The following is a 202,083-nucleotide window of genomic DNA, read 5'->3' as shown; positions in this document are numbered from 1 at the left end:
CACATCGGCAACCACATAGTAAGTGCCGCCGGTGTCATGCACATGGAATCCCAGCTGCTTGAGACCTTCTACAAGGATGCTGCGGCACTCTGCAAGTTCAGCCACCATGCCGTCCAACCACTCTTGTTCATTACGCAGGGCATGGGCCACGGCTGGCTGGAAGGGTGTGGTGGAGACGAAGGTGGTGAATTGCTTGGCTTTGATGACGCCGTCGAGAAGCTTAGGCTCCGCAATGGCCCAGCCGGTCTTCCACCCGGTGCAGTTGAAGGATTTGGCGGCAGATGACACGGTGACGGTGCGGGAGGCCATTCCCGGCAGGGAAGCGATGCTGACGTGGTCGGTGCCGAAGGTGAGGTTTTCATAGACCTCATCGGCGAGAACCAGCAGGTCCCTTTCCACGCAGAGTTTGGCGAGCTCGGTGAGTGCTTCGCGGGAAAAGACCGAGCCGGTCGGGTTGTGCGGGGTGTTGATGATGACCATGGCGGTCTTATCGGTCACGGCTGCACGCACCGCATCGACGTCGATATCCCAGCTATTGCCGGATTCCTTCAAGGGGACGGGGATGCGGGTGGCGTCGGCAAGCGCGATGGCAGCGGCATAGGCATCGTAGTAGGGCTCGAGGACAATGACCTCGTGGCCCGGTTCTACCAAGCCGAGCACCGTGGCGGTAATCGCTTCGGTAGCGCCGGCGGTGACCACGACGTGGTCCTGGGGTACGGAGTAGGTCTCCGCGATGGCGCTGAGCAACTCCGGGACCCCGCGCAGGGGAGCGTATTGGTTGTTGCCACCGGCGATGTTTTCCTGGGCGATCTCCAGCATGCGCTGCGGGCCGTCGCTATCGGGGAAACCCTGGCCCAGATTTACCGCGTCATTCTCCACGGCGAGGGCGGTCATGGTGGCGAAGATGGTTTCGCCGAATTCTTGTAGTCTCTCAACTGTCATTTACAGCACCAACAAATCGTATTTCGTAGCTTTTACATCGGTCAGACGCTTGCGGGCGCGCTCGAGGCGCTGCCACTGGTCTTCCGGAATGGATTTGCGGGCAATCGTCACGGTTTCCGCATCCGGGGTACCCCAGGCAATCGGCATGGGGGTGATTTGCTGCCAGTGGTCTTGATCGCCGCTGCTGCGCTGACCGGAGACCGCGGCCACCGGAACCTTGGTTCCCACGGTGCGCTTAATGCCCGGGATATTGGTGACCGTGCGCAGGCAGGCGCCCCAGCGCGGCGGAGCCTTCGGGTCCACGTTGGTATTCACCAGCGCCATGAGGACCATGTCGCGCTCGTTGACCTCTGCGACGACGGCGGGGGCTAACGGATAGGAATCATAGAGTTTCTGAGCCGAGCCGACCTTGCTTGAGGCCAAGACGCCGATGACGGCGCAAAAGATTCCGAAGAGCACCATGCCCAGCGCTAGTGTGATGCGCCCAACGGCCTCCATGCCGAAGTAGACGGCAATGCCGCCGATGATAATTAAAAGGCCCATGATGAGTCCGGAATTGCGCAGGCGCGCGGAATCACGCAGGAGCTCATTGTTCTTCTTGGCAAAGTCTTCGTTGACTTCAAACTTGAAAATCTTCATCAGCTCACAAGTCTACTTCGTCCACCAGCCGGTAGGCATAACCTTGCTCGGCCAAAAAGCGCTGGCGGTGCATGGCATATTCCGCATCGATGGATTCGCGCGCCACCAGAGTGTAGAAGGTAGCCTCCTGCCCGTCCTTCTTCGGGCGCAGCAGGCGGCCCAAGCGTTGGGCTTCTTCCTGCCGGGAGCCGAAGGTACCGGAGACCTGGATGGCCAAGGCAGCCTCGGGAAGGTCGATGGAGAAGTTCGCCACCTTGGATACCACCAGGGTGAGAAGCTCGCCCTCGCGGAATTGTTGGAAGAGTTTTTCGCGCTTGGCGGTGGAGGTCTTGCCGTCGATAACCGGCGCGTCTAGGTGCTCACCGAGCTCCTCCAGTTGGGCCACGTAGGCGCCGATGATGAGCGCCTGCTGACCTTCATGTTTCTTCAGCAGCTTGTCGACGGCCCGCAGCTTCGCGCTTGCCGACGCCGCAATCCGGTAGCGCTCCCGCGCTTGTGCGGTGGCATAGAGCAGGCGCTCCTCCTGCGTCATGTCCACGCGCACCTCGACGCAGTCCGCGGTGGCGATATAGCCGGCGGATTCCAGCTCCTTCCATGGCGCGTCATAGCGTTTGGGCCCGATGAGCGAAAAGACATCGCCCTCGCGGCCGTCTTCGCGGATGAGGGTGGCGGTCAGCCCCAAGCGGCGGCGCGATTGCAGGTCGGAGGTCATGCGGAAGACCGGGGCAGGCAGAAGGTGGACTTCGTCGTAGATAATAAGTCCCCAGTCATGGGAATCGAAGAGTTCGAGTGCCCGGTATTCGCCCTTGGTCTTGCGGGTAACCACTTGGTAGGTGGCGATGGTAATCGGCTTGATCTCTTTCTTTTCGCCGGAGTATTCACCGATCTCTTCCGCGGTGAGGCTGGTGCGGCGCAGTAGTTCATCGCGCCATTGGCGCCCGGCCACGGTGTTGGTCACCAGGATGAGCGTGGTGGCCTGTGCTTTGGCCATGGCGGCAGCACCCACGATGGTTTTGCCCGCGCCACAGGGCAGGACCACGATGCCGGAGCCACCAGACCAGAAAGAATCGGCGGCATACTGCTGATAATCGCGTAAGCTCCAGTCCACCTCCTCCGTGCTCAGCGCGATGGGGTGGGATTCACCATCGACGTAGCCGGCGCGGTCATCGGCGGGCCAGCTGGCCTTGAGCAGCTCCTGCTTGAGCCGCCCGCGCGCGGAAGGTGGGACGGCGATGGTGTTGTCATCAATGCGCGGGCCCAGAAGTTCGCTGACCTTCTTGGTACGCGTGAGCTCCTCTAGGATGACAGGCTCGTCCGATTCGAGGATGAGACCGTGGGCCGGATGTGCCAGGAGGCGCACGCGGCCGTAGCGCGACATGGTCTCGGCGACGTCGATCAGCAGCGCCTGCGGCACCGGGAAGCGGGAGTAGTTCTCCAGAACGTCGACGACTTGCTCGGCATCGTGCCCGGCGGCGCGGGCATTCCACAGTGCCAGTGGGGTGATGCGATAGGTGTGGATGTGCTCGGGCGCGCGCTCCAGCTCAGCAAAAGGTGCGAGCGCTGCGCGAGCCTCGTCGGCCTGCGGGTGATCCACCTCGAGGAGGACGGTCTTGTCCGATTGGACGATGAGTGGTCCGGGCATGTCTGGGGCCTTTCTACTCTGGGCGTCAGGGAAGGACTTAATCCCTGTCGGCGAAGCGGACGGAGGAAATGCGGTGAACCGGGAAGCGCACGGGTTTGCCCGCTGTGCCTAGGGCATCAATGTAGCCGCCTTCCACCGACAGTGGCTTCACAGTCACGGTGCGCAGCTCGCCGCTTTTATCGGCATAGGAGATCACGATATCGGCGTGGAAGCGCGCGGCGGCACGGGCGAGCGTGAGGGGATCTGGCTCCTCTTCCTTCTGCGCGCTCGGGTTCTGTGCTGATTGCCGCAGGGCCTGCACGGCTTCATCCACCGAGGCGGGCTCGCGCTTGCGGGGCTTTGTGCGGGGCGTGGGCAAAAGGTAAGGCTCGGGGGCGACGGCCAGGGAGGCGCCGGATTCATCCTCCGCAGTGGGGGAGAGCCCCTTAGTGCGCAGCTTCTCCAGCAGCTCGCCCACGCGCAGCTGAGATACCGCCACGGTGGGCGCGAGCAGGCGCAGGCCGGGGACTGAGGCAACTGCGAGCTCCAGCAGCGCGGGATCCTCACTGCGCAAATAGGACAGTGCAGGTCCACTGCGGAGGGTGCCATGGCGCTTGGCGACGTCCCCGATGGCAAAGCTCAACGCCTGCGGCACGCCTGTCGGGGAGTGCGCTTCCAAAAAGTCGGTCATTTCCTGGGCGGTGAGCCCCTGGTCCATGCCGCGGCGAATGGTGGCCTCGCTGATGCGGTATACGCTGGCTAGGCCTGGGGATTCGAGGTCCGCCAGGGATGCCAGGGTGCGGTGCGTGGCCGGCTCAAGGGGGCCGGGAACGAGGACGGTGAGGTCTTGCTGGATGATAAATTCGCTGACCGTTTCGGGGACGAGTGTGGCGGCTGCGGCGGAATCACTCAGCACGCGGGTAGCCTTGCCCAGCGCTATAGCACCGATCCATTCGGCTTCGGCGCGCAGCTGCTCAATGGTCACCGTGCGCGTGTGGCTGGCAAAGAGCGGGGAGCGAAAGCGTAGGTCCTCCCAGAACTCTTCGTTGTTCAGCGCGACTGCGGAATGTGCATAGACGCCGAGAACGAAAGCACGGAAGCGTGGCAGGCGGCGCACGAAGCTGTCCTCCGCGAGGACCCGCGAATCGCTCCAACTGGCCCAGGGGGAGGTACGCCAGGCGTCGAGAAGAATGCGCCACTTCTCCCCGAGATCGGCCTCGAGCCAGTCCTGGGAGCCAGTGGTAGGTGCGAGGAAATGCCCCTCCAAGCCATCCGGCTCGCCGCGGTGGAGAAGCCTAGCATGGTGGCCCAAGCAGATAAGCCGCGCAACCTCCTCCTTCTCCAGAGCGAGGTCCTTGGCCAGTTGGTTGAGGGGGCGAACGCCGACCGAAGAGTCTTTCAGCAGCGCTACCGGATGGCTTCCGAGCAGCTCGATGAGCCTTTCCATGCCGCGCACGGCTTCCACGCCAGCTGCCGCGCCGGCGTCGTCAGCCCTGGCATCCGGTTCTGGGGTACCGGCGCGCCCCGAGGGGGTGGTGGGAATGGGCGGGGTGGTATCACCAGTCAGCAGGCGGGCGAGCGAGTGCGGCAGGCGCACCGAGTGCGCGTTGATACGCTCCAGAAAACCTTTGGCCAGCAGGCGCTTGGCGGGATCCTCGGAGTTGATGTCCGGCTCGGTGTCGGTGGTATAGCCCATGCCGTCGCCATTGCTTAAAGCATCAAGGACTCGGCGCTCCTCGGGAGCAAGCGCGGCTAGATCCTTCTCATCGAACTCTACTTGGTTGCGCAACGACCAGCCGGTGGGAAGTGAGCCCATCACGGCGGTGACGATGCGCACCTCCGGGGCGTCACCAAAGACGAGGCCGCGTTGCTTGAGCTGCGAAGTTACCTCAGGGTTGGTGTCCTCTACCATGTCCACTTCGCCGCCGCGTAGGGCGATATCTTCTAAGACAGCCAGCTGCTCGGCGTTGCTTGCTGCTAAGGCGTCCACGACGTGCATCGGCAGAGTTAGGCGCGAGGCGAGCGCGTCGAAGTCTTTTGGTGCGGGGGAGAGGACATCGCTGCGGGTGCTCAGCAGGGCGCGCAGGTCTTCATCGGGTAAGCGGCTGAGCCACTCGCGGTAGCTCTCGGTGACGCGGGCGCGGTGTGAAGGGGAGGTCATAATGGCGATCAAGCTTAGTAGTTAGTGGAAGGGGGAGGCATGGGGCCCTCGTTGGGTCAATAAGTTACTTTTTGCCGCGGGGTTTGGAATAATAAGGACCATGTCGAACGAGAACAAAGGCTTTGTATCCCCGGCTTGGCCGAAGAACAGCCCCCGCGAGCACGCAATTACTGAACTTACTGCACCTTTTGCTGGTGCTTCCAGCCCGTACGGTGACGACCTGATTCTGCCGATGCCGGCAGAAAAGCTCAACTACGTTCACCCGTACACCCGCATCAACCGCTAAGTAGGCGCGCAGAAATCTGCGCTTCACTTAGCGGATCTGTCGAGCCTTGACGGCTTGCTTTCAGCCCCTCCGAGAATGTTCTCCTCGGTGGGGCTATACGTGTTTGTGTCGAATTCTGTTGTGCCGACGTTAGTCGGCACGGGCTTGGGCTTTAAAACCAGCCCTGCCCTGCGTTGGGCAGTGATCTTCCACGCGTCCTCGTCTGGGAACGAGGAAGTATTCGCCTCGGCTGCCGTTGCTTGAACAATCGCGGGGAAGTTGAGGCTGGCGATGCGGTGAATGATATCGCGCCAGGTCGCGTGCAGAGGAAGGCGTTGTCGTCGAGAAAAGGCTTAGACCTGAAATAGGCCGCTTGGTTCTATACAAAACTAAAAGAGGCTGGATGGTGAAAGCCATCCAGCCTCTTTCTATGCAGTTAAAGCTCGGCCATGACGTGCCGTGCCTGCACGGCGTGCTGCTTAGCGTGCAGCCAGAACCTGTGCCAGCGGGTCGATGATGTGGCGGTTAGCGGAGTAGAAGGCGTTGAAGTCGTGGCGGTTAGCCTTGTACTGCTCGGTGAAGGAAGCTGGAATGGTCAGGCCGTACTGGGTGGCGGTGTCCTCGATGAGGGTGTAGAGGGCATCGGAAGCCAGCTCGTCGGTGGGTTCCTCGGCAGCTTCCTGGACAGCCTTCGGTGCCTCAGCCGGAGCCTGCGGTGCGGCCGGTGCCGGAGCGGCGTTGACGTTGCGCGGGGTCGGGGCGGAGTTCAGGCCCAGGCTAGCGGAGCAAGCCGGCCATGCGCCCCAGCCCTGCTGTGCCAAGGTGCGCTCAGCAACAGCGATCTGCTGCTCGCGGGTAGCCAGGTTGGCGGTTGGAGCGAACTCGCCGCCGCCGTATGCCTGCCAGGTCTGAGCGTTGAACTGCAGACCGCCGTGGTAGCCGTTGCCGGTGTTGATGGCCCAGTTGCCGCCGGACTCGCACTGTGCGAGGCGGTCCCAATCGGAATCCGGTGCGGCGGCAGCGTTCGGAGCCATGATGGCTGCGGCAGCGCCGACGGCAACGGTGGAAGCGGCAAACTTGGTTGCGATGGACTTGTTCTTAGCGGAGTGGCGTCCCATTAAAGTATTCCTTCTCTAGGTTGTTCTTGCTTTCTCGCGCCCAGATGATGCCCAGTCCGGCATATAGTTTTGCAATTGATGCTCATGTTCATGCACATCATGTATGGCCGCCGTGTGGAAGCCCGGACTGTGTCTGGGGCGAGACTTCCACGGCCGGCGGCCGAAGTGCCTGAGGGAGAGAGTAGCGGTTTATAACGAAACAGTCACGTTAAATGGCCCAAAACGGTAACGAAAGTGCCGATTCCTCTGCGTTTCCCCTGTTCGCGGTGCAAATGTTAGCTACCTCACATATGTAACGGGTGTGGTTGCTGGGGTGATATCTACCGTGGGTTTCTTTGTCGGGAGTCGGAGGGTTAAAATGTATCTCTTTAAAAGTTCCACGGATAGTCCCTCCGCGCGGCCGCGCATGAATTCAGATCACGCTTCGCCGCGCCTCCTCGTCCCAAGACTGGCGGAGCCTATCAGCCTGGTGCCTGGCAGCGCCTAAGCTCTTAGACGAGGAGACACGGAAAGAAAGTGAGTGAAGAGCCATGCCTATCGGCAAAGTGAAGTGGTATGACGCAGACAAGGGCTTCGGCTTTGTCAGCAATCCTGGTGATGAAGACGTCTATGTTGGTCGCAATGTGCTGCCCAAGGGCGTTGATGAGCTGTACCAGGGCCAGCGCATCGAATTCGATTTCGCGGCTGGCCGCCGTGGCCCGCAGGCGCTGCGCGTGAAGGTGCTTGATTCCCCGCGCCGCCGCACCCCGGCCCGCAAACCGGAAGAGCTGGCGAGCATGCTCTCCGACGTCATGACACTGCTTGAGACCCAGGTGCAGCCGGTGCTGAGCCAAGGACGTTATCCAGAGCGCAAGACTGGCCGCCAGGTGGCAGAGATCCTGCGCGCTATTGCCAAGGATTTGGATAGCTAAGAGGTCTAAAGCCTTAGGCCCGTAACTGAAAAGTGCCCTAGATGACGAAAGCTGTGCTGATTTTTTAATAATCAGACGTACTTTTGGCAGCTAGGGCACTTTGTCGTTTGCGGGGAGGAAGAGGGGAAGAAGCAGGGCGTTGCTATTTCTTAGCTTTAGTTTCGGCCTCGTCCCCTTCGGCGTTATCCGAAGACTTTGATTCCTTGAGCTCTTCATCAGTCATGGTGGACAGTGACCATACCGTGTGCATCGGGGTCTCCTCGCCGTTGGCATCCTGGCCAATCATCAGGGTGGAGATTTCCACCACCATCAACTTCGGGCGTTCACCGGTGGAGGCTTCAATCGGCGGTACAGAGCCGGGGATTTCCAGAGACGCGGTTTCGTTGGCACCGTGGGAGGTGCTGTCATTAGCAGCCGGGTCGTCGTAAATGGACAGCACCGACCACTCATGGTTGGAGATGGCTTCGGGGATCTCCAATTTCAGGGTGTCATCGGGGCCCACCGTCAGATTAGGTACGTCGCCTTCTTCGCAGTCCGTGCCAGGCTCGCAGACGATGTAGGGGGAGAGCTCTAGGGTGTCCTCGCCAACAGTGGCCGTGATTCTGACGTCTTGTGGCTCGGGGCCCGGACGGTCGTTCCACCACTTCTGGAACAGCACCACCGCCACGACGATGACTGCCACAGCGATGATGAGCGCCAGAAACTGCAGCAGCGATTTCTTCCTTGTTTGCTTCACGGTAGCCATGGCTGAAAATCCTACTCGAAGCGCACCCGGTACAGCTCATCCCATAGCTTGCCGGTGATCCAGAACTCATCTGTGCCCGGGATATGGGCAATGCCGTTGAGGACGGCGTTGGGATCCGCCGAGGGGACATGGTTGAGGTTTGCGGTATCGATCACGGCGGTGACCGCGCCGGATTCCGGGTCGATGCGCAGGATATCCTCGCTCATCCAGACGTTGGCATAGACCGCGCCCTCGACGCACTCAAGTTCATTGAGGTTATCCACGGGGGAGCCGTCGAGGGTGACCTCGGTGCGTGGGGCGAGCTCCTCGAAGGTCTTCGGATCGAGGTGGCGCAGCTCGGCGGAGCCGTCGGACATGATGAGCTCGGAACCCGCGTTGCACAGGCCCCAGCCCTCGCCGTCGTAGGTGGCACGGTCGAGCTCGTTGAAGGTCTCGGGATCTCGCAGGAAAGCTGTACCGGATTTCCACGTTAGCTGCCAGATGCCGGCGTCGGTCTGAGTGATGCCCTCGCCGAAGAATGAACTCTCGAGTGTGGTTTCTTCCGACGGGGTGTGCGTCCCCGGCGTGAGGCGCAGCAATCGAGACTTGCCGTTCAGCCCAGTGCCTACCAGAAGGTTGCCAGCGGGGTCGACCTCCAAGCCTTGGGTGAAGGTATCGGGAGGCAGGGGTGCGGTGTCGAGAACAGTGACGCCGAGGTGCTCTGGGGAGCTCGCGCTTGGCGACGTCCCACCCGCCGTAGACGAAGAAACATCCTCGTGTGCGGCTTGAGAAGAGCATGACGTTAAGGGTGCGAGCAGTGTGGCAGCGGAGAGGACGGTAGCAAACGCGCGGAGGGTGCGGTCGGTGTGGAGGAGAGGCATGACTGTCATTGTGCACTATGGCGCGGTACGTGATTAATAATGGGAGAGTGACTCGCAAGAAAAAGATGCATTCCCCGCTTCTCGATTCGACCGCCGTCAACCTGGCGCGCCGAGCTGTGGAGGAGGTGGGTGAGGGGGACGTCGGCAAGCACCGTGGCGTTGCCGGAGTGGGCCGCAACGTGGCCACCCATCGTTTTGATGCGCACGTACCGGGCTATCCGGGGTGGGAATGGCACGCCGTCGTTGCCTGCGCGGAAGGCTCGCGCACCCCGACCGTCAATGAGGTCGCGCTTGTACCGGGCGGCCAGGCCCTTCAAGCGCCGGAGTGGGTTCCTTATTCCGAGCGCCTGCGCCCAGGAGACCTTGGTCCTGGCGACCTCATGCCGCCCGCTCCCGATGACGACAGGCTGGACGAAGGGAAGCTCTCCCAGGTTGGCCTCACGGAGGCCAAAGAGCGCTGGCGCAAGAAGTACGGGCCGAATTCGGAGATGGCGGCGCAGGCCCAGTTACAGTGCAAAACCTGCGCTTTCTATCTCGAGCTGCTGCCTAATTATGGCGTCTGTGCCAATGAATACTCCGCGGATGGAAAAGTGGTGCACGCCACCTACGGGTGCGGCGCGCATTCCGGCACCACCGTCCGTGAGGAGGGATCGGAGCAGGAGAGGCCCTTCGATGATGAGAGACCCATCTATTAAAGAGTGAGGTTTCCTTCCCGCGCGCAGCAGCAATGCCGCGTGCGGGTTTTGCGTTTTAGTGCCTCGATGGAGCACCCTTAGCAGGTAAAACTTCATTTCTCTAGATAGAAGGGGCGCTCTCTCACGATGAACGCAGCTATCGATCGCTATTTCAAGATTTCCGAACGCGGATCCACCGTAGGAACCGAGGTCCGCGCCGGCGTGGTCTCGTTCTTCGCGATGGCCTACATCATTCTCCTCAACCCTCTCATCCTGGGTACCTCCGCCGACTCTGCCGGAACCACCTTGGGCATCCCGCAAGTCGCCGCTGCCACCGCGCTGGTGGCCGGTGTTATGACCATTGCCTTCGGCATGATTGCGCGCTACCCGTTCGCCATGGCTGCGGGCCTGGGCATGAACACCTTTGTGGCCGTGACCATGGTTTCCCTCAACGGCTTGGAATGGCGCGAGGCAATGGGCCTCGTCGTCATTGAAGGCCTCATCATTGTTCTGCTGGCCATCTCCGGTTTCCGCCAGGCGGTCTTCGACGCCATCCCCGCCTCCATGAAGGCCGCGATGGGCGTGGGTATCGGCATGTTCATCGCGCTCATCGGTTTCGTGGACGGCCACTTCGTCACCCGCGTTCCGGATGCTGCAATGACCACTGTTCCGGTGAGCCTGGGAGTCAACGGCTCGATCGCTACGTGGCCGGCCTTCGTCTTCGTCGTGGGTCTGATTCTCTCCGCCTTCTTCGTCATCCGCCAGGTTCGTGGCGGACTGTTCATCGGCATCGTCATTACCACCATCATCGCCATGATCATCCAGGCACTGACCGGCTCCGAGGACTGGGGTATGGCCACCCCGGAGGTACCTAGCTCCCTGGGCGGTCTGCCGGACCTATCGATTGTGGGCCAGGTGGATCCGATTAGCGCCTTCACCAAGCTGGGTGTGGTCTCCACCGTCTTGCTCATTTTCACCCTGCTGCTCACCAACTTCTTCGATGCCATGGGCACCATGAACGGCTTGGGCAAGCAGGCCAACCTTGTGGACGAGAAGGGCAACCTTCCGGAGATGAAGACGGCCCTGGTGGTGGAAGGCTTTGGTGCCGTTGCTGGTGGTGCCGGTTCGGTGTCCTCCAACACCGTGTTCGCGGACTCAGCGGCTGGTATCGGTGACGGTGCCCGCACCGGCCTGGCTAACGTTGTCACCGGCATCATCTTCCTGCTGGCGATGTTCCTCACCCCGCTCTACGAGATTGTGCCCATTGAGGCCGCAGCCCCCGTACTCGTTATCGTCGGTGTGATGATGGCAGCCCAGCTCAAGGACATCGAGTGGAACCGCATGGAGGAGGCCATCCCGGCCTTCCTCACCATCGTGGTTATGCCGTTCACCTACTCCATCGCCAACGGTATTGGCGTGGGCTTCATCGCTTATGCACTGATGGCGACCTTCGCCGGGAAGGCTAAGAAGGTGCATTGGATCATGTGGCTCGTGGCTGCTCTCTTCGTGGTCTACTTCGCTATGGATCCCATTAGCTCGCTGTTGGGATAGCCCGCCTGGGATGAACGCTTGGCCCGGCGCTTAGACTAGGGCCATGCGTTTTGTCATTGATGACCCCACAGACCCTCGCCTGGACGATATCCGCGATCTCAAGCATGCGGATAAGTCCGGCGAGGGTTTCGTCTTTGGTGAGGGCCCACTGTGCGTGGAGCGCCTGCTCGCCTCTCGCTTCCCGGTGCGCTGCATCATTGGTTTTGAGGGGAAGTTGGATACGTTCCTGGAACACCACGATGTTGGCGATATCCCCGTTTACCAAGTAACCCGCCAGACTCTGGGGGAAGTAACAGGCTTTGATATGCACCGTGGGCTGGTTGCCGTAGCCGACCGCGCGGAAGCCTGGACCGTGGACGAGGTCGTTGAGGGCGCGCGCACCCTGGCCATCATGGAAGGCGTAGGCGACCACGAAAATATCGGATCGCTCTTCCGCAACGCTGCAGGCATGGATGTCGATGGCATCCTCTTAGGCTCTGGTGCGGCGGATCCGCTCTACCGCCGCTCGGTGCGTGTGTCCATGGGGCACGTTCTGCGCTTGCCCTGGGCGCGCTTCGACGGTGGTTTTACCACCTGGCAGCGGGGTCTAGAGCAGCTGCGTGAAAAGGGCTTCCGGCTGGTGTCGCTGACCCCTCATCCAGACGCGGTGCATATCGCCGATGCCCTAGCAGGCGCAGACAAGGTGGCTCTGCTGGTTGGTGCGGAGGGGCCGGGTCTGACTGAGCATGCCATGCGCGCTACCGACGTGCGCGCCCGCATTCCTATGGCGGAGGGCACGGATTCCCTTAATGTGGCGACGTCGGCAGCCATCGCCTTCTACGAGCGCCAGCGCTCCCAGAGGCTCCGCGAGGTCGACACCGCATAGCGGCGCACCAGCCCGCCTAAGTGCTTGGCGGTACGGATGATCTCTTCACCAGTGGATTCCGGTTCGAGGTCGTGCTCCTCGTAGTCGTCATAATCGTTAAGTCCCAGCTTCGCTACCGAGGTAGTGGCCACCTCGGCTACGCTTCGGCGGGGTGGGGGAGTATCGACCTTGGGCTCAGGGCGGCCGTCGGTGGCGTAGCCCACGACGTCCACGTCCGGCCCGTCTTCGCCCACCTCAATGCCCAGCCAGAATTCCTGGGCCGCCTCGGTGATGGTGAGTGGCTCGAAGGGCAGGGAGATACCACCCGCAGGCTCATCCATCTCCCCGGCCCAGAAAGGGGCCTCGAAGGTTTCAGGCAGGCCATGATCCTCGTAGAGGTTAAAGCGCGTTCCGCACAGGGAGCGCCGCAAGCGGCTGCCCGTCCAGTGCGCAAACCCGGCGTAGCCGGTCTCCGCATTGGAAGCAAAAGCGTAAATTTCCGTGGCGGGCACGGCCTCGCGCAGGGTGCGGGAGAGTTGCGAGAGAATCAGCTGATCATCGTGGATGATGGTCTGCACGACGGTCACACCCGGATAGCCACCCACATAGAACTCGCTCGCGCCGGGCTCGGCGGAACGGTTGAGGGGGAATTGACCGATGGGCGTGACGGGTAGAGAGGGATTGAGTTGAGCAAGGAACTTGCGGCCGAAGCCGCGGTCGGCCTTGGGCTCGCCGCGAAGAACTTCGGCGGGATCGGCGGCGGTGACGTACCAGAGAGTGAGAACGGCGCTTTGGGTATCCACGGCAGGCTACTCGCTAATTGCGGGGGCGCTTGGTAGAGGAGCGGACGCCGAGCAACACATCCTCCCAGTGCGGGGTGACGGCCTTACGGCGGCGCTTGGTGGGTTTGGGTTCCGGATCCGGGTTCTGGAGGAAGTCCTCGTCCACTCCCGTCTCCTTCTCCTCGGACTGCGGTGCGGACTCCTCGCCAGCGGGAGCTGAGTCCTCAGCGCTTGCGGTTTCGGCCGGGTGCTCTCCGCCGTGCGGGGAGGGGAGCACGGAAGGCTCGGCGTAACCGTCGGCGTCTTCTCGGTTACCGGCGTTGTCGCCGCCGGTGTAGGAAGACAGTTCCGTCACGCCGGGAGTACCAGCGCGCGCGTCCTCGTTGACCTCCCGCTCTTCGGCGTAGTCGCGTCCGTCGATGGCTTCGTCATAGCGCTCGCCGCGGCCCACGGAGGTTAGCGAACGCACCGGCTGGACGAAGTCCGGGTCCGTCAGGTCTGCCGCCACAGAGTTGCGTGCCTCCACCGTGGCCGGCGAGGACATGGTCTGCTTGAAGGTCCACTCTGCCTCGTTGGCGGATAGCCCAGTCTTCCAGGTGATGCGCAGGATCCACGGCTCGCCCTGGTGGCGGTAGGCATCCCACGTGGCCTCCGACAGCGAGTGTCCGCGGGCGGCGAAGGCAGTGGCCAGAATCTCCCACAGGGTGAGCTTGGCCGGGCCATCTTCGCGGATGGGGTGTGCCTGCTTGGCGACGTCCGCGATGCGCGCCCGCTCCAAGAGCACTGGGTGCGCGAAAGGCTCGATGCGGGATTCCGGAACGCCGAGTTCCTCGGCGATCTCCGCGGCAGTTGCGCCGGCGCGGATGCGGGACTGAATCTCATTGGGCCGTAGGCGGATTTCTTGTGCCTGCGGTGCGGGCTGGCTCTGTGGGGAGGAAGGTGAGCCGCCAGAGGCGGGCATGACGGTGCGCAAACCGGTGGAGCGCTCAGCCTGTGCAGGCGCGGTGGTGGAATCTTCGGTTGCTGTGGTGGCGTCGCCCTCATCCTGGGCGGCCGAGTCTTCCGCCGCGGTCTCGGATTCAGATTCGGCGGAGTCGGCGGGAGCGAAAAGCTCGCGAAGCTCGTCGGTGACTTCGAGGAAGAATTCCTCACCATCCTCAGCCCGGAGGACGAGCGAGGTGTCAGTTGAGTCGCTGGGTGCGAGGAAAATCTCGCGCATGATGGCGCTCCTTAGCCTGGTAGCGGACATGTGATGAAGTCCACTTTACCCAGAACATGCCCCGAACTCTGGCAAGAGAGCGGGGCATGTTGTGTGACGTAACTAAAAGGAGTGAAACTTAGCGGTTGTCTAGGACGTAATCGATAGCCTTGGTGAGCTTGGTGACGTCCGCCGAGTCAATCGCCGGGAACAGGCCCACGCGCAGCTGGTTGCGGCCGAGCTTGCGGTAGGGCTCGACGTCGAGAATGCCGTTGGCGCGCAGCGTTGCGGCGACCGCAGCGGCGTCGACTGAATCTTCGAAGTCAATGGTGCCGACCACCAGGGAACGCGCTGAAGGCTCGGCCACGAAGGGGGTGGCCTCCGGGCGGGCCTCTGCCCAGTCGTAGAGGATGGAAGAGTTCTCCGTGGTGCGCTTGACCATCCCGTCGAGGCCGCCGTTGGTGTTCATCCACTTGACCTGTTCCTCCAGCATGAGCAGCGTGGCTACAGCCGGGGTGTTATAGGTCTGGTTCTTGCGGGAGTTGTCCACTGCAGTCTGCAGGTTGAGGAAGGCCGGGATGAAGCGATCGGAGGAGTTGATCTTCTCAATGCGTTCGAGGGCTGCCGGGGACATTGCTGCCAGCCACAAACCGCCGTCGGAAGCAAAGCACTTCTGCGGGGAGAAGTAATAGACATCGGCATCAGCCATGTTGACCGGCAGACCGCCGGCACCAGAGGTGGCGTCGACGACAACAAGCTGCTCTGCGTTATCCGGATTGGGGCGGGTCACTGGGACCATCGCACCCGTGGAGGTTTCATTGTGGGCCCACGCGATGATGTCTGCGCCTTCGGCGGCTGCTGTCTTCGGATCTGGGGCGGTGCCGACCTCGGCTTCGGTGACGAGCGGGGTGTCGAGCCACGGGGCAGCGGCAGCGGCTTTAGCAAATTTAGAGGAGAATTCACCGAAGCTCAGGTGGGCGGATTTTTTCTCGATCAGTCCGAAGGTTGCTGCGTCCCAGAAAGCGGTAGCGCCGCCAAGGGAGAGAACAATTTCATAGCCCTCTGGTAGGGAAAATAGCTCAGAGAGCCCCTCGCGAATGGAGCCGACGAGGTTCTTGACGGCTGGCTTGCGGTGCGAGGTACCAATGATGGTGTCGGCACCGGCGGTGATTGCCTCAATTTGGGCTGGGCGGACCTTGGAAGGCCCGCAGCCAAAACGGCCGTCGGAAGGGAGGAGATCTGCTGGCAGGACGAGTTCTGAGTTGCTCATGGGGGCAGTGTAGCCTAATTTCGTTCGCACACTAGATACTTTGCCAGGATTGCCAATGTTGGCAGAGTCACAGGTTTTGCTACAGTGTGAAGAGGTTTAGATCTGTCGCGCCGGCCGTGGTCGGCGTTGAACATTGAGGAAAGGAAAACACGTGGCTTCTGAAAAGAACAAGGTTGTACTGCAGTACCCCGGCGGCGAGTACGAGATGGACATTAAACAGTCCACTGAGGGTGACTCCGGCTTCGACATTGGCAAGCTCCGTAACGAGACTGGCCTGGTGACCTTCGACCCGGGTTATGCAGCGACCGGTTCCACCGAGTCCAAGATCACCTTTATTAATGGTGAGGAAGGCATTCTCCGCCACCGTGGTTATGACATCGCGGATTTGGCTGAGAACGCCACCTTTAACGAGGTGTCCTACCTGCTGATTAAGGGCCACCTGCCGACCGAGGACGAGCTGTCGAAGTTCAACACTGAAATTCGCCACCACACCCTCCTGGATGAGGACTTTAAGGCGGCCTTCAACATCTTCCCGCGCGATGCGCACCCGATGGCCGTTCTTGCCTCCTCCCTTAACATTCTCTCCGCTTACTACCAGGACCAGCTCAACCCGCTGGATGAGGAGCAGCTGGACAAGGCTACCGTCCGTCTGCTGGCTAAGGTGCCGATGCTGGCCGCTTATGCTTACCGCGCATCGCAGGGTAAGCCTTATATGTACCCGGATAACAAGCTCAACGCACGCGAGAACTTCCTGCGCATGATGTTTGGTTACCCGACCGAGGACTACGAGGTTGACCCGGTTGTGGCCAAGGCCCTGGATAAGCTCCTCATCCTCCACGCTGACCACGAGCAGAACTGCTCCACCTCTACCGTCCGCATGATCGGCTCCGCGCAGGCCAACCTGTTCGTTGCCATCGCCGGTGGTATCAACGCGCTGTCTGGCCCGCTGCACGGCGGTGCTAACCAGGCCGTTCTGGAGATGCTTGAGGATATCCAGAACAACCACGGTGGTGACGCTACCGACTTCATGAACCGCGTGAAGAACAAGGAAAAGGGCGTTCGCCTCATGGGCTTCGGCCACCGCGTGTACAAGAACTACGACCCGCGCGCGGCAATCGTCAAGGACACCGCTCACGAGATCATCGATCACCTGGGCGGCGACCCGATGCTGGATCTGGCCATGAAGCTCGAGGAGATTGCGCTGAACGACGACTACTTCGTCTCCCGCAAGCTCTACCCGAACGTGGACTTCTACACCGGCCTCATCTACCGTGCCATGGGCTTCCCGACGGATTTCTTCACCGTCCTCTTCGCCATCGGCCGCCTGCCGGGCTGGATTGCTCAGTACCGTGAGCAGCTTGAGCTCAACACCAAGATCAACCGCCCGCGCCAGATTTACACCGGCGAGACCCTGCGCAAGGTCACCCCGCGTAGCGAGCGCTAAACGGTAGCCTCTACGGCGGCCGTCTACAGGCCGCCGCGGCTTAGCGTATAGCCCATACGCTGCATTTCTAGGGCCGAGCCCCACATCTCCGTTTATACTGGAGGACGTTGTGGCTCGGCCCGAAGTGTATGCGGCCAGCAAAGAAGAAAGTAATCCAAGGAGGATAATCCCCAATGGAAAAGCCCGTAATTGAGCCGGCAACGGAGCCTGCTCCCCAAGACCTTGTCATCGAAGACATTGTGGTGGGTGACGGCGCCGAAGCCCAGCCGGGCGGCTTCGTTGAGGTCCACTACGTTGGTGTTGACTACGAGACGAACCAGGAATTCGACTCTTCGTGGGGCCGTGGCCAGTCCATCGAATTCCCGCTGACCGGTCTCATCGCCGGCTGGCAGGAAGGAATCCCTGGCATGAAGGTTGGCGGCCGCCGCAAGTTGGTCATCCCGCCGGAGAAGGCCTATGGCCCGGCTGGTGGTGCACACCCGCTGTCTGGCCGCACGCTGACCTTCGTCATCGATCTCATTCGCGCCTAAAGGGGGAAGGGGGCACAGCCCCTCTTTATCTCTTCAAACGACGCCCTGACCGGCCGCGCAGTAGAGCATGGCACACATTGGTGAGGGCGTTTCGCGCGTTTTCGTCGGGGCTGAAGGAGCCGTACCGCCCTTTTCTGCTACGCAGCGCGCGGCAGTGCGGCACAATGGGGGACATGAGTGTCCCACAAACTACGTTCAATGATGACCGCGAGATGCCGCTATTGGGTCTCGGAACCTACAAGCTGCGCGGGGAGGAGCTTGTCCGCTCCGTGCGCGAAGCCATCGACCTAGGCTACCGCCACTTCGATACAGCCACCCTCTACGAGAATGAAGAAGAGCTGGGCCAGGCGCTCAACGCCGCTATGAAGGCCGGCGACGTGACCCGCGATGAGCTCTTTATTACCAGCAAGGTCTGGCACGACCACCATGGCAAGGACAAAGTGGGCCAGGCTTTCCGCGAGTCCCTGGACAAGCTGCAGCTGGATTATCTTGACCTCTACCTCATCCACTGGCCCTGGCCACAGGGCGGGCTGTACGTGGAGACCTTCGAGGAGATTGCCCGCATGCAGGGCATGGGTCAGATTGCGTCGATTGGCGTGGCCAACTTCTATGAAGAGACTCTGCAAAATTTGATCGATGAGACGGGTATCGTTCCGGTCCTCAACCAGGTAGAGCTGCACCCGGGCTTTACGCAGTCGGAGCTGCGTCGATTCCATGACAAGCATGACATCGTGACGGAAGCCTGGTCGCCTCTGGCGCGCGGTGTTGTCCTCACTAACCCCGAGGTTGAGGCAGTAGCTGAGAAACACAATATTACTGCTGGCCAAGCTGTCCTGGCATACCTGTTGAGCAAGGGAATTTCGGTCATTCCGAAGTCCAGCCGCCGCGAGCGCCTGGCGGAAAACTTCGCTGCCGCGGAGGTAGAGCTTACTGCCGAAGATGTCGCGGCACTCGACGCGCTTGATAGTAAGGAAGGCTTTGGCCGAATGTTCAAGGACCCGCGTGAGTTTCCTGGCGCCTAAAGCTTGAACACTGCGGGGTGCGTTACGTGCCCGTGAGCGATGGAGCCCGTCTTCCGCACCGCGCTCTTTTTCCTTCAATGTTTTGGGAAGAAGGGTGGGGTGCTGAAGGCGGGCTTTGTTGTGTGCCTGGGAAGGTGGGGATCGGCAGGAGAGGAGAGTGAAGATCTGTTAAAGATCCTGCGAAGTTTCGGTTTGCTAAATTAGATTCCCTCTTTGAATTCTCCTGTGGGGGTGCTAGCGGTGAGCTGAAAATGCCTCGTAGATGCAGGGGTAGGGGGTAGTAAAAGTGTGTGTTATTAACTTTTCTTGGCAGGATTTACAACCTTGCAAGGGCAGTTAGGTAACTTACTGTGCAAGGCAAAACGTGATTGAAGACACTACCTTTGTCTCTCACCGCGGTTTGTGGAGAAAAGACCCCTTGTAAGGAGAGCGACATGACTGACGCACCTGCTTCGATTAACTCGCGCCGCGAACCTACGCCGCAAGAGTTCATCGAGATGCGTGACAGCCCGCAGTTTGCCAAGCTGCGCGGCACATACCGCAAGTTCACCTTCCCCATGACTGTGGCGTTCTTTGTGTGGTACGTCCTCTACGTGCTGGCCGCCGTTTTTGCGCCAGACTTCATGGCTATTGAACTTGGGGGAGGCTGGAACGTTGGCCTCATTTTCGGTCTGGCCCAGTTCCTGACCACCTTCATCATTACGTATATCTACGTTAACTACGCCAATAAGAACATCGAGCCGCAGGCAGCGGCCATTCGCCAGGAACTGGAGGGCTAAACAATGCAGACCATTACTTTGGCCGCAGCGGAATCCTCCGCCGGCAATCCGATTCTCAATATTTCAGTCTTTGCGGCGTTCCTTGTCGTCACCATGTACGTGGTGCTGAAAGCCGGTAAGTCCACCAAGGAAGCTTCTGATTTCTACACCGGTGGCGGTAGTTTCTCCGGCCGCCAGAATGGCCTGGCTATCTCAGGTGACTACCTGTCCGCCGCATCCTTCTTGGGCATCGTCGGTGCCGTCGCGCTCAATGGCTACGATGGCTTCCTTTACTCGGTGGGCTTCTTCGTTGCCTGGCTCGTTGCTCTAATGCTCGTCGCCGAGCCGATGCGCAACGTCGGCCGTTTCACCATGGCGGACGTGCTGTCCTTCCGCCTCAAGCAGCGCCCGGTGCGCGTGGCGGCGGCAATCTCGACCTTGTTCGTGTCGCTGTTCTACCTCATCGCACAGATGGCCGGCGCGGGCTCCCTCGTGGCCGTGCTCCTGAATATTCACGACTTCAAGTGGCAGGCCGTCGTCGTCGGCATCGTGGGCATCCTCATGATCGTCTACGTTCTTGTCGGTGGTATGAAGGGCACGACCTACGTGCAGATGATCAAAGCCGTGCTCCTGGTCACCGGTGTGGTCATCATGTGCATCCTCACCTTTGTCTTGCTGAAGGGCGGCTTCAGCGCCCTGTTTACCCAGGCGATTGATATGCACGCTAATTCCGAAGCAATCAAGGAAGGCGGCTACGAGGCTTCCCAGATCATGGAGCCGGGGTTGAAGTACGGCAAGAACCTCACCACGAAACTCGACTTCATCTCCTTGGGTATCGCCCTCGTTCTCGGTGTTGGTGGCCTGCCGCACGTTCTCATGCGCTTCTACACGGTGCCGACCGCGACCGAGGCTCGCCGCTCCGTTACCTGGGCCATCGTCATCATCGGCGCCTTCTACCTGATGACCCTGGTTCTGGGCTACGGCGCTGCCGCCCTCGTTGGCCCGGACCGCATCCTCGCCGCACCGGGCGGTGCGAACTCCGCGGCCCCGCTGCTGGCGCTGGAGATCGGTGGCTCCATCTTCATGGCGGTCATCTCCGCGGTGGCCTTCGCTACCGTTCTGGCTGTTGTCGCCGGCCTCGCCATCACTGCTTCGGCCTCCATCGCGCACGATATCTACCACTCCGTCATCCGCAACGGTGAGTCCACCGAGGCTGAGCAGGTTCGCGTTTCCCAGATCACCGTGGTCGTCCTGGGCATTGTCTCCATCATCCTGGGCATTCTGGCCATGACCCAGAACGTTGCCTTCCTGGTGTCCCTGGCCTTTGCCGTGGCTGCCTCCGCCAACCTGCCGACCATCCTGTACTCCCTGTACTGGCGTCGATTCAACACCGCAGGTGCCGTGGCGTCGATGTACACCGGTGTTATCTCCTGCTTGGTACTCATCTTCCTGTCCCCGGCAGTCTCCGGTACCCCGACCTCGATGTTCCCGAACGCTGACTGGTCCATCTTCCCGCTGTCCTCCCCGGGCCTGGTCACCATCCCGCTGGCCTTCTTCGCCGGCTGGATCGTTTCCATCATGACCCCGCCGGACAACCTAGAAGAACTGTCCGCCGAGATGGAGGTTCGCTCCCTGACCGGCGTGGGTGTTGAGGCTCCGGTGGATCACTAAAACGCCTCAATCACACCGTTTCAGGCGGTAGAGAGTAGAATCAAACATCGTGTTTTACTCTCAGCCTTCTCACAGGGCGGCGTCAGTGCGAGCTGGCGCCGCCCTTCTGGCGTGCGTACTCGGTGCAGCCTCTCTCGTTGCGTGCTCGCCAGCGCACGAAGAAGACTCCGCGGCTGGCGGTTCAGCGCAGACCAGCGCACGCAAACCTGGCCCCATCACACATCGGAAAGGCCAGCTGCAGCTGGCTGCTGTCCCGGACTCAGTAGGTCAGTTCCTCAAGGGCGATGAGTCCAAGGCCATCACGTATTACCGCATTGAGACGGGCATGCACATGGGCTCGACCACTGAACACCAGCCGCGCTATGCGCTGAGCTTGATTAAGCTCTACATCGCAACCTACGTGCTGGAACGCGGGTCTTTCGAGGACAAGTACCTAGCGTTGGATATGGTTGCTGATTCCTCTGACGAGAGTGCCGCACAGCTCTTTGAGAAATATCCGCGATCCATCGATGCCATTGCTAAGGAATATGGCTTGGAGTCCACGTCCGCGGGGGAGGACTGGGGGCATTCCATGACCTCTACGTACGACGTTGTGAGGTTCATTGTTCAGCTCATGGAGGATGATCCGACCCATCCTGTGCTGGTAGCTATGTCCCACGCCGATGCTGTATCTGCCGACGGATATCAACAGAACTATGGCACCGCGAAGCTGAGCGACGTCGTGGGCTCTAAGTGGGGATGGTCGGACAGCAAGGATCGTCATTCCTCGGTGTCTTTTGGAGAGAACTTTGTCGTGGCTGCATCCATCGAAGGAAGCGCTCAGGAACTCACGTCCTATGTACGCAAGGAGATCACCGGTAAGAACCTGGTGAAGGGCAACAACCTGAACAAGGAGGCGCTGGCTAATCCTGGTGCTGTTGCCACGCGCTTGACGACGTCCAGCGCTGCGCCCACTGCGACCTCCACGACAGCGACGCCGGCTGCCGCGACATCTTCGGAGCCGTCTTCTTCTGCGCCGTCCTCTCAACCAACGTCTAGAACGTCGGCCTCGAAGACCTCTGCGGCGCGGTAAGGCGCCGCGCCGCTGCGGGGCATTTAGCCCATGGACTTGCGCACGGTGTTGAGGATATCCACCGCGCCGCGGACTTGGTCATTGCTGATGGAAGAACCAGCAATGGTGATGCCATCACTGCTCACACTGGAGCCGCGACCAGTGGGATCCGGCAGGGTGATGTTGGGCAGCGGGATGTTGTCCGGCACGCTCGGGATGTCTTTGACCTTGGGCGGTGTCACCGCGCCTTGGCCCGGGGTCCACTGACCCCAGTCATTGGCGTAGACGGTGTTAATATCGCAGGTCACGCCGTCGATGGTGGCCTGGTTCTTGGCTTTTTGGTGGATGGTGGTGCGCGGGTGAATCTTGCCGCCCGAGCCCCAATCGTGCATCCAGTAGAACTGGCCAATGCGGTCGTTGACACACCAGTCGATGACGTTGTAATTGCCGTACACGCCGGTCTGGTAGCCGGCCGCGCTCAGCGCCGTCGAGAAGGCCTTGAGGTAGGGGCGGATTTGGTTCTCATACTGGGCGCGGGTGGGGTTGTTATCGATCGCGATGTAGATCGGGCGGCCCTTCGGCCCGCCAGCGGCCTTGTGAATGGCGATGGCCTGCGGGGCGTGGACGGCGGCACCCGCGGCACCGTTGAGCCAGTCGGCGGTCTCGGCGCGGCCGAACTGGTAAATGGAGGCGGTCTTCAGGCCGACAGCGGCATTGGCCTTCGTTTCCGCCAGCGTGACGGGTTTGCCCTGCATCCAGTTAGCGCCGGGGCGGCGCTGGGAAACATAGCGAATGGCGCCGAGGTGGCCGGCGGCCTTGATGGCGCGCGCAGAAGGGACACCGGCGGAGAAGTCAATAATGGTGCCCACAGCTGGACCCACGGCGAGCGCAGCGGGTGCTTGGCTGCCGATGGCACCGGCGGTCAGCGCGAGAGCGCCAGCTTTGATGAGTAAACGGCGGGACAAAGACATGATGGAGTTCTCCTAGCGAGGGTCAAGTGGGCTGACAAAGATGGGGCCGAAGAAAGTATCTGAAGTCACTTTAGCCACGATGGTCTAAAATTGCACCACAATTAGTATGGGTGGGTGCACAGGTGCGCCTCGCAGAGCCATAAACGTGCACGGAGCCCCATAAGACGGAGGAATAAGTATGGCTGAAGAGCTGAGAATGCGTTTCATTCAGGGCGACAGCGTGTTCCGGCTGAACCACCAGCAGTTCAGCGATGCTGAGGTGCAAGCGGTGCTTCAGGGTTACATCGAGAACTGCCGTCGGAACTCTCAGTGGATCCTCGATACCCGTGAAGAAGGAAACACCCTCGTGGTGGAGCATCTTTTCCCCGCGGAAGAATTCATCGAGGCGAATAATGGCCGCCTGCATATCGATGAGGCTTTCGTCGAATCACTGCCCCTGACGTACCCGATCGTGTTTGAGATCCGCTCGGGCTACCTGCGCATCCACAAGCCGCTAGCCAATAAGTACGGCGCTCTCCTGTCTGACTTCATTCGTGGCTTGTGGGAAGTGTTGCTGCAAGGTCAGATGCACTACCTGTGGGATCACGGCTTTGCGCAGTGTGGTGGTGTGGGAACGATACAACTCAACGCCTATGGGCTGCTGGAGCCGGACGAGCCGCTCATTGGGTTTTACCGGGTAGACGTCGATATGCAGCACGAGGCCTGGGTGTACATCACCCCGCAAGGGCTCATCCTGGTTTTCGACGATGACGACGTCCTTGCCTTCGACAAGGTGGACATGCGCAATCCCTCGATTCCTTCAGGAGTCTTTTCTTTTAGCATGCTCAAGGCTGAGGTGGTTGGAACCGGCGGCGGCAAGACTATTAAAACCTCAATGAGCCCAAAGGATCTTGGGGAACTGGACCAGGCTCGAACGGATATCCGCACCATGTTGTCCTCGCCACACCAAGGGCGGCCGCGCCGCATGGTGGATCCGAACCCGCTTCCCTGGCTCGTGGTGGACGGCGAAGAGCTGGGTTATATGGCACAGGCGGATCTGGAGCGCTACCGCCGCCAGCGCAGCAATGCTGGGCGCAATCCCTTCGGGGATGGCTCCCACACTATGCAGCAAGCCATGGACAACCCCTTCGCCGAATCGTGGGAGGAGAACCCTTCGCGCGACGATAACCCTTTCGCTTAAAGCGCCCCACAGGCGCTTAAAACGTGCAGCCTTAGGGCTGAGTCGTGCGGAAAGTGACGTTAGTGGGGTTTTCCACCGTGCGGGACACGGTGCAGTCCTTGTCGTGGGAGATGCGCACGAGGCGCTCCATCATGGACTGGGCCTGACGGCCGGCATCGGTATCGGGGAAGCGGAGGGAGAATTCCACGTCGACGTCGCTAAGCCTTGAGGCGCCGTCCTCGTTGACGCGGGTACCTTCCACGTGAACGTCGAAAAGCTCCGGCTCCGTGCGCCGGGAGGTAACTACGTCGACGTCCACGGCTGAGCAGCCCGCCACGGCGGCGAGGAGCAGCTCAACAGGACTCAGTAGTCCCTCGCCCGAGCCGAACTCGAGGCTGGTGCCCGCCGCGTTCGTGGCGCGGTAGTGGCCGGTATCTACGCGGGTGACATCGACGTTGTACTTCTTAGTGATATTGCTCATGAGCGTTCATCCTAGCGGCGGATAATCTTTTAAACGGGCGTTCATGCGGTCGTTACGTGGGTGCAAGCTGCGCAGAATACATTTCTGGTGTCTCTTTTGGTTTTATTCACTGTGATTGGAAGATCTATGACGTTTCGCCGCCTGCTCGGCACCGTGGTCACCGCTTCGGTGGCCGGTACGTTCCTTATTGTCCCTGCTTCTGCCGATGAGTCGGTGGAAGGCCTAGGTTCGCGCTTCAGCATCGGTGTGCTGCCGGATACTCAGTTCTATTCCCGTTACTCCACCCCGGAAACCGGCAACCTGGCGCAAGCGCGCTACGGTAGCGAGCCTTTTAAGGCGCAGACCGAGTGGCTGGTGAAGAACCAGCAGGCGCTCAACATGGACTTTGCTACGCACCTTGGTGACGTGGTGGACCAGCCGGACGTCGACGGCGAGTGGAAGGTTGCCGATGAAGCCATGAAGGTCCTCGATGATTCCGACCTGAACTACTCCATCCTCCCGGGCAACCACGACATGATTCAGGATGGTTCAGCGCATCCCTACAACCACTACTTCAACGCCGAGCGTGCCAAGAACGCTAACCCGGAGACCTTCCGAGAACGCCACACTGCAGTGAACAACGACTCTGAGTACCACATTTTTGAAGCAGAAGGCCAGAAGTACCTAGTCTTGGCGCTGGCCTGGCGCGCGGACGATGGAGCCCTGGACTGGGCCCAGGGCGTTCTCGATGCGCACCCAGACCTCCCGGTCATCCTCACCAGCCACGAGGTGCTCAACATCGATGGTGCTGGCGAGGTCTTCTACTCCGATGACTACGGCCAGGGCCTGTGGGACAAGTTCATTAAGAAGAACGACCAGATCTTCCTTACCATGGGCGGACATCACCACGGCGCGGGCTACCGCGTGGACAAGAATGACGCTGGCCACGACGTCATTGGCATCCTGCAGGACTACCAGATGGCTTACCAGGGCGGCAATGGCCTGCTCGGCGTTCTCGAGTTTGACCTCTCCGGCAACGAACTAGAGATGACCGCCCTGTCCCCGTGGGTGGCGCAGAAGCCGGCGGAGGAGCTCACGCAGTTCGACAAGCTCATCCTCGACGGCAAGGGCGATAGCTACCACGTGCCGCTGAACTTCAATGAGCGCTTTGCTGACTTTGCCCCGGAGTGGACCATCGGCGATGAGAACAACCCGGACCTTGGCCAGAAGGCTCGCGACATCGCTGAGGAAGGCTACACCCCGTACACCATCCCGAAGGATCAGCTTCCGGAGGGCCCGAACGACTTCGTGAAGGCCGACAAGACCGTCTTTCACTGGCGCCCGGGCCAGACCAAGAACAAGGACGGCAAGCAGCTTGCCGACGGCGACGTGGCCACCGAGGGCGCTGTCATTCCGGATGCCTTCGGTGCCGACGGTGCCGGCGACCTCGTTCGCGAGGGTGGTCCTTCCAACACGGGCGAGCGCATCACCTACACCAAGGACCACCACCCACTGTCTTCCGATTCTGGTTCCCTCTACTGGTCCGACCCAGCCGGCAAGGCCGCGATGGCGGAGTTCCGGTCCAAGAAAGGCGCGGAGATCAACAAGGTCGATACCTCCGAGGGCTACACCTTTGAGTCCTTCGTGAAGATTCCGAAGGACTTCAACGGCTCTGAGCACGGCTGGGGGAGTGCGCTCTCCCGCGACTCCAGCATCGCCGAGCTTGTCGACGGATCCGAGGACACCGACCCCACCGTCATGTTCGGCATCTCTAACCTGCGTGAGCTGCGCTGGTGGGCGGAGCCCAAGGAAGGTGAAGGTTCCACCGTCTGGTCTCACGAGGTGCCCACCGATGAGTGGATGCACATCGCCGTAGTCAACAAGCCGGATTCCGACACCGTAGAGATGTTCATCAACGGTGCACCCATCCTGCGCAACGCCAAGGGTGCTGAGGGCCTCCTCCCGCGCGACCTGCAGTGGGTTATGGGCGCTGGCTTTGATAACCGCACGCCGCAGGACCCGTGGTACGGCTGGATTGGTGAAACCCGCCTGACCCAGGGCGTTCTGGATTCCGACGAGTGGCTGACCGCCCGCCCGGCCGTGAAGGAGGAAGAGCCGTCGAGCTCCACTACGACGCCTACCGAGCCGACCAAGCCTTCTAAGCCGACCAACACGAAGGAGCCTTCTGCCGACGATATGGCTGCGGCCTTCTTCGCAGGCTCCAGCCGTGGCGCGAAGGTTATCCTCCCCATCATCGCCGTCATTGCAGTCGTCGGCGGTGCCGCCTACGGCCTCATCCCGACCATCAACCGCATCTTCGGTCTTAACATCCCGCAGCCGAAGCTGCCGCAGATCCCGGGTCTGAACTAGTTACCGTTCACCCTCCGTCCCCCGACTCACATTGAGGCGGGGGTTTTCTATTGTGATGGCGATTGAGTGGGTGTACTCGGTGTCGATACCGTTGTCGTAGAGGGCTGGTCGTCCTGTTTCGTGGTCGGCTTGGTTCTCGGTGTGGGTCAGGATGGATACTTTGGCGAGTTGGTCCTGGCCCCAGTGGGACTGTCTGGCGATGCGTAGTGGATCGTCGGGCAGTTCTGTTTTTAGGTACAGCCACCAGTCCAGCATTTTGCGCTGGTGTTCATTTGTTCTGCCCCGGTGAGCACGCGCAATCTCTTTCAGGCGAGCGTTAATCCCGCCTTCAAGACTGTTGGTCGTAGATTTGATGCGGGCAGGTTCTAAGACGCCTTTAGGTTGATTGATGTAGACAAAGAGCATGCCTTGGCGCCATAGATGGTTCAGACTGTTGTAGGCCTTTCGCACGTTGGAATGTGTCCATACCCATGTCCAATTTCCTGTATCAGGGTCTTTAACCCTGGTCCTCTCGTCCATCCACCTGCGGTAGACAGTGTTGAAGTTATGGAGCAATACACCCCAGTCAGCTACCTCTTCTTTAGTTCGCACTCGGGTGAGTTTCAGCGCTAGCGTGTAGATAGCTTTGCCGGCATCAGTGCGCGGACGTGAGGTTGTATAGCGGCGAACTACACGCTGTGCGTGGACGAGGCAACGCTGCACATGTGTTGTTGACCAGCAGGTTTTTATTGCACTTGCTGTTCCTTGCCCGCCATCTGTCGTTGCGATTAACGGGGCGGGGATGCGTTCGAGCAGGCGTGTGTAATCGGGAGCGGTTTCGTGTTTGGCACCAGTGCCAAGCAACAACATGATCGAGGGTGGAAGCTACAATCAAGCATCCGCCAGCGGTGTAGGTACCGTCGAGAAATATCTGGTCATAGACTCGGCCTGTATGTGCCACGGTGGGATCCGGTACGTCAATAAGCCAGTACCATGTAAATCTGCGCTTCATAGTGGAATGGCTTACATTGTTGCGTTTAGCCAGTGCAGTTAGCGAGATTGTGGTGGTGCAATGCTCGATAAAATCCGCAAAAATTCTAGCGTTGGTGACGTCGGGGCGACGTTTGATGCCTGATGCCCCACAGGCTTTACATCGCCATCGTGTGGTTCCTTTGCTGGTAGTTCCGTTGCGTTTCATGTCGCCGCCGCAGTGGCAGCGTGGTCGATTCTTCGGCATCAAGCCACCACACCACCAGGGCCTACCACATCCAGGTAGAAACACCGGGGATTTACCGTCAAGGACAGCGATATACGGTCGTGAAGCCTATACTTTCAACAATCACACTGGACAGTGACTATAAATCACCGATCCCAGACACACTTTCTGACCCTTAACCCATTTTAGCGGACGTGCGGCAACATGGTCCGTATCGGGAACGTGGCAATCAGACCCTAGACAGCAAACCCTTACCTGAGTAAGGTAAGGCTATGCAAAAGAAAGACTTCATGAATGTGCGTGCAGTTATCGCACTCGTAGCCACTCTAGCCCTAGGCGCAGGCCTTGTTGCGTGTTCTTCTGATTCTTCTTCTAAGGAAGGAAACGGAGAAAAGAAGATCGAGCGAGTTGTGGCGCTTGATTGGCGCTACGAGGAAATTCTCAAGGCCCTCGATGTGGACCCAGTGGGAATCGTGGAAATCGGTAAGTCGGAGGCACCGACCACTTTGAAAGGGCAGCTGGGTCAAGCGACCTCTGTGGGCCAGGCCAAGCAGCCGAATCTAGAGGTTATCCAGTCCTTGGAGCCGGATCTGATCCTGGCTAGCCCTACCCGTCAAGCCGATATCATGCCGCAGTTGGAAGAGATTGGGCAGACCGAATCCTACCCAGATGAGACTTACTTGGACGTGCTGGACTCGATGGATGAGATCGCGGCCAAGCTAGGTAAAGAGGAAAAGGCCAAAGAAGTCCGTCAGCGCATCGAGGACAAGATTGCTCATACCAAGGACGCGGTAAAGCCGGGGAGTCGTGCGGTCGTGGCTGGCTGGTCCAGTGAGATGCTCTATACCTGGGTCAACCCTTCCTTCCCCCAGTCGCTACTAAGTGAGGTGGGCTATGACTATGCCTTCGAAGGTGAGAAGTCATCCATCGAATCTAAGACTGATGTAGCGGAACTGACCGGCGATAAGCTCCCTGGTATGAAGGCTGACCTAGTCTTTATGTACAAGGACGTCGATGCGTTTAAAAAGACGCCCTATGCCAAGGGTAGCGGCGACATCGTAGAGGTGGACCAAGATATCTGGTCGCGCGCCCGCGGGCCGCTTTCCGCCGAGCATATGCTCGATGACATCATCGCCGCCGAAGAGTAGTGGCACCTCGAACTAAAACCAGCGTCTGCCTGGTCCTTGCAACCGCTGCCGTCGCCTTCGTGTGGTGGTGGCGGCTTCGCCATGTTCAGGTGCCAGCTGATACCCCGTGGCTGGAAGAAGAGCTGCATAGCGTGGCCTTTGACCGTCTCCTTGCCACCACGGTCGTCGGTATCGCATTAGGGGTAGGCGGGTTATTGCTGCGGACGGCAACTGCGAATCCGCTAGCCGATCCGTCCATCACTGGTGTGAACTCCGGTGCGGCACTCGGCGCAGTCGCAACAGCAATGTTTATAGGAAGCGAAACCTCGAGTGTTGACCAGTTGCCCGGTGCGCTGTTGGGTGCGGGGATTGCTGTGGGGGTGACGGTGGGCGTCGGTAAGAGCGGTGCGATCCAGCGCATGGTACTCGTTGGCGTTGCTGTTTCCGCGCTGTGTAGCGCATTGACCTCCATTTTCTTGGTAGTAGATGAAGCTCAACTGGCTACGGTGATGTCATGGCTTTCTGGTCGGCTTGCCGGTGTGCGCCTAAGCGGTATCATGCCGGCGCTGATTGCCGTGCTGGTCGTGGTTCCCTTGACCTTAGTCGGTGCAAAAACGCTGGACTTGCTCGTAGCAGGCGATGCCGTGGCTGGTGCTGTCGGCGCGAAGCCGGAGCGCATTCGGTTGGCAGCCATTGTGGCGGCGGTAGTGCTTATTGCTCCGGCCGTAGCTGCAACTGGGCCGATTGGCTTCTTGGGGTTGATGGCCGCGGCCGTAGCGTGGCGGGTGTGCGGCTCACACCACCGCATGGGGCTGTGCGTGGCTGGAATTGTTGGAGCAGCGGTGCTTTTGGTGGCCGATTCGGTTGGCCAGGCAATCTGGGCGCCAGCCGAGACCCCAGTGGGCATCGTGACTTCTTTGGCTGGCATGCCATTAGTGTTGTGGGCCGTCCATGCGCTGGGGAGGAGGAAGCATGCGGCATAAGAGATTTGTTGGGGTGCTAGTAGGACTCATCCTGGCGTTGGCGTTGAGCGCAATCATCGGCATGGGCGTCGGTGCGGTGATGAAACCGCCGGGCGAGGTGATCACCGCCTTCGTTACCGGAGAGCCGCTCATCTGGAAGTACCGCGCCCCGCGGATCTTGGTGGGAATCTGCGCTGGTATTGCCATGGCCGTCTCTGGCTGTCTATTGCAGTCCGCGCTACGCAATCCTTTGGCCGCACCAGATACGGTGGGTATTACCTCCGGCGGCGGACTCGCGGCCGTTGCGGTACTCATGGGATCAGGCGCCCTGCCGGCCCACCTGCTGACTTTCATAGCCTTTATTGGAGCGTTGGCTGGAACTGGGCTGGTTCTTCTCCTCGCCGGGCGCGGGGCAAGTGATCCGGTGCGCCTGCCGCTTACCGGGGTGGCGGTATCTTTTGGGCTGGGCGCCATCACCGAATTGCTCCTGGTGCGGGCTGCCCCAGAGGCAGGAGCGGCCATGACATGGTTGAAAGGTTCGCTTTACGCCCGCTCGCTTGGCGATGCCACCATTGTCGCCCCCTTTATCCTTCTCGCCCTAACCGTCGCGATGGTGGTGGCAAAACACCTGGATATGCTCGCGCTGGATGATTCCACCATGGCCGGCATCGGCGTGAGCACCAAGATATGGCGCCTAATAGCAGTAGCCTTAGCCGTCATCCTCGGTGCCGCGGGAGTCGCCGCGGCCGGGGTCTTGGGCTTCGCCGGACTCATCGTCCCCCATGCTGCTCGCTTGGTTGTTGGCGCGAACCTGCGCTGGCAAATACCCGTGGCAGCCCTAGGCGGCGCGGTCCTTGTGACCGCATGCGATACGCTCGGTCGCTGGGCCTTCGCCCCCACGGAAATCCCCGTTGGCGCGCTCATCGCGCTGATCGGTGCACCGTATTTCATTTTCCTATTGACTCGACTGACCCGAGTGCGAAACGGAGGCTAGACATGACACTGACGTGCAGCGGATTAACCGTGGGCTACGGTGGACCCGATGTGGTCAAGGACGTAAATCTTCACTTATCCAGCGGTCAAGTAACCGCTCTGATCGGGCCGAATGGCTGCGGCAAGTCGACGCTTCTCAAGACATTGGGCCGCCAACTTACGCCCAGCGCAGGTGCGGTGTACCTCTCGGACCAAAATATCAGCAAGTATTCCTCGCGTGCCTTTGCCCGTGAAGTTTCTTTTCTGCCACAACATCCCGTGGCTCCGGAAGGGGTATTAGTGCGTGACGTCATCGGTTACGGCCGCTATCCCTATACAGGGGCGCTAGCGACGATGCGGGCCGGAGATCATGCAGCGGTTGAGCGTGCTGCCTCGCGTGCTGGGGTGAGCGAGCTTCTCGACGCCCCCGCGGCAGACCTTTCCGGTGGTCAGCGCCAGCGCGTCTTCCTCGCTATGACTTTGGCCCAAGAAACGCCAATTACCTTGCTTGACGAGCCGACTACTTACCTCGACCCCGCGCACCAATTGTCCATTTTGGATCTGATTCGAGATCTCAATGGCGCCGGGGTCACAGTGGTCATGGTGGTCCACGATATGGTCCATGCCGCGCGTTACGCCGATAGAATCGTAGCCATGCGTGAGGGACGCATTGTGGCCGAAGGGGCCACCGAGGAGGTGATGACCGCTGAACTCGTACGCGAAACCTTCCATGTTGAGTGTTTAGAGATGACTGATCCCTCCACCGGTCGACGCTTTCCCATACCCATTTCCGTGCACGCTCCTGAATTTTCTGGAACCCTAGAAGGAAGAAGATAAATCTATTTAAAGGAGTACGTAGCAATGGCAAACGAACTAGGCCACGAAGTTGACCTGGATCGCAACGAATACAAGTACCTGGCATCTGAGGACACTGTGTCTTCGGCAGCTAACTCTGGCACCTCCGCTCGGTCCGGCGCGGCTGCAACAGGTGCAGGGGTTGCAGCGGCAGGCGCCGCGGGCACAGCCGGCCTATCTACCGCCAGCAAGTACGAGCCGCAGAATCACGTCGTTGCTGGCGCCGACGAAGAGCATGTAGGCTCTGCCTCCGAGCAGCCGGACCTGCAGGAGAAGCTGGATGAGAACAACGCTGACTACGCGCCGAGCCAGCACATCGTAGGTGAGGCGCAGGAAGAGCACATTGGTTCCGCCCCGCAGCAGCCGGACCTGCAGGAGAAGCTGGACGAGGAGAACTCGGACTATGCGCCGAGCCAGCACATCGTAGGCGGCGCGCAGGAAGAGCACATTGGTTCCGCCCCGCAGCAGCCGGACCTGCAGGAGAAGCTGGACGAGGGTAACTTTGACTACGCCCCGAGCCAGCACATCGTAGGCGAAGCAAACGAAGAGCGTGTTGCTACTGCGCCGAACCAGGACAACGTCAACGGTCAGCAGTCCTCTGAGCGCCTGGATCAGCTAAAGGACAAGGCATCCGAGGCTGGTAGCGCCGTCGGCGATGCGTTCCAGCGCGCTAAGGGCTTCGTGGAGGACAAGGCACACGAGTACCAAGAGGAGTCCACGAAGAAGGGTGGCTTCTTTGACCGCGTCAAGGGCGCTGTCCGTGATGCTCGCGAGTCCATCGAAGACAAGCGCAAGAACTAACCAGCGCTGATACTAAGCCGCTTTCCCAGGGCTCGGGGAGGCGGCTTTTGTCGTATGCGCAATCCTGCTAATCGTCTAAGGCGTGAAGGTAGAGTTGGCTAATCAGCAGGCGCCTTGGCACGTCCACAAGTGGGCGCAGGGAGGGGAGGAAGGGCTCTGAGGCGGCGTCGATAAGCAGCAGTGTGCGGCCATCGCGCAGGCGCTCCAGAGCGAAGGTCTCCTCGCCGCGCTCAAGGTGTCCGGGAAGGGTGCCGTAGGTGAACCCGCAGCGGCCGTCCTTGTGGAATACATCGACCACGCGGCAGCGAAAATCCCATGGGCCAAAGCTTCGCGGCGGCCTCTATTTGTTAGAAAGGTCGCTTGACTGATTCGGCTTCACAGTGCTTCGTGGGCCCGAAATCGCTAGGGCAGCATGTGCTTGCCCGTGCGCAAGGAACTGAAGATTAAGGAGAACCATCATGAACAACAAACTGGCGAAGGCATGGCCAACGCCGCGCAGTGGTCGCTCGTAGCCGCTACCGCATTCTTCGCTCTGAGCTTTGTCGGTGCACTTAGGGTGCTCCGTGCTGCGGGGGGGGAGAAGGGTGCCCCCGCAAACAACGCCGATCTCGGTGCCCGCGTTAATCGCGTCCCGAACTGATTTTCCACCCGCGTGCTGCTTTGCGTTGCTGCCAGAAGTGACGGTAGATACCGGGGACATCGGAAAGCTCAGAATGCGTGCCCAGCTGGCTGACTTGCCCGTGTTCATCCAAGACTACGATTTGATCAGCAGATTTGATTGTATCCAGCTTATGGGCGATGACAATAAAAGTAGATTGCTCCCGTAGCTCGTCCATCGCAGCAAGAATGTTTGCCTCATTTTCTGCATCGAGCGCGGAGGTAGCCTCATCAAAGAGTACAATCGGCGCTTGCTTGAGAAGCGCGCGAGCTACAGATACGCGCTGGCGTTCACCACCGGATAGAAGCCGACCGCCTTCACCAACAGGAGTATGCCACCCTAGGCGGTTGGCAATAGAAGTCACGCCTGAAAGATCAGCTGCGCGGAAGACTTCCTCATCGGAGGCGTCGGGACGACCAACGCGGATATTAGCGATTAACGAGTCGTCGAAGAGGTAGACATCCTGAAAAACCATGGACAGTCTGGACATTAACTGTTCGGTTCCAAGCTCGCGGATATCTACGCCGTCAACCATCACCGCCCCGGAATCTACATCCCAGAATCGCGAAATAAGGCGCGCAATTGTGGTCTTTCCGGAGCCAGAAGGACCGACAATGGCGGTAACGGTGCCTGGTCGAGCATGGAAAGCGATATCTACCAATACTGGTTTATCGCCGTATCCAAACGTGACATTACGCAGCTCTACACTTCCCGAACCATCGCCTGGGCGCGGAGTAGTGGGTTCCGGTAGGGAAGGGGCATCGGTGATGAGCTCAGTTTCTGTGAGCGCGATACGGCCGGCATCTAAACCGACGAAAGAAGAACCCAGCTGCTCAAGCGTGCGGGTAAACCTCAAGCTGATTCCGATGATCGCAATTGTTTCTAGTGGCGATAGGGCGCCTTCAACGGCAAGATCCGCGGAGACCATAATGAGAGCCACAATGAAGATCTGCACTACTATGCCGTTGAGTAGCAAAGCTAATGTGGATACCCATAGCTCGCGTATTCGTGCTTTATGGTCGATTTCTAGCGCTTGCTCTAGTGGCGCAAAAACTTGTGATTGTCCTGCCGCGCGCAGGGCTGGTTGACGGTTAGCAAATTCTACGATGCGCTGGGAGAGCTCTTTACTCGGCCCCAGTGCGCGGTTCGATGCTTTCTCACGAATCCATGCAGCCAACTGCATCACCACGAGCGCCAATGGTGCGATGATAAGAAGGACCAAGCCCAGCTTCGGGTTCCAGAAACACGCTCCTACTAACAAGGTGACAAGTGCCGCGCTATCGCGGTATATCGTTCCTTGAATATGCGCAATGGTCTCGGCCGCCACCATAAAGCGATCTGAAACGAGGCGAGATAGGCCGCCGGTATTAGCCGGTACGAACCAGCCGAGCGGTAGCGTTGCTAATTTATCGCCCACAGTCGTGTGCGCGGCTCGGATGAAATCCAAGGCCGTGTGGTAAGAGGCCATGGTTGCGAAAAATCGTAGCGCAAAAGCTACGAGCGCAATTGCCAAAAGCGTCCACATCCATGGTGCGATCGTCGTATCCCCATCGAGTGCCTTTGTAAGTGGCACGAGCGTGAGAACGGCGAGGCCATCAAGCACGCCAACGATAAGCGATAGACAAGCATACCTTTTATTGAGCTTATGGCCTACAGGACTTTGCAGCTTTTTGACACTGCGAGTGAGTAGCGGATCACGAAGACGCGAACTAACAGGCGTAGTGGCATTAGACATGAGAATTATCCTTCATAGGCTTGAGGCAGATTATTTGGTCTGCTCCTTGGATGGACTCCGGCTTGTGGGCGATGACTAAGACGGTCTTGCCTCTGACGAGTGTGGCTAGAGCTGCTTGAATTTCTGCTTCGCAGTCAGGATCAGTTGCCGCAGTAGCTTCATCCAGGATCAAGATTGGGGCATTGGTAATGATTGCCCGGGCAATAGAAATGCGTTGCTGTTGTCCACCGGATAAAGAGGTGTCCTCACCAACAACGGTGTCGAGCCCAGCCGGTAAAGCGCGAATATCAGCAGCTATGTGCGCAGCCTCTGCGGCTTGCCAGATCTCTTCATCGCGGGCTTCTGGGCGTGCAAGGCGAATGTTTTCCCGAATACTCATACGCAGTAAGTGAGGATCTTGTAAGACGAAAGCCACAGTGCGGTACAAACTGTCGAAAGTGAGATCACGGATATCCACGTTGTTGATAGTGATTGTGCCCGAATCTGGATCCTGGAAACGCGCCAACATCGTTGCTGCTGTGGATTTGCCAGACCCGGAGGGGCCAATCAATGCCGTGACAGTGCCTGCATTTAGTTGCGCAGAAAAGTCTTGGAGGACTGGTGTGTCTGGGGCGTAGCTAAAGCTGACCTTATGGAACTCCACCTCCATGTCTTGACTATTGGCGTCGAGGCTCTTTTGGCCTTCTTTCACATGGGAAATTGTCATGACTTCATCAAGGCGCAACGCCGCATTGCCAGCGAGCTGGTAAGACCACATCATTTGGCCGACGGTTTGAATCGTGCCCGGGAGCACCAGCGCAATTAACGTTGTTGCGATGACTTCAGCGACCGTGACATAGCCACCAGCTATCAGCAGGGAACCGACTCCTAGATTGATAAGGATGAGGACAGGAACCGCCACCACAGACTCTGAGATTGCGGAAACACGCAGAAGCGGACGTACCCACTCGTAATAGAATTCCGCGAATTTTTGGGCAGCTTCGCTATATCGAGCGTGGGCTTTGCCAACGGTGCCGAAAGCCTTGACGACGGAAATACCTTCGGAGAACTCCACCGCAGTCGCAGAGACCTCACCCAGATAATTATCCATTTCCGCAGTTTTTGTGCCCATATCTTTCATTGAATATGCTTGGATTGCTAGGAAAATGGGCACAGTGGCAATAGAAAGTAGACCAAGGCGCCAATCCAAGATAAAGGCATAAACCAGAAGCGCGAGGGGCGTAAAGATCGCGGCGACCTTCTCTACAGGAGCATGGGCTGTCAGGGTGTGCAGAGTTAACGTATCGTCCTCGACGGCTTTGCGGACTTTGCCGGAATTAGTCTGGCTAAACCACGAGAGTGGTGCTTTCGCAATAGCGGTAATAATTCGGCGCCGGTTAATCCCCACCAGCTTTGCATCAGCGAAGTGGGTGATTGCAAGGGCAAGGAAATAGAAGAATAGCTGGCCCAAAAATGCAGCAAGTAGCCATTTCACAATGGACGCGACGTCATCAGTATTGCCGTCGATTAGAGCATTTCCCAGTGCCACCAACGCGACGTAGGGTGCTACGGCGAGTACCGAGGATATAAGCGCGAGAAACTGTGCTAAGTAGATGGTTGTTTGCACTGGGGCCAGTAGTTTTTTTAGAGCGACCTGGCCGGCTTTTAGTTTTGCGCGAGCCTCTTCTTCCGGTGACGCACCGTGTGATTCTGGTGCGTGGGTTCCGCTTGATTCTGTGGAACTTTGTTTTAGTTCAGACATTTCTTTCTCAATTCTTGTTGATGTCAGTCATCTCGATGATTCTGGTGACTGATTCTTGGATGAATTCGTGGTCATGGGTGATGACGATGACCACTGCTCCGCTTGCTGCAAGAGATCGAAGTAGCGCAGAGATGGATTGCAGTTGGCGCCAGCCCACGCCAGAGGTAGGTTCATCGAAGATGTAGATCGCTGCTTGCTCGGCTTGGGCTGAAGCTATGGCTAAGCGTTGCCGTTGCCCACCGGACAGAGACTGCGGATGCCGTTGGGCCATTCCTGCCAGATCGAGGCGATGGAGAATCTCATTGACATCGATGTGGTCCCGCTTCTTCTTTGCCAGTCCGAGCGTGACTTCTTCTTCGGTGGTGGCTGCGAATAATTGGCGGCCAACATCTTGCATCACCATGTACGCGGCACGTCTGCGGGCAGCCGCTCCTACTCGTTTGCTGTTCAAACGGAGACTACCGCCGCGTTTGGGAGAAGCAAGACCACAAATGATCCTGGCGAGGGTGGTTTTTCCAGCGCCGTTGGGCCCGATTAAGGCGGTGACTTCGCCGCTGGGGAAAAATGCGTGGTCAATGTTTAATACCTCATGTGCGCCATAAGAAAAACAGATGTTGCTTAGCTCGAGTCCGCTCCGCTGGGGATCGGCGTTTTCGAGCGTGGGTGGTACCGGCACGCTCGCGGGCAGGGGAACATGGTGTAAGCTGCGTAGCCCCAATTGTTTGCGTTCGGGTTCGTCTAAGGCATAAAACTCCTGAGCGCGGAAACTCCGCGTTATTTTTCCCTGAGTCAAGTAAATAACTTGGTCAGCGATATCTTTTAAGAAAAAGAGACGGTGATCAGCGATAATGATCGTTGTGCCTAATTCCTTCAAGCGGTGTAGCACGCGTGCAAGAATATCGATGCTTTCCATAGAGAGATTGGACGTGGGTTCATCGAGAAGCACGAGACTGCCCGGGGACACAAGCGCGCATGCGCATGCCACGGTTTGTAACTGCCCACCGGATAATTCTTTGAATCGCCGGCCCCGAAGATCGTTAATGCCTAGTAGCTCGACCGCTGATTGAATCCTCGACTCAATTTCTTTGGGATCTACACCAAGGTTTTCTAGCCCGAAGGCCAATTCTGCATTGACGCTTTCAGTGAAAAATTGTGTCCTTGGATTCTGGAATACTGAGGCGCTGAACTCGATGGCTCGGGACAGCGGTTCTTCCGCAGGGGTAAAAGCCTGGTCATCCTTTATAATAGTGATGGTGCCTAGTAGCTCTCCTGGATTGAAATGGGGGATGAGTCCGTTGATCAACTTGAGTACCGTGGACTTTCCCGATCCGGAATCACCGGTAATCAGTAGACACTGTCCTGGAGAGACAGAAAAAGACACATCAGATACACCTTGAATGCCTGGCCGAGCGCCCAATGGATATGTAAAAGAAGCGTTGTGGGCGTTTACACTGGTTGCGATACTGCGTTCGTTCATAAGTGGACCTCCGTGGGGAGCCAGACAGAGGCAACAATGAGGCCCAACCCAGCTAGTGCAGTTGCATCGACAAGCTTGAAGGAAAGATCGGCGGTGGTGGTTGGGCGTGTGGGGCCTCCCAATCCGCGGACAAGAGCAGAGGCAGCGAGCTCATCACCAGCGCGGACGACGGCGCCTAATAGGGGGATGATCAGCATCGCGGACGATTGTGTGGGCTGTGTGATCCAGCTTTTTACTCCAGGCTGGAGACCCCGAAGGACCATGGCATCGCGGATCGCTTTGGCTTCTGCCACGATTATCGGCAAAACGCGCAGGAAAACCGCCGGTGGAATGGTGGCCCAGCCTGGTAAACGCAGGTCCCGCAGTGCTGAGGTCAACGTGGATGGTGTGAGAGTGAGCAAGCCGAATGCGCCGATGGACATGCTGATGACAAAACGGCTTAGCCACGAAAAAATTGCCGCTGAAAAAGCGAAAAATGTGGAGCCAGGAAGCTGTAATAGGCCCCAATACCCTAGATAGGATAATGCAAAAGCGAACAGGCAAATAAGACCATAGTGTGGCTTTACTGTAGCTAGTGCGATGGAGCTGAAGGCGATAGAAATCAGCAGTGTCGGTAGGTGGCCGTGGCTGAGAGCTACCGCATTGATTACTAGAACAGAAAGCAGCACGGTCCGTGGATCGATCGAAGATCGACGAAGCACGCCCTGTTTTTGCAGGCTCACAGGAGACCAGCGCTTTCAAAGTGTTTGCGGCTGACGCGAACTCCGACCTTTCCTCCGATAAAGCCGACGATGAGCGCACAAATGGCCAGTACTCCAATGGTCCATGGCTGGAAGATATCCGACATAGCATCGGCGTATTCTTGACCCATTTGGTCTGCGATATCGACGTAGTATGAGTCCGTATCCAGAATTAGCGGGATAAAAGGCAAAGAAATCCAGACACAGAAGATGCCGTAGGCAATAGGGAAGGACTTGGCAATACTGAGGTGGCTTTTTGTAATAATCAAATCTGCGATAAACCCAAGAATTATGCTTCCCAGCAAGGTCCAGAAGTAGTGTCCGGTGAGCATGAATGCTAATCCGTTAATACCACCGACGAGGGTGAAAGCACCCATTTTGGACGTGCGGACGGCATAAAGCGCTAGCACGATTCCGTTTGCGATTGCCGCGATAAACCATCCAATAAACATGAATTGTGGTCCTGCGAATCCAATCATTCCGCTTATAAAGGTGATTACAAAGTAAAGTGCAGCAAAGATGCCAGCGTTGATGAGATCTCTGGTGTTTAAACGTGCCGTCGACCCACTGGATGAGCTTGTACTCCGTGCGGGCGTAGAGGACTGTTTGGTCATAGTAAACCTCGATTCATGAAAATCAGGCAAGGTAAGGCTTGCCTAATACATATAATACTGTTTATAAACTATTTCTAGTATTGATCTGAAGATTCACCCTTAATGGGGGTGAATGCAGATAAGTAGACATCAAACCAGACCACGACTACCGACTAAGTACCGACAAAATCGGCACCAACGGCAAGACAACCCTGCGATGGGGAGGCAAACTACGCCGCCTCTACATCGGACGCAGATGGGGCGGGGAACCAATCACCATGGTCTGCATCGACAACCACGTCGACGTCAAAATAGCCATCACTGGGGCACAAATCGCCGCCTACACACTCACCGAAGAAAAGATCTACTACAACTAGAAAGACAACGAACTCAACCCCAGTCGGGGCAACTAAAAAATCTCGAGACACCGACCGGAACGATGTCTCGAGACTTCACAGCGTGCCCCAGAGAAGATTCGAACTTCCGACACCGGCTTTAGGAGAGCCGTGCTCTATCCCCTGAGCTACTGGGGCGGGGGTGCGTTGCGCACCTAGGTAAGACTAGCAGCCCCGCGTGGGGCGGCGTTAAATGCGTCGCCTTTCGTTTATTCGCCGGCCAGCTCCGCGTACTTGGCGCGGACCTCGCTGGCGGAAGGGTTGGTGGCGTGGGTGCCGTCGGAGTAGAGGACGGTGGGCACGATGCGGTTGCCGTCGTTGACGGACTCGATCCAGGCGTTGATGTCGGCGGTGTCGGGGGAATCCGCTTCGACGTTGACGAGCTCGTATGGGGTTTCGGTGCGGTCCAGGTTTTTGATCAGCTTGGCACAGAACGGGCACCAATCGGCGAAGAAGATGGTGACGTGCTCAGTGGTTTCGGGAGTGGCAACGTTGGTGCTCATTAAGCAGCAGCCTTTCTGTCGTAGGTGAGGAAACGGTATTTCATCGGCAGCTCGCTGGGCGGCTGGCCGGGAATGGTGAGGTGGCCTGATTCGGAGGTCAGCCAGTCACTATCGGCAGACAGACTGAACTCTTCAGGCACGGTGGGGGCCAGTACGACATCTGCGCCGTAGGCATCGCCGACTTGTACACCCATGAGGGTGAGCTCGATGGTATCCACGCGCTCGAGGGCGGAATGGTAGAGCTGGCCGCCGCCGATGATCCAGGCGTCGCCAGGCGCAGCATCAAGCGCGGCGTCGAGGTTATCCACCACGGTGGCGCCCGCAGACCACTCGCCGGGCTCGCGGCTAGAGAGCACGATGTTCTCCCGGCCTGGCAACGGGCGGAACTTGGGGTTGAGGGACTCCCACGTCTTGCGGCCCATGATGACAGGCGCACCCATGGTCACTTCTTTGAAGTGCTTCAGGTCTTCCGGCACGTGCCAGGGCATGACCACGCCGTCACCGATGACGCCGTCGAGGGACTGGGCCCAGATTGCGCCCAGCATTAGACGGACACCTGTGCCTTGATGGTGGGGTGGGGGTCGTAGCCGATGACCTCAAAATCATCGAAGTCATAGTCAAAGAGGCTCTCAGCCTTGTGGAGCTTGAGCTGCGGGTACTCGCGGGGCTCACGGGAGAGTTGCTCTTTGACCTGCTCTATGTGGTCGTTGTAGATGTGGCAATCGCCGCCGGTCCAGATGAGATCGCCCACCTCTAAACCTGCTTGCTGGGCAAACATGTGGGTCAGCGCGGCATAGGATGCCAAGTTGAAGGGCACGCCCAAGAACATGTCGGCGGAGCGCTGGTAGACCTGCATGGACAGCTTGCCGTTAGCGACATAAAGCTGGAACAGCAGGTGGCAGGGCATGAGCGCCATCTTGTCCAGCTCAGAAACGTTCCACGCGGAGACCAAGTTGCGGCGCGAATCCGGATCGTTCTTGAGCGTATCCAGCGCGACCTGAATCTGATCGATGTGCTGGCCATCCGGCGTGGGCCAGGAGCGCCATTGCACGCCATAGACGGGGCCTAGCTCACCGTCCTCATCGGCCCACTCGTTCCAGATGCGAACCTTGTTCTCCTGCAGCCACTTCACGTTGGAGTCACCGCGCAGGAACCACAGCAGCTCACCAATCACGCCGTGGAAGTAGACCTTCTTGGTGGTCAGCAGGGGAAAAGACTCCGCCAGGTTATAGCGAAGTTGGGCACCGAACAGGGAGAGGGTGCCGGTGCCAGTGCGGTCGCCCTTGGGCGCGCCTTCTTCCAGGACGCGGCGCAGGAGGTCCTCGTACGGAGTCTCAATCATGGTCGCCATGATAGCGCTCTTGCGCCCGTGCCACGCGCGTGGGGTTAGTACCCGCCGTTGGCCTCCGCGTAGGCGGCGGCGTGCTCCAGAATCTCCTCTGCCAGCTCCGGGCGGCAGATCAAAAGATCCGGGATGAAGGTGTCCTCATTGTTGAATTTGATGGGGGAGCCATCCAGGCGTGAACAGTGCAGGCCCGCGGCCAAAGCCACGCCCACCGGGGCGGCTTGGTCCCACTCGTACTGGCCGCCGGCATGGATGTAGCCGTCATAGTCGCCCAAGAGCACGTGGATCGCCTTCGCGCCCGCGGAGCCTACGCCGACGGTCTCAAAGCTCATCTTCTCCGCGATGTAATCCGCCACCTTCGGCGGACGGTTGCGGGAGACCACGAACTTCTTTGACAGCGGGCCCGTTACCGCGCGCACATCGGAGGACTTAAAAGTCACGCCCATGTCCGGCATGCCGACGGCCGCGTGGATGGGGGTGCCGTTTTCGACCAGAGCGATGTGGACGGCCCAGTCCTGGCGGCCGGTAGCGAACTCCTTCGTGCCGTCGAGCGGGTCAATGATCCACACGCGGTCCTTCTTCAAACGGCTTAAGTCATCGGCAGCCTCTTCCGACAGGACGCCGTCCTTGGGACGGTGCTGCTCAAGGACGCGGGAGATCCACTCCTGAGCGGCCTCATCGCCGGCATCACCCAGCGCCAAGCCGCGCAGCAGGCCACCGTTGCGCACGCCTTTGAGTATTTCGCCGCAGCCATCGGCGAGGGAGTTGGTTAGACGGGAATCAGAAATCTCAACGGTCATAGTGACCAGATTAGCGCGCGCGATACAGTAGGGCATGTCTAAAAACGTTCTGGCGAAGTTCCGCCCACAGGTGGCCGGGTGGTTCCAGGACGTTTTCGCCGCCCCCACCCCCGTCCAAGAGCAGGCATGGGAGGCGATTTCCGGTGGTGCGAATGCGCTGGTTGTGGCACCGACCGGCTCTGGTAAGACGCTCGCGGCATTTCTGTGGGCGCTGAATTCTTTAGTGGAGCGCGAAGGCCAGACCGCGCTGCCGCTGAGCAATGAACCCTCCCGCGAGGGAGCTCATGATGGCGTGAGAGTGCTGTATATCTCACCGCTCAAGGCTTTGGGCGTGGACGTTGAGAATAATCTGCGTGCCCCGCTCAACGGCATTGCCCGCACCGCCGAGCGGCTGGGCCTAGAGGTGCCGGATATTACCGTCGGCGTGCGCTCAGGGGATACCCCGCAGGCAGAGCGCGCCCGCCAGGTGCGCAAGCCGCCAGACATCCTCATCACCACGCCGGAATCGGCCTACCTCATGCTCACTTCCAAAGCTGCGGGGATTCTGAAGACCGTGGATACCGTCATCATCGATGAGATCCATGCTCTGGCTGGCACCAAGCGCGGCGTGCACCTAGCTCTGACTTTGGAGCGCCTCGGGCTTATCGCCGGGGAGTTCCAGCGCATTGGGCTCTCCGCCACGGTGCGCCCGCTGAGTGCTGTCGCGAACTTCTTGGGCGGCGACCGTCCCGTGGACATCATCGCCCCGCCCGCGAAGAAGCGCTGGCAGCTCGACGTCCACGTGCCGGTCGAGGACATGTCGGACCTGCCCACCCCGGAGCAGGGATCCCCCATCGGGGAGGCGACTGTCGACGACCCCCTGGGTATCACCCAAGGCCCCCAAGACGCCCTGCGCGTACAGGCGCAGCGTGGGGAAACGGACACACACGGCGGGGTAGGAGACTCCGCCCTGCCCACGGCGAAGTCCATCTGGCCCTTCATCGAAGAAGAGCTGTACGCCGAAATTATGGAGCAGCGCTCCACCCTTGTCTTCGTCAACTCGCGTCGCACCGCCGAGCGGCTTACTAGCCGGCTCAACGAGCTTTATGCCCAGGAGCACGATCCAGAATCCTTGAGCCCAGCGACCCGGCGCGACCCGGCCCAGCTGATGAAGCAGGTGGACGTCGCCGGGAAGGCACCTGCCGTTATTGCCCGCGCGCACCACGGTTCGGTGTCTAAGGACGAGCGCGCGTTGACGGAGACGATGCTCAAGGAAGGCACGCTCAAGGCCGTGGTGGCCACGAGCTCTCTGGAGCTGGGCATTGACATGGGCGCGGTGGAGCTGGTGGTGCAGGTGGAATCCCCACCCTCGGTGGCTTCTGGTCTGCAGCGTGTGGGTCGCGCCGGGCACTCCGTGGGTGCGGTCTCTCACGGTTCTTTCTATCCCAAGCACCGCGCGGACCTCGTGCAATCAGCACTCACCGTCGCCCGCATGGAGGAGGGCCTCATTGAGGAGATGCACGCACCGCGCAACCCGTTGGATGTCTTGGCACAGCAGACGGTGGCGGCGGTGGTGGCGTCGGCAAGCGCGAGCACGGGCAAGGGCCTCGAGGCCGACAGCTGGTATGACACCGTGCGCCGTGCCTGGCCCTATAAGGACCTAGCACGCGAGGTCTTCGACTCCGTGTTGGACTTGGTCAGTGGTGTGTACCCGTCGACGGATTTTGCGGAGCTCAAACCCCGGGTGGTCTATGACCGCGTGACGGGCGTGCTCACCCCGCGCCCCGGCGCGCAACGCGTGGCGGTGACCAACGGCGGCACCATCCCGGACCGCGGCATGTTCGGCGTCTTCCTGGTGGGTACTGGTGAGGCTGGTTCCGCGCCGCGCCGCGTGGGTGAGCTCGATGAGGAAATGGTTTATGAAACCCGGGTGGGGGATATCTTCACCCTCGGTGCGACGAGCTGGCGTGTGGAGGAGATCACGCGCGACCAGGTGCTGGTGACACCCGCGCCGGGGCACACGGGGCGTTTGCCCTTCTGGAACGGGGACCAAGCTGGGCGGCCCTATGAGCTGGGCAAGGCGTTGGGTGCATTCCGGCGGGAGGCGCTCGCGGATCCGTCGGTGGTGCGCGGTGCGGATGAGAATGCGCGGCGCAATATCGCCGCCTACCTGCGGGAGCAGAACGAGGCCACCGGGCTTATCCCGGATGAAAAGACGCTGCTGCTGGAGCGCTTCACGGACGAGCTGGGGGATTGGCGCGTGCTGTTGCACACCCCGTTTGGCCGGCCGGTGAATGCGGCGTGGGCGCTGGCGGTGGGGCAGCGCGTGGCGGAGCGCACCGGGATGGATGCCCAGGCCGTGGCAGGCGATGACGGCATTGTGCTGCGCCTGCCGCAGGGGGAGGCGGATCCGGATGCCGCGCTGTTCCTGTTTGATGCTGATGAGATCGCGGACATCGTCACCGAGCAGGTGGGAAATTCCGCGCTCTTTGCTTCTCGTTTCCGGGAGTGCGCGGCGCGAGCGCTGCTTCTGCCGCGGCGCAACCCCGGCAAGCGCGCGCCCTTGTGGCAGCAGCGCCAGCGCGCGGAGCAGCTTCTCGACGTCGCCCGCAACTACCCATCCTTCCCCATCATCCTGGAGACCGTGCGCGAATGCGTGCAGGATGTCTATGACCTGCCAGCACTCACGGAGGTCATGCGGGAGCTGGCGCACCGCCGCGTGCGCATCGCGGAGGTCACCACGGAGCAGCCTTCGCCTTTCGCGTCTTCGCTGTTGTTCAACTACACCGGCGCATTCATGTATGAGGGGGACTCGCCCCTGGCGGAAAAGCGCGCGGCGGCCTTGGCATTGGACCCGGCGCTGCTGGCGAAGCTGTTGGGCACGGTGGAGCTGCGCGAGCTTCTCGACGGCTCCATCATCGCCGAAGTCCACGCCCAGCTGCAGCGCACCACTCCGGAACGCCAGGCGCGCACCACTGAGGAGGTCGCGGACCTGCTGCGCGTGCTCGGCCCCATCCCGATCGAGGAATTCGGCGCGCACGCCACGGTGCCACCCAGCACACTCGATGCGCTCGGCGCGCGGATCATGCGGGTGCGCATCAACGGCCGCGAGCACGTGGCGCAAGCGCTCGATGCGCCGTTGCTTCGCGACGGCCTGGGAATCCCCGTCCTGCCCGGTATTCCTGCACAGCAGGCCACGATTACCGATGCCGTCGATCAGCTGGTCAGCCGCTGGGCGCGCACGCGCGGGCCCTTTGTAGCGCGCGATGTGCAGGAAGCTTTTGGCCTGTCAGCCGCGGTGGCGCACTCGACGCTGAATGGGCTGGATTCCATCCTGGCGGGGCACTACCGGCAAGGCGTGGAGGAACAGGAGTACTGCGCGGCGGAGGTGCTCAAGGTCATCCGCTCTCGCTCGCTGGCGGCTGCCCGAGCTGCCACGCAGCCTGTTTCTCCCGCGGCCTTCGGGCGCTTCCTGCCGGACTGGCAGCAGGTAGCCGCGGTGGGCCGGCGCCCAGTGCTGCGTGGGGTGGACGGCGTCTTCGCCGTCATCGAGCAGCTGGCCGGCGTGCGCCTGCCGGCCTCGGCCTGGGAGAGCCTCATCCTTCCTGCGCGCGTCGGGGATTATTCGCCGACGATGCTCGATGAGCTCACCGCCAGTGGCGAGGTTCTCATCGTGGGCGCGGGCAAGGCCGGCTCCAACGACCCGTGGATCATGCTGCTGCCGGTGGACTATGCCGCGCAGCTCGCCCCGCAGGTCTCTGCGGAGGAGGCTGGCGTGTCCTTGCTGCAGACTCAGCTGCTGGAGGCCTTGCAGGGCGGTGGCAGCTACCTCATCTCCGATATTCAACCGCAGTTGAGCGGTACGCCTGAGGAGGTCAGGGAGGCGCTCTGGGGCCTGATGGAAGCAGGTCTGGTCAGCCCTGATTCCTTCGCTCCCGTCCGCGCCCACCTGGTCGCAGGAGGGCGCTCCGGGCGTACGGCGCATCGCGCGCGGCGCAGACCTTCTCGCTCGCGCTTACGCATGGGGCGCACGTCCTTTGCGCAAGCACACAATGTGTCTGGTGCGCAGGTCGCACCAGACGTGGTGGGGCGCTGGTCGCTGTCCGTTCCCGCGGCCACGGATGCCACGTCGCGCTCCATTGCCCACGGCGAGGCCTGGCTGGACCGCTATGGCGTGCTTACCCGCGGGTCAGTGGTGGCCGAGGACGTCCTGGGTGGTTTCGCCTTGGCTTATAAGGTGCTCTCCGGTTTTGAGGAATCCGGCAAGGCCATGCGCGGTTACGTTATTGAGGGCTTGGGTGCCGCGCAGTTCTCCACGCCCGCGGTCATCGACCGCCTGCGCGGTGTGGATGATTCCCCCGATGTTACGGGCTGGCCCTCCGGAACCCGCGAGCCGCAGACGTATGTTCTTGCCGCGACGGACCCGGCCAACCCTTATGGCGCAGCGCTGTCTTGGCCGCCTACTGATGTTGGCGACTCTGGTGCCCGCCCTACCCGCGCCGCGGGTGCCTTGGTGGTGCTCATGGATGGCCTGCCGGTGGCTCACCTGACCCGCGGCGGGAAGACGCTGACGACGTTCTTTAACGCTCTTCCCGAGGGCATCGAGCGCACCGAGGTACTAGCCGCAGTGCTTGCAGGCCTCAACGAGCTGGTGGCCGCCGGGCGCTTGAGCAAGCTGGTCATTGAGAAGGCGAACGGGCGGCCCATCTTCGAATCAAAGCTTGGCGGTGAGCTGCGCGCACTGGGGGCAGCACTGACCCCGAAGGGCGTGCGGATTACTGGCTCTGCCCACACCGTCCCTTCCGGCCGTGCAGGACAGCACGGCCACTCTGGAGAAACCGCGCGCTCCGCCGAACCTTACCGTCCCGCACGTCGCGGTGGGCGTCGCGCCGTCGAGGCGATGGAGGAGCTCTCCTTCGATGATCTGGACAGCGAAGCTTCTGAGGCCTTGGGGGACCCCGGTGCGCCCGATACACCGGGGAGCCCAGGAGGTTTTCGCCCCCGCCGGCGGCGGCGCTGAATTTTATTTAGCAGCGTTTGGGCATGGGCTTTTCCTAGGTCTACCCTCAGATGTTGATAGACCTATAGAAAAGGAGTCTTGTTGCCATGCGGCTAAAGCGCCAACTGCCTAACGTGTCCGAGCTGAAGAACCTCATGAGGTTTGAAGCACCCAACCTCGACCGCCGGGCTGCCCGCTTGGCGGAGGCCGCTGATGTGTGGGATCTGCGCAAGATAGCCAAGCGCCGCACACCCAAGGCCGCCTTCGACTACGTTGACGGCGCAGCCCGCGACGAGGTCAGCTACCAAGAATCCCGCGATTTCTTCCGCGACGTGCGCTTGCTCCCTAACGTTCTCAACGGCGCACACGACATTTCCTTAAACACCGAGATCGCTGGCGAGCCCGCGGCCCTGCCCTTCGGCATCGCGCCGACCGGCTTTACCCGCTTCATGCACGCCGAAGGTGAGGACGCCGGTTCCCAAGCCGCCCGCGACGCAGGCATCCCGTTTACGCTCTCCACGATGGGCACGCGCTCGGTGGAGGAGGTCGCGGCCTCGCAAGGCACTAGCGGGCGCCGCTGGTTCCAGCTCTACCTGTGGAAGGACCACTCCGCCTGCCAGGAGCTCATCGAACGTGCTGCCGCCAACGGCTATGACACCCTGGTGGTCACCGTGGACACGCCCGTGGCCGGCCAGCGTCTGCGCGATACCCGCAACGGCATGCGCATCCCGCCGCGCCTGACCGTCGGAACCGTCTTCGACGCCGCGTGGCGCCCGGAGTGGTGGTTCAACTTCCTCACCACGGACCCGGTTACTTTTGCCTCCCTGACCTCGACCACCGGCACCCTGGGCGAGCTGGTCAACACCATGTTCGACCCGGGCCTTAACTTCGAAGACCTGGCGTGGATCCGCGAGTCCTGGCAGGGCAAGCTCTTTGTCAAGGGAATCGTCAACCCCGAGGACGCCCGCAAGGTCATCGACCTCGGCGCCGACGGCATCGTGGTGTCCTCCCACGGCGGGCGCCAGCTCGACCGCGTGGTCAACACCCTGCAAGCCTTGGAGGCCGTGCGAACCGAGGTGGGCCCGGACGTGGAGATCATCTACGACTCCGGCGTCATGTCCGGCGTCGACATCGCCATTGCGCTGGCTCTGGGTGCGGACTTCGTTCTCATCGGCCGCGCCTACCTTTACGGGCTGATGGCCGGCGGCAAGGAAGGCGTCGACCGCGTCATTGAGCTGCTGGCGGAGGAGTTTAAGAACACCCTGCAGCTGCTCGGTGTGAAGAGGATCGAAGACCTAGGCCGGCAGCACGTGGTCACCCCGTGGGAGCCGGGCGCGCTTGCATTCGGTGTGGGAAAGGATGCGCCGGTAGAGTAGGCACCCGTTCGGTGAGGAGGTTCTACTGTGCCAGAGGGCGATTCTGTACTGCAGCTGTCGAACCGGCTGCAGTTCATGGAGGGCCGGCGCGTGACCTCCTCCTCCCTGCGCGTGCCGCGCTATGCCACCGTGCGCTTTGACGGGCTGGTGTGCGAGGAAGTCTGGCCCTATGGCAAGCACCTCTTCATGGACTTCGGAGGTGAGCTGATCTTGCATACGCACCTCAAGATGGAGGGCACGTGGGCCATCCACTATGCCGGTGACCGCTGGCGCAAGCCCGGGCACAGCGCGCGCGTAGTGCTGCAGATGGAGAACACCCCGCGCGATATCGAGCTGGTAGGGCACTGGTTGGGGCACGTGGGAGTGTTTCCCACGCGCGAATTTGAGCAGCGCATGGCGCACCTTGGCCCCGACATCCTCGCGCCAGAATGGGAAGAAGGAGGCTTCGAGGAGGCCGTGCGCCGCATCGAGACCCGCCCGGAGCGCAGCATCGGTGCGGCCCTCTTGGACCAGCGCAACGTGGCGGGCTTGGGCAACGAGTACCGCGCCGAAATCTGTTTCTTGGCCGGCGTTCATCCAGCGACGCCGGTAGCGCTTGTCGACGTCCCCCAGATCCTCACCCTCTCCCGCCGCCTCATCTGGGCCAACCGCGATTCCCCGGTGCGCGTGACCACCGGTGTGAAGCGAGCAGGGGAGACCACGTATGTCTTCGGGCGCAACCGACGGCGCTGTCGGCGCTGCGGCACGCTGATTGAGAAATCCACGCTGGGTGGCGTGGACGCCGGCGGCGACGAAGGAGAGCTGGAGCGTGTGATCTGGTGGTGCCCACACTGCCAGCCGCGCCGCTAGGCTGGGATGTATGAAGATCATTTTTAACATCATCTGGTTGGCAACTGGTGGCCTTGTCCTCGCCCTAGGCTACTTCCTTCTTGGCATCCTGGCGTGCATCCCCATCGTGACCATCCCCGCAGGCGTGGCCTCGATGCGCATGGCCAACTTCGCGCTGTGGCCCTTTGGGCGCTCCGTGGTGCAGCCGGTCAAGGGCACTGGCGGCATGTCGGCCTTCTCGAACGTCGTGTGGTTCTTGGTAGCCGGCTTGTGGCTCGCCATTGGCCACGTCACCACCGCGGCAGCCCAGGCGGTGACCATCGTGGGTCTTCCGGTTGCCTGGGCCAACCTAAAGATGATCCCGGTGACATGCTTCCCGTTCGGCCGCAAGATTGTCGACTCAGATGAGATCCCCTTCGGCTGGGAGTCGATGATCAAGCTTTAACGATTCTCTCTCCGGTTGCGGGGGTGGTCAGGGTGCTTTAGTGTTCTGGGTCATGGGGGATTTAGAGACCTATTTCTCCTACCGCAACTCGGGGATTTCTTTGGTGGAGCTGGCGGTAGGAGGCGAGAAACGTTTACGCGCACTCGGCGCTTCGCCTGCTGACGCCGCCGAACTGGCACGCCTGAACCACATTTACTTCGGCGCCACGAAATTCACGGGTAAGCAACGACAAGCTCGAGCCCGAGCTGCCGAACAACGCCATGATCTGGCCACACTCAGCCTCATCGAGTCCTATACCAAGAAACTGAAGAATCAGCTGCATGCCTGGAACCTAAGGGTCAAGCTTGCCGGTACCCCAGCACACAACATCCCAGCCGTGGCGGCCAAGCGCTTAAAAGAGCTCAAGCCCAAACGCGTGCCCACACCTGGTGTGCGCATGACCTATCGCGCTGACGGTCCACACTCGCTGACCATTACCGATGACCCCATGACCGTGACCGAGATGCGCGGCGTGCTGGAATCCATCAACCAGGACAACCTGCTGGAAGCAGCCAATCACGTCTTCTTCACCAAGTCCCACGGCGGAACCAAACCAGCCGTATTCACCAGCGTGGTGGTGACCTTGGACAAGCTCGACAAGATTGTTAGCGGCGACGGCGATGACATCGTGCTCGAACTAACCAATGGTGGCCGAATGACCGGCACGGAGTTTTTGAACTACAAGTTTGCCGAGATCGGCTACGTCACCCTCATCCACCCCACCATCGGGCCGGTGTGGCTGCACCGCATGAAACGCCTAGCCGGGTTTGAGCAGCGCATGATGGCCAGCGCCGAGCATCCGACCTGTGCCAGGAAGGGGTGCAATAAGCCTGCTGATTATGCCCAGGTGCATCACCTTGTGCCGTGGAAGGCAGGAGGCACCACCGACCCGCCGAATCTGACGATGCTGTGCGCTTATCACAACGGCGTCAATGATGATGACCCAGAGAAACCCACCGGTGCCGGCTACGTCTTCCGACTACGCGGCGATGTGGACTACATCCCACCCTGGGGTGAACCAATCACCGCCCAGGCGGCGTATCAAGCCGCGCAACACGGACTTGGACCGCCCGACAGCTAAACCGCCACGCAACACAAAAGACACCCGGATGCCCGCAGGAAGGTAAAACACCACGCGGACGCCCACAGGGCCTCCGCGGCGTTGGCGATCCCGCATGTCGATTGCGCGTTAAAAACGCGTGAACCCCCGACCGTTCGGCCGGGGGAGACGTCGCCAAGCAGTGCTTAGCGGTGGCTGCGGTACCAGCCGATGAGAGCATCGGTGGAGCCGTCGCCGGATGCGGCTTCCTCCTTGCCGGAGACAGCCGGTGCCAGGTCATTGGCCTGCTGCTTGCCAAGCTCCACGCCCCACTGGTCGAAGGAGTTGATGTCCCAGATGATGCCCTGGGTGAACACGATGTGCTCGTAGAGCGCGATGAGCGCGCCAAGGGTCTGCGGGGTGAGCTCCTCCGCCAGAATCGTGGTGGTGGGACGGTTGCCCGGCATCACCTTGTGCGGAACGAGGGCTTCGTCCACGCCCTCAGCAGCGATTTCCTCAGCGGTCTTGCCAAAGGCCAGAACCTTGGTCTGCGCGAAGAAGTTACCCATGAGCAGGTCATGCATCGAGCCGGTGCCGTCGGCAGTGGGGAAGTCCTCCTTCGGGCGGGCAAAGCCGATGAAGTCCGCCGGGATGAGCTTGGTGCCCTGGTGCATGAGCTGGAAGAAAGCGTGCTGGCCGTTGGTGCCCGGCTCACCCCAGTAGATTTCACCGGTCCCGGCGCTGACTGCGGTGCCATCACGGCGCACGGACTTGCCGTTGGATTCCATGGTGAGCTGCTGCAGGTAGGCAGGGAAGCGGCCGAGGTCCTCGGAGTAAGGCAGCACCGCGTGGGTCTGCGCACCGAAGAAGTTGGAGTACCACACGCCGAGCAGGCCCATCAGAGCCGGCACGTTCTGCTCCAGAGGAGCGGTGCGGAAGTGCTTATCCATGGCGTGGAAGCCTTCGAGGAAACGCATGAAGTCCAGGGGGCCGATGGTGCACATCAGGGACAGGCCGATGGCGGAATCGACGGAGTAGCGTCCGCCCACCCAGTTCCAGAACCCGAACATGTTCTGGGTGTCGATGCCGAACTCCGCGACCTTCTCCGCGTTGGTGGAGACTGCAACGAAGTGCTTGGCGACGGCCGACTCGTCACCATCAAACTGCTCAATGAGCCAGCGGCGCGCGGCGTGAGCGTTGGCTAGGGTTTCCTGGGTGGTGAAGGTCTTGGACGCGACGATGAAGAGGGTGGAGCCTGCGTCGAGCCCGTCGAGAGTTGCGGCGAGATCTGCCGGGTCGACGTTGGAGACGAACTCCGCGCTAATGCCCGCTACCTCGTAGGAGCGCAGGGCCTTCGCGGCCATGGCCGGGCCCAAGTCGGAGCCGCCGATGCCGATGTTGACCACCTTCTTGATGGTGTGGCCCGTATGTCCCAGCCACGTGCCGGAGCGCAGCGCGGTGGCGAAGTCGCGCATGCGGCCTAAAGTTTCGTGGACGTCGGCAGCGACGTCCTGGCCGTCCACGCTCAAATCTTTTTCAACAGGCAGGCGCAGCGCGGTGTGCAGCACGGCGCGGTCCTCAGTGTTGTTGAGATGCTCGCCGGCGAACATGGCATCGCGGCGTCCCTCGACGTCGGCGGCGCGGGCGAGGTCCACCAGTGCGTTGAGGACTTCCTCATCGATGAGATTCTTTGACAGATCCACGTGCAGGCCCGCAGCATCGAAAGAAAAATCTGCGGCGCGGGAAGTGGAGTTGGCAAAAAGCTCACGCAGGTTGAGGTCCTTTTTGCTCTCAAAAAGCGAGGTGAGCGCGGCCCACTGCGGCTGAGCGGTGATGTCCATTGCAAAAGCCTTTCTGGCAGGTAGCAGACATGAAACTTACTGTGTCCACCGTAGTCCAGAAATCCCTTCGCTGCCGAAGCAGAAGGCTGCACTGCGATGAACTAGGCGTAGAGCTTTAAATCGAATTGCTTCATCGTGTTTCCGATCTCCATGGCGCCCACTTCGACGTCAGAGGGATCCTGGTCGTTGCCGAAGGACAGCACACCAACGGCCCAGAGCTTGCCGTCGATGGAAGCATAGACTGGTCCGCCACTATCTCCCGGGGCGCTGTCATTGCCGAAAGTAAACAGCCCTTGATCCTCGTGGCGGTCGATGAAGTTGCCACAGGAGACTCCTCGCGTGGAGCCGGCGCGGCAAATTGTGGGCTTCGTCAAAGCAACGTCCTCAAGGGGCATCCATCCCGCCAAAGGCGCGTTCAGAGCAGGTGACGTCGAGACTTGGGCGGCTGGGTTGGAGACCTCGATGAGCGCGATGTCGGCTGAGTTAATCCTGTCCGTATTGGTATTGCGGGCCTCTAACACCATCTCGCCGATCTTCACGTTGTCTCCAGCGCGATCCTTGTAGAAAAAGGTGTCGCCTTGATCCCCGCAGTGGCCGGCGGTGAGGATAAAGAGGCGCTCGCCGTCGCCAACGAAATGACCAGCGGAGCATCGTCCGCTGCTGTCTGCGTTGTAAATTGCGACCCCCGGAGTGAGAACACCAGCCGTCATGAAGTATTCAGCTGCCTCCGGTTGGGCCAGATCCACGCGGGGATCGGGGCGTTCCGCCTGGGGGATTTCAGTGGTGTTATCCCAGAGAGAATCGCTGTCGAGGACTTCTTCCGAACCCCTATTTGTTCCGGAGTCCTGTGCGCGGCCGGAATCACCGATGGCAGGAAGGTTCAGGGTTGTGGTGGTGATGGTAGCGACGTGGGAGGAAGAACCGCTGCAGGCGGTCAGCGCGAAGGCGGAAGTAGCTGCGGCGAGAGTTGCAGCGAGACGAGAGAAAAAGCGCATGAAGAGAGAGTAGCTCACGACCTAGCGTGAGGCGCGTGCGTTGGGGATTATTCCGCGGGCCGCTCAGCTAGCCAAGCTTGCCGCGTCCCAATCGCAGCAGGGCAGAGGCAATGGCGGGGCCTTCCTCGCCCAACTCGCTGCGGAATTCGTTGAGGATAGCGATTTCGCGGGTATGCACCAAACGGGTACCACCTGAGCTCATGCGCGTCTTACCAATGGTGCGGGAAATATCGGTGCGGCGCTTGATGGCGTCGAGAATAACGCGGTCGAGGCGGTTGATTTCTTCGCGGTAGCGCTGAATCTCGGCATCGCTCAGTGGATCATCGGTGCCCGAGGGCATACGAATATCGAGGCCGTTGTCCACGACGTTGGGGTCTTGGTGTTCGGGGCCCAAGCCCGAGTCAGGGGGGCCAGATTGTGAAGCGCTCATGTCTTCAGATTGTGCCACCACGTTCGAGCAAAGGGGAATTATGAGTCGTGACGTTGGTCTTCGCCGGTAGGAAGTGGTGTGGGAAGGCAATGTCCGGTGGTGCTAGTAGGTTGGAGAGCATTATGAATAACAATTCTCCGTTTAGGCCCCGTTCTTCTTCCGCTCCTTCCACCGACGCCTCCGCCGGTGGTTTTTCCCCCGTGCCCGGACCCAACGCGGATACCCCTTCCGGTCAGGCTTCTGATCCGTTGCTGGAAGGATTAAACCCCCAACAAGAAGAGGCCGTGACGCATTCGGGCTCACCGTTGCTCATCGTGGCCGGCGCGGGTTCGGGCAAGACCGCCGTGTTGACCCGCCGCATTGCATATCTCATGCGCGAGCGCGGGGTCGCCCCGTGGCAGATCCTTGCCATCACCTTTACTAATAAGGCAGCCGCGGAGATGAAGGAGCGCGTGGGCCAGCTTGTCGGGCCTGTGGCAGAACGAATGTGGGTGTCCACTTTTCACTCCATTTGTGTGCGTATCTTGCGTAATAACGCCCAACTGGTGCCTGGGTTGAATACCAATTTCACCATCTATGACGGCGATGATGCGCGTCGGCTGCTCACCATGATTGCCAAAGACATGCAGCTGGATCTCAAGAAGTACTCGGCACGTGTTCTGGCGAACCAGATTTCCAACCGCAAGAATGAGCTCATCTCTCCGGAGCAGGCGCGCGCGGAGGCAGAGAGGACGAAGAATCCTTTCGAGCTCACCGTGGCGAGCGTGTACGAGGAATATCAGCGCCGCCTGCGTGCCGCGAACGCGGTGGACTTCGATGACCTCATCGGGGAAGTGGTGCGCATCTTTAACCAGCACCCACAGGTAGTGGAGTTTTATCGCCGCCGCTTTAAGCATGTGCTTATCGACGAATACCAGGACACCAACCACGCGCAGTACGCGCTTGTGTCGGCCTTGGTGGGCAGGGGAGAGCTGCCGCCGGATGCGCCGGAGCTATGCGTGGTGGGTGATTCTGATCAGTCAATTTATGCCTTCCGTGGAGCCACCATCAGGAATATTCAGGAGTTTGAGAGGGATTATCCGCAGGCGCACACGATTCTGCTCGAGCAAAACTACCGGTCGACGCAGACCATCCTGAACGCGGCGAATGCGGTCATTGCGAAGAATGAGGGCCGCCGCGAGAAGAACCTGTGGACTGCCCACGGCCAGGGTGAGCAAATTGTCGGCTACGTGGCGGATAATGAGCACGATGAGGCGCGGTATATCGCCTCGGAAATTGATTCCCTAGCGGATAAAGGCACGGCCTATTCGGATATTGCGGTTATGTACCGCACCAACAATGCTTCGCGCGCATTGGAGGATATTTTCGTGCGCTCGGGCATCCCGTACAAGGTGGTCGGTGGCACGCGCTTCTACGAGCGCCGCGAGATCCGGGACATGGTGGCTTATCTGCGCATCATGGATAATCCGGATGACACGGTGAGCTTGCGCCGCATCGTTAACGTGCCGAAGCGCGCTATTGGTGACAAGGCGCAAGCACAGATTGCTCTGCACGCGGAGAACCTTGGGGTGAGTTTTGGGGCTGCTCTCCGCGATGCGGCAGCGGGCAAGGTTGCCGGGCTTGGCACACGGGCAGTGAATGCCGTAAGCAAATTCAACGAGATGATGGAGGGCGTGCGCGCGCAGATTCCGGGCATGGTCAACGAAGTGACGGGTCAACCGGATTTGGGAGAGCTGCTCAACGCGCTTCTCGATGCCACCAGCTACCGCGCGGAGCTTGAAAACTCCAACGACCCGCAGGATGGGGCACGCCTCGACAACCTCAACGAGTTGGTGTCGGTGGCGCGCGAGTTCAGCTCTGAGGCGGCCAATGAGATGGCTTTCTTGGGTGCAGATGCAGAGGAAGCCCCGGAGCTCTCGGAAGGTGAAGCCGCGCCGGGCTCGCTTCAAGCCTTCCTTGAAAAGGTCTCGCTGGTGGCGGATGCAGACCAGATTCCGGATCATGAGTCAGGAGTAGTCACGCTGATGACTCTGCACACCGCGAAGGGTCTGGAGTTCCCAGTTGTCTTCCTCACCGGCTGGGAGGATGGTCAATTCCCACACATGCGCTCCCTGGGGGACCCGAAGGAGCTCAGTGAGGAGCGCCGCCTCGCCTACGTGGGTATTACGCGTGCTAGGGAACAGCTCTACCTCACGCGCGCGATTCTCCGCTCGTCCTGGGGTAACCCGGTGACGAACCCGGCCAGCCGCTTCCTCGCCGAGGTCCCGGAAGACCTCATCGACTGGCGCCGTGAAGAACCAGACAGCTCGCTGTCCGGCGCGTGGGGTGGAGATGATTCCTATCAATACGGGCGAACCTTCGACTCAAGTAGCGGGTTCTTTGGGTCCCGTGGGGGCGGCTATGGCTCGCGGGGCGCTGCGTCTTCCCCTTCGCAGCGCTCGCGCAAGCCAGCTCCGGCAACATCGATGCCGAAGAATAACCATCTCAATTTAGTTGTGGGGGACCGTGTTAACCACGCGAAGTACGGGCTGGGCACGGTCATCGAAGCCTCCGGTACCGGCGCGCGGGCGACGGTCACCGTGGACTTCGGCTCAGCGGGCAAGGTCCGCCTCATGCTCATCGGCGGTGTGCCGATGGAAAAGCTTTAAAGCTTTAGATGAGGATGCCGCGCTCGCTGAACCAATCCACCGGATCAACGGCCGCGCCGCCGCCCGGGTGCACCTCGAAGTGCAGGTGTGGGCCGGTGGAGTGGCCCTCGTTGCCAATGACGGAGATCTGGTCGCCGGCCGTGACTCGGTCACCGACGTTGACCAAGAGCTGATCACTGGGCATGTGGCCGTAGACGGTGATAGTGCCGTCGTCGTGCTGGATGCGGATCCAGTTGCCGAAGCCCTGGGCTGCGCCGGAAGAGATGACCTCTCCATCCATGACAGCGTAGATGGGCGTGCCAACTGGGTTCGCTACATCGATGCCGTTGTGGAAGGAACCCCACCGCGGGCCAAAGCCAGAGGTAAAAGTACCGGAGGTCGGAAAGACCACGGTATTACCGTTGGCATCCTGGCCGCGCGTAGGGGTGAGGCCGGAGTGATCGCCCTGTGGGGCGAAGGCCTCGGCGAGACCAGGAATGCTGGAGGGATCGAGGACGATATCGAATCCGTCCTGTGTGGAGTTGATTTCCGGGGTGGAGGCCCCGTTGAGGGCTCCGGCCGTGGAAACGATTAGCCCGGAGAATGCTTTGAAGAGGTCGGCCTTGGAGTCTTCCTTGACTTCGATGTCGCCGGCGGTTGGGCCCTGGGAGGACCCGTCGGAGACATCCACGCTTGCTGCCGGTTCGGCGGCGAACGCTGGGGCCGTCACGGTAGCGGTGGTGACCGCCACGGCGGCGAGTGCGCTGAGCGTGCGCTTCATAACTTCACGTCCTTAAGTCCTGCTGTGGCTCGCTTCCGCCGGCGTCAGCGGCAGGAAGCTTGTGAGCGATAGGGCACGGCCATACAGCCGTTATGCGCCTTGAAGCCTGCGACACGCCGGCGCGGGTGCAGCTGCGTGCTGAGGCTCTGTGGCAACGAGATACAAACTATCCCGAGCTATCACCCTGCGCAACGTCTAAAAATGCAGGTAAATACAGGGATTGTTCGAAAAACTATCGAACACCCCAGCGTGTTACATATGTGAAAGAAGTGAAAATTGTTACAGGGGTAAAGTAGAGGTTTAAAGAATGGGGGTAGGCTATGGGGGTGTGAAAAGAGTAGTTCCCCAGCCGAAAGCTCGGCCAGGGAACAACGGGGCCTACGGAGCTATGTCAGCGAACGTGATTCGCTGCGATCCCGTGCGGTCAGCGGCCCCGTCTTATCGCTGCGATTCACCGCAGCCGCCAGTGCGGCGGCCAGAAGCGGCACGATAAGCACGGCGAGGAATTGCCACCAATCCGGGGTGAAGTAGTCTTGCGGGCGCAGACCATAAGGTGGGGTCGAGGAAACGAATCCAGAACTATCGGCAAAGAAGTACGTGCCGAGATGACCGGCAATTACGCCGAAAAGCATGCTTACGGTGGCCAGCATCCAGGTCTGCCACGCCGCTACCTTGGCCATCAGCGAAGGGTGGGCGCCGATGGATTGCAGCACGGTGCTTTCCTGGCGCATGCTGCTCACTGCGTTGGCAATGATGAGCGCGAGCACGATGAGGCAGACGATCCCCATTCCGAGGCCCAGGTAGTAGCGGAAGTTCTCGGGAGTAGTGACTGCGAAGCTTAGCGAGTATTGCGACTGCGAGGCGCTCGCTGTCAGGTCTCGCAGCTCTTCGCGCTCTGACTCGCTTGGGGGTTCGTCGAACGTGAGGGCTTGGCCCACGTAGAAGGGCTCCATGTTCAGCTTTTCTGCTGCCTGCTGGCTAATCAAGACTACGTCGCGGGCCGCAGTGGGGAGGGCCTCCACAATTGGCAGATCAGCCTCCTGTGTTCTGCTCGGTTCTTGGCTGTCAATGCGGTTATAGGATTTTACGGTCACCGTTCCATGTGTGTTATCCCCGACGTGGCTGCTGTGGGGAAGCACGATGCCGCCGGCATCCAACGTCTGTGCCGCTGCGCGTCGATCCTCTTCCGAGTCGAACTGCCAGAGCTCAAGCTGGGAAGAATCCGTTTGGACCATCCTGCTTTGATAGATCAACGGGTTATAAGGAAATGACGTCATCAACTCGTGCGCACACTCCTGGCGCGCTTCTTCAGAATCATCGGTGCGCCGCCCCTGGCTATCCACGAAGACTGCCCTCTCAACTGGCTTGCTGAGATCGACCTGCTCGCACTGGTAATCAAATTCGGTGGTGAGCTCGTAAAACGTGCCATCCTCCGGAAGGCTGAAAGACGTCGTCCACGAAGGGAAAGCGTAGAAGGAGTGTGTGCGAACCCCGGTAGCCTGCTGGATGGCCTCTGCTGCCGCGCGTTCTTCCGGCGTGGACACCTGCGTTGGTTGGTCAAACGTCGTCTCTTCAATCAGCGCTGTGGTCTCCGGCATGACAAGCGCTTCTTCGGCTACGCTCTTTGCGCTATCCGTCATGATGCCCACGCCAAACAGGGAGGCGACGAAGGCAACTGAGACGAGAGCGATGGACGTCGGCAAGGCGTGCATGCTGCGCCGGGTCAGGCCGCGTCCAGCCAGACGCAACGCGAGGGGGCCGCGATGAGATAGTAAGGAGCATAGGAAGACCAAAGCGGGGGCAGACGCGGCAACCGCGATGACTCCGAAGAGAGCCAGCACCGTGGGGATATACCCGCCCCATGGGCTGAAGCTGAAGAGCACGAGCAGAAGCAAGAATGCCGGGCCGATGGCCATCCACCGACGGAAGCGCAAGAGGCGGTCGGGGGCGGCGCCTTGAATTGCTGTGGACAGGGCGCCACGTTGCGCCAACCACGCGGGAACGATGGAGACAATGACACAGCCTGCCACCGCCACGAGCCATGCGAGGCCAATAGCTAGGAAGGGCGGGCGTGCAGCAAAGTCCGGATAGCGGGCTGTCCACCACACCCATGAGACCGTTAGGCCAACGATTACACCGATGGTGGCGCCGATTAGTCCCATCAGCAGGCCATAGGCCATCACTGCGAACATGATGTGGCGTGGTAATGCACCCTGGCTCGACATCAGCGCGTACAGGCGCGTATTGCGTCCGGTAGCCAGCGTGAAGACGGGCGCGAGAAGGAAAAGGATGAGCAATCCGGCGATGGCGTAGAGGCCGAAGAAGAAGAGCACGAAAAGAATGCTGCTCAGGATTCCGCCAAAGGAATCCGACTCAGAATCGGGTCGGTCCGTATCTCGCAGCTCCGGTGCCCAGATTTCCAGCCCAGCTTCACGGGCACGGTCGGCATCCTCTTTGGTCAGCGTTGTATCACCCACGATGACCCAGGAGGTGTTTATCTGAAAGGACGGGTCGCTGAGAGCGTCATTGAGGGTGGGGGAGGTGACAAAGTCATAGTTTTCGGGAGCAATAGCCGCGACCGTGACTTGGTGGTCGCCGCTCAGAGCACTGGTGCGCACGGTGATGACGTCTCCAACGGAGGCGTCGAGCTTGTGTGCGGTAGAGCGCGATAGAACTGCCTGGTTGGGGCCAAGATTGAACTTATCGACGGCCTCCTGTGCGGGCTCCGGCGGATTCTCTGCGTCGAATTGATCTACCCAGGAGCTGGCTGACTTCCCATTATGGACTAGTGACGTGCTAGAAAAAGCGGTGACTGGGCTGACGCTGAGGCCTCCAGGAAGCACGTCGGCAGCTAGACCTGGCACGTCTTCATAACTAATCTCCGGGTGTTCGGCGCTGATCTGCAGGGTTCGCTCGGGTGAGCTCAAGGCCGCGGAGAGCCGACCAGAGGAATTATCAAAGAGTGCCATTCCGATGACAAGGGCCACCGGTAGCGCAATGAGCATCACGGCAGCCAAAGTGCGCCATGGATGAAGCTTGAGATCGCGCCTCGTCGGGCGGGTGGCGGCATTAATGCCGGACATACTAACGCACCTCCTCGCCGGTGAGGCGCCCGTCGCGAACCATGACAACACGGTCAGCCCAGCCGGCGAAACGCGGCTCGTGAGTGACCAGTATGCCTGAGGCGCCGGCGTCGATACGTGCGCGCAAAACCTTCATGATCTCCTCACCCGTTGAGGTATCCAAGGCACCGGTAGGCTCATCCGCCAAAAGCACCTTGCGCGGTCCAATGAGCGCGCGGGCAATCGCCACGCGCTGGGCTTGGCCACCGGAGATTTCTTCCGGGAAGCGGTCGATGGTGCCGTCGAGACCGACCTCACTGAGTGCTTCCTCTGCAGCTTCTCGGCATTGCGCAGGCGAGAGCCCGTCCAGCTCAAGAGGGAGGGACACGTTCTCGCCCACGGTGAGGGAAGACACCAGGTTGAAGTGCTGAAACACGAGCCCCAAGTGGCGGCGGCGGGCGATGGCGGCCTTGGCTTTGGAAAGCTGGGATGCATCGGCACCGTCGAGAAGCACGCGTCCCGACGTCGGTGGCTGTAACAGCCCCGCGACGTTGAGCAGCGTGGACTTGCCGGAACCAGAAGGGCCCATGACCGCGACGAGTTCACCCGGTTTCAGCTGCAGGTTGACGGAATCCAGGGCGGTGACCTGGCGGGCGCCACTACCGAAGACGCAGGTGATGTTCTCGAGTTCGAGCGGGAAAGGCATGTGCTGGGACGTGGGGATAGAGTCGGGGGTCATCGCGGGGCCTCCTCGGTGGCGGTTGGGTTGGCTAGGGATTCCACGCGGTCGAGCCAGCGTGAGAGAGATTCCAGGTCGAAGATTTGGCGCTCAACAGCCAAGCGCTGGGCGCTGCGCTCTGCGGGCAGTTCCGAGGCTTGGCGGTTGAGCTCACGCAGCTGGCGGACGGTGGCAAAGCGCTGGGCGTCGAGCACGGCAATGACGTCGACGTCGGAGCGTCGCGCTGCAAGCGACACTTTGAGCACGAGTTCATCGCGCTCGATGGCGTCGTTGTGCAGGGTGGACATCCACCACTGTGAGAGCTCTTCGCGGCCAGTTGGGGTTATGGCATAGCTGGTGGCGCGGCGCCCGGTGGGGCCGGTGAGCTCACCGTCGGTGGCGATAAGGCCATCGCGTTCCAAGCGGCTTAAGGTCTGGGCAACTTGACCCATGTTGAGCGGCCAGAGGCTGTCGAAGGTCTCGGCAAAGCGCGTTTTTATGTGGCTAGCTGTGGCGGGTTCTTCACTCAGCAGAGCAAGCACGGAGTGTTTGACGGACATGGTCACCTCCTGCGCGGAGGAAAGAGGGAGAATACGATCGGTACATACCCGGTAAGTTACCGGGTAACCTTTGGGGCGGTCAAGAGTTTTCGGGAAAGGAATCTTTCAGTACCCCCGTCCGCTTGCCCGGTGTGGAGTAGGTGGTGGAGCGTGCTCGAAGGCAAGGGCGGGGTGGTAGAGATGCAAAAAGCGGCACAGAGCAAAAGTGCTCTATGCCGCCTAAAAGTTGTTGGAAGGTTAGGTTGGGTAGGGCCTAAGAAATGTTGACGCCGCGCTCTGCAAGCCACGGAATCGGGTCCACAGCGCCCTCACCGGTGGGGTGAATTTCAAAGTGCAGGTGGGAGCCGGTGGAGAAGCCCAAAGAGCCCATGCCGGCGATCTTCTGGCCGGCGTGGACGCGCTCGCCCACAGCGACGTCGAGGGTCTGCATGTGTCCGTAGACGCTCATGGAGCCGTCATCGTGCTTGATGCGGATCCACTGGCCGTAGCCGGAAGCCGGGCCGGAATCGATGACGGTGCCGTCCATAACGGAGAGGATTGGGGTGCCTACGGCATTGGCAATGTCGATGCCGGAGTGGAAGGAGCCCCAGCGGGGGCCGAAGCCAGAGGTGAAAGTACCTTCTGCCGGGCGAGCAACGGACGGTGCACGGTTGGCTTCGTCAGCAGCTGCGCGCGCATCGGCGGCCTGAATGGCCTTATCGAGCTGGGTAGCCAGGTCAGCGACCGGCTTGGTCTCAGCTATGGAGAGGATCTGTGGTGCGGCATCCTCAACGGCGGCCTGTGCGCCCTTGAGCGGATCGGTATCTGCCTGCAAGGTGTAGTCGATGGACTGTGCCTTGGTCTCACCAGTGCCAGCGGATTGAATGGTGCCGGCTGCGGCGCCTCCAACACCTGCGGTGGATACGGCGCCTGCGGCGACGGTCATTACCGCCAAGCGCCCCTTCGCGGTCTGCGAGGTGGTGATCTTGCGGTGGCGACCTGTGCTTCGCTGAGTCTTGCTTCGCATGAACTCTACTTCCGTCCTAATTCACTATCGTCCAGCCAGAACAATCGTTACATCTAAACCTGGTTGGTTATCCGATTGTGACCTTCCTGTTACCAACGAGATGTAACAGTAGCGTCTCGGCGAGAGCGGAGCAACCCGGATTGCGGTTTTTCTTCTTGATACGTCGAAAGATTTGCTTGTCTTGATGCGGTAGCTGATTCCTGTGAATGAAGTGATTCTCTGGCGGTGCTTTCGATCTCCGGTAGCGCAGTGCGCGTGTGTAGTTCTCATGAGCGGATGGGGCTAGGGATATAGCTGATAAAGAGTATCCGTTCGGGGGTGTGCGCGACCTTTTAAATCAGACCTCGTCGCGCCACCCTCGGTGGGGGAGGTGCCCGTGGCAAAGTGGACGCCGATGAATAAGAACACGAGTCCCCAGTCTAGGTCGTCTGCCCGTCCACGCGCGCACGTGCGTGGACGCGGTGATGGTGCTGAGCGCTCTGAGCGAGGGCACCGGCGGGATCGCCGGGATCCTGCGCAGCGTATTAAAGGTATCGAGTCAGACAAGGCACGTGCCCGCCGCGCACAGGCCCCAACGACACTGCGCGGGCGCATCCGCCGCATGCTCATCGTCGTCGGTGTTCCGCACCTCGTTGTTGTCCTCGGCATCCTGGTGGTCGCCATCGCAGCACTTCTCCTCACCAGCTCCCCGTCGGCGTGGCTAAACACCATCGTCGGGGAGGCTTGGATGGTGTTCAACCTTGCGCCTATCCGCGCTGGCGGAATTGATGTGGGCTTCGTTCCAGCCCTACCTGCACTGCTCTTGGCCTGGTTGGTGGGTCGCCGTGTGCGCGCGGCGGTGAAGGATAGGGTGAGCATCAACGACCTGCTTGTCTTGAGCGCCTGCGTGCTGGTGGTGCCACTCGTCCTGACTTTCATTGCGTGGTTGATGCTGTGGGATGCCGGGAAAGTCTATGACGTTTCTCCTCCGGAGCTCTATCGCGTCCTTCCCCGCATGCTTCTGCTTCATGCGGTTGCCCTTATTGGTGGCATGGGGCCGCGCTTGTGGAAGGCCTTGGCCAAGCGCAGCGGCATTCCGCGCGTGTTTGTCGACGCCGCCCGCATCGGGCTGAGCTACCTCGGATACCTAGTTGCGGCTGGGCTCGTCCTCGTGGTGGTGCTGTGGGGATTCGGTTGGTCGCGTCAGGCCGACATGCTTGCCAGCTATCCGGTGCTCAATGCGCTGGGAACAATCGGCCTGTTTCTAGTGAGCATTGTGTACCTGCCCAACGCCGCGGTGGCAGCCGGCGCAGTGCTGAGCGGCTCGGAGATGCACATTGGTGAGGGAACCAGTGTGAGCCTCTTTAGCGGCCATGTAGTTCCGCTTCCTCCGCTACCTTTGGCCGCCGCGATTCCGCCTTCCATTAGCCCTTGGTTCGCAGTGTTGTTGGTGGTCCCAGCAATCGCAGCCGTGGCGGCATTTGCTCGTCGCCGCGCCCTGGTGTCTTTCCAGGTCGTGCTCGTTGCAACCATCACGGTGGCAGTGACCGCCCTCGTGGCAATCTACGGTGTTTCCGGAACGTTGGGAGTGTACGGATACACAGGCCCTGAGGTCTGGACTGCGGTGGGCTTGAGCTCCCTGTGGTGCCTCGTCGTGGGATGTGCTTTTGCCGCCGCACAGGCAGTGACGGCGTGGCGTGCGCGCCGCGCCACCGCCCCGGTTGCTGAGCCGGAAGCTTCGGCTGCAGCTGAGGACGTTGAGGAGGTCACTGAGGACTCCACCAGCGCCGCTCAGGAAGAGCACGAGCAGGAACAGGCAGCGCTTGATGACGACACCGGTGCCGAGACAGCCGCCGACACCGACATAGACGCCGACACCGACACCGAGGACGAGGCTGATGCCGAGGCGAAGACTGACACGGAGGAAGCCGATTCCGAAGTAGAGGCTGACGCTGAGACGGAGGCTGTGCCTGAGGCTGATGTGAGTGATGCAGAAATCGTGGAAACGGGCGATGTTGACGTCGACACCCAAGCTGAAATCGAGGACGAAGCAGTAGCGGATGAAGACGGCGATGCGGAGCGTGCTCCAGAAACAGAGGAGAGCGAAGAGCCCGAAGGTTCCGTTAAAGAGTGAAAATTCCCCGGTTCGCAGCGGTAGCGGCTAGGCTGTAGCGCGTGACTACACCGCATCAGCCCGCTGCTACTGCCCGCCTCAACGTCGTGGTTCTGGTTTCTGGAACCGGCTCTTTATTGCAGGCCATCTTGGATGGCCAGGATGAGCACTACAGGGTCGTGAAAGTCATCGCGGACGTGCCTTGCCAAGGCATCGAGCGCGCGCAGGCGGCGGGAATCGCCACCGAGGTCGTAGAGATGGGTGCTGACCGCACCGAATGGAATAAGCGTCTGGTTGCCGCAGTGGATACTGCGCAACCAGACGTTGTTGTTTCCGCAGGTTTTATGAAGATCCTGGGTAAGGATTTTCTGGATCGCTTCGAAGGTCGCACCATCAATACTCACCCTGCGCTCTTGCCTGCCTTCAAAGGCGCGCATGGCGTGCGCGATGCGCTGGCTTATGGCGCCAAAGTCACAGGCTCGACTGTCCATTTCGTTGATGCTGGTGTCGATACCGGCTCCATCATTGCCCAGGAACCCGTCCGGGTCCTGCCAGAGGATGATGAAGCCAGTTTGCACGAGCGCATCAAAGTGGTCGAAAGAGAACTTATCGTCGATGTCCTCCGCGCGATGCGCGTGGAGGGCGAGACGCTCAGCATTCAGCTCTAACTATCTCATTACCGCAAGGAAGGCTTAAGTCCCCGTACCATGAGCGAAGATCCTAAGAACATCAAGCGCGCGCTAATTAGCGTTTATGACAAGACCGGTCTGGAAGACCTTGCCCGGGCACTTGATAACGCTGGCGTGGAGATCGTTTCCACCGGTTCCACCGCGAAGAAGATCGCGGACTTGGGCATTGATGTCACGCCCGTCGAGAAGCTCACCGGCTTCCCAGAGTGCCTCGAAGGCCGCGTAAAGACCCTGCACCCGCGCGTGCATGCAGGAATCCTCGCGGATACCCGCAAGGAGGACCACCTGAAGCAATTGGAGGAGCTGGAGGTAGAGCCCTTCCAGCTCGTCGTAGTCAACCTGTACCCCTTCCGCGAGACTGTGGCTTCCGGCGCGGACTTTGATGGCTGCGTGGAGCAGATCGATATCGGTGGTCCATCCATGGTGCGCGCTGCCGCGAAGAATCACCCGTCCGTCGCAGTCGTCGTGGATCCAGCCCGCTACGGTGATGTGGCTGACGCTGTGGCCAACGGCGGCTTCACCTTGGAAGAGCGTCGTGGCCTCGCCCGCGATGCCTTCCTGCACACCGCTGATTACGACGCCGCGGTGTCCGCATGGTTCGTCGATCAGCTCAGCGACGGTGACGTGACCACTCCGCTGCGCTACGGCGAGAACTCCCACCAATCCGCGACCGTGACCCGCATCGGTACCACTGGTTTGGCCAATGCGAAGCAGTTCAACGGCAAGGAGATGAGCTACAACAACTACCAGGATGCTGACGCCGCCTGGCGCGCTGCCTGGGATCATGAGCGCCCGTGCGTGGCCATCATCAAGCACGCCAACCCGTGCGGCATCGCGGTGTCTGAGGAGTCCATCGCGGCTGCCCACCGCGCAGCACACGCCTGCGATCCAATGTCTGCCTTCGGCGGAGTCATCGCGGTGAACCGCGAGGTCACCGTCGAGATGGCCGAGCAGGTCAAGGAGATCTTCACTGAGGTCATTGTGGCTCCGTCTTACGAGGAGGGCGCCATCGAAGTTCTCAAAGCCAAGAAGAACCTGCGCGTGCTGCAGGCAGAGCATGAAGCGCCCAAGGAGGAAGTTAAGTACATCTCCGGTGGCATGCTCACCCAAGAGCCGGATACCTACCAGGCAGAGGGCGATAACCCGGCCAATTGGACGCTGGCTGCGGGTGAGGCGTTGAACGAGTCCGACTTGGCGCAGCTCGAATTCGCTTGGCGTTCCGTGCGCGCGGTGAAGTCCAACGCCATCCTGCTGGCCAAGGACAACGCCACCGTGGGTGTCGGTATGGGCCAGGTCAACCGCGTCGATTCCGCCAAGCTCGCGGTGGAGCGTGCTAACACGCTGGCCGACGGCGCCAACCGCGCCGAAGGTTCCTTCGCTGCTTCCGATGCTTTCTTCCCGTTTGCCGATGGCCTGGAGGTTCTCCTTGAAGCCGGCGTGAAGGCCGTGGTGCAGCCAGGTGGTTCTATCCGCGATGAGGAAGTCATCGAGGCCGCTAAGAAGGCAGGGGTGACCATGTACTTCACGGGAACCCGCCACTTCTTCCACTAAATCCTGGATAGCCCGCTGCCGTAGGCAGCGCGCAGCCGTCTCTCTTCGCCGTTGCTGTTTCGCCGCGCGGGGAAGGAGGCGGCTTTCGTATATATGGCAGCTTTCCCTAGAGGGCAGTAACTGCCCTAAACGACGAAGTTATGCGCCGCCACTGCAGTCAGAGGCTATAACTTTGGCAACTAGGGCAGCTTTGGCGCTACCGCGCGAGGGGCCGTCGGGTGTGCGCTACTGCGCGTGGAGGGAAGCCGCCGCGAAGCCAGTGTTGTCCGCAGGATTGCCGTTGGCGTCCTTATACGTAAAAGTAAAGCGCAGGGCTTGGTGGTCTGCGATGTTGATGGGCATCTCGAGAGCCTCCTCTGCCGGGACCTCGAAGGAAGCCAGCTCAGCACCGTCAGCTCCGTTGACGGTAACGGTGGCGCTGGCAACATCAGTATTCTCCCGGTCATCGCTGAAACCAAAGACCGCGTTGAGTTGGCTATGGCTTTCGGCCAGCTGCACATCAGCGATGTTAGTGCTGCCGGAGCGCGAGACATAGGAATCCGGGAAGAAGGTGCGGGCAATGACCACGCCGTCAGCCTCCAGGTCAGTATCGATACGGCCGCTGGTGGCAAGAGGAGTTCCCGGAAGCGTAGCTGTTGAGGTCGGTTCGGAGGATGCAGCGGTGTGGCCTGAGCCGGACGACTCGCGTCCCCAGATAAACCATGCACCGACGCCGAGAATGACCGCGAGGATGACAAGCAGAGCAATCAGCGCGGCGATGGCACCACTGAAACGACCTGTGCCCTTCGGCGGTTGTGGAGCGGTGTACGCGGTGGGTTGAGGTGGACTCGGCGGAGTTGGAGCACTCCCGCCGAAAGGCTGTGAGCTGGGGCTAGCAGATTGCCCACCAAACGGCGGAGTGTTGCCGAACCCGCCCGGAGAACCGCCCGAGCCGGACTGATGTGGGCCGTTAGCACCGCCGGGGGCGCCGGGGCGGCCAAACCCCGGAGCGGGTGAACCGAAGCCGGAGGAACCGGAATTGCGTGGCGGAGTGCCCGAAGGGCCGGTAGGAAACGTCATGGCTGGGAGAATAACAACCTTTCCGTGCACAGGGGAGATAGAGCATTGAGATACCTCTAATAATCTAAACCCTCCACCGCTGTCCGCGCGGACAGAGATGCAAACTCGTGGGAATACTCCCCATCAGAATCAGAAAAGTCGTGGAAACACGGCGTCGTGAATGAAGCACGATGCACGAACCTCACCGCAATCGTGGTAGCTGTGCAAAGATAAGAAAGATAGAAAACGCCTATCGGGCATAACCAGAACGTCTAGATCTACGGAGGCTTCGGTGACTGACTCAGATCGCAACCATGGATTCGGCGCACAGTACCCGCAGGGAAATAGCGGCCAGCCGCAGCCTTCCCGTAAAGATACCCACCCGGAAACCGCGGATTTTGAAGCGCCGCCAACGCAACAGCGTCCCCTGCCGCCCCGGAGCTACCCGCAGAACACGGGAAACAATCAGAGTTATGCGCACTCCGGCGAGCGCAATTACTCGAACCCTTTTGCCGCCTCCGGTGCATCAGGCCAGTACGGCCAGCAACAGCAGTTCCAGACGCAGCACTTCGCGTCCCAGCAGGTGCCGCAGGACGGTAGCGGACAGTATGACCAGCAGCCAGCAGGGTACCCCGCTGGCTATTCTCAGGAGAGCAGCGGACGTGGCAGCTCCTCCAACTCCGGCAAGTTTGTGCTTATCGCCGTGCTGATCCTGGCGGTCGTCCTCGTTATGGCCGCGCTGGCCTACATTTTTTTCTTCAAACATGCCGACTCACATTCTCAAGCCGGCTCGCCCCTGACCACCGCGCAACTCACCGAGCAGAATGAGAGTGCACAGGAAGACGCAGAGAGCGCGGGGAGCGAGGAGAACTCTGAAGAAACGACAGAACAGACCACGACGACCTCGCAGTCTCACAAGCGCCCCGAGTACCCGGACTTGCCGGAGGGGGCGATTCCGGCGAACGACGCCGCGCGCAACAACGAACCGGGTGGCAACTTCAACAGTGTCTACCGTGGAACAGTGGTAACGACGGAATCCTTCGCCAACGTTGTGCGCGATGAGTACGTCAAGCACTACGTGGAAACCCACGAGTTTGATGCCACCATTAAGGCCTACAGCCCAGTCACCGAGATCACCTACACCATGGATTGTTCCGACAACGGTGAATTTGTCACCTGTACCGGTGGAAACAACGCGGTTGTGCTCATCCTCTAATGCTCAGGCGGTCAACAATGAAACAGGTAGCAATGCGACGTCGCAGCCCTGTACAGCCGCGGCGTAGGATGGCAGTACTAGCAGCGCTGGTGGGGATTGCGGGGGCGTCGCTAAGCGCCTGCACCATTGGTGATGTCTCCACACCTGAGTCCAGCACTCCGGCGAGCAGCCCACAGCCCACGCTGCCTGATTCCGGGGCAGAGGTATCTGATGGACCCGCCGCTGATTCAGCCCTCGACAAGGAACCAACCATGATTAATGCTACCGACCTTCAGGAAGCTGTCGACGCCATCGCTGCAGACAACCCCGGTACCGGGATCGCGGTGGCCGGCTCAGGAACCGTCGCAGCGGCTGGCAACACCGGCCCGCTGCCTGCGTGGTCCACCGTGAAAGTCCCGTTGGCCATCGCCGCCGAACGCGCCGGGGTGGCGGATCCCGATACCGTATCCCGGGCGATCACCTATTCCGATAACGCCGCGGCCGATTCTCTCTGGGAGGCCCTCGGCGGGGGAGAACAAGCCGCACAAGCCACCCAGGCCATCATTGGCACAACTGAGGTCCCCGCTACGCCACCGCGCCCCGGTTTTAGCGCCTTCGGCCAAACACAGTGGTCGGTGTCTGAGCAAGCAGAATTCATCGCCGCGCTGGGGTGCCACGAAGGCACGGATCCGATCCTTGCAGCCATGGGACAGCCGGATCCCGCGCAGAACTATGGTCTTCGGGCTTTAGAAGGCGCGGTGATGAAAGGCGGCTGGGGGCCGGCCGAGGACGGCTCTTATGAAGCCCGCCAGATGGGATTAATCACGCTAGGCGGGCACACGGTGGCAGTGGCGATCTATGCCGCAGCGCCTTCCGGCGATTATGGCGAAGCACAGCAGATGCTGAGCCGCGTGGTCAAACAGCTGGCCACGGCAGAGGTCGAGTGGCCCGATGCGCGATGCCAGCAGGGCGCTGTTTAAGAAGCACGAGCGATGTAAAGGCGCTAGCGCGGCCAATAGTCCTCGAATTCGCCGGCCTCGCCGTCGATGTCATAGTCCGTGCCGCGAATGTTCAGCACGGAGCCGGTGTCTTTCCCGCTGGCTGGATCAAGAATCGTGGCGCTGAAGGAATCCCCTTCACCACGCGCCGGGCCAAAGGCAGCGCCGCTGGACCAAACACCGCGGTAAAAGAGGGAGTCCTGTTTCTCACAGACCACAATGTGTGAATCGGGATCGGTGCCATGGGCAGCGAAGATCATATCCTCCCCCTGTTGGCAGCGTGCCTCAGGATAATCGGACCAACCGGCGGCAGTGAGTCCCTCGGGGACGTCGGCAGCCCCGGCGCTCACTGAGGTTCCCGGAGCCTGCTCGCTCGGTGCTTCTGCCTCGTCCGTTTCTTCATCTTTCTGCGCAGCAGTCGCCTCCGGGGAGGCAGCCTCCTCCTGAGGGGCTGTCTGCTCCGAGTTTTCGCTGGTGCTGGACGTTTGTTGGCTGGTGGAGCGGGCGTCGTACCAGATAACGAGGCCTGCAATCACCAGCGCAATGAGAATTGCGATCGCGCAGATGATCGGAACGAGGTTGCGCTGCTCCGATTGAGGCTGCCGAGACTGGCCCGACACCGGTGTAGGGGGCTTATGCTCGTGATGGTTAGTGCCAAATCCTGGGGTCGTCATAGGGTCCTTGGAAAACGGTAGAGAACAACACGTAGCATAACCGGCTTGGCAACACCGGACGGAACCGCGCTTAAGTACCCTCCATTTGGGGGCGATGGGACATGGCAACATCATGCTGCCCAGTGCATATGGTCCAATGGGGCAGTGACTAATTCCTACTTCGTGCAATGGCTGACCCAGCAGAAGCGCTACACCAACGTGTACCTGTTGGGTGAAGGCGGCATGGGGCAGGTCTTTCATGCCACGGATCCGGACCTTTCCCGTGAGCTCGCCGTCAAGGTGCTGTTGGATGACGTCCGTGATGAAGCCTCCCGCGCCCGTTTCCACAATGAAATGAAGGCGCTCACGAAGATCGGTAGCCACCCAGGGGTAGTCCAGTTTTATTCCAAGGAGTCCACCCCGCGCGGCGATGACGTTATGGTCATGGCCTTCATCGACGGCAAAACCTTGGGGCATGCTATCCGTGAGCGGGCTCACCAGGGCCGGGGATTTAGCGTGGCGGAGGTTGTGTATTACCTCAAACCAATTGCCTCGGCGTTGGATTATATGCACCATGAGCTGCACCCTGGGTGGGTGCATCGGGACATCAAGCCCGCCAATATTCTATTGCGTAAGAACCCCGGCAGCTTGCCACCGGCTGTACTGAGTGATTTCGGAATCAGCATTGAGGAGGGCCAGTCTCGGCTGACCAAAATCGGCCACATTGTGGGAACTGAGAAATACTTGGCCCCGGAAAATAACGGTAATGCTTATGGCGATGATGATATGTCGGCGCGCGCGGACGACTATTCCTTGGCCCTTATCGCCTTCGAGATGCTTACGCTGCATCATCTTAAGGACACGATGCCGCGCAGCGAGTGGGAAGGGCAGCGGCGCATCCCGGATCTGTCCAGTGATGCCTTCGCCGAATTCCTGGCAGGGGACACAAGCCGAGTTGTGTCGGAAGTACAGACCGTACTGAATAAGGCACTCAACAGCGTGCCCATGCAGCGCTATGCGCGGGCCCAGGACTTCATTGCCGCGCTTGGCGACGTCTCCCAGTCCCGCCCCGCCCAGCGTGTGGCGGCACCGGCCGCCGATGCTCCGCGTATCGCGCCCACGCCGCAGCCTTCGGCACGGCCAGAGCAACCGCGAAATGCGGGAAGAGCTGGGCAGCCGAGCCAGTTTGGTCGGCATCCTCAACCCTCCCAACGCTGGCCGGAACCTGCCGCTTCCTTCGGATCCGTGGAACGGGCAAGGCCTACTGGCTTCGTTGCCCCTTCGAACCCGATCGCGTCCCCGGGGACTGTGTCACCTTCCACACCGGTTACGCCGGCGATGCCAGGGTCTACCGTCCAACGCCGTTCCACGCCGCAGCAAGCAAACAACAAGCCGCCTGCGAGGGATAATTCAAACGCTCTCATTATCACGGTGACCGTCGTTGTCATCATCCTCATCTTTGTGGTGACGTGGGCTATCGTGGCCTAGCGCTAGCGGGGTGGGGCAGTAACTTAGCGAGCGGAACTAAAGTGAGAGCCGCTACACTGAAAGACACTGTTTGAAGGCGCCTCGCCGGGATGGATGGCGATGTGCGCACGTTTCCCAGCCCTACGGAGGTGTCTATGAGCTCGCAGCAGCCACTCCCACCGCAGAACGCTCCTCAGGGGCCGCGGCTGCGCATTGATGATTTGATCGGTGGCGTGATGGTCATGTCCCCGGGCCAAGAAGTCATTGTCGGCCGCGCCGGTGACTTCCGGGTAGGCGAGGAGGACCTCAGCCTGCACCGCCAGCTTTTTCAGCTGTGGTACGGCGGACAGGGATGGATGATTTGCAACGTGGGCAGCCATATCCCACTGCGCATCGAGCTGCGCGGTGTCACGGGGTTTTCCCGCATCGATTTGGGCCCGCGTTCAGTAGCGGCTGTACCCCCGGGACCATCGAGGATTACCTTTGAGACTCCCGAATGCCCCTATGAGCTGTATATAGACGTGGAAAACAGCAACTACTCGCGTCGCACAAAACGCGAGCAGGATGTCGATGAGGAGCGCACGCGCACCCGCCACGTTCCCAATGATGAACAAGAAGAGCTGCTGCGCCTGCTAGCCAGCTACCTCAAGAAGCCGGGCTCCACCGATGCTGATATCCCTTCGGTCCGCGAGATCGCCGAGGAGCTGGGGTGGACGGAAAAGAAGACGAATCACAAGATGGACCGCCTTGTGGACAGCCTCCGAGCAGACGGTGAAAAGGCGTATAAGCCTTATAAGACCTTCCTAGCGCACTATGCCATCCGGCACGGCCGCTAGGGCATCCGCTACGGCCGCTAGCGAGTCGACTTCTTCCGGTCGGCCGCGGCGGCGGCAGCGGAGGAAATAGAGTCGTTGCGGTTCTTGAGCAGATCTAAGGTGGTCGCTTCGGCGTCCTTAGGCGGGGTGGCGCCGAGGACTGCGAGGGCGGCGTCGGCAAGCATGGCAGACTGCTCCGGTACGCGCTGCGAAGCATCAAATGGCGCGTTGCCATCGTTGGGACGCATCTCAATGACGGAAAGCGCGATGTGGAAGGGCAGCTCGAGGCGTGGATCATCCTCGCCCACAATCCCCGCTGCGGCAGTGCGGAAGTGCTCTTTCAAGCGGTCACGCTGTTCGTGATACTCGCCGAATTCGGGGGAGTTGGCCACCGGCAGTTGATACAGACGGCCTACATTCCACGCTGAGGTCAATAGCAGGCGCGACTCTGCGGCCACAAGGGACCACAAGCGCTGTGCCGGTGCAGCGTCTGAGGCCGCGAGCTCATCCGCGAGTTCCAGCGAAGGCTCAATGGTGGAATTGAGCAGAGTGAGGAAGATATCCGTCTTCGAAGGAAAATGGTAGTACAGCGAGGCCTGACGGATACCGACGGCATCGGCAATCTGGTGCGTGGAGGTAGTCGCAAAGCCCTGGGTGGTGAAGAGCTCGGATGAAGCATCCAGGATCTCCTCGCGCGCGGTGTTTCCCCGGCGGCGCGGACTGTTCTTCCGTGGCCTGCCAACGCTCCCTGCCATGAGGCGGACTCCCTTCGATAAAATTCATGTAATAACTGACGGCAAGTCAGTAATCCTACACCCCGCCGTGAACGGCGATCGTTAACGCTTAGCTTTCACTACAGCTAACCACACTACCGTGCCTAGCCACGATGGATTCGATAGCAGCAGAGACAGTGCGGCACGCCGAACCGTAGGCGGTGCGGTCCAAAGGCGGCAAATCTGCCAGCATAACGCTGTGCTGATCGACGCCCTCGTACCACCGGCCCAACTCGAGGGCGATGCCCGTGCCCCAAGCTAGGCTCAGCCCCTCCGCTTCGGCGGAGGTAAGAAGCTCACGCTCGACGCCAATGGCGAGGCGGTCTGGGGTGGGGCGGGGCGCGGGAGCTGCCCAACGGGCGATGGCAGACACCGGTGCGAGCAAGGAGAGACGAATGGACACGTCGGCAGAGCGGTCGGGGAGACCGTCGACGAGCTTCAGTGGTGCCGGCCGCTGAGACACTGCCTCGGCGTAGAGTTCCTCCTCGCCGCCCGCGCCTAGGGGAAGGCCGGCGTCCGCACGCGTCGATGCTAGGTCTTGCACCGCACCACAGGATAGACCGGCTTCAGTGATAATCTGCTCCAGCTGTTCGTCGGTGCCCAGCCACGTGATGGGGAGAGAGGGGAGAAGATCGCCGCGGGCAGCGGCGCCGGTGAGCCGCACAGGGCTCGCCAGACCGGGAGAGCGGACAATATCGGTCACCACGCGAGAAAACCAGGCAGCGAGCTCAACTCCATCTCCGCGGTGGGCTGTGGCGTTGCGCAGCAGGTCCTGTGCCTCCTCTAGCAGGCCACGGGCATGGGCAGGGGAGTGGCAATGGGTGGCGAGTTCACTGAGATCGGTGAGGGATTCGTGCAGTGGCATAAGGTCCTTGTTTCCCTTTCCATCAGGGGCGTTCTAGCCCTTCAATCTATCACTCTGCACGCGCGCGTTGAACATGACAGGGTGGATACGGGCGCACAAGGTTGCTGGTTGGAAAATAAAAGCCGCCGCCTACTTTCCCCTTTCAGTAGGGAAGGTAGGCGGCGGCTAAAAGCTCTTTTGTCCTGTCCTAGTGTGTCACGAGTACAGCGGCAAAAGTGCGCTGTTGAAACCAGCTAGTGTTTAGCGGGACGTGAACGGCAGGAGAGCCATTTCGCGTGCGTTCTTGACGGCAGTAGCAACCTGACGCTGCTGCTGCGGGGTCAGACCGGTGACGCGACGGGAGCGGATCTTGCCGCGGTCGGAGATGAACAGACGCAGGGTCTTGATCTCCTTGTAGTCAACCTTCTCAATGCCTTCGGCCTTGAGCGGGTTCTTCTTCGGGCGGCGGGTCTGCTCCATACGGAACTTCTTGTGATTATTACGCTTGACAGCCATTGTATGGGTACCCCTTTACCAGCTGGACTTGCGAACGCCCGGCAGCTCACCACGGTGAGCCATGCCGCGCATACGGACACGGGACAGACCGAACTTGCGGAGGTAACCGCGCGGACGTCCATCAGCGGAGTCGCGGTTACGGACGCGGACGCGGGCGGCGTCGCGCGGCTGACGGTTCAGCTCGAACTGCGCCTCGAGGCGCTCTTCGTCCGGGGTGTTCGGGTTCTTGATGATTGCCTTGAGCTCAGCGCGACGCTCCGCGTAGCGGGCGACGATTTCCTTGCGCTGCTCGTTCTTGGCGATCTTTGACTTCTTAGCCATAAATTATCGCTCCTCGCGGAATTCGACGTGCTTGCGGACGATCGGATCGAACTTCTTCAAGGTGATGCGATCCGGGTTGTTGCGCTTGTTCTTACGGGTCACGTAGGTGTAACCGGTGCCCGCAGTGGACTTCAGTTTGATGATTGGACGGATGTCATTACGTGCCATCTTTAGATCTTCTCCCCACGTGCGCGAATCTTAGCCACGACGGACTCGATGCCATCGCGGTCGATGATCTTCATGCCCTTGGTGGAAACGGTCAGGGTGATGGTACGGCCCTCAGAGGGCAGGTAGTACCGACGACGCTGCACGTTGGGGTTCCAACGGCGCGAGGTGCGGCGGTGCGAGTGCGAGACCTGCTTGCCGAATTCCGGCTTGCGGCCCGTTACCTGGCAAATAGCCGACATGGGTCTTCTTTCTCCTAGCCGCCCACATCGAAAGCGACTAACGGAGTGCCTATTCCGCGGTGAGGCGCGGCGCTCGAAAAGTGAGGTTGAGCAGGAGGCATATATCCGTTGAACACCAGTTGATGGGGGCGTAAAACGATTACTTTGACAACAGCAAGGGGAAATCTTACATGCCACGGACTGTAGAACCTAATCACCGTTGAATTATCGTCGGGCTTTGGCGCTTATTATTTGTGTCTCGCCCACGGCTCTCCCGTGGTGAAGCTGCAGGCGGGGGCGTTGGAGGCGGGTTTCCGTGCCTAACTCTGTGGGCTGCGTCCTGCGGCGATTTCGATTTTAATGCCGCTGGCCTGTAGGATATTTCGAGTTGTCGGCGCGAGCCGCACAATTTTGTAAGTATAGAGACCCAACTCGGGCACGATCCTTTCACGCTCCCACAAGCCATCGAGCGCCGTCATCGCGGCGATGCTCGGTGGTATGAAAAGGGAAGCGTCGCGGAAGGAACCGACCCGTAGTTCAACCCTGAGGGAATCGACATATGAAGAAAGATATCCACCCGGATTACCACCCGGTGGTCTTTAAGGACGCCGGTACCGGCCACTCCTTCCTGACCAAGTCCACCGCTACCTCCGATCGCACCGTTGAGTGGGAAGACGGCAACGAGTACCCGCTCATCGTCGTTGACGTGACCGCTGAGTCCCACCCGTTCTGGACTGGTGCGCAGCGCGTTATGGATACCGCTGGCCGTGTTGAGAAGTTCAACCAGCGCTTCGGTGCAATGGCTCGCCGCAAGAAGAAGAACGCGTAAGGAGGATAGAAGAAGATGGCAACTCCTAAGTTTAAGAAATCCCGCGCGAACACCCACTCTCGCCGTTCCCAGTGGAAGGCTGACAATGTCGCCCTCCAGGAAGTCACCATCGACGGCCAGACCGTGCGCATTCCGCGCCGCCTGGTTAAGGCTGCCAAGCTCGGCCTGGTAGACGTCGAGCAGTTCTAAGGTCTGAGGCGCTTTCAGCGTTGAGGTCTTAGGGCCATGACTGCTACCCCGCGAATCCACAAAGAAAAGTGGATTCGCGGGGATTTTTGTTATGCCTGAAAATTTTTGTTTTGTTGTCGTGTCCACTGTTTATGCAGCTTGGAACAATTGTTTAGCACACGCATAAACTATTGCGGTGCTTAAGGGGTGGCTTTTAGGGGGCGACAGGCTGGGTTCTACTTCGTGAATAGGGCCCCGATAGGACATAATTGAGATTATGAAAATTCTTGTCGTCGATGACGAGCAGGCTGTACGCGAATCGCTCCGCCGCTCTCTGAAGTTTAATGGCTACGAGGTCATATTGGCCGCTGATGGCGTACAGGCTGTCGAGATGGTGCACAGTGAGCACCCAGAGCTTCTCATCCTCGATGTGATGATGCCGAACATGGATGGTCTGGAGGTCTGCCGCACCCTGCGCAGCGAAGGTTGGGACCGCCCCATTCTGGTATTGACGGCTCGCGACGGAGTGTCGGACCGCGTTGCGGGTCTTGACGCGGGCGCTGATGACTATCTTCCCAAGCCCTTCGCGCTGGAGGAGTTGCTAGCTCGCGTGCGTTCCTTGGTCCGCCGTGCCGCTGCGGAGTCGATTGCTAAGAAGCAGCCAGTTGAAACTCAGTTGAGCTTTGAGGACCTCAAGCTCGATGCCGATACGCGTGAGGTGACTCGGGGCGAGCGTCAGATTTCTTTGACCCGCACTGAGTTTGCCCTGCTGCGCCTGCTCATGGAGAACCCCCGCAAGGTACTCTCCCGCAATACCATCTTGGAAGAGGTATGGGGCTATGATTTCCCGACCTCCGGAAACGCTCTTGAGGTCTACATCGGTTACCTCCGAAAGAAGACTGAAGAAGGTGGCGAGCCGCGTCTTATTCACACCGTGCGTGGCGTTGGCTACGTCATGAGGGAGGCTATCGCGTGATTCTGCGGAGGCCCGCGCCCGACGCGGTGCCTTCTGAAGCCCTAGATACCACTGCGTGGTTGGGTCTCTCAGGCCGTCGTGGCTGGGCTTCGCGGGCGCCGCTTCGGTGGCGCCTTTCTCTTGTTACCGGTGTCGTTGTCGCCGTTGCGGTAGCCGTAATGACTTTTTTAACCTACTGGTTGGTTGCAGCGTCGATGACGGCGAGCGTCGATAAGCAGATCATGCAACAAGCGGATGTGCTGATGCGGCAAGCTCAGGACCCAGCCTTTGTAGAGAATATCGATCAAGAAATCGCGACATTTAAGCTCTATAACCCCTCGACTCGGGTCTCTATCTCTCCGCCTGCGGTTGCGTTTTCCTACGGTGATGCATTGCCCGTGGGTGGTGATTTTAAGTCGGATGGGGACAGTGTGGAAAGCTCCATCCGTACCTTGGGCGGTGAGCGGGTACTGGCCAAGTACCAAGAAGGCGGTGCGACGGTAGTCCTAGCTAAGGACTTGGGGTCTACCGAAGACCTCGTCTCCGCAGTAGGCTCGGCTTTGCTTATCATCGTGGCCTTTGGCGTTTTGCTGTCCGTCTTTGCGGGCATGGTGGTGTCCAAGACAGGCATGGAGCCCATTGCTCGGCTGAAACGTGCAGTCGATTATGTGACGCAAACCAATGATCTGCGCCCGATTGCGGTCGAGAGCAACGATGAGATGTCGCAGCTGACGGTGTCCTTCAACCGAATGCTGTCCGCACTCCAACACGCGCGCGTGCAACAATCGCAATTCGTGGCCGATGCCGGCCATGAGCTCAAAACGCCGCTGACGTCCATGCGGACCAACATTGAGCTCCTCATGATGCTGAATAAATCCGGTGGCGGTTTCGGTATCAGTGAGGAAGACCGGCGCGATTTGGAAGAGGACGTGATGGCGCAGATGTCCGAGCTGTCGACTTTGATTGGTGACCTCGTGGATTTGGCGCGTGAGGATGCCACCGAAAAGGAACCCGAGCCGGTGGAGCTGCATGAAGTTTTGGAGCATTCCCTCAACCGAGCTAAGCGCCGCCGCCCAGACGTCGACTTCCGTGTGCGGTTTATCCCCTGGGTCCTAGACGGGGATCCCTTTGCTTTGGGCCGAGCCACGCTCAATCTCATGGACAATGCCGCGAAGTGGTCTCCGGCTACGGGCACCGTCCGCGTATCGATGCAGCAAGTAGCCCAGGATAAGGTGCGCCTGCGCGTGGATGACTCGGGCCCCGGTATTGCCCCAGAGGAACGCGACAAGGTCTTTGAGCGTTTCTACCGTTCCGCGGAAGCCCGAGCGATGCCGGGATCTGGGTTGGGGCTGGCCATCGTGAAATCCGTGATTGAGCGGCACAACGGAGCCATCACCATCAAGGAATCTGCAGATGGAGGAACGCGCATGGAAGTCATCCTGCCAGGACATCCTACCGAGGGCGATGCCATGGTGGACGGCCTGGAAGAGCAGCCGAACGAGTTTCAGTTAGATTCGACCGCTGCACAACAAGCGACGGGACAGGCGCAGGAGACTTCCGGAGAATACTCGGAGAACCACAATGACCGCGGCCGAATCTTTGCCGAGCGGTGGTTCAATCAAGGTTGACGTGCCGTGGATCGCCCCAGTTCAGAGCACACAGGAAACGTCCAGGCTTTCCTAGCACACTGGCAGAGCAGAGACAGATGCGCACCAGCTTGAAAGAGCACACTACCTGATATGAATATGAGGAATTCGAACATGGATAGTCCCATGGATAACCCGCTGAACTCTGATGGACGGGGGCAGGCGCAACAGCGCGGCGAGGCATCTTCGGCGGGAAGCGAATCGAATGGTTGGAATCAACCGCGCACCAACTCGTGGGAGTCTGGCGGGCAGGCCCCTTATGGGGGCCAGCAGGGGCAGGGGAACCGACCTTTGTTTGGTGCTCAGCCCTCCCAGGTTCCCTACGGCGCGCAAGCGCCTTATGGCGGAGCGGGCTACGGCTTCGGCCAACCCAATCAGAGCAGCCAGCAGTTGCAGAATCCGACGCAGCCTTATGCAGGACAACAAGGTGCGGGCGTGCACGGCGTGCAGCCGGGCCGCGATCAGAAGAATAAGCGCAAAGTAGGTCTGGGCACTGCGCTGGCAATGATGCTCGTCGCAGCCGTCGCTGCTGGCGGTGTCACCGGTGCGGTGGTCGGCGCGGCGGGCAAGGACAAGTCTTCCACTTCGACCGTCAACGAAGTATTGGAACGTCAGCCAGTGGCAAATAGCACCGGCCAAGAGCCGGCTGATGGCTCTGTGGAAGAAGTAGCGTCGAAGGTTCTCCCGGCAGTGGTCTCCATTTACTCCATAACCCGCTCGGGTGGTGCTGAGGGCTCCGGATCCATCATTTCCCCGGATGGCTATGTGCTGACCAACCACCACGTGGTTGCCGGTGCGGACCAAGGAGGGCGCCTAGAGGTGACAATGAATGACGGCTCGCGTCATAGCGCTACATTTGTTGCGTCGGATGCGACGACGGATGTTGGCGTCATCAAGATTGATGATGCCAATGACCTGCCCTACCTTCAGTTTGGGGATTCGGACGCTGCTGCAGTGGGGCAAGAAGTAGTCGCAGTTGGTTCCCCGCTGGGGCTCAACGCAACGGTAACGTCGGGAATTGTGTCAGCCAAGAACCGCCCTGTTCGTGCCTCGCAGGAAGGCGGGGAGTCCTCGCTGATCGACGCTATTCAGACCGACGCAGCCGTAAACCCCGGTAACTCCGGTGGCCCCTTGGTGGACATGGAGGGCAACATCATTGGCATGAACTCGATGATTGCCTCGCTGTCGAGGGGCTCGAGTTCCGAAGGCGGTTCCATTGGTTTGGGATTTGCAATTCCTTCGAACTTTGCCAAGCGCATGGCCGATGAGCTCATCAATAACGGCAGGGTCAAGCACCCCACCTTGGGCGTTAAGGTTCGCGCGCAGAGCGAGACCCAAGGCGCAGAAATCGTCGACGTGGAACCTGATAGCCCGGCTGATAAGGCAGGGCTGAAGTCCGGTGACGTGGTCACCCGCGTTAATGAGCGCCTCATTGAAAGCTCTGATGCCCTGATCGCGGCAACCCGTTCCCAGGAGTTTGGTGCAACCGTCACTCTCGAGGTGAAGAGTCGCGACAGCGAAGATGCGAGAAAGGTAGAGGTAACGCTGGCAAGCGAGTAAGTTTACAAATACTTGGGCGGTGCGCCAGCACCGCGTGAACCTCGCACCCTGACACCTTTTCAAGAAACTACTTCCGGAAGATTCCGTCCCACCTTTAAGGAGAACCTCCGTGGCAGACAACACCGACGCAACCGAGCTGTTGGGGCGCGATGCCTCACGCGAACTCGATGATGTTACCGAACCCGATGACGCCTTCCTCATTGCCAGCGAACAAGAGCAAAGCGTTCAAGCGCCGCGCCGCGCGCTCGTTGTGATCGTCACCGATCACCCGGATGAAGCGGCCCAGGACACATCGCGCTTGGCCGGTGAATTGCTGGCTGAAGCCGAGTTCACCGTTGACGGTGCAGTGATCGTCCGCTCGAAGAAGTCCAAGATCCGGCAGGCTATCGAAACCGGCGTGGTCGGGGGAGTAGACCTGGTGCTCACGATTGGCGGCACGGGAGTCGGCCCGCGTGATAAGACCCCGGAGGCAACCCGCGCGGTGTTGGACCAAATGGTTCCGGGCGTGGCGCAAGCGTTGCGCTCTTCCGGCCAGGCTTGTGGCGCGGTGGATGCGTGCACCTCCCGCGGCATTTCGGGCGTGTCTGGGTCAACGGTCATCGTCAACGTCGCTTCTTCCCGCGCGGCGGTGCGCGATGGCATGGCCACTTTGACGCCGTTGGTGCATCACCTCGTTGATCAGCTGCAGAAATCCAGCGTCTAATGGCCGAGCCCACACCGCGTACCCCGCGGGCGCGCCGTCGCGTGAAACGTCCGTCGACCGCCAAGAATTACGACCGCAGCTTCGATGTCCCTCACGGGCCAATGTCTGGGGCCGCTGGCTCTTCTTCCGCCGCAGGGGCCGATGAGCTGCGCACCGTGAGCTTTGATATGGACGCAGGCGGCCCCGGTGGTGACAACGAGGACGAGGTCACGGGGGAGGCCTTCTACCGCGAGAACATGCCGCCGCATTTTGGCACCACACAGTAGTGCGTGAGCAGCGTGTGAAGGCAAAAGAAAATCCCGCAGAACTCCGGCGAAATGCCGGTTCTGCGGGATTTTTAGGCTTGGGGCTTCTGGCTTAGATGTTGGAGCCAGGCTTGTTGGTGGTCGTGCCACCGTTTTCAGCAGCGAGCAGGTCGCGGATCTCGCCGAGTAGCTGCTCGGTGGTCGGAGCCGGCTCCTCCGGGTCAACGCCCTGGCGGCGCTTTGCGTGCTCGGTGACGGCGTTGATCGGAGCAACGATGACGAAGTAGATGACAGCGGCAACGATGAGGAAGTTGATAAGGGCGGTGATGACTGCACCGAAGTCCAGGAAGGTCTCCGGGTTATCGGTAATTGCGAAGCCCAAGCCACCAAAGTCTGGGGAGCCGAGGGAGTTAATCAGCGGCTGGATGATGTGATCGGTGATGGAGGTAACGATCGCGGTGAAGGCGGCACCGATGATGACTGCTACGGCCAACTCGATGACGTTGCCGCGCAGGATGAAATCTTTAAAGCCCTTGAGCATGGTGGTGGTTGTCCTATCTACGGGGGGTAGGTGCTTCTTGTGTCTTAAGCGTCTGCTTTGTGTAGTCCGCACTGTGTGCAGGCGCGCTGTTCAGAGAAGTCGGAGAAAAGCAGGCATAGAGCAATAATGCTCTCTAAGAGAGGCTCTAGATGCGCAGGGACTCCAACGGAAGACGAAGCATGTGGAAATACTGGAATAGCGAAAGCCACTTCTGTGCGCCATCCTGCAGGTGGTGCCGCGGGGGTCGCGCGGCAGTCACGAGACTGCAAGAGCATAAAGCGCCCGAGTGGATGTGCCTATAGTAGGCAGAGTTTTCATGTCGTGGCAACATCTTGTGGAGGTTTACCAGTGCAAACGCGATGATCTTCACAACATGGCTTAACTGTGGGCGCGGTCGCCCACAATGACAACCGTGAGCGGTTGTGTAAGAGAAGCGGCCGCGACGGCTTCGGCTGCCTCAGCAGGAAGGGCGACGAGGAGTGTGTGCGTGCGCGCATCTTCTTCGTCAGTGCCCACCGATACGACGCGTGCGCCCCGTGCAATTGTCGAGCCACGAGTGGGAGCAGAAATGTCGTCGCTGTCGTCGACCGTGCTGACGATATTGACTGTATCGCCGTGATGGAGGTTTCGGCCAATTTCTGGCTCAGCCAGGGTAAGCGGGATGAGGTGGCCGTCCTCCATCCCGAAATCCGCGATGAGATCAGAGCTGAGAAGGCGGGTGCTGGTGAGGATTTCACCGGCGCTAGCCGCTGCCACCAGAACACGCCCTACTGCATCTTCCGGGTTGCTCCCCAACGCCGTGGCGGGCAGAGCGGAGGAGGGGACGCGCGCCACGGAGACATCGCTTAGCGCCAGCGTCTCGCCAGCGGCGACGTCCCGGGCCATGACCACGACGCGGGGCTGCTCGCGGGTAGAGGCGAGGGCACTCGCCGCCGCGGCAAGGAGCAAGACTGTGGCTGCTATGCGGCGAAGGATAACGCTACGTTGATGCCCCGGAGTGCGCAGAACGTGAAGAAAACCCATGCCTTTTTAGACTGCACGCGGCGCCGTATGGTTCCCGAAAAATCGATGGAAAGCGCACAAGCCAACGAAGCGTGCGAGACAAGGGTGCTGGCTACAGCCAGCGCATTCCGCGCTCGGTGAGGATGCCATCGACTGGCCGGTCGTGCTCCTCGAAAGGAACCTCGCGGACCTCGGTGGAGTGAACTAGCGCGACGACGGGCGGGTGCCCAGTGGGTAGCGGGGTGAGCGCGCGGTCGTAGTAGCCGGCGCCTTTTCCGAGGCGCATGCCTGACTCGCTCACCGCCATCGCGGGCGCCAAGATGAGGTCGAGGTGCGCCAAGATATCGCTACTGTGGCGTTGCCCGACGGGCTCTGCAATCCCTAATGCCCCCGGGCACATGGCCTCCGGCCCGCCATACAGCGTCCATAAAAGCTCACCGTCTTTGCCGGAAATGGGCAGGTAAACCTCCTTGCAGAGTGTTGCCACAGTCTCTACGAAGTTGGGCCCGCCGGGCTCTGTGCCCAGTGGGTGGTAGGCGGCAACTCGCATCGCGGGAGTGAGCAACTCACCCACGCCGGTGCACCACGCGGCATTGTCATCAGCGCGCTGCTCGGCGCTGCGCTCGCGCCGGGCGTTAAGGAGTAAGGATCTTAAGGCGTCCTTGTGGGAGGTCGTCATGGGCTTTAATCATAGCGGGATGGCGTAGCGCAGCACGGGGGCGCGGGGGCTGCATTGTAAAGTGGAAATTATGGCTATTGCACACGAGGATTCCCATACCGGGATCACTACGGTCGTTGTCCCCGCTGCTGGCATGGGCACTCGCTTTTTGCCCGCCACCAAGACCGTGCCGAAGGAGCTGCTCCCCGTCGTTGATACGCCGGGCATTGAACTCATCGCGGAAGAGGCCGCGTCCGTGGGCGCCCAGCGCCTTGCGGTGATTACCGCGCCGAACAAACAGGAAGTGATGCGGCACTTCGAGGAGTTCCCCGATCTCGTCGAGACCCTCGACGCCCGCGGCAAAGATGAGCAGGTAGCCAAGGTCAAGCGCGCTGCTCAGTTGATCCACCCGATTTCCGTGGAACAGGAAAAGCCGCTGGGCCTGGGCCACGCGGTGGGCTTGGCGGAATCTGTGCTGGAGGATGACGAAGAATTCTTCGCCGTCATGCTCCCGGATGACATTGTCCTGCCGGCCACCGTCATGGGGGAGATGGCCCGCGTTCGTGCAGCGCTGGGTGGTAGCGTGCTGTGCGCCTTCGAGGTGTCGCGCGAAGAGACCTATAACTACGGCGTCTTCGACGTCGAGGACACGAACGCGCCGGGAGTGAAGAAGGTCGTGGGCATGGTGGAAAAACCGGACCCGGCTGATGCGCCCTCGAATCTCGTGGCTACTGGGCGCTACCTGCTCGATAGGAAGATTTTTGATGCCCTTCGCCGTATCGAGCCAGGTAAGGGTGGGGAACTGCAGCTGACTGACGCCATCGAGCTCCTTATTAAGGAGGGGCACCCCGTTCACGTCGTAGTCCACCAGGGTAAGCGCCACGACTTGGGCAACCCGGGCGGCTACATCCCGGCCAACGTTGACTTTGGTCTGCGTGATGAGAAGTACGGTCCTGCGCTCTACAAGGCAATCAAGAAGATTGTGGAGGACTACGAAGAAGAAAAGGGGTTGAAGGGCTAAGCCTTCACACGTCCAGCGCGCTAAGCTCTACTCCAGTAACTTCCATCCCTTTAGGCCCCACATACCCCAGAGTAAAGGCAGGCGGTACATGCGTTCGGTCGATGACCAGATGGCGTTCATTCTTGATGCAGCGATGACACCTGAACCGGTACGCATCGCCATCGCGAATGCCCTAGGTCTCAAGTGTGCGGAGGAGGTGCAGGCAAACCAGCCGCTTCCGGGCTTTCCGCAAGCAGCCATTGATGGCTACGCCGTGCGTGCCGTAGACGTCGGGGGAGAAAAAGCCCTCAAAGCGCGCTCGCGCCACGACTCCGAGGACGCGGATGCTCCCATCACGGAGACGGAGGTTGAACGTTCTCTGCCTGTAGTGGGGGAGGTTCCCGCAGGTTCGCGCCAGCCTTTGCGTTTGCAGCCCAAGCAAGCGGTGCGCGTCTACACGGGTGCGCCGTTGCCGACGCTTGCCGACGCCGTCCTTCCCCTCGAATGGACGGACCGCGGCCGTAAGCGCGTGACCTCCCACCGCCCGGTACGCTCGGGCGACTTCGTGCGCCGCGTGGGCGATGACATTCAGCCCGGGGATGTTGCCGTGTCTTCCGGAACCATCCTGGGCCCAGCACAGATTGGCTTGCTCGCGGCTGTGGGGCGCTCAAAGGTCTTGGCGTATCCGCGTCCACGCGTGACCATCGTGTCCTATGGCAAGGAGCTTGTCGACGTCGACCGCGAACCCGGCCTGGGTCAAGTCTTCGACGTGAACTCTTATTCGCTTGCAGCAGCCGCGAAGGAAGCCGGAGCGGATGTGCATCGCGTCGGCATTGCCGCCGGTGAGCCGCGCCGCGTGCGCGAGGCCTTGGAAACCTACCTGGCGCGCAGCGAGGTACTGGTGATCTCCGGCGCCGTGGGCGGTGCGGGTTCGGAAGAAATCCGCGAGGTCCTCGATGAGTTGGGAGACGTGGATACCTCACGCGTAGCCATGCACCCAGGCTCGGTCCAGGGCTTCGGGTTGTTGGGTGAGGAGCGCATCCCGACCTTCCTGTTGCCCTCGAACCCGGTATCCGCGCTGGTGATCTTCGAGGTCTTTGTGCGCCCGCTGATCCGGCTCTCCCTGGGCAAGCGCAGCGGCCAACGCCGCATGGTGCGCGCACGCGTGCTTAATCACATGGAATCCCGCCCGGGGCGCCGCGGCTATATTCGTGCCCGGCTCATGCGAGATGCAGACACCTCCGACTACCTGGTGGAAGGACTGGGCGGCGCGGCTGGCGCGCCGGCGCATTTGCTGGCTGGACTATCCGAGGCCAACGCGATGATCCGTATCCCGGAGGAAGTTACAGAGATCCGCCCCGGGGACGTGGTGGACGTCCTGTTCCTGACCCAACGCGCCTAGCTGGTCACCGCCGACATCATGCTTGATCCTTTCGGTACCGCCGCGGGGCGCTTTTCCACCCCCGCCAGCGGTGAGGCAAACCCCGACCATCCGGGGTGGCCAGAAGCTACGCCTGCGGTCCGATTGCGAGAATCTCGTGTCTTCCCGCGCGGCGCGACAGTGCGCCTGCGCCCCCTGCTGCGCCGGGACGGTGAGTCTTGGCGGTGGCAGCGCATCGAGGATAGGGATTTTCTTAAACCGGTGGAGCCGACTCTGCCGACGTCATGGGATGCGGCACATTCGCAGTCGGCATGGTGGAATCACTTGATGTTTCTGCGTGATTCGGCTCGCGCCGGAACGGTGGTGCCGCTCGTCATTGATGTCGACGGGCAGTTCCGGGGTCAGTTGACCTTAGGCAATATCCAGCACGGAGGGGTCAGCGAGTGCTGGATTGGCTATTGGGTTCATTCCGCGGTACACGGCGCGGGGGTGGCTACTGCCGCCTGCGCTCTCGGAGTGGACCATGCCTTTTACCGTGTAGGGCTGCATCGTGTGACGGCCACCTATCTGCCGGAGAATCCTGCTTCCGGCAAGGTACTGCACAGCAACGGGTTTCGGGATGAGGGCTTCCTGCGCCGGAACCTGCATATCGACGGTGCGTGGAGGGATCACCACTTCTTGGCACTGAACCGTGAGGATTTTGCGTCCGGGGCGGTCGAGCGCTTGCGCGCGACGGGCCGCCTCAGCGGTGCTTAGCCAATGCTGAACCGGTCGATATTTTGGTCAACTACCTCTGCTTTCACTTAAGTAACAACCTTGTAATTTATGGGCTCGTTGATGCCCACAGGCCAGGGCTGGGCGGCTAGAGTAGGGGCCTAGTTATATTCCCTTTTCGTCGACCCCTGAAAGTGGGACACAGCCGCATGATGACTGCCGTGCCGATCATTCTCGTAATCGTGTTGTGGCTCTTCATCCTCGCCCCGTTGCTTTTGCGTTCGCAACGCCCGATGAGCCATACAGGTGAGGCCTTTGAAGAGACCCGCGTGCTCTTCGAAGGCGATTCCGGCTCCGTGCCGGGCCGCCGTAAGCCGCGCTTGGGTAAGGAAGATATCCGCATGAGTTCCCAGGCAGAGGCGCAGGCTGGTGCTGAGGAGGCAGACTACGAGCTGGTCGAGGCCGAAGGAGTCAGCGAGGATTCTCAATCCGGCCGTGTTGAGACCGCTGCGACTGATGCTGCCGCGCAGCCAGATGTCGCCGACACGATTGACGGCGAAGTTGTTGAGTCTGAAGATGCGGAAGAGGATTTCGAGCTAGCAGCGGAACCTGAGCATGATGCCAACAAAGAGCACGACCTCGATAATGACATCGAGAGCGTCGAAGCGAACGCCGCCGAGGTTTTCACGGCTCCAGCCAACGCTAGTGTCGCAGAAGATGCCTACGGCTTGGATGACTCCTATACCTCTCCGGTCGATTTGATGTACCCGGGAGCTATTGATTCTCTGGACCAGACGCCGGAGGACTCCAGCGCCGAGGAAACAGACGGCGCTGATGATGCTCCGGAGCAGGAAGAGACCACAGCGGTTGACGGCGAGAGCATTGATGTCGCAGATACGAACTCTGCGGACCCTGAAACCAATGGCAGCGATACCGAGCTCTCCGCGGAAGAGGTTGCCTTTGCGCAGCGCCGTCTTGGCCGCGGCGGCTGGGATCCTGTGAAGGAGAAGGAGGCTTCGGCCACGCGTTACCAGCGCCGCCAGCGCACGCTCATTGGCCTAGCCGTGGCAGTGGTCGCAACGGTATGCCTGGGCATCGTCGTGGGCGGTTGGACGTGGTGGTTGGCGGGCATCGCTGGTGTTGTGACCACGGTCTACTTGGTGGCGCTGCGCGCCCAAGTGCGCCGCGAGCAGGAGCTACTTCGTCGTCGCGTCTACCACCTGCGCCGTGCGCGCCTGGGTGTGCGCAACGCGGAAAATCCTGCTGAGTCGCTGCCGCCGAACCTGCGCCGGCCGGGCGCCCTCATCTTGGAAATCGATGATGAAAGCCCGGATTTTGATTACCTTCCGGTGTACTCGGAGGATGATTCCGACGGTGGTTTCGACGGCCCCCATCCCTCCCCGCGCCAGCGGCGTGATGATCTCGCGGCACGGCGAGTCGGTTAAGTGGCACGCGAGTGTGTCTTGTGCCTAAGCGCGCTGAGCGCTAGGCCGACCACACTCCCGAGCTCCCGCGGCGATGTGAGCCCAGAAGGTGGGCATCCACCATCCCGATGGCCGTCATGAGGGAAAAGCAGGTCACTGGGCCGACGAACTTGAACCCGGCCTTCTTCAAAGCCTTGGACATGTCCAAGGCTTCTTTTGTGTATTTCGGGATATCTTCTTCGCTTTCCGGCGCGATGGTTTCTTCAGGCAAGAAGCTCCATATGAATTCGTCCAACCCGCCCTGCTCGCGCAAGGCCACCGTGGCTCGCGCGTTAGCGAGCACCGCGTTGATTTTGAGACGGTTGCGAATAATTCCTGGATTGTTCATCAAACGCTCGACTTCCTCCTCACCAAAGCTGGCCAGAAGGTCCGCATCAAACCCCACGAAAGCAGCGCGGAAAGCATCACGCTTGCGCAGTACTAGCTCCCAGCTCAGCCCTGCCTGGAAGCCTTCCAGACAGAGGCGTTCCAGCAGCGCGGATTCTTCGTGGACAGGCATGCCCCATTCAGTGTCGTAATACTCCTTGAGCAGTGGGGAAGTCATTGCCCACGCGGGGCGGCCAAGCCCTGCCGCGTCATAAACAAGTCTCGTATCATTTGCCATTTGTGTACTAGTCATGCCTTTTTAGACTGTAATACTCACTCATTGGTTCCCCGCTTCGTGCTCCAGCAGTAGCCGCTTTGCGGCAACGCCCCCGCGGTAAGACCCCAAGCCGCCGCTTGCTGGTACGACGCGGTGGCAGGGCACCACGATAGGCAGAGGGTTGCTGGCGCAGGCGCTGCCTGCGGCGCGGGCAGCTTGGGCGCTCCCAGCCGCGGAGGCAAGGCGTGAATAGGTCCAGCGCTCACCGAAGGGAATATCACGAAGCGCGCGTTGTGCTCGGGCGCGGAAGGTGTCAGGAGATGCAGGGACGTCGAGTAGCAGCTCGAAGTCTCGCCGCGTGCCGGCGAAGTATTCGGTGATCTGTTGGGTGGCCGCGACGAGAACCTTAACGCTCGACCAGGCGCTATCTGAGCGAGCGGTGAGGCGCCGCTGGCCGTTGAGATTTGGGGCCTCGTCAGGGAAATACACCTGCGATAAGCCTCGCGCGGACCCTACGAGGGTGAGGCGGCCGAGGGGAGTGTCCAGTGGAGTCCACAAGTGCATGCTGGGAGGGAGTCCTTTCGGAGAGAGGTGGCCATCCAGGGTAGTCTATGAACCATGAATAGACCCGCCGTACGCGATGCCGCGCTCCTGATCTTCCGCGCGGTACTGGGAGTCATCTTCGTGGCGCACGGTGTAGACAAGATGTTTTTTAGCGGAATGGATGAAATAACCGGGCAGTTTTCCGCACTTGGTGTCCCGCAGCCGCATACTTCCGCGTACTTGGCTGCCTTCGCAGAAATGCTGGGAGGCGCGGCGCTGGTCGTAGGCCTGCTCACCACCTTTGTGGCGGGGGCTTTGGCTCTCCTCATGGCCTGTGCTTTGTATTTTGTGCACATGGGCAATGGCCTTTTTGCAGCCGATGGTGGCGTCGAGTATCCGCTGGTTCTCATCGTGTCGCTGCTCATGATTGTCGTTTTTGGCTCTGGCCGGGCCAGCGTGGATGGGGTGCTGAGCCGTGCTGACGCATGAGCAGGTGCAGGCGGCCATTTCCGCACAGCTGGACGGGGAAGCCCCGCAGCTCTCACCGGATGTTATTGAAGCGCACGTATCGGGATGCCCCGAGTGCGCGGCTTTCCGGGATAAGGCGGCAGCCCTAACACATTCCTTGAGCCTCGTGGAACCGGCAGGCGTTCCGCCGCAAGACTTGTCTGAGGTGATCCTCGCCGGCGTGGAGCCGGAATGGCAGCGCGCTTCCAGCACGCGGCAGGCGTCGCTGACGTTGGCGCGAGTATCCCTCGGAGTGTTGTCCCTGGCGTTTTTGGTGTGGGCGGTCGTGGTCGTTGTTAGTGCCTCAGGTTTGACCACCTTATCGAGCGAAGGAACCCTCGCGGAAGGGGCTGACCCAGGGCGCGCGCACCTGCTGATGGAGGCTGCGGCGCTGCGTTTCGGCCTTGCAAGTGGCTTGGCTTTTGCGGCATGGCGCCCCGCTTCGGCACCTGGATTGTTGCCGGTAGCGTGCACGATGTTCGCATTCCTGTGCGGTTTTACCATGCGCGATTTTGCCCTGGGCAGCGTCGCCGCGGGGCAGGTTTATATCCTCATCGGCACGGGCTTGGCCACCGCCAGCTTGGGCTGGGCCTGGGCGGCGGACCGGGGATTCCTGCTGCGGGATATTTACCGGACGTTGTCCGCTAGCCCGCGTTAGGACCAAGATGGCAGCCACATCATGGAGCTGTACCACGAATCCGGTATGAGGTATCCATAAAGAATCGGGGAGAAGTAGGCGAACATCGCCACCACGAGCGCGGCGTAACACACCGTGAGGAAGGTACCCAAGGGCATCGCGGTACCAAAGAGTCCTGTGAGCCAGCGCCACTGCACAACACGGCCGCGCCCAATCATTTGTCCCAAGGCCAGAGATATCAGCACGATGACAAATGGGATGAACGCCGTGGCGTAAAAGAAATACATTTGACGGTCGAAAACGGCCAGCCAGGGCAGGAATCCCGCCGCGGCACCCACGAGCGGGATGAGGAAGGCGCGGTTGCGGCGAACGAGCAGGGACCACAGGCCCCACAGCACAGCTGGGATGACCAGCCACCAGATGGCGGGAGTGCCAAAGAGATACAGCATCTTGCGGCAGGAGTTGCCGTCCCCGCAGGAGATGTCCGTGGCGGAGTAGTAGAGGATAGGGCGTGCAGCCACCAACCAAGCCCACGGCTTGGAATCCCAGGGGTGGCTGTGCCCACCGGAGGTTGTCAAAGAGGCATGAAACTCCAACACGGAAGAGTGGTAGTAAAACCAGCCGGCGAGTGGCTCGGGGAGATGGAGCAACCAAGAGCCCTCTTCAATAGTGCCGTCTACTTTGGCGTGGCGGTAAACAGCGGTTTCATCAGCGAACCACGCACGCCAAGACCAGGTGTACAGTGCCACAGGAACCGCGACGATCGAGGCGAGGGCCGCTGGCGTATCGCGTACCAGCGTGCCCACGATGTAGCGGCGCACGCCGTAGAGGCGGCGCAGCGCGAGGTCCGAGAAAACGCTCATCAGACCGAAGAACATGATGTAGTACAGGCCGGACCACTTGACCGACAACGTCAGCCCCAGGAAAACGCCGGCCGTAAAACGCCACCACCGGAACCCAAAACGGGGCCCGAAGTCGGAGTCACCCATGGTCCCCGACACGAAGGCGGCGTGGAGGCGCTCACGCATCTGCTGGTGATCCCGCGCCAAAGCCCACGCGGCGGCAACCACAAAGAAGACTTGGAAGATGTCGAGCATTCCGAATTTGGAGGCTACGAGCAGTACGCCATCGCACACGGCGAGCAGGCCAGCCAGGAATCCCACCTGCCACGAACCAGACAAGCGGCGAGCCAGCGCCATGGTGAGCATTACTGTGCCCACTCCGAAAAGCGCGGCCATGGCCCGCCATCCCAGTGGGGTATAGCCGAAAAGCGCTTCTGATATCGCGATGATCTGCTTGGCCAGCGGCGGATGCACAACCAAGCCGTAGCCCGGGTTAGATTCAATACCGCCGAGGAAGAGGTTGTGCCAGCTGGTGACCATGTCCCAGGCCTGCGGAACGTAGTGCTTTTCGTCGAAGACGGGTGTGCCTTCAGAAACCGGAGCAGCCAGACCAATGAATCGTGTGAGAAAAGCCAAGACACCAATGATCGCAGTGCTGATCGAGTCGGCCCGGGTCCAGGTGTAGGGCCGAGGGGCAGGCGGTGCCGGCCGGGTATGGGCGCCACGCGTGGCGGAGGGGCGCGTGCGCTTGCGGCGGCCAGATCGATCTGTAGGGGTTGCGGTACTCACCCGGAAGAGTCTAGCTTGCATGTGCAATGCTGGGGAGTATGAGTCTTCAGCTTGAACCCCTGCCCCGCGGTGTCATCCTCGCCGCCACGCCGCTGGGAAACCCCGGTGATGCTTCCGCCCGTCTCATGCACGCTTTGGGCCACGCAGATGTGATTGCCGCGGAGGATACTCGCCGTGTCCGCAACTTGGCCCAGGCGTTAGGAGTAGAAATCCGCGGCAAGGTGGTCTCCAACTTCGACCACAACGAGGAGGAGCGCTCACGCACGTTGGTCGCCGCTGCCCAGACGGGAACCGTACTTGTCGTGTCGGATGCCGGCATGCCGGTAGTTTCTGATCCGGGGCACTCCATCGTGACCGCCGCCGTGGAGGCGGGCGTGCCCGTGACGTGTTTCCCCGGGCCCTCTGCGGTGCCGACTGCCCTCGCCCTGTCGGGCTTAGGGGTAGGCCACTTTCTCTTCGATGCTTTCCCGCCGCGCAAGCCCGGCCCGCGTAAGGCGTGGCTCGAGTCCTTGGTGGGGGAGCAGCGCGCTATTGCTTTCTTCGAGTCCCCACACCGTTTGGCGCAGACGCTTGGCGACGCCTCTGAGATCCTCGGCGCCGACCGTCGCGCTGCAGTGTGCCGCGAGCTGACGAAGACATATGAGGAGATTAAGCGTGGTTGCTTGGGCGAGCTTGCCGAATGGGCGCAAGAGAATGCGCGGGGTGAGATCACCGTAGTGATCGAGGGCGGTGATGCCGCACCCGTGTCGTTGGAGACCCTCGTGGAGCAGGTCCGCGCAGAGGTTGAACGCGGCGTGCGGGCCAAGGATGCCTGCAAGCAAGCCGCCGCGGGAACGGCGTGGTCCAATCGTGAGCTTTATGATGCCTACCTTGCTGCCCGTGGCTGAGCTGCACGAATAAGAACAAGTGATGGCCGTCTCTTTCGCGGGAATCGTTATGGCATCGTTATGTCACCCGGCGTGGTCGCGGCGCGCGCGGTAGGGACGCCATACCTCGGAAATGCTTCCAAACAGGCTGGCAAGCTGCACAGTTGCGGTACAGAACCGGCAGTTGCAGTGGAATAACGGTCGCGTAAAGAAGCTCGTGACAGATGCTTGAGGAACGCTATATGCCCGAAATGCATGTGGCGAATAGTCTTTTTGTTTCTGATTTAGTTTGACTAGTTGATGAGACAGCACCAAGGTCGGTAGGTATGACAGACTCGACCAATTCAGACAATGTGAAGGACACGGAGGTGTCTTCGGCTGCCTCCCAAGAACAGAGCTCGCCGGCGGCGGTGGAGGACTACCGCACTGTCGACGAGCGCCTCGAGGCATCCTCAGCCACGAGCCAGCTCCAGGATATGCTCACCAACAAGGCGTTCGATCCTGCGGCTGCAGCTACCCCAGTAGAAGAACAAGAAGAAACCGACGAGTTTGGGCCCGGCGGCATCGATTCACCGATTGACTGGACCATTGTGGGGTTCGCCGGTCTGCTCATCGCTGCCATCGTGGCATGGGGCTTGGCAGCGCCGGAGAGCTTTGCTTCCTTCTCTGGTAACGCGCTGAGCTTTGTTGTGAATAACTTTGGATGGGCCTATGTGCTCTTCGGGACCATCTTCGTTATTTTTGTTATTTGCATTGCTGCTTCTAAGTTCGGCACCATTCGCTTGGGCAAGATCAACGAAGAGCCGGAATTCTCCACGGTCTCTTGGATTGCGATGATGTTCGCGGCCGGCATGGGCATCGGCTTGATGTTCTACGGCGCATCCGAGCCACTTAATTACTTTAAGAACGGTGTCCCAGGCCATAGCGAGCACGAGGTAGGAACTTCGATGGCCACGGCCATGTTCCACTGGACCCTGCACCCGTGGGCTGTATATGCCATCGTGGGTCTCGCCATTGCCTATTCCACCTTCCGTATCGGCCGTAAGCAGCTGTTAAGTCAAGCCTTCGTGCCACTGATCGGTCAGCGCGCGGCCGATGGCTTCGTTGGCAAGATCATTGATATCTTGGCCATCTTTGCCACAGTCTTCGGTACCGCATGTTCACTGGGACTGGGCGCTATGCAGATTCAGGCCGGGTTGGAAGCCTCCGGAATCATTGAGAACCCGACTCAGAAGGTCGTCATCGGCATCGTTCTCGTTTTGACCTTGGCCTTCCTTCTATCTGCCATGTCCGGCGTGGGTAAGGGTATTCAGTACCTGTCCAACACCAACATGGTTCTGGCGGCTCTGCTGGCCATTTTCGTGTTCATTTTTGGCCCCACGGTGTCGATCCTGAACCAGATTCCGGGTTCCATTGGTAACTATCTGGCGAACTTCACTGAGATGATCGCTCGTACCGCCGAGTCTGACAACGGAACTGCTGGTGAGTGGCTGTCGACGTGGACCATCTTCTACTGGGCTTGGTGGGTTTCCTGGTCGCCGTTCGTGGGTATGTTCCTCGCCCGCATTTCCCGTGGTCGTTCCGTCCGCGAGTTCTGCGTTGGCGTGCTTCTCGTCCCGGCTGGTGTCTCCACTGTGTGGTTTGCCATCTTCGGTGGTACCGCTATTCACATGGAGCAGAAGGGCAACTCTATCTCCGGTGAATCTGCCGAGCAGGAGCTGTTCAACCTTTTGCAGAACCTGCCTGGTGGTTTCATTGCAGGCATCGTTGCCGCTCTGCTGCTGGCTACGTTCTTTATTACGTCGGCCGACTCGGCGTCGACAGTCATGGGCTCGATGTCCCAGTCCGGTGCAACCACCGCTAAGCCGTGGCTATCCGCAGCGTGGGGTGTGCTCACTGCAGCCGTCGGCCTGACCCTGCTGCTGTCGAGCGAGGATTCCCTATCGAACCTGCAGAACGTCACCATCGTGGCAGCACTGCCATTCCTCTTTATCCTCGTTGGACTCATGTTCGCTATTTTCAAGGACTTGAGTAACGACGTGATTTACCGCGAGTACCGCGAGTCCCAGGCCTTCCAGCGCAAGCTGGCGCGTGAGCGTCGCCTCCACCGCGAGTTCCAGCGCGAACAGGCCTTCAAGGCCCGCCGCCGCCAGCACAGCAACAAGAGCTAGTTCTGGCGCGAGCATTTCTCTGATACACCCCCTCACTGCATTGCCGGTGAGGGGGTGTTCGATAGAGTAGAGGCCATGACTGAGACAGTTGTCGTTAATGTTGCTTGGCCCTATGCCAACGGACCCCGCCACATCGGACACGTGGCGGGTTTCGGCGTTCCTTCCGACGTGTTCGCCCGCTTCCAGCGAATGCGTGGCAACGACGTCCTCATGGTTTCCGGTACCGACGAGCACGGCACCCCGCTGCTCGTGCAAGCGGATAAGGAAGGCGTGACGGTTCGTGAACTGGCGGATCGCTACAACCGTCAGATTGTCACTGATCTGGCTGGGCTCGGCCTGTCTTATGATCTCTTTACCCGCACCACCACCCGCAACCACTACGCCGTGGTGCAGGAGCTGTTCAAGGGGCTGTACGAGAACGGCTACATGCTTAAGGAGACCACCCAAGGCGCTATTTCGCCGTCCACGGGCCGTACCTTGCCCGACCGTTATATCGAGGGCACCTGCCCGCTGTGTGGCGCCGAAGGCGCGCGCGGTGACCAGTGCGATAACTGCGGCAACCAGCTCGATCCGGTAGATCTCATCAACCCGGTGTCCAAGATCAACGGTGAAACCCCAGAGTTCATCGATACCGAGCATTTCCTGCTGGACCTGCCTGCGGTCAAGGACGTCCTCGAAGAGTGGCTGAAGACCCGTGAGGATTGGCGCCCGAACGTCCTCAAGTTCTCCCTTAACCTGCTGGAGGATATGCGCCCGCGCACCATGACCCGCGATATCGACTGGGGTATTCCCATCCCGGTGGAAGGCTGGGAGGACAACGGCGCGAAGAAGCTCTATGTGTGGTTCGACGCGGTGATTGGTTACCTGTCTTCTTCCATCGAGTGGGCCCACCGTACCGGTAACCCGGAGGCCTGGAAGGACTACTGGCAGAACCCGCAGGCGCGTCACTACTACTTCCAGGGCAAGGACAACATCACCTTCCACTCCCAAATCTGGCCAGCGGAACTCTTGGGTTACGCGGGCAAAGGCTCCAAGGGCGGTGAGCTGCACACCTATGGTGAGCTCAACCTGCCGACGGAGATTGTGTCTTCGGAATACCTGACCATGTCTGGTTCTAAGTTCTCCTCCTCCAAGGGCGTCGTTATCTACGTCAAGGACTTCCTGGAGGAGTTCGGCCCGGATGCGCTGCGCTACTTCATTGCCGTGGCTGGCCCGGAAAACAACGACACCGACTTCACCTGGGATGAGTTCGTGCGCCGCATCAACAACGAGCTTGCGAACGGCTGGGGCAACCTGGTCAACCGCACGGTGTCGATGGCCCACAAGAACTTCGGCGAGGTCCCGGCTCCTGCGGCGCTGGAGCCGGCAGACAAGGACATACTGGCGCTGGCGAAGGAGACCTTCACCACCGCCGCGGAATTCCTCGAGCAGTCCAAGTTCAAGCAGGCCATGACCGCCATCATGCACGTCGTCGGCGAGGCCAATGCCTACGTTGCTGCGATGGAGCCGTGGAAGCTGGCCAAGGATGAGACTCAGCGGGAGCGTCTGGCCACCGTGTTGTGGACCGCACTGCAGGTGGTCTCCGACTGCAACGTGATGCTGACCCCGTTCCTACCCTTCACCGCACAGAAAGTGCACGAGACCCTGGGGCGTGAGGGCGTCTGGGCCGCACAGCCGCGCATTGAGGACGTGGTCGATGATATGCCGGTCGAGCTCGTTGGCGTAGACCTCCCGCCGGAGAACCATCCCTACCCGATCATCACCGGTGACTACTCGGCGCAGCAGGCTGCGTGGAAGCGTGTCGACATTACTCCGGGTACTGCGCTGCAGAAGCCGAAGCCGTTGGTGGCTAAGCTCGATCCGGAGCTCGGTGAGACCGGCCCAGAGTGGGCCCCGGTTCAGAAGTAAAGGCGTGGGCTCGGCGTTTCGGCGCTCCCTGGCGCCCGTCCTACTCTTTGTCGTTGTCTGTCTGACCGCGCTAAACCTGCGTTCGGGCATTGCCTCCGTGGCACCGGTGCTGGGGCAGATCCAGGACTTCTTCGGGATTAGCTCCGGCCAGGCGGGTTTGCTTACCGCACTTCCGGGGCTGTGCTTCGCGGCCATGGGTTTGGCAGCGGTTCCCCTCGCGCGCCGCGTGGGGCTAAGCCGTACCTTGGCCGGCGGCACGCTGGCCTTGGTCGTGGGGCTTGGCCTGCGTCCATGGGTAAGTAGCTTTTCGCTTTTCGTAGCGCTTACCCTATGCGTTGTTGCCGGCATCGCGCTGGCAAATGTGCTGCTTCCCGCATGGATCAAGCAGCATGGGTCGGGCCGCACGCTGGTGGCGCTGATGACCACCTACACGACGATGTTGGGCGTTTCCAGCGCCCTCGGCCCGCTGTCCGCGGTGACACAAAAATCGTGGCAAGGTGCGTTGTGGATCTGGTGTCTTCCCGCCATTGCCCAGTTAGTGGCTTGGATAGTGGTCCTTCCGCAGGCTGGAAGGGACGTCGCCCACGGAACGGTTGATGGCGCGGGCGCGCAACGTCCCATGTTCACCTCGCCCACAGCGGTGGCCATGCTCTTTTTCTTTGGATTGCAGTCCACCATGGCCTATGTCCAGATGGGCTGGCTACCGCGCATGCTGGTGGAAAAAGGCGTGGGTGAGAACACCGCCAGCGTGGCACTTGCCGTCATCGGTGTCTTCAACATTGCCGGCGGCGTTGTCATGCCGTGGCTCATTTCTCGCTTGGACCGCCTCACACCCGTACCTATTGTGCTGGCGCTATGCACATGCGCTGGGTGGGGTGGGGTTCTCGTGGCTGCGGACGCCGCCCCGCTGGCCTGGGCCAGCCTCATGGGGATCGGCGGCATGTGTTTCCCGCTGGCGCTGGCGCTGCTCACCGCCCGCACGCGGAGCGCGCTGACGACCGCGCGGTTGTCCGGCTTCGTTCAGCCGGGCGGCTACATCCTAGCGGGCCTGGTACCGCTGTCCGTGGGAGTGGTGCGCGGGGCCACCGGCGATTGGACCGCTGTGCTTATTGGACTCATGGTGCTCAGCTTGTGCATGCTAGTCGTGGGCCTGCGTGCGACGACGCATGTCTACATCGACGACGAGCTCGCCGCCTAGCCGGTTCTCGACAGTTGGGGTAGCTTTTGTGTTACAACGTTAGATAGAGTTAACGTCTCGCGTTATTGACGTGTTGCGTTATAGGGGGGTATGGTGCGTTTATGATTCAGTCGTTCGCGGATAGGGCCACTGAGCGTCTATGGAATCGAGAGAGGGTGCTCTCGATTGATTCACGTATTCACTCGGTAGCTCTTCGCAAGCTGAGGCAATTGGGCTACGTTCAGAGGCTCGATGAGCTTCGGATTCCTCCAGGAAATAGGCTCGAAGCTTTGAAGGGCGATCGGCGGGGTCAATATAGTATTCGTATCAATGACCAATGGCGGATCTGCTTCCGGTGGACCGCTTTAGGGACAGAGGAGGTTGAGATCGTTGACTACCACTAACAAGCTCCGCCCGGTGCACCCAGGTGAAATCCTTATGGAGGACTTTCTCAAGGGCATGGGGATTACCCAACACAAACTCGCTGTTTCGATAGGGGTCCCGCCTCGACGTATTAACGAAATCGTCCACGGAAAGCGGGCTATTACCGCCGATACGGCTCTTCGCCTTGCCAAGTACTTTGGAATGTCCCCACAATTTTGGCTCGGGCTGCAGACTCACTACGACTTGGACGTCGCAGAAGACAAAATTCTTGCTGAGTTGGACGATATTGTGCCGCTTCAGGCAGCGTCGGCTTAACACGTTTGCCGTCTGTGACCGCGTAGCGCAGGATAAGTTGTTTAAGCCGAAGTCGCCGTTGTTGCCAAAGTTTCCCGCTTTGCCTCAAGATCTGGCCAGATCTTTGGCAACAATGGCAGTGCCGTCACTGAGGCGGGGCGTAAGACAGTGCCGTCGCTGGGGTGGGGCGTCAATCAAGCCGCTTTAGGGGCGGTCGAAGTCGTGCTGTAGGTGCACCAGACCGAGGCGGACGCCATCTTTGGTGTGGATATTGGGCATGCGGCCGGTTTCCACAAATCCGAACTTTTTATGCAGGGCAATGGAGGACTCGTTGGTGTCCACGATGTAGGTAATCATCGTCTCCACGTAGTCATTTTCCTTCGCGTGATCCATGAGCGTGTCCATGAGCTCGCTGCCCACGCCCATGCCGCGCGCAGACTCCGCAATATAGATAGAGTCCTCCGCCGTGCCGTAGTAGATAGCCGGGGTGACAAACTGGAAGTAGGCGGCCCAGCCAACGATTTCGTCGTCGTCCACGGCCACATAGACGGGAAAACCTTCCTCCTCCATCTGCGCGAGCCACTTTTCGCGGTCCTCTACGGACTCCTGCCAGGTGACGAGGTTAGTGGCCGGCTTCGCAGCGGAGGCGGCATTGTAGATGGCGGAGATTGCGGGGGCGTCGGCAAGCTCTGCGGGACGAACGTGCATGATGTTCCTTAAACCATGAGTTGCAAGTGGGTGAGGTCTATCCAGCGCCCAGCTTTGCGGCTGACTTCTTTTAACGTTCCTACAGTGGCAAAGCCGAACTTCTCATGCAACTTGATGGATGCGGCGTTGTCGGCCACGATGAGTGCCAGCAGCGTATGGACCTGCTCCGCCTCGCGGGCATGCTGAACTACTGCATCAAGCAAGCGCGTGCCTACCCCGCGGCCGTGGGCGGTGGGTTCAACGTAGATCGTCGTCTCGTAGCAGCCCAGCCACACCTTCGGATCGCGGTAAGGGCGGTAGAGCGCCCAACCCAGATAGGTTCCGCCATCATCGAAAGCCACAAAACAAGGGCAGTTCTCGCGGCGCAACCGGTGCAGGTACTTGGTACGTTCCTCAACGGTGGCGGGTTCGCTGCGAAAAATGAAGTGGGTCTCCCGGATAGCCCAATTCAGGGTGGCGGTCATTGCGGGGACGTCGGCGTCCGTCGCTTCACGGATAATCATGCGCGCAAGACTACACTCGCAGCCATGTCTAAGAAGAAGCCACGCCCCACGCCCGTGCCCGCCGAAGGTATGAGCCAGCTTATCGACGCCCATACGCACCTCGCCTCCTGCCGCGACGCCGACGCTGACCTTGTTGCCCGCGCTCATGCTGCTGGAGTTGAGCGCATCGTCACCGTGGGTGATGGTTTGGCCGAGGCGGAGAAGGCTTTGGCCGCAGCACACGAGTTCGACAACGTGTATGCGGCCTGCGCGATTCACCCGACGAAGGCTCAAGAACTCGATGAGGCCGCCCGCGCGCGCCTGATCGAGATGGCAGCGGACCCACGCTGCGTGGCCATTGGGGAAACGGGGTTGGATACCTACTGGATTCACCACGAGCCGGAGCGCACCGCACCCCTTGAGGTCCAAGAGGAAGCGCTGCGCTGGCACGCCGAGTTGGCGGCGAAGGTGGGCAAGACACTGATGATCCACAATCGTGAGGCTGATGAAGATCTTATGCGCGTACTGGGGGAGTGCGCCCAGGCGCCGAAGGTGATGCTGCACTGTTTCTCTTCACCGTTGGAGGTAGCCAAAGAAGCCCTTGAGCGCGGTTATGTTCTTTCCTTCGCTGGCAATGTGACTTTCAAGCGCAACGAAGAAATGCGCCAGGCCGCAGCGCTTGCCCCAGCCGGCCAACTGCTCATTGAGACGGATGCGCCGTATATGACACCGGAGCCTTTCCGCGGTGCGCGCAACGAACCATCCTTGATCGGACACACCTATCGCTGCGTGGCCGAAGCGCGCGGTCAAAAGGTGGAGGATTTGGCTGCCGAGGTGACTGATACCTTCGCGCAGGTCTTCGGAGTGTGACGATTCTCACCCAACGCAAAAGTGCTGCTCATAGGTGGCGTGCGTGCTTGTTGTGGCAAGTGTGTTGCTAGTGGTCCTGGCGTGTAAATACGTCTCGATCGTTGAGTTCTGTTACCGTATCGTTATTCAAAGTTAGTCCGGCCTTGATGTTGCCGGCCGGCGCGCCCAGAGTGCGCCATGACAGGTGCCAAAGGTAGGAAGCTGCCTTTCGTGCACACAGCATCGCAGAGACGAGTAAAGGTTTATGTCCCCGAAGAAGCAGATCAAGCGAATCAATAACTCCCGCTCCTTGCCGCTGCGCATGGCCACCGGCGGTGTGCTCGGCACCCTCGCCGTGGGCGGTGTTGTTGCCGTTGGTGCCCAGAAGGACATCACGCTCGACATCAATGGTGAGACCACCGAGCTGGCTACCTTCGCTGGCGATGTCAACGCCGCTCTCGAAGCTGCGGGCGTCAACGTCGGGGGAGAAGACGTTGTTTATCCCGCACTGTCAGAGCAGGTTTCCGACGGTGATTCGATCACCGTTCGTACCGCTAAGCCGGTTGCGGTGACCATCGATGGTGTTGAAAAGCAGCTTTCCTCCACTGAACTCACGGTCTCTGACCTATTGGGCGGCCTCGATGGTATCGCCCCGGGAGCTGCCATCACTTCCGGCTCCAAGACCGTGAAGGAGGATGAAACGGTGACTGAGGGCATGAACCTTGAGGTTACGTCCCCGAAGATCATCAAGATTTCTGACGGCGGTTCCGTCTCCTACGCCAGCGTTGCCGCTAAAACCGTAGAAGACGTGCTGGAAGCCCGTGGTATCACCGTGGGCAAGGACGACCGAGTATCCCCAGCGTTGGATACCCCGGTTAAGGCCGGCACGGCCATCACTGTGGACCGCGTCGAGATTTCCGAGGAAGAAAAGACCGAAGACTTCGATGCCCCCGCCAACTTTGTCGACGATCCTGAGTTGGAAGAGGGAACCGAGGAAGTCCGCGAGGAAGGCACCCCTGGTTCCCGTACCGTGACCCGCAAGATTGTGAAGGTCAACGGTAAGGAAGAGTCCAACGAGATCATCAAGGAAGACGTCCGCACTGAGGCTGTCGCCGCCGTGATCGCGCGCGGCACCAAGCCCAAGTCCACCGCCCCGGCCGTTGCCGAGGGCTCCGTGTGGGATGCCCTGGCGCAGTGTGAGGCTACCGGCAACTGGTCCATCAACACCGGCAACGGTTTCTCCGGTGGCCTGCAGTTCACCCCGTCGACCTGGGCTGCTTTTGGCGGAACCGAGTACGCCCCGCAGGCATGGCAGGCCTCCCGCGAGCAGCAGATTGCTGTGGCCCAGAAGGTTCAGGCCGCACAGGGCTGGGGTGCATGGCCCGCCTGCACCTCGAAGCTTGGTCTGCGCTAAAGCTTCCGAGCCGCGCGTATTAGTCTGGATGACATGACACAACCCCACCTGCTAGGCCCGGTGGAAATCCGCGAGCTCGCCGCTGAGCTCGATGTGACGCCGACGAAGAAGCTGGGCCAGAACTTTCTCCATGACCCCAACACCATCCGGCGCATTGTTGCCGCTGCGGACCTGAGTTCGGAGGATCGCGTGGTGGAAGTCGGCCCTGGTCTGGGTTCGCTGACCTTGGGGCTGTTGGGAGAGGTGGAGCACGTCACGGCAGTCGAGATTGACCCGCGTCTGGCAGGCAAGCTCCCAGACACTGTGGCCGCGCGGGCGGGCGACTTTGCGGAGCGCCTCACCGTGGTGGAGAAGGATGCACTCACCGTTGAGGCGGGGGAGCTGGGGGAGCCGACCGCCTTGGTGGCCAACCTGCCCTATAACGTGGCGGTGCCGGTGCTGCTCCACCTGTTGGAGGTCTACCCATCGATTCGCCGTGTTCTGGTCATGGTGCAGCTGGAGGTAGCTGAACGCCTCGCCGCCGTGCCGGGCAGCAAGGTCTATGGCATACCGAGTGTGAAAGCATCTTTTTATGGCCCCGTCCGCCAAGCCGGCACGATTGGCAAGAACGTGTTTTGGCCGGCACCCAAGATCGAGTCAGGACTGGTGCGTATCGACTGCACCCGCCCTTTCGACGAGGAGCTGCGACCACGGCTCTTTGCGCTGATCGACGCCGCCTTTGCCCAACGCCGCAAAACGCTTCGCGCCGCCTTAGCGGGCTTTTATGGTTCCGCCGCGGCAGCAGAGGAGGCGTTACGCGCGGCGGAAATCGATCCGCGCCTGCGCGGTGAGAAGCTGGGCGTGGAGGACTTCGTTCGATTGGCGGAAGTCTCATGAGCAAGACGGTAAACGAGTCCCCGCAGCTTTGGCAGGCGCGCGCCCACGCCAAGGTCAACCTACACTTGGGCGTCGGTGAGGCCCGCGCGGATGGTTTCCACGAGCTAGCTACCGTCTTCCAGTCTCTCGACGTGCACGATCGCGTGAGCTACCGCTGGAGCGAGGGAAGCACCGTGGAAGTCACCGGCAACCATGCGAAGGGCGTTCCGGCAACGACCGAGAATCTGGCATGGCGCGCGGTGGAATTGGTGGCACAGAGCCTCATGCTGCCGGCTGCTGGAACGCTCACGATGGAAAAGAGTATCCCGGCCGCCGGCGGCATGGCTGGCGGTTCTGCCGATGCCGCCGCAGCCCTGCTTCTGGCTAATCAGGCGTTGGGTACCGAGTTTGGCCGCGAGCCGCTCAGTATGGAGAAGCTCTACGAGCTTGCCGCGGATCTGGGTTCCGACGTTCCTTTTACCCTCATGGGTGGCACGGCCTTGGGGCGCGGGCGCGGCGAGCTCTTGACGCCGATGCTCTCGCGTGGGCGTTATATCTGGGCAATCATCACCAATGTGGAGGGCTTGTCAACGCCCTCTGTCTTCCGCAAGCTGGACGAATTGCGCGCTGCCGGCCGCGGAAGCACACCGCACCTCGACACTGAAGCCGTGGGGCAAGCCCTCGTGGGCGGCAACCCTCGCGAGCTCGCCGCGGTGATGCACAACGACCTCCAACCGGCAGCCCTTTCGCTACGCCCAGACCTGCGCAAGATTCTTGATACTGGTGAGGCCGCCGGCGCCCTCAAAGGGATTGTCTCCGGCTCTGGGCCAACCTGTGCCTTCCTCTGTGAAGATGAGGAGACCGCGCAGGAAGTAGTGGCCCAGGTCTGCGCCGATAACCGCGGCACCAATGGCCTAGTAACCACGGGACCGGCGTCAGGCGCCACCCTGTTGTAGGGGCAGCGGCTGCGTTCTTCGTTCAGCCACGCTGAGACACTAAGATGAACTCTCGATATGGCGAACCTCATTAACCTTGAAAATGTAACCAAGTCCTTTGGTCTCAAGACCCTGCTGGACGGGGTCTCCCTCGGCGTGCAAACCGGTGATCGTATCGGCATCGTCGGCGTCAACGGCGGCGGCAAAACCACGCTGCTGGAAGTTCTCACCGGCATCGAATCCCCGGACTCGGGCCGTGTGTCCCACAATTCGGATTTGCGCATGGCGGTGGTAACCCAGCGCTTTGAGCTGGAGGAGTCGCTCACCATCGCCCAGGTCATCATCGAGCCGCTTGGGTTGGAGACATTCGAATGGGCGTCTAATGCCAAGGTGCGTGATGTCCTCGGTGGCCTTGGCATCGTCGACCTAGGGCTAGACACCCCTGTGGGCTCGCTCTCTGGTGGTGAGCGCCGCCGCGTCAACCTGGCCGCCGCACTTGTTCAAGACCTCGATATTGTGGTGCTCGATGAGCCGACCAACCACCTTGACGTCGAAGGCGTGCAATGGTTGGCCAGCCACTTGCTTTCGCGCAAGCTGGCGGTCGTCGTCGTCACGCACGATCGCTGGTTCCTCGACACCGTCGCCACCACGACCTGGGAGGTGCACGATGGTGTCGTCGATGCTTACGAGGGTGGCTATAACGACTGGACCTTTGCCCGCGCCGAGCGTGCCCGCCAAGCTGATGCTATCGAGCAGCGCCGGCAGAACTTGGCGCGCAAAGAGCTGGCGTGGCTGCGCCGCGGGGCACCGGCCCGTACCTCGAAGCCGCGCTACCGCATTGAGGCGGCTGAGGCACTCATCGCGGATGTTCCTGCGCCGCGTGACAAGGTTGAGCTCATGGCCTTCTCTAAGCAGCGCCAGGGGCGCGTCGTCATTGAGCTTGAGGATGCCAAGGTCACAACCCCGGATGGCCGCACGCTGGTGGATCACCTCACCTGGCGGCTGGCGCCGGGCGAGCGCATCGGCCTCGTCGGTGTTAACGGTTCGGGCAAGACCACGCTGCTGCGCGCCCTTGCGGGTGAAGTAGGGCTCGCCGCCGGCAAGCGCATCGAGGGCAAGACCGTGCGGCTGGGCTGGCTTCGCCAAGAACTCGATGACTTGGATCCGCAGCGCCGGCTTCTCGACGCCGTCGAGGACGTCGCCACCTACGTCCACCTGGGAAAGAAGGAGCTCTCCGCCTCTCAGCTGGCTGAGCGTCTGGGCTTTTCCGCCAAGCGCCAGCGCACGCCGGTCGGCGATCTTTCCGGTGGTGAGCGCCGCCGCCTGCAGCTGACCCGCGTGCTCATGGCAGAGCCGAATGTGCTGCTTCTCGACGAGCCCACGAACGATCTCGACATCGATACTCTTCAGGAGCTGGAGTCTCTTCTAGATTCGTGGCCCGGCACCCTGGTGGTGATTTCCCACGATCGTTACCTCATCGAGCGCATCGCCGATAACACGTATGCGCTGTTTGGGGATGGCAAGCTCACTAACCTGCCGGGAGGCATTGAGGAATACTTGCGTCGCCGCCAAGAAATGGAAGCTGCCACCGCCCGCGGCGTTCTCGACTTGGGGGAGAGCTCCAAGAACACCGACGAACAAAGCGCGGAAGCCGCCCCGACCAAGCGTTTGAGCTCTCAGGAAGAGCGCGAGCTGACCAAGAAAATGAATGCGCTGGAACGCAAGATGAGCAAGCTCGACGACAAGACCGCGAAGCTGAATGAAAAGATGGCACAAGCCGCGGAGAAGATGTCCTCTGGTGAGGGGGACAGTGGTGAGCTAGCGAAGCTCGACACCGAGCTCAAAGCCGTTGCCGCCGAGCGCGAAGAACTCGAGATGGAGTGGCTGGAGCTGGGGGAGAAGCTCGAAGGCTAGTGCTTGACGGTTTGGCCTAGCCCTACCCAAAGAACCCGGCGATAGCCAGCATGGCCGGCAGGGAGAGGAAGGTGGTGAGGAAGACCGTATCGCGCGCCACCGTTTCTCCCGATTGGTAGGTCGCGGCATAGTTGTAGACGTTCTGCGCGGTCGGAAGCGCGGCCAAGATGAGCGCTGCGTAAAGCTCGTTGCCGCTCAGCCCCAAGGCTAGGCCTGCCGCTAAGGCGATGGCTGGCATGGCAATGAGCTTAAGAACCGTGGCGGTAATCGTCGGCAGGCGGTCGTTGGTCAGCAACCCTTTACCTGTAAGGGAGGCTCCGAAACTCATGAGGATCATCGGAATGGAAGCACCACCGAGGATCTCGAGGGGTGCCATGATGACATCGGGGACCTGCCAGCCAGCTGCAGAAACGATGAAGCCGGCGATGGCCGCGATGACGACAGGTGCCGTAAGTCCGGAAACCACGGAGCTGGCGATCGAACGCAGGCTTGTCCCCTGAGCGTTGAGGCCGGCGATGATGAAGGGGGAGAGTACCGCCATCTGGAGTACGAGTGCTGGCACCACAAAGGTGGCATCACCGATGACATAGGTCGCGATGGGCAGTCCAATGTTGACGGAGTTGTAATAGCTTGCCGCTGCCGCACCGGCCATCGTTTCTGCTCCGCTTCGCCGGAAGAACAGTGCGCTGAGCAACCCATACAGTGCCATCGTGGTGACTGAAGCAATCGCAATGACAGCGACAACGGGAGAGGTGAAGGCAGAGGTATCTGAGGTGGCCACGCTGGAAAAAATCAGCGCCGGGGTGGCTGCCCAGAACGCTGTGCGGTTGAACTGCAGGCGCGCCTCGCCCTCGCCAATAACGCCTCGGTGAGCCAAGAAGAAGCCCACCCCGATAACCACAAAAATGATGGCGAAGCCGGTTAAGACGTCCAGCAACAGTGATCAACCTTTCGAATAATTGTGAAAGCTAGCCTTCGGTCATTCTTTCACGTCGTGGCGCTGACGCCGGCAGGGGATAACAAAGTGGTATCGAAAATCCCCTAGAGCCGAGCAGACCTTCACTGCGCTCGCAGTTGTATGGCACGGTAGAAGGCATGAATTCCTTCCGTCGTGTTTCCCGTCTGTCCGCTACTGCCGCCGTGGCAGCATCCCTTAGCGCCGCTTTGTCGGTCTCCGCGGCCCAGGCCGCCCCGGCCAACTTTTCCTCCGCACAGCCGCAGGAACTGAACCAGTTGTCCTCACAGGCTGCCGAGCAGATCAATTCTTTTGAGATCGAGCTTCCGGCGCAGGCTTATGACCTGGCTAAGCAGTACAACGTCCAGCTGCCAAGCTTCATCAAGAAGCCGACCCCGGCCGTGGCAAATGAGCTCGTTGGTGCAACCCACGCCCACCTGCTGAAGCAGGGCCACCACGAGGATGCCAACGCCAAGAACATTGCCCAGGAGTGGGCAAACCAGGCCGCGGCTGGCAAGGTCACCTTCCAAGACAATGTTGGCGATGGCCTGACCCACCTGGAAGAGGGCAGCGGCAACATCTACAAGCTCACTGAGTCGGAAGCGAAGGACCGCGTGAACTGGCTCAACCGCGACGTGCCCGTGACCAAGACCGATGGCACCGGTTTCGGCGTAGCCCAGGCCTTTGATGGCACCCACGTCTACGTAGCGGAGTACTTCTTCAACTAAGCCGCCGCGCGGTTTATGAAAGCCGCCCTAGCAGAAGGCCCTGCCGCCTCAGGCAGGGCCTTCTGCACGTTTTCGTGGAGAGCGTTACAGTGGGGCACATGATTTTGATCAACGTACAGTTCCACGTTAAGCCCGAGTACGCGGATACCTTCCTGGACGAGATTGACTGGTACACCAAAGCATGCCAGGCAGAGCCCGGCTGCATCGACTTCAAGTGGTTCCGCGATCCGGAAGACAAGCAGCGCTTCCTGCTGCTTGAGTCCTACAAGGATGGCACTGACGTCGACCACGTCAACACCGAGCACTTCAAGCGCTCCTGCGAGGAGTTCCCGAAGTACCTGGTGGAGACCCCGGACATCATCAATACTTCCATTCCAGGTAAGACGGAGTGGGATAAGATGGCTGAATTCTCGGTCTAAACCGCATGCTTAAACAAAAGCCGCCCAGCTGTGAAGCTGGGCGGCTTTTCGTGATTCTTAGGTCTTTGTCGCTTAGCTGGAGCACACTGTAGTGAGGTTCTTCTCCTCGTCTGCGTACTGCTCGAGGGCAGCGTACAGAGCATCCGCGTACAGGTGCGCGCCTTCGGGTAGCGGGTGGACACCGTCGTCGTAAAGCATGGCAGGATTCTCCTGCGCTACTCCGCACCAGTCTGCGATATAGACGTTGTCGTGCGTCGTTGCGGCCTCGATGATTTCGGCGCGCGCCGGCCCCGTCCAATCGCGCTCACCGTAAGGCAACACGAGGACCAGTGTGCGCTCGGAGCCAACGATGTCGATGAGCTCGTCCATTTGGCCCTCAAACGTAGCTCCGTTGGTGCCCAAGCCCATAAATACGGTGGAGCGCAACTGCCCGGAATCCTTCAGCCCCTGAACCACGGGCAGGGCTGCCGAATAGTGGCGGGAGATAGCAGCGTCGATACTGATACCCGGGAAACGCTCACTAAGTGCTTCGGAAGCAGCAAGCATGACAGAATCACCGATCGCACTGATTTCGTTGCCAGTGGGTATCGCGCGCTTCTCCTTCGGCTTTGCAGTTTCCGAGGGCTGTGCCGGAGCGGAGCTAGCAGCCTGCTCGTTGGACTGCGCCATGCGCTCGAGCTCGCGCTCTAGTTCGCTCTTATCCTCCGAGGTCACCAGGGCATAGCCCACACCGAGCAGAGATAGCACGACGATGACGGGGACTGCAGGCCACAGGGCCTTGCCAAAGCCATCCTTAATCTCCTCCATGCTGGGGCGTGCCGACCAATAGGCATGCCACGTGGGGCGGAATCCGGCGCGGCGGAAGGGGTTTTCTACAAACTGGTAGGTCACCTCTGCCAGCAAGCAGCTCAGCGGAAGGCAAAGGAGACCCAGGAGCCACGAAGGGGCATCGGACAGCGCGTGGACAATCATGACCACCGGCCAGTGCCAGAGGTACAAAGAGAAGGAACGCTGTCCCAGCCAGCGCATCACGCGGGTGCGGAAGATCCAGGTAAGGGGGCCGGTTTCCCGCACCACTCCCCAAATCATCGCCGCGCCGAGCACACTGGTGAGGACCAAACCACCGCGGTAGGTGAATTCGCGGTCCGCGCCCATCCATACCAGTTGGGCAAGGTAAGCAACTAGTGCGAGAGCACCAACGGCACCGGCAAGAGTGCCCTTGTTTGCTGCCGGCCAAGAGTCGGCGTCGATGTCCTTGTCGGTGGAGGTCAAAAGCAGGGACAACATTGCGCCAATGAGGAGACCGAAGGCATGGGTATCGGTTCCGTAGTACACACGGGTGGGATCCTCGCCCGGGGTGAAGATGAGCGCCATCGCGACGGCCGAAGCAATCGTGAGGATCAGCGATACCGCGATGGGCAGACGCTTGGGCTTGCGGCGGGAAATGGCAAAGATGCCAAACATCAGCAGGGGCCAAATCAGATAGAACTGTTCCTCGACGGCCAAGGACCAATAGTGCGCGAAGACCTGCACTTCATTTGGCGCAAAGTAGGTTTGGCTGGTGGCGATTTGGGTCCAGTTGTTGACAAAGAAGAAGGTGCCCAAGAATTGCTGGCGGATGCCTACTGCTAGGTCGCCGCCGATGAGGGCCACAATCGCAGTACATATCGAGAGGACCACGAGGGCGGCGGGGAGAATGCGCCGGAAACGGCGGATCCAAAAATCCTTGAGGCTGATGCGCCCAGTCGCGTTGAATTCACGGACCAGCAGCGAGGTAATGAGGAAGCCGGAAAGGACAAAGAACATGTCCACGCCGAGGTAACCGCCGGGGAGGATATCCCCGAAGAAGTGATAGATCACTACGGCGAGCACCGCGAGACCACGCAGACCATCCAAGCCCGGTACTTGACGCAGCCGGGCGCGTCGACGGCGTGGTTTGGTTGCAGGTGCAGTTGTAGACGGGGCGGCTGTGCTGCGGGCGGATGCACTGGCAGCGGCAGGAGCCGTGGCGGGGGCCGTAGCCGCAGTGGCGGACGTCGCGCTTGCCGTTGCGGCGCCTACCGCTGCCGCGGTTGCAGCTGCCGGAGCCGCCGCAGCAGCAGTGGATTCCTTCGCTACCGGCCGCTTTGCTGAACGGCGCTTTTCTTGTTTTGTGCTCAGTACCCCGACGGACTGTGAGCGACGAGCCAGAGCCCGCGAAATCTCATTCTCGGGCCCGGCGGTTTCTTTTTTCTTTTTTCCCTTTCCCGGTTCTTTGGTCTGTTCAGGTGCCTCGGCCTTGATGGCCTCAGTGCGCTGGGCTTTTTGGCGCTCTTCGCCCTGTGCAGGATTCTTAGTAGGCTTGGGAGCCTTTTCTTTGTGTACAGCCGGTGCCGGAGTCGAGGCAGGCTTCTGTGTTGTGGCAGCTGTAGGGGACTTTGCCGCAGCGGGCTGGGAACCTGGTGTGGCGGCCGGAGTCTTGCTGGCACGGCTGGTCTCCGAGACCTTGTTTCCCGGAACAGAAGTCTTGTTCTGCTGCTCAGAACCTGTTTTCTGCGGGGCAGGGCTCTGCGTGATCGGGCGGCGAGGGACGGTGCGTCGTGGGCCCCGGCGGCCAGTCGAGACTACGTCAGCCTCCTCGCGGGCTTTGACGAGTTTGGCCTTCTTCACCGCCGCAGCTTTGGGAAGGGCGCTCGGCGACAAGTCCAGGGTGAAGTCTTCCGCTGGCCGTGGGCGCACGCGGCCAGGCCGCGCGGCTGGGCGCTGAGTGCTGGGCCGCTGAGCTCTGGGCGTAGCGCTTTTATCCGAGGTGGTGGGCTCGGCGGGAGTGGTCGACTTTCCAGGCTTCGTGGTGTCAGTAGGTGCGGTGGATGGAGAAGCCGATGAGGGCTTGACAGCCGTAGCGGACTTAGTAGACGCGGCTGAGACTTTAGATGCAGTAGTCGACGTTGAAGAAGGCTTCTGTGAAGCGGAAGGGGAGTCCGGAGTGGAACTCGATGTGGATGATTCGCCTTTTGCCAAGCGTGACACCATCGACCGCAAAAACTTCTTCACTTCACACTCCGCAGGTAGACACCGTGGTTCGGATACTGAGGCTTAGTAACCCGAGTAATCCTACTCTGTGCGCGTGGCTAGTCGGTCAAGGAGTCAGGGGAGCGTGTTAGGTGCGCAAAAGCTGGCGAAGCACGGTGCTGACGCCGTTGTCAGTATTGGGAGGGGCAATGATGTCCGCTAGGTCTTTCAGCTGCGGATGTGCGTTCTCCATCGCGACGGCTGTCCCGGCAGCGCGCAGCATTTCGAGATCATTGAGGTAGTCACCGAAGGCCACGGTGGCGGTGATGGGTACGTTGGCGAGTTCAGCGAGCTTGACTAAGGCTGCACCTTTATCCACGCCGCGAGCCATGACATCGAGCCAGACTTTGCCCGATACCGCCACGTTGTCTTCCGGGACAGCGCGGACAATGGGTTTGTAGATGTGTGCCTCTGAACCGGATTCGCAGAAGATGGCGATCTTAATGATGTTGCTATCGGGGACGGCGTCTAGGTCATCGACCCACGTGACCGCCTTGTAGTACTTGGAGATCTCTGCGCAGGCTGCATCGGATGCATCCCGCCCGACATAGGCGGTTTTAGGTGAGCACAGCACCACGGTGTGCTCCACATCCATGGCTGCTGAGGCCTCGCGTGCTGAGTGCACGGTCGCTTCTGGGAGCGGGAATGTCGCAATGATGTCGCCACCACGCATGACTACTGAGCCATTTTCAGCGATGAAGGTTTCGCCTTGCGGGAACATCTGCTTGAGTGTTGCCAGTTGGCGCCCTGAGGCCGGAACTAGCTCGCATCCACGGTGCGCGGCAAGCTCCTGCAGCTCCGCGAAGTCCGCTGGTAGTTGGCCGTGGGCATCGAGGAGCGTGCCGTCCATGTCAAGAGCAACAAGTTGTGGGAGCAAAAAAGTCACACCAATCTAAATGGGTTGGGCTAAAGCAGAAACCATGTCCAAGGTAGCGCCAAAAATAGGTGGCTGAAACATTTGTGATATGGAACACTGGTGCGCATGACTATGACTGATCCAGTACTCGTTTCTGTCCGCAACCGTACCGGAGTCCTTGAACTCAATCGCCCGAAGGCTCTGAATTCTTTGAACCCGGAGATGATTGACATCATCCGCCGCTCCCTCGAAGCGTGGGCGCAGGATGACGAGATTGAGCAAGTCCTGATTCATTCCAACAGCCCCAAAGCTTTTTGCGCCGGTGGCGATGTGCGCCACGCACGGGAGGGAATCGCGGAAGGAAAGTTGGAGGAGGTCGATGCCTTCTTCGCCAGCGAGTACCTCACTAACGGTGATATCGCCGAGTTCCCGAAGCCCTATATTGCCGTCATCGACGGGGTTGTGATGGGCGGTGGATTGGGTATCTCCATGCATGGTTCGCACCGCGTGGTAACTGAGAAGGCCTTCGCGTCGATGCCGGAGATGAATATCGGCTACGTCACGGACGTGGGAGTGGCCTATGCAGCGCAGCGCATGGTGGGCACACGCGGAGTAGCTTCGCCGGGCTTGGCAAAATTCTGGGGGCTCAGCGGCTACCGCATGTATGCCGCGGACATGCTGTGGACGGGTGTCGCAACCCACGTGGTTAAGGATGCCGCTGAGTTGATTGAGGCAGCTATCGAGCGGGGCATCGACGCAGCACTGGAGGATCTAGCTTTGCCTGCACCACAACAGCCGGCGCCGTTGGAGCAGGTAGCCAAAGACTTGGAGGAGACCTTCGCGCTGCCGACGTGGGAGGAGATTTCCGCAGAGCTCGACAAGCGCCCAACCATTGCCGGCGAAGTACGCCGCCTCATGGCCGCCGCCTGTCCAGCCGCCATCGTTGCGGCCAATGAGCTTTATGAGGCGGAGGCTGCTGTCGACGATATCCGCGAGGCCCTCCTACTGGAGCTCAAGCTGGGCATGCACATGTACCGCCGCCCCGATTTTTCCGAAGGCGTGCGCGCGGTGCTGGTGGACAAGACCCAGGATGCTGCGTTTAACCCAGCGACCACCGAGGAGGTTGACGCCGAAGAATTCCGCGCAGTGTTGAACTCCTAGTTAGGACTTATAGGCCACGTGCCTGCTGATAGGCGGCGCGCGCCCGGTGTTCATCCACTCCTTCAGGCACGGCAACGTTAAGGGTGGCCTGCGTGGCGGCCGGGGTCGGTGCGGGCAGATGGAAGGCAGGGGCATCGGTCAGCGCCAGCCCCTGGCGACCATCGGGCAGCTGCACAGGCAATAGGGTCCACAGTCCCAAGACCGGCATGGCTAACTGCGGCAGGCGCACCGAGCGCGCTTCGGGGATCGACACACGGGCGCGAATCAGCTCGGGGAGAGCATTGTCATAGCCGAAGCGGCGCAGGTTCGCCGCTGCTTGGGCGGACATGGAACTAGATAGCTCGTCCGCCCATGCCCAGGTGAACGTGTCCGTGGATGCGTCGAGAGTAGCAATGAGGTGGGCGGGAACCGTGAGCGAACCATAATCAGAGTTGACCACGGTGCGAGACGTGCCAGGGGCGAGGTCCGCAGACAGGTTGGGGAAGCGGGCCTCCAAGAAGAAATTATGCTCGGTGGCAAGAAAGTGGGCGTCAGCCAATACATCGCGTGCGCTAAGCCCGGCCTGGCCTGAGGGGTGGGGAAGGGCCGCGATCCGAGTGCCGTGGAAGCGCGCGAGGCCTTCTGCTGCCACCGGTGCCACGCCTAGATAGGAGGCGAGCTCAGAGGTAGCAAGGCGCTCGTCGACGCCCCCTTCGACATCCCCCGAGCGTTCGAGCCCGGCCAGGATGCTAACACGGGGATCCGGGGGGAGCTCCGTGAAATCGACGGCGACGAGTGCTTCGCCCTCACCCTGTGGGACGCGGAGAACGGGCCGGTCACCCACCAACCGCCGTGCTAAGCCGCGAAGCAGGGCGGAATCGGGCTGTGGTCCGTGGAACTGAGGTTGGGGCGCTTGTTCCGTCAAACCCGTGGCCCAGTGCAGCTGTCCATCCTGGATGGTGGCTAGACGCAGCCCATCGAAGTCATAGCTCCCTGAATCAGTACTAAAGCGCACCACCGCGCGCTGGTCTTGGTCTGGCTGCGCTGCTTGTCGGGCTTCGGGGGCGGGGGCAGCGGGCGTGAAGTTCACTTCGACGTCGCGCACGTCGCCCAAGCGGGACGTAAACGTGGCGTCGATGCCGGCTTGGATAAAAGCGCCTGCGGAGTACAGGTTCTGGGCGGAATCCATTAGTGCTCCTTGACTTCGTTTTCTTCCCTGCGGAAGGGGTGTTCGATAGCCTCCTCGTAGGCGTGGAGGAGGGCTTGGGTGGATTCTACCCAGGAATACTTTTCAGCCTCGCGGCGGGCGGCAGTGCCCATCGTCTCCCGGCGGGCAGGGTCTTCGAGGAGTCCGACCGTGGCGCGGGCCCAGGCCTCATCATTGGCGTCGGGAGCGATGAGGTGCCCGGTCACGCCTTCTTCAATGACGAAGGGGATACCACCGGCATTCGTGCCGACGACCGGCACGCCCGAGGCGAAGGACTCGAGTGCTACCAGCCCCAAAGTCTCCGTGGCGGAGGGGAAGAGGAAGACATCCCCCACGGCGAATGCAGCGGCGAGCTCCTCGCCAGACAGGTAGCCGGTGAACACTGTGTGCGCAGGATCGAAGCTAGCCTTGAGCTCCTCCAAAGCGGGACCATCGCCAACGATGGCCAGGCGGGCGTCGCTAAGCTCTGCCCGCACTAGCTGCATCACGTGGTCGAGGCGCTCCAAGTCCTTCTCTTTGGACACTCGGCCGATATAGGTCACCAGCGGGGTATCCGGGTTACCACCGGTGAGGCGCTCGCGCATCTGTGCTGTGGCGCGGTCAGGGTGATAGGTCTGCGTATCCACCGCCTTGGGCCACAACTGCACGTTGCGGATCCCCATCGTCCGAGCCTTATCCACCATGGGGCCAGAGGTGCACAGGTTCACCGCCGCCTGGTTGTGCAGGTACTTCAGAGCGGCCTCAGTCAGCGGGCGGGTCCATCCGATGCCCAGCGCATCGACGTATTCAGGCACGTTGGTGTGGAAGCTCGCCACCAGCGGCACGGCATCGCGCTGCGCGGCAAAGACGCCGAGGGCGGCGGTCCAAATGGGATTGACCGCGTGGATGACATCGGGATCGAAATCCCGGATCTCCTTGAAGAATTTCCACGAAGGCAGGCCGAATTTGATCTCCGGGTAGACCCACAGCGACAGACTGGGGATGCGGGTGACCTCGAAGCCGGCATAGGAGTCAGGAGCCTTGCCCGTGGCAAAAATCCGGACCTCGTGGCCCATCGCGGCCAACTGGTCCAGCGTGCGCGTCAGGCGCGTGACCACGCCGTCGATCTTGGGCAGGAAGACCTCAGTAACGATTGCGATGCGCACGGTGGGACTTAAGCCTCCGTGGAAGGAACGCCGGCGTGCTGCTGGCGTGTCCATAGTGACTGCGCCGGAATCTTGGAGCGGTCCGCGCGGTCGGCGTACTTACGCGCAACCTCCTCGACCTCATGGAGCAACCCCTCCGACAAGGTGGTCGGCTCCAGCCCTAGTTCGAGGAAAGTGTCGTTGGTGACGTGGAGTTCATTCTCCGCGGATTCCTTGCGCGGGTTCGGCACATAAGCCACTTCCGCACCAGAGATCTTCGCCAGCAACTCTGCTAAGTCACGCACGCGGTGGGTTTCGGTCATCTGGTTGATGATCTTCACGCGCTCACCGCGTGCCGGCGGGTTCTGCAGCGCTAGCTCGATGCAGCGCACCATGTCACGGATGTGGATAAAAGCGCGGGTTTGTCCGCCGGTGCCGTGCACGGTCAGCGGATAACCAATACCGGCCTGAATGAGGAAGCGGTTGAGCACCGTTCCGTAGTCACCGTCATAATCAAAGCGGTTGATCAGGCGCTCATCCTTCTGGGTCTGCTCAGCGTGCGTGCCCCAGATGATGCCCTGGTGTAGGTCGGTGATGCGCAGCTCATCATTTTTGGCGTAGTAGGCAAACAGGTGCTGGTCCAGCACCTTCGTCATGTGGTAGACCGAGCCCGGATTGGAGGGGTAGAGGATTTGCTGCTTGACGACGCCATTCTCCCCCGCATCCACCTGTACATCCAGGTAGCCCTCCGGGATCTTCATGCCGGCGGTGCCGTAACCGTAGACACCCATGGTGCCCAAGTGGGCGACGTGGATATCCTGCTCAGACTCGACAATGGCGGCGAGCAAGTTGTGGGTGGCGTTGATGTTGTTATCCACCGTGTAGCGCTTGGTGCGCGAGTTCTTCATGGAATAGGGGGCGGCACGTTGCTCAGCAAAGTGCACCACAGCATCTGGGCGCTCGGTATTCAGGAAATCCAACAAGCCGTCGTAGTCCTGGGCCACGTCGAGGTTGCGGAAGCCGATGGTCTTGCCGGAGACCTCGGTCCACGCAGCCAGGCGCTCCTCAATGGAGGCGATGGGTGTTAAGGATTCCGCGCCCAACTCCTCATCGATGGCGCGCCGGGAGAGGTTATCCACGATGATGACATCGTGGCCTTGGTCGGAGAGATAGAGGGAAGCGGGCCAACCGCAGAAGCCGTCTCCGCCGAGAATCGCTACCTTCATTTGTTATCTCTCCACATCACTGTCGGGGGCATGAGTTAGGGCGCCGCCGACGATGGGGGAGAAACCCGTCGCGGCGGCAAGCACTTTTCAATACCTTACCGTTGACAGCCCTCACATGAGGGCCCTTAACGGTAAACAGTGAGTGAATGTTTCCTAATTCTGCACAATCATGAGGACAGAGCGCGTAGAGCGGCGAAGGCGCGGTGGACTATATCTTCGGCAGAAAGATCAGCGCTGGTCAGAGTGCGCTCAGAGCATTCCTTGAGAGCGGCCAATGCAGCACCGGCGCATGCCTGCAAGGCCACCGCAACATGGAAAGCATCGTGAGCGGGGAAGCGTTTGTGAAAGGCTTCGAGTACGCCATGGGCCACGGCCTCATACTTCTTCTTTTCTTCGCGAGTCGTGCTGAGGTTCTCCAAGGCCTCACCGACGCGGAAGAGCGACGGAAGCGACCACAGTTCGGCCTGCTCATCCTTTATGGAATCCAGCACGATGTTTTCGAAAAGTGCGGGGATGTCCTGCGAATCTGGGTGGATGTGCGGAACGTCCTTGGCAAACTCTTCAAGTACGCCAGCTGTGAAATAGAGCAAGGTATCGGCCGCCGAGGTGAAATAGTTGTGGAAGGTTCGGGCGGACACTCCGGCGGCGGCGGCGATAGCGCTCACCGTGACCGCGTCGCCGCCGTGGGTAAGGGCAAGACGCGCGGAAGAATCAGCAAGCGCGCGGCGCGTCGCCTGCTTCTTCGTTTCGCGCAAGCTAGCCATTCTTTACCTTCTCCTGTTGATAAGCCATGAGCTTGTCGCGGTCCTTGGACAGTGCTTCACCTTCGATGTCGAGATTGGGAGTGATCTTATCCAACCACTTCGGGTAGTACCATGCTCGGGAATCCAGGATAAACATGGTGGCCGGGATGATGAGCATGCGGACCACGAAGGCGTCGAAAAGCACGCCCACTGCCAAGGCGAAGCCCATGGTCTTGATGAAGGGCTCATCCATGAGGATGAAGGCAGCGAACACAGAAATCATGATGAGGGCTGCGGCAGTTACCACGCGGGCACCGTGCTTGAAGCCGTTCGACGTGGCGTTGCCTGCCGTCTTGCCATGTGTATAGCCCTCGCGCATGCGGGTGACCAAGAAAACTTGGTAGTCCATGGCCAGACCAAAGGTGAGACCGATAAGCATGATAGGCAGGAAGGATAGCAGTGGCTGCGGGTCATCGATGATGCCAAACATGCCCTCCTGGAAGATTGCCACCGTCACGCCGAAGGCAGCGCCCATGGACAGCGCGAAGCCGGCGGCAGCGATGAGCGGTACCCACAGGGAGCGGAAGACGAGCATGAGGACGAGGAAGGCTAGGCCCAGGACGATGGCGATGTAGGGGACGAGGACGTCGCTGAGCTTTTCAGAGATGTCATCGAAAATCGGGGTAATACCCGTGATGCCGTAGCTACCGCCGGTGGAGTCCGTGAACTCTTGCTGGTAATCGCGCAAGTGGTTAAGTGTCTCGGTGGTTTCCGGATCAGTGGCGCCGGTGGTCGGCGTGATCATGATCTGGGCGGCGTCACCATTGTCGGTGGTCTGAACAATCTGGGCATTCTCTACGCCCTCGGTGCTCTGGATCTTGGTGAGCAGCTCCTGGAAAGCCGGCAGGCGGTCCTGTTCAGCCACGTCGGCGACGTCCACGAAGGCGATCATCGGGGCATTGCGGCCGGGGCCGAAGGCCTCCTCGGTCATTTCATAGGCCTCGCGTTGCGGTGTGCCCAGCTTGGCGGTGCCGTCGGTGGGCATGGCCAGGCGCAGGTTCGCTGCCGGGATGGCGAGGATTCCCAAGAGAACGACGCCCGCAATAAGATGCAACCACGGGTGGGCGCGGATGCGACGTACCCACAGCAAGCCCATGGTGGGCTTTTCGTCTTCCGGATCCGGAACCTTGGGGCCAGGGACGCGGCCGGCAAAAATCTTGGTGCCGAGCAGGCCGAGCAGGCCGGGGATAAACGTGAGGGCCACGCACACCGCGATGATGACGGTGGCGGCTGCGGCGAGTGCCATCGTGGACAGGAAGGGAATGCCGATGATGGTCAGGGCAGCGAGTGCGATGACCACGGTGATGCCTGCAAACACCACGGAGGAGCCGGCGGTTCCCAGCGCGATGCCCATAGCATGCGCGCGGGTAGCCTTGTCCATCTTTTTCAGCTCTTGAGCTAGCTCCTTCGGACTCAAGTCGTTGAGGCCAGAGGAGGTAATGAGCTCATTGCGGAAGCGGTTAACAATAAACAGGGCATAGTCAATGCCCACCGCCAGGCCAATCATGGAGGCCAGGGTCGGCGTCATATCGGAAATGGTGTCCGTAAACAAGGTGCACAGCTGCACGCCCAGGATGCCAATGCCCACACCAATGACGGCGGAGATGAGAGGCATGCCGGCGGCGACAAAGGAGCCGAAGGTGATAAGCAGCACCACGGCGGCGACGATGATACCGATGAGCTCCGCGGAGCCGTTCATACCTTCGGCCGCACCGTTGAAGGCGTTGCCAGAGTACTTCACGGTGAGGTCGCTGCCATTGCCATCGAAGTCCTTGAGAATGTCGGTGACTGCAGTGCGGTCTTCGGGAGCAATGTCCATGACATTGTCGGCGTCAAAGGTCACAGAAACGGTACCGGTGCGCTTGTCTTCGCTGAGTGGGGAGAGCTGCTGCAGGTTCTTGTCAATCTGTTCTTGTGGCATGCCCTGGGAGGCCATCTGCTCACCCATCTGTTTGTGCATGCCAGCAGCGGCCATAACGGGGCTGACCAGGGAGTCAGTATCGGTGAGAACTCCGGTGTCCTTCAACTCGCCGAGCAGCTTGTCGACGTCCCCCGCTACCTCCGGGTCCGCCAGGGTCTTTCCCTCGGGGGCTTGGATGAGCACGGAGCCCGACGGCTCGCTCATGGCGTCGGTCTCGGTTCCGAAGCGCTCCATCATTTCTTCTTGAGTGACGGTGGAGTCCATGTCCGGCATGGAGAAGTTTGGGTTGGGCGATTGGGCAAAACCAGCGGCGAGTCCGCCGAGGCCGATGAGAAGCACCAGCCAGAAGGCTAGGAAGGGCCATACCTTTCGGTAGGACCAGCTGCCTAGGCGGTAGAGGAATTGGGACATACGTGTTCCTTTAACGAAGTGACAGTGCACGTTTCAGATACTGCGAAACATTGCACAGTCTATGCAAAATTGCGCTCGATGTGTAAGTTGCGGTGGGTAACATTACGCGAGCGCTTTTCTATGACTCAACTCACTGGTTTGTGTGGAGGTGCGACGGCGAAAACTAGGTTGCGTCGTGGCACTGTAGACTAACCCGCATGCTTGAAGCTGTGCTCAATGCCTTTGCCGATTCCGTTAATGCTCTACTCATCGGCATCCTTGTGGCAATCGGCATCATGCTTCCGCGAGGTAGCTACCGGAAAATCGCAGCCCTTGTCATCGTGGGCGATTGGTTCGGCGTATTAACAGCTGCTGCAGTAGTGATGTTCATCTTCGTCGGAATCCAGGACAAAGTTGCCGCCGCGCTGGAATCACCGGCGATTGGCTGGGGTCTGGTCATCATCGGTCTAGGACTAGGTGTTCTAGCCTGGCGCTCGAAGGGTGAGCCTAATGAGATGGTGCAGAAGCTTCTCGGCCCACTGCGCACACCTTCGCCTCAGACCGTCGTGGTGGGCTTCCTTATGGGCGTCATCCAGTCGCTGACTTCGGTGCCCTTTTTCTATGGGCTGATGCACCTGGCAGCGGGGGATTTCAGCAATACGGTGAAGTATGGAGGGCTCTTCTTCTACGCCAGCTTCGCCTTGTCCTTGCCCACGGTGTGTGGGTTGTTCATCGCGCTTGTACGCGCCAAGCCCAACTCCTGGGCGGGACGTGCTTTTGCCTGGGCGCGGGAAAACTCCAGCACAGTTGCGCTCTGGAGTGGCTACGGCGTGGCCGCCTTCCTGATGGTCATGGGTATCTTCGCTTTGATTTAGTGGCTACCCTTTAAGTGATGCGACTGCTGTCCTAACTTCACAGAAGTGGAACTGACCTAGTTGCCAAAACTGTGGCTGTTCTTGCAGGGCGGGCTCAAGAATTTTGGCAACTAGGGCAGTTGCGGTGCTAGTCGTAGAGAACAGACTCCAGCGAGAGCTCGCTGCCCATCTGCGCTTGGCTGTGTGAGAGCTCGACGTAGCCCGCTGCGTGCGGGATAAAGGCGGCTGATTCTTCCTCGCTGAGCTCACGGCGCACCTTCGCGGGCACACCAGCAGCCAGGCAGCCCGCAGGAATCTCTTGCCCCTCCAAGACGACTGCGCCGGCGGCAATGAGGGAGCCCGTTCCCACCTTGCAACCAGACAAGAGCGATGCCTTCATGCCGACGAGTGTGCCTGCGCCTACCTGCGTGCCGTGCAGCATGGCCATGTGCCCAACCGTGACGTCATCCTCCAGGATGCATGGGTTCGTGGACTCGACGTGGATGACGCAGTTGTCTTGAATATTGACGCGGGCACCAAGGTGAATCGTGCCCACATCACCGCGCAACACGCTGCCGTAGAACACGGAGGAATCAGGGCCGATGGTCACGTCACCAATGATGGTTGCTGTTGGCGCAATCCAGGCACTGCGGTGAATTCGTGGGGTCTTGCCTTGGAATGGGAGGATGAGCATTGCGTTTAAGCTCCTTCGATCGAGATGGCGAGGGTTGCAGAAAGTTCATAATCGCCGGGCTCAGTACCGACCTGGCGCAGCAGCTCTTGCTCTGCAGGGGATAAGGGAATGGCCCAGCCCTTTTTCGGATCGTGAACAGGCAGCTCTGAGTGCGTGGTCGGGGAGAGATGCACCGTTGTGTGCGGTCCGCGCAGCTGTGCGGGCTCACCCGCACGCGCTACTTCCGCTAATACCCGGGCACCAGCGGGGGAAGTCACCATGATGATGAGATCACCTGCCGGATGCACAGCGAGGGAGTCCAGCTCAACCTCGACGGCGTGTGGATCCGGAGAGGACAAGCGCACGCCGGGAGTGCTGACAAGATTCTTTAAAGCAGAAAAGAGACCCATGGCGTGATCCTAGCCCGTGAGTACCATCGGTAACTGTGATTGACGCAAAAGATACAGCACTCGTCATCGAAGGCGGTGGCATGCGCAATTCCTATACCGCAGCATGCATCGTCAAACTCCTTCAGGAAGAGGTGGAATTCGGTTGGGTAGGCGGGGTCTCTGCAGGTTCATCCCACACCGTCAATTTCCTGTCGCGTGATCCCATCCGCTCTGAAGAATCCTTCGTGGATTTTGCCAAGAACCCTAGCTTCGGTGGCTTGGGCTCGCTGCTGCGCGGGAATGGCTATTTCAATGCTGAGTACATTTATGAAAAGTCCGCAGACAAAGACATGCCCTTTGACTGGGAGGCTTTTCAGGCTAATCCAGCACAGATGTGCATTTCAGCCGCCCGCGCTGACACGGGCGAGAGCGTCTATTGGGGGCGGGAGGACATCGAGACTCAAGACGACCTCATGGTGCGTGTGCGTGCTTCCTCGACGCTGCCGCTCATCATGCCGATGCGAGTTATCGACGGCGCGCCGTATGTAGACGGCGCCATGGGCGAATCTGGCGGCATCCTCATCGAGCAAGCAGAGAAAGCAGGGTTTGAGAAGTTCCTCTTCCTGGGTTCCAAGCCGCGTGGCTATGTGCGTCCCAAAGTTGGGCGGCCCACGGCGCTGCGCCGAGTATTCCGCAAGTATCCAGCCGTGGCTGAAGCCATGATTGCCCGACCACCCAAGTACAACGCGTCCAAGGACCGGCTCCTCGAGCTGGAACGGGAAGGCCGCGCCCACCTCTTTTTCCCTGAGGACATGCAGGTGGCGTCGACTGAACATGACGTGGCCAAGCTGCGCGCCAACTTCGAAGCCGGGCGTACTCAAACCTATGCGGAGTGGCCCGCTTGGCGGGAGTTCCTTACCTCCTAACCGGGACCTCCTAACCGCGCGACGGCGAGCTGCCGACGCAGCTCACCCTGGGCTCGATGATGTGAGACGTGACTCCTTAGAAGGTGCGGCGTTCGCATGGGAATAGGCTGTGCGCTGCATGGATAATGGGATGAGTGTCTGCGGGAAACGCCTTCCACGTGGCGTTTTCTGTGTGCTTTCCTAGAATGACTGACCGTGTTGTCGATATTTGATGGAAATATTTGGCTGAGCATCTTCTTCATTGCTTTGCTCGGCACGTTATTTGGCATGATTCCCTTCGGCCCGCTGCGCTTTGGTGCGGCGGGTACATTGTTCGTTGGCCTCGCGTTCGGCGCGTTCATCGAGCTGGACGGAACAATTCTTAGCAGTCTGCAGGAGATGGGCCTCGGCCTCTTTATCTACATGCAGGGTTTGTCTGCCGGTGAGCGCTTCTTCAAGGGCTTTTCTGAGCAGCTCAAACATATGATTACTGCTGCTATCGCCGTCCTTGGTGCTGCCGCCATAGCCCTCCTGGCAGGCGGATGGCTGGGGTTGTCGCCGCTGCTCTCCGTGGGTGTGTTCTCTGGTGCGACGACCTCGACGGCGTCGCTAGCCGTGGCCCAACAGCAGACCGGTGAGGATCTGCCGGCCGTGGGTTATTCTTTGGGCTACCCGGTAGGTGTGGCCGTGGCCATCTTGCTCGTGGCGTTTCTGCTTAAGCAGTCCTGGCCGGGCAAGAAGGACCAAGACAAGTCCGCAGAGGAAATCTTCCGCTCGCGCACCATTCGCGTCACCAAGAACATTACCTACGACGAGCTGGTGGAGCGTTTCGAGGACAACTTCGTCATTGCCACTATTCGTCGCGGCAATTCTCGGTTTGTTGCCGGAGACCGCCCAGAGATTCGCAAGGGCGATGTCCTCCGCGTCCTTGTCACGAAGGCGAAGAAGCATGAACTGACGGACGCACTTGGTGTGCGCCAACCCCAGGTGCCCTTCGTGGATAAGCGCCTTGTCATCGAGAACGTCGTGGTGTCGAACTCCGACATCGCCGGGCGAACGGTTAGAGAGCTCGATCTTTTCCAGCGCTATGGTGGCCGGATTGTTCGCATCCACCGCGGCGATGATGAGTTCCTTGCTAGTTTTGATACGCACCTTGACGCTGGTGACCGCGTGGACATCATCGTGGAGCAAGACCGCCTGGATGGTATTCAGGCATACTTTGGCGACTCCGTTGAGGGCTACTCGCAGCTGAACTGGATTTCGGTGGGCGGAGGCCTGTTCCTGGGCTACCTGCTGGCACTTGTTGTCGTTCCGATGCCGGGTGGTGCCTCCTTCGAATTGGGCTTCGCGCTCGGTCCTCTCATCGTGGGTCTTATCCTCGGTGCGCTGCACCGTACGCGTCGCATTCCTTGGAAGGTGCCGGCATCTATCAACACTGCTTTGCAGCAGTGGGGCCTGGTCATCTTCCTGTCCTCGGTGGGCCTTGCCTCCAGTGCGGCATTCCAGTCCACGGCTTTCTCCTGGCTGGGCCTCAAATGTATGGCGCTTGCCGCTATTGTCACCGTGGTTGCCATCGCTATCTTTGGCGTGGCGAACCGCTTCTTGGGCCAGTCTGAAACCCGCACGGCCGGCGGTATTTCTGGCATCTTTGGCCAGCCCGCCGTGGTGAATTACGCGACGGGCATGAGCTCCGATTCCCGCATCATGACCGGCTATGCCGCCACCATCGTGGTGGCGCAGATCATCAAGATTGCGGTCATCCCTATCATGCTCACCATTTAGTAAGCCAGGAGTGCCGATTTTAAAGAGCCGTTAATGAAGCTTTCCGCAATCGGCTTACCTGAGCCTAGTCGCTCCACGAGCTGTTCTGAGTCGCACTGCTTCAGTGTCGAACAGGCATAGATACCTCTCAATGGGTGGCGCAGAACACAATCCAACGGTACGATTTGAAGTAACATCGTACAGTTTGGAGAGCGACACATGGACATAGTTATTGCGGGCGCCACCCGAACGCCCTTTGGTAAATTGCTTGGCTCCTTAGCTACCTTGCCTGCAACTGAGCTCGGCTCCCATGCCATTGCTACTGCGCTCGCGCAATCTCGGGTCAGCCCAGAAGACGTTGATGCCGTTATTTTCGGTCAGGTTCTACAGGCCGGAGTAGGGCAGAACCCTACGAAGCAAGCAGCACTTGGGGCTGGGATTTCCGCAGTTGCCCATGCCGTCACAGTGAACAAGGTCTGCTTGTCCGGTCTAACTGCGATTATTGATGCCGCACGACTCTTGCGTTCTGGTGAAGCCACTGTCGTGGTGGCCGGAGGAATGGAGTCCATGTCGAATGCGCCGCGCCTTTTGCCACAGTCGCGCAGCGGTAAGAAGTTTGGCGCGGTCGAACTCCTTGATCATATGGAGCACGATGGTCTGCGTGCAGCTGACCTGGGGATTTCGATGGGATTGCTCTCGGAGAAGTATGCCGAATGCTACCCGGCGACCCGCGAGGAACAAGACCGCTGCGCCGCGTTGTCCCACCAGCGCGCTCTGCAGGCGAGCGAGGAGGGAACCTTCGGCAAGGAAATCGCTCCTATCACGGTGAAACGCCGGCGTGAGGAGGTCACGGTATCGCGCGATGAAGGCATCCGGGAAGGGGTCACGGAAGAAACCTTGGCTGGTCTGCGTCCGGCCTTCGAAAGTGAGGGGAGCATCACTGCCGGAAATTCCTCACCCATCACGGATGGAGCGGCAGCCGTCGTCCTCACTACCCGCGAGCATGCGGAGAAAGAAGGGCTGCCGATCATGGCGGTTCTGCGCGCGCCCGGACAAGTAGCCGGCCCGGATTCTTCGCTGCAGGAGCAGCCCGCTCGTGCCCTTCTTAAAGCCCTCGAGCGCGAAGGCTGGGGTGCAGAAGAGCTCGACCACATCGAGATCAACGAGGCCTTTGCTGCGGTGGTGGTGCATTCCGCGAAGGTCCTCGGCGTCAACCCTGACGACGTGAATCCGCAAGGTGGAGCGATTGCCTTAGGACACCCTATCGGAGCTTCCGGGGCACGACTCGTGGTACATGCGGCACACCGCTTGGCAGAATCCCCTGCTCGTCGCGCCGGGGTCACGTTGTGCGGCGGCGGTGGCCAAGGTGAAGCACTGTTGCTTGAGGCTGTGAATTAAACCTGCCTATTGATGAGCAGAAAAATAAGGAGAAGAGGATGACGAACGAGATTATTAGCGAAATTCGTGGACACGCCGGCGTGCTCACGCTCAACCGCCCCAAGGCCATTAACGCGCTGAACCAGACGATGATCGATGAGATGACGGCGGTGCTCAGGAATTGGCAGGAGGATGATCGCGTCAAGCTCGTCATCCTCCGCGGCGCTGGGGAACGCGGGTTGTGTGCAGGCGGAGATGTGGCGGCCCTGTACCACGACGCCCTCGAAGACGGAACCGCAGGTGCCCACTTTTGGAAGACAGAATACGAACTAAACTATCTGATTTCCACCTATTCCAAGCCTTATGTGGCTCTCATGGAAGGCATCGTGCTGGGTGGTGGGATCGGCGTTTCGGCGCACGCCTCGCACCGTATCGTGAGCGAGGATTCCCGCATCGGAATGCCGGAAGTAGGAATCGGATATTCTCCCGATGCCGGCGGCTCTTATTTGCTTTCCCGGGCCGCAGATCGTCTTGGCCGCCACCTGGCTTATACCGCGATCCACGTGGGTGCCGCGGAGGCGATCGATACCGGTTTTGCCGATTATTTCGTACCCAAGGACAACCTCGACGCGTTAGTTGAGCAGCTGGTGGAGTCGGGAGACCCGTCAGACATCGAGAAGTTCACCGAGGAGGTGGGGCGTGGATTCGGGGAGGAACGCGTCGAAATGGTAGAGGTCTACGCTGCAGAGACTGCTGAGGAAACATTAGCCCGGCTGCAGGAACTCGCCGCTACGAGCGGCGAAGGGCACTGGGCCGCGAAGGCCGCCAAGCGGATGAGCCTTAACTCTCCGCTGGGAATCCGCGTTACCGAGGAATCTTTGAACCGCAACGCGTCGATGAGTTTCGCAGAAACTTTGACACAAGAATTTTGGATGTCCGTGAACATGCAAAAGCACAAGGAATTCGTGGAGGGCATCCGCGCGCAGATCGTTGATAAGGACCGCAATCCTTCCTGGGAGTACGAGTCCATCGGTGCCGTCCCGGCGGACGTGGTGGCGTCTATCCTCGAGCCCATCGAGGGCAACGTGGAACCCCCCTTGTTCGATGCCCCCGAAGAATAAACACACCTACTCCTCATCACGAGCTATTACAGCACTATCCAAAAGCGCAGAAAGGACACTCGTTCCATGGCAATTCTTACTGAAAAGCGCGGTCGTGTCGCACTTATTACCCTCAACCGTCCGGAGGCGCTCAACGCGCTGAACAACGACACCATGCTTGAAGTTACACAAGCGGTGCAGGAATTCGACGCTGATGCAGAGGTAGGCGCAATCGTCATTACTGGCTCCGAAAAGGCCTTTGCCGCTGGCGCAGATATTAAGGAGATGTCTTCGAAGACGGCGACGGAAATGTACACCGCGGACTGGTTCGCCGGCTGGGACGTCCTCACGCGCGCTCGCACGCCCATTATCGCTGCGGTCAATGGCTACGCGCTTGGCGGCGGTTGTGAGCTGGCGATGATGTGTGACTTCATTATTGCCGGTGACAAGGCTAAGTTTGGCCAGCCAGAGGTTAACCTGGGTGTTACCCCGGGCATGGGAGGCTCCCAGCGCCTCACCCGTGCAATTGGAAAAGCGAAGGCCATGGAGATGTGCCTGACCGGCCGCATGATGGCGGCGGAGGAAGCGGAGCGCTCCGGCCTCGTTGCCCGCGTGGTCCCCGCAGCTGAACTTCTCGATTCTGCCTTGGAAACTGCGCAGCTCATCGCCTCGAAGTCCTTCGTAGCAACCTCCCAGATCAAGGAACAGGTCAATGCCGTCGATGAGCTCTCGCTGTCCCAGGGCGTCCAGTTCGAGCGCCGCACCTTCCACGCACTCTTCTCTTCCCACGACCAAAAGGAAGGAATGGCAGCCTTCGTGGAGAAGCGCGACCCGGACTTTAAGCACGCTTAAGCTCTTAGCTCGGGGAAGTTGCTTCCAGGCGGTCTAGTTCTCAGCCACACAACTGCCCTAGCTGACGAAACCACGCGGATCTAGGCATGGATCATCGGTGGTTTTGGCAGCTAGGGCAGTTTCGTTGCTCTACTCGGCCTCGGGCTCCTCGACGTCCTCCCCGGAGGCGAGGCGGATACGGTTTGCGGCAGCGATGACGCGATCCTGTTCGCGGGCGGGTAGCGGAATGGACTCGAAATAGCGATCGAGCGCGGGCCCCGCCGCGGAGGCCAATACGATGCCTTGGTCGGTAACCATCACCAAAGTCGAGCGTCTATCATTAGGGTCGCTCACCCGGGTGATGAGCCCGTCTTTCTCCAACTTGCGCACCGTGTGGGTCAGTGATGCCGGCGGGAGTTGAAGGCGAGAACTGATCTTCGACATGGGCATGCTGCCCGCGCGCGACCACATAAGCACGGCGAGGACCTCAAACTGGTTATAGCTCACCCCAAAGGGGATAAGCGTCTCCTCGGCACCGCTTCTCAAGATGTGGGCGGCGCGCTCGAAGGAGGAAACCGTGGCTAGACCACGCGCGGTTTGCGTGGAATAGCGTTTGGCCCACTGGCGGCGTGCTTCAGCAATGATGTCCATGAGCGGGAAAAGACCTCCTTGTAGCGCGTTCTGCGCGCGAGACAACTATAAGTGACAACTTCACTGTTCCGAGAACCCGGATACGAGACGTACGGCGAAAGCCGTGATGGTGACAGCGTCTCGTGTCGAGTAAAGATGCGAAGGCCCCAGCCAGAAGCTGGGGCCTGCAGTGTGGAAAGGTTGGCGGGGGCTAGCCCTTTAGCGACGGGAAGTCGGAGTCAGCGAACTCCGTCGAGGCTGTCGTCTTACCGCCATCATCTGAGTGGATCTCGGTTTCGCGCTTGCGCAGATCGACGCGGCGAATCTTTCCAGAGACGGTCTTTGGCAGTTCGTAGAACTCGAGGCGGCGGATACGCTTATACGGCGCCAATCCGTCACGACAGTGTTTGAGGATGGCTTCGGCGATTTCTGTGGTTGGCTCGTAGCCGTTCGCCAGCGCCACATAAGCCTTCGGCACGGCGAGGCGGATGGGATCGGGGGAAGGAACCACCGCTACTTCGGCGACAGCCGGATGCTCGATGACGACGGACTCGAGTTCGAAGGGGGACAGGCGGTAGTCGGAGGCCTTGAAGACATCATCGGCACGGCCAATGTAGAAAATGTAGCCGTCCTCATCGCGCTCCGCCGTATCGCCAGTGTGGTAGTAACCATCGCGGAAGACCTCGGCGTTCTTGTCGGGGTCGTTGAAGTAACCCACCGTCAGACCAACTGGGCGTGGGTCGATCTTCAAACAGATTTCGCCGGTATCCCCAATTTCATCTGTGGCGGGATCCTTGAGCACGACTTCCCATCCCGGCAGTGGACGGCCCATAGAACCTGGCTTGACCTTTTGCTCTGGGGTATTTGCAATCTGCAAGGTGGTTTCCGTCTGCCCGAAGCCATCGCGAACATCCGTGTTCCACGCCTTGCTGATAGTACTGATGAGTTCGGGGTTCAGCGGTTCACCCGCAGCGACCAGCTTCTTGGGCGGGGTCTTCATACGGCTCAGGTCCGCCTGAACGAGCATGCGCCACACCGTCGGCGGGGCACAAAAGCTGGTGACACCTTCTTCCTCCATCTTGTCCATGAGCGCAGCGGCGTCGAAGCGGGCATAGTTGTACAGGAAGATAGTGGCCCCGGCGATCCAGGGGGCAAAGAAATTCGACCACGCGTGCTTAGCCCAGCCGGGTGCGGCGACGTTGAGGTGGACGTCGCCAGGTGCCAGGCCAATCCAGTACATCGTGGTTAGGTGCCCCACCGGATAGGAGGTGTGGGTGTGTTCGACGAGCTTTGCCTTTGACGTGGTGCCGGAGGTGAAGTAGAGCAGGAGGGTTTCATCGGCCTTGGTGTCTCGCTTCGGCGTGTAGACCTCCGGGCCGGTGAAAGAATCCGAGTAGCGCAGAGTGGGGTGCGCCGACTGTGCGTCTGGTTCATCACCTACCTGAATAATAGTGAAATCACCGGTGACGTCTTGGAACTTCTCGGCATCCTCAGCGTTAGCTACAACCCAGGAAATGTTGGCGCGGTCGGTGCGGTCCTGCAAATCCGCTGCACCGAGCATGGCGGTTGCTGGGTTGAGCACGAAGCCCGCCTTGATGCAGGCTAGCATGCACTCCCACAGTTCCACCTGGTTGTTGAGCATGAGCATGACGCGATCACCGCGCTGAACGCCCTGTGCTTCCAACCAGTTGGCCAGCTGTGCTGAGCGGGCCGACATCTCGGCGAAGGTACGGCGGGTGCTGCTGCCGTCGGTTTCGCAAATGACGAGTGCTTCGCGGTCCTTGGAATCCTCTGCAGTGGCGAGGTGATCGAACCAATCGAGGGCGAAGTTGAAGTGCTCGAAGCGTGGCCACTCGAAGTTGCTGCGTGCCGCCTCATAATCGGTCTGATAAGAAACCAGCAGGTCGCGGGCTGCTTGGAATTGTTCGGTCACCGTGGTCATTGGTTCTCCTCTAGCTTGTGCTCATATGGGGAAGGACGCTGCGATGCCTATGCCCCGTATCTCAAACCGTGCGTCGGTGTGACGTGGGTCGCAATCTACTTTACTTCGAGTTCGAAGTAATTGCTAGAGATTTTGAACGATATGTGCAGAATTTGCAGGTTAGCGCAATAAAATTCCATGAAGGATGAGTTGGCCAAGGGTGTGATAGGCCTCGGCCGGAGCTAGGGTGTTCGAGTAAAAGCCCTGCTGGATGTCGGCCATGGAGCGCTGGATCAGGCGCGAGACGAAATCCGTGTATTCCGCTGTGAATTCCCCGGCTGCAGCGCCGTGGCTGAGCAGCTCGTGGATGGTTTCGGTGGCCCTGCGTGTGTTGAGGCTGAAAACCTCCTGGGCAGCAGGTTCGGAGGCGAGATCGCGCATGAACTCCGGGCTGGCGGGCTCTAAGGCGATGGTCATGGAGGAGAAGTAGTTCTCAAGTGCCTGCGCGTATGTGGGGGCCTTGGAAACCGCGGTGCGGCGTGCGATTTCTTTAAAGAAGCTGACCAGTACGCGCCGAATGATGGCATCCCTTGATGGCCCGAGCGCGTACATGGTGGATTTGGAGCATTGGTAACGCTTGGTTGCCCCATCGATAGTGAAGGATTCGAAGCCCTCGTTCAGAAAGTCCTGCAGGAGGGCGTTAAAGAGCTCTCGCTGCCGCGGTGTGAGTGGTTGGGTCATGTGTCTCTCCGTCTATGTCAATCTCGGCCTTTGGGGGACTCTTTTCCGGTGGGCTTGGCCTACAGCGGTGCGTCAATTGATCATAGAACACGCCATGTAGAGTACGGAAAGATGTATAATCGTACTCATTCAATGTGTAGTGCCCATTGATTCCCAATTTTAAAAGACCTCCTATGGCCGCAAAGAAAGCTGTGCGGTCACCACAAACCCCAGATAGAAAGGTAAGAGTTATGCCGCCGATTCTTGGTCCACAGCATCCCGGTGGGAAACACTTGGAGAAGATTAAGTACCCTCACGCCGATATCTTCTCCGTTGCTGACCGCCTAATCCCCGAGGAGCAAGCACGCCTGGCAGAGATCCACGAGTTTCTGCAGACGGAAATTCGTCCGGTCGTGGGGGAATACTGGGATCGTGAAGAGCTGCCTTTCGACCTTCTTCCTCGTATGGCGGAGATGGGCCTAGGCGAAATCGAACTCACCGATACCTCACGCCTGTACCGTGGGTTGGTGTACGCGGAAGTCACACGCGCAGACGTGTCGCTTTCGGCGCTGGTGGGCATTCACAATGAGCTCGTTCTCGGACTCATTGACAAGCTGGGCTCGCAGGAGCAGAAAGACATCTGGTTGGCAAGCTTGCGCCAGTTCACCAAGGTGGGGTGTTTTGCGCTGACTGAGCCTGACCACGGCTCCGACATCGCCGGCGGTCTAGCCAGCACAGCGGAGCGCACCGCCGAGGGCTGGGTTATCAACGGTGCCAAGCGTTGGATCGGTGCCGGTACTTTTGCTGATTTTGCCATCACTTTCGCCCGCGATACAGCAGATGATGAAATCAAAGCCTTCATCGTTGAGCTCGACCGCGAAGGCGTGGCGCGCAGCAAGATTTCCGGCAAAATGGGTTTGCGCATTATGCAGAATGCAGACCTGAACTTCGAGAACGTCCTCATCCCACACGAGAACCTGATCCCTGGTGCCGAAACCTTCGCCAACGTCAACGACTTCCTGTGCTATTCGCGTGCCTGGGTGGGTTGGCAGGGCGCTGGGCTGCAGCTGGGCATCTTCGACAAGGCGCGAGAGTATGCGGTCAAGCGCGAGCAGTTCGGCCGACCCATCGCCAAATTTCAGCTTGTTCAAGAGCAGCTCTCCCGCATCCTGGGCAACGCTACTGCGTCGCTTGCCATGATGGCCCAGCTGGCGGAGGTACAGGAACAGGGCAAACTGGAAATGCCGTTTGCTGCCCTGGCGAAGGCAACGACCACGCGCCTGGCGCGCGAGTCCGCCGCAGCGGGCCGCAATATTGGCGGTGGAAATGGCATCCTCACAGAGTATGACTTATCGAAGATGATGGATGATGCCGAGATCCTCTTTACCTACGAGGGCACCTACGACATCAACTCGCTCATCGTTGGCCGTGCGGTTACTGGCGTATCCGCCTTCGTTTAAGTAATTCTGCCCCTACTCACCGCTACAGGCTCGCAGGACTTTACAACCCACCCCCTCGCTCTTCTTAAAGGAGAAAATCATGAACCTATACGAAGCGTCCGCCGTCGTAACCGGCGGTGCATCCGGCCTTGGAGCGGCGACGGCCGCGGCACTCGCGAAGCACGGAGCCGCGGTCACCGTGCTCGACTTGTCCGCCCCAGAAGAGCAACAGAGTGGCATCAACTACACAGCCGTTGACGTCACCGATCCCGCTGCGGTGCGGGAGACAGTTCTTGCTGCGGCATCGGAGGCGCCGCTGCGCGTGGCAGTGAACTGCGCGGGAATTTGCCCTTCGGCGCGCATCTTTGGGCGCAAAGGGCCGCATGATCCGGAGCTGTTTTCCAAAACCATCAACGTCAACCTCATGGGTACCTTCCACGTCATGACCGCCGCGGCTGAGACGATGGCCCAGGCAGAACCACTCGATGAGGACGGTCAGCGCGGCGTTATCATCAACACTGCTTCCGTCGCGGCCTTTGAAGGGCAGGTCGGGCAGGCAGCCTACGCGGCATCGAAGGGGGCGGTGGCTGCGCTGTCGATTACCGGGGCTCGAGATTTGGCCTCACTGGGAATTCGCGTTAACGCTATCGCTCCAGGCGTGGTGTCCACCCCGATGATGGAGCAAATCACCCCGGAGTTCCGTGAGCAGCTCGAAGCCACCGTGCCATTTCCCGCCAGGCTGGCCAAGCCGGAGGAGTTCGCAGCCTTGGCTTTGTCGATTGCTAATAACCCCTACATCAATGGCGAAACAATTCGTCTGGATGGCGCGCTGCGTATGCCGCCGCGTTAGAGTCCGGCCCACTTATTCATTACGAATGCCCCGCTCATGCGGGGCTCTAACCATAAGCGGGCAAACCCCAGTAGGGGAAGACGGCGCGCGTGGTCTGCACCAGCGCCGCATGCGGCCTTTCCGCCATGACCTTGGTGGGGTCGAAATTCGCGATGGCGGCGCATGCGCCCTCGTCACCTAGAAAAAGGGAGCCCTCCCAGCCACTCGGCATCCTCGAGGAGGAGCCGAGCTCAATATTGGCGGCAGCGGCGAGTACGTGCGTCCACGCGCGTGCGACGGCGTCGATTCGATAGCCACCGCCACCGAGGGCGACCCATCGCCCGCCCGCAAACTGCTGTGCCCATACCGCTACCGAGCGGTAAGCCCGAGCCATCCCATCGATGGTGAGTTCTAGATCCGCGAGGGGATCCGAACGGTGCGGGTCCGCGCCGTGTTGGGAAATGATGAAATCGGGGCGGAACTTCTTGAGCAGTGGCGGGACGATAGCGTGGACCACCTGCAGCCATTCCTCATCCGTGACCCCACGGGGCAGGGCCACGTTGACGGCGGTACCTTCCGCGCCCTGTCCACCAACCTCGTGGGCATAGCCCGTGCCGGGGAAGAGATAGAGTCCCGATTCATGCACTGAAATCGTGAGCACGTTGGGATCGTCCCAAAAGATCTTCTCCACGCCGTCGCCGTGGTGAGCGTCTAAATCAAGGTAGACCACGCGCTGGGCGCCGTTATCCAGAAGCCACCGGATGGCAATCGCGGCATCGTTGTACATACAGAACCCCGACATCGAATCGGCAAAAGCATGGTGCAGCCCGCCGGAAAGGTTGACTGCGCGTGGTGCGCGACCTTCCCACACAGCCCGTGCGGCCGCTAGGGTACCGCCGGCGATGCGCGCGGCGACCGTCGACAAGCCATGACTAATCGGGTTGTCTTCGGTGCCCAGACCAAAACGTTTAGTGGGCACCTCGGCGCGGGTGGCGGCGATGTAGTCGGGGCTATGCACGAGCTGCAGGTGCGAGGTGTTCAGCGGGTCGGGGCACTCGATATCGAATTCCTCGAGCACGCCGAAGTGCTGAGCCAGTGACATCGCCGCGGCGACCCGGTCCGGCCCCATCGGATGCTCTGGACCAAGCGAGTAGCGGTACATTTCCTCCGAAGCGAAAAGCAGCGGTTTTGACTGACTCATGATAAGGACCTCGCGAGGGGATCGCGGACATCACCCAGCGGGGCGATGCGCATGCGGGCCCCCACCACATCAGTCTGTGTCACCCCGGCGATGACAGGGGAGAGCTCGATGTCAACGAGTGCGGCAATGTCGTCTTTGAGCTGTGCCAGCTGCATCATGACCTCTTCGACGCGATGTAGCTTGGCGGCCTTGGTACCGCGATAGCCGGTCAACAGGGGAGAGGCCTTCAAGCAGCTGAGCATGTCCAGGGCATCCGTTCGGCGTAGCGGAGGCACGCGCCACTCGACGTCCCCCAACAGATCCGAGGGCAGTCCGGAGAAACCTGCAGAAACCATCGGGCCCACAACGGGATCTTCGATGGCCCGCAGAGTAAGGGAGGCGCCCGCCGTGACCATGCGCTGTACCACCGGTATCAAGATGGCAGGATCCTCGCCTAAGTGGAGATCACGCGTGAGTTGAGTGATGGTGCTCCACGCGCGCTTCATGGACTCCTCGTCATGGATGTTGCGCACGACAGTGGGAAGTTCCGAGCGGCCCCGCACTATCTGCGAGGTGCACTTGAGGACCACATTCCATCCATACTCGTGCCCAGCCGCAATGGCCTCCTCAAGGGTGCTGACCGGATTCCAAGGAACAATGTCGATGCCATAGGCGCTCAGAATTCGCGCGCACTCCTCATCGGTTGTCCACCTCCCGGTGGGCGAATCCAGAAGCACCTCCGCAACGACCCCGCGTGCTTCAGCCAGACCCTCGCTGGTGGCGAATTCATCGGCAGGGTTGGGGCGGGCGAGGGCGCGTCGGCGTTCGTTATCGATGATGGTCGCTAATGCTTCGATGGCGTCAGCATAGGTGTCAAACACCGGCAGCTGGCCGGGTTTCTCTGGGCCCGGAGCGGTGCGGAAATCGGGGACGTCGAAGCCAACAAAGCTGGCGATAAGCGGGGTATCCGTCGTCGTGGATGCCAGCTGCGACAAACTTGAATAAGCATCCTTGAGGATAAACTCGCCGACTTCTACGACGGCACACAGCACTGCGTCAATATTCGGGTCCGCCAAAGCCCGCCGTGCCTCCTCAGTGATGGCGGGAGCGGGATCGTCGACGACGGTGGTAGCGCGCGGGCGTAGCCCGAAGCGCCAGGCTGCCTGCTCCATCTGCGCGGTGAGTCCAGAGGAATTCGACATCACGGCAATTCGACGGCCCTGCGGCACGGGTTGGCGCGCGAGGAGCTGGGCGATGTCAAGCATGGCATCGCGGCGGGTGACCACCATGGCTCCGGTGTAGCGGATGATCTCATCCAGTGCGGCCGGACTGGCCGCAGACAGTCCTTCGACCGCGTAGTGCCGGGCGGATTTCAGCGCGCGCGAAGGAAGAAACACCACGACGTGCTTGTCCAGTGCTAGGCGGCGCAGAACGCGGAAGAACTTACGTGGGTTACCTATCGAGTCGAGGGACAACAGACAGATGCGTGTGTTTTCATCTTGGCTCCAGAACTGCATAACGTCATTGGCGGTGACATCAGCGAAGGAACCAGCGGCGATGAAGTTACTTAAACCGCAGCCAAGTTGCAGCGCATGGGATAGAGCCAGTGTCGCCACGCCAGCCGATTGGGTAAAGAGTCCTACTTGGCCGGCCCGTGGCATGGGCGCGGGGCTTGCGTTGAGGCGAACCGAGTCATCGGTGTTGATGAGGCCCAATGCAGCGGGGCCGAGGGCGCGCAGACCGTAGTCCCTAGCCGCGAGTACGATGTCGCGGGCTTCCTCGCGCGAAAGGTTAGGGTTCTGGCTGCGAGAGATGACGATGACCCCTTTAGCGCCTGCGGCGGCAGCCGCCTCCATGACGTTGGCGCCGCCGCGCCCTTGAAATTCGATGACAACGAGGTCTACCGGTTCAGCAAGGTCATGGAGTTCATCGACGCTGTGCAGGTGATGCAGTGAACCAGTGAAGCCGGCGCTGTCCAGTTGCTGGCTGGAGAGCGTGCCAACCACCGCCACGGAGCTTGGGGTGAGCAAACGGTGAATTGAGTTGGCTTCGGCGCGCAGCTCGCGGCGTTCCATAACATCGCGGGAATTCTCATTCGGAGCGATGTGGAAATCCACTCGAATGAATCCATCCTCAAGCTCCGGCTTCGCGGAGTAGCCTGCACGCACGAAGACCTGCACCATCCTGCGGTTTTGGGTGAGCATCTCTGCGAAAAAGCGCTCCACTTTTCCTTCGCGTCCGATCTCCGCCAGGTGTTCAAGAAGGATGTTGGCTACGCCTTTGCCGTGGTGGGAATCCTGGACTAGGAAGGAGACATCGCCCACGCGCGCCGGCAGGAACTGTTCGACAATGGAGTATCCGGCCACCGCCACGATACTGCCGCGCTCCACCATGACGAGCGTGACCTTGTCATAGCCGTCTGTATGGAGCCAGCGGTCAAGATCATCGTCGGTCAGTGTGGGGTGTGTGCCGAAGAAGCGCAGATACTTCGACTGATCCGAGACGCGATCATAGAAAGCGCGAATGGCATCGCGGTCGCCCGGCGTGATGGGACGCAAGGTAGCGATATCGCCATCGTTGAGGATGACATCGGCTTCCCAGCTCGTTAGTCCGGGCCCGTCGGGGGTGGTGGTCGCAGGCTGCTCCGTGTGGTCCATGTCATCACCTTAGCCCGCGCTTTCTCGGGCACAGGCCAGGTGAATGGCATTCACCCCACTACTTCGAGGGGAGGCGTATGGGGAAAGCGCAGAACAAAGCATGTATGTCAACTCACTCTAGGGGGTGAATAGTGTTTTATGTCTCATTATCCATGGCGTGTGGCTGTGGACTGCGGTTAGTGTGTGACCCAAGCCATAGAAGGAGCCGGAGGTTCCAGGAAGGAGACGCGACATGCGCACTGTGTATCACTATGTCAATGGAGAAACGTTCGAGGGGACGTCGGGCAACACCCAGCCCGTCCTGAACCCTTCGACCGGCAAGGAGCAGGCCGCCGTCGCTCTGGCGAACAAGGCCGATGTGGACAGCGTCATCGCGGAATCCGCGAAGGCTCAGCCAGGCTGGGCAGCACTAAACCCACAGAAGCGTATCCGCATCATCATGGAATGGATCCGTCTCATCCACGAGAACATGGATGAACTGGCCACGCAGCTCTCCTTGGAGCACGGTAAGACTTTCCCGGATGCTAAGGGAGACGTGCTGCGCGGCGTCGACGTGCTGGAGTTCGCGCTTGGCGCCCCGCACCAGCTCAAGGGTGAGTATTCTTCGGAGGTTGGCACCGGTATCGATACCTACTCGATGCGCCAGCCACTCGGTGTGGTCGCCGGTATTACCCCGTTCAATTTCCCGGCCATGATTCCGCTGTGGAAGGCCGGCCCGGCACTGGCAGCGGGCAACGCCTTCGTACTCAAGCCTTCTGAGCGCGACCCCTCCGTACCGGTACGCCTAGCGGAGCTTTTCATTGAGGCAGGCGGCCCGGCCGGTGTTCTCAACGTGGTGCACGGAGGCAAGGAGGCAGTCGATGCCATCCTCGACTCCGACACCATCAAGGCCGTGGGCTTTGTCGGCTCCACGCCGATTGCGCAGTACATCTACGAGCGCTGCGCGGCCACAGGCAAGCGCGCTCAGTGCTTCGGCGGTGCGAAGAACCACGCCATCGTGCTTCCCGACGCCGACATTGACACCACCGCCGACGCCATCGTGGGCGCTGCCTTCGGCTCCGCGGGTGAGCGCTGCATGGCCCTGTCCGTGGTAGTCCCCGTGGGACAGGACACGGCAGACCGTTTGCGCGATGCCATCCTGGCCAAGATTCCAGAACTTAAGGTAGGCCACTGCCTCGATCCTGAGGCCGACTATGGCCCCTTGGTCACGGCAGAGGCACGCGATCGCGTACACCGGCTCATCGCCGAGGGCGTGGAGGCAGGAGCCACGTTGCTTGCCGACGGCCGCGAGTTGGACATGTCTGACAAGACCTATAACGAGGATTCCCTCGCGGACGGCTTCTACTCCGGCCCGAGCTTCTTCGACAACGTTACCGCCGACATGTCCGTCTACAGCGAGGAAATCTTCGGCCCGGTGCTGGTCATGGTCCGCGCCGAAACCCTGGAAGAGGCCGTGTCTTACCCCAACGACCACGTCTACGGCAACGGTGTCGCCATCTTTACCCAGAACGGCGGCGCGGCCCGCGACTTCTGCAAGAACGTCCAGGTCGGCATGGTGGGCGTCAACGTTCCGATTCCGGTGCCGATTGCCTACCACACCTTTGGTGGCTGGAAGGCCTCCGGTTTCGGCGACCTCAACCAGCACGGACCGGATTCCTTCCGCTTCTACACCAAGACTAAGACCATCACCTCGCGCTGGCCTAATGATGAGTCCGCAGGTCCTCAGTTCACCATGCCGGTCATGTAAGGAGAGAACACAATGACGACTATCGCGTTTATCGGATTGGGCAACATGGGCGGCCCTATGGCCGTCAACTTGGCGGAGGCCGGGCATGAGGTCCGCGGATTCGACGTCGTGGAAGAGGCTCGGGAGCGCGCCGCCGAGCAGGGCGTCACCATCATCGAGACCGCGGAGGAAGCCGCGCAGGGCGCCGAGGTAGTCTTTACCAGTTTGCCTAATGGTGGGCTGGTCAAGCAGGTCATCGAGTCGGTCCTCGCAGCCAACGAGGATGCAAAGACCTACGTTGATGTCTCCACCATCGCGGTCGCGGAGGCACGTGAGCTTTCGGAGACGGTGGGCAAGGCTGGCTCCGCCTTTCTTGATGCACCAGTCTCCGGCGGCATCGCCGGGGCGGCAGCGGGAACGCTCGCCTTCATGGTCGGCGGCACAGCCGAAGACTTTGCGAAGGTCAAACCGCTGCTCGACATCATGGGCAAGTCTGTTACCCACTGCGGTGACATCGGCAACGGCCAAGCGGTCAAGGCATGCAACAACATGATTCTCGCGGTCCAACAAATTGTCCTAGCTGAAGCCTTGGTCCTCGGCGAGCGCTTGGGGTTGGATCACCAAGCCTTCTACGACGTCGTCTCCAACGCCACCGGCAACTCGTGGTCGCTGTCCGTCAACGCCCCGGTTCCGGATATCGTGCCGAGCTCACCGGCGAACAACGATTTCAAGCCCGGTTTCGCCGCCGCACTCATGCTCAAGGACCTCAAACTGGCCATGGCCGCGGCGGAAGACACCAAGACCGACACTGTCCTGGGCCGGATTGCGGAGGAGCAGTACTCCTCCTTTGTGGACGAAGGCCACGGCGGCCTCGACTTCTCCGCCATCATTTCCGAAGTTCGTTCCAAAGGAACAGCCTAAGCGCTCCTAAGTGCTTCTAAGGCCTCCTAGGCGCTCTAGCCTGCTGAGAGCGCTAGGGCGCTTGGCCACCGTCGAGGATGCCCTGGAGCAGCGGGGCATAGTACTCGATGAGTTCCTCGGTAGGAAAGGCCGCAAACTCGGTATCACCAAAACGCCGCATGAACGACAGTCCCATGAGAAGGGCCAGCGCGGATTGGGCCCGCAGCTCCGGCGAAGGCGAGTGCTTCCCGGACTCTTCACGAATCCGAGAAGCTAAGACCTCCAGCAAGTCGGATTTAATTCTCTTACCAATGGCTCCGAGCGTCTGATAGTCACCGCTCGCCACGGAAATAGTCCGGGCCATGGAGTAGGGCGCGTTGTGTGGAGCAGTAAGGGTTTCAACCACCGCGGTGCGGCCTAATTCGCTGAAGGGACCGGCAAAGAGCGCTGCCGAGGAAGCAGTGAAATCCACCGTGGCCTCAAAGAGCCCTTCCTTGTTATGGAAGTGCTTCACAATCAGCGCGACAGAAACATTCGCTTCCTCCGCGATGTCTTTCATTGAGACCTGTGAGAAGCTCCGCTCACTGAAAAGCTCGCGTGAACATTCGAGAATTCTCTCCCGCGTCGAAGCTGTTTTCTCCTCCATAGAGGACATGGTACCGGCGACGCATGCGCAGGAAGGGTGATTCACCCTCTTGCCTCAGATGACCAAGACAGTGAGGTAGAAATTATGGTTATCTCATTCATCGGGGTGGTTCTTTCCCTGATTTTCCTCGTCGTGATGGCCTACCGCGGGCACTCCGTGGTGGTCGTCGCCCCCTTCGCGGCCTTGATCGCGGTGGTTTTCTCTGGGGGGCCGATCCTGGCTACCTATACCCAGATCTTTATGCCGGCAGCCGGAAACTTCGTGACCAAGTATTTCCCGCTCTTCCTCTTCGGCGCGATTTTCGGCTTCCTCATGACTTCCACGGGGCTTGCCCGGTACCTAGCTCGCGGGATTACCGCGTTATTCGGGCCAAAGCGCGCGATGTTCTCGACGGTCGTCGCCACAGCCTTGCTCACCTATGGCGGTGTATCTGCGTGGGTTGTGGCTTTTACCATCGTGCCCATCGCGACCGCCCTGTTTAAGGAATCTGGGATCCCCAAACGGCTCATGCCCGGAGCGATTGCGCTGGGAACCATCACCTTCGCGCTGGCCGGGCTTCCCGGTTCGCCGCAGATCCATAACGCAATCCCCACCAGTTACTTCGGTACCAACGTCTACGCGGCACCCCTCTTCGGTCTCATCTCTTCTGCGATCATGCTGGCGGTGGGAACCGCGTGGCTGGAGTACCGCGTGCGCACCCTGCGCGCGGGTGGGGAAACATTTGAGCCGCTCGATGCTGACGGCAAGGTCATCGAAACACCCGAGGGAATCGGCGACAGCGGGGAAGAAGCCAGCGTAGAAATCGGTGGAGAATCCTTCGACACCAATTCCGGTGGCCGCGTTTCTACTCATGCTCGTACAGAAACTGAGCCCTCCGTCCACGTGCAGGGATTGTTGGGCCTAGTTCCCATCGCCGTTGTCATCGCGGTGAACTTCGCCATGGTCTACGGCGTGTCCAAGGTTCTGGATACGTCTTATCTTGGCGAAGAGAAATACGGCGAGACCGATCTCGATTCGTTGTTGGGTATTTGGTCGCCGACGGTCGCTTTAGCTTGCGCGGTCTTCGTCATCGTGGCGATGTTCCCCAAGCGGGCTGCAGAGTCCGTCAAGGAATTCTCCGATGGCGCCAAGAACGCTATTCTGCCGTGCCTGACCACGGCCTCGGAGGTGGGCTATGGCGCAGTGATTGCCGCCCTGGCGGTCTTTAGCGTGGTTAAAAGCAACATGATGGGGATCTCCGATAATGCCTTGGTGGTCTCCACGGTGTCTACCGCCGTCATTTCCGGTATTACCGGCTCCTCCTCGGGTGGTCTATCCATCACGATGCAGACCCTGGGTGATCAACTCGCCCAGCTAGCGACGGAACAGGGCATTAGCCTCGAGCTGATGCACCGCGTGACTGCGATGGCCTCGGTGTCCTTCGATTCCATGCCGCACAATGGTGCGGTACTCACCATGTTGATTGTGTGCGGTATGACGCACCGTCTGTCCTATAAGGATGTTGCCGTGGTGACCATCGTTATCCCGCTGGCAACGCTGGCGTTGATGCTCGGCATCAACGCGCTCATCCCGGGCCTTAGTTAGAAAACTGAGCTAGAGAAAGCGTGGCGCCGCGGCCGGCTCCGTGTAGCCCTCGGCGTCCACATAAGTGTCGCGCGCGGCAAGGTGCGGGTGTTCCAGAACGTGTTCGGGGGAGACAACCTCGGTGACACAGGCATCGCTGCCGCGGAAGATTTCGATCCATTCCGCTTGGGTCTTTTTCGCAAAACGCCGCGCGATGATCTCCTTCATGGCTGGCCACGCGTCGCGGTCGTTCTGCTCGTAGCGGCCTAGTTCCTCTTCAAGGCCGAGTCCTTTCACCATGAGCGCATAAAACTGCGGCTCAATGGCACCGGCGGCCATCCACTGATCATCAGCCGTGCGGTACACGCTATAAAACGGAGCGCCTCCGTCTAGAAGGTTTGTCCCGCGTTCCTGCCACTGGTCTTCGGCGCGGAAGGCATGCAGCATGGCGGTGAGGTTGGCGGCACCATCGACAATAGCGGCATCCACCACGCAGCCCCGGCCGGTATTCTTTGCCTGCAGCACGCCCGCCAGAAGGCCTGTTACCAGGTACATCGCGCCGCCGCCGAAGTCTCCGAGGAAGTTGACCGGTGGAACAGGAGTACCGTCGCTTGCTGCGATGGGGTGCAGCGCACCGGAGACCGCGATGTAGTTGATGTCGTGGCCGGCAGTGTGGGCGAGCGGGCCGGATTGGCCCCAGCCGGTGATACGCCCGTAGACCAGCGCCGGGTTGATCGCCTGCACCTCCTCTGGGCCTAGACCAAGGCGCTCAGTGACACCGGGGCGGAAACCTTCGATGAGGATATCCGTCGTGGCTAGGCGCTCACGCAGCTTGTCGACGTCTGCTGGATCCTTGAGGTCTGCCTCCAGAACCTCTTGCCCGCGGTAGAGGATGCTGTGCGGGACCACAGCGGGAGGATTTCCTGGGCGGACCACGCGGGTAACGCTAGCGCCCATATCCGCAAGCATCATCGCGGCAAAGGGGCCGGGGCCGATGCCGCCGAGGAAGAGGACGGATAGTCCGGTGAGTGGAGAGTTCATGGTGACCTACCTATTGGTGCACGAATTTCTATCCAATCGTACCGTCGGGTGGGTCACCCAACAAGGGCGTGAAAGTTAATCCGCCACGAGTGTTTCGATGGTGAGCTCTGGGTGCTCCTTCTCAATGAAGGCCAGCTTCCACTTATCACCAAAGAGTGCGATGAGCTCGCCGTCGCTGCGGGTGAAGATCTCCACGCCGCGCTGACGGCCCAGCTCGGGCGCGGACTCGGCATCGGTGCGGCGCGCCACCGAGTAGGGGATGGGCTCGGTGATGGTCTCCACGTTGTATTCGACTTCCATGCGGGCCTGCATGACCTCGAACTGCATAGGTCCCACCGCGGCCATGACTGGGGCGGCGTCGCCGCGCGTATCGTTGCGCAGAATCTGGACCACGCCTTCTGCCGCCAGCTGGTCCAAGCCCTTGCGGAAGGCCTTGTAATCGCCCAAGGATTTTGCACGCAAAATCTGGAAAGCCTCTGGAGCGAACTGCGGCATGGGCTTGAACTGCACCTTCTTGCCGGTGTAAATCGTGTCACCTGGTGCCAAGGAACCGGCGTTGACCAAGCCTACGATGTCACCCGGGTAGGCCGTATCCACGGTGTCACGCGTGCGGCCAAAGACCGTCAGCGCATACTTGGTGGAGAAGCTGCGGCCGGATTGGGCATGGTTGACCTGCATACCGCGCTCAAATTCACCGGAAACCACGCGCATGAAGGCCAAGTTATCGCGGTGCTTGCGGTCCATGCCTGCCTGCACCTTGAAGATGACGCCCGAGAACTCATCGGTGACCTCACGGACCTCATCGATGGCGGAGGTAGCGGCCTCGATGGCCTGCGGATCCGAATCGCGGGAGCGCGGAGCCGGGGCAATCGCGCACAGCGTATCCAGAATCTGGTGTACGCCGAAGTTCAGCATCGCGGAAGCGAAGATGAGCGGGGAGGTCACGCACTGCTCAAAGAGCTCCTGGTCATGCAGGGCGCCGTCCGCGGCCAGTAGCTCCGCTTCCTCCACGGCGGTCTCCCAAGCATCCTCTTCCTTCGCGGCAGCGTCTTCAGGCGCGTAGTGCTCCTCCGGGGCGATGGTGGAACCACCAGCGGTGCGCAGGAAGTGCACGTACTCGTCAGCCTCACCATCATCATTAATGTGGGCTAGACCGCGGAAGTCGCCGGCGATACCCACCGGCCAGTACAGCGGGGTGGGCTGCAGCTGGATTTCGTTGAGGATTTCGTCGACAAGCTCCAGCGGTTCCCGTCCCACGCGGTCCCACTTGTTGATCACCGTGATGATCGGCAGGCCGCGGGCCTTACACACGCGGAAGAGCTTGAGGGTCTGGGGCTCGAGGCCCTTGGCGGCGTCGATAAGCATGACAGCAGCATCCACCGCCGTGAGCACGCGGTAGGTATCCTCCGAGAAGTCCGCGTGGCCCGGGGTATCCACCAGGTTGATCATGTAGGGCTCGCCCTCATGACCCTCGGGCGCGTACTCGAACTGCAGCGCGGAGGAGGCCACGGAAATACCGCGTTCCTTCTCCATCTCCATCCAGTCAGAGACCGTGGACTTGCGGTTGCCCTTGCCGTGCACCGCGCCGGCCTCGTTGATGACGTGCGCGTGCAGCGCCAGCGCCTCCGTTAGCGTGGACTTACCAGCATCCGGGTGGGCGATGACGGCGAATGTGCGGCGGCGGGAAGCTTCGGAGGCAATACTCATGCGGGCTAGTTTAGCCGCTGGCTGCTACCACTCCACATTGAGCTGGCGGCCCAGATCATCAAAGATGCGCCGGGCCACGGAGAGCTTCTTCGCAATCGGCCGCTGCAGGCCTGGCTTGCGCTTCTGGTTGTAGTACTCGCCGGAGTTGAAATGGATGCCTGGTGTGCCGCTGAGGAAGTAGGCCAAGTTCTCCCCACCCTTGTCCGCCTTGCCCAAGACGTATTTCGCCGCAGTGGTCGAATACAGCTTGCTCGTCCTGCTCGTCGAGTTATGCCCGAAGCCAGTATTCAAAACGCCCGGGTGGAAGGCCACGGAGGTAAGCCCGTGGGAGTCGAGGTAACGGGTCAACAGAATATCGCCTAACTTGGCGTTGCCATAGGCGCGCTCGGCGCTGAACTTTTCAAAGGTATTCGGGTCACCGGGGTCGAAAGAGGAATACAGCATGTTGGCCAACGAGGCGGTCTGCACCACGGTGGCGTTGCTGGCACGCAGCGTATCGCGCAGCAAGGAGGTCAGCAGAAATGGGGCCACGACGTTGATCTGCCACGTGCGCTCGAAGCCATCGGCGGTGGCAAAAGGGCCGTCGAACATGCCGCCGGCGTTATTGCCCAAGGCATCGATCTGCGGGTATTGGCTCAGCTCCTCGGAGAGCCGGCGCACCTGGCCCAAAGACTCATAATCGGCCACATGAAAGTCAGCGCCGATGTCCTCGGCCACAGCCTGCGTCTTCTCCGGATTGCGGCCTACCAGAACCAGCGAATCCTGCGGGCGGCGCTGGTGAAGGATACGGGCAGCGGCCGCGCCCACGCCGTCCGAGGCGCCGGTGATGACGATAGTTCGAGGGTCGTTATGCGATGGCAGGCTGTGGCTCGTGCGGCTCATACTTGGACAGTGTAGGACGTTGAGCTAAGGCGCGCCGGGGTTTATTTCGACCGGGAGTGGATTTCCTGCTGGGCCTTGGTGAGGCCCTCAGTCACGATGAGGCGTGCAGCCTCAGCGGCAGTGGCGATGGTGGAATCGAGCTCAGCGCTGGCATCGACAGGCGCGAGCACCCAGTCCGGGATGGAACCACCCTTCGGCGGGCGCCCGATACCGATGCGCACGCGCAGGTAATCGCGCGTGCCCAGGCGCTCGCTCAGCGACTTTAGGCCGTTGTGGCCGTTCTCGTTACCGCCCTTTTTAATGCGCACCTTGCCGACGGGCAGGTCGAGCTCATCGTGGATGACGATGATGTTCTCGGCCGCAACTCCCAGCTGCGTGGCCAGCGGGGCGATCGGATCGCCAGAGAGGTTCATGTAGGTGTGCGAGCGCAGCACCACGACCTTCGTGCCACCGAGCTCAAGCTGTGCAGCGCTGAGTTGGTGCCCTGTGACAGGCTCAAGCATGTCACCAGATTCGGCGAGGAGATCATCCACCGCCATGTACCCCACGTTGTGGCGGGTTGCGGCATATTTCGCGCCGGGATTGCCCAAGCCCACGATGAGCCACTCGGCGCTTAAATCCGCCGGGTTTAATCCGGAGGTCGCGGCCTTCTGTGTTTTCTTATTCGGTGCTTCACCGGCGCGGCCAAAGAGGCGGGTGAAAAAGTCACGGATGGCAGACACTACAACTCCCTTGATGGCTTTCTTTAGGCTGGGTAACCATGAGTCAACTTCTTGAGACTATCACTTGCCCCGTCCTACCTGCCCCGATGGCGGGCGGGCCCACCACGCCTGAACTGGTGGCCGCCGCCGACGCCGCCGGTTCCTTCAGCGCGTTGGGGCTGGGAACTTGCTCCGTCGACGCCGCGCGGGAGGCCATCGCTGCATGTGCTGGCACGCGTTTCGGGGTCAATATCTTTCACCCGCAGCGCGCACTGACCGAAACGGAATTCGCGGCTGCGCAGTCCCTCGCTGCGGAAGAGGGCGCCGTGCTTGGCGACGTCTCCCTAAACTTCGGCTGGCAGGACAAGTTCGAGGCCGCGCTGGAGGGCGGGGCAGCAGTGCTGTGGTCGATGTTCGGCGCCTTTAGTGAGGAAGAGATCGCACGCATCCATGCCGCTGGGGCAGAGGCGTGGACCACGGTCACCACCCCCGAGGAGGCGCAAGCCGCGGCTGCCCGCGGCGTCGATGTTGTGTGCGTGCAGGGGCCTGAAGCGGGCGGGCACCGCGGCGTGTGGGACCCGGGTGCGGAACCGGATCAGCGCCCACTTAAAGAACTTGTCGCGGCGGTCCACCAGGTCACGGACCTTCCACTCATTGCCGCGGGTGGTCTGCGCACCGCAGAGGATGTTGCCACGGCCCTGGCCTGGCCGGGGGTAAAAGCAGTCAGCTGTGGTTCCGCCTTCCTGCTCTCCGAGGAGGCCGGGACGAGTGAGCACAACCGGGGACTTCTGCGCCGCGGTGGCCAAACGGTTTCCACCCGCGCGTTCTCCGGACGCTATGCCCGCGGGCTGGAGACCGCCTACACACGGGCACACCCGAACCTGCCTTTGGTCTACCCCTATCTCAACGCGCTACTGAAACCTCGCCGTGCCCAGCTCGACGCAGACGTGGACTATTGCCTCGTCGGCGTCGATGTAATGAAACTTCGCGGGGGTAGTGTGGCGGAGATCCTCGCTCAACTACACCCAAACGGGCATGAATAAGGGTTAATATTTACGGATGGACAGAGTTTTACACCCTTTTTGACGAGTAAAGGATACAAAGCACGTGACTTCGAACGCGCACATTGGGCACGAGGATTGGAACGAGCGCCTGGAGCTGGCCCAAGAGATGATCCCGCTCATCCACCAGCTGCACCGCAACAATAACGTTGTCACCTCTATCTACGGCCGTCTGCTCATCGGCGTGACCGACATCGACATCATCAAGGCGCACCGCTACGCCCGCCGCATCGCTGAGCGCGAGCTTTCCACCGCAGAGACCCTGCCTATTCTCAAGGAACTGTGCTCGATGAACCTGGGCACCGCTTCCATTGACCTGGGCCGCCTGGCCACTGGCTTCGAGGAATCCGGCTCCGATAACCTGCGCAACTTCCTCGAGGAGACCCTCGTCGATCTCGTCGGTGCCGGTGTGGATAAGGAATCCACCGACGTCGTTCTCTACGGCTTCGGTCGCATCGGCCGCCTGCTGGCTCGCATCCTCATCGCCCGCGAGGCTGCCTACGGCGGCGTGCGCCTGCGCGCTATCGTCGTGCGCAAGAAGGGCGACATTGACATCTTCAAGCGCGCCTCCCTCCTGCGCCGTGACTCCGTCCACGGTGCCTTCAACGGCACCATCGCTGTTGACGAGGAGAACGAGGTCATCTGGGCCAACGGCACCAAGATTCAGATGATTTATGCCAATGACCCGGCGGACATTGACTACACCAAGTACGGCATCGACAACGCCATCGTCGTCGACAACACCGGTGTGTGGCGCGACCGTGAGGGACTGTCCCAGCACCTGCAGTCCAAGGGTGTGGCTCGCGTGCTGCTCACCGCTCCGGGCAAGGGCGATCTGAAGAACATTGTCTACGGCATCAACCACGGCGCCATCGAGGACTCCGACCAGATCCTCTCCGCCGCATCCTGCACCACCAACGGCATCACCCCGGTGCTCAAGGTCATCAACGACCGCTACGGCGTGGTTCATGGCCATGTGGAGACCGCACACTCCTTCACCAACGACCAGAACCTCATCGATAACTTCCACAAGGGTGACCGCCGCGGTCGCGCAGCTGGCCTGAACATGGTGCTCACAGAAACCGGTGCGGCCAAGGCCGTGTCCAAGGCTCTGCCGGAGTTCGAGGGCAAGCTCACCGGTAACGCCATCCGCGTTCCCACCCCGGATGTGTCCATGGCTGTGCTCAACCTCGAGCTGGAGAAGGAAGCTGACCGCGACGAGGTCAATGACTTCCTGCGCAACGTGTCCCTGCACTCCGACCTGCGCCAGCAGATTTCCTACATCGCTTCTCCGGAAGTTGTGTCCTCTGACTTCGTTGGTTCCACCCACGCCGGTGTGGTCGATGGTCTCGCCACCATCTCCTCCGGCAAGCACCTCGTGCTTTACGTGTGGTACGACAACGAGTTCGGTTACTCCAACCAGGTCATCCGCATCGTCGAGGAAATCGCCGGCGCTCGCCCGGTGGTCTACCCGAAGCGCGTCGATGTTTCTGAACTCTAAGAGCTAGAACAAGAACACCGCCCTCGCTGCATGGCGTGGGCGGTGTTTCGCTGTTTTAGGCTCCTGCTCGGTCTGCGACCTAGCTTTGCCAGGATGCTTCAAACGCGCAACTGCCCGATCTGCCAAAAGTACGGGCCAAGATCGAAAAATCTAGACTGCTTTTGTCAGATTCGTCAGTTTTAGCGGGGAGACAGCGCACGCGTGTGGAGCAGACGCCGTGCGAGCAACGCGGCAGCCGCACAGAGCACCACAGTCAGCGTCATGGCGATGGCGTAGCGCAGAGACGAGTACGCAACTAAGGGCCAAGCAGGGAAGGCGAGTATCCACAGACCGGTATCTGCCAAGACGTCGCCGCCTAAGGTGACGGAGACGATAGTCCCCACGATGCTGAGGGCGATAGCGCTTACAATGCCGAGGCGAACCACCAGGATGAGTGATACTGCCGCGATGGCAAAGCCCACCCCAACCGTAAGGGGAAATGCCGGAAGCTGGGCCGCGACATCGCCACCTGCGAGCGCACTGGCCAGGTATGCGGCAGCGCATACCGCCAGGATGACACACAGGAACCAGAGGAGAATCCCGGATGTGCCGAACCGTGTTTCCATATGGACCAACGGCCATGAATCAGCTACACGGGGCCAAACGAGGACCGGCAAGATACCTGCGCCGACCGGAAGCAGAAAGTAGTGAAAGAAACCTTCGACGTAGTTAGCGGGATATTGCAGGGCGACAAAGCCTAGCGCCAGAATGCTGAGCATCAAGCAAGAGAACACCGCTGGGCTAAAAGCTGCACGGTGGAGTCCTAGCAACGTGGACCACAGCGAGGACTGTGCCGCCGCACGGGGGTGTCTCGTTGGCTGCCATACTTGGGCTTCTTCCATGGTGGTATTAGCAACGTCGGCATCAGTCTGGGCCGTTGTGGAACGCGCGAAACGGTGTCGCAGCGAGAACATTGGCCGGTATCGTCGCGGCGTGTAGACTGCGGCTAATGCTCCGAGAACGGCGAGGATGACGCACAATATGAAAGCCGGTAGTGGACTGCTGGTGAGAAGTGGGTCTTGTGGTTCAAGAGGCACCGAGTTCTGGTGAATACGCAATGCGCGCAGAAGCAATCGTTGCGGCCATGCTGGGGGAAAGGCCCACCACCTGCCTGATTCGACAGTGCACGGAAGGATGCTGATTATTTGCCATAGGGCCGCGGCTACCAGCGTTAAGCCGAAGCCCAGTCGGCGGGCACAGGCAGCGGAAAGCCCGGCAATGCCAAGCGCGCCAAGGAAGGAGTAGAGCCCAGCTACGAGGATAAGTTCATGATTCTCCCGCCCCTGGGCAGCGACAACGAACCAAGAAACACCAAAGTTCAGAATATGGAAGACCGCAAGGCTGACAATGACAACGATAAAGCGAGCAGCATTCTCGAGACGCGGGTTGAGGTTTCTCCATTGCGTTCCGCCGCTGCGAGTGATGGTCTCGCGGCGTTCTGGAATGGCAGCGAACAGCCCAGTAAGAGGGGAATACATGCCGGTAACAAACAAGGATTGCCAAGCCAAGACGCCCGTGGCATCAGTGCGTGCTGAGGCCATTGAGGAGAAAATGATTGTCATGATGACCAGCGGTAGCGCCAGCAAAGGCAACCACTGTAAGGCGCTTCCACGGCTGCGCAGTAGTTCTGCTGAAAGGTAACTCGGGCGAGGGGCAGTAGTGTGCTTAGGCACGTGACTCTCCTTCCCGGTTGGTAGGCGCTTGGGAGGGGTGGCTCGGTGAGGTAAGTCGGAAGAATTCTTCCTCCAACTGACCACGTGGAGCTAGCTCGTGCAGGGAACCGGAATAGCGAATCGTACCCTCGGCCAAGACGGTGATGTCATGGGCAAGGTGCAGGACCTCTCCAAGCTGGTGGGAGCTGACGATAACGGTGTGCCCAGCCGCGGCTAGTTGTTGTAGTAGCTCTCGCAATTCCATGATTCCTTGGGGATCGAGGCCATTCTGGGGCTCATCAAGAACAAGAACCTCTGGATCGCCGAGGAGAGCTTGCGCTAACGCTAGGCGGGCCTTCATACCAGTGGAAAAGGATTTCGCCTTCTTGGAGCCAACGCCGCTGAGCCCAGCGATGGAGAGAACCCGGTCAATCTCAGAGTCGGGAAGCCCCAGAAGTCGAGCGTGAACGCGAAGATTCGCCGCGGCAGACAGATGACCATAAAAGGCTGGCCCGTTCACTGAGGCACCAATGCGGCGAAGCACATTGCGGTTCCAAGGTTGGCCCGCCACGCTGATGGAGCCCGAGTCAGGAGGCAGGAGGCCTAAGAGGATGGAGAAGATTGTTGATTTTCCTGCCCCGTTGCGCCCGAGGAGCGCATGCACGCGGCCAGGGGAGATGTGGAAGGAAACATCATCGAGGACTCGTTGCCGACCAAAAGACTTCGAGATGTGCTCAAAAGAGATATCGCAATTCATAAAATGCAGTATCGCCGGGGCTCATCATAAAGGAATCCGCCTGCATGATGGTCTTCAGCGAGCAGACCTCCTACCGTGGTAGGAGCTTAGGCAACCCCAGCACGCTGCGCTAAGAGAACGAGGGCCACTCGGTCACGTGCGGCGAGTTTAGACATGAGCGCGGAGACGTGAGTTTTCACCGTGGTTTCTGCGATGACCATGTCGGCGGCTATCTCCGCATTTGTAGCACCACGCGCGATGAGCGAAAGCACTTCCATCTCGCGGCGCGTTACAAGACTGAGTCCTTGGCGTTCCTGGGCGCTGAGGTTTTCGCGCGTCAGCGCCGAGCGATAAGCCTCCAGCACTGGGCCGGTTACCTCGGCGGCCAGCACCGATTCTCCTTGCGCCACGTTGCGAACGGCGGTCACAAGAACCTCTGGGTCGGCATCCTTCAGCAGGAAGCCGTGGGCGCCAGCGGAGATGGACCGCGCCACGAGCTCTTCATCATTGAATGTGGTGAGCATGATGATGCGGCACTCGGGCTTGCGCTCGAGTATGGCTTGCGCCGCTGCAATGCCGTCCATGCCAGGCATGCGAATGTCGAGGATAGCCACATCAATGTGGTGGCTTATTGCTGCTGCCACGGCATCCGCCCCCGTGGCCGCGGTGGCCACGACCTCGATGTCTTCTTGCGCAGTGAGGATGGTAGACAGTGCTGAGAGCAGCATTGCTTGATCATCGGCCAACAAGACGCGGATTCTAGAGCTGCTGGGTTGCATCCATTGTCTCCTTCATCGGTATCTGTGCGTGCAAGGAAAAGGAATGAGCATCGCCGGAATAGTCGAGGCGACCGCCAAGCGAACGAGCTCGTTCCGCCACTCCGACTAAGCCCACGCCGCTGCCCGCGACGTTGCTTGGCGTGGGATGAGGATTGGTGGAGATGAGGGTGAGCGCGGCGGCGTCATCAAGTACAAGCTCAACCACGACATGCGTGCCGACGCCCTGATGGCGCAGAGCATTCGTCAAGCCCTCCGTGGTAATGCGAACCAATGCCATCTGCACCAACGACGGCACGGCGTATTCAGCTGGGAGGTTTGCGTCGACTTTCAGCCCGGCAGCGCGGAAGCCTTCGAGGATTCCTTCGATGTGCTCAAGTTGTTGAGCAGGCTCTAGAGCCGTGGGGCCGGGTGAGCGCAAGGCAGCGACGATTCCGCGAACCTCGCCCAAGGCGGTATCCGCATTATCGCGGATCGAAAGAAGTGCTTCTTCAGCCGCGCCGGAGTCCGTATTCGCTGCAACGATGCCTGCATTAGCCTGAACCTTAATCAGGGTGAGGGAATGGGCAAGGACATCGTGCAGTTCCCGTGCAATGAGGAGGCGTTCTTCTTCTTGTGCCTGGTGGAAGCGCTCGCGGGCTAGTATCTCCCGTTGGCGATCACGGTCAAAATACCGGGCAGCGATGAAATACGTGCTGCCCAGCACTGCCCAATGGGCCACCACCATGGCAAGGAAGGGTGTGTCTACCTCATAGCGCAGAAGGTAAGTCTCAGTGTCGATGCGCCACATGAAGGGGGAGATAAAGGTACCGAGTGCGGTGATGAGGAGGACCACCCGCGGAACCAGCCTCTGGGTGATGTACCGCGAGGTGGTGTACACGGCCATGGGGGCGGTCAGCGCCCACGGGGTGAGGCCGCTATTGGTGGGGAGCTGGTTCATCCATATGACAGCCCAGGCCAGGAGCAGAACTAGGAATCCTGTTGCGCTCACGATTGGCCTCGAGCGCCACACGAGGAAGAACGGTATGAACAGCAGCGACAAGAGAGCCTCGAGTACTTCCACCGTTCCGGAAGAGGAAAACGCCAAGGCACAATAAAAGGCCGCTACGAGCCCTGCGACTCCTGCGAGTAGCGCGTCCCCCAAATGCACCGAGGACAGGAAGGTACGCGCGGTGCGGGAAGAGCTCATAGACGGCCATGGTAGTACATGCCGAAAGTACTACTTCTTTTTCTTGTCCTTCTTGCCCTTCTTTTTCTTTCCCTGCTTCTTGCCGGAGCCGTTGCCGTTGACCTTGTCGCGCTCCAAATCGGCTGCGACATCTGGTACGTAGGCAAATTCATTGCGCGGCGGGCGTACGTATTCGGCCTCGAGCTCGGGGCGATCTGGGATCTCAGGAACATCCTGCTCTACGTGCTGGTACGGAACCATCTTGAGGATGTGGTTGATCACGTTGATGCGCGAGCGCTTCTTGTCCTCGGATTCCACGGTGTACCACGGGGAGGACGGGGTATCGGTGTGGACGAACATTTCATCCTTGGCACGCGAGTAGTCTTCCCAACGGGTAATGGACTGCAAGTCCATGGGGGAGAGCTTCCAGCGGCGCAGCGGATCGTTGCGGCGGGACTTAAAGCGTGCGAGCTGCTCCTCATCAGAAACGGAGAACCAGTACTTAAGAAGGATGACGCCATCCTCGATGAGCATGTGCTCCAGCAGCGGAGCCTGGTGAAGGAAGCGCACGTATTCTTGCTGGGAACAGAAGCCCATGACACGCTCCACGCCGGCGCGGTTGTACCAGGAACGGTCGAAGATGACGATCTCGCCGGCGGTGGGCAGCTTCTCAATGTAGCGCTGGAAATACCACTGGCCCGCCTCACGGTCGGTGGGCTTCGGCAGCGCCTCGATGCGGCAGGTACGCGGGTTCAGGTATTGCGTAATGCGTTTGATGGCGGAACCCTTGCCGGCGGCGTCGCGGCCTTCCATGATGATGACCACGCGGGCGCCGGTCTCAACGACCCACTGCTGCATCTCGACGAGCTCTGCTTGGAGGCGCTTGAGCTCGTCCTCATAGGCTTGCTTGTCTAGCTTCGGCGGCTTGGTGGCAGACTTCTTAGACTGTGAACTCATACCTCTAAATTTACCGCTTAGCTGGGAGAATCCCTAACCGCGGGGGTTAAGCAAGTGGGGCGAATTGGGAGGTATTTAGTCAACCTCGTGTTGCGTCACCGCGCCGCTGGCGGCGTCGACGTCGAGTTCGTGTTCCTGGCCATTCGCCTTGAACTCGATCTCCCAGTGCGGGCCCTTGCCGTCGTCACCATCGTCGTAGTCGACCTCTTTTTCTGTGACGGTCTGGGCATCAACGCCGGCGTGGGATAAAGCTTTCTCGAATGCTTCATCGCCGGTGAGTTTCCCGGAATTCTCTGCTTTTCCGGCGTCCCCGGCAGCAGCCGTGTCTGCAGGCAGCTGGGCGTCGTCATCGCGGTCATCGTCGTCATCAACATCGCCCTGGTCCGCGCCAGTTGCAACGGCTGTTTCCGTCACGGTTTCCACAGACGCGGGAGTCGGCGTCGGGGCGGGATCGGCCTCTTTATCTGAAGAGCACGCAACCAGCGCGGTGCTGGCGCATAGTGCGAGGCCGGCGGCGGTGAAGCGGGAGCAAAGAGTCATTGAGGCTCATCCTCCTTGGTCAGTCGGGCACGTGTGGTGCCCCACCCTAACGAAACCTGTCAGTTTTCGCTGAAGATCCTGGATACGGCTGAATGTTAACGGCCGTGACAGATACAGCCTTCGCCGCAGCCCCCGGCAGCGGGAGGTTCGCCGAAGCGCGTGGTGTTCTCAATCGCGCCGAGCCCTTCGATGCTGATGCGGGTGCGGGAGCCGTCGCCAAGCAGTGCTTCCTCACCGCGCGCGAAGCCCACGCCTTCCGGGGTGCCGGTGGCAATAACATCGCCCGGATTCAGAGGGTAGAGGGAGGAACAGAAGGCGATGAGCTCGGCCACGGAGAAGATGAGGTCATCGGTGTTATCGTCCTGGCGGACTTCACCATCGACGGTCGTGACTAGCCGCGCGGCCTTGCCCGGGGCCCATTCATCAGTCGTGGTCAACCACGGTCCGAAGCCGGCGGTGCGGTAGAAGGATTTACCGGCGTGGAACTGCGTGGTAGCGCGCTGATAATCGCGCAAAGTGTAGTCATTCATGATGGCATAGCCCGCCACATGCCCGAGCGCCTCCGCTACCGGAACGCGGTGCGCACGGCGCCCAATGACCACGGCGAGCTCTCCTTCATAGTCCAGCTTCTTCGTGGCATAGTCCGGGACGTAGACGTCATCGAAAGGGCCGGTCAGAGCCTCTGGAAACTTGATGAAAAGCGTGGGTTGTGTAGGCAGCTCGCGGCCCATCTCACGGGCATGCTTGGCGTAGTTAACGCCGACACAGATGATCTTTCCTGGGTTCGGGATGACGGGGGCGAGGTCGGCGTCGTCAAAAACCACCGGCTCGCCGGAGAGCTGCGCGGCTTTACGCCAGTCTGGACTGGCCAGCAATTCGCCGACATCCTCATAATCCAGTTCGGTGCCCACGTTGGGGCCGTCAATACGGATAGCGCAGGTGCCAAAACTGGTGCGGAGAGTAGCGAGCTTCATGCCGGCTAGTCTAACGCGCGAAGAATCTCATCCACCGCATCAGCACAGACGATGGGAATCTCTTGGGCTTCCTGTTTGCTCCATGGCTTGAGAACAAACGCGGCTGGGTCCATGCGGCCAGGTGGTCGGCCTATACCCACTGAAAGTCGCTGATAGTCCTTAGTGCCCAAAGACTTCGTGGTGGAGCGCAGGCCATTGTGGCCGTGGTCCCCGCCGCCGAGGCGTCGCTTGATGGCGGCGAAGTCAAGCTCCAGCTCATCGTGGACAACGATGATGTGATCATGCGGAACGTTGAAGTACTGGGCAAGGGCCTTGATGGGGCCGCCGGACAGGTTCATAAAGCTGCGCGGCTTGGCGACGATCACCTTGGCGTCCCCACGCCGCGCTTCGGCGACATCCGTGTTTGTCTTCTTATGAACGGAAAAGGAAGTCAGCAGCTCGTGGGCTAGTTCATCAGCCACGTCAAAGCCAATGTTGTGGCGGGTACCGGCGTACTTCGGTCCGGGGTTTCCTAGACCAACGACGAGAAAGGGAGAAGAAGTCACGCTGCCCATTCTAAACAGCGCGAGGGCTAAAACGGCGAACCGCGCCCGCCCCAGGAAAGCAGGGGCCAGGCGCGGTGCGCTAAATAGGTGAGGGGGGAGGATTTACTCCTCGTCCTTCTTCTCCTCGGAAGCTCCCTCATCGGTGGACTCGGCGCCAGCCTCAGCGCCGCCTTCCTCGGCAGCCTCAGCGGCAGCCTCGACGTCCTCATCAACCTCCGGCTCGGAGATGGAGACGATGACGGTGTCTTCCTCGGCCACCAGGGTGGTGCCCTCCGGCAGGGTGATGTCGCCAGCGGTGACCACGGTGCCGTCCTCGAGACCCTCGATGGACACGGCGATCTCTTCCGGAATGTTGAGTACGTCGGACTCGACCAGGAGGACGTCGGCATCCTGGATGAACATGAGGCCCGGAGCCGGCTCGCCCTCGATAGCGAGCGGAACCTCAACCTCAACCTTCTCGCCACGCTTAATGGAGAGCAGGTCGATGTGCTCGATGTTGAAGGTCAGGACGTTCTGGTCGATGTGCTTGACCATGACCAGGTGCTGCTCGCCCTCGAGCTCCAGCTCGAACACGGCGTTAACACCTTGGTTACGGACGACTGCGGTCATTTCCAGACGGTCAACGGCGAAGTGCAGAACGTCGACGGCGTGGCCGTAGACAACGCCCGGGATCTTGCCGGCAGCGCGCAGACGGCGAGCGAAGCCCTTGCCAAACTCAGAACGGACTTCAGCCTTCACTACGGGGCGCTCAGAAGCCATAAGTAAATCTCCTTAAAGTATCGTTGTGCGGCAAGGGCTGATGAAGGACCGTGTAGATACGACAAAAGCCTGCCGATGGACGTCTTGGACGAGTCATCGCAGGCTTAATACAAGATTCACTGCTTAACTTGTGCTATCGCGTCGATAACGGATTTCTCCCTCGCCGAGACGCACCAGATTTTAGCAGCAGCGTTGTCGCTGAACCAAATTTAGTGGGTCTCAAACAGGGTGGTGACAGAACCGTTCTCGAAAATCTCGTGAATGGTGCGAGCCAGCAGCGGGGCGATGGACAGCACCGTGAGGTTGTCCCAGCCCTCGGTGGACTGCGGCAGAGTGTCGGTGGTGATGACCTCTACGGCACCGCACTCGGACAGGCGTTCGCGGGCCGGGTCGGAGAAGACACCGTGGGTGCAGGCGATAACCACGGACTTAGCGCCGGCCTCTTCCAGCACGCGGACCGCGCCCGCGATGGTGCCACCGGTATCAATCATGTCATCGAGCAGGATGCAGTCCTTGCCCTCGACGTCACCGACGACGCGGTTGGACACCGTCTTGTTGGCCTCGGTGTTAGAGCGGGTCTTGTGGACGAAGGAGAGCGGGGCATCGCCCAACTCGTGTGCCCACTTCTCCGCGACCTTCACGCGGCCGGCATCGGGGGAGACTACAGCCAGGTTGTCCAGCGGGTACTTGGACTTGATGTAGTCGGTCAGGATCGGCATGGCGTGCATGTGGTCGACTGGGCCATCGAAGAATCCCTGAATCTGGTCGGTGTGCAGATCTACGGACACGATGCGGTCCGCACCGGCAGCGGCCAGCAAGTCTGCCACCAAGCGGGCGGAGATGGGCTCGCGGCCTAGGTGCTTCTTGTCCTGGCGTGCGTACGGGTAGAAGGGCAGGATGGCGGTGATGCGCTTGGCGGAGCCGCGCTTGAGCGCATCAATCATGATGAGCTGCTCTACCAGCCACTTGTTGAGCGGCTGGGTGTGGGACTGCATCACGAAGCAGTCTGCACCACGGACGGACTCCTCGAAGCGAATGAAGATCTCACCGTTGGCGAAATCGCGGGCGGTGGTCGGAACCAGATCGGTTTTGAGCTCCTTGGCCACAGCCTCAGCCAACGCCGGGTGAGCGCGCCCGGTGAAGAGCATCATGTTCTTGCTGCTGCCGGTAACCTTGCCAGTCATCAGTAGATATCCCTTTACTTGTCGTTAGTTAGTGGTCTGTTCGTCAGCCTTGGCGTCCTGTGCCTTGTCGGCTGCTTCCGCTGCCGGCGTGCCCGGGCGCTTCTTTTGCACCCAACCTTCGATGTTGCGCTGCTTGCCGCCGGAGACCGCGAGCGCTCCCGGGGGAACGTCGTCCTTAATTACTGTACCCGCACCGGAGTAGGCGCCATCACCGACGGTAACGGGAGCAATGAACATGGTGTCCGAGCCAGTGCGCACGTGGCTGCCGATGGTGGTGTGGTGCTTGTTGACGCCGTCGTAGTTGACGAAGACGGAGGAGGCACCAATGTTGGAGTAGTCACCCACGGTGGCATCACCGATATAGGTCAGGTGGGGAACCTTGGTACCGCGGCCAATCTGGGCCTTCTTCGCCTCGACGAAGCCGCCCAGCTTGCCTTCTTCACCCACGATGACGCCGGGGCGGATGTAGGTGAACGGGCCAATCTGCGCATTGCTGCCAATGACGGAGTCGAAGCCGTGCGTGCGCACCACGCTGGCGCCTGCTCCGACCTGCATATTGGTCAGGGTGGTGTCGGGGCCAATCTCGGCGCCATCGGCGATGGTCGTCGCACCCCACAGCTGGGTATTGGGGTGAATGACAACGTCCTGACCAATGGTCACGTTGACGCCGATCCAAGTGGTATCGGGATCAACGATGGTGGCGCCGCCACGCATGGCTTCCTCGACCACACGGCGGTTGAGAAGGCGGCCGGCCGCGGCCAACTGCACGCGGTCGTTGACACCGGAGAGCTCCTCCGGATCAGCAGCAACGTGCGCGCCGACGCGGTGGCCGGCCTCGCGGGCAATCTCCAGCACATCGGTGATATAAAGCTCACCCTGGGCGTTATCGGAGTTGAGCTTCGTCAGGGCGTCGCGAAGCACAGCCCCATCGAATGCGAAGACACCGGAGTTGACCTCGCGCACCGCGCGCTGCTCTTCGGAGGCATCCTTCTGCTCCACGATGGCGGTGACAGAACCATCCTCGGCGCGCAGCACGCGGCCGTAACCGGTGGGATCCTCCAGAGTCATGGACAGCACGGTCACGGCGTTAGCTTCGCCGGTGTGGGCCTCATGCAGCTGACGCAGGGTCTCCGGGCGTAGCAGGGGAACGTCACCGTTAGTCACGATGACGGTGCCATCGAAATCAGGCAATGCACTCAGGCCGCACTGCACGGCGTGGCCGGTACCGTTCTGCTCTTCCTGGATGGCCTGGGAGACCGCGCAGTCCAGCTCCTCGGAGATGGCATCGACGGCAGGGGAGACCTGGTCGCGCTGGTGGCCCACGACGACCACGAGGTGCTCTGGGTGCAGGCCAGCGGCTGCGTGGAGGGCGTGGCCGAGAAGTGACCTCCCGCCAATCTCATGCAACGTCTTCTGGGTTGAGGATTTCATGCGGGTACCTGCACCTGCTGCAAGGACGATGGCGGCGCAGTTAGTTACTTCAGCCACGAGTGTGTGCTTCTCCTGTGATTGGGGATGTCAGGACTTACTTTTTTCATCATAACGCGTACGTCCTATTTTCCGCGTGATACCTCCGGAAGTGCGCGGGCACGCCATGCTCCAAGTAGCCCGATGCAGGCCAGGAATAAAATGGCCGCCGAGGGGCCAGCCAAAGCGATCACGGCGGAGATACCGCCGATCACGAGGAGGATGACGCCCATCATGGTGTTCGCGGCTCCGACGTAGCGGGTGCGTTTATCCTCGCCCGCCATATCCACCACATAGGTCTTGCGCGCCACGCGAATGGCAGCGTGCGCCAGGTTGACCAGGAAGAATCCGAGGGGAAGCGCCCACATGCTTACCGCTGTCGGTGCCCACGCCGCACAGGCCACGATGGCCAGCAAGATGATCGCCGCGGCACCTGCGGCCCAGGACATGACCAAGCGCGACGACTTATCAGAGAGCACACCGGATACACGGCCGCCCACGAGGCTGGCCAAGCCCGAGGCCAAGACGAAGCCACCGAGCCCACTCAAAGCCTGCGAGCCGATGCTCTGTGAAAGCACCACGATGAAGGAGGTGGATAGGGCAGACACCAGCAGCAGGGCGCGAACGTTGACGAAGCTGCGGAAGCGCGCATCCTGGGTGTATAGCTGCCAGGTATCCTTCCACCAGCTGCGGTTCATACCTTCCCGGCCGGAGTTTTCTGGCACCGGCTCCTCGATGCCGCGAAAGACCGCTGCCGCCAGGAACCACGTGGCTGCGCCGATGGCCAGCAACGCCGCCAAACCCCAGCGCGGGAGCTCACCTAGTACAGCGAGGATGACGCCAGTAATAAGGGTGACTGCGCCGCCGAGCTGTGTAGCGTGACCGGTCACCACTCCGCGGTGCCCCTTGGAGATGGTGCGGCCTTGCACGTCCTTGCCGGTCAGCGAACACAGCGCGCGGAGTACGGCAAGCGCCGCAAGGGCGAGGCAGACGATGAGGCCGAGGAGGGGGCCTTCGACAAGCACGGCAGCCGCCGCGATGATCGCCGCGCACAGACCCTGGCCCACCGAGCCCAGCACCCACAGGCGCTTGCGAGCTGGGTGGGTGAGCACCCACGGAGTCCAGGCGGCTTGGGGGAGCATGGAACCGGACTCGCGCAAGGGCACCAGCAGGCCGGTGAAGAAGCCTGGGACCCCGGCCACACTGAACAGCCAGGGCAGGACTGTCTTTCCAGAGAGCAATTGATCGCCCACGCCCTGCAGGCCGTTCGACCAGACGAAGCGGCGGGCATTGGCGGACTCGTTGGAGGGTGAGGAGCCGTGGGGAGATGCAGAACGCGAAGCCATGACTGTGATCTTAAGCCCGGCTCGGCCTTATCTGGGTCCTAAGGTTCACCTGATCTCTATCCTGGGAGGCATGTCTATCTCCGCTCGCCCTACAGTATCCCGCCGTATGTTCGTCCAGGGTTCCGTGCTCACTGTCGCCGGTGCCGCCGTGATGGGGCTGAGCGCCTGTTCCACCTCGGGATCGAAGAATCAGCCGGAGCCGCTGGGCTACGACGGCGAGCCGCGCGCTCTGCCCATCCCGCCCGTGGAGGAAGGAGAGGTTGTCGACGGCACACGCGTATTCAAGCTCACCGCCCAAGATGGCTACTCGGAGATCCTCCTCGGCAACGACCGCACGCGGACGTGGGGCTTCAACGGCGCCTTCCTGGGGCCCACGCTGCGCGCCCGTCGCGGTGAAAAAGTCCGCGCGGAGATCACCAACGACCTTATTGAAATGACCACGGTGCACTGGCATGGCATGAAGCTGCCAGCCTACTCGGATGGCGGCCCGCACTCGCCGATTGAGGTGGGCAAGACCTGGAAGCCCGAGTGGGAGATCATCCAACCCGCGGCCACGCTGTGGTACCACCCGCACCCGCACATGGCCACGGCCACGCATGCCTACCGCGGGTTGGCGGGCATGTTCCTTATCGACGATGATGTTGCCGATGACCTCGACATTCCACAGGACTACGGTGTCGATGACATCCCGGTAGTCATCATGGATGCCAAGTTCACCGATGACGGCCAGATTGATGAAAAGAGCGATAACACCCTGGGCCTTCTGGGTACCACGCCTCTGGTCAACGGCATCACCAATGCGCGCTTCGACGCCACCACGCGCCGGGTCCGCCTGCGCCTGCTCAACGGCGCTTCGATGCGCTTCTACACACTGGAGCTTACAAACGGCCCCTTCCACATCATCGCCACGGACACGGGGCTTCTCGACGCCCCCGTGGAAGTCGACTCCCTCTTCCTCGGCCCCGGCGAGCGCGCCGAAATTATCGTGGACCTGGAGCCCAGCAAAGAAGTGCAGCTGCGCTCGGTGCCGCGCAAGGATAACTTCGGGGTGCCCAAAGACAAGGATGCGGCTGACTTCGGCTTCCAAGATTCCTTCGACCTGCTCACCATTTCCGGGCCGGAAGAGTCCGCGCCCGAAGCCCCCGCCCTGCCGGCAACGCTTGACCCCGCTGCGGCGAAGACCCCGTCCACGCAGGGCCTTGAAGAGCGTGAGTTCGTGCTCAACACCTTCATGATCAACGGTGAGCAGATGGACATGGCACGCGTGGATACCGTCATCGACCACGATGCCCCGGAGATCTGGACCGTGACCAATGAGAACTCTGATTGGCCGCACAACTTCCACATCCACAACGCCCGCTTCAAGGTTCTTGACTGGGACGGCGATGAGAAAATGGATGTCTTCAACTCCGGGTGGAAGGACATTGTGAACCTTCCGCCGAAGGTAACCGCGCGCCTGCTGGTGGAGTTCGGCCACTTCCCGGATAAGACCATTCCGTATATGTACCACTGCCACATGCTGCTGCATGAGGACGAGGGAATGATGGGGCAGTACGTCATGGTCAACAAAGGCGAAAAGCCCGACGTGCGCGTGAAGCCCGCCGCCTTAGTCTTCGACCAAACCGCCACCGCGCACTCTGCTCACGCGGGCCAGGTGGTGGATTCCTCCCGCAGCCCCTATGCGACGCCGGAGGCGAAGGCCTAACCAAGAGTCAGGCTAGGCTTCAGCGGATTGAGAATCTGGCTATTTTCTGAGGCTGGGTTTCGTCCGCTTGCAGCTCTAGCTGCGTACGTCGATGGAGGCAAGCCTGTTTCCAATCACGTTGTCCCCTGAGTCGTCGTAGGCAAAGGCTACAGGGGTAAAGTCCCCGGGAACCTCGAATACCCAGGTATATGGTGTGGAGAAACCGGGTCCGATGGAGTCACTGAGGGTATCCCAATTGGCCTGAACCCGCCAGTGCTCATTGATGGGGTCGTACATGCGGCCCTCCTGGTCAGCAATCCAAGCGAAGTTGCTGAAGTCGGAATTAAGCGGGGTTTTCCCTTCATTGAAGACAGTCCCGGAAACGATGACGAACTGTGCGCCTTCGTTTTTAGGGCTTTCCATGACAGTTTCAGACGCCCCATCAGAGAAGTCTTCATTTCTTAGTTCCACCGTGGGGGCGAGCTCCACGGAGTCAATGATGAATTTTTCGTTTCCGCTCATGGCTGGTTCGCCGAGCTTGGGGAGTTCGTCGAGGGTGCCTCCAGTGGTGCTGGCTTCCTGTGCATTTGAGGTGTCGGCATTGTTCGCTTCTCCGGATTGTGAAGAGGCTGGCTCTACAGAGGCTGCGGAAACCTGTTCCTCTTTAGAACCGGTGAATGCGTAGGTGGCGCCTGCACCAAGTACTACGCCGACTAAAGCAGCAGTGGGAACCATCCACCATGCGGGTTTGGGGGTCTTAGGCTGGGCTGTCGTGTTGGAATCAAATGGCTGTGGCGCGGTGGAAAACGGATTCTGACTCGGTGCCGGTTGCGGCTGTTGTTGTGCTTCGTTAGGAAACATGATTGACCTCGAGAGAAGAGAGAGTGAACGAATTCGTAACAGTGTAAACCTTCACCCCAGTGTTCCCACTATCAGAGCGGTAGCGCGCATTGCAGATAGGAGAGGAGCCGGTTCTACAAAAGTGCAGACCTGGAAGTACAGACCTGCTGGTCGTCGCCAAGCAGTGCGTTTGCGCTTTACGACGCCCACCTGCGTGTCTGTACTTCCAGGTCTGCACATTTGGATACGGCGGCTGCCGAGGAGACTTGAGTAGGGTGCTCTGAGACGACGCGAGGCTAGCGAAGGTGTGAACTGAAACAAATCCACCATTGATATGTGAGCAGTGCGCTATGGTCAATATCTGTGATTCAGGACGTCGACCCGCTCATCCATTCCCTGTACCAGGTCTTTGACCTCATCGGTGTTGTGCTCAACGGCATTATTGGAGGCACGATTGCACGCCGTAGGGAATTCGACATTATTGGCTTTGTCTTTCTGGCGCTCTTTTCGGCGCTGGCGGGCGGCATGATCCGTGACATGCTGATCGCTAGCGGTCCGGCTGCGGCAATCTCTGATCCGTTGTATCTCACTTTGGCGTGCGTGGGCGCGCTTATTGCCTTCTTAACGGACCTGAAGGGCAAGGCCTGGGAGATCTTCCTCGAGCACGCAGATGCTGTCATCTTGGGCGTGTGGTGCACAACTGGCTGCGTGAAGGCGCTGACTCATGGAATGCCGTTTATTGCCTGCGTATTCTTGGGCGTCTTGACCGCAGTGGGCGGCGGAATGGTGCGCGATGTTGCTTCCGGCCAGATTCCCTCGGTCTTTGGCGGCAGCCCGCTTTATGCCGTGCCGGCGGTGCTTACAGGAATCGTGATGGCGTCCTTCGCCCACTTTGATAAGTTCGCCCTTGGCATGATCATCTCGCCCTTCGTGGGCTTTGGCCTTGCAGTGATGGCGTATTGGCGCGGGTGGGTGCTTCCGCGAGCCGGCATTGCTCCCTTGAACTACACCGCGGCGCAGGTGGCGTCGATTGCGCGGAAAGCTGAAATCAGGGGCTTTAGGCGAGGGCGTAAGAAAAGAAAACAAACACCGCCTAACGCTGAATAAATGCAGGCTAGGCGGTGTTTTATCTTGCTTCCCCACCAGGACTCGAACCTAGAATGACGGTACCAAAAACCGTAGTGTTGCCGATTACACCATGGGGAAACTGCGCACATATTATGAGCGCTGGAGGACATATTACATGACAGGTGTGGGCCAAACCTAAACAGGTGCCCGAGACTTTTGGGCGCGCGGTTAACGGCCGACTTTTAGCTGGTGCGGGCCATGTCCAGTGGGGGAGATACAGTAGAAGGCATGGTTCGACAAAGGATGACCGGGCGTGAGCGCCGTGAGCAGTTGATCTCCATAGGACGTGCGGCCTTCGCAGAACGCGGCTTCGATGGTGCCAGCGTAGAGGACATTGCAGCACGCGCTGGTGTGTCCAAGCCGGTGGTCTATGAGCACTTTGGAGGCAAGGAAGGCCTCTATGCCGTCGTCATTGACCGCGAGCTGGTCGCCTTGGAAAAGGTTGTGACGGAGTCGCTACAGACGGGTTCCTGGCGCGAGCGCATTGAACAGGGGGTCGTCGCGCTGCTGACCTATGTGGAAGAGGAAACCGATGGTTTCTTAATCCTCGTGCGCGATTCCAAGCCAGGGGATGAGCGTAGTTTCTCCACGTTGTTGAACGCAGCAGTCAATCAGATTGCGCACATCCTCGGTGAGGCCTTTGAACACCGCGGACTCGACCCCGAGCTGGCAGTGCTCTACGGCCAGGCGCTCGTCGGCATGGTGGCCACCACGGCACAGTGGTGGCTGGACGTGCGCGAGCCTTCGCGGGAGACCGTCGCAGCACACATCGTTAACTTGTGCTGGAATGGTCTTTCCGGCATGGAAGCAGCACCGAAGTTGAAGGGAGCTAAGTAGGTGGCAACGCCGATGCTGGGCGGGCTGCTCAAGGTAGCCGCCTCAGATCCGAAACTTAAAGGCCTCGCCTCCCAAGTGGGGGAAGCCTCATTGCACATTACTGGCATTGACCAGGCGCGCCCGTGGGCGATCGGTACGCTGGCACACCATGCGCCGGTGCTGGTGGTGACTGCCTCCGGGCGTGAGGCGGAGGACCTCACCGCGGAGCTGACGGCCATGCTGGGGGATAAGGTCGCCTACTTCCCAGCCTGGGAGACGCTTCCACATGAGAGGTTGTCGCCGGCCCCGGATATCGTCGGCAAGCGCGCGCGTGTGCTCGACCTGGTGGGGGCGGGCAAAGCCCAGGTGGTGGTGACCTCTGCCCGCGGGTATTGCCAGCCCATCCTGAGCAAGGTGGAGGGGCGTGCACCCATCTTCCTGAAGGAAGAAGATGAGCACGAGCTTTCTGATATCCTGTCGGAGCTGGAGTTTCGCGCCTATAAGCACGTGGATATGGTGGCCAAGCGCGGTGAATACGCCACGCGCGGCGGAATTCTCGATGTTTTCCCCACCACCTCGGATTACCCGGTGCGTGTGGAGTTTTGGGGCGATGAGATTACGGATATCCGCCAATTCTCCGTGGCGGACCAGCGCGCCATCCCGGAGATTGAGGTCGGCGAGGTCGCAATCTATCCCGCTCGCGAGCTGCCGATCACTAATGAGGTTGCCGCACGCGCGCGCGAATTAGCGCAGAAATTTGGTGGCAACGCAGCGCTGGCAGAGCTGTTGACAAAGGTTGGGGAGCACATCCCGGCTGAAGGTATGGAAGCTGTGCTGGCGGTGCTTGCCGCCGAGCCCTTCGTCACCCTCCCCGAGCTCCTTGCAGCAGGCACCCATGTGTTGCTCGTGGCACCGGAAAAGATCCGCACCCGCATTGCAGACCTGGAATCCACCGATGCCGAGTTCTTGGCCGCTGGCTGGGAAGCCGCCGCGATGGGCGCGGATGGTCCACTGGCGGCCGAGGGCTTGGACACCTCGGCGTCGAGTTACCGCTCCTATGAGTCCCTTGAGGCGACATGCCGGAATATCGAGGCCCCGCTGTGGACTTTTGCCCCGCCGGGGATGTTCGCCGCCGCCGAATCGGAGACCCTGCCACTGGACTTTGAGCCCGGACCTACTCCGCGTGGTGATATCCCAGAGATAGATGCCATGATGGCGCAGCTTCTGGCGCACACTACCGCCGGCGGACGTGCCGCCTTCATTGCCCCTGCGCAGGGTGCGATCAAACGCATGGTGGAGCGCTTCGCGGAAAAGGGCATTCCCACCAAGGTGGCCACTCCTGGGTGGGAGCCGAGCCCTGGTGAGGTCACCCTCTACCAGGCCTTGTCCCATGCGGGTCTGGTGTTCCCGAAGGTGCGTAAGCTCAAGGACGCTGAGGTGTTGCCGTTGGTCGTCATCACGGAAACGGATCTCACGGGTAACCGTGTGGGCGATATTGCGGGGGCGAAGCGTCGCCCAGCAAAGCGCCGCAACCGCGTGGATCCCCTCGCCTTGAAGCAGGGCGACTACGTGGTGCATGAGACCCATGGAATCGGTAAATTCCTCAAGATGGCAGAGCGCACCGTCCAATCCGGTGATGAGACCTCCCGTCGCGAGTACATCGTGCTGGAGTATGCGGCATCCAAGCGCGGGCAGCCTGCCGACCAGCTGTGGGTACCCATGGATTCGCTGGACCTGCTAAGCAAATACACCGGCGGTGAGGCACCGACGCTGTCCAAGATGGGCGGCTCGGATTGGAAGAACACTAAGAAGAAGGCGCGCGCCGCAGTGCGCGAGATCGCCGGTGAGCTGGTGGAGCTTTATGCCAAGCGCCAGGCAGCACCGGGCCACCAGTTTGGGCCCGATACCCCGTGGCAGGCGGAGATGGAGGATAACTTCCCCTTCATCGAGACGGAAGACCAAATGCTGGCCATCGATGCCGTCAAGGAAGACATGGAATCCACGGTGCCGATGGACCGCGTGGTCGTCGGTGATGTGGGCTACGGCAAGACCGAGGTGGCAGTGCGCGCAGCCTTCAAGGCGGTGCAAGATGGCAAGCAGGTGGCGGTCCTTGTGCCCACGACCCTGCTGGCGCAACAGCACGCCGATACCTTCCGCGAGCGCATGCAGGGCTTCCCAGTGGATATCGAGGTGCTCTCGCGCTTTACTTCGGCCAAGGAGTCCAAGGAGATTCTCGCCGGTTTGGCGGATGGTTCCGTGGATATCGTCATCGGCACCCACCGCCTGCTGCAAACAGGCGTGCACTGGAAGAACCTAGGCCTCATTGTGGTGGATGAGGAGCAGCGCTTTGGCGTGGAGCACAAGGAGCACATCAAGGCGCTGAAGGCCAGCGTGGACGTGCTCACCATGTCCGCGACCCCGATTCCGCGCACCTTGGAGATGTCCATGGCGGGCATCCGTGAAATGTCTACGATTTTGACCCCACCGGAGGACCGTCACCCGGTCCTGACCTATGTGGGTGCGTACGAAGACAAGCAGGTCGCCGCGGCCATCCGCCGTGAGCTGCTGCGCGACGGCCAAGTCTTCTTCATCCACAACAAGGTCGCTGACATCGAAAAGAAAGCACGCGAACTGCGGGACCTAGTGCCGGAAGCCCGAATCGTCGTGGCACACGGCCAGATGAACGAGGACGTGCTTGAGCGCACCGTCCAAGGCTTCTGGGACCGCGAATTCGACGTCCTGGTGTGTACCACCATTGTGGAAACCGGCTTGGATATCGCTAATGCGAATACCCTCATCGTGGAAAACGCCCACCACATGGGCCTATCCCAGCTGCACCAGTTGCGCGGGCGCGTGGGCCGCTCCCGCGAGCGCGGCTACGCCTACTTCCTCTACCCGAAGGGCGCCACGCTGACGGAGACCTCCTATGACCGCTTGGCCACCATCGCCCAGAACAACGATCTGGGCGCCGGTATGGCAGTGGCCATGAAGGACCTTGAGATGCGCGGTGCCGGCAACGTGCTGGGCGCCGAGCAGTCCGGCCACATCGCCGGCGTGGGCTTCGATCTCTACGTGCGCCTCGTCGGCGAGGCCGTAGAGACCTTCAAAGCGCTTGCCCGCGGTGAGACCCCCGTGGTCACGGACGAAGGGCCAAAGGAAATCCGCATCGACCTGCCGGTGGACGCACATATTCCGGAGTCCTATATCAACTCCGAGCGGCTGCGCCTGGAGGTTTACCGCAAGCTTGCAACGTCCAAGGACAACGCGGACCTGGCACACGTGGTGGAAGAAATGCAGGACCGTTACGGGCCTGTCCCGGAGCCTGTGGAACGCCTTCTCGCGGTAGCGCGCCTGCGCCACCAGGCCCGCCGGGCCGGGGTCAGCGATATTACCGTGCAGGGCACCCGCATCAAGGTTCACCCGGTGGAGCTGGCAGATTCCAAACAGGTACGCCTCAAACGCCTCTTCCCGGGCTCCAATTACCGCGCGGCGGCCAAGGCCATCCAGCTCAACTTCCCCAAGGCTGGCCGCAATGTCACCGACCCCAAGCTGCGAGACATTGAACTCCTGCAGTGGATGGCGGATTTCTTGGCATCGATGTTCGAACCCGAGCGCGTTGACGTCAGCGGTGCTAAGACTAAAAAGAACGTCATTAGCGTAGGAGAAAAATAATGAACGCCGCGAACAACCACAGTGGGCCGAGTAGAGCTAATCCCCGAATCATCATGATGGTGGTGTGGATGTTCGCGGCGTTGTTCAGTATCCCCGTCTCCCTGGTTATCAAGTTCAGCGGTGAGAATGGCGGCTGGCTCACCTTCATGTTGGTGATGTTTGGGATCTTCCTAGTTGGCATTTGGGTGTTGCTCGGGTTACTCCCGCTATTCATCCGCGCTGATTACCCAAGCCGGTTGGAGTGGGCGTGGGTGTCAATGGCATTGCTGTTTATCGGCTTCATTGTGGGCAATGCCAACCTGCCCGATTTCGGGGACATTGGGCCAGCCACCGTGCCGACGTGGTGGTCCGGCAACGAGGAAGCGGCCGAAATTACCGGCGGCATTTTCCTCGTTATCAGCGCCATCGGCCACGTGCTCTGGCTGACCAGCTGCATCGCGTATGCAGTACTGTCACATCGCTCGGAACCCGAGGCCTTCTAAAGCACCAAACGGCCGGTGCCCAAGCCCCACACCGCGGCCACCGCGCCGATAATCACCAGTGCCACCACGAACCACTCAAAAGTGTTGAATACGCGTTCCTTCTTGTACAGGCGGGTAGCCACGTAAGGAATCATGCTGGGGACCACGGCCAGTGCACCAAGCAGCACGTAGACCGGGTCAGCAGCGTAGATGAGCCACAGTGAGTAGATGAAGGCGACCAAGCCGATGAAAAAGTGTCGGCGGTTGTCGCGGCGGCTCACCTCCGGGCCCGAGATGTCGAAACGCACCCCGGCATGTGGGTGCGTTAGGCCCTTGCCGCGCACGGCCAAGAGAACTAGATACAGCGAGGAGAAGATGTAGGGCAGCAGGTACATGATTGTAGCTAGCTGCACCATGGCGTTATAAGAGGTCTCGTTGAGGAAAAAGATAATGACGAAGAGCTGAATCGTCAGCGTGGAAATCAGCTGCGCTACCCATGGCGCGCCGGCAATGTTCACGGTGCCGATCTTGCGGGGGAGAAGGCCATCGACAGCCATCATGACGATCGGCTCCGCGCACAGCATCTGCCAGGACACGTAGGCACCAAGCACAGAAAGGCACAGACCAAGCGAGATGAGCGCACCACCCCATTCACCCACGGCGGCGGTGAGCACGGAGGCCATCGAGTTATCCGGCAGCGCGGCGAGCTCCTCCTGGGTGAGTACACCGAAGCTCAGCGTGGACACGGAGACCAGCAGCGCCAAGACGCTGATGAAGCCGATGACGGTGGCACGGCCGACGTCGGAACGGGTGCGGGCTTGCTTCGAGTACACGGATGCGCCCTCTACGCCGATGAAGACCCACACGGTAAAGAGCATGATGCCCTGTACCTGTTCGAAGAGGGACTTATCGGAAGTCTTGCCCCAGATATCCAAGGTGAACTTGTCCCAGCTAAAACCCACGAAAGCGAGGATGATGATGAAGGCCAGGATGGGCACAATCTTGGCTACGGACGTCACCATGTTCATGATGGCCGCCTGCTTAATCCCGCGTGCGAGAACAGCAAAGATACCCCAGGACAACAAAGACACTGCGATGGCAGAAACCCAGCGGTGGTCGGCGTCAAAGAAAGGGACGTAGTGGCCGATAGTGTTGAAAAATAGGGTGGCGTAGCCCACCTGCGCCATCACGGAGCCGAGCCAGTAGCCCCAACCAGAGGTAAAGCCGATGAAATCACCCAAGCCGGCACGGACATAGGAGTACACGCCGGAGTCGAGATGTGGCTTGCGGTGAGCCAGGATCTGAAAAACGAAGGCAACAGAGAGCATGCCCACGCCAGCAATGAGCCAGCCGATGAGCATGGCACCAGGGCCGGCCACGGAGGCGATGTTTTGCGGAAGAGAGAAGATTCCGGCGCCCACCGTGGAACCGATGATGAGCGCGACGAGCGTCCACAGCGTCACGGAGTGCGTGCGCGGCGATTCGGTGAGATTGGAAGTGGTCATTGGTTAAAAGTACCCCTTTAGGCGGGCTTTTGTGCAACTGCAGCGAATGTTCATCGGGCCCGGGACCTATACTCGTTGCTTATGACTGTCCTGTTGTTAGATCCGCGCTGGCCCACCCTAATACCCATGGAGGCCGTTGGAAAACTGCAGGGACCTGTTGTTTTTACCGATGAAGTTCCTGTGAAAGTTCGCTGGGACTTCGACCAGTTACTGAGCGGTGAGGATCCTGCAGGCCACGGTGTTGTGGTGAGCACGGACCCCTCCCATCCGCAGGTGCGCGCGCTTATCGACGCCCACGCGGAGCTCATCCTCGCTCCTTCCTTGGAGGATCCGATGTGGCAGGCGCGCGAGGTGATGATGCGCGCGCGGCGCATAGGGGAGTGGGAGCGCGATCAAACCCACGAGACCCTGCTGCCATATATGGAGGAAGAGTCCGCTGAGTTTGCCGAGGCAGTGCGGGAACATGCTTCGGATGCTGAGCTGCTGAAGGAATTGGGCGATGTCTTCCTGCAGATCCTCTTCCACGCCGAAATCGCGGCACGCCGTGGGGCCTTCAACCTTGATGATGTTGCGATGTCTTTCGTCAACAAAATGCGCTCCCGCGCGCCCTACCTTTTTGATGGCTCAGAGGACATCGTGGGGGTAGAGGAACAGGAGCGCTTGTGGGCCGAAGGTAAGGCCCGAGAAAAGAAGGACTAGCCCTTCTGGATCATGGAGGACAGTAGGGGAGCGTAGTCCGCAATCTTGGAGGACAGGCCCGTGCCGCCGGTGGCGATGGTGTCTTCCTTGACAATCTTGCACTCGAGAGCGCGGTCAGCGGTCTGGCCGGCGTATTTCACAGCGGCGAAAGCCAGCGGACCGAGCTCCTTGGAGTTGCCCAGTGCAGTGAGGTTCTTTGAAAGCTGGTTGCGGGTGGTATCCGGAGTCAGAAGCTCGCCTTCGGTGCTTTGATCGATGAGTGTGAGGGTGCTGCGCAGGGTGTTGCAGTCAGCCGACTGGATGCCCTGGGAAAGGAAGCCGCCCAGCTCAGTGAGGGAAGCGGCGGAGGCGGTAGCGGGTGCGATGGCACCCAGAGTAACAATGGCGGAAGCAGTAGCGAGGATACGACGGATGGACATGGAACTCCTTGACTAAGAGAAAAGCACGTTTCTAGAACGGACAGTGATAGAACGTGGAGCACCAGCGGGGCCTCGGCTCTCTGTTCAACGCTGCAGTGTAGCGCAGAATGTTACGCGTGGGAACATTTTGACATAACTTTTGGTTCGCAAATTTCGTAGGTCGTGCCTATATAGTCGCCTCGTTGCGCCCTCTGTGTCGCTAGACCCCCTTCGCGCAACGGGCTGTAGTATTCACCTTTATGACGCAGGGGCTTAGGAGGATCGGGGGCTGTGGCCTTGGAATTGTCTTAGCCATCATTCTGATCATTTCCCTGGTGGCCTGGAGTCTTTCCTTCCTGGATAAGCCATCCCCGTTCCGGCAGCTTTCCCCTGTCCCAGAGGATCTTCCACCGGTCGGCGGGGCAGAAGTGCCCAATATTGATGTCGACGGTCCGGGGCGCACGGCGGATAAATTGACGTGGTGGTCCGACCAGCTTGCTGATGCCACCAGCATCCCCGATCAAGCCTTGCGGGCCTATGGCAATGCGGAGTTGATTGCGCGGGAGTCCTGGCCGAACTGTAATCTGCGCTGGAATACCCTTGCGGGGATCGGTTGGGTTGAAAGCCGTCACGGGACCTATAACGGCAATCTCTTTCACCGTTCTACACTCGATGAGAACGGCTACCCCGACCCACCCATCGTGGGTATACCTCTCGATGGTACGAACAACACCACCATGGTTCCGGATAGTGATGGCGGCGTGATTGACGGCGATACCGACTTTGATCGCGCCGTCGGACCGATGCAATTTATCGCTTCTTCGTGGGAGCATTTAGGTCGTGATGCCAATGGCGATGGGGTGGCTGATCCCAACCAGATTGATGATGCTGCGCTAGGTGCCGCCGCATTGTTGTGTTTTGGGGATAGGGACCTTTCCACGCCGGAAGGCTGGCGCTCAGCCGTCCTCAACTACAACCAATCGGAGGACTACCTGCGTAAAGTGGCGGCAGCGGCAAATTCCTACGCCATTGAACAGCCTGCGACGTCCTAGTCTCTTCCTAGATCTTTGTCACGTTGTCCGTTTAAGCCCGACACGTTCCGAAGTTTTCTGGAACAATTGGCTGCAGGTGGTTTGGGAGCACCTCCCAGAACACAAACCAAGATCAATTTGGCTCTATAGGAGTGAAAGCAGCATGGCTGACATCATCCACGTAATGGCACGCGAAATTCTTGATTCCCGCGGCAACCCCACCGTTGAGGCTGAAGTCTTCCTCGACGATGGTGCACGCGGTGTGGCCGGCGTTCCGTCTGGCGCTTCCACCGGTGTTCACGAGGCTCACGAGTTGCGCGACGGTGGTGACCGCTACTTGGGCAAGGGCGTTCTTAAGGCCGTTGAGAACGTCAACGAAGAGATCGCTGATGAACTTGCCGGCTTCGAGGCCGATGACCAGCGTCTCATTGACCAGGCCCTGATCAAGCTGGACGGCACTGAGAACAAGTCTCGCCTCGGCGCCAACGCCATCCTGGGCGTTTCCATCGCAGCAGCTAAGGCCGCTGCCGAGTCCGCTGGCCTGCCGCTCTACCGTTACGTCGGTGGCCCGAACGCCCACGTCCTGCCCGTTCCTATGATGAACATTCTCAACGGTGGCTCCCACGCTGACTCCGGCGTGGACGTCCAGGAGTTCATGATCGCTCCGATTGGCGCGGAGTCCTTCTCCGAGGCGCTGCGTCAGGGCACTGAGGTTTACCACGCACTCAAGAACGTCATCAAGGACAAGGGCCTGTCCACCGGTCTGGGTGACGAGGGCGGCTTCGCTCCGTCTGTCGAGTCCACCAAGGCAGCGCTCGACCTCATCGTTGACGCAATCAAGAAGGCTGGCTTCGAGCCGGGCAAGGACGTTGCTCTGGCACTAGACGTTGCTTCCTCCGAGTTCTTCAAGGACGGTAAGTACCACTTCGAGGGCGGCGAGCACACTGCTGAGGAGATGGCCAAGGTTTACGAGGAGCTCGTTGCTAAGTACCCGATCGTGTCCATTGAGGACCCGCTGCAGGAAGATGACTGGGAGGGCTACACGAAGCTCACCGAGACTATCGGTGACAAGGTTCAGATCGTCGGCGATGATTTCTTCGTCACCAACCCGGCACGCCTCCAGGAGGGTATCGACAAGAAGGCTGCTAACGCTCTGCTGGTCAAGGTCAACCAGATTGGTACCCTGACCGAGACCTTTGATGCCGTCGAGCTGGCTCACCGCAACGGCTACCGCACCATGATGTCCCACCGCTCCGGTGAGACCGAGGACACCACCATTGCTGACCTCGCAGTCGCCCTGAACTGTGGCCAGATCAAGACGGGTGCTCCGGCCCGCTCTGAGCGCGTAGCCAAGTACAACCAGCTGCTGCGTATTGAGCAGGAGCTGGGCGATGCCGCTGTTTACGCCGGCCGCTCCGCATTTCCGCGCTTCCAGGGCTAAGTTTGCCACTAGCTTCTAGTGGCAGTCTTCTCGGACTGTCCGCTGAGCTAGCGCTAGTTCAGAAGGTGCCACAGGAAACTGTGGCACCTTTTGCGTTGGGAGGGCAGCCGCAGAGCCCAAGTTGACGCGGCACACGTACCGGAACGGACTTTGAACTTCTGTGACACGTGTTATTTGTGAGACACGACGCGCGCCGCACAGTACTGGGGCCGGTCCGGGATACAATGGCTTCCCGATGGCACGCACTATTTCTCCTCGTACGAAGCGCCGGAACACCGTTCCGGTACACACGCGTGCCCGCGATGCGCAGCGCACCAAGCGGAAGAAGACCCCGGTCCAGCCTAAAGGCCTGGACATTCTGGGCGTCGGTGTGATCATTGCCGTTATTCTCGTAGTCTTGTTATCCATTGCTGTCCCGCTGCGCAATTACTACCACGGCCAGTCAGAAATTGCCCGCCTAGAAAGCTCTATTTCCGCCAAGCAGGCCCATAAGGATGAGCTCCTCACCGAGATTGATAAGTACAACTCGGAGGAGTACGTCAAGCAAGAGGCGCGTCGCCGGTTCGGTGTGATGGATGAGGGTGAAACGGCCTTCCGCATTATGGATCCGCGCATGGACTCAGGTGACACGGTAACCTCGGAGCGCCGCGAGGATACCGATGACCGCGAGTGGTACGCGGTGTTGTGGGATTCTGTAGCGGAAGAAGCAGAGAATCAACCGCAGGCCCCTGCTGAATAGGACTCAACCATTCCTCCGTGTCACAATGGTTCCTATGACCGTGACCGATGCTGATCTTGAAGTCGTCCGCGAACAACTGGGCCGCACCCCACGCGGCGTCGTGGACATTGCATACCGCACTCCGGACGGAGCCCCGGCGGTGATTAAGACCGCGCCTAAGCTTCCCGACGGCACCCCGTTTCCCACCCTTTATTACCTCACCGATCCGCGCTTGACTGCTGAGGCATCGCGCCTTGAGGTTGCCCATGTCATGAAATGGATGGAGCAGCGCCTTGCAGAGGACGAGGACCTGCAGAAGGATTATCAAGCCGCGCATGAACACTACCTGGCAACCCGCAACGCCATGGAAGACCTAGGTACTGACTTTTCCGGTGGTGGCATGCCTGAGCGCGTGAAGTGCCTTCACGTCCTCATTGCGTACGCCCTGGCGGAGGGGCCAGGCCGCGTACGTTTCGGCACCGAAGCCGTAGCGATGGCCGCAGAACACGGTAAACTTCGAGGAAGCGCCATCCCAGAGGATTGGCCCACCGTGGGGGACCTGGGCATTGATATGGCCCAGTTCGATTTTTCTAACGCCGGTTAAGAGAAAGGCTAGCCTTATGACACGCGTCGCTGCTGTCGACTGCGGAACCAACTCCATCCGCCTGCTTATCAGTGAGATTCAGGAAGATGGAAAGATCCGCGATATCTCCCGAACGATGGAGATCGTTCGTCTCGGACAGGGCGTCGACGCCACCGGCGAGTTTGAACCAGAGGCCCTTGCGCGGACCCGCGCGGCGCTCGAGGGCTACGTCAAACAGATGAAGTTTGAGAAGGTTGAGCGCGTGCGGATGGTGGCCACCTCAGCCACCCGCGATGCCAAAAATCACCGCGAATTCTTTGACATGACTGAGGAACTGCTCGGTCAAGTCCAGTCTGGTGCTCGTGCGGAGGTTATCTCCGGCGAGGAGGAAGCACTGCTGTCCTTTACCGGCGCGGTGGGGGATCTGCATTCTGAAGAGGGCCCATATTGCGTTATCGATTTGGGTGGTGGTTCGACGGAGTTCGTCGTTGGCACCATCGACGGTGAGATTCTCGGCTCCCACTCGGCACAAATGGGATGTGTGCGTCTTACCGAGCGCATCATGCGCAATGATCCGCCCACCGAAGCGGAAATTGAGATCGCTACGGATTATGTGGCTGAGCGCATGGCCGAAGTCGAGAAGATCGTTCCTATCGATAAAGCCCTGACCTTCGTTGGCTGCGCCGGTACGTTTACGACTCTTTCCGCGCTGGCCCAGGGAATGGAGCGCTACGATGCCGATTCCATTCATGGCTCCGAGCTGCGTTTCGACGCCCTGCGGGTGCTCACCCGACAGATGATTGGTCTGCCTTCGGATGTTCGCGCTCTCAACCCCGTCATCCACCCTGGACGCGCGGATGTCATTGGCGGTGGATGCGTGGCAGTCGAGGGCATCATGACGATGATTGAACGCAATAGCGAGGCACGTTCTTTCTTCATCAGTGAGAAGGACATCCTCGATGGCATCATTACTGGCCTTGCAGCAAAATTAGCGGGCTAAGGCCGGAAGGCTACGCAGAAGCCGACCCTATTTTCAGTTCATGACTATCCGTGCCCTAAGATAAGTGGGCACGGTTTGGCCCCCATAGCCCAATCGGCAGAGGCAGTCGACTTAAAATCGATTCAGTGTGGGTTCGAGTCCCACTGGGGGCACCACTGGGGGCATAACTGGGGCGCCACTTGGAGCTAGTAGGACGCCGGCTGAGCACCACAATCTGACACAGTGGTTTGATCAGTGGCGAACAATCGTCACGGCACATTCCACAAACCCTATTGCCGCATCCCCCAAGTCCCAGTCAAACAGCTCCGCATCGCTGCAGACATTGGCCTCAGCACTAATTCAGACCTGGACGATTAGCACTTCACTCACTTGTTTCACCAGATGGTCTGCGACGTCGTAGGCCGCATAGATGGTAACCACAAGCCTGCACTTGATAGTCGACTTGTTAAAGCATTTCTTGGCACTTTGGGACGGTTAGCCGATTCCACTTCGTTGAGAATCTTTTCTAGAGAAGAAAAAGTAAAGACTTAATCCGAGGTTTATCAGTGACGAAGGGTATCAAGGGGGGATAGAGAATTGCCCCGAAGCTGCTATAGGAATGGGTAAAAAGGGGATTTCGTTTCTCCAATGCAGCGGGCGGGCTCAGAAATTTTGAATTCGACTGCTGGAGTAGTCCTATTGCCGAGGTGCGGTTACCCCAATGCAAGCGTTTTCAAGGGCTACACTCTTTCTCATGCCGTCGAAAACTGTCAAAGTCTATAAGGTCCAAATTGAACCTCCTGTTGAACCGTTTCTGTCAAAAGAAAGCAATGGACAACGGGTGGCGAATGCGCTTTCGCAAGGTAGCGGCGTACAGCGGTTTGGGCGTATCTGGAGAGTTGGAAAAGTAGAGCAGGAAGGTAGCGTCTTAATCGGTAAGTTAGGGTTCGTCAATCGCCCAAAGACTTCCGAGGTTTGGGACGAGGACGAGCTTGATTTTCAGGAGGTCGAATTTAAGGATGGGTCGTCTGCGACGTTTGCGGTGAATCTTGACACCCTTAAGTTGGCTGTACAGCCGACTGCACATGTTTCGGTCACTAGTGCTTTAGGGGCTATACGTGCGCTGTTGTCTCTTGAAGGCGAAAAGTGGACTGTTAGCCCACTAAAGCGATCGATAGATTTTGAATCCTGGAAGAAGACCGTAGACAAGATAATTCGAGCCAAATATAAGCTAAGGAAACCTAATCCGCATTACGGCGAAGCAAAGAGTCTTGAAGCAATTATGGAAAATGCCGAAGCCGAAGTCGTAGCATTAGAGATGTCATCGAGCGAAGGCCTTGATCTTGGCTCTCAGTTCCTTAGGGAGACACAAATGCACACGGACCGTGGGTACGGGGAAGCGGATTTTATTGGCACTCGACGTATCGCCAACGGGGATACCGTAGAAACAAAGTACTCTTCGCTGGCTGGCGCTGAGGAAGAAGCAATTGAGATAACTGTGAACGATGATGGGGAGATTTCGAATACAGCTATTGCGGATGTATCACGTCGAATAGATTAGTCGGAGTAAGGGATTGCTATGGGTAGGACTGTGAAGAAGGACCGCGGGCAAGTTTGCAGCGTGCTTTTGTCCTACGACTTTGTTCTCGGACTTTTGACCGGCGTGGCGACGGCTTCAATTCCCGCGTTTGTTCTTGACAGCCGTGAAGGACTGCAGTCGATATTCTTGGGAATCGCGGGTGTTGGAGCGGGCATTGCCACTCTTATTCTTACAGCGATGGCAGTGCTTGTCGGAGTGGTTTCGCCAGCTTACGCAGAGCTGCTTGGCAAGACGAAGACCGGTGTTTCAGGAGTTGCCCGTCCCTTTAGGCTTGTGGCACAGATTTCGGCGTGTGCATCAGCATCAGGACTAGTAGCTGCAAACTTGTTGCCGGTTATTAAAGCGAGTTCTTGGTGGGTTTGGGCTCTGACCTCGGTCCCGTTCATTTTGATTTTGTGGTCAGTGTTTGGCTGCGTACAAGTGTCTCAGCAATTGGTCTATCACTGGGAGAATGCGTTAAGAGCAGACGAATTGCAACGGCGACGCTTGGCGGCACAGAAGCTTAATACTGACGTTGAGCCAGAAAATCTCTGAGGGTGCCTCCTTAAGGTTTCCTTCCCTTATTGCATTTGTGAGATAGGCGGCGCGACGAAGATGGAGCTTTTGGCGCTAACTCGAGCCCCTTCTACCAGCCACTGGGGCACCATTTGAAGTTTCGCGACATCATCGCGGCGTTGTTTCGTTTTTGTCCCTGGTTTCAGCGCTGTTCAATCTCCATCTGGCCCAGCGCTTGTCGGCATTGCTGTTTGCGCTCACTGAACTCAAGACATTTAGCCCAATCAGTCTGGCCTTGTGCCCTTAGCCTCGGTTGCGACAGTTGCTGTTGCTTCGGTGGGGACACGACGAATGTTTCGCTTGGACTCAAGGTGCTCCTCGCTGCCGAGCGTTGGGAATAGGGGACGCTGCCGTCAGATCGTCGTTCCGGGCCGAGTGTGTCCTTGAACCATTGAATAACGGTGTGCGCCGCTGGCGCCTGCTCGGCTATGGGCGCGTCGGTCTCAGGAAAAACCGGCTCAGATTGAGTCGTCTCAGACGTGATTGACAGCTTGGTGAAATCAATAGTTCATATATGTGGGGATTCTTCGGTGGTACTTGAGATGCTGGTACTCATTGGGGCGGAAGCGGGATCAGCGTCTACATGCGCTAAGTAAGCCTTCAATGCGGTGATCACTAATCAAAACTCCATTAGGTGGGTTGTCCTCTTTCATGGGAGGAATTGCCAGGTGTTGATAAAAATCCTTTTGCAAGGTATGCGGGGAACGAGTGAAGAGATAACAATTACGCACACCTATTACTGCTACGCCTACCAGCAGCCAGAAGCTGCCCTTGTCGATGGATCACGGTTAAACGTGGATAACTTTTGCGAATTTTGAGATTTTTGGGAACTTCCTAGCAATGGGAAGCGTTGATCCTAGTGAAATGAAAGACAAGGCAGCCCCGAGTGGCAGCTTTTTAGAGAACGACTGTGAAAGGAATCGGGATTCGCGTGCGTTCTAGCAACCCCGTCATGAGTTCCCTCTCGTCCAGCCAAAGTCAGACCCAGGTTAACCCCTACGGTCAGAGCGACAATCCGTTTAACCAGGGAAACCGTAGCGCCGATCGTCCGCTGACGGTTGATGATGTCGTGACCAAGACTGGTATTACTCTTGGCGTCATTATTGTTATGGCCGTACTCAACTTTGCCATCGGTGAGTTGGTTAACCCGGGCATTGCGATGATCCTTACCTTGGTTGGTGCGCTAGGCGGTTTCGTTACTGTCCTCGTCTCAACTTTTGGAAAGAAGTTTGGCTCTGCTGCGGTGACGTTGATTTACGCCGTGTTTGAGGGCCTTTTCGTGGGCGGATTCTCGCTCATGTTCGCCGGCGTATCCTTCGGTAACTCCGATGGCATGGCGCTCATTGGGCAGGCCATTATGGGCACTGTAGGCGTATTCATCGGTATGCTGATGGTCTACAAGACCGGTGCGGTCAAGGTCACCCCGAAGTTCAACAAGATCATGTTCGGCCTTATTGCCGGTGTGGCAGTGTTGGCGCTGGGTAACATGTTGGGTGCTATTTTCTTCGGCTTCAACCCGCTGCGTGATGGCGGCATGCTCGCCATCATCTTCTCCCTTGTCTGCATTGTCTTGGCTTCGCTGTCCTTCATGACGGACTTCGACCAAGCTGATCGCCTTATCCGTCAGGGTGCTCCGGCTCAGTACGCCTGGGGTATCGCTCTTGGTCTGGCTGTGACCTTGGTCTGGCTCTACACTGAGATTCTTCGTCTGCTGAGCTACTTCAGGGACTAGTTAGTCTCATGCTAATTTTGGGAACCGGGGTGAGAATCTTAAACTCTGTGGTCTCAGCCCCGGTTTCTGGGTGTTTTTATAGCATCATCGGGCATCAATCTTCGATCTAACAAAAGCGGTGCACCTCACTCAGACGTCGTTGTTTTCGTCGAAGGTGACTTTTATAAACAGTCCGCGAAGCCTATTTATTCGGAATTTAGGCTGGCGCTGTAGTTGCTATGAAAGTTGCCAATTCGGATAAATCGCCGAATAGTAGAGGAGTCTGGGCGACTTGCCCCCAAAAAGTCACACGCGCCTTAACTGAGTCGCCCCAGAGCTAGCAAAATTAGAAGTGCCACCAATCGAGGAATTTCTGTCTTATCTCTGCGCGTAGTTCCTTTTTTGATGTAATATGTCGCACTTTATCTCGCGGAGCTACCGAGTGATCATTGTCGGATAACTTACGTAGCTTGATCATGAGTTCTCTCACACTGTCGTGGAAATCAACGTGATCCGGGTTTGAAAAATCCAAATCTGGTACAGGAACGTCGGTGATGACGTCAGTTCCACGGGAGTAGAAACCGCCGCGGAATGGGCTGCCGCGTTTGGTCAAGAAAAACTCAATTTCCTCTTGATCGAGTAACGCAAGCACGAACTCGAGTGAAAAGTCAGCACTCTTTGGGTATAAAGCTACCTCACCAGCAGTACCACCAGATTGATAAGCGATTCCGGTCAGATCGATACCGTACTTGTTTCCGCGCTGGTTTACTGAGTAAAAAATCTTTGGCTTCTCAAGACAGTATTCAAATGCCTGCCATCGCCCGAAAACGTAGAACAGTCCAGTTTTTTGCATCATTAGTTTGGCTTGTTTGTCCCTAGATTCAAGGGAGTCTTTGTAAGCCGTTAAGTATTCCAGAGCGCGGGGAAACTCTTCCTTCATCTGTTCCATGGACACAGGTTCAACCTTTTGGAGACCGCCTCCTGTATACGGGTAGAGGATTAGAGAATCCGCCATCACAGAATGGTGCGACTGCACACGTTTTGAATCTTTGAGGTAAGGCTTGGTAATTCCCTTTTCAATGGTCCATTTCTTTGAATTACCTGTATCCGGATCCTTCTTCCAGAATGTGACTAAGCCTTTCTGCTCCGTGAAATTGTCTATGATGAAGACCTTATTTCGACTAGTCTGTAAGCCGTTCTTTGGCTCGACGATATCCCCAAGTCTGATCGAATTTTGGGTTAGGCCTTTAAGAATTACGGCTTCGCGTTCACTGGCGGGAAGGATCCACTCGCCTTCGGGGTGCGAAGAGATCTCATTTCGTGGGGTTGAGAAAACCTCGTATGTGCCTAGAGAGAATTCTTCAACACTGCGCGGTTCGGAGTATCGCACGTTGGTGCTCTTGGACTTCGACAAAACTATTGCGCACACATAGATCATTTTTCCGTCGAAGATCGAATGATGCCTGAAGTTGTGAAGCCAGACGGGAGTAGCGTTCTCAAGAACGAATTTCCGCAAAAGGGACCCGGAAGCTACTGTCATCCACTTGTTTGGTATTACGACGCCGATGACACCTTGTGCTGTAGCACAAGTAATCGCGAATTCGACAAAAGCAAAATATTTGTCAAATTGTTTGTACGGAGTGGTGTAGTTGGCCTGGAGATATTTAAACTCAAAGAGATCATACTTGCGCATGGATTCCGTGCTCATGTACGGGGGATTACCAACTACCATGTCGAACCTCGGTGGCAACGTTGTTGATTCGAGGTCCAGTGCAGAAGTTGAGCTTGGAGCGTCGGGACTCGGGCGGACTAACGTGTTTCCACAAACTATGTTTTGGGTTAGGTCCGGCAAGATGTTGCTGCCAGTAGGAAGAGTGGCTTTGATTTCATCGTCAAGCAAATGGACAATCAAGCTAAAACGAGCGACTTCAACTGCGTTATAGTCTATATCGATTCCAAAACAGCACTGGGTGAGCAAATCTCTCTTAGCTTTGAATGACAGTCTCCATTCGTCTTGACCGATCTTGATCAGCCCCGAATAATTACCGGCTTTTATGTTGCGCTCTGTTTCCCTCGCAACAAGTTCGTTAAAGGTAGAAAGCAAAAAGCGTCCAGATCCCACTGAAAAATCTAATACAGTAGGTCGTTCAATCTTTTCCGGAACAAGCGCAACTGCCTCCGCAACCGTACGATCTACTAACGCTTGCGGAGTAGTTACAACATCGCGATTTTTGTACTCCGACTTTTGGGCTAGAGAAATAGCACCGTCTTTAATAATCAGATGTTGCGCGAGTGAGGCCTCATAGACTAGACCGAGGAAATCGGCGTCTAAAACTGCGAAGGAGAACGGGCTTCTTGGTGCGTACAGTCTGTTGACGATATCAATGATGACAGAAGAATCCGTGAGAATTACAGGATCGAATTTGGGGCTTACAGTGGCAAACAGGCCGGTGTTATAGCGAGTGTGCAGCGTTTCAAAGAGCGCCGGAAGATTCGTAATGTCTCCAGTCACAACTTTGCGAAGCGTTTCTTCTCCTTCAATTCCACGGTCTTCACACATGCGAATGAAGATGAGACGGTTTAAGAGCTGTTGAACAGCATCATTGAGGTGGATCTCCGAAATCGACGGGGAATTTTCTAGGATCGATTGGCCAATTTCCATTCGCCAACTATTGAAGTGGTTTATAAAGGCTTTATCGGCGGGAAGGTCTTGTTTGCTTGCAGCGGTAGAGAAAGCCCAATTGACTGTTCCGACTGCCTTCTTTCCAAGAAGGTCGGATATCTCATCCCAGCTGTCTACATATTCCTTATAGTTCCATCTAGCAAGTAGCGCTGTCTCTGCATGATCGCGCCCCTCATCTACAGGTACAGTTGCGTCGAAAACAATAAGATCTCTAAAATTGGTCAGAACAACAATTGCGTGTTGATCTGTGTATCCGTAGCGCCGCGCTTGAAAAATAGCGGATTTATCCGAGAAAACGGGCACCGAGGGCTTCTTTGCTTCGATGTTGTATCGAGATTCACCATTGATACGGATCGTATAGTCAGGTTTCTGCCCTGAACTACCGAGTTGTCTTTGGTTCTTCTCAAGGACTACGTCTCGCTTATATGGGGCCACGCCGTGTCTATTACGTACATCCCAACCAAGGTTCATCCACAAAACGTCGATAAATTCGCTGCGTGTTTCAGCCTCGGTGTAGCCAGTGGGGGATTCGTAAGTCTGCCGACCGACAGCGTAGGTACGACATAACTCCTCGACAGAAGCGAAGCCGCTCATTCTAGGTCAACCTTTCTATTCTGCGCGAGCTAAGACGTTTTCTTGCAGTTTGAATTAGCCGGATATTTTCTTCGCTAAATCCAGCGCGGCCAAGAACCAGTTTGTCCTGTTGTTCAAGAATTTCTTCGGTAGGCCGACCTAGCAAGAATTGGTTATCCAATTGATCTAAGTCTGCTCTGCTGAAAGTGTTAAATGGGATAGGAAGTTTACGAATCTCTGAAGGAATTAGCTCAAGCACCCCACCTCCGTAGCTGCGTCCGAGAAGTTCGGCCCCTAGGACAGTAAGTGAGTTGAACCAACTCACTGTCAGTGAAACTGGGTCGAGAGAAGTGGAAATTCGGTATGCAGTGTCAGTTGTGAAAGCTTCCATCTCATTGAAAATCAATCGAGGTGCTTGATGCGATCTCTTTAGAAGGCTCAACGACGTTCGATAAACAGACGGGACAGCGTACCAAGGCGAACGAATTCTGGTTTTGTATCGTGTGTGTAAGTTTTGGCTCTCTCCGTAATCGACGTATTTAGATGCTCCAGGACCTAAAAGCTCCTTGTCAGTGGCTGGAAAATAGATGAAATTTGTAGGGTATCCATTCTTTTTGTTGTTTTGGTGCACGGCTTCGGAATATGTCACACCTTGAATGTGGTTGCTTCGCCCAAACATTGGGTAAGCGTAAGCATGCAAATCATACTGATTCACTACTTCGTCAGTCACAAGAAAGAACTTATTCGCTCCGGTAACGATACCAACTTGAGCAGTCGCGATTTCATCAAAATATGACACGGAAGCTGATGAAACCATGTGCTGATATGCTGAAATCTCATCTGGCGACAGAAGTGATGCCATCCATTTTTCTGGGCTGGCAGGCACTGTGCGGAAGTCGGCGTAGTCAAATTCGATGCGGGGGTCTCCAGCCAAGAAGTCGAGATTGCTCTTGTGAACTGTGGCTAGTTTGCAAGTGTTTGAATTTCCATCCACCTGTTTCTCAGCGAAGAGGAGAATCGTTCGCTGTAACGCGCCATCAAAGATTAAATCTTGCGTATCGATTAGTAGTACTCGTGAGCACTGCTCCAATAAAAACTTGCGGATTCCGGAGGCATGAGACACGGTCATGATCTCGGCGGGAATCACCATTGCTAAACGCCCTCCAGGGGTAAGCATATCCAGAGACTTTACGACGAATGGAGCCCATGCGTTGAGATGCTTTGTAAAAGGGAGACAATGAGAATCGTATAGCTTCTTAGCGAGTTCTTGCGTTTGTTCCTCAAGAAACTGGTATCTAATGAACGGTGGGTTCCCGAGTACACCGTCGTACTCTGTGGAGGAGGTGAACTTAAGGAAATCCTCACTATAGACGGTGAAGTCCAACTTGGCTTGCATTGCGGACTTGGCTTTCTCTGCTTCGTCTGGGTCACGTTCGATGCCATGAATCAGGGGTGGATGGAAGTTTAGCGTATCCATTGCTCTAAAAAACGCTCCATCCCCACAGCTAGGCTCGAGGATGCTACTGCAGCCCCCGTCTATAAGCCAACGTGTGAGGAATTCCGCCACTGGTTGCGGCGTATAGTACCCGCCGCGAAGCTTATCTCGGCCCTGTTCACTCTTAAATTTCACCGTTTACTCCACGATTCCTGGGTTGCCTTGCGCAAAGTATGAATCCATACATGAATTGCTCTACGATGAGGCTAAATGTCGTCCGTGTAATTATACTCAAGCCTCGTAACCAAGGAAGTGCGGAGAAACTGGGCTCCGTATTTAGGGTATTAACATTACTTCGAATCATTCGGTGTTTACTTTGCGTAAGGTAGCACAAGTCTTTAATTGGTACGGCGAGTAACGCTTTGGATTCCGTGCTTTTGAAAGGAACGTGTTCATTTAATCGGTAAGGCAACGCCACAGAACCTCATATAGTAGGTTTTCAAGGAATCACCAAGCGCAACGGCAAAGTTGGAGTAGTCGGACAAAACGGCAGCAGGTTACTGCCGACGGCAAGTAACAATGTGAAGCCGGCCGCTAACTGGGCCAGATTGGTAGCTGTCTCCAAAGGCATGGGCCGGAGTATAGAGTCTTTGTTGCTGGCATCCATGTCTTCGTCGGCGCTGTACGGGGTTGTGGTAGATGGTGTGGGCGTGGAAGTCTGGCGTCGGCAAGCGCGGCCGTTTGTGTTCAAGCGCTTCGCCCAGGTTCTCTTGGCCGATGGAGAGCCGTGTGAACCAGTTCCGAAACTAGTTCAGGGCACGGCCATCGTCTTCATGATGCCCCCGATGGGCGGAATGGCGCGTGGCGGAGAAGGCGAACGGCGGATCAAGTCCGTTACCACGCAGGTAGAGCGCGATCCCAACCGCCGCGACCTATTAGGCGAAGCCCCTGCGGTGCTGCCAGGGGTTATTGGGGATTGGGCCCGCGAAGAAAACTAGGTGCAAGGCGGTGGAGGGGGAGTGCCCTCAGAACGCTAAAAGCGGCGCCGGATTATTCGGGGCGCCGCTCTTGCTTTAAGATGCCGTTGAGCTTATTGCTGAACCGGGGCAGTGGTGTATTCAGCCGGAGCTACTGCGGTCTCGGTGGCAGCTTCGGTGCCAACGACGTCGGTGGCATCTGCAGACTCGGAGGATTCGGCTGCGCCGGCTCCCGGGGCCTCACCGGTGAAGGTAGCACCGGTGTCGACCTTTTCAGTGGAATCCTGCTCGCTCGGCGGGTGGCAAGCAGCAAGGGTAAGACCAGCAGAGACAACCAGACCAGCAGCAGCGAAACGAGTGAACTTCTTCATGGGGATAAAACTCTTTCTCAGAAAAACGGTGACCTAAGAGCAGTATAAATTAGGACTTGCGCGGAGTTGCGGCCTTTGCGGAATCATAAGGTGCAGCGGAGACCACGGTCACCGACAAGGTCTTGCCATTCGGCGCGGTGTACTCGCGGGTCTCGCCCTCGGCAGCACCCAGAAGGGCAGCGCCCAGCGGGGACTGCTCAGAGTAGGTCTCCAAGTCCTTGTTGTCGGAAGCAGCAGCGCGGGTACCAATGAGGAAGGTCTCGCGGTCCTCTTCGTCACCGTTGTAGTAAACGTGGACCACCGAACCGATGTGGGCAACGCCCTCCTGGACGGCGGTGCGCTCGGTGGTGGAGTTAGCCAGAACCTCGGAGATCTGCTTGATGCGGGCCTCTTCCTGGTCCTGCATCTCGCGTGCGGCGTCGTAACCCGCGTTCTCCTTAAGGTCACCCTCCTCGCGGCGCTCATTAATTTCCGCGGCGACGACCGGGCGGTGGTCAATCAGGGCCTGCAGCTCGGCCTCGAGCTTGGCCTTGGTTTCCGGGGTGATGTATTGCTTCTGCTGCTCAGCCATAGTGCAACCTTCCGTATACGGTTTCTAATGAACACTTTTATTTCTCAAAGAACGGGCGCAAAAGTGCAGGTGGCGCGGCCCATTCAGAACGCTCAACATACTAGCACAGCTGGGCTTTTAGTTGTCGGTTGCCTCACCCGCTGTATCCATTGCGCTGGTATCGAGATAAGAAGGAATATTTCCAGAACAACCGTAGACGCCACCGGCGACAGCCGGGTGGTTGGTGGGGATGTCCACTGCGACGCGCTGGGCAGACTCGCCGCCGGCCGGCACGGCAATTTCGCGGCGGCCGACCTCCGCTTTGGAGTAGTCAAAAGCCTGCACGATGCAATAAGCAGGTTCTTCAACGCGGTTGCGTGTGATGTCTACCCAAATGCGCATGGAGTCATCGGAGAGGATCTCGTGTGTGACATAGGATATATCTGCGTTGACCTTCTGCTGGCTGCGGAAGTACTGAACGCCAAAGACGATGGCCGCGACAAACATGGCCAAAAACACCAGCACCAGTGCCCGATTGGTCCAGGAACCTCCTGTACGCGGGGTGCGTGTCTTGGAACCGTATCGAGACTGTGAACGTGCGGAGCGAGAAGCGGGTTGGGCGTCAGACATGAGTCTGATTCTATCCAACGGTCGCCGCGAAGTTACTATCCATTAGACTGGGCGTCTGTTTAAAGAAGCAATCTAGGGAGATGTAGCACCCAGTGAGTACAAAGCGCCTTTTGGCTATTCACGCGCACCCTGACGACGAATCCTCGAAGGGTGCGGCGACAACCGCGAAATATGCTGCGGAAGGGGCGGAGGTCCTCGTCGTCACCTGTACCGGTGGTGAGCGTGGGGATATTATCAACCCGGCCATGGACCGCCCTGGCGTCCTTGAGAATATGGGCAGTATTCGTCGAGAGGAAATGGCGGAAGCGGCCGCCGCTTTGGGCGTGCAACACCGCTGGCTTGGGCACGTGGATTCGGGCCTTCCCGGCAACCCGCTTGCGCCTAATATTAAGGACCTGCTCCCCGAGGGCTGCTTTGCTCTCAAGGAAGATGATGAGGTAGCCCAAGAGCTGGTGGAGATTATCCGTGACTTCCGCCCCCACGTCATCATTACCTATGACGAGAACGGCGGCTACCCACACCCGGATCATCTCATGGTCTACCGAGCGTCTATGTTGGCGTGGGACAAGGCGGGCGATTCCGCGTACCACCCAGAATTGGGGGAGCCGTGGGAGCCGCTGAAGCTCTACTACACGCACGGCTTTGTGTATCAAAGGATGAAGATTTTCCACGACCTCCTTGTGGAGGAAGGAAAGGTGAGCCCTTATGAGCCGATGCTTGCGCGGTGGGATACCGCTTTCGGTGACATCATGGCGCGAGTGACCACGCAGGTAGAGTGCGCGGATTACTTCCAAAATCGGGAGGACGCTCTCCGCGCACACGCCACCCAAATTGATCCGGCCGGTGCCTTTCTTGCGACTCCGGTGTCCGTGCAGCAGGAGCACTGGCCTACGGAGGAATTTGAGCTGGCTAAGACCCGCGTTTCGACGGCGCTGCCGGAGGATGATTTATTTGCGGGAATCCCGGAAGTAGGGGAGGCTTAAAACATGAACGCTTTGTACTTCGCGGCGCATGACGTCGCCCTGCTCGCCCAGGGGAGCCAAAGCGGGCCGGTAGGACCAGAGTTCGGTAAGGCCTCGCCCATCGGTTTGCTCATCCTTGCCCTGATGGGCGTTGCCGTCCTCTTCGCAGGCTGGAATTTTCACCGCCGCTACTCGCGTTTCCGCCGCCGTACCATGTTCGCGCAGGATCACGGCATTGATCCTTTCGATGATGAGGCGGTCGATGCGGCTATGAAGGAAGCCGGCATCCTCGATAACAGTAAGAAGTCCATCTTTTAACGCAGAGGACGTTTCCCCACCGTGAAGTTCCTAAGCCAGCTCCTATATCCCCTGTATGAGGCGCGTCTAACGCGTGAGATTAAGAACAAACCGCAGCCACGCCACGTGGCAATCATGGCGGATGGCAATCGCCGCTGGGCGCGCGAGGCGGGCTTTACGGATATTAGCCACGGTCACCGCCAGGGAGCGCGGAAAATTAGTGAGATGATCTCTTGGTGCCAAGGCACTGACATTGAGGTCGTCACTATTTACCTGTTGTCGACGGAAAATTTGAAGCGCAGCGAGCAGGAAGTGCAGCTGCTTTTTGACATCATTTCTGATGTTGTCACGCACCTTTCCCAGGGCGATTTGGATTGCCAAATCCGTCTCGTGGGACACCTAGATCTGCTTCCTGAACAGGTTACCGCCAAAATGCAGTGCGCTGCTGAAGCCACAGAAGATCACCAGGGCGTCATCGTTAACATCGCGGTGGGCTACGGCGGGCGTCAAGAAATCGTTGATGCCGTGCAGAGTCTCATTCGTAGCGAAGCCGAAAAGGGATTGAGCGCTGAGGAGATTGCGGAGAACGTGACGGCAGAGGCCATCACGGGCAACCTCTACACCAAAGGTTTGCCGGACCCAGATCTTGTGATCCGCACCTCCGGTGAACAGCGTCTTTCCGGCTTTCTTCTGTGGCAGGCTGCTTATTCAGAGATTTGGTTTACGGATACGTATTGGCCCGCATTCCGCCGGGTAGATTTCTTGCGCGCTTTGCGCGATTATTCGCAGCGCTCACGCCGCTTTGGGCGCTAGCCCGATAATGCCCGCCTAGAGCTTGCGCATCCGCACTTGCTCCACCAAATGGTGTGAGCCCTTGCGTAGAACCAAGGAAGCACGCACTCGGGTGGGCAAAATATTTTCAATAAGGTTGGGCAGGTTGATGGACTGCCAGATTTCTCGGGCCTGCACGTAGGCTTCCTCATCCGTCATGTCCGCGAAGGAGGCGAAGTGCGCACCCGGCTCGCGGAAAGCGGTGTGCCGGAGCTTGAGGAAGCGGTCAATGTACCACTTTTCAATGTCGTCGACTCGGGCGTCCACATAAACAGAGAAGTCGAACAGGTCGGAGACCATGAGGGTCGGACCGGTTTGTAGGACGTTGAGGCCCTCCAAGATGAGGATGTCCGGCTGGCGAACCTCCTGAAATTCCCCGGGGACGATGTCATAGGACACGTGCGAGTAGAGCGGGGCCGTGACTAGGGGTTTGCCCGATTTAACGTCGGTAACAAAACGCATCAGTGCGCGGCGGTCATAGGACTCCGGGTAGCCCTTGCGCTGCATTAGCCCGTGTTCTTTAAGGTAGGCGGTGGGGTAGAGGAAGCCGTCCGTGGTCACCAAGTCGACCTTCGGGTGGGAATCCCAGCGTTCAAGGAGCACTTGGAGCAGGCGTGCTGTCGTGGACTTGCCCACGGCAACGGAACCAGCGACGCCGATGACGAAGGGCACGTGCGTCGGTGGGTTACCCAAGAAGGCCTCCGTGGCTGCGGTGAGCTTTTGGCGGGCCTCCACCTGCATGTGAATGAGACGCGAAAGGGGGAGGTACACCTCTGCTACCTCGGTGAGGTCGATGCGGTCACCAATGCCGCGGAGTTTTTCCACCTCGTTTGCCGTGAGCACCTGTGGCATGGATTTACGTAGGGCACGCCACGTATCACGGTCAAAATCGAGGTACGGGCTCGCATCGGTCATTCGCGCCATGCCGACTATTGTCGCACTGCATCGGGCGCCTAGTGCAATTGCCCCGAATGAAAAGATTCCTAGAGGCCCCCGCGCGGGGGATGCGGGCGTTAGGATGTAGAACTAGCTTCGGCGATTTCTCAAGCCGGTGGTGTTGTGCTGCGAGCGGGCACTGCCGGCGATCTTGACCATCTTTAGGAAGGGACACCACGCTTTCATGACGACTACGAACAATTCAGACGTGCGCTACCAGGAGATGCGCGATCTTGACCCCGAGGTCTTCGATGCTATCTCCGGTGAGATTGCTCGTCAGCGCGATACCCTCGAGATGATTGCCTCGGAGAACTTCGTCCCCCGCGCGGTTCTACAGGCACAGGGTTCTGTTCTCACCAACAAGTACGCAGAGGGCTACCCGGGACGCCGCTACTACGGCGGCTGCGAGCACGTCGACGTCGTGGAGGATCTGGCTCGCGATCGCGCCAAGGCGCTGTTTGGCGCTGATTTTGCCAACGTCCAGCCGCACTCCGGTGCCCAGGCCAACGCTGCTGTGCTGGCTTCGCTGATCCAGCCAGGTGACAAGATCATGGGCCTATCCTTGGCGCATGGCGGTCACCTGACCCACGGTATGAAGCTGAATTTCTCCGGCAAGCTTTACGACGTTGCCGCGTACGAGGTTGACCCGGAGACCATGCGCCTCGACATGGATAAGGTGCGCGAACAAGCTCTGGCAGAAAAGCCGCAGGTGATCATTGCTGGTTGGTCCGCCTACCCACGCACCATCGACTTCGAGGCTTTCCGCTCCATCGCCGATGAGGTCGGCGCGTACCTGTGGACGGATATGGCGCACTTCGCGGGCCTCGTGGCCGCCGGTCTGCACCCCTCCCCGGTGCCGCACTCCGATGTTGTGTCCTCCACCGTGCACAAGACGCTTGGTGGCCCGCGCTCTGGCCTCATCTTGGCCAAGCAGGACTTTGCCAAGAAGATCAACTCCAACGTCTTCCCGGGCCAGCAGGGCGGACCGCTCATGCACGTCATCGCGGCAAAGGCTATCGCCCTCAAGATTGCGGCCACCGAGGAATTTAAGGAGCGTCAGGAGCGCACCCTGGAAGGTGCTCGCATTTTGGCTGAGCGCCTGACCGCTGAGGATTGCACCAAGGCGGGCGTCGACGTCCTCACCGGTGGTACCGACGTGCACCTCGTCCTGGCGGACTTGCGTAACTCCGAGCTCGATGGCCAGCAGGCGGAGGACCTTCTCCACGAGGTTGGCATCACCGTGAACCGCAATGCGGTTCCGAATGATCCGCGCCCGCCGATGGTTACCTCTGGTCTGCGCATCGGTACCCCGGCCTTGGCTACCCGCGGCCTCGACGCGGCGGCCTTCACCGAGGTGGCCGATGTCATCGGTACTGCACTAGCAAACGGTAAGGACGCGGACGTCGCCAAGCTGCGCGCTCGCGTGGAGAAGGTCGCCGCAGACTTCCCGCTCTACGACGGTCTTGAGGATTGGAAGCTGGTCTAAGCTTTCCCGCGCTCTCCTGACTCTTCTTGGGAGAGCTCATTCGAGCGCTCCTCAGCGTGAGCTTTCCGAGCGGCTTCGAGCCACTCGGGCATCGCGCTGAGGAGTTCTTTAATTTCCGCGGTGGTGAGAGGACGGTCCATCTCGTTCTTCTTCAGCGCGGTCACGGAGATTCCCAGCTTTTGTGCCACCACTGGGCGCGGGTGGGGGCCTTCTCGACGCAGGTTAGCCAGCCATTCCGGCGGATTCTCCTGCAAGTCGCGCAGTTGCGCGTGGGTTACTGCGTTGGCTTGAAACTCCTCCGGGGTGGCCGGCAGGTAGATGCCCAGCTTCTTGGCTGCGGTTTGTGCGCGCATGGCGGTACCGGAAGGCTGCTGGGTTTCGTTGTTGGGGGTTTCCTTATTCGGGGTATCAGTCACGCTCACCACGCTAGCAGCACCGTAGTATGAGGTGCATGCTCCGCCTTGTCTTTTCCACTGGTACAGAACCCGGTAAGTGGTTTCGCCGCTACCGTGACTCGCATTCCCCCGAGTCCCTGGTGACCGTCGACGCCGATGATGCGCTGGCGGTTCTTCTCGCGCATGAGGCAGACCTCGCACTCACCCGCCTGCCAGATTCGCGGGTTGATGACAGCTTCCATGTGGTTCGTCTTTATGAGGAGGCGCCTGGTATTGCGGTGCCGAAAGACTCGGTCTATGCGGAGGTAGGGGAGGACATTGCGCCAGCGGATGTTGCCGAAGAGATTGTGAACTACCGGATTGCGCGGGACGGCAGTGTCGACGTTCCAGCCCTGCGCACCGCCCTCCAGGTCGTGGCAGCCAACGTGGGCGTGGCCATCGCGCCTCGACCACTGCTGAAGGTGCTGAGCAAGAAGCAGGTAGTCGCACTTGGGCTAGAGGACCCTTCCGTTGCGCGCACAGAAATCGCTTTGGTGTGGCGCCGGGCTGATGATGGTGACGAGATTCAGGATTTCGTCGGGGTGGCAAAGGGAAGGACGCGGAATTCCTCCCGCAACACAGCTGAGAAGCGCAGCGCCCGCGACAAAGCAAAGGCTAAGCAAGAACGCAGAAAGGCCCAAGGAAAGTCTCACAAGGGCTCGATTTCCAAACCGTTATCGAAAAGATATAGGGGTTCTCAACAGCGGAAACGCCGATAAATAAGTCGCTTTGTTGTCAAATCACAGGTTCGATGGTGGCAAGACGTGTTGGCTACGCCTACGGTGGGTTTCGTTCTCAACAAAAGTACTTAGAACAGTGCTCAACTAGAAGAGAAAGGTTTAAGAATGAAGAAGATGACTCGTCGTTTCGCTGCTGGTATCGCCGCCGCCACCCTGTCCCTGGGTGTCGTTGCTTGCTCGGATGCTGAGGATGCCGCTAAGGATGCTGGCGACGCCGCACAGTCCGCCGCGTCCGACGCTACCGGTGCTGCCGGCTCTGCTGCTCAGGACGCCAAGGATTCCATGAAGGACTCCGAGTCCGCCGATCCTTCTGATGCTGAGGGTGCAGAGGATGCTGACTCTTCTGAAGCAGATTCTGCCGACTCGGAGGGCGGCGCTGAGGGCGACAAGGAGAGCGTATCCACCGCCAACGGTGATGTAGAGGTCCCGGCCGACTTCGCTCAGGCTATCAAGGAGAAGGCTGCTGAGTGGGGCGACCCGGAGTCCATCGAGACCACCGACAAGGGCAGCGTTGCAACTTTTGCCAAGGACAAACTGCTGGCATTCGCTGAGGGCGAAGGCACCCAGCCGATCATTGGCAAGATCGCCGAGACCTGGACCGAGGAAGGCGGCCTTGAGAGCAAGGTAGGCCTGCCGACTGCCCCGGAGCAGGCCGAGGGCAACGGTTGGGTACAGGAATTCACCAACGGCACTATCTCTTGGCTGCAGGGTGAGTCCGGCGAGTACGAGGCCACGATCAACTAAAGGCTTAGCTCGCATGTAGCGGGATTAACCGCCCGTTGAGCTTCTAAGACAGGCTCCGCACTGATAGATCGGTGCGGAGCCTGTCGCTGTTTTCCATGGTCACGGCTTCGCGAAAGAATAAACTACTCCCAACTTGTGGGAATGGTGTGACTGCGGTGAATGCCGTTTAAAAACTGTTCATCTTGCACCCATGTAATTTCAACCTTCGCGCTCTAGCGTGGACGGTGTCCGGAGGTTAAGTGCAGTTTCCGGGCAGTTCGACAATCACCAGCTTCACCATGCCCTCCCAGGTCGATTTGTTGGGACGGGCATAAAAAGGGAGAACCCTGCCGCTATGACCAATCCTTCCGTCCTGACCGAGCAGCCGCACGAGGCCGCTGTGGCAACCAAGACCTATGTCATCGATACCTCCGTCCTTCTCTCCGACCCCTGGGCGTTGCGTAAATTCGCAGAGCACGATGTGGTTCTGCCCATCGTCGTTATCTCTGAGTTGGAAGGAAAACGTCATCACCCGGAGCTTGGCTGGTTCGCCCGCCAAGCTCTTCGCTTTTTGGAGGACCTCCGCGCCACTTACGAAGCTCTGGATCAGCCGCTGCCCGTCAATGCCGCAGGCGGAACGCTGCGCGTGGAGCTTAACCACCAGGATCAATCCTTGCTGCCGGCGGCCTTCCGCGGGCCGGAGGGAGACCACAGAATTCTCGCGTGTGCGCTGAACTTGCAGCATGAAGGCAAGGACACCGTTCTGGTAACCAAGGATGTCCCGCTGCGCGTCAAGGCCGGCGCTGTGGGCCTGCAGGCCGATGAGTACCATGCGCAGGATGTCGTGCTCACCGGCTACACCGGCATGGCCATCGTGCCCACCAGCGCCGAGGTCATCGATGAGCTCTACGGGGAAGGCGAGGTGCTTATCGACGGCTCCGTGACCACCGCCGGCACCCGCGTCGAAGACCTGCCGGTGCACTGTGGCGTGACTCTGCAGGCAGGCGGGCAATCAGCACTGGGACGCATGACGGCTGAGGGCACTGTTCGCTTGGTGCGTGGGGATAGCAATGTATTCGGTCTGCAAGGCCGTTCCGCCGAGCAGCGCGTTGCACTGGAACTCTTAGTAGATCCTTCCGTGGGCATCATGTCCATCGGCGGCCGAGCGGGCACGGGTAAGTCCGCGCTGGCATTATGTGCTGGCTTGGAGGCAGTTCTGGAGCGCGGTGAGCACCGCCGCATCGTGGTATTCCGCCCGATGTATGCGGTGGGCGGACAGTCCTTGGGGTACCTGCCGGGCTCGGAGAGCGAAAAGATGAACCCCTGGGCCCAAGCAGTCTATGACACTTTGGAAGGGTTGGTATCCGAAAACGTCATGGAGGAAGTCCAAGACCGCGGCCTCTTGGAAGTTCTCCCACTGACCCACATCCGTGGCCGCAGCCTGCATGATTCCTTCGTCATCGTCGACGAGGCCCAGTCACTAGAGCGCAATGTGCTGCTCACAGTCCTTTCGCGACTGGGCCGCGGCTCCCGTGTGGTGCTCACACATGACGTTGCCCAGCGCGATAACTTGCGTGTTGGCCGCCACGATGGTGTGCAGGCGGTCATTGAGAAACTCAAGGGGCATGGGCTTTTTGCGCATGTGACCCTGCAGCGCTCTGAGCGCTCTGCCATTGCGGAGCTCGTCACCGATTTGTTGGAGGGTGAGAATTAACGCGTTCGCGAATGGCGATCTGCCTGCTCTCAGCTTGGCATTAACGCAGTGTGCTCAGTAATAATTGTTTCATGAGCGACAACGCAGAAAACAAGAAGAAGGATTTCCGCATCCGGCCCTTCAACGCTGCGGACTACCCGCAGATGCGGGAAATCTATGAGCAGGGCCTGAACACCGGTCACGCTACTTATGAGACCCGCTCGTTGACCTTCGAGGAATTTAAGAACGTCAAGATCATGTCGTCCGTCTTCGTCGCTGTTGAGGAAGACGATGACTCGAAGGTTCTCGGTTGGGTCTGCGCTGCGCAGGCGTCCACCCGTACCGTGTTCCACGGCGTGGTGGAGGATTCCATCTACCTGAGTAAGGAAGCCCAGGGCAGGGGTATCGGTGGCGCCTTGCTGGATCAGCTCATTGAGGTCTGCCGCGACTTGCACAAGTGGGCCATCCATTCGTGGATTTTCCCGGAGAACGAAGGCTCCGCTGGTCTCCACAAATCCCGTGGCTTCGTCAAGGTGGGTACCTACTCCCACATGGCAAAGATGACTTATGGTGAGCTTGCCGGCCAGTGGCGCGATACCGATGTTTATGAGCTGCTCCTTCCGAAGCCGGAGGAAAAGAAGGCAGAAGCCAACCAGAAGAGAAAGTAATTATCTCACTTTTCTAATATCAGGGCAGGAGTGGGGATAGAATAGAACCTGTTCGCAACCACTCTCTATCGAAGGCGAATCATGTCTTTCCGCACCTCTGTGCTTGCCCTTTCTACCGCCGTAGCCGTGTCGACCGGTGCTTTCGCAGCGCCCGTTGCCACGGCTGCTGAGTTTCCATCTGCCGGCTCCGTCCCTGTGGCGGAGCTCGACGTTAACCACCCCAATGGTGCTTTGGCTTATGTCTTTGCTGAGCCCGTGATGCAGTCCGATATTGACCTGGTTACCCGCCAGGTTCGGCAGCTACGCGGCAAGGCTTGGGACGATAACCTTCCCTTCAACGGCGGAACGCTGCGCCAGGCTGCTAGCGCCGCAGGTTTCCGCACCCGCGATGCCTATGTGAATTCCATCTCCTGGGATCGCGGTCTCGAGCACGCGGTTTTGCAGCGCGCTGCCGAGGAGAACCTTGACTTCAACCATGAGAGACTGCCAGGGGTTCCTCCCTTCGGAGTCATTAGCAACCTCTGGGCCGGTGAAAACCTGACCACTAAAGGGATGTCGGACGCGATCGCATCGTGGTCGACCGATAAGTACCAGGGGGCAAGCGAGTGGGATATGCTCATTCGCTCACATGGCCAGTTCAATGATCGCACTGGGCACCTCTACTCGATTATCGATCCCACCCACGTAACATTCGCTCAGGCGCAGGTTGGGGAGGTGACTGCTGGTTTCTTCTCCAACCGCGATATGCCCGGTCAACCCGCGCGTATTTCCGGCCGCCACGCATTCCCTATTGCCGTGCCGGAAAGCACAGTCGGCAAAGCCGAGCTCATGACTACGGGTGGCACTTCCGTCGGAAGCCAAGGAAGCCTGGGATTGAGCATCGACGGCTTCCGGGGAGCAAAGCTGGGGGTTCCGGTGGCGTCGCCAAGCAGCAGCGATCCGGAGGTCTTGGAAGTCAACGAGGACGGAACCTACACGGCCAAGTCCGAGGGCACTGCGACCATCACCTTCAACACTCATGTGTTGCGTAATGGTCAGCCCCAGCTGTCAAACAACCAAGTCACCAAGACCGTGAAGGTGACCAAGAAGTCTCTTCTCGGAAGCTCGAGCACCGGTGGCACGGATGTTGGGACCATCGTGGGCATCATTGCCGGCCTGCTGGCACTCATCGGTGTGGCTGCGCAGGTAGCGCGCCAGTTAGGAATCCTGCGCTAGGCACGTTGATACAAGAAAACCCTCGCTACGTGATTCTTCGTAGCGAGGATTTCTTGTTGTTGCATCCTTAGGGGAGTGCTCTAATCGATGGTCTCCTTGAGGTGCTCCTCCCGCACGGGCAGGATAAGCAGGAGAGCGATGATGGCCATCGGAACCATGAGCAGGATGACTGGGGTTAGACCATCGTTATAAGCGTTGAGGACGACATCGCGGATCGGCTCCGGTAGCTGTGCAACCATCGATGGGGTCAGGTTGGAGGAACCGCCGCCCTCGGCGTTGAACTTTTCCGCAAACGGTGCACCGGCCTTGCCCATGGAAGCAATGGCAGCAGGCATATTGGCAGCTAACTCGTCCTTCATGTTGTGGATGAACAGCGAGCCCACGAGGGAAGCGCCCATGGCGGAGCCGATTTGGCGGAAGAAGTTGTTAGCCGCAGTAGCGGTGCCCACCAGCGCCACGGGGAAGGAGTTCTGAACGATGAGAACGAGCACTTGCATAACAAAGCCAAGTCCGATGCCGAAGACGAGGAACTCCGCGCCAAGCTGAGTCAGGGAGGTCTCCACAGTCAGCTTCGACATCCAGAACAACGCGCCAGCCGTAATGGCGAGACCGATGATGGGGTAACGCTTGTAGTGGCCGGTTCGGGCGATGATGAATCCCACTGTGGTAGAAGTGCCGATCATGCCGAGCATCATCGGGATCATCATGAGTCCCGCCTTGGTAGGTGTGAGGGTGTGCACCATCTGCAGGTAGGTCGGCATGTAGCCCAGCACACCGAACATAGCCAGGCCCAGCACCATGCCGGCGGCCGTCGTGAGCACCATGTTGCGGTTCTTAAACAGCAGAACTGGGATCAGGGGCTCCTCGGCCCGCTTCTCGACGAAGACCGTGATAACAGCACCAATCACAACGATGACGGCCAAGGTAAGAATGACGGGATCCGACCACTCATACTGAGTGCCGCCCCAGGTGGTCATGAGGATGAGCGAGGCGGTAGTGATAGCGATGAAGGTGGCTCCCAAGGCATCAAACTTACGCAGATCAGTATCGCCGACGCGCAGGTGCAGAACGAGCACGCACACGGTCATGGCGAGCAGACCAAGGGGAATATTCATCCACAGACCCCAGCGCCAGCCAGGTCCATCAGTGAACCAGCCGCCAAGGACTGGGCCGAGGACGGAGGACAGGCCGAAAACGCCGCCCATGATGCCCATGAACTTACCGCGCTCACGTGCCGTGGTGACCTCCGCGATGATGGACTGGGAGGAGATCATCATGAAACCAGCGCCGAAGCCCTGAATGGCACGGCCAATAATGAGCAGATTCATCGAATTGGCGAAGCCACCCACGGCGGACCCGATGACGAAGGTGGCAATACCGCCGATGTAGAGCCACTTGCGGCCCATCATGTCACCGAGCTTGCCGGAGATAGGCATAGCAATGGTCATGGTGACCAGGAAGGCGGAAATAACCCAGCTCATGTGGTCGACACCGCCGAGCTCGCCGACGATGGTGGGAAGAGCGGACGCGAAGATCATCTGCCCCAGGGAGCTCATCAACATGGTGAGCACGAGGGCAGAGAAGACGAGGGCAAGGTTGTTTTCCGGCTTGCCATTGTCAGTGTTGGCCACTGGCGGTTTCGCGGTAGCTACCATGACAGTCCTTTCGAATAGTTGTTGATGAGTGCGAGTGCGGAGTCAAAGCGCTGCTCAAAGGGGATATCACAGCTGAAGTCTGGCGAGGTGGTGGCCAACCAAAAAGCCTCACGGATGGTGACAGCAATGAGTAGTGCCTCCGTGTGCGGGGAGACATCCGGCATGGTCTTTAACGCTGGCTCCTTCTCTAGCCGCTGGGTGAGAAGCTCAAGTACTTCGTTAGACTTGGCACGCTTTCTGCTTAAGGACGCCGCCGCTGCGTCCGCATCGCGGGAGATACGGCGGCGTCGTTCAGCAATTTCCTTATTGGCGTGCTGCCCATTGAGGTGTTCCTTGATGAGACCTACGGCCAGCTTAAAGAGGTTCTCCGTAGGAGTTTCGAGCAGGTAACTCTTTTGCTCCTGGGAGAACTCTTGGCTGGGGTTGCCCAAGACGGCTGAGTCCTTGGAATCGAAATAGTTAAAGAAGGTGCGCCGGGAAATTCCGGCCTTCTCACAAATCTCCTCCACCGTGACGGAGGCAAAGCCATGCTCGTCTACCAAGAGGGTGGCAGCATCCTCTATGCGTAGGCGAGTTTTCAGGCGTTTTTGCTCGCGTAATGACAGTTCTTCTTGCACGGAGTGTAATCCTACACCCGGTGCAAGTTTGCACCAAGTGCAATGATGGTGATTCTCGTGAGGGCGGGGAGCTCTTTATGGCGTAGCGCACAGGAAGGGGGGGGGG

The 202,083-nt window shown here is 59.7% G+C and carries 185 protein-coding genes, 2 tRNA genes and 3 pseudogenes; 98 read left to right on the top strand and 92 right to left on the bottom strand.

The window, feature by feature from the left end; translation table 11 throughout:
* The 4 genes from HMPREF3147_RS10670 to HMPREF3147_RS10655 form a co-directional block, all read right to left on the bottom strand.
* Window positions 1–942: aminotransferase class I/II-fold pyridoxal phosphate-dependent enzyme (locus tag HMPREF3147_RS10670; protein ID WP_246815771.1), on the bottom strand; the 942-nt coding region annotated here is incomplete at its 3' end.
* On the bottom strand, window positions 943–1,581 hold the full coding sequence (locus tag HMPREF3147_RS10665) for a DUF3239 domain-containing protein (protein WP_070447348.1): 639 nt from the start codon (window positions 1,579–1,581) through the stop codon (window positions 943–945).
* Window positions 1,582–1,585: 4 nt separating this feature from the next.
* The gene (locus tag HMPREF3147_RS10660) at window positions 1,586–3,223 is read right to left on the bottom strand and encodes a DNA repair helicase XPB (RefSeq protein WP_070447345.1); all 1,638 of its coding nucleotides are present in this window, start codon (window positions 3,221–3,223) and stop codon (window positions 1,586–1,588) included.
* A gap of 37 nt (window positions 3,224–3,260) precedes the next feature.
* The gene (locus tag HMPREF3147_RS10655; protein WP_070447342.1) at window positions 3,261–5,363 is read right to left on the bottom strand and encodes a helicase-associated domain-containing protein; all 2,103 of its coding nucleotides are present in this window, start codon (window positions 5,361–5,363) and stop codon (window positions 3,261–3,263) included.
* A 100-nt stretch (window positions 5,364–5,463) separates the two neighbouring features.
* On the opposite strand from HMPREF3147_RS10655, the gene HMPREF3147_RS10650 reads away from it, so the two are divergent.
* A complete protein-coding gene (locus HMPREF3147_RS10650) occupies window positions 5,464–5,649 on the top strand; it encodes a hypothetical protein (RefSeq protein WP_010187772.1) in 186 nt (61 codons plus the stop codon).
* Between the two features lie 458 nt (window positions 5,650–6,107).
* Here HMPREF3147_RS10650 and HMPREF3147_RS10645 read toward each other — a convergent pair whose 3' ends face one another.
* On the bottom strand, window positions 6,108–6,746 hold the full coding sequence (locus HMPREF3147_RS10645) for a resuscitation-promoting factor Rpf1 domain-containing protein (protein WP_046647288.1): 639 nt from the start codon (window positions 6,744–6,746) through the stop codon (window positions 6,108–6,110).
* A gap of 530 nt (window positions 6,747–7,276) precedes the next feature.
* Between HMPREF3147_RS10645 and HMPREF3147_RS10640 the strand changes: the two genes are divergently transcribed.
* On the top strand, window positions 7,277–7,657 hold the full coding sequence (locus tag HMPREF3147_RS10640) for a cold-shock protein (RefSeq protein WP_046647289.1): 381 nt from the start codon (window positions 7,277–7,279) through the stop codon (window positions 7,655–7,657).
* A gap of 142 nt (window positions 7,658–7,799) precedes the next feature.
* On the opposite strand, the gene HMPREF3147_RS10635 is transcribed toward HMPREF3147_RS10640, so the two are convergent.
* Both HMPREF3147_RS10635 and HMPREF3147_RS10630 read right to left on the bottom strand, forming a co-directional pair.
* Window positions 7,800–8,402, bottom strand: coding sequence for a DUF2771 domain-containing protein (locus HMPREF3147_RS10635; protein ID WP_070447338.1), 603 nt, complete (start codon window positions 8,400–8,402; stop codon window positions 7,800–7,802).
* A gap of 11 nt (window positions 8,403–8,413) precedes the next feature.
* Window positions 8,414–9,262 (bottom strand): glutaminyl-peptide cyclotransferase, encoded by an 849-nt coding sequence (locus HMPREF3147_RS10630; RefSeq protein ID WP_070447335.1) that lies wholly within the window; start codon window positions 9,260–9,262, stop codon window positions 8,414–8,416.
* A 65-nt stretch (window positions 9,263–9,327) separates the two neighbouring features.
* On the opposite strand from HMPREF3147_RS10630, the gene HMPREF3147_RS10625 reads away from it, so the two are divergent.
* The 3 genes from HMPREF3147_RS10625 to HMPREF3147_RS10615 all read left to right on the top strand — a co-directional run bounded on the left by HMPREF3147_RS10625 (window position 9,328) and on the right by HMPREF3147_RS10615 (window position 12,352).
* On the top strand, window positions 9,328–9,957 hold the full coding sequence (locus HMPREF3147_RS10625; RefSeq protein WP_371325748.1) for a DUF3027 domain-containing protein: 630 nt from the start codon (window positions 9,328–9,330) through the stop codon (window positions 9,955–9,957).
* A gap of 126 nt (window positions 9,958–10,083) precedes the next feature.
* Window positions 10,084–11,487: an NCS2 family permease gene (locus tag HMPREF3147_RS10620; RefSeq protein ID WP_049154149.1), complete on the top strand. Its 1,404-nt coding sequence runs from the start codon at window positions 10,084–10,086 to the stop codon at window positions 11,485–11,487.
* 43 nt (window positions 11,488–11,530) lie between these two features.
* Window positions 11,531–12,352, top strand: coding sequence for a TrmH family RNA methyltransferase (locus HMPREF3147_RS10615; protein ID WP_070447332.1), 822 nt, complete (start codon window positions 11,531–11,533; stop codon window positions 12,350–12,352).
* On the opposite strand, the gene HMPREF3147_RS10610 is transcribed toward HMPREF3147_RS10615, so the two are convergent.
* From HMPREF3147_RS10610 to serC, 3 genes are all read right to left on the bottom strand, one after another.
* On the bottom strand, window positions 12,304–13,134 hold the full coding sequence (locus HMPREF3147_RS10610; RefSeq protein ID WP_070447329.1) for a DUF6928 family protein: 831 nt from the start codon (window positions 13,132–13,134) through the stop codon (window positions 12,304–12,306). The genes HMPREF3147_RS10615 and HMPREF3147_RS10610 overlap by 49 nt on opposite strands.
* A gap of 13 nt (window positions 13,135–13,147) precedes the next feature.
* On the bottom strand, window positions 13,148–14,332 hold the full coding sequence (sepH, locus tag HMPREF3147_RS10605; RefSeq protein WP_070447326.1) for a septation protein SepH: 1,185 nt from the start codon (window positions 14,330–14,332) through the stop codon (window positions 13,148–13,150).
* Between the two features lie 118 nt (window positions 14,333–14,450).
* Complete coding sequence (serC, locus tag HMPREF3147_RS10600; protein WP_049154155.1) at window positions 14,451–15,581, bottom strand: phosphoserine transaminase; 1,131 nt, start codon at window positions 15,579–15,581, stop codon at window positions 14,451–14,453.
* A gap of 151 nt (window positions 15,582–15,732) precedes the next feature.
* Here serC and HMPREF3147_RS10595 point away from each other — a divergent pair, with 151 nt between their 5' ends.
* The 6 genes from HMPREF3147_RS10595 (at window position 15,733) to HMPREF3147_RS10570 (ending at window position 22,078) form a co-directional block, all read left to right on the top strand.
* On the top strand, window positions 15,733–17,025 hold the full coding sequence (locus tag HMPREF3147_RS10595; protein WP_080975042.1) for a citrate synthase: 1,293 nt from the start codon (window positions 15,733–15,735) through the stop codon (window positions 17,023–17,025).
* A 173-nt stretch (window positions 17,026–17,198) separates the two neighbouring features.
* Window positions 17,199–17,555, top strand: a complete 357-nt coding sequence (locus HMPREF3147_RS10590; protein WP_010187736.1) for an FKBP-type peptidyl-prolyl cis-trans isomerase — start codon at window positions 17,199–17,201, stop codon at window positions 17,553–17,555.
* Between the two features lie 164 nt (window positions 17,556–17,719).
* A complete protein-coding gene (locus tag HMPREF3147_RS10585) occupies window positions 17,720–18,577 on the top strand; it encodes an aldo/keto reductase (protein WP_049154157.1) in 858 nt (285 codons plus the stop codon).
* 434 nt (window positions 18,578–19,011) lie between these two features.
* The gene (locus HMPREF3147_RS10580; protein WP_049154159.1) at window positions 19,012–19,356 is read left to right on the top strand and encodes a DUF485 domain-containing protein; all 345 of its coding nucleotides are present in this window, start codon (window positions 19,012–19,014) and stop codon (window positions 19,354–19,356) included.
* 3 nt (window positions 19,357–19,359) lie between these two features.
* Complete coding sequence (locus HMPREF3147_RS10575; protein WP_049154161.1) at window positions 19,360–21,006, top strand: solute symporter family protein; 1,647 nt, start codon at window positions 19,360–19,362, stop codon at window positions 21,004–21,006.
* Window positions 21,007–21,055: 49 nt separating this feature from the next.
* Entirely contained in the window at window positions 21,056–22,078 is a 1,023-nt protein-coding gene (locus HMPREF3147_RS10570) for a hypothetical protein (RefSeq protein ID WP_049154163.1), read from the top strand.
* Window positions 22,079–22,101: 23 nt separating this feature from the next.
* Here the strand turns inward: HMPREF3147_RS10570 and HMPREF3147_RS10565 are convergent, their stop codons facing one another.
* Window positions 22,102–23,028 carry a DUF1906 domain-containing protein gene (locus HMPREF3147_RS10565; RefSeq protein WP_049154164.1) on the bottom strand — a complete coding sequence of 309 codons (927 nt, stop codon included), beginning with the start codon at window positions 23,026–23,028 and terminating at the stop codon, window positions 22,102–22,104.
* A gap of 196 nt (window positions 23,029–23,224) precedes the next feature.
* On the opposite strand from HMPREF3147_RS10565, the gene HMPREF3147_RS10560 reads away from it, so the two are divergent.
* Entirely contained in the window at window positions 23,225–24,208 is a 984-nt protein-coding gene (locus tag HMPREF3147_RS10560; RefSeq protein WP_239663568.1) for a hypothetical protein, read from the top strand.
* A gap of 31 nt (window positions 24,209–24,239) precedes the next feature.
* On the opposite strand, the gene HMPREF3147_RS10555 is transcribed toward HMPREF3147_RS10560, so the two are convergent.
* A complete protein-coding gene (locus HMPREF3147_RS10555; protein ID WP_049154167.1) occupies window positions 24,240–24,668 on the bottom strand; it encodes an OsmC family protein in 429 nt (142 codons plus the stop codon).
* 126 nt (window positions 24,669–24,794) lie between these two features.
* Here HMPREF3147_RS10555 and HMPREF3147_RS10550 point away from each other — a divergent pair, with 126 nt between their 5' ends.
* Entirely contained in the window at window positions 24,795–27,017 is a 2,223-nt protein-coding gene (locus HMPREF3147_RS10550) for a LamG-like jellyroll fold domain-containing protein (protein ID WP_049154169.1), read from the top strand.
* Here the strand turns inward: HMPREF3147_RS10550 and HMPREF3147_RS10545 are convergent.
* A pseudogene (locus HMPREF3147_RS10545) lies at window positions 27,018–28,233 on the bottom strand (IS1249 family transposase).
* Window positions 28,234–28,484: 251 nt separating this feature from the next.
* Here HMPREF3147_RS10545 and HMPREF3147_RS10540 point away from each other — a divergent pair.
* Genes HMPREF3147_RS10540 through HMPREF3147_RS10520 form a run of 5 tightly spaced genes read left to right on the top strand, consistent with a single transcriptional unit; the run spans window position 28,485 to window position 32,929 of the window.
* Entirely contained in the window at window positions 28,485–29,360 is an 876-nt protein-coding gene (locus HMPREF3147_RS10540) for an ABC transporter substrate-binding protein (RefSeq protein WP_049157735.1), read from the top strand.
* A 29-nt stretch (window positions 29,361–29,389) separates the two neighbouring features.
* A complete protein-coding gene (locus HMPREF3147_RS10535) occupies window positions 29,390–30,322 on the top strand; it encodes a FecCD family ABC transporter permease (protein WP_209168001.1) in 933 nt (310 codons plus the stop codon).
* Complete coding sequence (locus HMPREF3147_RS10530) at window positions 30,312–31,295, top strand: FecCD family ABC transporter permease (RefSeq protein WP_046646996.1); 984 nt, start codon at window positions 30,312–30,314, stop codon at window positions 31,293–31,295. The genes HMPREF3147_RS10535 and HMPREF3147_RS10530 overlap by 11 nt, the downstream gene beginning before the upstream one ends.
* Window positions 31,296–31,297: 2 nt before the next feature.
* Window positions 31,298–32,110, top strand: coding sequence for an ABC transporter ATP-binding protein (locus tag HMPREF3147_RS10525; protein ID WP_046646995.1), 813 nt, complete (start codon window positions 31,298–31,300; stop codon window positions 32,108–32,110).
* A 24-nt stretch (window positions 32,111–32,134) separates the two neighbouring features.
* Window positions 32,135–32,929, top strand: a complete 795-nt coding sequence (locus tag HMPREF3147_RS10520) for a kinesin (RefSeq protein ID WP_070447323.1) — start codon at window positions 32,135–32,137, stop codon at window positions 32,927–32,929.
* A 67-nt stretch (window positions 32,930–32,996) separates the two neighbouring features.
* On the opposite strand, the pseudogene HMPREF3147_RS10515 reads toward HMPREF3147_RS10520, so the two are convergent.
* From HMPREF3147_RS10515 to HMPREF3147_RS10485, 6 genes and pseudogenes are all read right to left on the bottom strand, one after another.
* Window positions 32,997–33,251: pseudogene (locus tag HMPREF3147_RS10515) on the bottom strand (DUF1990 family protein); the annotation flags it as partial.
* Window positions 33,252–33,549: 298 nt separating this feature from the next.
* Window positions 33,550–35,322 carry an ABC transporter ATP-binding protein gene (locus HMPREF3147_RS10505; RefSeq protein ID WP_029158873.1) on the bottom strand — a complete coding sequence of 591 codons (1,773 nt, stop codon included), beginning with the start codon at window positions 35,320–35,322 and terminating at the stop codon, window positions 33,550–33,552.
* Window positions 35,315–37,063, bottom strand: coding sequence for an ABC transporter ATP-binding protein (locus HMPREF3147_RS10500; protein ID WP_070447316.1), 1,749 nt, complete (start codon window positions 37,061–37,063; stop codon window positions 35,315–35,317). Before HMPREF3147_RS10500 ends, HMPREF3147_RS10505 begins: the two co-directional genes overlap by 8 nt.
* Before the next feature lie 7 nt (window positions 37,064–37,070).
* Window positions 37,071–38,540 (bottom strand): ABC transporter ATP-binding protein, encoded by a 1,470-nt coding sequence (locus HMPREF3147_RS10495; RefSeq protein ID WP_070447312.1) that lies wholly within the window; start codon window positions 38,538–38,540, stop codon window positions 37,071–37,073.
* Complete coding sequence (locus HMPREF3147_RS10490) at window positions 38,537–39,208, bottom strand: energy-coupling factor transporter transmembrane component T family protein (protein ID WP_246815775.1); 672 nt, start codon at window positions 39,206–39,208, stop codon at window positions 38,537–38,539. Before HMPREF3147_RS10490 ends, HMPREF3147_RS10495 begins: the two co-directional genes overlap by 4 nt.
* 50 nt (window positions 39,209–39,258) lie before the next feature.
* Entirely contained in the window at window positions 39,259–39,894 is a 636-nt protein-coding gene (locus tag HMPREF3147_RS10485) for an MptD family putative ECF transporter S component (protein ID WP_070447309.1), read from the bottom strand.
* Window positions 39,895–40,034: 140 nt separating this feature from the next.
* Between HMPREF3147_RS10485 and HMPREF3147_RS12635 the strand changes: the two are divergent.
* A pseudogene (locus tag HMPREF3147_RS12635) lies at window positions 40,035–40,312 on the top strand (IS481 family transposase); the annotation flags it as partial.
* 21 nt (window positions 40,313–40,333) lie between these two features.
* Here the strand turns inward: HMPREF3147_RS12635 and HMPREF3147_RS10475 are convergent.
* From HMPREF3147_RS10475 to HMPREF3147_RS10455, 5 genes are all read right to left on the bottom strand, one after another.
* A tRNA-Arg gene (locus HMPREF3147_RS10475) sits at window positions 40,334–40,406 on the bottom strand.
* Window positions 40,407–40,477: 71 nt separating this feature from the next.
* Window positions 40,478–40,771 (bottom strand): mycoredoxin, encoded by a 294-nt coding sequence (locus HMPREF3147_RS10470; protein ID WP_010187687.1) that lies wholly within the window; start codon window positions 40,769–40,771, stop codon window positions 40,478–40,480.
* Window positions 40,771–41,316 carry a dihydrofolate reductase gene (locus tag HMPREF3147_RS10465; RefSeq protein ID WP_070447306.1) on the bottom strand — a complete coding sequence of 182 codons (546 nt, stop codon included), beginning with the start codon at window positions 41,314–41,316 and terminating at the stop codon, window positions 40,771–40,773. Before HMPREF3147_RS10465 ends, HMPREF3147_RS10470 begins: the two co-directional genes overlap by 1 nt.
* The gene (locus HMPREF3147_RS10460; protein WP_070447304.1) at window positions 41,316–42,122 is read right to left on the bottom strand and encodes a thymidylate synthase; all 807 of its coding nucleotides are present in this window, start codon (window positions 42,120–42,122) and stop codon (window positions 41,316–41,318) included. Before HMPREF3147_RS10460 ends, HMPREF3147_RS10465 begins: the two co-directional genes overlap by 1 nt.
* Window positions 42,123–42,157: 35 nt before the next feature.
* Window positions 42,158–42,916, bottom strand: coding sequence for a 3'(2'),5'-bisphosphate nucleotidase CysQ (locus HMPREF3147_RS10455; RefSeq protein WP_210384594.1), 759 nt, complete (start codon window positions 42,914–42,916; stop codon window positions 42,158–42,160).
* Between the two features lie 34 nt (window positions 42,917–42,950).
* Between HMPREF3147_RS10455 and HMPREF3147_RS10450 the strand changes: the two genes are divergently transcribed.
* From HMPREF3147_RS10450 to HMPREF3147_RS10430, 5 genes are all read left to right on the top strand, one after another.
* A complete protein-coding gene (locus tag HMPREF3147_RS10450; RefSeq protein ID WP_070447301.1) occupies window positions 42,951–47,915 on the top strand; it encodes an Lhr family ATP-dependent helicase in 4,965 nt (1,654 codons plus the stop codon).
* A gap of 86 nt (window positions 47,916–48,001) precedes the next feature.
* On the top strand, window positions 48,002–49,270 hold the full coding sequence (locus HMPREF3147_RS10445) for an alpha-hydroxy acid oxidase (protein ID WP_070447298.1): 1,269 nt from the start codon (window positions 48,002–48,004) through the stop codon (window positions 49,268–49,270).
* Between the two features lie 27 nt (window positions 49,271–49,297).
* The gene (locus tag HMPREF3147_RS10440; protein ID WP_070447295.1) at window positions 49,298–50,119 is read left to right on the top strand and encodes a DNA-formamidopyrimidine glycosylase family protein; all 822 of its coding nucleotides are present in this window, start codon (window positions 49,298–49,300) and stop codon (window positions 50,117–50,119) included.
* Between the two features lie 10 nt (window positions 50,120–50,129).
* On the top strand, window positions 50,130–50,543 hold the full coding sequence (locus tag HMPREF3147_RS10435) for a YccF domain-containing protein (RefSeq protein ID WP_070447292.1): 414 nt from the start codon (window positions 50,130–50,132) through the stop codon (window positions 50,541–50,543).
* Window positions 50,544–50,595: 52 nt separating this feature from the next.
* Window positions 50,596–51,663, top strand: coding sequence for an HNH endonuclease signature motif containing protein (locus HMPREF3147_RS10430; protein WP_246815769.1), 1,068 nt, complete (start codon window positions 50,596–50,598; stop codon window positions 51,661–51,663).
* A 164-nt stretch (window positions 51,664–51,827) separates the two neighbouring features.
* Here the strand turns inward: HMPREF3147_RS10430 and pgi are convergent, their stop codons facing one another.
* From pgi to HMPREF3147_RS10415, 3 genes are all read right to left on the bottom strand, one after another.
* Complete coding sequence (pgi, locus tag HMPREF3147_RS10425; protein ID WP_070447284.1) at window positions 51,828–53,462, bottom strand: glucose-6-phosphate isomerase; 1,635 nt, start codon at window positions 53,460–53,462, stop codon at window positions 51,828–51,830.
* 101 nt (window positions 53,463–53,563) lie between these two features.
* Window positions 53,564–54,457 carry a trypsin-like serine protease gene (locus tag HMPREF3147_RS10420; RefSeq protein ID WP_070447373.1) on the bottom strand — a complete coding sequence of 298 codons (894 nt, stop codon included), beginning with the start codon at window positions 54,455–54,457 and terminating at the stop codon, window positions 53,564–53,566.
* 67 nt (window positions 54,458–54,524) lie between these two features.
* Complete coding sequence (locus HMPREF3147_RS10415; RefSeq protein ID WP_070447280.1) at window positions 54,525–54,887, bottom strand: chorismate mutase; 363 nt, start codon at window positions 54,885–54,887, stop codon at window positions 54,525–54,527.
* Between the two features lie 122 nt (window positions 54,888–55,009).
* On the opposite strand from HMPREF3147_RS10415, the gene pcrA reads away from it, so the two are divergent.
* Window positions 55,010–57,535, top strand: coding sequence for a DNA helicase PcrA (gene pcrA, locus HMPREF3147_RS10410; protein ID WP_070447277.1), 2,526 nt, complete (start codon window positions 55,010–55,012; stop codon window positions 57,533–57,535).
* Between the two features lie 4 nt (window positions 57,536–57,539).
* Here pcrA and HMPREF3147_RS10405 read toward each other — a convergent pair whose 3' ends face one another.
* From HMPREF3147_RS10405 to HMPREF3147_RS10385, 5 genes are all read right to left on the bottom strand, one after another.
* Window positions 57,540–58,295, bottom strand: a complete 756-nt coding sequence (locus HMPREF3147_RS10405; protein ID WP_070447274.1) for a M23 family metallopeptidase — start codon at window positions 58,293–58,295, stop codon at window positions 57,540–57,542.
* A 386-nt stretch (window positions 58,296–58,681) separates the two neighbouring features.
* Entirely contained in the window at window positions 58,682–61,378 is a 2,697-nt protein-coding gene (locus HMPREF3147_RS10400; RefSeq protein ID WP_070447270.1) for an FtsX-like permease family protein, read from the bottom strand.
* A 1-nt stretch (window position 61,379) separates the two neighbouring features.
* On the bottom strand, window positions 61,380–62,096 hold the full coding sequence (locus tag HMPREF3147_RS10395; protein ID WP_070447267.1) for an ABC transporter ATP-binding protein: 717 nt from the start codon (window positions 62,094–62,096) through the stop codon (window positions 61,380–61,382).
* Window positions 62,093–62,635, bottom strand: a complete 543-nt coding sequence (locus HMPREF3147_RS10390) for a PadR family transcriptional regulator (RefSeq protein WP_070447264.1) — start codon at window positions 62,633–62,635, stop codon at window positions 62,093–62,095. Before HMPREF3147_RS10390 ends, HMPREF3147_RS10395 begins: the two co-directional genes overlap by 4 nt.
* Window positions 62,636–62,888: 253 nt before the next feature.
* Window positions 62,889–63,641, bottom strand: a complete 753-nt coding sequence (locus HMPREF3147_RS10385) for a M23 family metallopeptidase (protein WP_070447261.1) — start codon at window positions 63,639–63,641, stop codon at window positions 62,889–62,891.
* A 376-nt stretch (window positions 63,642–64,017) separates the two neighbouring features.
* Here HMPREF3147_RS10385 and HMPREF3147_RS10380 point away from each other — a divergent pair, with 376 nt between their 5' ends.
* Genes HMPREF3147_RS10380 through purH form a run of 3 tightly spaced genes read left to right on the top strand, consistent with a single transcriptional unit; the run spans window position 64,018 to window position 67,973 of the window.
* Window positions 64,018–65,754, top strand: a complete 1,737-nt coding sequence (locus HMPREF3147_RS10380; protein WP_070447257.1) for a cell division protein PerM — start codon at window positions 64,018–64,020, stop codon at window positions 65,752–65,754.
* 41 nt (window positions 65,755–65,795) lie between these two features.
* Window positions 65,796–66,401, top strand: a complete 606-nt coding sequence (gene purN, locus HMPREF3147_RS10375) for a phosphoribosylglycinamide formyltransferase (RefSeq protein WP_070447254.1) — start codon at window positions 65,796–65,798, stop codon at window positions 66,399–66,401.
* A 39-nt stretch (window positions 66,402–66,440) separates the two neighbouring features.
* On the top strand, window positions 66,441–67,973 hold the full coding sequence (gene purH / locus HMPREF3147_RS10370) for a bifunctional phosphoribosylaminoimidazolecarboxamide formyltransferase/IMP cyclohydrolase (RefSeq protein WP_010187644.1): 1,533 nt from the start codon (window positions 66,441–66,443) through the stop codon (window positions 67,971–67,973).
* 225 nt (window positions 67,974–68,198) lie between these two features.
* Here purH and HMPREF3147_RS10365 read toward each other — a convergent pair whose 3' ends face one another.
* Window positions 68,199–69,032, bottom strand: coding sequence for a flagellar basal body-associated FliL family protein (locus HMPREF3147_RS10365; protein WP_070447252.1), 834 nt, complete (start codon window positions 69,030–69,032; stop codon window positions 68,199–68,201).
* A 271-nt stretch (window positions 69,033–69,303) separates the two neighbouring features.
* On the opposite strand from HMPREF3147_RS10365, the gene HMPREF3147_RS10360 reads away from it, so the two are divergent.
* A complete protein-coding gene (locus tag HMPREF3147_RS10360) occupies window positions 69,304–70,227 on the top strand; it encodes a hypothetical protein (RefSeq protein WP_070447250.1) in 924 nt (307 codons plus the stop codon).
* Window positions 70,228–70,295: 68 nt separating this feature from the next.
* The gene (locus tag HMPREF3147_RS10355) at window positions 70,296–71,186 is read left to right on the top strand and encodes a serine hydrolase (protein WP_070447248.1); all 891 of its coding nucleotides are present in this window, start codon (window positions 70,296–70,298) and stop codon (window positions 71,184–71,186) included.
* A gap of 23 nt (window positions 71,187–71,209) precedes the next feature.
* On the opposite strand, the gene HMPREF3147_RS10350 is transcribed toward HMPREF3147_RS10355, so the two are convergent.
* The gene (locus HMPREF3147_RS10350) at window positions 71,210–71,878 is read right to left on the bottom strand and encodes a hypothetical protein (protein ID WP_070447246.1); all 669 of its coding nucleotides are present in this window, start codon (window positions 71,876–71,878) and stop codon (window positions 71,210–71,212) included.
* 144 nt (window positions 71,879–72,022) lie between these two features.
* Between HMPREF3147_RS10350 and HMPREF3147_RS10345 the strand changes: the two genes are divergently transcribed.
* Together HMPREF3147_RS10345 and HMPREF3147_RS10340 are read left to right on the top strand one after the other, a co-directional pair.
* A complete protein-coding gene (locus tag HMPREF3147_RS10345; RefSeq protein ID WP_070447244.1) occupies window positions 72,023–73,345 on the top strand; it encodes a serine/threonine protein kinase in 1,323 nt (440 codons plus the stop codon).
* A 134-nt stretch (window positions 73,346–73,479) separates the two neighbouring features.
* Window positions 73,480–74,160: a DNA-binding response regulator gene (locus HMPREF3147_RS10340; RefSeq protein WP_246815768.1), complete on the top strand. Its 681-nt coding sequence runs from the start codon at window positions 73,480–73,482 to the stop codon at window positions 74,158–74,160.
* 17 nt (window positions 74,161–74,177) lie between these two features.
* Here HMPREF3147_RS10340 and HMPREF3147_RS10335 read toward each other — a convergent pair whose 3' ends face one another.
* The 6 genes from HMPREF3147_RS10335 to rpmB all read right to left on the bottom strand — a co-directional run bounded on the left by HMPREF3147_RS10335 (window position 74,178) and on the right by rpmB (window position 77,000).
* Complete coding sequence (locus HMPREF3147_RS10335) at window positions 74,178–74,894, bottom strand: TetR/AcrR family transcriptional regulator (RefSeq protein WP_070447240.1); 717 nt, start codon at window positions 74,892–74,894, stop codon at window positions 74,178–74,180.
* 88 nt (window positions 74,895–74,982) lie between these two features.
* Window positions 74,983–75,777, bottom strand: a complete 795-nt coding sequence (locus tag HMPREF3147_RS10330; RefSeq protein ID WP_070447238.1) for a hypothetical protein — start codon at window positions 75,775–75,777, stop codon at window positions 74,983–74,985.
* A gap of 240 nt (window positions 75,778–76,017) precedes the next feature.
* A complete protein-coding gene (rpsR, locus tag HMPREF3147_RS10325) occupies window positions 76,018–76,272 on the bottom strand; it encodes a 30S ribosomal protein S18 (protein ID WP_010187626.1) in 255 nt (84 codons plus the stop codon).
* 15 nt (window positions 76,273–76,287) lie between these two features.
* Complete coding sequence (gene rpsN / locus HMPREF3147_RS10320) at window positions 76,288–76,593, bottom strand: 30S ribosomal protein S14 (protein ID WP_010187625.1); 306 nt, start codon at window positions 76,591–76,593, stop codon at window positions 76,288–76,290.
* Between the two features lie 3 nt (window positions 76,594–76,596).
* Window positions 76,597–76,761 carry a 50S ribosomal protein L33 gene (rpmG, locus tag HMPREF3147_RS10315; RefSeq protein WP_010187624.1) on the bottom strand — a complete coding sequence of 55 codons (165 nt, stop codon included), beginning with the start codon at window positions 76,759–76,761 and terminating at the stop codon, window positions 76,597–76,599.
* Window positions 76,762–76,763: 2 nt separating this feature from the next.
* Window positions 76,764–77,000 (bottom strand): 50S ribosomal protein L28, encoded by a 237-nt coding sequence (gene rpmB, locus HMPREF3147_RS10310; RefSeq protein ID WP_010187623.1) that lies wholly within the window; start codon window positions 76,998–77,000, stop codon window positions 76,764–76,766.
* Window positions 77,001–77,538: 538 nt separating this feature from the next.
* Between rpmB and HMPREF3147_RS10305 the strand changes: the two genes are divergently transcribed.
* From HMPREF3147_RS10305 to HMPREF3147_RS10275, 7 genes are all read left to right on the top strand, one after another.
* Window positions 77,539–77,808 (top strand): type B 50S ribosomal protein L31, encoded by a 270-nt coding sequence (locus HMPREF3147_RS10305; protein WP_005530151.1) that lies wholly within the window; start codon window positions 77,539–77,541, stop codon window positions 77,806–77,808.
* A gap of 15 nt (window positions 77,809–77,823) precedes the next feature.
* Window positions 77,824–77,997 carry a 50S ribosomal protein L32 gene (gene rpmF / locus HMPREF3147_RS10300; protein ID WP_010187615.1) on the top strand — a complete coding sequence of 58 codons (174 nt, stop codon included), beginning with the start codon at window positions 77,824–77,826 and terminating at the stop codon, window positions 77,995–77,997.
* A 256-nt stretch (window positions 77,998–78,253) separates the two neighbouring features.
* Entirely contained in the window at window positions 78,254–78,952 is a 699-nt protein-coding gene (locus HMPREF3147_RS10295) for a response regulator transcription factor (protein WP_070447236.1), read from the top strand.
* Window positions 78,953–79,110: 158 nt separating this feature from the next.
* Window positions 79,111–80,559, top strand: a complete 1,449-nt coding sequence (locus HMPREF3147_RS10290; protein WP_246815767.1) for a sensor histidine kinase — start codon at window positions 79,111–79,113, stop codon at window positions 80,557–80,559.
* A gap of 132 nt (window positions 80,560–80,691) precedes the next feature.
* Entirely contained in the window at window positions 80,692–82,137 is a 1,446-nt protein-coding gene (locus tag HMPREF3147_RS10285) for a S1C family serine protease (protein ID WP_070731063.1), read from the top strand.
* A gap of 109 nt (window positions 82,138–82,246) precedes the next feature.
* Window positions 82,247–82,840 carry a MogA/MoaB family molybdenum cofactor biosynthesis protein gene (locus HMPREF3147_RS10280; protein WP_010187605.1) on the top strand — a complete coding sequence of 198 codons (594 nt, stop codon included), beginning with the start codon at window positions 82,247–82,249 and terminating at the stop codon, window positions 82,838–82,840.
* A complete protein-coding gene (locus HMPREF3147_RS10275) occupies window positions 82,840–83,106 on the top strand; it encodes a hypothetical protein (RefSeq protein WP_070447232.1) in 267 nt (88 codons plus the stop codon). Before HMPREF3147_RS10280 ends, HMPREF3147_RS10275 begins: the two co-directional genes overlap by 1 nt.
* Before the next feature lie 91 nt (window positions 83,107–83,197).
* Here the strand turns inward: HMPREF3147_RS10275 and mscL are convergent, their stop codons facing one another.
* From mscL to HMPREF3147_RS10260, 3 genes are all read right to left on the bottom strand, one after another.
* On the bottom strand, window positions 83,198–83,626 hold the full coding sequence (mscL, locus tag HMPREF3147_RS10270) for a large conductance mechanosensitive channel protein MscL (RefSeq protein ID WP_070447230.1): 429 nt from the start codon (window positions 83,624–83,626) through the stop codon (window positions 83,198–83,200).
* Between the two features lie 378 nt (window positions 83,627–84,004).
* Complete coding sequence (locus HMPREF3147_RS10265) at window positions 84,005–84,649, bottom strand: SAF domain-containing protein (protein WP_070447228.1); 645 nt, start codon at window positions 84,647–84,649, stop codon at window positions 84,005–84,007.
* A 91-nt stretch (window positions 84,650–84,740) separates the two neighbouring features.
* On the bottom strand, window positions 84,741–85,307 hold the full coding sequence (locus HMPREF3147_RS10260; RefSeq protein WP_070447226.1) for a 5-formyltetrahydrofolate cyclo-ligase: 567 nt from the start codon (window positions 85,305–85,307) through the stop codon (window positions 84,741–84,743).
* Window positions 85,308–85,377: 70 nt separating this feature from the next.
* Between HMPREF3147_RS10260 and HMPREF3147_RS10255 the strand changes: the two genes are divergently transcribed.
* The 4 genes from HMPREF3147_RS10255 (at window position 85,378) to glpR (ending at window position 89,826) form a co-directional block, all read left to right on the top strand.
* Window positions 85,378–86,307 carry a UTP--glucose-1-phosphate uridylyltransferase gene (locus tag HMPREF3147_RS10255; RefSeq protein ID WP_070447224.1) on the top strand — a complete coding sequence of 310 codons (930 nt, stop codon included), beginning with the start codon at window positions 85,378–85,380 and terminating at the stop codon, window positions 86,305–86,307.
* An 88-nt stretch (window positions 86,308–86,395) separates the two neighbouring features.
* Window positions 86,396–87,688 carry a molybdotransferase-like divisome protein Glp gene (gene glp / locus HMPREF3147_RS10250; protein ID WP_070447222.1) on the top strand — a complete coding sequence of 431 codons (1,293 nt, stop codon included), beginning with the start codon at window positions 86,396–86,398 and terminating at the stop codon, window positions 87,686–87,688.
* An 18-nt stretch (window positions 87,689–87,706) separates the two neighbouring features.
* On the top strand, window positions 87,707–88,423 hold the full coding sequence (locus HMPREF3147_RS10245) for a GNAT family N-acetyltransferase (RefSeq protein WP_070447220.1): 717 nt from the start codon (window positions 87,707–87,709) through the stop codon (window positions 88,421–88,423).
* A 170-nt stretch (window positions 88,424–88,593) separates the two neighbouring features.
* On the top strand, window positions 88,594–89,826 hold the full coding sequence (glpR, locus tag HMPREF3147_RS10240; RefSeq protein WP_246815774.1) for a divisome protein SepX/GlpR: 1,233 nt from the start codon (window positions 88,594–88,596) through the stop codon (window positions 89,824–89,826).
* A gap of 40 nt (window positions 89,827–89,866) precedes the next feature.
* Here the strand turns inward: glpR and HMPREF3147_RS10235 are convergent, their stop codons facing one another.
* Window positions 89,867–90,484, bottom strand: coding sequence for a DNA-3-methyladenine glycosylase I (locus HMPREF3147_RS10235; protein ID WP_083276489.1), 618 nt, complete (start codon window positions 90,482–90,484; stop codon window positions 89,867–89,869).
* 24 nt (window positions 90,485–90,508) lie between these two features.
* Entirely contained in the window at window positions 90,509–91,012 is a 504-nt protein-coding gene (locus HMPREF3147_RS10230) for a methylated-DNA--[protein]-cysteine S-methyltransferase (RefSeq protein WP_070447214.1), read from the bottom strand.
* 54 nt (window positions 91,013–91,066) lie between these two features.
* On the opposite strand from HMPREF3147_RS10230, the gene HMPREF3147_RS10225 reads away from it, so the two are divergent.
* On the top strand, window positions 91,067–91,480 hold the full coding sequence (locus tag HMPREF3147_RS10225; RefSeq protein WP_010187578.1) for a DoxX family protein: 414 nt from the start codon (window positions 91,067–91,069) through the stop codon (window positions 91,478–91,480).
* Window positions 91,467–92,156 (top strand): zf-HC2 domain-containing protein, encoded by a 690-nt coding sequence (locus HMPREF3147_RS10220; RefSeq protein ID WP_070447212.1) that lies wholly within the window; start codon window positions 91,467–91,469, stop codon window positions 92,154–92,156. The genes HMPREF3147_RS10225 and HMPREF3147_RS10220 overlap by 14 nt, the downstream gene beginning before the upstream one ends.
* Here HMPREF3147_RS10220 and HMPREF3147_RS10215 read toward each other — a convergent pair.
* Window positions 92,153–93,766 (bottom strand): dolichyl-phosphate-mannose--protein mannosyltransferase, encoded by a 1,614-nt coding sequence (locus tag HMPREF3147_RS10215; RefSeq protein ID WP_070447210.1) that lies wholly within the window; start codon window positions 93,764–93,766, stop codon window positions 92,153–92,155. The two genes, HMPREF3147_RS10220 and HMPREF3147_RS10215, sit on opposite strands and share 4 nt — an antisense overlap.
* Before the next feature lie 38 nt (window positions 93,767–93,804).
* Here HMPREF3147_RS10215 and rsmI point away from each other — a divergent pair, with 38 nt between their 5' ends.
* From rsmI to HMPREF3147_RS10185, 6 genes are all read left to right on the top strand, one after another.
* A complete protein-coding gene (gene rsmI, locus HMPREF3147_RS10210; RefSeq protein ID WP_070447208.1) occupies window positions 93,805–94,653 on the top strand; it encodes a 16S rRNA (cytidine(1402)-2'-O)-methyltransferase in 849 nt (282 codons plus the stop codon).
* A 305-nt stretch (window positions 94,654–94,958) separates the two neighbouring features.
* Window positions 94,959–96,803, top strand: coding sequence for a BCCT family transporter (locus HMPREF3147_RS10205; protein WP_070447206.1), 1,845 nt, complete (start codon window positions 94,959–94,961; stop codon window positions 96,801–96,803).
* 75 nt (window positions 96,804–96,878) lie between these two features.
* A complete protein-coding gene (gene metG / locus HMPREF3147_RS10200; RefSeq protein WP_070447204.1) occupies window positions 96,879–98,711 on the top strand; it encodes a methionine--tRNA ligase in 1,833 nt (610 codons plus the stop codon).
* A 4-nt stretch (window positions 98,712–98,715) separates the two neighbouring features.
* Window positions 98,716–99,909: an MFS transporter gene (locus tag HMPREF3147_RS10195; RefSeq protein WP_070447202.1), complete on the top strand. Its 1,194-nt coding sequence runs from the start codon at window positions 98,716–98,718 to the stop codon at window positions 99,907–99,909.
* A 101-nt stretch (window positions 99,910–100,010) separates the two neighbouring features.
* Window positions 100,011–100,292 carry a type II toxin-antitoxin system RelE/ParE family toxin gene (locus HMPREF3147_RS10190; protein WP_070447200.1) on the top strand — a complete coding sequence of 94 codons (282 nt, stop codon included), beginning with the start codon at window positions 100,011–100,013 and terminating at the stop codon, window positions 100,290–100,292.
* Between the two features lie 34 nt (window positions 100,293–100,326).
* Window positions 100,327–100,587, top strand: a complete 261-nt coding sequence (locus HMPREF3147_RS10185; RefSeq protein WP_070447199.1) for a HigA family addiction module antitoxin — start codon at window positions 100,327–100,329, stop codon at window positions 100,585–100,587.
* A gap of 183 nt (window positions 100,588–100,770) precedes the next feature.
* Here HMPREF3147_RS10185 and HMPREF3147_RS10180 read toward each other — a convergent pair whose 3' ends face one another.
* Both HMPREF3147_RS10180 and HMPREF3147_RS10175 read right to left on the bottom strand, forming a co-directional pair.
* Complete coding sequence (locus HMPREF3147_RS10180) at window positions 100,771–101,274, bottom strand: GNAT family N-acetyltransferase (RefSeq protein WP_070447197.1); 504 nt, start codon at window positions 101,272–101,274, stop codon at window positions 100,771–100,773.
* Between the two features lie 8 nt (window positions 101,275–101,282).
* The gene (locus HMPREF3147_RS10175; protein WP_083276487.1) at window positions 101,283–101,777 is read right to left on the bottom strand and encodes a GNAT family N-acetyltransferase; all 495 of its coding nucleotides are present in this window, start codon (window positions 101,775–101,777) and stop codon (window positions 101,283–101,285) included.
* A gap of 24 nt (window positions 101,778–101,801) precedes the next feature.
* Between HMPREF3147_RS10175 and HMPREF3147_RS10170 the strand changes: the two genes are divergently transcribed.
* The 5 genes from HMPREF3147_RS10170 (at window position 101,802) to HMPREF3147_RS10150 (ending at window position 107,723) form a co-directional block, all read left to right on the top strand.
* The gene (locus HMPREF3147_RS10170) at window positions 101,802–102,626 is read left to right on the top strand and encodes a TatD family hydrolase (RefSeq protein WP_070447195.1); all 825 of its coding nucleotides are present in this window, start codon (window positions 101,802–101,804) and stop codon (window positions 102,624–102,626) included.
* Window positions 102,627–102,870: 244 nt separating this feature from the next.
* Entirely contained in the window at window positions 102,871–104,019 is a 1,149-nt protein-coding gene (locus HMPREF3147_RS10165) for a resuscitation-promoting factor (protein ID WP_070447193.1), read from the top strand.
* 33 nt (window positions 104,020–104,052) lie between these two features.
* On the top strand, window positions 104,053–104,895 hold the full coding sequence (rsmA, locus tag HMPREF3147_RS10160) for a 16S rRNA (adenine(1518)-N(6)/adenine(1519)-N(6))-dimethyltransferase RsmA (protein ID WP_070447191.1): 843 nt from the start codon (window positions 104,053–104,055) through the stop codon (window positions 104,893–104,895).
* Window positions 104,892–105,830 carry a 4-(cytidine 5'-diphospho)-2-C-methyl-D-erythritol kinase gene (locus HMPREF3147_RS10155; protein ID WP_070447189.1) on the top strand — a complete coding sequence of 313 codons (939 nt, stop codon included), beginning with the start codon at window positions 104,892–104,894 and terminating at the stop codon, window positions 105,828–105,830. The genes rsmA and HMPREF3147_RS10155 overlap by 4 nt, the downstream gene beginning before the upstream one ends.
* Before the next feature lie 57 nt (window positions 105,831–105,887).
* Window positions 105,888–107,723, top strand: a complete 1,836-nt coding sequence (locus HMPREF3147_RS10150; protein ID WP_070447187.1) for an ABC-F family ATP-binding cassette domain-containing protein — start codon at window positions 105,888–105,890, stop codon at window positions 107,721–107,723.
* A gap of 22 nt (window positions 107,724–107,745) precedes the next feature.
* Here HMPREF3147_RS10150 and HMPREF3147_RS10145 read toward each other — a convergent pair whose 3' ends face one another.
* Complete coding sequence (locus HMPREF3147_RS10145) at window positions 107,746–108,660, bottom strand: AEC family transporter (RefSeq protein WP_070447185.1); 915 nt, start codon at window positions 108,658–108,660, stop codon at window positions 107,746–107,748.
* Between the two features lie 158 nt (window positions 108,661–108,818).
* On the opposite strand from HMPREF3147_RS10145, the gene HMPREF3147_RS10140 reads away from it, so the two are divergent.
* Together HMPREF3147_RS10140 and HMPREF3147_RS10135 are read left to right on the top strand one after the other, a co-directional pair.
* Window positions 108,819–109,406, top strand: coding sequence for a hypothetical protein (locus HMPREF3147_RS10140; protein WP_246815766.1), 588 nt, complete (start codon window positions 108,819–108,821; stop codon window positions 109,404–109,406).
* Window positions 109,407–109,504: 98 nt separating this feature from the next.
* Window positions 109,505–109,825 (top strand): putative quinol monooxygenase, encoded by a 321-nt coding sequence (locus tag HMPREF3147_RS10135; protein WP_070447180.1) that lies wholly within the window; start codon window positions 109,505–109,507, stop codon window positions 109,823–109,825.
* 72 nt (window positions 109,826–109,897) lie between these two features.
* On the opposite strand, the gene HMPREF3147_RS12935 is transcribed toward HMPREF3147_RS10135, so the two are convergent.
* Entirely contained in the window at window positions 109,898–112,543 is a 2,646-nt protein-coding gene (locus HMPREF3147_RS12935) for an acyltransferase family protein (RefSeq protein WP_246815765.1), read from the bottom strand.
* A gap of 88 nt (window positions 112,544–112,631) precedes the next feature.
* On the opposite strand from HMPREF3147_RS12935, the gene HMPREF3147_RS12930 reads away from it, so the two are divergent.
* A complete protein-coding gene (locus tag HMPREF3147_RS12930) occupies window positions 112,632–112,904 on the top strand; it encodes a hypothetical protein (protein ID WP_210384593.1) in 273 nt (90 codons plus the stop codon).
* A gap of 60 nt (window positions 112,905–112,964) precedes the next feature.
* On the opposite strand, the gene HMPREF3147_RS10125 is transcribed toward HMPREF3147_RS12930, so the two are convergent.
* The gene (locus HMPREF3147_RS10125; protein ID WP_256364862.1) at window positions 112,965–113,762 is read right to left on the bottom strand and encodes an HAD family hydrolase; all 798 of its coding nucleotides are present in this window, start codon (window positions 113,760–113,762) and stop codon (window positions 112,965–112,967) included.
* Window positions 113,763–113,858: 96 nt separating this feature from the next.
* Here HMPREF3147_RS10125 and HMPREF3147_RS10120 point away from each other — a divergent pair, with 96 nt between their 5' ends.
* Window positions 113,859–114,893 carry an enoyl-CoA hydratase/isomerase family protein gene (locus HMPREF3147_RS10120; RefSeq protein ID WP_070447176.1) on the top strand — a complete coding sequence of 345 codons (1,035 nt, stop codon included), beginning with the start codon at window positions 113,859–113,861 and terminating at the stop codon, window positions 114,891–114,893.
* A gap of 7 nt (window positions 114,894–114,900) precedes the next feature.
* On the opposite strand, the gene HMPREF3147_RS10115 is transcribed toward HMPREF3147_RS10120, so the two are convergent.
* The 5 genes from HMPREF3147_RS10115 to HMPREF3147_RS10095 all read right to left on the bottom strand — a co-directional run bounded on the left by HMPREF3147_RS10115 (window position 114,901) and on the right by HMPREF3147_RS10095 (window position 121,564).
* On the bottom strand, window positions 114,901–116,061 hold the full coding sequence (locus HMPREF3147_RS10115; RefSeq protein ID WP_070447173.1) for a DUF6882 domain-containing protein: 1,161 nt from the start codon (window positions 116,059–116,061) through the stop codon (window positions 114,901–114,903).
* Window positions 116,061–117,224: a glycosyltransferase family 4 protein gene (locus HMPREF3147_RS10110; RefSeq protein WP_070447171.1), complete on the bottom strand. Its 1,164-nt coding sequence runs from the start codon at window positions 117,222–117,224 to the stop codon at window positions 116,061–116,063. The genes HMPREF3147_RS10115 and HMPREF3147_RS10110 overlap by 1 nt, the downstream gene beginning before the upstream one ends.
* Before the next feature lie 8 nt (window positions 117,225–117,232).
* Window positions 117,233–118,429, bottom strand: coding sequence for an NAD-dependent epimerase/dehydratase family protein (locus tag HMPREF3147_RS10105; protein WP_070447169.1), 1,197 nt, complete (start codon window positions 118,427–118,429; stop codon window positions 117,233–117,235).
* A gap of 167 nt (window positions 118,430–118,596) precedes the next feature.
* On the bottom strand, window positions 118,597–119,193 hold the full coding sequence (locus tag HMPREF3147_RS10100) for a TetR family transcriptional regulator (protein WP_070447167.1): 597 nt from the start codon (window positions 119,191–119,193) through the stop codon (window positions 118,597–118,599).
* Window positions 119,186–121,564 (bottom strand): MMPL family transporter, encoded by a 2,379-nt coding sequence (locus tag HMPREF3147_RS10095; protein ID WP_070447165.1) that lies wholly within the window; start codon window positions 121,562–121,564, stop codon window positions 119,186–119,188. The genes HMPREF3147_RS10100 and HMPREF3147_RS10095 overlap by 8 nt, the downstream gene beginning before the upstream one ends.
* A gap of 197 nt (window positions 121,565–121,761) precedes the next feature.
* On the opposite strand from HMPREF3147_RS10095, the gene HMPREF3147_RS10090 reads away from it, so the two are divergent.
* Window positions 121,762–122,418 carry a hypothetical protein gene (locus HMPREF3147_RS10090; protein WP_070447163.1) on the top strand — a complete coding sequence of 219 codons (657 nt, stop codon included), beginning with the start codon at window positions 121,762–121,764 and terminating at the stop codon, window positions 122,416–122,418.
* A gap of 127 nt (window positions 122,419–122,545) precedes the next feature.
* On the opposite strand, the gene HMPREF3147_RS10085 is transcribed toward HMPREF3147_RS10090, so the two are convergent.
* Window positions 122,546–123,091 (bottom strand): gamma carbonic anhydrase family protein, encoded by a 546-nt coding sequence (locus HMPREF3147_RS10085; RefSeq protein ID WP_070447161.1) that lies wholly within the window; start codon window positions 123,089–123,091, stop codon window positions 122,546–122,548.
* Window positions 123,092–123,096: 5 nt separating this feature from the next.
* The gene (locus HMPREF3147_RS10080; RefSeq protein WP_070447159.1) at window positions 123,097–123,480 is read right to left on the bottom strand and encodes a hypothetical protein; all 384 of its coding nucleotides are present in this window, start codon (window positions 123,478–123,480) and stop codon (window positions 123,097–123,099) included.
* Between the two features lie 35 nt (window positions 123,481–123,515).
* On the opposite strand from HMPREF3147_RS10080, the gene HMPREF3147_RS10075 reads away from it, so the two are divergent.
* The 5 genes from HMPREF3147_RS10075 to HMPREF3147_RS10055 all read left to right on the top strand — a co-directional run bounded on the left by HMPREF3147_RS10075 (window position 123,516) and on the right by HMPREF3147_RS10055 (window position 129,454).
* Window positions 123,516–124,385: a patatin-like phospholipase family protein gene (locus HMPREF3147_RS10075; protein ID WP_070447157.1), complete on the top strand. Its 870-nt coding sequence runs from the start codon at window positions 123,516–123,518 to the stop codon at window positions 124,383–124,385.
* A gap of 195 nt (window positions 124,386–124,580) precedes the next feature.
* Window positions 124,581–126,146 carry an aspartate-alanine antiporter-like transporter gene (locus tag HMPREF3147_RS10070; protein ID WP_070447155.1) on the top strand — a complete coding sequence of 522 codons (1,566 nt, stop codon included), beginning with the start codon at window positions 124,581–124,583 and terminating at the stop codon, window positions 126,144–126,146.
* A 198-nt stretch (window positions 126,147–126,344) separates the two neighbouring features.
* Window positions 126,345–127,523, top strand: a complete 1,179-nt coding sequence (locus tag HMPREF3147_RS10065) for an acetyl-CoA C-acyltransferase (protein ID WP_070447153.1) — start codon at window positions 126,345–126,347, stop codon at window positions 127,521–127,523.
* 38 nt (window positions 127,524–127,561) lie between these two features.
* Complete coding sequence (locus HMPREF3147_RS10060; protein WP_070447151.1) at window positions 127,562–128,623, top strand: enoyl-CoA hydratase/isomerase family protein; 1,062 nt, start codon at window positions 127,562–127,564, stop codon at window positions 128,621–128,623.
* A gap of 66 nt (window positions 128,624–128,689) precedes the next feature.
* Window positions 128,690–129,454 carry an enoyl-CoA hydratase gene (locus HMPREF3147_RS10055; RefSeq protein ID WP_070447149.1) on the top strand — a complete coding sequence of 255 codons (765 nt, stop codon included), beginning with the start codon at window positions 128,690–128,692 and terminating at the stop codon, window positions 129,452–129,454.
* A 129-nt stretch (window positions 129,455–129,583) separates the two neighbouring features.
* On the opposite strand, the gene HMPREF3147_RS10050 is transcribed toward HMPREF3147_RS10055, so the two are convergent.
* The 3 genes from HMPREF3147_RS10050 to HMPREF3147_RS10040 all read right to left on the bottom strand — a co-directional run bounded on the left by HMPREF3147_RS10050 (window position 129,584) and on the right by HMPREF3147_RS10040 (window position 132,725).
* Window positions 129,584–130,084 carry a MarR family winged helix-turn-helix transcriptional regulator gene (locus tag HMPREF3147_RS10050; protein WP_070447147.1) on the bottom strand — a complete coding sequence of 167 codons (501 nt, stop codon included), beginning with the start codon at window positions 130,082–130,084 and terminating at the stop codon, window positions 129,584–129,586.
* Between the two features lie 190 nt (window positions 130,085–130,274).
* Window positions 130,275–132,005: an AMP-binding protein gene (locus HMPREF3147_RS10045; protein ID WP_070447145.1), complete on the bottom strand. Its 1,731-nt coding sequence runs from the start codon at window positions 132,003–132,005 to the stop codon at window positions 130,275–130,277.
* 159 nt (window positions 132,006–132,164) lie between these two features.
* Window positions 132,165–132,725, bottom strand: a complete 561-nt coding sequence (locus HMPREF3147_RS10040) for a TetR/AcrR family transcriptional regulator (protein WP_070447143.1) — start codon at window positions 132,723–132,725, stop codon at window positions 132,165–132,167.
* 230 nt (window positions 132,726–132,955) lie between these two features.
* Here HMPREF3147_RS10040 and HMPREF3147_RS10035 point away from each other — a divergent pair, with 230 nt between their 5' ends.
* Both HMPREF3147_RS10035 and HMPREF3147_RS10030 read left to right on the top strand, forming a co-directional pair.
* On the top strand, window positions 132,956–134,164 hold the full coding sequence (locus HMPREF3147_RS10035; RefSeq protein WP_070447141.1) for an acyl-CoA dehydrogenase family protein: 1,209 nt from the start codon (window positions 132,956–132,958) through the stop codon (window positions 134,162–134,164).
* A 79-nt stretch (window positions 134,165–134,243) separates the two neighbouring features.
* Window positions 134,244–134,993, top strand: a complete 750-nt coding sequence (locus tag HMPREF3147_RS10030; RefSeq protein WP_070447140.1) for an SDR family NAD(P)-dependent oxidoreductase — start codon at window positions 134,244–134,246, stop codon at window positions 134,991–134,993.
* Window positions 134,994–135,039: 46 nt separating this feature from the next.
* Here the strand turns inward: HMPREF3147_RS10030 and HMPREF3147_RS10025 are convergent, their stop codons facing one another.
* Both HMPREF3147_RS10025 and HMPREF3147_RS10020 read right to left on the bottom strand, forming a co-directional pair.
* Window positions 135,040–136,173 carry an acetoin utilization protein AcuC gene (locus HMPREF3147_RS10025; RefSeq protein ID WP_070447138.1) on the bottom strand — a complete coding sequence of 378 codons (1,134 nt, stop codon included), beginning with the start codon at window positions 136,171–136,173 and terminating at the stop codon, window positions 135,040–135,042.
* Window positions 136,170–138,809 carry a GNAT family N-acetyltransferase gene (locus HMPREF3147_RS10020; protein WP_070447136.1) on the bottom strand — a complete coding sequence of 880 codons (2,640 nt, stop codon included), beginning with the start codon at window positions 138,807–138,809 and terminating at the stop codon, window positions 136,170–136,172. Before HMPREF3147_RS10020 ends, HMPREF3147_RS10025 begins: the two co-directional genes overlap by 4 nt.
* A gap of 232 nt (window positions 138,810–139,041) precedes the next feature.
* Here HMPREF3147_RS10020 and HMPREF3147_RS10015 point away from each other — a divergent pair, with 232 nt between their 5' ends.
* Together HMPREF3147_RS10015 and mmsB are read left to right on the top strand one after the other, a co-directional pair.
* The gene (locus HMPREF3147_RS10015; RefSeq protein WP_070447133.1) at window positions 139,042–140,556 is read left to right on the top strand and encodes a CoA-acylating methylmalonate-semialdehyde dehydrogenase; all 1,515 of its coding nucleotides are present in this window, start codon (window positions 139,042–139,044) and stop codon (window positions 140,554–140,556) included.
* Between the two features lie 12 nt (window positions 140,557–140,568).
* Window positions 140,569–141,456 carry a 3-hydroxyisobutyrate dehydrogenase gene (gene mmsB, locus HMPREF3147_RS10010; protein WP_070447131.1) on the top strand — a complete coding sequence of 296 codons (888 nt, stop codon included), beginning with the start codon at window positions 140,569–140,571 and terminating at the stop codon, window positions 141,454–141,456.
* Window positions 141,457–141,508: 52 nt separating this feature from the next.
* On the opposite strand, the gene HMPREF3147_RS10005 is transcribed toward mmsB, so the two are convergent.
* Window positions 141,509–142,090, bottom strand: coding sequence for a TetR/AcrR family transcriptional regulator (locus HMPREF3147_RS10005; RefSeq protein ID WP_070447129.1), 582 nt, complete (start codon window positions 142,088–142,090; stop codon window positions 141,509–141,511).
* Between the two features lie 75 nt (window positions 142,091–142,165).
* On the opposite strand from HMPREF3147_RS10005, the gene HMPREF3147_RS10000 reads away from it, so the two are divergent.
* Window positions 142,166–143,665 carry a GntP family permease gene (locus HMPREF3147_RS10000; protein WP_070447127.1) on the top strand — a complete coding sequence of 500 codons (1,500 nt, stop codon included), beginning with the start codon at window positions 142,166–142,168 and terminating at the stop codon, window positions 143,663–143,665.
* Window positions 143,666–143,674: 9 nt separating this feature from the next.
* Here the strand turns inward: HMPREF3147_RS10000 and HMPREF3147_RS09995 are convergent, their stop codons facing one another.
* The 4 genes from HMPREF3147_RS09995 to pth (HMPREF3147_RS09980) form a co-directional block, all read right to left on the bottom strand.
* Entirely contained in the window at window positions 143,675–144,685 is a 1,011-nt protein-coding gene (locus HMPREF3147_RS09995; protein ID WP_070447126.1) for a CaiB/BaiF CoA transferase family protein, read from the bottom strand.
* 75 nt (window positions 144,686–144,760) lie between these two features.
* A complete protein-coding gene (locus HMPREF3147_RS09990) occupies window positions 144,761–146,392 on the bottom strand; it encodes a peptide chain release factor 3 (protein WP_070447124.1) in 1,632 nt (543 codons plus the stop codon).
* A 24-nt stretch (window positions 146,393–146,416) separates the two neighbouring features.
* Window positions 146,417–147,274, bottom strand: a complete 858-nt coding sequence (locus HMPREF3147_RS09985; protein ID WP_070447122.1) for an SDR family NAD(P)-dependent oxidoreductase — start codon at window positions 147,272–147,274, stop codon at window positions 146,417–146,419.
* Between the two features lie 41 nt (window positions 147,275–147,315).
* Window positions 147,316–147,996, bottom strand: coding sequence for an aminoacyl-tRNA hydrolase (gene pth, locus HMPREF3147_RS09980; RefSeq protein WP_070447120.1), 681 nt, complete (start codon window positions 147,994–147,996; stop codon window positions 147,316–147,318).
* Between the two features lie 38 nt (window positions 147,997–148,034).
* On the opposite strand from pth (HMPREF3147_RS09980), the gene HMPREF3147_RS09975 reads away from it, so the two are divergent.
* Together HMPREF3147_RS09975 and HMPREF3147_RS09970 are read left to right on the top strand one after the other, a co-directional pair.
* Complete coding sequence (locus tag HMPREF3147_RS09975) at window positions 148,035–149,018, top strand: nitronate monooxygenase (protein WP_070447119.1); 984 nt, start codon at window positions 148,035–148,037, stop codon at window positions 149,016–149,018.
* Window positions 149,019–149,082: 64 nt separating this feature from the next.
* Window positions 149,083–150,537 carry a glyceraldehyde-3-phosphate dehydrogenase gene (locus HMPREF3147_RS09970; RefSeq protein WP_070447116.1) on the top strand — a complete coding sequence of 485 codons (1,455 nt, stop codon included), beginning with the start codon at window positions 149,083–149,085 and terminating at the stop codon, window positions 150,535–150,537.
* Window positions 150,538–150,716: 179 nt separating this feature from the next.
* Here the strand turns inward: HMPREF3147_RS09970 and HMPREF3147_RS09965 are convergent, their stop codons facing one another.
* The 12 genes from HMPREF3147_RS09965 to HMPREF3147_RS09910 form a co-directional block, all read right to left on the bottom strand.
* Window positions 150,717–152,249, bottom strand: coding sequence for an ABC-2 family transporter permease (locus tag HMPREF3147_RS09965; RefSeq protein WP_083276486.1), 1,533 nt, complete (start codon window positions 152,247–152,249; stop codon window positions 150,717–150,719).
* Window positions 152,242–152,985 (bottom strand): ATP-binding cassette domain-containing protein, encoded by a 744-nt coding sequence (locus HMPREF3147_RS09960; protein ID WP_070447115.1) that lies wholly within the window; start codon window positions 152,983–152,985, stop codon window positions 152,242–152,244. Before HMPREF3147_RS09960 ends, HMPREF3147_RS09965 begins: the two co-directional genes overlap by 8 nt.
* Window positions 152,986–153,071: 86 nt before the next feature.
* Complete coding sequence (locus HMPREF3147_RS09955) at window positions 153,072–153,743, bottom strand: response regulator (protein ID WP_070447113.1); 672 nt, start codon at window positions 153,741–153,743, stop codon at window positions 153,072–153,074.
* Entirely contained in the window at window positions 153,724–154,929 is a 1,206-nt protein-coding gene (locus HMPREF3147_RS09950) for a sensor histidine kinase (protein WP_070447110.1), read from the bottom strand. The genes HMPREF3147_RS09955 and HMPREF3147_RS09950 overlap by 20 nt, the downstream gene beginning before the upstream one ends.
* 30 nt (window positions 154,930–154,959) lie before the next feature.
* Window positions 154,960–155,865: a polyphosphate kinase 2 gene (ppk2, locus tag HMPREF3147_RS09945; protein ID WP_070447108.1), complete on the bottom strand. Its 906-nt coding sequence runs from the start codon at window positions 155,863–155,865 to the stop codon at window positions 154,960–154,962.
* Between the two features lie 75 nt (window positions 155,866–155,940).
* On the bottom strand, window positions 155,941–156,405 hold the full coding sequence (locus HMPREF3147_RS09940; protein ID WP_230307889.1) for a PepSY domain-containing protein: 465 nt from the start codon (window positions 156,403–156,405) through the stop codon (window positions 155,941–155,943).
* 95 nt (window positions 156,406–156,500) lie between these two features.
* Complete coding sequence (locus tag HMPREF3147_RS09935; protein ID WP_070447104.1) at window positions 156,501–157,379, bottom strand: fumarylacetoacetate hydrolase family protein; 879 nt, start codon at window positions 157,377–157,379, stop codon at window positions 156,501–156,503.
* Window positions 157,380–157,384: 5 nt separating this feature from the next.
* Window positions 157,385–157,933, bottom strand: coding sequence for an aminoacyl-tRNA hydrolase (gene pth / locus HMPREF3147_RS09930; protein ID WP_070447102.1), 549 nt, complete (start codon window positions 157,931–157,933; stop codon window positions 157,385–157,387).
* A gap of 93 nt (window positions 157,934–158,026) precedes the next feature.
* Window positions 158,027–158,683 carry a 50S ribosomal protein L25/general stress protein Ctc gene (locus tag HMPREF3147_RS09925; protein ID WP_070447100.1) on the bottom strand — a complete coding sequence of 219 codons (657 nt, stop codon included), beginning with the start codon at window positions 158,681–158,683 and terminating at the stop codon, window positions 158,027–158,029.
* Window positions 158,684–158,892: 209 nt separating this feature from the next.
* Complete coding sequence (locus HMPREF3147_RS09920; RefSeq protein WP_070447098.1) at window positions 158,893–159,867, bottom strand: ribose-phosphate diphosphokinase; 975 nt, start codon at window positions 159,865–159,867, stop codon at window positions 158,893–158,895.
* Between the two features lie 24 nt (window positions 159,868–159,891).
* Window positions 159,892–161,355 (bottom strand): bifunctional UDP-N-acetylglucosamine diphosphorylase/glucosamine-1-phosphate N-acetyltransferase GlmU, encoded by a 1,464-nt coding sequence (gene glmU, locus HMPREF3147_RS09915; RefSeq protein WP_070447097.1) that lies wholly within the window; start codon window positions 161,353–161,355, stop codon window positions 159,892–159,894.
* Between the two features lie 65 nt (window positions 161,356–161,420).
* Window positions 161,421–162,680 carry an MFS transporter gene (locus HMPREF3147_RS09910; RefSeq protein ID WP_070447096.1) on the bottom strand — a complete coding sequence of 420 codons (1,260 nt, stop codon included), beginning with the start codon at window positions 162,678–162,680 and terminating at the stop codon, window positions 161,421–161,423.
* 70 nt (window positions 162,681–162,750) lie between these two features.
* On the opposite strand from HMPREF3147_RS09910, the gene HMPREF3147_RS09905 reads away from it, so the two are divergent.
* Window positions 162,751–164,385 (top strand): multicopper oxidase family protein, encoded by a 1,635-nt coding sequence (locus tag HMPREF3147_RS09905; RefSeq protein ID WP_049154285.1) that lies wholly within the window; start codon window positions 162,751–162,753, stop codon window positions 164,383–164,385.
* 75 nt (window positions 164,386–164,460) lie between these two features.
* On the opposite strand, the gene HMPREF3147_RS09900 is transcribed toward HMPREF3147_RS09905, so the two are convergent.
* Window positions 164,461–165,225 carry a DUF4352 domain-containing protein gene (locus HMPREF3147_RS09900; RefSeq protein WP_083276485.1) on the bottom strand — a complete coding sequence of 255 codons (765 nt, stop codon included), beginning with the start codon at window positions 165,223–165,225 and terminating at the stop codon, window positions 164,461–164,463.
* A 345-nt stretch (window positions 165,226–165,570) separates the two neighbouring features.
* Between HMPREF3147_RS09900 and HMPREF3147_RS09895 the strand changes: the two genes are divergently transcribed.
* The 4 genes from HMPREF3147_RS09895 to HMPREF3147_RS09875 all read left to right on the top strand — a co-directional run bounded on the left by HMPREF3147_RS09895 (window position 165,571) and on the right by HMPREF3147_RS09875 (window position 171,302).
* Entirely contained in the window at window positions 165,571–166,311 is a 741-nt protein-coding gene (locus tag HMPREF3147_RS09895) for a trimeric intracellular cation channel family protein (RefSeq protein ID WP_210384597.1), read from the top strand.
* Window positions 166,312–166,560: 249 nt separating this feature from the next.
* Entirely contained in the window at window positions 166,561–167,169 is a 609-nt protein-coding gene (locus HMPREF3147_RS09885) for a TetR/AcrR family transcriptional regulator (RefSeq protein WP_070447092.1), read from the top strand.
* Between the two features lie 12 nt (window positions 167,170–167,181).
* Window positions 167,182–170,820 (top strand): transcription-repair coupling factor, encoded by a 3,639-nt coding sequence (gene mfd, locus HMPREF3147_RS09880; RefSeq protein ID WP_070447090.1) that lies wholly within the window; start codon window positions 167,182–167,184, stop codon window positions 170,818–170,820.
* Complete coding sequence (locus HMPREF3147_RS09875; RefSeq protein ID WP_070447088.1) at window positions 170,820–171,302, top strand: hypothetical protein; 483 nt, start codon at window positions 170,820–170,822, stop codon at window positions 171,300–171,302. Before mfd ends, HMPREF3147_RS09875 begins: the two co-directional genes overlap by 1 nt.
* On the opposite strand, the gene HMPREF3147_RS09870 is transcribed toward HMPREF3147_RS09875, so the two are convergent.
* On the bottom strand, window positions 171,299–172,786 hold the full coding sequence (locus HMPREF3147_RS09870) for an amino acid permease (protein WP_070447083.1): 1,488 nt from the start codon (window positions 172,784–172,786) through the stop codon (window positions 171,299–171,301). The two genes, HMPREF3147_RS09875 and HMPREF3147_RS09870, sit on opposite strands and share 4 nt — an antisense overlap.
* Before the next feature lie 81 nt (window positions 172,787–172,867).
* On the opposite strand from HMPREF3147_RS09870, the gene HMPREF3147_RS09865 reads away from it, so the two are divergent.
* Window positions 172,868–173,485 (top strand): MazG nucleotide pyrophosphohydrolase domain-containing protein, encoded by a 618-nt coding sequence (locus HMPREF3147_RS09865; RefSeq protein WP_070447080.1) that lies wholly within the window; start codon window positions 172,868–172,870, stop codon window positions 173,483–173,485.
* Here the strand turns inward: HMPREF3147_RS09865 and HMPREF3147_RS09860 are convergent.
* Entirely contained in the window at window positions 173,482–173,904 is a 423-nt protein-coding gene (locus HMPREF3147_RS09860) for a hypothetical protein (RefSeq protein ID WP_070447076.1), read from the bottom strand. The two genes, HMPREF3147_RS09865 and HMPREF3147_RS09860, sit on opposite strands and share 4 nt — an antisense overlap.
* A 239-nt stretch (window positions 173,905–174,143) precedes the next feature.
* Between HMPREF3147_RS09860 and HMPREF3147_RS09855 the strand changes: the two genes are divergently transcribed.
* The 9 genes from HMPREF3147_RS09855 to HMPREF3147_RS09815 all read left to right on the top strand — a co-directional run bounded on the left by HMPREF3147_RS09855 (window position 174,144) and on the right by HMPREF3147_RS09815 (window position 182,522).
* Window positions 174,144–174,935 carry a lysozyme family protein gene (locus HMPREF3147_RS09855; protein WP_070447075.1) on the top strand — a complete coding sequence of 264 codons (792 nt, stop codon included), beginning with the start codon at window positions 174,144–174,146 and terminating at the stop codon, window positions 174,933–174,935.
* A gap of 142 nt (window positions 174,936–175,077) precedes the next feature.
* A complete protein-coding gene (gene eno, locus HMPREF3147_RS09850; protein ID WP_070447074.1) occupies window positions 175,078–176,355 on the top strand; it encodes a phosphopyruvate hydratase in 1,278 nt (425 codons plus the stop codon).
* A gap of 235 nt (window positions 176,356–176,590) precedes the next feature.
* Entirely contained in the window at window positions 176,591–177,094 is a 504-nt protein-coding gene (locus HMPREF3147_RS09845) for an FtsB family cell division protein (protein ID WP_070447072.1), read from the top strand.
* A 34-nt stretch (window positions 177,095–177,128) separates the two neighbouring features.
* Window positions 177,129–177,677, top strand: a complete 549-nt coding sequence (locus HMPREF3147_RS09840) for a DUF501 domain-containing protein (protein WP_070447070.1) — start codon at window positions 177,129–177,131, stop codon at window positions 177,675–177,677.
* Window positions 177,678–177,693: 16 nt separating this feature from the next.
* Window positions 177,694–178,656 (top strand): Ppx/GppA phosphatase family protein, encoded by a 963-nt coding sequence (locus HMPREF3147_RS09835; RefSeq protein WP_070447068.1) that lies wholly within the window; start codon window positions 177,694–177,696, stop codon window positions 178,654–178,656.
* A 78-nt stretch (window positions 178,657–178,734) separates the two neighbouring features.
* Window positions 178,735–178,811 (top strand) — tRNA-Leu (locus tag HMPREF3147_RS09830).
* Between the two features lie 578 nt (window positions 178,812–179,389).
* Complete coding sequence (locus tag HMPREF3147_RS09825; RefSeq protein WP_141740736.1) at window positions 179,390–180,196, top strand: hypothetical protein; 807 nt, start codon at window positions 179,390–179,392, stop codon at window positions 180,194–180,196.
* Between the two features lie 30 nt (window positions 180,197–180,226).
* Window positions 180,227–180,769: a hypothetical protein gene (locus tag HMPREF3147_RS09820; protein WP_141740735.1), complete on the top strand. Its 543-nt coding sequence runs from the start codon at window positions 180,227–180,229 to the stop codon at window positions 180,767–180,769.
* Window positions 180,770–181,721: 952 nt separating this feature from the next.
* A complete protein-coding gene (locus tag HMPREF3147_RS09815; protein WP_070447062.1) occupies window positions 181,722–182,522 on the top strand; it encodes a Bax inhibitor-1/YccA family protein in 801 nt (266 codons plus the stop codon).
* A gap of 325 nt (window positions 182,523–182,847) precedes the next feature.
* On the opposite strand, the gene HMPREF3147_RS09810 is transcribed toward HMPREF3147_RS09815, so the two are convergent.
* Window positions 182,848–185,778 carry an Eco57I restriction-modification methylase domain-containing protein gene (locus tag HMPREF3147_RS09810; protein WP_070447061.1) on the bottom strand — a complete coding sequence of 977 codons (2,931 nt, stop codon included), beginning with the start codon at window positions 185,776–185,778 and terminating at the stop codon, window positions 182,848–182,850.
* A gap of 1 nt (window position 185,779) precedes the next feature.
* Window positions 185,780–187,387: an Eco57I restriction-modification methylase domain-containing protein gene (locus HMPREF3147_RS09805; RefSeq protein WP_070447060.1), complete on the bottom strand. Its 1,608-nt coding sequence runs from the start codon at window positions 187,385–187,387 to the stop codon at window positions 185,780–185,782.
* A gap of 434 nt (window positions 187,388–187,821) precedes the next feature.
* On the opposite strand from HMPREF3147_RS09805, the gene HMPREF3147_RS12745 reads away from it, so the two are divergent.
* Entirely contained in the window at window positions 187,822–188,190 is a 369-nt protein-coding gene (locus tag HMPREF3147_RS12745) for a hypothetical protein (RefSeq protein WP_141740734.1), read from the top strand.
* A 92-nt stretch (window positions 188,191–188,282) separates the two neighbouring features.
* Here the strand turns inward: HMPREF3147_RS12745 and HMPREF3147_RS09795 are convergent, their stop codons facing one another.
* The 3 genes from HMPREF3147_RS09795 to HMPREF3147_RS09785 form a co-directional block, all read right to left on the bottom strand.
* On the bottom strand, window positions 188,283–188,540 hold the full coding sequence (locus HMPREF3147_RS09795; RefSeq protein WP_070447056.1) for a hypothetical protein: 258 nt from the start codon (window positions 188,538–188,540) through the stop codon (window positions 188,283–188,285).
* Window positions 188,541–188,589: 49 nt separating this feature from the next.
* Complete coding sequence (gene greA / locus HMPREF3147_RS09790; protein WP_010187368.1) at window positions 188,590–189,111, bottom strand: transcription elongation factor GreA; 522 nt, start codon at window positions 189,109–189,111, stop codon at window positions 188,590–188,592.
* Window positions 189,112–189,228: 117 nt separating this feature from the next.
* Window positions 189,229–189,720, bottom strand: a complete 492-nt coding sequence (locus HMPREF3147_RS09785) for a DUF4307 domain-containing protein (protein ID WP_070447054.1) — start codon at window positions 189,718–189,720, stop codon at window positions 189,229–189,231.
* 92 nt (window positions 189,721–189,812) lie between these two features.
* Here HMPREF3147_RS09785 and mca point away from each other — a divergent pair, with 92 nt between their 5' ends.
* From mca to HMPREF3147_RS09770, 3 genes are read left to right on the top strand one after another with little or no spacing between them, the layout of a single operon-like run.
* Entirely contained in the window at window positions 189,813–190,703 is an 891-nt protein-coding gene (gene mca, locus HMPREF3147_RS09780; protein WP_070447052.1) for a mycothiol conjugate amidase Mca, read from the top strand.
* Window positions 190,704–190,706: 3 nt separating this feature from the next.
* Window positions 190,707–191,000 carry a hypothetical protein gene (locus tag HMPREF3147_RS09775; RefSeq protein ID WP_010187365.1) on the top strand — a complete coding sequence of 98 codons (294 nt, stop codon included), beginning with the start codon at window positions 190,707–190,709 and terminating at the stop codon, window positions 190,998–191,000.
* Between the two features lie 21 nt (window positions 191,001–191,021).
* Window positions 191,022–191,792: an isoprenyl transferase gene (locus HMPREF3147_RS09770; RefSeq protein ID WP_070447051.1), complete on the top strand. Its 771-nt coding sequence runs from the start codon at window positions 191,022–191,024 to the stop codon at window positions 191,790–191,792.
* 15 nt (window positions 191,793–191,807) lie between these two features.
* On the opposite strand, the gene coaA is transcribed toward HMPREF3147_RS09770, so the two are convergent.
* The gene (gene coaA, locus HMPREF3147_RS09765; RefSeq protein WP_070447050.1) at window positions 191,808–192,734 is read right to left on the bottom strand and encodes a type I pantothenate kinase; all 927 of its coding nucleotides are present in this window, start codon (window positions 192,732–192,734) and stop codon (window positions 191,808–191,810) included.
* Window positions 192,735–192,930: 196 nt separating this feature from the next.
* Between coaA and glyA the strand changes: the two genes are divergently transcribed.
* Window positions 192,931–194,232 carry a serine hydroxymethyltransferase gene (glyA, locus tag HMPREF3147_RS09760; RefSeq protein WP_070447049.1) on the top strand — a complete coding sequence of 434 codons (1,302 nt, stop codon included), beginning with the start codon at window positions 192,931–192,933 and terminating at the stop codon, window positions 194,230–194,232.
* Here the strand turns inward: glyA and HMPREF3147_RS09755 are convergent.
* Complete coding sequence (locus HMPREF3147_RS09755) at window positions 194,229–194,585, bottom strand: DUF5997 family protein (RefSeq protein ID WP_210384596.1); 357 nt, start codon at window positions 194,583–194,585, stop codon at window positions 194,229–194,231. The two genes, glyA and HMPREF3147_RS09755, sit on opposite strands and share 4 nt — an antisense overlap.
* A gap of 98 nt (window positions 194,586–194,683) precedes the next feature.
* Between HMPREF3147_RS09755 and HMPREF3147_RS09750 the strand changes: the two genes are divergently transcribed.
* From HMPREF3147_RS09750 to HMPREF3147_RS09730, 5 genes are all read left to right on the top strand, one after another.
* Window positions 194,684–195,385: a LysR family transcriptional regulator substrate-binding protein gene (locus HMPREF3147_RS09750; RefSeq protein ID WP_070447047.1), complete on the top strand. Its 702-nt coding sequence runs from the start codon at window positions 194,684–194,686 to the stop codon at window positions 195,383–195,385.
* Between the two features lie 135 nt (window positions 195,386–195,520).
* Window positions 195,521–196,150: an LGFP repeat-containing protein gene (locus HMPREF3147_RS09745; protein WP_246815764.1), complete on the top strand. Its 630-nt coding sequence runs from the start codon at window positions 195,521–195,523 to the stop codon at window positions 196,148–196,150.
* 334 nt (window positions 196,151–196,484) lie between these two features.
* Window positions 196,485–197,843 carry a PhoH family protein gene (locus tag HMPREF3147_RS09740; RefSeq protein ID WP_070447043.1) on the top strand — a complete coding sequence of 453 codons (1,359 nt, stop codon included), beginning with the start codon at window positions 196,485–196,487 and terminating at the stop codon, window positions 197,841–197,843.
* Window positions 197,844–197,914: 71 nt separating this feature from the next.
* Window positions 197,915–198,490 (top strand): GNAT family N-acetyltransferase, encoded by a 576-nt coding sequence (locus HMPREF3147_RS09735; protein ID WP_070447042.1) that lies wholly within the window; start codon window positions 197,915–197,917, stop codon window positions 198,488–198,490.
* 81 nt (window positions 198,491–198,571) lie between these two features.
* Window positions 198,572–199,705: a hypothetical protein gene (locus HMPREF3147_RS09730; RefSeq protein WP_070447040.1), complete on the top strand. Its 1,134-nt coding sequence runs from the start codon at window positions 198,572–198,574 to the stop codon at window positions 199,703–199,705.
* A gap of 80 nt (window positions 199,706–199,785) precedes the next feature.
* Here the strand turns inward: HMPREF3147_RS09730 and HMPREF3147_RS09725 are convergent, their stop codons facing one another.
* A complete protein-coding gene (locus tag HMPREF3147_RS09725) occupies window positions 199,786–201,360 on the bottom strand; it encodes an MDR family MFS transporter (RefSeq protein WP_070447038.1) in 1,575 nt (524 codons plus the stop codon).
* Entirely contained in the window at window positions 201,354–201,977 is a 624-nt protein-coding gene (locus tag HMPREF3147_RS09720) for a TetR/AcrR family transcriptional regulator (protein ID WP_070447037.1), read from the bottom strand. The genes HMPREF3147_RS09725 and HMPREF3147_RS09720 overlap by 7 nt, the downstream gene beginning before the upstream one ends.
* Window positions 201,978–202,083: the final 106 nt, after the last annotated feature.

It is taken from the genome of Corynebacterium sp. HMSC05D03 (assembly GCF_001807205.1).
GTDB lineage: Bacteria > Actinomycetota > Actinomycetes > Mycobacteriales > Mycobacteriaceae > Corynebacterium > Corynebacterium aurimucosum.
Note: the sequence above shows the minus strand (reverse complement) of the source record. Positions and strands in the feature narration are given on the sequence as shown.

Bases quoted from the DNA above. Each gene is read 5' to 3' on its own strand.
- HMPREF3147_RS10665 (WP_070447348.1), bottom strand. From the start codon at position 1,581: ATGAAGATTTTCAAGTTTGAAGTCAACGAAGACTTTGCCAAGAAGAAC.
- HMPREF3147_RS10660 (WP_070447345.1), bottom strand. From the start codon at position 3,223: ATGCCCGGACCACTCATCGTCCAATCGGACAAGACCGTCCTCCTCGAG.
- HMPREF3147_RS10655 (WP_070447342.1), bottom strand. From the start codon at position 5,363: ATGACCTCCCCTTCACACCGCGCCCGCGTCACCGAGAGCTACCGCGAG.
- HMPREF3147_RS10650 (WP_010187772.1), top strand. From the start codon at position 5,464: ATGTCGAACGAGAACAAAGGCTTTGTATCCCCGGCTTGGCCGAAGAAC.
- HMPREF3147_RS10645 (WP_046647288.1), bottom strand. From the start codon at position 6,746: ATGGGACGCCACTCCGCTAAGAACAAGTCCATCGCAACCAAGTTTGCC.
- HMPREF3147_RS10640 (WP_046647289.1), top strand. From the start codon at position 7,277: ATGCCTATCGGCAAAGTGAAGTGGTATGACGCAGACAAGGGCTTCGGC.
- HMPREF3147_RS10635 (WP_070447338.1), bottom strand. From the start codon at position 8,402: ATGGCTACCGTGAAGCAAACAAGGAAGAAATCGCTGCTGCAGTTTCTG.
- HMPREF3147_RS10630 (WP_070447335.1), bottom strand. From the start codon at position 9,262: ATGCCTCTCCTCCACACCGACCGCACCCTCCGCGCGTTTGCTACCGTC.
- HMPREF3147_RS10625 (WP_371325748.1), top strand. From the start codon at position 9,328: ATGCATTCCCCGCTTCTCGATTCGACCGCCGTCAACCTGGCGCGCCGA.
- HMPREF3147_RS10620 (WP_049154149.1), top strand. From the start codon at position 10,084: ATGAACGCAGCTATCGATCGCTATTTCAAGATTTCCGAACGCGGATCC.
- HMPREF3147_RS10615 (WP_070447332.1), top strand. From the start codon at position 11,531: ATGCGTTTTGTCATTGATGACCCCACAGACCCTCGCCTGGACGATATC.
- sepH (WP_070447326.1), bottom strand. From the start codon at position 14,332: ATGCGCGAGATTTTCCTCGCACCCAGCGACTCAACTGACACCTCGCTC.
- serC (WP_049154155.1), bottom strand. From the start codon at position 15,581: ATGAGCAACTCAGAACTCGTCCTGCCAGCAGATCTCCTCCCTTCCGAC.
- HMPREF3147_RS10590 (WP_010187736.1), top strand. From the start codon at position 17,199: ATGGAAAAGCCCGTAATTGAGCCGGCAACGGAGCCTGCTCCCCAAGAC.
- HMPREF3147_RS10585 (WP_049154157.1), top strand. From the start codon at position 17,720: ATGGGGGACATGAGTGTCCCACAAACTACGTTCAATGATGACCGCGAG.
- HMPREF3147_RS10580 (WP_049154159.1), top strand. From the start codon at position 19,012: ATGACTGACGCACCTGCTTCGATTAACTCGCGCCGCGAACCTACGCCG.
- HMPREF3147_RS10575 (WP_049154161.1), top strand. From the start codon at position 19,360: ATGCAGACCATTACTTTGGCCGCAGCGGAATCCTCCGCCGGCAATCCG.
- HMPREF3147_RS10565 (WP_049154164.1), bottom strand. From the start codon at position 23,028: ATGTCTTTGTCCCGCCGTTTACTCATCAAAGCTGGCGCTCTCGCGCTG.
- HMPREF3147_RS10560 (WP_239663568.1), top strand. From the start codon at position 23,225: ATGCGTTTCATTCAGGGCGACAGCGTGTTCCGGCTGAACCACCAGCAG.
- HMPREF3147_RS10555 (WP_049154167.1), bottom strand. From the start codon at position 24,668: ATGAGCAATATCACTAAGAAGTACAACGTCGATGTCACCCGCGTAGAT.
- HMPREF3147_RS10550 (WP_049154169.1), top strand. From the start codon at position 24,795: ATGACGTTTCGCCGCCTGCTCGGCACCGTGGTCACCGCTTCGGTGGCC.
- HMPREF3147_RS10540 (WP_049157735.1), top strand. From the start codon at position 28,485: ATGCAAAAGAAAGACTTCATGAATGTGCGTGCAGTTATCGCACTCGTA.
- HMPREF3147_RS10530 (WP_046646996.1), top strand. From the start codon at position 30,312: ATGCGGCATAAGAGATTTGTTGGGGTGCTAGTAGGACTCATCCTGGCG.
- HMPREF3147_RS10525 (WP_046646995.1), top strand. From the start codon at position 31,298: ATGACACTGACGTGCAGCGGATTAACCGTGGGCTACGGTGGACCCGAT.
- HMPREF3147_RS10520 (WP_070447323.1), top strand. From the start codon at position 32,135: ATGGCAAACGAACTAGGCCACGAAGTTGACCTGGATCGCAACGAATAC.
- HMPREF3147_RS10505 (WP_029158873.1), bottom strand. From the start codon at position 35,322: ATGTCTAATGCCACTACGCCTGTTAGTTCGCGTCTTCGTGATCCGCTA.
- HMPREF3147_RS10500 (WP_070447316.1), bottom strand. From the start codon at position 37,063: ATGTCTGAACTAAAACAAAGTTCCACAGAATCAAGCGGAACCCACGCA.
- HMPREF3147_RS10495 (WP_070447312.1), bottom strand. From the start codon at position 38,540: ATGAACGAACGCAGTATCGCAACCAGTGTAAACGCCCACAACGCTTCT.
- HMPREF3147_RS10485 (WP_070447309.1), bottom strand. From the start codon at position 39,894: ATGACCAAACAGTCCTCTACGCCCGCACGGAGTACAAGCTCATCCAGT.
- HMPREF3147_RS10470 (WP_010187687.1), bottom strand. From the start codon at position 40,771: ATGAGCACCAACGTTGCCACTCCCGAAACCACTGAGCACGTCACCATC.
- HMPREF3147_RS10465 (WP_070447306.1), bottom strand. From the start codon at position 41,316: ATGCTGGGCGCAATCTGGGCCCAGTCCCTCGACGGCGTCATCGGTGAC.
- HMPREF3147_RS10460 (WP_070447304.1), bottom strand. From the start codon at position 42,122: ATGGCGACCATGATTGAGACTCCGTACGAGGACCTCCTGCGCCGCGTC.
- HMPREF3147_RS10455 (WP_210384594.1), bottom strand. From the start codon at position 42,916: ATGACCGTTGAGATTTCTGATTCCCGTCTAACCAACTCCCTCGCCGAT.
- HMPREF3147_RS10450 (WP_070447301.1), top strand. From the start codon at position 42,951: ATGTCTAAAAACGTTCTGGCGAAGTTCCGCCCACAGGTGGCCGGGTGG.
- HMPREF3147_RS10445 (WP_070447298.1), top strand. From the start codon at position 48,002: ATGCGGCTAAAGCGCCAACTGCCTAACGTGTCCGAGCTGAAGAACCTC.
- HMPREF3147_RS10435 (WP_070447292.1), top strand. From the start codon at position 50,130: ATGAAGATCATTTTTAACATCATCTGGTTGGCAACTGGTGGCCTTGTC.
- HMPREF3147_RS10430 (WP_246815769.1), top strand. From the start codon at position 50,596: ATGGGGGATTTAGAGACCTATTTCTCCTACCGCAACTCGGGGATTTCT.
- pgi (WP_070447284.1), bottom strand. From the start codon at position 53,462: ATGGACATCACCGCTCAGCCGCAGTGGGCCGCGCTCACCTCGCTTTTT.
- HMPREF3147_RS10420 (WP_070447373.1), bottom strand. From the start codon at position 54,457: ATGCGCTTTTTCTCTCGTCTCGCTGCAACTCTCGCCGCAGCTACTTCC.
- HMPREF3147_RS10415 (WP_070447280.1), bottom strand. From the start codon at position 54,887: ATGAGCGCTTCACAATCTGGCCCCCCTGACTCGGGCTTGGGCCCCGAA.
- pcrA (WP_070447277.1), top strand. From the start codon at position 55,010: ATGAATAACAATTCTCCGTTTAGGCCCCGTTCTTCTTCCGCTCCTTCC.
- HMPREF3147_RS10405 (WP_070447274.1), bottom strand. From the start codon at position 58,295: ATGAAGCGCACGCTCAGCGCACTCGCCGCCGTGGCGGTCACCACCGCT.
- HMPREF3147_RS10400 (WP_070447270.1), bottom strand. From the start codon at position 61,378: ATGTCCGGCATTAATGCCGCCACCCGCCCGACGAGGCGCGATCTCAAG.
- HMPREF3147_RS10395 (WP_070447267.1), bottom strand. From the start codon at position 62,096: ATGACCCCCGACTCTATCCCCACGTCCCAGCACATGCCTTTCCCGCTC.
- HMPREF3147_RS10390 (WP_070447264.1), bottom strand. From the start codon at position 62,635: ATGTCCGTCAAACACTCCGTGCTTGCTCTGCTGAGTGAAGAACCCGCC.
- HMPREF3147_RS10385 (WP_070447261.1), bottom strand. From the start codon at position 63,641: ATGCGAAGCAAGACTCAGCGAAGCACAGGTCGCCACCGCAAGATCACC.
- purH (WP_010187644.1), top strand. From the start codon at position 66,441: ATGAGCGAAGATCCTAAGAACATCAAGCGCGCGCTAATTAGCGTTTAT.
- HMPREF3147_RS10365 (WP_070447252.1), bottom strand. From the start codon at position 69,032: ATGACGTTTCCTACCGGCCCTTCGGGCACTCCGCCACGCAATTCCGGT.
- HMPREF3147_RS10355 (WP_070447248.1), top strand. From the start codon at position 70,296: ATGGCAGTACTAGCAGCGCTGGTGGGGATTGCGGGGGCGTCGCTAAGC.
- HMPREF3147_RS10350 (WP_070447246.1), bottom strand. From the start codon at position 71,878: ATGACGACCCCAGGATTTGGCACTAACCATCACGAGCATAAGCCCCCT.
- HMPREF3147_RS10340 (WP_246815768.1), top strand. From the start codon at position 73,480: ATGAGCTCGCAGCAGCCACTCCCACCGCAGAACGCTCCTCAGGGGCCG.
- HMPREF3147_RS10335 (WP_070447240.1), bottom strand. From the start codon at position 74,894: ATGGCAGGGAGCGTTGGCAGGCCACGGAAGAACAGTCCGCGCCGCCGG.
- HMPREF3147_RS10330 (WP_070447238.1), bottom strand. From the start codon at position 75,777: ATGCCACTGCACGAATCCCTCACCGATCTCAGTGAACTCGCCACCCAT.
- rpsR (WP_010187626.1), bottom strand. From the start codon at position 76,272: ATGGCTGTCAAGCGTAATAATCACAAGAAGTTCCGTATGGAGCAGACC.
- rpsN (WP_010187625.1), bottom strand. From the start codon at position 76,593: ATGGCTAAGAAGTCAAAGATCGCCAAGAACGAGCAGCGCAAGGAAATC.
- rpmG (WP_010187624.1), bottom strand. From the start codon at position 76,761: ATGGCACGTAATGACATCCGTCCAATCATCAAACTGAAGTCCACTGCG.
- rpmB (WP_010187623.1), bottom strand. From the start codon at position 77,000: ATGTCGGCTATTTGCCAGGTAACGGGCCGCAAGCCGGAATTCGGCAAG.
- HMPREF3147_RS10305 (WP_005530151.1), top strand. From the start codon at position 77,539: ATGAAGAAAGATATCCACCCGGATTACCACCCGGTGGTCTTTAAGGAC.
- rpmF (WP_010187615.1), top strand. From the start codon at position 77,824: ATGGCAACTCCTAAGTTTAAGAAATCCCGCGCGAACACCCACTCTCGC.
- HMPREF3147_RS10295 (WP_070447236.1), top strand. From the start codon at position 78,254: ATGAAAATTCTTGTCGTCGATGACGAGCAGGCTGTACGCGAATCGCTC.
- HMPREF3147_RS10290 (WP_246815767.1), top strand. From the start codon at position 79,111: ATGACTTTTTTAACCTACTGGTTGGTTGCAGCGTCGATGACGGCGAGC.
- HMPREF3147_RS10285 (WP_070731063.1), top strand. From the start codon at position 80,692: ATGGATAGTCCCATGGATAACCCGCTGAACTCTGATGGACGGGGGCAG.
- HMPREF3147_RS10275 (WP_070447232.1), top strand. From the start codon at position 82,840: ATGGCCGAGCCCACACCGCGTACCCCGCGGGCGCGCCGTCGCGTGAAA.
- mscL (WP_070447230.1), bottom strand. From the start codon at position 83,626: ATGCTCAAGGGCTTTAAAGATTTCATCCTGCGCGGCAACGTCATCGAG.
- HMPREF3147_RS10265 (WP_070447228.1), bottom strand. From the start codon at position 84,649: ATGGGTTTTCTTCACGTTCTGCGCACTCCGGGGCATCAACGTAGCGTT.
- HMPREF3147_RS10260 (WP_070447226.1), bottom strand. From the start codon at position 85,307: ATGACGACCTCCCACAAGGACGCCTTAAGATCCTTACTCCTTAACGCC.
- HMPREF3147_RS10255 (WP_070447224.1), top strand. From the start codon at position 85,378: ATGGCTATTGCACACGAGGATTCCCATACCGGGATCACTACGGTCGTT.
- glp (WP_070447222.1), top strand. From the start codon at position 86,396: ATGCGTTCGGTCGATGACCAGATGGCGTTCATTCTTGATGCAGCGATG.
- HMPREF3147_RS10245 (WP_070447220.1), top strand. From the start codon at position 87,707: ATGCTTGATCCTTTCGGTACCGCCGCGGGGCGCTTTTCCACCCCCGCC.
- glpR (WP_246815774.1), top strand. From the start codon at position 88,594: ATGACTGCCGTGCCGATCATTCTCGTAATCGTGTTGTGGCTCTTCATC.
- HMPREF3147_RS10235 (WP_083276489.1), bottom strand. From the start codon at position 90,484: ATGACTAGTACACAAATGGCAAATGATACGAGACTTGTTTATGACGCG.
- HMPREF3147_RS10230 (WP_070447214.1), bottom strand. From the start codon at position 91,012: ATGCACTTGTGGACTCCACTGGACACTCCCCTCGGCCGCCTCACCCTC.
- HMPREF3147_RS10225 (WP_010187578.1), top strand. From the start codon at position 91,067: ATGAATAGACCCGCCGTACGCGATGCCGCGCTCCTGATCTTCCGCGCG.
- rsmI (WP_070447208.1), top strand. From the start codon at position 93,805: ATGAGTCTTCAGCTTGAACCCCTGCCCCGCGGTGTCATCCTCGCCGCC.
- HMPREF3147_RS10205 (WP_070447206.1), top strand. From the start codon at position 94,959: ATGACAGACTCGACCAATTCAGACAATGTGAAGGACACGGAGGTGTCT.
- metG (WP_070447204.1), top strand. From the start codon at position 96,879: ATGACTGAGACAGTTGTCGTTAATGTTGCTTGGCCCTATGCCAACGGA.
- HMPREF3147_RS10190 (WP_070447200.1), top strand. From the start codon at position 100,011: ATGATTCAGTCGTTCGCGGATAGGGCCACTGAGCGTCTATGGAATCGA.
- HMPREF3147_RS10185 (WP_070447199.1), top strand. From the start codon at position 100,327: ATGGAGGACTTTCTCAAGGGCATGGGGATTACCCAACACAAACTCGCT.
- HMPREF3147_RS10180 (WP_070447197.1), bottom strand. From the start codon at position 101,274: ATGCACGTTCGTCCCGCAGAGCTTGCCGACGCCCCCGCAATCTCCGCC.
- HMPREF3147_RS10175 (WP_083276487.1), bottom strand. From the start codon at position 101,777: ATGATTATCCGTGAAGCGACGGACGCCGACGTCCCCGCAATGACCGCC.
- HMPREF3147_RS10170 (WP_070447195.1), top strand. From the start codon at position 101,802: ATGTCTAAGAAGAAGCCACGCCCCACGCCCGTGCCCGCCGAAGGTATG.
- HMPREF3147_RS10165 (WP_070447193.1), top strand. From the start codon at position 102,871: ATGTCCCCGAAGAAGCAGATCAAGCGAATCAATAACTCCCGCTCCTTG.
- rsmA (WP_070447191.1), top strand. From the start codon at position 104,053: ATGACACAACCCCACCTGCTAGGCCCGGTGGAAATCCGCGAGCTCGCC.
- HMPREF3147_RS10155 (WP_070447189.1), top strand. From the start codon at position 104,892: ATGAGCAAGACGGTAAACGAGTCCCCGCAGCTTTGGCAGGCGCGCGCC.
- HMPREF3147_RS10150 (WP_070447187.1), top strand. From the start codon at position 105,888: ATGGCGAACCTCATTAACCTTGAAAATGTAACCAAGTCCTTTGGTCTC.
- HMPREF3147_RS10140 (WP_246815766.1), top strand. From the start codon at position 108,819: ATGAATTCCTTCCGTCGTGTTTCCCGTCTGTCCGCTACTGCCGCCGTG.
- HMPREF3147_RS10135 (WP_070447180.1), top strand. From the start codon at position 109,505: ATGATTTTGATCAACGTACAGTTCCACGTTAAGCCCGAGTACGCGGAT.
- HMPREF3147_RS10120 (WP_070447176.1), top strand. From the start codon at position 113,859: ATGACTATGACTGATCCAGTACTCGTTTCTGTCCGCAACCGTACCGGA.
- HMPREF3147_RS10115 (WP_070447173.1), bottom strand. From the start codon at position 116,061: ATGGATTCCGCCCAGAACCTGTACTCCGCAGGCGCTTTTATCCAAGCC.
- HMPREF3147_RS10105 (WP_070447169.1), bottom strand. From the start codon at position 118,429: ATGAAGGTAGCGATTCTCGGCGGAGACGGCTTCTGCGGTTGGCCCGCT.
- HMPREF3147_RS10100 (WP_070447167.1), bottom strand. From the start codon at position 119,193: ATGGCTAGCTTGCGCGAAACGAAGAAGCAGGCGACGCGCCGCGCGCTT.
- HMPREF3147_RS10095 (WP_070447165.1), bottom strand. From the start codon at position 121,564: ATGTCCCAATTCCTCTACCGCCTAGGCAGCTGGTCCTACCGAAAGGTA.
- HMPREF3147_RS10090 (WP_070447163.1), top strand. From the start codon at position 121,762: ATGCTTGAAGCTGTGCTCAATGCCTTTGCCGATTCCGTTAATGCTCTA.
- HMPREF3147_RS10085 (WP_070447161.1), bottom strand. From the start codon at position 123,091: ATGCTCATCCTCCCATTCCAAGGCAAGACCCCACGAATTCACCGCAGT.
- HMPREF3147_RS10080 (WP_070447159.1), bottom strand. From the start codon at position 123,480: ATGGGTCTCTTTTCTGCTTTAAAGAATCTTGTCAGCACTCCCGGCGTG.
- HMPREF3147_RS10065 (WP_070447153.1), top strand. From the start codon at position 126,345: ATGGACATAGTTATTGCGGGCGCCACCCGAACGCCCTTTGGTAAATTG.
- HMPREF3147_RS10060 (WP_070447151.1), top strand. From the start codon at position 127,562: ATGACGAACGAGATTATTAGCGAAATTCGTGGACACGCCGGCGTGCTC.
- HMPREF3147_RS10055 (WP_070447149.1), top strand. From the start codon at position 128,690: ATGGCAATTCTTACTGAAAAGCGCGGTCGTGTCGCACTTATTACCCTC.
- HMPREF3147_RS10050 (WP_070447147.1), bottom strand. From the start codon at position 130,084: ATGGACATCATTGCTGAAGCACGCCGCCAGTGGGCCAAACGCTATTCC.
- HMPREF3147_RS10045 (WP_070447145.1), bottom strand. From the start codon at position 132,005: ATGACCACGGTGACCGAACAATTCCAAGCAGCCCGCGACCTGCTGGTT.
- HMPREF3147_RS10040 (WP_070447143.1), bottom strand. From the start codon at position 132,725: ATGACCCAACCACTCACACCGCGGCAGCGAGAGCTCTTTAACGCCCTC.
- HMPREF3147_RS10035 (WP_070447141.1), top strand. From the start codon at position 132,956: ATGCCGCCGATTCTTGGTCCACAGCATCCCGGTGGGAAACACTTGGAG.
- HMPREF3147_RS10030 (WP_070447140.1), top strand. From the start codon at position 134,244: ATGAACCTATACGAAGCGTCCGCCGTCGTAACCGGCGGTGCATCCGGC.
- HMPREF3147_RS10025 (WP_070447138.1), bottom strand. From the start codon at position 136,173: ATGAGTCAGTCAAAACCGCTGCTTTTCGCTTCGGAGGAAATGTACCGC.
- HMPREF3147_RS10020 (WP_070447136.1), bottom strand. From the start codon at position 138,809: ATGGACCACACGGAGCAGCCTGCGACCACCACCCCCGACGGGCCCGGA.
- HMPREF3147_RS10015 (WP_070447133.1), top strand. From the start codon at position 139,042: ATGCGCACTGTGTATCACTATGTCAATGGAGAAACGTTCGAGGGGACG.
- mmsB (WP_070447131.1), top strand. From the start codon at position 140,569: ATGACGACTATCGCGTTTATCGGATTGGGCAACATGGGCGGCCCTATG.
- HMPREF3147_RS10005 (WP_070447129.1), bottom strand. From the start codon at position 142,090: ATGTCCTCTATGGAGGAGAAAACAGCTTCGACGCGGGAGAGAATTCTC.
- HMPREF3147_RS10000 (WP_070447127.1), top strand. From the start codon at position 142,166: ATGGTTATCTCATTCATCGGGGTGGTTCTTTCCCTGATTTTCCTCGTC.
- HMPREF3147_RS09995 (WP_070447126.1), bottom strand. From the start codon at position 144,685: ATGAACTCTCCACTCACCGGACTATCCGTCCTCTTCCTCGGCGGCATC.
- HMPREF3147_RS09990 (WP_070447124.1), bottom strand. From the start codon at position 146,392: ATGAGTATTGCCTCCGAAGCTTCCCGCCGCCGCACATTCGCCGTCATC.
- HMPREF3147_RS09985 (WP_070447122.1), bottom strand. From the start codon at position 147,274: ATGAGCCGCACGAGCCACAGCCTGCCATCGCATAACGACCCTCGAACT.
- HMPREF3147_RS09975 (WP_070447119.1), top strand. From the start codon at position 148,035: ATGAGTCAACTTCTTGAGACTATCACTTGCCCCGTCCTACCTGCCCCG.
- HMPREF3147_RS09960 (WP_070447115.1), bottom strand. From the start codon at position 152,985: ATGAATTGCGATATCTCTTTTGAGCACATCTCGAAGTCTTTTGGTCGG.
- HMPREF3147_RS09955 (WP_070447113.1), bottom strand. From the start codon at position 153,743: ATGCAACCCAGCAGCTCTAGAATCCGCGTCTTGTTGGCCGATGATCAA.
- HMPREF3147_RS09950 (WP_070447110.1), bottom strand. From the start codon at position 154,929: ATGAGCTCTTCCCGCACCGCGCGTACCTTCCTGTCCTCGGTGCATTTG.
- ppk2 (WP_070447108.1), bottom strand. From the start codon at position 155,865: ATGAGTTCACAGTCTAAGAAGTCTGCCACCAAGCCGCCGAAGCTAGAC.
- HMPREF3147_RS09940 (WP_230307889.1), bottom strand. From the start codon at position 156,405: ATGACTCTTTGCTCCCGCTTCACCGCCGCCGGCCTCGCACTATGCGCC.
- HMPREF3147_RS09935 (WP_070447104.1), bottom strand. From the start codon at position 157,379: ATGAAGCTCGCTACTCTCCGCACCAGTTTTGGCACCTGCGCTATCCGT.
- pth (WP_070447102.1), bottom strand. From the start codon at position 157,933: ATGGGCAGCGTGACTTCTTCTCCCTTTCTCGTCGTTGGTCTAGGAAAC.
- HMPREF3147_RS09925 (WP_070447100.1), bottom strand. From the start codon at position 158,683: ATGGCTTCTGAGCGCCCCGTAGTGAAGGCTGAAGTCCGTTCTGAGTTT.
- HMPREF3147_RS09920 (WP_070447098.1), bottom strand. From the start codon at position 159,867: ATGACTGGCAAGGTTACCGGCAGCAGCAAGAACATGATGCTCTTCACC.
- HMPREF3147_RS09910 (WP_070447096.1), bottom strand. From the start codon at position 162,680: ATGGCTTCGCGTTCTGCATCTCCCCACGGCTCCTCACCCTCCAACGAG.
- HMPREF3147_RS09905 (WP_049154285.1), top strand. From the start codon at position 162,751: ATGTCTATCTCCGCTCGCCCTACAGTATCCCGCCGTATGTTCGTCCAG.
- HMPREF3147_RS09900 (WP_083276485.1), bottom strand. From the start codon at position 165,225: ATGTTTCCTAACGAAGCACAACAACAGCCGCAACCGGCACCGAGTCAG.
- HMPREF3147_RS09885 (WP_070447092.1), top strand. From the start codon at position 166,561: ATGGTTCGACAAAGGATGACCGGGCGTGAGCGCCGTGAGCAGTTGATC.
- mfd (WP_070447090.1), top strand. From the start codon at position 167,182: ATGCTGGGCGGGCTGCTCAAGGTAGCCGCCTCAGATCCGAAACTTAAA.
- HMPREF3147_RS09875 (WP_070447088.1), top strand. From the start codon at position 170,820: ATGAACGCCGCGAACAACCACAGTGGGCCGAGTAGAGCTAATCCCCGA.
- HMPREF3147_RS09870 (WP_070447083.1), bottom strand. From the start codon at position 172,786: ATGACCACTTCCAATCTCACCGAATCGCCGCGCACGCACTCCGTGACG.
- HMPREF3147_RS09865 (WP_070447080.1), top strand. From the start codon at position 172,868: ATGACTGTCCTGTTGTTAGATCCGCGCTGGCCCACCCTAATACCCATG.
- HMPREF3147_RS09860 (WP_070447076.1), bottom strand. From the start codon at position 173,904: ATGTCCATCCGTCGTATCCTCGCTACTGCTTCCGCCATTGTTACTCTG.
- HMPREF3147_RS09855 (WP_070447075.1), top strand. From the start codon at position 174,144: ATGACGCAGGGGCTTAGGAGGATCGGGGGCTGTGGCCTTGGAATTGTC.
- eno (WP_070447074.1), top strand. From the start codon at position 175,078: ATGGCTGACATCATCCACGTAATGGCACGCGAAATTCTTGATTCCCGC.
- HMPREF3147_RS09845 (WP_070447072.1), top strand. From the start codon at position 176,591: ATGGCACGCACTATTTCTCCTCGTACGAAGCGCCGGAACACCGTTCCG.
- HMPREF3147_RS09840 (WP_070447070.1), top strand. From the start codon at position 177,129: ATGACCGTGACCGATGCTGATCTTGAAGTCGTCCGCGAACAACTGGGC.
- HMPREF3147_RS09835 (WP_070447068.1), top strand. From the start codon at position 177,694: ATGACACGCGTCGCTGCTGTCGACTGCGGAACCAACTCCATCCGCCTG.
- HMPREF3147_RS09825 (WP_141740736.1), top strand. From the start codon at position 179,390: ATGCCGTCGAAAACTGTCAAAGTCTATAAGGTCCAAATTGAACCTCCT.
- HMPREF3147_RS09810 (WP_070447061.1), bottom strand. From the start codon at position 185,778: ATGAGCGGCTTCGCTTCTGTCGAGGAGTTATGTCGTACCTACGCTGTC.
- HMPREF3147_RS12745 (WP_141740734.1), top strand. From the start codon at position 187,822: ATGGGCCGGAGTATAGAGTCTTTGTTGCTGGCATCCATGTCTTCGTCG.
- HMPREF3147_RS09795 (WP_070447056.1), bottom strand. From the start codon at position 188,540: ATGAAGAAGTTCACTCGTTTCGCTGCTGCTGGTCTGGTTGTCTCTGCT.
- greA (WP_010187368.1), bottom strand. From the start codon at position 189,111: ATGGCTGAGCAGCAGAAGCAATACATCACCCCGGAAACCAAGGCCAAG.
- HMPREF3147_RS09785 (WP_070447054.1), bottom strand. From the start codon at position 189,720: ATGTCTGACGCCCAACCCGCTTCTCGCTCCGCACGTTCACAGTCTCGA.
- HMPREF3147_RS09775 (WP_010187365.1), top strand. From the start codon at position 190,707: ATGAACGCTTTGTACTTCGCGGCGCATGACGTCGCCCTGCTCGCCCAG.
- coaA (WP_070447050.1), bottom strand. From the start codon at position 192,734: ATGGCGCGAATGACCGATGCGAGCCCGTACCTCGATTTTGACCGTGAT.
- glyA (WP_070447049.1), top strand. From the start codon at position 192,931: ATGACGACTACGAACAATTCAGACGTGCGCTACCAGGAGATGCGCGAT.
- HMPREF3147_RS09755 (WP_210384596.1), bottom strand. From the start codon at position 194,585: ATGCGCGCACAAACCGCAGCCAAGAAGCTGGGCATCTACCTGCCGGCC.
- HMPREF3147_RS09750 (WP_070447047.1), top strand. From the start codon at position 194,684: ATGCTCCGCCTTGTCTTTTCCACTGGTACAGAACCCGGTAAGTGGTTT.
- HMPREF3147_RS09745 (WP_246815764.1), top strand. From the start codon at position 195,521: ATGACTCGTCGTTTCGCTGCTGGTATCGCCGCCGCCACCCTGTCCCTG.
- HMPREF3147_RS09740 (WP_070447043.1), top strand. From the start codon at position 196,485: ATGACCAATCCTTCCGTCCTGACCGAGCAGCCGCACGAGGCCGCTGTG.
- HMPREF3147_RS09735 (WP_070447042.1), top strand. From the start codon at position 197,915: ATGAGCGACAACGCAGAAAACAAGAAGAAGGATTTCCGCATCCGGCCC.
- HMPREF3147_RS09730 (WP_070447040.1), top strand. From the start codon at position 198,572: ATGTCTTTCCGCACCTCTGTGCTTGCCCTTTCTACCGCCGTAGCCGTG.
- HMPREF3147_RS09725 (WP_070447038.1), bottom strand. From the start codon at position 201,360: ATGGTAGCTACCGCGAAACCGCCAGTGGCCAACACTGACAATGGCAAG.